Here is a 220,108-nt window from a genome sequence, read left to right as displayed (position 1 = left end):
AGACCTGCTCATCATAGGCCGAATCCATCAGCGCATCACGGCTTTTTACCACACCGGGGCGTTGGGCCAGAGAATGCAGGATCAGGAATTCGGTGACGGTAAGCGTCACCGGCTCGCCCTTCCAGGTGCAGGTGTGGCGCTCCTGGTCCATGACAAGCTGGCCGCGCTCAAGCGAACGTGCCTGCTGGTTGGGCGTCTTGGCCGACGCCTCGCGGGCGCTGGCACGGCGCAGCACGGCGCGAACCCGCTCGACCAGAAGACGCTGCGAAAAGGGTTTGCGGATAAAGTCGTCGGCGCCCATCTTGAGGCCGAAAAGCTCATCGATCTCGTCGTCCTTGGACGTCAGGAAGATCACCGGCAGGTCGGATTTCTGGCGCATCCGGCGCAGAAGCTCCATGCCGTCCATGCGCGGCATCTTGATGTCGAGAATGGCGAGATTCGGCGGGCGCGCCGCCAGACCTTCCAGCGCCGACGCCCCATCCGTATAGGTTTCGACGCGATACCCTTCCGATTCGAGGGCGATCGACACCGAAGTCAGAATGTTGCGGTCGTCGTCGACAAGCGCGATTGTTGCCATTTCAAGTGGCTCCCTCATGAACTGTCCCTTCTTTGGTCGAGAAGGGCTTTTGCAGGACAAATTAGGTACAAAATGTGGCACAGGCTTCGTCCGCTGTCACGAGCGGCATGCCGGCAGCCACAATCTCACCTCAACATGGATTGGACCGATAAGACCGCCAATCCTTTGGGCACCCGCCTGATTTTTCGCACATATAAACGATTTAAACAACTTTCAAAATATTTAAATCGATTAAATATTTGATATCATTTGGCTTTTCTGGTTCTGACCGTTACAGTCTCCGTCGTTGGGGGCTCCGGAAGTTCGCCGGCCAGGATGTTGCAATCGAAGAAGGAACCGCTCATGTCGGAAGCCGGCAAACGCAATCCCGCATGGGCGATCGACCGGATCGGCCTGAAAACCACCGGCGCGGTGCGCTATAATTTCGGCGAGGCCGTCCTTTACGAGGAGGCGATCCGCCGCGGCGAGGCCCGGCTTACCGCGCATGGCGCGCTGGTCGCCGAGACCGGACAGCACACCGGCCGCTCGCCCAAGGACAAATTCGTCGTGCGCGACGAGACCACCGGGCCGCATGTATGGTGGGACAACAACAAGGCGATTTCGCCGGCCCAGTTCGACACGCTGCTCGCCGATTTTCGCGCCCATGCGGCGGACAAGGATCTTTATGTGCAGGACTTGGTCGGCGGCGCCGATGAGGACTTGAAGCTGACGACCCGGGTCGTCACGGAGCTTGCCTGGCACTCCTTGTTCATCCGCAATCTGCTCATTCGTCCGGAAGCCGCCGAGCTCGAGCATTTTGTGCCCGACCTGACGATCATCGACCTGCCGTCGTTCCGTGCCGATCCGGTCCGCCACGGCACCCGAACCGGAACGGTGATCGCCGTCGATCTGACGCGCATGATCGTGCTGATCGGCGGCACCTCCTATGCCGGCGAAATGAAAAAATCGGTGTTCACCGTGCTCAACTATCTGTTGCCGGCGAAGGGCGTGATGCCGATGCATTGCTCGGCCAATGAAGGCGCTGGCGGAGACGCGGCCATCTTCTTCGGCCTCTCGGGAACCGGCAAGACGACGCTGTCGGCCGATCCGTCACGCACGCTGGTCGGCGACGACGAGCACGGCTGGGGTCCGCATGGCATCTTCAACTTCGAAGGCGGCTGCTATGCCAAGACGATAAAGCTCTCGGCCGAAGCCGAGCCGGAGATCTTCGCCACCACCCAACGCTTCGGCACGGTGCTGGAGAATGTGGTGCTCGACGCGGGCCGCGTGCCGGATTTCAACGACGGCAATCTCACTGAAAACACACGCTGCGCCTATCCGCTCCACTTCATCCCCAACGCCAGCAAGACAGGCCGCGCCGGTCACCCGAAAAACATCATCATGCTGACCGCCGACGCATTCGGCGTGATGCCGCCGATCGCCCGGCTGACCCCGGCGCAGGCGATGTATCATTTCCTCTCCGGCTACACCGCCAAGGTGGCAGGGACCGAAAAGGGCGTCACCGAACCCGAAGCGACGTTTTCGACCTGTTTCGGCGCACCGTTCATGCCGCGCCATCCGTCGGAATACGGCAATCTGCTGCGCGAGCTGATCGCCCATCACGGTGTCGATTGCTGGCTGGTCAACACCGGCTGGACCGGCGGCGCCTACGGCACCGGCAAGCGGATGCCGATCAAGGCGACGCGGCCGCTGCTCGCCGCGGCGCTCGACGGCTCGCTGAAAGGGGCCGATTACCGGACCGACGCCAATTTTGGTTTCGAGGTGCCGGTGGCGGTCGCGGGCGTCGACCGTGCCATTCTCGATCCAAGATCGACATGGGCCGATACCTCAGCCTATGACCTGCAGGCGGCAAGGCTGGTCGGCATGTTCGCCGTCAATTTCGAAAAATTCGAACCCCATGTCGACGCCATCGTGCTCGGCGCCGCGCCGCGCATGCGCGAAGCCGCGGAATAAGTAGTCGCTGCGGACCGGGGGATCGGGAAGGCCCGACCTGGGCCTTTTCTTTTTTCGTTCGCCGCGCCATGACTGCGGCATGAACGCCGACGACAAGATCATCATTGCCGACGATGCGGTGATCCATCCGGATGACCTGCACGAGGACTTCATCCGCTCGTCCGGGCCCGGCGGCCAGAACGTCAACAAGGTGGCGACGGCGGTGCAATTGCGCTTCGATGCGGCGAATGCGCCGGGCCTGTCGGAGCGCGTCCGCGAGCGAACCATAAAGCTGGCCGGTCAGCGCGCCACCAAGGACGGCGTCATCGTCATCGAGGCCGGACGCTTCCGCACGCAAGAGCAGAACCGGGCGGACGCCCGGGCGCGGCTTGCCGAACTGGTTGCCAAGGCCGCCGAACCGCCGCCGCCGCCGCGCAAGAAGACGAGGCCGTCGAAAGGCGCGGTCGAAAGGCGGCTGAAGACCAAGGCTGGGCGCGGCACAATCAAGAAGCTGCGCGGTCGGGTGGACGACGATTGACGCGCGTCCACCCGGACGCACAAGGTGCGCGCTCTGGCAGCCACGCATCGTGCTTTTCGAAAAATAGATTCCGAGTTTTGGGCCGATGCGGCAGGCGCGACATCGATCGCGGTCGAGACCGCTTCCAATTCGAGGTTGCAGGTGGCAAGTTCGGTATTCGTCACAGCAAGGAGACCGCAGATGGGCATGTTTGATTTCGTCAAGGGCGTCGGCAAGAAGCTCGGCTTCGGCGACGATGAGCCGGAGCCGACCGCCGATACGCTGAAGAAGGAACTCGATTCGCACGCGCTCGGCACCGACAATGTGGAAGTCGACGTCAAGGGCGATACGGCTGTGCTGAAAGGCGTAGTCAAGGATCAGTCGATCTTCGAAAAAGCCATCATCGCCGTCGGCAACACGCTCGGCGTGTCCAAGGTGCAGGCGGATGAATTGCAGGTCGCCGCACCCGAGGCCGGCACGCCGGCAGCCCCGGCCAAGCAACCGACCTTCTACACGGTCAAGAAAGGCGACAATCTCTGGAAGATCGCTGAAAAGAGCTATGGCAAGGGCAAGGGTGCGAAGAACACGGTCATTTTCGAGGCCAACAAGCCGATGCTGACCGACCCGGACAAGATCTATCCGGGGCAGGTCCTGCGCATCCCGGATCTCGATCAGGCCTGACCAGATCGGGCCAGATCGGCAACAGCAATCGACAATGGCGGCGGCTTTCGGGTCGCCGTTTTCGTTTGGTGGTGGCATTCTGGTCGTTTGCAGACCAACGGATCAAGCGACCATGCTCGTTCTGCCCAAAGGTGTCCGCCACATGCCCGGCTATCTGTCCCGCGCCGTGCAGGAAGCGCTGGTCGAGGATGTGAGGCAGGTCGTGCAGGAAGCGCCGCTGTTCGTGCCGGCGATGCCGCGCACCGGCAAGGAGATGAGCGTGCGCATGACCAATTGCGGTTCGCTTGGCTGGGTCACCGACAAGGAGCACGGCTATCGCTACCAGCCGACCCACCCGGTAACCGGGACGCCCTGGCCGCCGACCCCGGACGTGCTGCTGGAGCTGTGGCGCGAGGTGTCTGCCTATCCCCATCCGCCGGAGGCTTGCCTGGTCAATTTCTATTCGCCCGACGCGAAGATGGGCCTTCATCAGGACCGCGACGAGATCGATTTCTCCGCGCCGGTTGTCTCCGTTTCACTGGGCGACGATTGCCTGTTCAGGGTCGGCCAGAGCACGCGCGAAGGCGGCACCAAATCGTTCAGGCTGAAAAGCGGCGACGTCGTCGTGCTTGGCGGCGAAGGCCGCCTCTGTTTCCACGGCGTCGACCGTATCTATCCGTCGACCTCGGCACTGCTCAGGAATGGCGGGCGGATCAATCTGACGCTGCGGCGGGTGACCTATCCTGGCTAATGCATGTCGCGCAAAGCGGCGGACTTTCAAGTCGAGCCGTTCGCCGCTCTTTCAGTTTTTTCAAGCACCGGATTTTCGCACAAGCGGCACCCGCTCTGGGTCACGGTCAGGCCTGACGCTGCCGGAAAAGATCCAGCCTTCGAGAACGACGAAGTTGATCACGGGAATGAGAATGCAAGTGAGCAGGATCGGAATCGCGACCGGCAGGCCGAACTGCCCGACGAGGAGCACCGGAAGGAGATAGGCGGCGGCAAGACCGAAACCGGTGAGAACGGCGAAACGCGGCGCTTCGAATCGATGCGGGCCCGCCGACATGAAGGTAAAGAACTTGTGGCCGAGATAGGAGAATATTGCCGCGACCGCATAGGCGGCGACGGAGGCTGTGGCCGGTGACAGGTATCTTGACCCGGCACTGGTGAAGAGGCAGGCACAAAGCGCATAGAGGACTGTGGCCGCAAGTCCTACCGAGGCGAATTTGAGAAGCCGGCGCGGAGCAAGCGTTCCACGCCAGGCGGAAATGTCAGGCCGGCGCAATGCAGGCATATTGATCACCGGCTGCTCCCGACAAATGCTCCGGAATTTGCAATCGAACGATAGCGGGCACTGCCTAAAGCGCGTCGCGTTTGACCGGCCTCATGCGACGCGCTTGAAGTTGTTGTTTTATGCATGTCGTTATCGCAAAACCGCTGCACACTTTTGCGCGACATGCATTAAAGCGCCGTTAACCGCTTCGTTACAGCTTCCTGAGCGCCACTTCCTCGACCAGATGATTGGCGCCCTTGCGCAGGATGAGATCGGCGCGGGCTCGCGTCGGCAGGATGTTCTCGCGCAGATTCTTCAGGTTGATGTTGGCCCACAGGCCTTCGGCAATGGCGCGGGCCGCTGCTTGCGAAAGTTGCGAATAGCGGTGGAAGAAGGAGTCCGGATCGCGGAAGGCGGTCTCGCGCAGCCGCATGAAGCGGGCGATGTACCATTGATGGATCAGCTCCTCTTCGGCATCGATATAGATGGCGAACTCGAAGAAATCCGACAGGAAAGGCACGATCTTGCCGTCCTTTGGGAGCTTGCCCGGCTGGAGGACGTTGATGCCTTCGAAGATCAATATGTCCGGCCGGTCGATGGTCTGGAACTCGCCGGGAACGACGTCGTAGGTCAGGTGCGAATAAACAGGCGCGCGGACATTGCGCTGCCCCGATTTGATGCCCGACAGGAAACGCAGCAGGGCGCCGACATCGTAGCTGTCGGGAAAGCCCTTGCGCTCCATCAAATTGTTGCGGCGCAGGATTTCGTTGGGAAGCAGGAAGCCGTCGGTGGTGATCAGATCGACCTTGGGGCTCGACGGCCAGCGCGCCAGCAATTCCTTGAGGACGCGCGCCGTGGTCGATTTGCCGACCGCGACGGAGCCGGCAATGCCTATGATGAAGGGCGTCTTGACGACATCCCCCGCGTTGAAGAAGGCCTGGCGCTGCCTGAACAGCAGTTGGCTGGCCTCGACATGGGCCGACAACAGCCGAGATAGCGAAAGATAGATGCGCTTGACCTCTTCGAGGTCGACCGGATCGTTGAGCGAACGCAGGCGACGGATCTCGTCCTCACCGAGCGTCATTGGCGTGTCGGCGCGGAACTGCGACCATTGCTCCGCCGAGAAAAAACGGAAGGGCGAATATTTCTCGGTGGGGGCGAGCTGGTCCATCGAGTTTCCTGCCCTCCGCAGCGATCAGCCCCGGTCCTGCCGAGACGCCTTTTCGGCGATGCCCGAACGACCGGTGCGGCGCTCGAGTTCGGTCAGGACATCGGCAAGCGGAACGCCGGCGACGCCCAGAACGACGAGCCAATGATAGATGAGATCGGCGCTTTCCGAAACGAGGGCTTGTCTGTCACCGCCAACGGCTGCGATCACCGTTTCGACCGCCTCTTCGCCGAGCTTCTGCGCCGCCTTGTCGATGCCGCGCGCGAACAGCTTTGCCGTCCACGAATCCGGATCACCGGAATGCGCGCGTTCCCTGATGATTGTCTCCAGATCGGAGAGCGAAAACTCAGCCATGGCGCCATCTATCTGCTTGTTTAAGCGTGATCTTTTCCGAAACCGGTTCCCCCTTTTGGCTGGCGCGGACCTTCGGTTCGGGATCATGCTTTAGAGCCGATCCTCTGACGAGTCCAGTCGCATCGGCAGGCCGGCGCGGGCCATGTGCGACTTGGCTTCGGCAATGCTGTACGTGCCGAAATGGAAAATCGATGCCGCCAGCACCGCGCCGGCATGGCCGTCGCGAATGCCCTCGACCAGGTGATCGAGCGTGCCGACGCCGCCGGAGGCGATGACCGGCGCACGCACGGCGTCGGCAACCGCGCGGGTGAGCGCGATGTCGTAGCCGGCCTTGGTGCCGTCGCGGTCCATCGACGTCAGCAGGATCTCGCCGGCGCCGCGATCGACCATCTGCTGAGCGAAGTCGACCGCGTCGATGCCGGTCTTCTCGCGGCCGCCATGGGTGAAAATCTCCCAGCGGTCGGCCTCGCCTTCGCCCGACACTATCTTGGCATCGATGGCGACGACAATGCACTGGTTGCCGAACTTGTCGGCCGCCTCGGCGATGAAATCGGGATTCCTTACCGCCGCCGTGTTGATCGACACTTTGTCGGCGCCGGCCAAAAGCAGCTTTCTTATGTCGGCGACCTGGCGCACGCCGCCGCCGACGGTCAGCGGCATGAAGCATTGCTCGGCGGTGCGGGCGACGATGTCGAAGATGGTTTCGCGATTTTCGGACGAGGCGGTGATGTCGAGGAAGCAGAGCTCGTCGGCGCCGGCGGCGTCATAGGCCTTGGCCGCCTCGACCGGATCGCCGGCATCGATCAGGTCGACGAAATTGACGCCTTTGACGACGCGGCCGTTCTTGACGTCGAGACAGGGGATGACGCGGGCCTTCAGCATCAGATCCTCGCATGCGCGGCAAGAAAATCGCCAAGCAATTGCCCAACGACAGGCGGAACCTCGCCTTTGGCGTCAAAGGCAGGATCGTAGGCGGACAGGGTGATGCCGACGATCGGGATCGACTTGGCCAGCCCGCAAACCAGTTGCCGCAGCTGCTCCGGATTTGGACCTCCCGGCAGCGCATAGCGGTTCACTTGCAGCACATCCGGATCGTGGACATCCAGATCAAGATGCAAATGCGCTTGGGCCGCGCCGGCCGCTTTGAGCTTTCCGACATTGTCGAGGGCATCGGTCCATTGGGCGCGAATGATCGGCAACGTCTCCAGAAGCCGCCTTTCATCTGGATCGAGGTCGCGCGCGTCGACCAGCATGCACCGCGACGGGTCGATCGCCTGGAAGCCGGGAACCGCGGACGTCATCGGCCGCCAGCAGAGCCCCAGCGTCGTCGCCAGCGCCATGCCGTCGAGAAAGCCGTAGGCGGACGTCTCGGGCGTGTTGAGATCGCCATGCTGATCGATCCAGATGAGCGAATCCGCGGCGTCACCAGCCACCGCACCGGCGGCGGTCAGGCAATTTCCGGCGAGCACGATGGGAAAACGCTCATCATCGCGCGCCATTTCGACCTTGGTGGCGACTGCCCGACAAACCGCGAAACCTGTCGCGATTTCGCGTCTCTGGGCATCGCCGACCTCGCCGATGTCCTCGACGATGACATCATGGCCGCGCAAGGCAAGTTCCTCGACAAGGCCGCCGGCAATGATGGCGTCGGGGCCCTGGCCAAAGCCGGCGTGGTAAAGGCCGCTGTCATAGGGTGCGAGGATGATCGAGAGTTTCATCGCGCCCTCGCCTTCTCCGGTCCGGCCGCCAGGATCGCCAATGCCTCGGCCGGGTCGATACGTCCGTCATAAAGTGCACGCCCTGAGATGGCGCCTTCGAGCTTTTGCGCATCGGGCATCGTCATGCGCACGATGTCGGCGATAGAGGCCAGCCCGCCGGAGGCGATGACCGGGATAGACACGGCGTCGGCAAGATCGATGGTGGCGTCCCAGTTGATGCCGGTCAGCACACCGTCGCGGTCGATGTCGGTGTAGATGATAGCGGCAACCCCGGCGCCCTCGAACTTCTTCGCCAGTTCGATGACGCCGAGACTAGAGGCCTCGGCCCAACCCTCGACCGCCACCTTGCCGCCCTTGGCGTCGATGCCGACGGCGATCTTGCCCGGGAATGCCTTGCAGGCCTGCCTGACCAGATCCGGATCGCGCACGGCCACCGTGCCGAGAATGATGCGGGCCAGGCCGCGATCGAGCCAGTCCTCGACCTGCGCCAGGGTGCGGATGCCGCCGCCGAGCTGCACCGGGTTTTTCGTTGCCTTGAGAATGGCGCCGACTGCCGCGCCGTTGACGCTCTGGCCCTTGAAGGCGCCGTTGAGGTCGACGACATGCAGCCATTCAAAGCCCTGTTGCTCGAAAGCCCTGGCCTGCGCTGCCGGGTCGTCATTGTAGATCCTCGCGGTCGCCATATCGCCGTGCTTCAGGCGGACGCACTTGCCGTCCTTGAGGTCGATGGCTGGGAACAGGATCACCGTTCAGGCGCCTTCAACAATGACGAAGTGACCGGTCGAGGCGGCAAGCCTGTACTTCAATGCCTCCCGGTATTCAGGCGATTCGTAGCATTCTATCGCCTTGTCGTAGGACTCGAACTCGACCAGGACGTGGCGGTTGCCTGTCGGCCCCTCCGGGTTCGCATAACGCCCCGCCCGCACGGGAAACTTCGCGCCATATTTCGCAAAAGCCGCCGCGTTCGCCTCGATATACTGCTTATAGCCCTCGGGATCGCGGACATCGACCATCGCCATCCAGTAGCCTTTCTTGCTCATTTTCTTATGGCCTCCAGCGCAGGAAATTGGTGATCAGCGCCAGGCCAAGCGCCTGGCTCTTTTCGGGATGAAACTGCGTGCCGGCGAGATTGTCGCTGACAACAGCAGCTGTAACCGGGCCACCATAGTCGGCAATCGCCAGCACCTCGTCCGGCTTCTGCGCGTCGAGATGGTAGGAATGAACGAAATAGGCGTGCAATCCCTTGGCGCCGGTCGGAATGCCGGAAAACAGCGGGTGCTTGCGCGTGAGCTCGATCGTGTTCCAGCCGATCTGCGGGATTTTTAGCGCAGGATCGGCCGGGGTGATCTCCTTGACGTCGCCGGCGATCCAGCCAAAGCCTGTCGTGACAGTCTTTTCCAGGCCCCGCTCCGACATCAGCTGCATGCCGACGCAGATGCCGAGGAACGGCCGCCGCTTGATGATCGCGACCTCCTCGACCGCCTCCCACATGCCGGCCACAGCGCGCAGCCCGGCCGCGCAATCGGCATAGGCGCCGACGCCGGGCAGGACGATGCGGTCGGCGGTCCTGACACGCTCGGCATCGGCGGTCAGGTCGATGGCGGCGGCGATGCCGGCTTCGTGCGCGGCGCGCTCGAAGGCCTTGGTGGCCGAGCGCAGGTTGCCCGAGCCATAATCGATGATCGCGACCCGCATGTCAGGGTCTTCCCGGCGTGTGCGTCAGTCCGAGCACCATTCCTGTCTGCGCCGGCCGGGCATGGGCAGCGTCCGGAACGATGCGCGGCACCGGCGCCTGCTCATCCGCATGCGCTTCGGCTTCCAGCACATAGCGCGTATCGGCATCGTCGAGCCTGTCGGCCTCGACGACGCCCCATTCGTGCCAGCCACGACGGCGCAGTGCGGCGATCCGCAACGCCTGCCCTTCCAGCCCGACAAAGAGCGATACCAGCAGCGACAGCACCGGGCCGGCCAGCCCAAGGCTCAGCCCTTCGGCAAGCATCGAAAGCAGAGCCATGGCGACAAACGCCAGGGCTGCCTCGATCCACAACCGGTGCCAGAGCAGCCATAGCGGCGGCACGAGGAAGCCAAGCCAGGAAAACCCATCACGGACAAAGGCCGTTGTGCCAGGCTTTTCGCCGCGGCCCGGCGGTTCCATCACGACATAGACTGCCATGGCCTATCCCTTCAGAGATCCCTTGGTGGAAGGAACCGCGTCAGGCTGGCGCGGGTCGCTTTCAAGCGCGAAACGCAGCGCACGCGCCACCGCCTTGAAGCAGGTCTCGGCGATGTGGTGATTGTTGGCGCCGTAGTGGTTGGTGACATGCAGCGTGATGCCGGCATTCTGCGCCAGGGCCTGGAAGAATTCGCGCACCAGTTCGGTGTCGAACGTGCCGATCTTCGGCGACGAGAACACAACGTTCCAGACAAGGAAGGGACGGCCGGAAACGTCGATCGCCGCGCGCGTCAGCGTCTCGTCCATGGCGAGATCGATCGAGGCATAGCGCATGATGCCGCGCCGCTCGCCCAGTGCCTTGGCCAGCGCCTGACCGAGCGCGATGCCGGTGTCCTCGACCGTGTGGTGATCGTCTATGTGCAGGTCGCCCTTGGCCTTGACCGTCATGTCGATCAGCGAATGGCGCGACAACTGGTCCAGCATGTGATCGAAGAAGCCGACGCCCGTCGAAATATCGGATTTTCCCGAGCCGTCGACCTGGACCGATACGGAGATGTCGGTTTCCTTGGTCTTGCGGCTTGCGTTGGCGGAACGGGGCGGCATGCTCATCCTTGTCCAGAGTTCAGGCGTTCCAAGCGTCCACATGCTTGAAAGCGTCCACATGCTTGAAAACGAGAGCCTTCTAGCAGCATGATCCGGCGATTGCCAGTTGCCGTGCCAAGCAGTATCGAGCCTGGCCGATGACCGGTTGGCAATCGTCGGACCTATGCATACATAGGGTCGATCAAGTCACTCGTAATGCGCCAATCGCCTTGTCGGGACCGGTGCTGATCGGAGCAGAGATGTCGAACGAACTGACCATGCACGCCACGACGATCCTGACCGTGCGCAGGGGCGGCAAGGTGGTGATCGCCGGTGATGGCCAGGTCAGCCTTGGCCAGACGATCATGAAAGGCAACGCCAAGAAGGTGCGCCGAATCGGCAAAAGCGGCAATGTCATTGCCGGTTTCGCCGGCGCCACCGCTGACGCCTTCACTCTTCTGGAGCGGCTGGAGGCCAAGCTCGAACAATATCCGGAGCAATTGACGCGGGCCTGCGTCGAACTCGCCAAGGACTGGCGCACCGACCGCTATCTGCGCCGGCTGGAAGCGATGATGCTGGTTGCCGACAAGTCGGTCTCGCTGGCGCTGACCGGCACCGGCGACGTGCTCGAACCCGAACATGGCGTCATGGCGATCGGTTCGGGCGGCAATTATGCGCTGGCCGCGGCGCGCGCGCTGATGGACACCGACAAGGATGCCGAAGAAATCGCCCGCAAGGCGATGCAGATCGCATCCGACATTTGCGTCTACACCAACAACAATTTTGTCATCGAAATCCTCGATGCCGGCTGAGCCGGCCACTGGCCATGATCCCGAAAAGTGGAAACCGGTTTTTGCTTCGCTGACCTTCGGTTCGCAGGAGATCATGGCCAAACAAGAAAATAGATATGATTTTCGACCGGTGACGGAGGCGGACCTGCCGATGATCGCGGCATGGCTGGCCGAGCCGCATGTCGCGGAGTGGTGGGACGATCCCGAGACGGAGATCGCGCAGATCCGTGAACACATCGACAGCATTTCCGTCGAGCCGCTGATCATCGAGCTAGACGGCGAGCCGATCGGCTACATGCAGAGCTACGATCCGCATCTGGAGGACGGCCACCCCTACAGCGATCAGCCGTTCGGTACGCTCGGCATCGATCTGTCGATCGGCAGGCCCGAGCTTGTCGGACGCGGCCATGGCTCGGCAATTGTCCGCCAGTTCGTGGAACAGCTGTTCGAAGAAGGGGCGCCGCGTGTCATCATCGATCCGGATCCATCCAACGGACGAGCGATCCGCGCCTATCAAAAGGCCGGATTCAGAGCTATCGATCGCAGGCAATCGGAATATGGCGACGCCGTGCTGATGGCAATTGACGCCAAAGAGGGCGACGCCGAAGCGGGCGATGTCAAAGAGGGTGACGCCGAATAGGGCGGCGCCGAAGAGGGGCAGTAACAGCATGAGCACAAGCGGCGCCGACAAGACCGTCTCGGCCTATGAAGACAGCTGGCGGATGGGACTTCTGCTCGTCCTCGGTCTGATTATACTCCAGGCTGGAACCCTTTACGGCATGGGCCGAACGCCGATCTGCGAATGCGGCTATGTCAAGCTGTGGCACGGCATCGTGCAGAGCTCGGAGAATTCCCAGCATATTTCCGACTGGTACACATTCTCGCACCTCATCCACGGCTTCCTGTTCTACGCGCTGGCGTGGGCTCTGTTCCCGCGCTCGCCGATCGGGCTCAGGCTGGCTTTTGCGGTCGTCATCGAGGGCGGCTGGGAGCTTCTCGAGAACAGCCCGTTGATCATCGAGCGCTACCGCGCCGGCACGATCTCGCTCGACTATTACGGCGACAGCATCATCAATTCAGTGGCCGACACGCTGGCGATGGTGCTGGGATTTGTGATGGCGCGCAGGCTTCCTATATGGGTGATCGTGACCCTCGCTCTCATCTTCGAATTCGGTGTCGGCTACATCATCAGGGACAATCTGACACTCAACGTGATCATGCTGCTGCATCCGTTCGAGTCCATCCGGCAGTGGCAAAGTGGAATTTAGCATATGACCACATTCTCGCCCCGCGAAATCGTTTCGGAACTCGATCGCTTTATCATCGGCCAGAAGGACGCCAAGCGCGCCGTAGCCATCGCCTTGCGCAACCGCTGGCGCCGCCAGCAGCTCGAAGGCCAGATGCGTGAAGAGGTGATGCCGAAGAACATCCTGATGATCGGCCCGACCGGCGTCGGCAAGACCGAGATATCGCGCCGCCTGGCGCGCCTTGCCGGCGCGCCGTTCGTCAAGGTCGAGGCGACCAAGTTCACCGAGGTCGGCTATGTCGGCCGCGACGTCGAGCAGATCATCCGCGACCTGGTCGAGATCGCCATCGGCCTGGTGCGCGAGAAGATGCGCGAGGACGTCAAGGCGCGCGCCCATATCAATGCCGAGGAACGCGTGCTGGAAGCGCTCGTCGGCAAGACGGCGAGCCCGGCGACGCGCGACAGTTTCCGCAAGAAGCTGCGCGACGGCGAGCTCGACGACAAGGAGATCGAGATCGAAGTGAGCGATACCGGCACCGGCGGCATGCCCGGCTTCGAGATCCCCGGCATGCCGGGCGCCAATATCGGCGTGTTGAACATCAACGACATGCTGTCGAAAGCGATGGGCGGCCAGAAGACCAAGACCCGCAAGACGACGGTGAAGGAATCCTACGCGGTGCTGGTCGGCGACGAGTCCGACAAGCTGCTCGACCAGGACGAGGTGGTGCGCAGGGCGCTCGAATCGACCGAAAACGACGGCATCGTCTTCCTCGACGAGATCGACAAGATCGCCTCGCGCGAAGGCGGCATGGGCGCCGGTGTTTCCCGCGAAGGCGTGCAGCGCGACCTGCTGCCGCTTGTCGAAGGCACCACAGTCGCGACCAAATACGGACCGGTGAAGACGGATCACATCCTGTTCATCGCATCGGGCGCGTTCCACGTTGCCAAGCCATCCGACCTGCTGCCCGAATTGCAGGGCCGTCTGCCGATCCGCGTCGAGCTGCGAGCGCTGGAGAAGGACGATTTCGTCCGCATCCTGACCGAGACCGAGGCCAGCCTGATCAAGCAGTACATCGCGCTGATGAAGACCGAGGGCGTCGATCTCGTCTTCACCGACGACGCCATCGATTCACTGGCCGGCATCGCCGTCGATCTCAACGCCAGCGTCGAGAACATCGGCGCCAGGCGGCTGCAGACGGTGATGGAGCGGGTGCTGGACGAGATCTCCTATGACGCGCCGGACCGCCACGGCACGGCGGTGACAGTCGACGCCGCCTATGTGGAGAAGCATGTCGGCGATCTGTCGAGAAACACGGATTTGTCGCGATTCATCCTGTAGCAGGCGATCCATCCGCAAGAGGCGGGCCGGCGGAGCCGGCACGTTCCGGGACGTGTGGCCAAATGGAAGCATCTGGCCAGCTTTTGTCTTGCCGGGCGACGGGGCTCTCGACTCCCGTTCCAGCTTTACCTAGTTTGCCGGCAACACCAGCGTCGCGCAGCTTTTTGGATGCGCAAAGGACGCTGTATAGTTGGTTCTGCGCATGACCCCCGAAAATCGGTTCCGAGGGTCATGCGTTGTTGCAGGCGGCGGCGCATGAAAAAAACGATCCTCGTCACTCTCGGGTTGACGCTGGCGACAGCCATGTTCGCCGCCGAAGCGGCGACGATGGTGCCGCCTGGCAACAGTCATGTCGAGCAACCCAACATACCGGGCGCCTCAAGCCGGCGCACCCAGGCCACCAACACCACCTTCCAGGCGAAATACCGCAAGGTCTATGCGCTGCTGCAGCACGACGCCGGTCTTCGCGGCAAGATCGAGCAGGCAGCAGCGACCTATGGCATCGATCCTATGCATATCGTCGGCGCCATCGTCGGCGAGCACACCTACAATGTCGACGCCTACGACCGGCTGCAGACCTACTACGTCAAGGCGATCTCCTATCTGTCGAGCAAGCTGTCCTTCGCCTATGAAGGCGAGGACATCACCGATTTCGTGCAACGGCCGCAATTCCAGGAATGCGTCGGCAAATCGGATAGTTACGAGCTCTGGGAATGCCGCGAGCAGGTGTGGAACCTTTCCTTTCGCGGCAAGACTGTCGGCGGTGAGAGCTTCCCCGACGACCGCTTCGGCGCGACTTTCTTCCAGCCCTATTATGCCGGCCAGACTTTTGGCCTGGGGCAGCTCAATCCGCTGACCGCCTTGCAGATGAGCGATCTCGTGCACCAGGTTTCCGGCCTGCCGAAGCTCGACGTCGGCGATCCGAACGCGGTCTACAAGACCATCATGGATCCGGACCTGACCTTGGATTATGTCGCGGCGACGATCCGGAAATCGATCGATGCCTATCGGAGCATTGCCGGCTTCGACATATCGGGCAATCCCGGCATCACATCGACGCTCTACAATGTCGGCAATCCTGAGCAGCGCGCCCATGCGCTGAAGGCCGAAAACGACAGGCGCCGCGCCGCGGGCGAACCGGAGAAGCTGCCCGAGGAAAATTACTATGGCTGGCTGGTCAACGACAAACTGCCGGAGCTGAACGCGCTGTTTTAGATGCGCCACGAGTCAAGGAGAGCCTTTCCGAGCTCGCTCCGCTGCCCCACCGTCGCCGAGAGCCAAGGGTATGGCATCCATGCCGACCCAGCAGATTTGGCTTGGTGGATTTATCAAAAATTGATAAAATCCGATAACGAAAGGGTCTGACCTATGCCTTCAAGTTACAATATTGGCGCTCGCTATGAGACGCTGGTGCGCGAACTGGTGGGGAGCGGCCGCTATGCCAGCGCCAGCGAAGTTCTGCGCGATAGCTTACGCCTGCTCGAGGAACGCGAGGCGCAGCGGAAAGCCAAGCTTGCCGCGCTTCGTGATGATATCCGGGCCGGTGTTGTGAGCGGCCCCGGCATTCCAGCCGACGAGATTTTTGACAGGTTGGAAGCCAAGTACGGGGACGGAACCCGCAAATAAATGGCGGTCCTCTTCGCCCCTGCCGCCGCGCAGGACATTGAGGACATTGGCGACTATATTCACGCTGAAAACCCCGCAGCCGCGATGCGCTTTGTAACGGCTCTCAGGGCGCGTTGTAGCCGGATTGTCGACGCACCGCACGGCGGAGTTCCCCGCGTTCCGGTCTGCGCTCCGTTGCCTTCCAGCGTTATGTAATTTTCTACACTGTCGAAGGCGCTGCCATACGCATCGAGCGAATTTTTCATGGCGCCCGCGACATCGAGGCCATTTTTTACGAAGGCGATGGCTGACAGGTTGAAAGCACTGCCGTCACTGGATCTCCACGACAGCCGCGCCCTCAGATCACGCTGCCAGCAGCGACTTCAGCTTGATCGTTTGCGAACCGAGCGCCTCAGGCGCCGGCTTTGCCCTTTTTGCGATCAGCATCTCGGCCAGCCTGATGTCGCGGGCGACAGAATTGCCCGGACCGATGCCGCTCGCTGCGACCAGCCTGCCGTCCTGCGCCAGATGAAACAGGATGAAGGCGCCGTCGTCGAGGTCGCGGCGCACGACCTTGCTGCCCTCGTCCGAGAGCCCAGATATCTGCAAGGTCAGGCCGTACTGATCCGACCAGAACCATGGCACAGCCGCGTGGGCCTCACCGGCGCCAAGCATGTTGCTGGCCGCAAGCGCGCCCTGCTCCTGCGCGTTGCGCCAAGCCTCCAGCCGCACGCGCCGGCCGCCATAGACGGCAAGCGGAAACGAGCAGCAATCGCCGGCGGCAAAGATGTCCGGATCGCTGGTGCGAAGCTCGGCATCGACGGCTATGCCGTTGTCGATCGTCAGGCCCGCTTCCGCGGCAAGCCCGGTCACCGGCACAGCGCCGATGCCGATCACCGCCAGGTCGGCGACGATGTCCTGCCCGCCGGCAAGCGCGATGCGCACCTGGGCGCCGTCATCGGCAATCGCCGCGATTGCGTCGCCGCACAGGATTTTGACGCCTTCGGCTTCATGCGCCTGGTGGATGATTTTGGCGATCTCGGCCGGCACGCCGCGCATCAGGATGCGCGGCTGCGCCTCGATGACGGTGACAACTGCGCCCAGTCTGCGTGCCGCGGCGGCGAGTTCAAGACCGATGAAGCCGCCGCCAACGATGGCGATGCGGTTTCCGGCGCTGAGATGGGCGCGAATGGCCAGCGCGTCGTTGAAGGTCCGGAGATAGACACAACGCGGCCCGAGGCCCGGCATTGGCAGTCTGCGCGGCAGGGAACCGGTCGCCAGCAGCAGCTTGTCGTAGGGCAGGATCGAGCCGTCCGACAGGCGCACGCCATGCGCAGCGCGGTCGATCGCCACCGCCTGAACCGAACGGATATGCCTTATCGATCTCTCGGCCAGGATTTCATCGCTGGCGATCGCCTTGATCACTGGCGCATCGCCGGCCATCGCGTCCTTCGACAGCGGCGGCCGCTCGTAAGGCAGATGCGGCTCGTCGCCGACCAGCGTCACCGGGCCATCATAGCCGAGATCGCGCAGCGCCAAGGCAGCCCGCCCGCCGCATTCGCCGGCGCCGATGATGAGCATTCCTTTCGCCATCACCGTCACCCGATCTGAATGAGGACTTTGCCGGCGTCGAGTTTGACCGGATAGGTCCTGAGATTGACGCAGACCGGCGCGCCCCTGGCTGCGCCAGTCTTGTAGTTGAAGCGGCCATTGTGTTTCGGGCATTCGATGATGTCGTCCATCACCAGCCCGTCGGCCAGATGCACCTTCTCATGCGTGCAAAGGCCGTCCGTCGCGAAATATTCGTCGTCGGGACTGCGATAGATGGCGAAGGTGCGGCCGTCATGGTCGAACCGCATCACGTCCTCTTCGTCGATGTCATCGGCACCACAGGCCTCGACCCAGTCGCTCATTGGTCCTCCGGCATAATTTTGCTTGGTCAACGTGCCCCGGCACAGGCGCGCAAATCATTCGGCTGCTGCCGCGACAGCATCGTTATCGTTGTGGAATTCCTCGCGATAAGGCTTGGCAGTCGGCGGCAGTTCGCGCTTGAGAAAATAGTCTTCATTGCGCAGTTGGCGCAGGAAGGCAGGCACCATCTCGCGATAGCCGGCCAGGATCGATGGCGTCGGCGCCGGCAGATCATGCTTGATCAGCTCATGCAGCCTCGGCAGCGCGTGATAGGGCACCATCGGAAACATGTGGTGCTCGACATGGTAGTTCATGTTCCAGTAGATGAAGCGGCTGATCGGGTTCATGTGGACGGTGCGGCTGTTGAGGCGGTGGTCGATGACGTTTTCGGCGAGGCCGCCATGCTGCAGCAGGCCGGTCATGACATGATGCCAGGCGCCGTAAAGCCTGGGCAGACCGACCAGCATCAAGGGCAGGAACGAGCCGCTATAAATCGCCAGCGCGATTGTCGCGGCATAGATCGCGATCCAGATGCGGGCAATGCGGATCGCCTTTGGCTGCTCCTGCTCGGGAATGAAGGTCTTTTCCGCCGGGCTGATGTTACCGGCCGCGTTGCGCACCATGTCGGTCATGGCATGCCAGGCATCGACAATGCCGAAGAAATTGAGCACGACGCGCAACAGATCCGGTGGGCGCATCACCGCGATCTCCGGATCGCGGCCGACGATGATCGTGTCAGTGTGATGCCGCGTATGGCTCCAGCGCCAGGTCACCGGGTTGCGCATGATCATGAAGCAGGCGATCTGATAGACCGCATCATTCATCCACTGCGTCCTGAAGGCGGTGCCGTGGCCGCATTCGTGCCAGCGTGAATCGGTGGAAGAGCCGTAGAGCACGCCATAGACGAAGAAGAACGGCACGCACCACCATGTGCCCCAGAACCAGGCGCCGCCGGCGCCGCTCAGGACCAGGGCGGAGAGCCAGATGATGGTGTCGCGGATCGCCGGCCCATCGGAGCGCTGCATCAGCTCCTTCATCTGCTTGCGGGGCACGTCGGTATGATACCATTCGGCCGCCGCCAGCCCGGTCTCGACGGCGCGCTTCGCGTCGCGGCCGAGCAGGCTGTAGTCTCGCCGGGACGGCATTGCGGATAGTGTCGCTTCCATTGAGGCTGCCTCCGTCGGCATCCGTAGGAATGGATGCCTCTGCCACAGGTGCTTATGCTCTAAGATAACGCCAAGCCGTGATAGGCTCAACATCATGAAGATAGTTTCTATCATTTCCCATCAGAATGATGTATAGCCTATGCCAGGCAATCAGGCAGGAAGCGTATGGCAAAACGGCCGACCATCACCGATCTGGCGCGTATTTCGGGGGTCAGCGTCGCCACCGTCGATCGGGTGCTGAACAATCGCCTGCCTGTGCGCGAGGAAACCGCGCGCCGCGTCTATGAGGCCGCCACCAGCATCGGCTACCACGCCGCCGGGCTGATCAAGCAGCGGATGCGCCAGGAGCTGCCGGAATACCGGCTCGGCTTTCTGCTGCTGAGGGGCAATGATGTTTTCTACAGCGATTTCGCCAGGGAGATCGAACTGGCTGTTTCGCAATCGCAGCGCTTCCGCGGCGTCGCAACTATCGATTTCGCCAGTTCGCTGGCGCCCGACGAGATCGCCGCGCAGATGCGCAAGCTGGCGGCGAAATCCAGGGCAGTCGCCCTTGTCGGTCCGGACCATCCGACGCTGACGGCAGCCGTCGAGACCCTGAAGGCGAGGGGGCAACCCGTCTTCTCCCTGCTATCCGACTTTGCAGCCGGCATCCGCGAGGGCTATGTCGGCCTCGACAACCGCAAGGTCGGTCGTACCGCGGCCTGGATGATCGCCAGAGCGGCGAGGAAGCCCGGCAAAGTCGCACTTTTCGTCGGCAGCCATCGCTTCCATGGCCATGAGCTGCGCGAGATCGGCTTCAGATCGTTTTTCCGCGAGCATGCGCCGGAATTCACGGTGATGGAGACGCTGGTCAACCTGGAAGCCAACCAGGTGACCCATGATGCAATGATCGATCTTCTGGCGCGGTACCCGGATCTGGCCGGCTGCTACGTCGCGGGCGGCGGCATGGAAGGCGCGGTTTCCGCGCTACGGGCGGCCAGGCCGGCCAGCATGCCGGTGGTCGTCTGCAACGAGATCAACGCCGAATCGCGCGCGGCGCTCGCCGACAACATCCTGACCATGGTGATTTCGACGCCGCTGGCAGCACTATGCCGCGAGCTTGTCGGGCTGATGGTGCATGCCATCGAAGCAGGCGCTGCCAATGCGCCGGGCCAGACCTTCCTGCCCTTCGACATCTATCTGCCGGAGAACATCTAGGTTCGAGCAGAACAGCTGGGCTCTGCCAAGACATCCTGTTTAGATCGGGGCGTCGGCAATGATGTGAACCATCAGCCTGATGGATTCTTGCAGAAGATTTGCCGGCCCTCAGCCGCGTTGTCCGAAAAATCCGGCAGCCGCTTTCGGAATCTCCTTGACGCCCGCCCGTAGAATGGAATAAATATTTCACCAACTAGGTATTTTGGTTCTTTCGTTCCGGAGCATCTGTTTCAACGGAGGGGCTTGGCGTTCCAGCCAACGCGGAAATCGCCGTCGGAAACGGAGAAGCAATCGGGAGAGATTCCCTGGGAGATCGGGGATTCCGGGTAGATCGGTGCAGCCGGACACCAATTCTGTGGAGGAGAAATAGAATGAAAAAGCTGCTGTTGGGCGCCGCATTCCTGGCGCTGATGAGCTCGTCCGCCCTCGCTGCCAAAATCGGCGTGTCGATGGCGCTGTTCGACGACAATTTTCTCACCGTGCTGCGCAACGGCATGATCGAGCAGGCCAAAGGCATGGAAGGCGTGGAACTGCAGGTCGAGGACGCGCAGAACGACGTCGCCAAGCAGCTCGACCAGATCAAGAACTTCGTCGCCTCGGGCGTCGACGCGATTGTCGTCAATCCAGTCGACACCTCGGCCACCCAGGCAATGTCGGATGCCGCCGCTGCGGCCAACGTTCCGCTGGTCTATGTCAACCGCGAGCCGGTCAATGTCGACACGCTGCCGGACAACCAGGCCTTCGTCGCCTCGAACGAGGTTGAGTCAGGCACTCTCGAGACCCAGGAAGTCTGCCGCCTGTTCAAGGAAGCCGGCAAGACCGAAGCCAACGTCTATGTGATCATGGGCGAGTTGTCGAACCAGGCCGCGGTGCAGCGCACCAAGGACATCGACGATGTGATCGCCACTCCCGAATGCAGCTTCATCAAGATCATCGACAAGCAGACGTCGAACTGGAAACGCGAGGAAGCACAGAACCTGATGACCAACTGGCTGTCGACCGGCGCGCCGTTCGATGGCGTGATCGCCAACAATGACGAGAGCGCCATCGGCGCCATCCAGGCCATGAAGGCTGCCAATATCGACATGAAGTCGGTTGTCGTCGGCGGTGTGGACGCCACCCAGGACGCGCTTGCCGCGATGCAGGCGGGCGATCTCGACGTCACCGTGTTCCAGGACGCGGCCGGCCAAGGCGCCGGGGCGCTCGACGCGGCGCTCAAGCTTTCCAAGGGCGAGGCGGTCGAGCAGAAGGTCTACATCCCCTTCCAGCTGGTCACGCCGGCAAACATCGACAAGTTCCTGCAGAAGAACTGAGGCAGAGGAGCGTTCTCGATAGGAGCGGCGCGTCAGAGCATCGGACCGGTTTTTGGAAATCCGACGTTTTAAGAACAAAAAGCAGCGCCGCTCCCTCTTTTCCCTCATCGCCGAAACAAGCGGCGGGAGGGCGACTGCGATTAGAGCGACGTGCGTCCATTTGGACGCACAAAAGTACGCTCTAAAACTTTGAGACTACGCATCGTGCTCTCCGAAAATCGATCCCGATTTTCGGGCCGATGCGGTTGGAGGAAGCAGATTTGGCACAGACAACCCATGGCGTCGGCGGACTCAGCTATGATGCGAACAAGCGCACGTGGCCTGCCGAATTCAACGTTTTCCTGGCGCTCATCATCCTCGTCGGCGCCTTCGAGCTGATAGGCCGGGTCTTTCTTGGCGACAGCTTCCTGTTCAACACCCGCGCCAATGTCCATACGATCTTCAACGAGGCGCGCCTGCAGATCATCATCCTGCAGGTGTCGATCGTCGGCATCATCGCCATCGGCGTGACGCAGGTGATCATTTCCGGCGGCATCGACCTTTCCTCTGGTTCGGTCGTCGGCGCCACGGCGATGATCGCCATGAGCTTCGCCCAGGTGGCGACGGTCAACGGCAACCCTAACCCCAAGGCGATGTTCATCGCGCAGGGCTGGACCGACCTCCCGGTGATCGTGCCGGTGCTCGTCGCGATCGGCTGCGGCCTGCTGGCGGGCCTGATCAACGGCACGCTGGTCGCCTACACCCGCATTCCGCCGTTCATCGCCACGCTCGGCATGATGGTCACCGCGCGCGGCGTCGCCAAATGGTGGTCCAAGGGGCAGCCGATCTCGTTTCCCACCGAAAGTTTCGCCGCCATCGGCAAGGGGCTGATGCCTGTCATCATCTTCATATCGCTGGCGATTTTGTTCCAGCTGATCCTGTCATACACCAGGTACGGCAAGCACTGTTATGCCATCGGCTCCAACGAGGACGCCGCCCGCATGTCCGGCATAAATGTCCAGAACCACAAGATCCTCGTCTTCGTCATTGCCGGTATCCTCGCCTCGCTGGCCGCCGTGGTGCTGAGCTCCAAGAACCTCACCGCTCAGGCCGGCATGGGCGTGATGTACGAACTGGACGCGATCGCCATGGCTGTCATCGGCGGCGTCTCGCTGTCGGGCGGCCGCGGCTCGATCATCGGAACGGTAATCGGTGCGCTGATCTTCGGTGTCATCATCTCCGGCTTCACCTTCCTGCGCCTCGACGCCTACTACCAGGAGATGGTCAAGGGCGTGATCATCATCGGCGCAGTCGTTCTCGACCAGTGGCGTCAGCGCCTGCGGGCAATGAGGGCTTGATCATGTCAGACATCGTCCTGAAGACCGAAAACCTGACCAAATACTATGGCGGCGTGCATGCGCTCGAAGGCGCGAATTTCGAGCTGCGCAAGGGCGAGCATGTCGCCATCATGGGTGACAACGGCGCCGGCAAATCGACCTTCGTGCGCCAGATCACCGCCGTCGAGCAGCGCACCAGCGGCAGGGTCTGGTTCGACGGCAAGGAAGTGAACTTCGCCGGCCCGATCGCGGCGCGCGAGGCGGGCATCGAGACGGTGTTCCAGAACCTGGCACTTGCCGACGATCTCGACGTGCCGTCGAACCTGTTTCTCGGCCGCGAAAAGGTGCTTTTCAACCTCGGGCCTTTCTCGATCCTCGATCGCAAGTTCATGCGTAAGGCGACCGAGGCAGCGCTGATCCGCACGGCGGTCAAGATTCCCAACCTTTCCAATACTATCCGCCACATGTCGGGCGGCCAGCGCCAGTGCGTGGCAATCGCTAGAACCGCAACTTTTGCGTCCAAGCTCATCATCATGGACGAGCCGACGGCAGCACTTGGTGTGCAGGAGACGATGCAGGTTGAAAACATCATTCGCACGCTGAAAGCCAATGGCGAGCCGCTGATCCTGATCAGTCACAACATGCGCCAGGTGTTCGATCTGGTCGACCGCATCGTCGTGTTTCGGCGCGGCCGCATCGTCGCCAATCTGCGCAAACAGGACACCGACGGCAACGACGTCGTCTCCTACATCACCGGCGCCAAGACCGGGGAGGCCGAACTTGCCGGCTAGGTCGGATGCCGGCGCGGCGGGTCGTCGACCCGTCGCCGATCTGCGGCGATAAGAAAATCTACTGCGCCTCGCCCTGAACGGTGCAGTAAAGACGCACTTCCATTTCGAACAATCCTCAAAGGAAATCCCATGCCTCTCCGCTTCGCTCTTCTCGGTGCCGGCCGCATCGGCAAGGTCCACGCCCGTGCCGTCGGCTCCAATCCGCAGGCTAAATTGGTCGCAGTTGCCGATGCCTTCGAGAAGGCGGCGACCGATCTGGCCTCGGCCTATGGCGCCGAAGTACGCAGCATCGAGGCCATCGAAAAAGCCGGGGATATCGATGCGGTCATCATCTGCACGCCGACCGACACCCATGCCGATCTGATCGAGCGGTTCGCCAAGGCCGGCAAAGCGATCTTCTGCGAGAAGCCGATCGACCTCGACGCCGGCAGAGTGGAAGAATGCCTGGCCGTGGTCAACAAGGCCGGCGCCACTTTGATGGTCGGTTTCAACCGCCGCTTCGATCCGCATTTCGCCGCCGTGCGCAAGGCGATCGACGACGGCGCCATCGGCACGGTCGAGATGGTGACCATCACGTCGCGCGATCCCGGCCCGCCGCCGCTCGACTATATCGGCCGCTCGGGCGGCATCTTCCGCGACATGACCATACATGATTTCGATATGGCGCGCTTCCTGCTCGGCGAGGAGCCGGTGGCGGTCAGCGCCCATGCCTCGGTGCTGGTCGACAAAAAGATCGGCGAGGCCGGCGACTTCGACAGCGTCAGCGTCATCCTCGAAACCGCCTCCGGCAAGCAGTGCATCATCTCCAATTCGCGACGCGCCACTTATGGCTACGACCAGCGCATCGAAGTGCATGGCTCGAAAGGCATGGTTGCGGCCGAGAACCAGCGGCCGGTGTCGATCGAGCTGGCCAATGAAAAGGGCTATACGCGCCCGCCGCTGCACGACTTCTTCATGACCCGCTACCTCGACGCCTATGCCAACGAGATCGCCGCCTTCATCGCAGCGGCGACGTCAGGCAAGAAGGCGGCGCCGAGCGGTGGGGACGGGCTCGTCGCGCTGAGGCTGGCGGACGCGGCGCTGAAATCGGCGAGGGAAGGCAAGACCATCCGCCTCGACAAGACAATCTGACCATCAAGCACAGGAGCAAGGCGATGAACGGTTCCGCCGGTCGCAATTCCGAAACACGCGCTATCGTCACCGGCGGCGCGCAAGGCATCGGCTTCGCCGTCGCCGAGGCGCTGGCCGACGAGGGCTGCCGGGCGCTGGCGCTGGTCGGCCGTTCCAGGGAGAAGGGCGACAAGGCGGTCGCCGCACTTGCGAAAGACGGCGTCGACGCCATCTTCATCAGCGCCGACGTCTCAGTGGTGGCCGACTGCAAGCGGGTCGTCGAAACCGCGATCGCTCATTTCGGCACCGTCAACGCGCTGGTCAACGCTGCCGCCACCTCGGCCCGCGGCTCACTGGTCGAGACCTCCGAGGATCTTTTTGACCAGATATTCCAGACCAATGTGCGCGGCCCCTTCTTCCTGATGCAGGGTGTGGTGGCGCATCTGCTCGACCGCAAGGCGCCTGGCTCGATCGTCAACGTGCTGTCGATGTCGGCGCATTGCGGCCAGTCGTTCCTGGCGCCCTATTCGTCGAGCAAGGGCGCACTGGCGACGCTGACCAAGAATGTCGCCAATGCCTACCGCAGCAATCGCATTCGCTGCAACGCGGTGCTGCCCGGCTGGATGGATACCGAGGGCGAGGCGATCGTGCAGAAGAAATGGCACGACGCACCGGACGACTGGCTGGAAAAGGCCGAGGCCGCGCAGCCGATGGGCCAGTTGGTGAAGCCGGCGCAGCTTGCCAGGCTGATCAGCTATATGATCAGCCCGCAGTCGGGCGTCATGACCGGGTCACTGGTCGACTACGACCAAACTATTGCAGGGTCTTCGCCGGAATAAGATCAGCCGAGTAGACTCAGTTCAGAAGCAGCTCGGCCATGCGTCGGCCGAGATGGCCCGATCATGTCAACGCCCGTGATCGGTTCGACCGAACTCACCAGGCACCCGGGCTCTGAAAACCGCTCTCCCTCCCTGTTGCCGCCGTATCGCCAATCCCATATAGTCAAGATGGTCAGAATGGTCACGGAGGTCGCAATGTTGTCTGAGCCCAAAGAGGATACCAATTGGACAGTCGCTGGGGCAAAAGCCCGGCTCTCGGAGGTTATCGAGCGTGCGCAGTCTTCGCCGCAGACGATCACCAGAAACGGCAAACCAAGCGTGGTTGTGGTCTCGGTCGAGGAATGGCAGCGGAAGACCGTGCGCAAGGGTACGCTTGCGCAGTTCCTGCTGGAGTCGCCGCTGCGCGGCACCGATCTCAACCTTGAACGTCAGCGCGACGAACCGCGTGATCTGCCGCTGTGAGGCTACTGCTCGATACGAATGTCCTGTCCGAGGTGACAAGGCTGGCGCCGAACGCACGCGTTCTGGACTGGCTGGACGGGCTTGATGAGGACCGCTCATTCATTAGCGTTGTGTCGATCGCCGAGATCCGACGCGGCGTCGCCCTCATGGATGAGGGCCGGAAACGCGAGGCGCTGGCCCAGTGGCTCGCTCAAGACCTGCCTCAGCGCTTCGAACAGAGGGTTCTTCCTGTGGACGAATCGGTTGCCTTGGCCTGGGGAGACCTGATGGGCCTTGCGAAGCGCCGCGGTCGCGGTCTGTCGTCGATGGACGGCCTGATTGCAGCCACCGCGATTGCGCAGGAGCTCACCTTGGCAACGCGCAATACCAACGATTTCGAAGGCTTTGAGATCGAACTCTTCAATCCCTGGACTGCATGAACCGCTTGGCGCAGCATGTTGGGCCTTAAGCGACCCGAGGCAAGGAGGCGGTGCGCTTCAGGACGGAGAAGACCTGTTCCCCAATCTCGCCTAGACGCGTGACAAGCACCCTGGCTTCGGCTATAGGGCTGGCATGATCCACCTGACCGCCTCGTTCTGGTACTTTAGCTACGGCAGCTCGCTGGCGGCGGGAGGATTGCGCTCGATCTGAAGATTGCAGCAACAACATCCGAACAGCCGCCAGACCTGGCGGCTTTTTTGTTTCAGCCGGCAGGTCTCCCAACCAGGAGCAGAAAGCCGTGTTGACCACCACAGATGATCTTCGGGTCAAGGAAATCCGAGAGCTGAGTACGCCGGACGACGTGATGCGGGAGATACCGCGCACGCTGACGGCGACGCGCACCGTTGCAGCGTCACGCAACGTTATCCACGCCGTGCTGACCGGCGCCGACGATCGGCTGGTCGTCGTCGTCGGCCCCTGTTCGATCCACGACCCGATTGCTGCCGTCGACTATGCCAGCCGGCTAGTGGCGCTGCGCGAGAGCCTGTCGGACCGGCTGGAGATCGTGATGCGCGTGTATTTCGAGAAACCGCGCACGACGGTTGGGTGGAAGGGCCTGATCAACGATCCCGACCTCGACGGCAGCTTCAACATCGACAAGGGCCTGCGGATGGCCCGCAACGTGCTCTCCGCGGTCAACAATCTTGGCCTTCCGGCGGCGACGGAATTCCTCGACATGGCCACCCCGCAATACATTGCCGACCTCGTCGCCTGGGGTGCGATCGGCGCGCGCACGACAGAGAGCCAGATCCATCGCGAACTGGCATCCGGCCTGTCCTGCCCGGTCGGCTTCAAGAACGGCACCGACGGCAATTTGCGGATCGCCGCCGAGGCGGTGAAGTCCGCCGCCCAGCCGCATCATTTCATGGCGGTGACGAAGGGCGGGCGCAGCGCCATCGCGACGACCACCGGCAACCAGGAATGCCACGTTATCCTGCGCGGCGGCATTGTGCCGAACTATGACGCAACGAGCATAGCTGCCGCCTGCGCGGAACTCGGCCGGATCGGCGTAGCACCACGGCTGATGATCGACGTCAGCCACGCCAACAGCAACAAGAAGCCGGAGAACCAGCCGATGGTGGCGGCCGACGTCGCGGGCCAGGTCGCGGCAGGCGACGAACGCATCATCGGCGTCATGATCGAGAGCAACCTCGTCGCCGGCCGGCAGGAGGTCATGCCCGGCAAGCCGCTCGTCTATGGCCAGAGCATCACCGATGGCTGCATCGACTGGACAACCACCGAGACGGTGCTGCACGGCCTTGCCGACGCTGTCGAGCGGCGCCGGTCGGCGCGACGCGCCCTAATCGCCAGCCGTCCGGGAGCCGCCTGAAGCGGTTGGCACGGAATTTTGCGGGCGGTTGCTACCTTGCTGCTTGGCTTTGAAAGGCCGGCGCCGCCCCTCATTGCCCTGCCGGGCATTTCTCCCCGTATAGTGACGGGGAGAAAGATGCCGTTGTCCACGGTTTCGCCAACTTCAAGCGTAGCAGGAAGGGCGCCGAGGGGCGGTCAGCTTCTTTCTCCCCGTTTACGGGGAGAAAGGCCCGGCAGGGCAATGAGGGGCAGCGTCAATATCGACAATTGGCACTCTCCAACACAAGCTCTCCCTTGCCCTGGCATGGGTGGCGTCGAGGCTCGGATTGCGGGTCGCTACCGCACCGCGACCCAGCGCTGTTCCTCGAATGAGCGCGCCATGGCATGCACGGTGCGCTCGATTTCGAGTCCTTCGCCGAAATCGATGATCCGCGCCGGCTTGCCGGCCAGCCGCGTCAAAAGCTCGCGGCATTCGATGATCTTGAGATCGTTGAAGCCGAGACCGTGGCCGGGCGCCGGCAGGAAGGCGTCGTAGGGCTTGTGATGCGGCGCCACCAGGATGGTGCGATAGCCTTGCTCGGTCGGGCGGTCGGATGTCAGGTAAAGCTGGAACTCGTTCATCCTCTCCTGGTCGTACAGGATCGAGCCCTTCGAGCCGAAGACCTGGATGGCGATCCGGCCCTTGCGGCCCCAGGCCGAACGGTTGACCAGCAGTGTGCCGGCAATGCCGTTTTCGAGATGCATCAGCACGCTGGCGATGTCGTAGGTCTCGACCGCGCGACGCCCGCCTGATGCGACGCGGCGATCGGCATAGGGTTTTGCCATGTCGCACATGACGCGGGCGACGCGGCCGAACAGCACCGAGACCAGCGACAGCGGATGCACGGCGAAATCATCGAGCGCGCCGTAACCGGACGCCGCCTCGTGCTTCCAGAAGAACGGCGCCTCCGGGTCGGCCATGAAATCCTCGTCCATCTCGATGCGCAGATGGTTGACTTCACCGATCATCTTCTCGTCGAGCAGCGCACCTATATGGCGGATCGCCGGATTCTGAATATAATTATAGCCGAGCGCGGCCACCTTACCGGATTTTTGCGCCGCCGCCGCCATGGCTTGCGCCTCGGCAAAGCTCGGCGCCATCGGTTTTTCGCACCACAGATGCTTGCCAGCTTCGAGGATGGCGATGGCCATCTCCGGGTGGAACTGGTTCGGCGTGGTCAGCGAGACGATATCGACGTTCGGATCGTTGACGACGGCGCGCCAGTCGCCGGAGCCCTTGGCGAAGCCGAACTCGGTCGCCCGGCGCTTGGCAAGGTCGTCACTGAGCTCGCCGAGATGGACCAGCCTAGGCTTGGCCACGTCCGGAAAGACGGTGCCGACCGCGTTCCAGGCGATAGCGTGGCACTTGCCCATGAACCCCGTGCCGATAAGACCGACTCCGACCATTTCCTTGTCTCCGCTGCCAGAAAGGTTGTGTGGATGAATTAGTCCATTTTCTCCAGAAATGGAACGCATGGCTCATTTTTTATGGCCTTCTTGCACAGGCTCGCTATGATGGGGCATCACACGGCATCGACTGATGGACCTAGGCGGAGCGACTATGGACGAACGGGTGCCCCGCGATTTCGAGACGTTGCGTACGACGATCCTGGAACGGCGCCAGAGCCTGCCCAAGCGTATCGCGCAGATCGCTGCCTATGCGCTCGACAATCCCGACGATATTGCCTTCGGCACCGCCGCCAGCATCGCCGCCTCCGCCGGCGTTCAGCCTTCGACCTTGATCCGCTTCGCCCAGCAACTCGGCTTCGACGGCTTCACCAGCCTGCAACTGGTGTTTCGCGAGCGCCTGCGTGAGCGCAATTCGTCCTATGACGAAAGGCTGGCGGCATTGCGCGCCAAGGCCGAGGAAGGCGCCGGTCACCGGGCGATTTTCGACGGCTTCGTCGCCGCGGCGAGCACATCGCTCAACGATATTTCAGGCAGGCTGAACGAAGACCATTTCGAAGATGCGATCGCCCTGCTGGCGAAGGCGGAGACGATCTATGTGCTGGCCAAGCGCCGCTCCTATCCGGTCGCCTCCTACATCGCCTATGCGCTGGGCAAGCTCAAGATCCGCAACCAGCTGATCGAATCGGCCGCCGGCCTCAACGCCGAGATGATCAGCTTTGCCTCGCCCAGGGATGCCGTCATCGCCATCAGTTTCTCACCCTATGCGCCGGCGGCCATCGAGGAGGCGCGCGTCATTTCCGAGCAAGGCGTGCCGATCGTGGCGATCACCGACAGTTCCTTTTCGCCACTCGCCCAGTTCGCCAAGGTCTGGTTCGAAGTCGCCGAGGCCGATTTCGCCGGATTCCGCTCGCTGTCGGCAACGATGGCGCTGGCCATGGCGCTGACCGTTGCGGTTGGCGAAAAGCGGCGCGACACCGGCGGGAAGCGCAAGGCCTGACAGGCTACTTTTCGGCAAAGGAACGCACGTTCCATATTGACTATCGATTGGAATTATTATTTCATATTGCCGGCGCCACGCTGCCGCTCGCGCGTGTTACCCAAGACAACAAGGCTGATGGGAGGTTCGAATGAGCGAAGCCGTGGACGCGAAACATGCGCCGCTCGACGTCATCACCATTGGCCGCGCCTCGGTCGACCTCTACGGCCAGCAGATCGGCTCGCGCCTGGAGGATATCACCTCCTTTGCCAAATCGGTCGGCGGCTGTCCGGCCAACATTTCGGTCGGCACGGCCAGGCTCGGCCTGCGCTCGGCGCTGCTCACCCGCGTCGGCGACGAGCAGATGGGCCGTTTCATCCGCGAGCAGCTGGCACGCGAGGGCGTTTCCGTGGCCGGCCTCAGGACCGACCCGGACCGGCTGACCGCGCTGGTGCTGCTGTCGGTCGAGGACGAGGGCGTCTCGCCGATGATCTTCTATCGCACCGACTGCGCCGACATGGCGCTTTCGGAAGACGACATCGATGAGACGTTCATCGCTTCGGCACGCGCGATCGTCGTCACCGGCACGCATTTTTCGCGACCCAACAGCGACGCCGCGCAACGCAAGGCGATCCGTGCCATCAAGGCCACGGGCGGCAAGGTGGTGTTCGACATCGACTACCGTCCTAATCTCTGGGGTCTCGCCGGCCATGCCGAAGGCTTCGAGCGCTATGTGAAATCCGACCGGGTCTCCGCCCAGTTGAAGACAGTGCTGCCCGACTGCGACCTGATCGTCGGCACCGAAGAAGAGATCATGATCGCCTCCGGTGCCGATGATTGCCTGAGCGCGTTGAAGACCATCCGCTCGCTGTGCAAGGCCACGATCGTCTTGAAGCGCGGCGCCATGGGCTGCATCGTCTATGACGGGCCGATCAGCGACGACCTCGAAGACGGCATCGTTGGCAAGGGTTTTCCGATCGAGGTCTACAATGTCCTCGGCGCCGGCGATGCCTTCATGTCGGGTTTTTTGCGCGGCTGGCTCGGCGAGGAGAGCCTGGAGACGGCAGCGACCTGGGCCAACGCCTGCGGCGCCTTCGCCGTGTCGCGGCTGCTCTGTGCGCCGGAATATCCGACCTTCGAGGAATTGCAGTTCTTCCTGAAGAACGGCAGCAGGCACCTGGCGCTGCGCAAGGACGAGGCGATCAACCATATCCATTGGGCGACGACGCGCCGGCGAGACATTCCATCGCTGATGGCGCTGGCCTGCGATCACCGTATCCAGCTTGACGATGTCGCCGTGAAGGCAGGCGCCGACCTGTCGCGCATCCATGATTTCAAGGTGCTGACGGTCAAGGCGGCGGCAAAGGTTGCCGCCGGCCGCGCCGGCTACGGCATGCTGCTCGACGAAAAATACGGCCGCGAGGCGATGTTCGAATTCGCCCGCCATCCTTTCGCCTGGCTTGGCCGGCCAGTCGAATTGCCCGGATCGCGGCCGCTTCGTTTCGAATTCTCGCAGGATATCGGCTCGCAACTGATCGAGTGGCCGGTCGACCATTGCATCAAGTGCCTGTGCTTCTACCACCCCGACGACCCGGAGGCGCTGAAGGCCGAGCAGCAGCAGAAGCTCAAAAGCCTGTTCGAGGCCGCGCGGAAAGTAGGCAGAGAACTTCTCATCGAGATCATCGCCGGCAAGCACGGCGAGCTCGACGACACGTCCATCCCGCGGGTGCTGGAGGAACTCTATGCGCTTGGCATCAAGCCCGACTGGTGGAAGCTTGAACCGCAGGCCTCAGCCGGGGCCTGGGCGAAGATCGAAGCGGTGATCCTGAAGAACGATCCGTGGTGTCGCGGGGTTGTGCTGCTCGGCCTCGAAGCGCCACAGGACGAACTGGAAGCGGCCTTTGCCGCCACCGCCAAGGCGCCCATCGTCAAGGGCTTCGCCGTCGGTCGCACCATCTTCATCAACGCGGCCGAACAATGGCTTGCCGGCAAGATGTCGGACGAGGAGGCGGTGGCCGACATGGCGTCGCGCTTCGAGAGGCTGACCGAGGCATGGCTTGCCGCGCGCGGCCGCAAAGCAGCATAAGAAGGCGCGGCATAAGGACTGCGGAGGAAAACAACATGACCAGGATAATCCGCCTGACGATGGCGCAGGCGCTGACCCGCTTTCTTGCTCGCCAGATGACCGAGATCGACGGCAGGAGAATGCCGATCTTCGGCGGCGTCTGGGCGATCTTCGGCCACGGCAATGTCGCCGGCATCGGCGAGGCGCTTTATCAGGTGCGCGACGAATTGCCGACCTTTCGCGCCCACAACGAACAGGGCATGGCGCATGCGGCGATCGCCTATGCCAAGGCCAATTTTCGCCGCCGGTTCATGGCGGCAACCAGTTCGATCGGCCCCGGCGCGCTAAACATGGTGACGGCGGCGGCACTTGCGCATGTAAACCGGTTGCCCGTCCTGTTTCTCCCCGGCGACGTCTTCGCCAATCGTATCCCCGATCCCGTCCTGCAGCAGGCCGAAGATTTCTCCGACGGTACCGCGACGGTCAACGACTGCTTCCGGCCGGTGTCGCGCTATTTCGACCGCATCACCCGGCCCGAGCAGATCATCCCGGCGCTCAACCGTGCCATGCAGGTGCTGACCGATCCGGCCGAATGCGGACCGGTGACCTTGGCGCTCTGCCAGGACGTGCAGGCCGAGGCCTTTGATTACCCCGAGAGCTTTTTTGCCGAACGGGTCTGGCATCAGCGCCGGCCGCGTCCGGACCGTGGGGAACTGGCGGCCGCGGTGGCGGCGCTGAAGGCGGCAACAAAGCCATTGGTGATTGCCGGCGGCGGCGTGCTTTATTCGCAGGCTTCCGGCGAGCTGGCGAAGCTGGCGCAAGGCGCCGGCATCCCGGTCTGCGAGACGCAGGGCGGAAAATCCTCGCTGCCGGACGATCATCCGCTCAACATGGCGGCGGTCGGCGTCACCGGCACTTCGGCCGCCAATAGGCTGGCCGAGGAAGCCGATGTCGTGCTTGCCGTCGGCACCAGATTGCAGGATTTCACCACCGGCTCGTGGGCGCTGTTCAAGAATTCCGGCAAGACCATCATCGGACTGAACGTCCAGCCTTTCGATGCGGGCAAGCACCAAGCGCTGCCGCTGGTAGCCGATGCGGCGGAAGGGCTCGCCGAGTTCGGCGCGGCGCTGAACGGCTGGCAGGCGCCGGCTGCCTGGACCGATAATGCCGCCAGGGGGAAGAAAGAATGGCAGGCCGAAGCCGGCAAGGTGACGGCTTCGACCAATGCCGCCTCCCCGTCCGACGCGCAGGTGATCGGCGCCGTGCAGCGCGCCATGGGCTCCGACGTGATATTGCTTCATGCCGCCGGTGGCCTGCCCGGCGAGTTGCACAAGCTCTGGCAGGCGGGCGCACCCGGCTCCTACCACGCCGAATACGGCTTCTCGACCATGGGCTACGAGATCGCAGGCGGACTTGGCGTCAAGATGGCCAAGCCCGACGAGGAGGTCGTCGTCATGATCGGCGACGGCTCCTATCTGATGCTCAATTCCGAGATCGCAACCTCGGTCATGCTCGGCCTCAAGCTGACCATCGTGCTGCTCGACAACCGGGGCTATGGCTGCATCAACCGGCTGCAGATGGCAACCGGCGGCGCCAACTTCAACAATCTGCTGAAGGACGCCCGCCACGAGATTATGCCCGACATCGACTTCGCCGCGCATGCGGCAAGCCTCGGCGCCATCGCCGAGAAAGTCTCGTCGATCGCAGGGTTGGAAACGGCGCTGGCAAAGGCGAAAGACAATAGCAAGACGACGGTACTGGTCATCGACACCGACCCGCTGGTGTCGACCGATGTCGGCGGCCATTGGTGGGATGTCGCCGTGCCGGAAGTTTCTTCGCGGCCGCAGGTCAACGCCGCACGCAGAGCCTATGAAGAAAAGCGGCGGATGCAGATGTGTTGGTGATTGATGTCGGCGCTGCCAAGCCCCTACCTCCCCCTTGTGTGGAGGTCGGACCGAAGGTCCGGGTGGGGGTCCGGCGCCGCCCCCCACCCCGCTGCTTCGCAGCGACCCTCCCCACAAGGGGGAGGGTGGACACGAACTGAAATTGGAGTGACGACTTGAAAGCCAAACTGGGCATCTCCCCCATTGCATGGTGGAACGACGATCTTGCGGAACTCAGCGATGACGTGTCGCTGGAGGAGTGCTTGGCGCAATCGCGCTCGGCGGGCTTCACCGGCATGGAAATGGGCCGCCGTTTTCCCAGTGATCCGAAAATCATGCTGCCGATCCTGAAGGAGGCCGACGTGACGCTCTGCGGCGGCTGGTTCTCCGGTACGCTGGTCGACGAAGACATGGCCAGGAATAAGGATCGCATCCAGCCGATGATCGATCTGTTCAAGGCGGTGAACGCGCCCTGCATCGTCTATGGTGAGGTCGGCCGCTCCATCCAGGGCGACCGCTCAAAGCCGCTCGCCACCAAGCCGAGGCTTTCGGACGACGAGATGAAGGCGTATGCGAGGCGCCTCACGCAGTTCGGCGAATGGTGCGCCGAGCAAGGCATGCCGCTCTCCTACCACCATCATATGGCGGCGGTGGTCGAAACTGAGCCGGAACTCGACGCCTTCATGCGTCATTCGGGAGAAGGCATTCCACTGCTGCTCGACGCCGGCCACCTGGCTTTTGCCGGCGGCGATGTTCTGCGCGCCATCGACAATCATCACCGTCGCATCAATCATGTCCATGTGAAGGACGTGCGCATGGAGGTGATCGAAAAACTCGATCGCCAGAAGCAATCCTTCCTCGATGCCGTGGCGCTCGGCGCCTTCACGGTGCCGGGAGATGGTTCGCTGGATTTCGGTGCCATTGTGGAAAGGCTGGCGAACTATGGCCATGAAGGCTGGTTCGTGGTTGAGGCCGAGCAGGATCCCAGGAAGAATCCGCCGCTCAGGATGGCGCAAGTCGGCTACAAGGAATTGATGCGGGTGATGACGGCCGCCGGCTACACGGTTGAAACGCAGGGCTTCCCCAATGCTTGAGCGAGTCTATTCCCGGCGACGGGGTGATCCGATACGGGGGCCGATTCGATGAAGGACTCTGAGCATCCGTTCTTCCGGCCCCTGTGGCGGCGCGTTGCCATCGTCGCCGTCTGCCTGGGCTGGGCCGTGGTCGAGTTTGCCACCGGCGCGCCGTTCTGGGGCACGATCGCGCTCGGCTTCGCCGGCTATGCCGTCTGGCAGTTCTTCTATCTCTATAAGCCGGCCGACGGCGGCAAGGATTCGGCCGACACCGAACCAAAGGAATGAAGCGCGATGTCCAAACTGCTCGTCAAAGCCGATAAGGGCCATGGCCGCGTCGCCCATGTGACGCCGCAAAACGCCGGCTGGACCTATGTCGGTTTCGATCTGCATCGATTGCGGCCCGGCGAGACCGTCTCCGGACAAACCGCGAGCTGTGAAGTCTGCCTGGTGTTCGTCACCGGCAAGGGCAAGGCCAAGGCCGGCGGCAACGATCTCGGCCTGCTCGGCGAACGCATGTCGCCCTTCGAAGGCAAGCCGTGGTCGGTCTATGTGCCGCAGGGCTCTGACTGGTCGGTGACTGCCGACACCGGCCTCGAACTCGCGGTCTGCTCGGCGCCGGGGCTTGGCGGCGGCCTGCCGGTCCGCGTCATTGCACCGAAGGATCTCGGCCATGAGGTTCGCGGGAAGGGCACCAACACGCGCTACGTCACCAACATCCTGCCGGAAGGCGAGCCGGCCGATTCATTGCTGGTGGTCGAGGTCATTACGCCTGGCGGCCATACATCGAGCTATCCGCCGCACAAGCATGACCAGGACAATCTGCCGGCCGAATCCTATCTTGAGGAGACCTATTACCACCGCCTCAATCCGCCGCAGGGCTTTGCCTTCCAGCGCGTCTACACCGATGCCGATCGGAATGGCGCTCGTTCGCTCGACGAGGCGATGGCGATCGAGGACGGCGACGTCGTGCTGGTGCCCAAGGGCTATCATCCTTGCGCCGCCTGCCATGGCTACGACCTCTACTACCTCAACGTCATGGCCGGGCCGAAGCGGACGTGGAAATTCCACAACGCGCCCGAGCACGAATGGCTGATGAAGGCCTGAGGCGCGGCCCGTCCGGGTCGGCAAACTGGCCCCAAGGCGAAAAAATCGTCGGCTAATGACCCGCCTGAACAAGTTTGTTATCAGGAGCGATCATCAGCTTCGTCATTTCGTCATGCAAATCGCCTATGGCAGCGGGAGTTGACGAGGACTTTCGATGCGCTACGCTATCTATTTCACCCCCCGGCAGGACGAACCTCTGGCGCAAATCGCCGCCAATTGGCTTGGCCGTGACCCGTTCGGCGCCGCCACGAGGCCGGTCGAGGCCGTGGACGAGCTGTCGGCAGCGGAAGTCGCCTTCCATACCGCTTCGGCGCGCCGCTACGGCTTTCATGCGACACTGAAGGCGCCCTTCCAGCTGGCTTCGAACGAGACGGAAGCCGCGCTTCGTGCGGCACTGGACGATTTCGCCGAGACGACGCCGGTGGTGACGATCCCACGGCTGTTCGTCAGCCAGATCGACGGCTTTTTCGCGCTGGTGCCGGAGGGACCGCTGCCGGCGCTCAACCGCTTCGCCGACGACGTTGTGCGCGACTTCGACCATTTTCGCGCGCCGCTGAGCGAGGCAGAGATCGAACGGCGCAGCCCTGACTCGCTGAAGCCGGCTGAATTCCGCAATCTCTGCCAGTGGGGTTACCCCTATGTCTTCGAGACCTTCCGTTTTCATATGACGCTGTCCGGCCGGGCCTCGTCACAGGAAAGCCCTCGTCTTCGCGCAGCAATCGACAGCCTGTTTGCGGGAGTCCTGCAACGGCCGGTGCCGGTGGACGCGCTGACCCTGTTTGTCGAAACCGAACCTGGCGCCCCGTTCATGGTGCTCTCCCATCACGCGCTCGGGCGCCGCCCGGTGAGAAAAACTGCCTGAAAACTACTTGTTTTAACCGCTTTTGTGCGACGCCAACTCATCCCAATCGGTGATTCAATTGGCCGCAAAAAGCTCCAAGGACTGCCTGAAATGACCGTCGAGACCGTTCTCAACAATGCCCGCATCGTGCTTGCCGACGAGATCGTCGAAGGCTCGATCGTGCTGCGCGACGGCTTGATCGCCGGGATCGATGCCGGCGCCGGCCGGAGCGGTGAGGATATGGCCGGCGATTTCATCATTCCCGGGCTGGTCGAGCTTCATACCGACCACCTGGAGGGTCACTACGCGCCGCGGCCGAAGGTGCGCTGGAACCCGATCGCCGCCGTTCTCGCCCACGACGCGCAGGTGGCGACCGCCGGCATCACCACCGTGCTCGATGCCTTGCGCGTCGGCATGGACGACGATGCTGACATGAATTCGGCCGACATGCGCAAGCTGGCCGATGCGATCGAGGACAGCGTCCAGCAGGACCGGCTGCGGGCCGACCATTTCATCCATCTGCGCTGCGAGGTTTCGGCGCCGGATTGCCTCGCAGCCTTCGCGCATTTCGACGGCGATGACAGGATCAAGCTGGCGTCGCTGATGGACCACGCGCCGGGACAGCGCCAGTTCGTCGATTTGGAAACCTATGCCTATTACTACCAGCGCAAGCTGAAGCTGACGGATCGCGAATTCCAGCAGTTCTGCGAGAAGCGGATGGCGGAGTCGGCGACGAATTCGGGGCCGAACCGCGCCTTCATCGCTGCCGCCTGCCATCAGCGCGGCATCGTGCTGGCCAGCCATGACGACGCCACGACCGGCCATGTCGACGAGGCGATCGAGCAAGGCGTCCGCGTCGCCGAATTCCCGACCACCAAAGAGGCCGCAAAAGCTTCGAAGGCGGCAGGGCTCGGGGTGCTGATGGGCGCCCCGAACGTCATGCGCGGCGCCTCGCATTCGGGCAATGTTTCGGCCCGGACACTCGCCGGCGAAGGTTTGCTCGACATACTGTCGTCCGACTACATCCCCTTCAGCCTGATCCAGTCGGCCTTTTTCCTCGGCGACGTTGTCGACGGCATCTCCCTGCCGCAGGCGGTGGCGATGGTTTCGAAGAACCCGGCCGAGGCAGTCGGCCTCGCCGACCGTGGTGTCATCGAGCAGGGCCGGCGCGCCGATCTGGTTCGCGTCCGTCTTGACGATCATGTCCCGGTTGTCCGCACGGTCTGGCGGCAGGGACGTCGGGTCGCGTGATGGTGTCGGCGTCGATCGAGCGTGAATTGTCCGCCACGGCGTTTCCGATCCGCGACGGCGTGTTTGTCGCCGTCGTCGGGCCGAGCGGCGCCGGCAAGGACACGGTGATCGGCTATGCCCGGACGCTGTTTGCCGACGAGGCCCGGCTGGAGTTCGTGCGCCGGGTGATCACCCGGCCGAGCGACACGACGAGCGAGGATCACGACACGCTGGCCGATGCGGCCTTCGTCGAGGCCGACGCGGACGGCGCCTTCGCCATCTCCTGGGAGGCGCATGGCTTGCGCTACGGCATCCCGGCTGAAGTCGACCGGTCAGTGGCCAGTGGCCGCGTCGCCATCGCCAATGTCTCCCGCGCCATCATCCCGGCGCTGCGCGATCGCTATGCCAATCTGGCTGTCGTCGAGATCACCGCATCGCCGCAGATCCTGGCCGAGCGACTGGCGATGCGCGGCCGCGAGTCGCGCGGCGAAGTGCTGGCGCGGCTGGCGCGCAGCGCCAATGTGGCGTTGTCCGGGCCAGGCGTGACCTCGATCGACAACAGCGGCCCGCGCGAGGCGGCCGGCGAGCGTTTTGTCGAAGCGCTGCGCAAGGCAATGGCGTTCTCCGACCGACCGTGACATCGATCAACGAATGCAGCGGGGCAAAACTAATCTGTAGCGATCCTTCGCGCCCTCCTCTGTCCTGCCGGACATCTTGCCCACTTGGGGGGAGATTGGATGTCGCATCGGGTTTCGCCAATCTCCAATGCTGAAGAATGGCGCCGTCGGCAGAGCTGCCAATCTCCCCCTTGTGGGTCCCTTGTGGGGGAGATGTCCGGCAGGACAGAGGGGGGCGCTGTCCAGGGCGCTGTCCCGCCGAATCAAGCTTCGTGAAGCGCTACTCCGCGGCCGCGCCGGCCGCGCCCTTGCGGGTTGCCTCCAGCATCAGCCGCCGCTCCCGGTACACGCCCCATTGCTGGTCGACCAGCACGCCGATCAAGATCACGCCGCCCATCACCGCGAAATTGAGCGAGGACGGGATGCCGAGCAGGTTGACGAGGTTTTGCAGTTCCTGCAGCAGAACCGTGCCTAGGATCACGCCGATCAGCGAGCCTTCGCCGCCGCGCAGCGAGAAGCCGCCGAGCACGGCTGCGGCAATGGCGTAGAGTTCGTAGAACTGGCCGTGGCTGGCCGGCGAGATCGAGCGCGTGTACATGGCGAAGTAGATCGCCGACAGCGCCGTCAGCACACCGCAGATGACATAGGCCGCCATGACGACGCGGCCGGTGCGAATGCCGGAATATTTCGCCGCCTCCTCGTTCTTGCCGATGGCGTAGAGGTAGCGGCCAAACACCGAACGGTGCAGCACCACCCACATCACGATGGCGATGACGATCAGCGCGATGAAGCTGTTCGGCACGCCATAGGATCGTCCGGCGGTCAGGAATTCGAGCTCCGGGAAATTCTGCCCGAAGGCGAAGCCCGCCGTGCCGTCGGCTGTGTAGAACCGCGCCACGCCGCGATAGATCAACAGCCCGCATAGCGTCACCACGAAAGGCTGCAATTTGAGCCGCGTGATCAGCCAGCCATGTGCCAGCCCGATGATGCCGCCAAGCACGAGGATCAGCGGCAGCGCCACCGGCCATGCCATGCCGCGCGTGGCGATGAAATCGACGAACAGGACGCCGAGCAGCGCAACCACCGAGCCGACCGACAATTCGATGCCGCCGGTGATGATGACGAAGGCCTGGCCGATCGCCAGGATGCCGAACAGCCCGATCAGGTTCGATGTGTTGGCGAGGTTGATCGGCAGCAGGAAGCGCGGGTTGATGATCGCCACCACCGCTCCCACCACAAGGATCAGGATCAGCAGGCCGAGATCTTTCTTGCTCATCGTCTTCTCCCCATTGCCCGCGAATTATTTCGGCTGCTTGCCGACGGCCAGCAGCAGCACGTTTTCCTGGCTGAACTGTTCCTTGTCGAGAATGCCTGAGATCTGGCCCTCATGCATGACGGCGATGCGGTCGGAGACGCCGATCACCTCCTCCATGTCGCTCGATATCATCAGCACCGCGACGCCGGCATCGGCCAGCGCCCGCATCAGCCCGTAGATCTCCGCCTTGGCGCCGATGTCGATGCCGCGGGTTGGCTCATCGAGGATCATCACCTTGGGGCTCATGGCCAGCCACTTGGCCAGCACCACCTTTTGCTGGTTGCCGCCGGACAGCGTGCCGGTGCGCGTCGCCACCGAGGGCGCCTTGATGCCGAGATTGCGTTTCTGCTTCTCGGCGGTGACGGCTTCGGCGCGGGCAGAGACCAGGGATCGCCGGGCATGGGCCGGCAGATTGGGGAGCGAAATATTCTGGGCAATCGACAGGTCGAGCAGGATGCCGGTCAGCTTGCGATCCTCGGGGACGAGGAATATCCCGTTGGCCACAGCGTCGGCCGCCGAACCAAGAACCAGATCTTTTCCATCAAGCTGGAGCGAGCCGCCAAGGCTCTTCTCGATGCCGAAAAGCACGCGCGCCAGTTCCGTGCGGCCGGAGCCGACAAGGCCCGCCAGGCCAAGGATTTCGCCGCGCCTGACGCCGAGATCGACCGGCCGGTCGGGATAGGCGCTGGTGCGAACGGCCTTGGCCGACAGCGCGACGGCGCCGGGCGGGCGGCCCGATTCTGCGGCCTTCTCCCGCTCCTTCAGCATGCGGCCGATCATCAGCTTGACCATCTGGTCGTGGTTGATGGCGTTCTTCGGCAGCGTGCCGGCAAGCATGCCGTCCCTCAGCACGACGACGCGATCGGCAACCCGCTCGACCTCGTGAAGGCGATGCGAGATGAAGATGACGCTGATGCCGCCGGCCTTTAGCGCCTTGATGACATCGAGCAGCTTGTCGGTTTCGGCAAGGGGCAGGCTCGACGTCGGCTCGTCGAGGATGACCAGCCGCGCCTCGATCGATAGCGCCTTGGCGATTTCGACCATCTGCTGCTGGGCAAGCGACAGCGCCGATACCGGGGTGTTGGCCGAGAAATTGGCGCCCACACGTTTGAGCAGTGGCGCCGCCAGCGTGCGCAGCCTGGTGCGGTCGACAAGCCTGAGCGGACCGGCGCGCAACGGCTCGCGGCCGAAAAAGATGTTGGCAGCAACGTCGAGGTTTTCGAACAGGTTGAGTTCCTGGTGGACGAAGGCGATGCCGGAACCGATGCTGGCCTCGACGGTCAGCCCGTCATGGGCGACGCCGTCGACGGTGATCGTGCCGGTGTCGGGTGTGGTCACGCCGCCGAGGATCTTCATCAGCGTCGACTTGCCGGCACCGTTTTCGCCGACGAGGCCGATAACCTCGCCAGGCCTGACCTCCAGCGAAAACCCGTCCAGCGCGACCACGCCGGGATAGGTCTTGCGCACGCCCTCGAGACTGAGGAACGGGGCAATCGTGGATGCGCCGATGGATGCGTCGGAATAGTTCATCATGCCTGACAGCAGTTGGCGGGCCGGCCTCCCCGCAGATTGACGAGCCTGATCAGGCTCGTCAATAACAAGCGGAGCCAGTCACGCCGGCGTCGCACTGCCTCTCAGCCCTACCCTCTCCCCGTAAAGAACGGGGAGAGGGATTGGCCAGCGTTGCAACCCTTCTCCCCGTTCTTCACGCGGAGAAGATGCCGGCAGGCGGATGAGGGGCAGCGCCGACGACGCTCAGTTTCCGGACATCGCCTTCAGACTGGCGGCATAGGCGTCGACGTCGTCCTTGCCGATGATCTTGGTCGGGATGATGATCAGGCCGTTCTCCGGAATGCCCGACTTGTCGCCCTCGAGATAGGCAGCCATCAGCTTCATGCCCTGGTAGGCCCACTCGAAGGGCTGCTGCACGACGGTGGCGGCAACGGTGCCTTCCTTGACGCCGCCGAGCGTGATCGGATCGTCGTCGAAGCCGACGACCGTGATCTGGCCGAGCTTGCCGGCGTCGCGCAGCGCTTCATAGATTCGCGGGGTGTTGTAGGAATAGAAGCCGACCATGCAGGTGACGTCGGGGCTGGCGACCAGCGCGTCCTCGACGTTCTTCTTGGCGCGGGCCTGGTCGATGTCGTCGCCGCGCACGTCGATCAGCTCGATCTTGGTGCCGGCGAGCCCTTCCTTCATACCTTCGATGCGCTCCTTGGCATTGTCAGCGCCGAGCAGGCCGACGAAGCCGAGGCATTTGCCGCCGTCGGGCATCGCCTTCTTGGCGATCTCGGCCGCCTGCTTGCCGGCATCGATGTTGGACGAGCCGATATAGGCGACCCGCTTGGTCTGAGGCGCGTCACTGTCGGTGGTGAACAGCGCCGTCTCCGAGGCGATCTTGTTGAGCCCGTCGGTCGAGGTCTTGGGATCGACGGCCGAAACCATGATCGCCTTGACGCCGGCCGTCACCAGATCATCCATCAGCCGCTGCTGGATGGCGACCGACGACTGTTCCGGATATTTGAGCTCGAGATTGTAGTTGGGCAATTCGGCCTGGGCCTTCTTGACTCCGGCTTCGGCCGCCTTCCAGAAATCGGAAGCGCCGTTGACGACGAAGGCCAGCGTCGGTTTGTCCTGGGCACCGGCGATCGCCGTGAAGGACAGACCGAGAGCCAGGGCCGCTGCGGCGACGGACGCATTTCGTATCGCAGATTTCATGTTCAACCTCCCATTAGATCCAGTCATTTTCGCTGATCTGAACTTTTGTCGAATGCGGCTTGGACGCCCTCCTCCTCAAGGGTGCTGGCAGCGAAAGAACGGCGCCATCCCAGCCGCAGTCTGAACTCTAGAGACTCATTGGCTGCTCGTAAATAGTCCGATTTGTCTGATATTTCGTGATTGTGGAGTGTTGCCCCGCAGCGCAAACGTCCCGGACGAAGGTGGCCAAAGCTATGCAGATGAGACTCCTTGTGGAGGCAGCCTCGCGGATACTGGTATACGAGTATAGGAATATCCAGTTCGGATATCTGAGAACGGGTTCTGCAGCCAACCCTTCTAGTCCCCGAGAAAGCTGCGCTTCAATTCGCAACGCAAGTGCTATAGTTAGACCAAGAACGCGGCTCGCCGCTTACTGAGGCAACGAAGGCGAAAGCGTATTGGTCGCAGTGTATGAAAGCCATAGTGATGGGATGAGACGAAGCGGCCGAGGACGGGCCGGGCCCGGCGTCGTGCTCAGCCTGGGTGCTGGTCTGCGGCTGCTCGCTTCGTTGCTCTTTCTGATCTGGACCATTCCTGCGGCAACAGCCGATCAGGTCGCGCATGACCTTGCCAAAGGCCAAATCGGCGCGACCGAGCCAGTTACGCACCCGACTGTCCTTGCCCGCAGCATTGCGCGCCACGTCGGTGCTGAGAGTTCCCGTTTCAAGACACCTGTCATTGCGAGAGATGGCAAACCGTTTTGCATTATTCCGGATTTGCGGCTGCCGCTCGAAACCGCGTCAGCCGCGCCGTTTGGCATATGGTCTGAAGACCGGCCGGAACTGTCGCCGATCCGCGCCTTTGATGCGCGCGCGCCTCCGCTTCTCACGGCGTGAACCTTGCCGCGCTTCCGCGGCTCTAGACTCGCAAAACATTCACATCGCGTTCCGTTCGTCGAGTTGCTCGCCGGTCGGAACGCCAAAGCTCTTGTCGGAGGCGGTTTGCGCCCGATATGGGCTGAACGGACAAGAACATGCTGCATTTTTCGCGCTGGAAGACCATTCTCATCTGGCTGACGGTCTTGGCCGGCATCCTCTACGCAGCTCCCAATCTGGTTCCCGCCTCCACGCTGGCATCGCTGCCGAATTGGCTGCCAAAGCAGCAGCTGACGCTGGGCCTCGACCTGCAGGGCGGCTCGCACATCCTGCTCCAGATCGATCGGCAGGACCTTGCCAACGAACGTCTCGAATCGGCACGCGACGAGGTCCGCACATCGCTGCGCGATGCCCAGATCGGCTATACCGGGCTTGCCGGCACCGCCAATTCCATCCAGGTCCGCATTCGCGACCAAGGCCAGATCGAAGCGGCGAAGAGCGCGCTCGAAAGATTGGCGCAGCCGATCTCGACGGGGCTTTTCATGAGCGGCTCGGTGACCGAGATGGAGATGACCGAGCCGGAACCGGGCCTGCTGCGCTTCACGCTGACCGAAGCCGGGATCGACTACCGGATCGCCGCGGCGCTGACACAATCGATCGAGGTGGTGAGCCGGCGCGTCAACGAACTCGGCACGACCGAGCCGATCATCCAGCGCCAGGGATCGGATCGCATCATGGTCCAGGTGCCGGGCCTGCAGGATCCGCAGCGGCTGAAGGATATCCTCGGACAGACGGCTAAGCTGACCTTCCAGATGGTCGACCAGTCGATCCCGGTCGAGGAGGCGATCTCCGGTCGCCCGCCGGCCGGCTCGACGGTGATGTATTCGACGGACGAGCCGCGGGTTCCGCATCTGATCGAGAACCGGATCATTGTCTCCGGCGAAAACCTCGTCGATGCGCAGGCAACCTTCGACCAGCGCACCAACGAGCCGGTGGTCTCGTTTCGCTTCGACAGCCGCGGCGCCACCCGCTTCGGTCAGGCTACTCAGGCCAATGTCGGGCGCCTGTTCGCGATCATCCTCGACAACGAGGTGATCTCCGCGCCTCAGATCCGCGAACCGATCCTGGGCGGCACCGGGCAGATATCCGGCAGTTTCACGGTGGAAAGCGCGAACGACCTTGCGGTCCTGCTGCGCGCCGGCGCACTGCCGGCCGACCTCACCATCGTCGAGGAGCGCACCGTCGGTCCGAGCCTCGGCAGCGATTCGATCGAGGCGGGCCAGTTCGCGGCAATCATCGCCGGGGTCCTCGTCGTCGGCTTCATGCTGTTCGCCTATGGGCGGTTGGGGCTGATCGCGAATATCGCGCTGTTGGCCAACGTCGCACTGATCATCGCCATCCTGTCCGTGCTCGGGGCGACGCTGACGCTGCCTGGCATCGCCGGCATCGTGCTGACGATGGGCATGGCGGTCGATTCCAACGTCATCATCTTCGAGCGCGTCCGCGAAGAGAACCGCCAAGGGCGCTCGATCGTGCAGTCGATGGATTCCGGGTTCAAACAGGCGCTGGCGACCGTCGTCGACGCCAATGTGACGACGCTGATTGCCGCCGTCATCCTGTTCTTCCTCGGCTCGGGGCCGATCAAGGGGTTTGCCGTCACCCTCGCCATCGGCATCGTCACCACCGTGTTCACAGCGTTCACGCTGACGCGTTGGCTGGTCGCGTTCTGGCTTCGCCGGCAGCGGCCGAAAACCATGCCAGCCGGTGTCATGCGGCTGGTGCCCGACGACACGCGCGTGCCGTTCATGGCATTCCGAAAATACGCCTTCACCCTGTCCGTGCTGTTGTCGATCGCTGCGGCGGTGCTGTTCTTCACTGTCGGCATGAACTACGGCATCGACTTCCGCGGTGGTTCGAGCATCGAAGTGCAGGCGAAGGGCCAGCAGGCCGACATCGGCAACATCCGTGAGCGGCTGACGGGTCTCGAACTGGGTGAGGTGCAGGTGCAGGAGTTCGGCTCGACCCGGGATGTGCTGATCCGCATCGGCACGCAGGGGGGCGGCGACGTTGCCGAACAGTCCGCCGTCGAGAAGGTAAGAAGCGCGCTCGAAACCGACTACGAGTTCCGCCGCATCGAGGTCGTCGGTCCGACAGTGTCCTCCGAACTCGCGTTCAACGGTACAATGGGCGTGCTCGCCTCGCTGCTGGCGATGCTCGTCTACATCTGGATCAGGTTCGAGTGGCAGTTCGGGCTCGGCGCCATCATTTCGACTTTCCACGACGTGATTCTGATGGTCGGCTTCTACGTCGTCGCCGGCATAGAGTTCAATTTGACTTCGATTGCCGCGATCCTGACTATTGTCGGCTATTCCATCAACGATACGGTTGTCGTCTATGACCGGGTCCGCGAGAATCTGCGCCGCTATAAAAGGATGCCGATTGCCGAGTTGCTCGACCTGTCGATGAACCAGACACTGGCGCGAACGGTCCTGACCGGCGTGACCACGCTGTTTGCGCTGGCGGCGCTTTCGATCTGGGGCGGTGAGGTGATCCAGTCCTTCACGATCGCAATGATCTTCGGCATTCTCGCCGGGACCTATTCCTCCATCTTCGTCGCCGGGCCGCTGCTGATCCTGTTCAAGCTCCGGCCGGGCGCCCTCAGCCAGGAGGAAGCCGCAGTGGCGAAAGAGCCGCCGGCGCAACAGGCGTTATGACGCAACGATGGACGCTGCCATCTTTTGGGTAGCTGAACTTTGATCTGGCGCATGATCCTTTCCGAAAATCGATTTCGATTTTCAGGGGTCATGCGCCAACCAGACCGTCTCTCGCATCACCTCGTTGCCGTGCAGCCGATCATCAGTCGGCGGCAATCATCTTGGCGACCGGCAAGGACGGCGGCGACGCTGAAGCTTGGGAGACAGCGGCGGGCCAGCGCGGCTGCCTGTTCCAGGCTGATACCCCGGACGAGCGGGTCCGCGTGACGGTGCGCGAGCCGCCATTCGCGTTCGTCCGAGCGATGCACCGCTCAGCCGGTAAAATTGCATGTTGATGTTGATGAAGCCGATGATATGACTTCAGGAATATGCTGAACGAAATTGATCTTTCGCGCACCGATCTCAATCCTCGTCCTCTTCGAGGCCGTACTCGGAGAGGGCCACGTGGGCCGGGCGGCGGACCGGCTTAATCTGACGCCATCGGCCGTCAGTCACGGGCTCGGCCGGCTGCGCCGGCTCCTCAACGATCCGCTGTTCCCAAGAACGCCCAAGGGCGTGGTGCCGACGGCGCGTGCAACGGAACTGGCCGCGCCGATCGCCGAGGTTCTGGCGCGCGTGCGCAGCGTGATGGCGACTGCCGCGCCCTTCGATCCCGCCACGGCCATGCGCCGGTTCGCAATCGGCGCACCGACGGTGTCTCAGCCGTGATCCTGCGCCCCCTCCTCGCCGAGCTCAGCCGGACTGCGCCACGCATCGACGTCGGCGTGCGTCAGCTCTTGCCCTCGCCAGCCCGCGTCTGGCGGAGCGCGATAGTCGATCTCGAGGCGCACGCCATCGATATCGCGATCATTCCGTCCGATGACATCCCACCTCGCTTCGAAAAGCGCTGCATCTACGAAGAAGACTTTGTCATTGCCATGCGTCTTGGACATCCGTTCGCGCGTGATCCGAGCCTGGAGCGATACTGCGACCTGCAGCATCTGGTCGTCTCGGACAGTGGCGACCCTTATGGCTTCGTGGATGAACAACTGGCCAAGCAAGGCCGGGCGCGACGGGTTGCGTTGACGGTTCCGAACTTCATGTTCGCGCTTGCCATCATCGCCGAGACCGACCTCATCTCGGCCCTGCCACGGCGGTTCGTTGCCATGCATGCGGCGCGTTTTGGCGTGCTGAGCCTCGATGCCCCGTTGCCGTTGCCCGGCTTCCGGCTCAACGCCATCGCTCCCAAGGTCGCGATGATGGATGCGGGCGTGGCATGGCTCTTCGATCTGCTTGCAGGAGTGGAGCAGACTGCGCAGAAGCACCCCAGCGGCTTGCCCGCACGAAGTCGGCAAACATAGCTCGGAAAGCTTCGTCGGCTGCCATGGCGGTGTGCTGTAGGGTAAGATCAATGGCGCGTCGAAGCGGTCGCCGACCTGCCGGTCGAAACGGCCGCCTGAACAGAACACGCCGGAGCTCACGCAGGTGATGAGGGCAGGCAGATCAGTGTTGCGGATCCATTCGACGACCTTTCTTTTCATGGCCCGTGCCTTGCGCGACATGGGCGATGGCTTCGTTGCCGTTCTGCTGCCGGTCTATCTGCTTGCATTAGGCTTTGCGCCCCTGCAGGTCGGGATTATCGCAACGGTATCACTTCTTGGCTCTGCACTTTTAACCATCGGTGTCGGAGTCCTCGGCGTCCGCTACGATCACCGCCAACTCCTGTTTGCCGCCGCCAGCTTGATGGTCGCCACGGGGGTGGCCTTTGCTATGGTGCACGACTACGCGCTGCTTTTGGTGGTCGCGTTCGCAGGCACTATTAACCCGTCGGCCGGCAGCGTCAGCGTCTTCGTGCCCTTGGAACATGCCGTGCTGACCCGCGAAGTCACCGATGCCGCGCGGACCAAGATGTTCGCGCATTACAGCCTTGTAGGTGCGCTCGCAGCCGCGGTTGGCGCGCTCGCTTCGGCAACACCTGATCTTCTGGCCGGAGCCGGCCTCGACCAACTCACCGGCATCAAGGCGATGTTCGTGCTCTATGCGTTTCTGGGCCTTCTCGGCGGCCTCCTTTACGCGCAGATCCCGCAGCGCCGTCCAGGGACGGAGTCCAGCACCGGGTCCGCACTTGGCCCCTCGCGCAAGATTGTGTTCAAGCTCGCGGCGCTTTTCAGCCTCGATGCTTTTGCCGGAGGCTTTGTCGTCCAGTCGCTGCTTGCCCTCTGGCTTTTCGAGAAATTCGATCTGTCGCTTTCGGAAGCGGGATTTTTCTTCTTCTGGTCCGGCGTGCTTTCGGCGTTCTCCTTCCCGGTTTCCGCTTGGCTGTCCCGGCACATTGGATTGATCAACACGATGGTGTTCACCCACATTCCGTCGAGCATCGCCCTGATGCTGGCGGCGTTGGCGCCCACGCTGCCTCTGGCACTCATCCTGCTGCTGATCCGCGCAGCACTTTCGCAGATGGACGTGCCGACGCGATCATCTTACGTGATGGCCGTCGTCACGGAGGCGGAACGGGCGGCGGCCGCGAGCTTTACATCGGTGCCGCGCAGTCTCGCCGCCGCAGTCAGTCCCGCGCTGGCCGGCGCGCTGTTCGCGGCCTCGTTCAGGGCTTGGCCCCTCCTCATTTGCGGTACCCTGAAGATCACCTACGATCTGCTGCTGCTGATGCAGTTCCGGCATCTCAAGCCCCCGGAGGAACGTTGATGCAGCCTTGTCGCTTCGGAGCGTTTTACCAGGATGGATCAATTGCGCAGAATGAACGTTGGAAAGGTTGTCGATCACTTTCGGCTGGCTAGAAGTATGAAATGTCGCCCCGCTTCCTGCTGACGTTATTTATAGCCCTTTGTCCGGCATCCCCCGTGTACGCAGGTGTCGATGTCGAGCGCGCGCTGGAAGCGTTCCACAGCATCTGCCTGGCGCACGGCCCTGATTTCGACCGAACGGTGGAGGCCGCGAGGGGGCGCGGATGGACGCCCGTGTCGGGAGACTCCCTTGCGACCTTGGCTCCCGTTAACAATGTTGAGGCGGCCAAGGCCTGGACCACTCGGCAGACGACACCATGCCGAGAGGATCCGTCGTGGGCGTGACAAGAGCCAGGTTGGACGGGACCGCGGTGCAGACTTGCACAGTAGCTATGACCGACGTCGATCATGAGCTGTTCCTGAAGAGTTTCTTCACTCGGACCGACGCCGAGAAGATCGATGAAGAACGTGATGCGGTGCAGATATCCAGGTTCTATATTCTGATCGCCGGCGGGCGTGAGCAATTCGTCAATCTGAAATTCCCGGCTTCCCCGACGGCGGAAGGATCAATCGTGGCCAGCTCCATCGCTGACGACTGACGGTTCCTGACAATGGCTTGCATAGCGGGCGCTGCGGTCGTCGCCGCTGCCATGGTGTGGCCCGCGTCAGACCCGGAGGTCATGGACCACCATCATCACGACCTGCCCGAAGACGATCCGCATTGGGATCAAGGCTCAAGCCGATCCGGACGTCGGCATTCACATACATATGTGATCGACGAGCTCCATCCCGACTGGCCCCGTCAACCTTGAGCAACTCATGGGTGAACTCGCGGTCTATGCCGGACTGTTCGCGGTGGCCACAACGATCCTGCCGATGCAATCCGAGGCCGCACTCGCCGGGCTTTTTGCTGATGGAATCCTTTCCAGAGGCGCTGCTGGTCCTGGTGGCCAGCGTCGGAAACGTTCTTGGTTCCGCAGCCAACTGGCTGATTGGGCGCGGCGTCGAACGGTTCCGGACCCGAAATTGGTTTCCCGCCATTCCTGAAATGCTCGATCGCGCCACGAAATGGTACCACCGGTATGGGAGATGGTCGCTGTTGCTGAGCTGGATGCCTGTTGTTGGCGATCCGTTGACGGTGGTGGCGGGCATCCTGCGCGAACCGTTATGGAGCTTTGTCGTCATTGTCGCGGTCGCAAAGGTCGCTCGCTACCTGGTGGTCGCAGCAATCACCTTGAGCTGGATTTAGGCTGCCGGGATGCAATGGGTCATCGACGTTCAGAGGGATATCTATCTCGCTTTCGCCGGACACATAAAGGCGTTCGCCGAGGGCGGCGCTGGACCGCCTTGGCCGCATTCTTGCCGATGGGCATCGTGTTCGGGGCCGTCCATGCCATGACCCCGGGGCACAGCAAGGCGGTATTGGCCACCTATCTTACGGGATCGTCGGCGGGCATGGGCCGCAGCCTGCTGGTATCGCTGGCGCTTTCGTTCACCCACGTCACCATGGCGGTTCTGATCGCCATGCTGTCGCTTCCTCTCGTCTCCGTCGCGCTCGGAAGCGTCGGCCGTGCCCCTGCGCTCGAGACCCTCAGCCGCGGCCTGATGGGCCTCATCGGACTGTGGATGCTGTGGCGCGCCTTCAGCCATGCAGGCCACAAACATGATGCCGAGGAAGGGGCGGCGTTCGGTTTCATGGCTGGCCTTATTCCTTGTCCCCTGACGCTCTTCGTGATGACGTTCGCGATCGTCCGAGGCGTCCCCGAAGCGGGCATCGCCTTTGCGGTGACAATGATGGCGGGCGTCGCGCTTACCCTGTGTGCCGTCGCGTTGGCCACCGTTTTCTTCCGCCGGCAGCTGGTTGGGCTTTTCGAAAGCCGGCCGCGCCTGATCACGGCCGTAACGCGGTCCATCGAAGCGGTTGCCGGTCTCGTTCTGGTTGCCATCGCGATCCGGGAGATCATTCGCTGAACGAAGGAATGCTTGACTGGAACGCAGACCCTGCCCGAGGCAAACGCCTCGCAATGAAGATTGCGAACGTGCGCTCCTATATTGCGCCTAGACCAGACGGTAGTGTCACGGGTCGGCGCCTACTCCGCGGGAGTTGGAAAGTGCTTTTGAAGCCAGGTTCGCCATTTTGGCTCCTCCCGTTTTGCGATGCTCGCTGCATCGTCGCCAAACAGGAAAAACCGCGCGGACAGGTAAGTCATCCCGCCGATCGGCAAGGCGAAGAGGTGCGCGAAGCCCGGCGCGGGCTGGTCCAGCCGGACCACCAGTTCGGGATGGTCTTGCGGCCCTGCTCGTTCGACGACGCCCTCGAATGCCTGCGTGTCCGGAGGGGTGACGCGCTGTTGTTCAGTCGCATTCACCAGGCCCAAGGGTTTAACCAGTTTTCGCCATGCATCGGCCAAAGGCTCAGAAGACGGGACCAAAAGCTGAAAAGCCGAGCCGTGCTGCCCGGGAAAATGCGTGAGGTAGAGGCGGAGCAGGCGAAAGAAGGAGATCCATCCGTAGCTGTGGGCCTCGAACTGATCGTCCCAATCATCGGAAGTCGCGAACCAGCGATGGACCACGCGAACGCTGCAAAGCCCACCGGATTTTGCCTCCACAATCCATTCCGTCGCTACCGTTCCCGGCTCGCCGGGTGCTTCTGCGACAAACCGCCTGGGCGGCTCCCAAGCTGTGATGGTGGCGACGGAATCCATGCTTCCATCGGCAGCGAAATGCGAAACGGCGGTTCCTCCGATGCGGCCTTCGAGTTCGCTCTGCACGAACCATTGAGATATTCCAGGTCCCGTTGCGATCGCGTTCCAGACGCCCTGCGGTGTACCGGGGACATCCACTTGCGCCTCGACGGAGCGATTGCCGGCAGCATCTTTTCTTACTGGCATTGAACGTCCTTTCCTTGCGGATTGGCTGGTGAGGGGTGCGCCGTCACGACAAGGCGGTGGGACCGTCCCTGCGGCGCGGTTTCGTTGTGATAGCGTGCCGCCAGCGTGGTGATGGCCTCAGTCAATTCACGCGAGAACGAGGCGCGGTCGGCGGCGGAGCGGAAGCGGATTTCGGTGTCGATCGCCAAGGTTGCCAGGCGCTTGCCGGCATCCGTGGCGGCGCGCTGGAGAGCTCCGATCTCCCGCACCAACCGAGCGCCGAGCGCGATGAGGTAGCTTGCCGACAGGCGGTCCGAGGTGCGGGTCGGATCGGCGCCGACCGGACCCAGCGCGCTCGTCGAGACGACATAGCTTGTGGCGCTCGCCACCATGAGCCGCTCCGTCAGGCCACCCCATTTGCGCGTGTCTGCAACTTGGACAAGCCCGTGCTCCTCCAGAGCATGCAGGTGGTAATTGATCTTCTGCCGCTTGAGGCCGAGGCGTGTGGCGAGGGTAGCGGCCGAGGCCGGCTCCCGCAGCTCTGAGAGGAGTTGGCTCCGAACGGGCTCCAACGCGGCGGCGGCCGCGCTCGGCCGATCTATGACTTCGATATCGAGCATGCAGCCCCCACATTGACAAGTTTTCCTGTCAAATGCCGTTGACGAGTGTAATTGTCAAGAGCGAAAGGACCGCGTCGTCCGAACTTTCCAGATGGCACGCGGCTGCAGCAAGCGACCTAGCTATCGCCCGCTACAGAAGACGACGCGCCCCGCCCGTGGACCGCCCGCAGCGGGGCAATTGCAATGACGGTGCCGTTCGTTGTAGCCATTGCGACCGCTTGATTTTGGAGGAGACGCAGCATGGACCGATTCACTGGCGGTTGCCTGTGCGGCAACGTCCGGATTGTGGCGTCGGGACTCCCATACCGGGTCGGCATTTGTCATTGTCTCGACTGCCGCAAGCACCATGGCGCCCTTTTTAACGCTTCGGCGGTGTTCCCCCAGGATGCGGTGACGATCGAAGGCGAGACGCGCGACTACGCCGGACGGTTTTTCTGCCCCCGCTGCGGCTCGACAATTTTCGGACGCACCGCAGACGAAATCGAAGTGAACCTGGGATCCCTGGACGCCCCTGACCAACTGATGCCAACCTACGAAAGCTGGATCATCCGTCGCGAGTCCTGGTTGCCGCCGTTTCCGCTCACGAGACGGTACGAACGCGATCGTGACGCCACGAGTCGCTTTGAGGCGTAGTCGCACGAACGGTGCGGAAAGCGTTTGGGACGTCACGCCGGCACGTCACTCCGGAAGACCAGCCTTGCGGAAGCCGTCAACGAAATGCTCGAGCGTCGCAGCGTCGCGGAATGGCTCCGTCGCGGCCCAGTGGCGGGTTGTGAAATGCGGGTTGCCGACGAGGAACAGTTCGGCCTCTGCGCGCGCCTCCTCGACCCGGCCCAGTTGGGCAAGGCTTGCCGCCAGGAAGCGGCGTGAGCTTGTACGATAAGTCTCGTCCCTGCGCAGTGTCTCGACAGCGGCTTCGTATTCGCCGGCCGCATATTGCGCCTGGCCGAGCGTCAGATAGTACCAACTTGCCGGAAACGGGTTCAGCCGGAACGCCTTGCGAATGTGCTCAAGGCCTTCCTGGACCCGACCGGCCAGGACCGCGATGTCGGATAATGCCGCCCAGGCATCGGCCTCGTTCGGATCGAGCTCGATCGCCTTGGCGAATTCCGCATCTGCCTCGGCGAAGCTGCGCTCATAGGCAAGCAGGTAAGCCAAAACCCAGCGGCAGCCGGCATCGTTGGGGTCGATCGCCACGGCTTTGCGTGCCAGTTCCAACGCAACGCTACGGGACGTTTCGGTTGGTCCGCCGGAATGCACCCATCCCATCCAGTGGTTCATGGCAAGCCAGCGATAGGCCTCGGCATATTCCGGATCGAGCGAAACCGCGCGGGTGAGCATCAGATGCACTTCGCGCGCCGTCTGCGGCGTGTCATCCATCAGCTTGCGCGCCCGCACGCAGAGATCGTAAGCCTCGAGATTTTTGGGCCGATTGCGCGGCGGCGGTGCGCGCAGCCTGCCGAGCAACGCCTCGACGATCTTGCCGGTGACCTCGTCCTGAACGGCAAAAATGTCTTCCAGGCTGCGATCGAAGCGTTCCGCCCATAAATGGTCGCCACTCACTGCGTCGACCAGCTGGGCGTTGATGCGCACGCGCCCCGTAGCGCGCCGTGCGCTCCCCTCCAGCAGGTAGCGCACGCCGAGGTCCTGCGCGATATCGCGCACGTCCATCGCCTTTCCTTTGTAGGCGAAGGCCGAGTTGCGTGCGATGACGAACAGGCCGGAGATCCTGGACAGGTCGGTGATCAGGTCTTCGGTCAAGCCATCCGCGAAGGATTCCTGCTCGGGATCGTTGCTGACATTGACGAAGGGCAGCACCGCTATCGATGGCTTGCCGGGCAGCGGTAAAGGTTTTCGCTTCGCGCCGAGCTGTTCGACGGCCCCTGTGAAGCGGTAGCCGACGCGCGGAACCGTGGCGATCCATTCGCCGCCCCCATTACCGGCATCGGCAGCCGGGCCAAGCAGCTTTCGCAGCTGCGCGATCTGTACGGTGAGGTTGCCTTCCTCGACGGCCGTGTCCGGCCACGCCGCGTCCATCAACTCGGCCTTCTCGAGGATTTCGCCGGCTCGTCCAACGAGCGCCGCAAGCAGCTTTATCCCGCGGTAGCCAACGGCAACGGGGACATCGTTGCGAAGCAGCGTTCCCGCACCGGAATCAAGCACGAACGGACCAAAGGCAAAGCGCGATCCCTGCATGCGGCCTATCTATAGCCCGTTTGGAAGTTTTGAGAACTATTTGGGAGGGCTTAATTACGACGCTGTTCGTACTCTGCAGAATTCAGCCTCTTTCAGGTCGAGGGTCCCTGGACCTTCAAACCGATGGAGGTTGCTATGAACGATACTCTTGCATCGGCCCCGCATCAGGCAGGGGGAACGCCCGTGGAGCCGGTGGAAATGTCGCGTCGGAATCTGGCGACCCTGCGAAGCATTATCGCAGCCTGGGACGAGCGCAAACGCTTTCGCTGGGAACTTGAGCAGATGTCGAAGGACAATCCCCATTTGATCGACGACATCGGTCTGACGAGACGGCAGGTCGAGGCGGAGATCGCCAAGCCCTTCTGGCGGCGATAATCCTCGTCGCCGCAAGGTCACGAAGCCGATGCTGTCATCGTCGTACTGGGTGCGCCAAGAACATCTAGGATGCGAGAAACTGGGCCGCCGATCCGATCCCAAAACAGGCCTTCGCCTGCGTCAGCGGCCCGGCCTCTTTTCCCCTAATCGTCGTCATCATCATCATCATCATCCGTGTAGCGGTCGCGATAGCGGCGACGATCATAATCCTGGTAACGACGGGAGGATCGGTCCTCCTGGTAAACCCTGCGTTTGATGTAGGTCTCACAATAGTCGTCTTCACAGTAGGTCTCGACAATCCGCTCACGCACAACGCCGTTGTTCGACGAGCCATTCGAGCTTGTGTTCGAGGACTGACTGTCCGCGTGGGCAACGACTGTCGCCATCATCGTCGCTGATGTCACCAGCAGGAGCTTCATACGCATGGCTGCCTCCAAACTGGGAACTCGTATATTGTTGCCGCGCCTTTCTGAGATCACCGCTCAACGGGCGCAAGGACGACGTGGTGGCGGCCGCTCGTGAATTCGCCGCCGGCGGCCTCGACGCTGCCTTTGTCACCGTAAGCGGTGAGGCGGCCGACCGCGCGCTGACGTCAGTGCGCGAAGGCGGTCGGGTCGCCTGCCCGTACGGCGCGATGCCCGATCCAAATGTCCGGCCCGGCGTGGAGCTCATTCGCTACAACGGCGCCCGCAGCCAGGACGCGACCGACAAGCTTAACCGCCTGATCGACTCTGGCCCGTTCGACGTCCATGTCGCCCGTACATTCCCGTTCGACCAGGTTGTTGATGCGCACCGAGCCCTTGCCACCCACTACGTCGGCAAGCTCGCTTTGCGGGTGAGCTGAGCAAAGGGTGGACTCCACCAGACATCAGCAGGCGTTGCGACGGCGGAACAGGATTATGGCAGACATGGAAATGGGCTGGCGCTTTCCCATCCGCCGATCGCCGCCGATCTGCCAGAAACAAAAAATGCGCTGCCGTTTGCGGTCACCGACTATCGCGGCTGCAAATGGCGCGCCGGAGAGGATGAAACTGGGCACCGCTATGTCATTGCTGCGCCCATTGATTTCTAAGATCACTTCTCGGATGCGGGCGTTCGTAGGGCATCTCGCTGTTACATCGCGGTGACAAAGCACCGCCACGGTGGCGTCAACCGGTTACACAGAGCAGGAAATATCTCCGGCCTTCTGGGAGTGGTCAGCGTCCCAGAGGCTGCGTGGGCGTGTCGTCGGTTGGCTGTTAGCGCGGCGACTGGAACGCTCCACGCCTCGCAAGCGGGATAGCGAAGGCTCGTGAAGGCAAGGTCAGCTGCGTTCTCCGTTCTGTATCGGCGACGGGCGGCGACTGGGAGAGATGGATACCATGCAAGTAGGGCGTCCGGAAGTTGGCAGGACATGGACGCGGGGCGGCCCGCGTGCAGGCGCTTGGCTGAGCGGTGCAATGACCATGCAGCGCCGCCTCGCAGCGATCCTGGCTTGCGACGTGGTCGGCTATTCGCGCCTGACGGAGCGCGACGAGCGCGGCACGCTCGAGCGGCTGAAGATCTACCGCAAGGACCTCCTCGAACCGCTGGTCTCCGAGCACCAGGGTCGGGTCGTCAAGCTCACCGGCGACGGCATGCTGTGCGAGTTCGCGAGCGTCGTTAACGCGGTGACCTCGGCGATGGCGATCCAGCAGGCCCTGGCAGAACACGAGGCGGAGACGCCCGAGGGAGAGCGGATTCGCTTCCGCATCGGCGTCAATCTCGGCGACGTGGTCTGCGAAGAGGACGGCGACCTCTACGGCGACGGGGTCAACATCGCCGCCCGCCTCGAAAGCATCGCCGATCCCGGCACCTTGGTCGTCTCGGGCACCGCCTACGACCACCTTCAGGGCAAGCTCGACTGCGGCTTCACGCCGCTCGGCGACCTGCGCCTCAAGAACATCGAGCGGCCTGTGCGCGCCTACCGCGTCGAGACCGACGCCAGCGCCTCGTTGGCTGCACTGCCTCCCCTGCCCGAGAAACCCTCGATCGCGGTTCTGCCTTTCACCAACATGAGCGGCGATCCCGACCAGGAATACTTCGCCGACGGGCTGGTGGAGGACATCATCACGGGCTTGAGCCGGGTGAACTCCTTCTTCGTGATCGCCCGCAACTCGTCGTTCACCTACAAGGGCCGGGCGGTGGACCTGCGCCAGGTCGGGCGCGAACTGGGCGTCCGCTACGTGCTCGAAGGCAGCATCCGCAGAGCAGGATCGCGGGTGCGCATCAGTGGGCAGTTGGTGGACGCGATCAGCGGACACCATGTCTGGGCCGACCGCTTCGAGGGCGACGTGAGCGACATCTTCGACCTGCAGGACAAGGTGACCGAGAGCGTCGTCGGCGCCGTCGAGCCGAGCATCCGGCTGCAGGAGATCAAGCAGGCGCGCATGAGGCCGACCGACTACATCAGCGCCTACGACCTCTACCTTCGCGCGCTGCCGCGCTTTTACAGCATGACGCGCGAAGGCTTTGCCGACGTGCGCCGGCTCACCAACGAGGCGCTCAGCATCGACCCTAGCTTCAACTTGGCGAAGGCACTCGGCGCCTATATCCGCAGCCTATCCGTGAGCCAGTGCTGGCACGAGCCCGACGATAGCCGAGTCGCCGCGCGCATGGCGCGCGAGGTACTGGCTGAAGCGCGCGACGACCCCACGAGCCTACGCTTCGCCGCGCAGGTGATCGCCTACAGCGCGAAGGACTACGAGATGGCGCTGGGCACGATCGAACGATCCCTGCTGCTCAACCCCAATTCGGCGCAGGGCCACACGGGCAGCGGCTGGGTGAACGCGCATTCCAGCCGCCCGCTCGTCGCGATCGAGCACTTTCACAGGGCAATGCGGCTGAGCCCGGTCGACCCCGAGAAGGGCATCGCGCTCTCCGGCATCGGGATGAGCTACCTGATGCTCGAGCGCTACGAAGAAGCGCTGGCATGGGGAGAACGCGCGCTGCACGAGATGCCGAACTACGGCTCCTCGCACCGGGTGGTGATCATGGGGCTGGTCAAACTCAACCGTCTGGACGAGGCGCAGGCGGCGGCGCGGCGGCTGATGGAGGCGTTCCCGACCTACACGCTCACTCTGCAGAGACAGATCAACCCGTGGCGAGACAAGGTGTTCGCCGAAAGTTACGTCGAGGCGCTGGGCATCTCCGGCGTGCCGGAGTGATCGTCGCGGTTGCAAAAGATGCCTCTCCTGCGCGTCACGTCCGGCCAGGCGACGTCCCTTGATTCTGCGTCGCTTCTGGAAGGACAGTTCTCTGGCCGGCTTGTCCGAGGACTGAGCGCGTAGAGCAGCCAAAACATTGTTTTCCGGAAACCCTGGAAAACTAAGATCATCGGATCGCTATGGAGGAGGCTGCGTCTCGCGCACGGTTCGGTTCGCGCGATCAATCCAGCGGTTGCCGATTGAGCAGCATGGAATCGCCGAATTCATGCGTCCGGTATCGGTGCGCGGCGAAGGCTGCGGAGGCCTTGGCGAGCAGAGCATCGTCGGCAAAGGCGCGCAGGAGCTCGAAATGGCTTTCACCCGGCTGGTGGACGCCTGTGAGAATCGCATCGACCACGCGAAGCGGCGTGTCCCGCGCGACGCGGCCCGTCGCAATGCCCTTTCCTGCACGCACGCTGCCATCGGGATTGGCGGCCGCCTCAAGCGCGCGCACGACGCTCGTGCCGACCGCGATGATGCGGCTGCGGCGCAGCTTCGCCCGCGCGACCTTTGCCGCTGTGTGCTCGGGGATGCGGTATGGCTCGTCGAAGGGAAGGCGCGAGTCGAGCGCGCGATCCCCGGTGGAGGAAATGCCCGTGGCATGCGTGAGTGTTGCGAAGCCTAAATCATGCCGCCGCCAGCTTTGAAGCGTGCGCCAGTCGAGCGCAAAGCCTGCCGATGGCGCCTCGAACGCGACCGGCCGGGCGGCAATCTTCGTCCAGACATCCCAAAGTGCCAACGGCTCGGGAACATGCGCGTATTGGATCGGCCGGCCGTGCTGCGCCAGTCCTGCAAGCACAGCTGCGCGGTTGCCTAAGAAGCGCAGCTCGAGAAGGCGGGGATGATCGAGAAGGCGCTCCACAACGGCTTCAAGCGGTCCGAGCCGGAGGCGATTGCCCGGTGACAGTGGAGGCGGAGGCAGCCGATCTTCGGTGCGCGTGCGGTGATCGCCCGCACCGAAGGCAAACCCCACGAAACGTGTTGGATCGGCAAGTGACAGCCAGCCCGCCAGGCGGATCTCGATCGCTTTGCTGCTGGGGACATGGGTGCCGTGCAAGCTGGCAGGCAAGGTCGCGGCGTCATTGGCGACGACCAGGTCGCCGGGCTCGAACAGCTTCGCGAGTTCAGCGCGCGGCAAGTCGGTCATCGCGCCGTCCGCCATGACCACCAACAGCCTGGCGGAGCGCCGATCCGGATGGTCGGCGGCAATCATCCACGTGCCCCGGCGCTAAGTGCTGCGCCGGCCGGCAACGCGTCAAGCAGCTTTTCAATGATCTCGGCAGCTGCCAGATCGGGATGCTTCAAGGTGGCCGGATCGGCGTCAGGCAGCGCCAGCGCGTGCAGCGGGGTGTCCATATCGCCGGGATCAATCGCGAGGAACCTTATGCCATCGTCTTTCGCCTCCTCGTCCCAGATCGCCGTCAGATGGGCAAGAGCGGCCTTGCTCGCACCATACGCGCCCCAGCCGGGATAGGCGTTCACCGCCGCGTCGCTGGAGATGTTGATCACCAGCGCGCCACGGCCCTCGCGCGCCGACGTGGCAAGCGCACCAAACAGCGCTTTGGTCAGCCGAAACGCGCCGACGAGATTGACCGCAAGCGCTTTTTCCAGATCCTCGCACTCGGTGTCGGCGAGCAGCGCAAGAGGCACCGGCCCGAGGCTCGAAGCATTGTTGATCAGAACGTCGAGCCCGCCGAGGCTCGCGGTGACCTGCAACGCGATCGGGTAGATGTCGTGCTTTTTGCCGAGGTCGCCGACAATTCCGTGTGCGCCCGTCTCGTCAGCGATGAGTTCGACGTTTGCGGCAGTGCGAGCGACGAAGGCGACGCGCGCACCCTGCGCGACGAGCTGCCGCACGAGCGCCAGTCCGAGGCCGGACGTGCCACCCGTGACCGCGACGCGAAGTCCGTGGAAATCTATATTCGCCAGCATTGCCGATGCTCCTTCCATCCGTGCAAGCCAATGCTACAAGCTCAAGTTAACTTGAGGTCAAGCATTCATTGCGTGGATCGATGCCGACGATATTCACTCCCGCACGGGCGCAGGCGCAGGCGCGATCGGTGCCGAGTCGGGATGCCTCATCGGGTGAGTTGGCAGCGTGCCGCGACAAAATTCGGAGCAGCGCGACCCTGCCATGCGCGAGATGACGCAGGGTGCCGCCAACGTTCAGCTGCGATATTGTTCGTCGCTGACTTTCTCCAGCCATTCGACCGGCTTGCCATCAAGCGATTCCTGGATAGCGAGATGGGTCATCGCCGTGGTCGCAGACGCGCCGTGCCAATGCTTCACGCCAGGCAGAATCCAGACGACGTCACCTGGCCGGATTTCTTCGACTGGCGCGCCTTCGCGCTGGACCCAGCCGAGACCGGCAGTGACGATCAGCGTCTGGCCGAGTGGGTGCGTGTGCCACGCGGTGCGGGCGCCAGGCTCGAACGTGACGCTGGCGCCACCAACACGCGCCGGCTCGGACGCCTGGAAGAGCGGATCGATGCGCACGGCGCCGGTAAAGTAATCGGCCGGCCCGGGGCCGGACGGCTGTGATCCAACTCGCGTGATCTTCATTGTCTCATTCCTTCCTTGGACAGAAGCTGCGCCAACCTGACCTGCTGCAGCCACAGCGGCGAAAGCACTTGTCGCGGCAAGGACGTCTCTGCGGGTGATGATCATGTCTTAAGCCCCTTCGTTTTCGACGAGGTGGGTCAGAGCAGCTTGTCCGGCGTGATGGGCAGCTCGCGGACGCGCTTTCCGGTAGCGTGGAAAATGGCATTGGCGATCGCTGGCGCGACGCCGACCAGCGCGATCTCGCCGAGGCCTTTCACGCCGAGCGGGTTCACGTGCGGGTCGTGCTCGTCGACGAAGATCACGTCCATGACAGGCGGCGCGTCGGCGTGCACCGGCACGGCGTATTCGGCGAGATTGGCATTGGTGACGCGCCCGTTGCGGGGGTCGACAACCGAGTGCTCCATGAGAGCCATGCCGATGCCGCCGATCATGCCGCCGATGCACTGGCTGCGCGCGATCTTCGGGTTGACGACGCGGCCGGCGCCATAGGCGCCGACCATGCGCCGCACGCGCGTCTCGCCGAGATCCGGATCGACGGCAACCTCCACGAACACCGCGCCGAAAGCGTGCATGGAAAACCGCTTCGTCTCATCTCCGGGAGCGACGTCGGCCGTCGCCTCGATGACTTGGCCGAGACGCTTCATGGCCTCTTCAATTTCGTTGGCGTCGGCGCGTGCCAGCGCCTCGTCGCGCGCCTTGCGGCAAGCCGCCTGCACCGCACTGCCGACGCTCGCCATGGTCATCGAACCGCCGTGGATAGGCGCGCGCGGCAGGCGGGTGTCGCCAAGCGTGAACTTGACCCGCTCGATCGGCAGGCCCAGCGTGTCGGCCGCGACCTGCGTCATCGATGTCCATGTGCCCGGTCCCATGTCGCTCGCTGCGCTCATCACTTCGGCAGTGCCGTCCGGCAAGAGTCGGGCCAGGGCTGAGGCGGGTGCATAGTTCATCGGATAGGTGGCGCTGGCCATGCCCCAGCCAATCAGCCAGCGCCCGTCGCGCATTGAGCGCGGCGCGGCGTTCCTTTGTGCCCACCCGAAACGCTCGGCGGCGGCCCGGTAGCACTCTTTCGTCGATCGGCTCGAGAACGGGAGATCCTTGAATTCGTCCCGGTCCGGCTCGTTGCGCAGCCGCAGTTCGACGGGATCCATGTTCAGCGCGACCGCCAACTCGTCCATGGCCGATTCGAGCGCATACATGCCGCTCGCCTCGCCTGGCGCGCGCATGTAGGTCGGCGTGTGGACGTTCATCGGCGCGATGCGATGGCGCGTGTGGACGTTCGGGCAGGAGTGCAGGAACCGGGTCGCGCTGAGCAGCGCCTCGGTGAACTCCTCGTAGGTCGACGTCTCCTGGAAGCCCTCGTGCCGGATGGCATGGAGCTGGCCGTCACGGGAGGCGCCAAGCGCGGCCCGCTGCACCGTGTGTGGACGGTAGCCGACGCCGTAATACATTTCGCGCCGCGACAGCACCAGCTTGACTGGCCGTCCGGCTACACGGGCGCCCAGTGCCGCCAGCGTGACATGCGGCCAGCAGCGCAGCCCCGAACCAAACGCGCCGCCGACGAAGGGCGAGATGACACGGACGTTGTCGGCAGCGATGCCGAACACGGCGGCGATCTCCTCGGCAACGTTGTGCACCCATTGTGTCTTGTCCCACAGGGTCAAGCTGTTGTCCTGCCATGAGGCAATGGTGGCGAACATCTCGATCGGATTGTGGTTCTCGCGCGGGATGACATAGGTCTGGTCGACCCGGAATTCCGCCTGTTCGAATGCGCTGTCGGGTTCGCCTCGCCGTATCTCCCACTCCGCCGGTTTCCCGGTAGGCAGAACTGGATCGACGCTTTCCATGTCGGTGGCCGCCGCTTCATTGCGATAGGTAACCCGCACGACCTGCGCCGCGTAAACCGCCTGTTCAAGTGTCTCGGCGACCACCAGCGCGATCGGCTGGCCCTGGTGATTCACCCGGTCGTCCTGCAGCACATGCAGACGCTCGCCAACGGCTGCGTCCGGGAGGCCTTTATGCGGCTGGTAGGCGAGCCTGGGCGCGTTGCGGTGTGTCACAACCGCGATTACGCCGGGCGCCCGCTCAGCCTTCGCCGTGTCGATGGCAATTCGGCCGTTCGCGGCAATGCTTCTGACGACGGCGGCATGGGCGAGGTTCGGCACCTCGAACTCGGCGGCATAGGTCGCAGCGCCGGTAACTTTCAGGCGGCCATCGACGCGGCTGACGGATTTTCCGATCAAGGCGGCAGTCATGCGCGTGCTCCCGCGATTTCGACCGCACGCACGATGGCGCGCTGCATGAGTTCGATCTTGAAGTCGTTATGGCCGCGACCCTGTGTGCCTTCTGCTGCGAGCGCCGCCGCCTGGCGGAGTGCCGCTGGCTCGAATTCAGCGCCCGCGAGAGCGGCCTCGACGTTCGGCAGGCGCCAGGGTTTCGTTCCAACGCCGCCGAGCGCTACGCGGGCCTGCCGGATGCGAGCGCCGTCCATCTCGATTGCGACCGCGGCCGCGACCACGGCGAACTCGAAGGAGGCGCGATCGCGTACCTTCAGGTAGTGAGACCGCAGTCCTGCCGCATTGGCCGGGACCGTGATCGCGGTGATCACTTCGCCCGGTTCCAAGACGGTTTCGAGGTGCGGCGTATCGCGGGGAAGGCGATGGAGATCGGAGAGCGGCACGGAACGGTCACCGCCAGCTCCTCGGATCTCGACCGACGCGTCGAGCGCCACCAGGGCAACGGCGAGGTCCGAGGGGTGAACGGCGATACAGTCGTCGCTCGTGCCGAGCACTGCGTGCCAGCGGTTCTCGCCGTCCAGGGCGGCGCAACCGGAGCCAGGCGCGCGCTTGTTGCATGCCTCGTAGCCGACATCGCGAAAGTAGGGGCAGCGTGTGCGCTGAAGCAGATTGCCGCCCATGGTCGCCTGGTTGCGGACCTGCGGGCTCGCCGAGTTCAGCAGCGCCTGGGATATCAGAGGGAACCGCTCGACCACAGCTTGATGGGTGGCCACCTCCGCCATGGTGGCGGCGGCGCCAAGCCTCAGGCCTTGCGAACCGATCTCGATGCCGTCGTCGAGAACTCCCGCGAGGCTCACAAGCCGATCCGGTCGGCGGACATACTCCTGCAGAAGCTGCACCATGTCGGTGCCGCCGGCGATGTATTCGACCGGCGCATCATTGCGGCCGGCCTGGGCGCCGAAGCTAAGTGCGGCGGAGAGATCACGCGGACGTTCGAGCACAAAGGGATGCATGGCTCAGCCCTCCTGTTTCGAACTGGACACGGCAGCCGCGTCCTGGATGGCCGCGACGATATGGTCGTAGGCGCCGCAGCGGCAGAGATTGCCGCTCATCCATTCGCGAATCTCCTGCGGCGACCCGGCATGGTCTTCGCTGATGCAGGCGACGCCGGCCATGATCTGCCCCGACGTGCAATAGCCGCACTGGAAGGCATCACGCTCGATGAAGGCTGCCTGCAGCGGGTGGAGTTCCTCGCCCTGCGCCAATCCTTCGATGGTTTTGATTTCGCGCCCCTGGGCGAGCGCCGCGAGCGAGAGGCACGCCTTCACGCGCATGCCATCCATCAACACCGTGCAGGCGCCGCACTGGCCGAGGCCGCAGCCCTTCTTTGAGCCCGTCAGATGCAGGTGCTCGCGCAGCGCATCCAGCAGCGTCGTGCGCGGATCGAGCGAAAGCCGGCGCTCCGTCCCGTTGATGCGCAGCGATACATCAAGCGGCGCCGTCGCGGCGCCGGCAGCCTGTGCCAGCGCCGGCGATATAGCTCCGGGCACGAGTTGTTCTCCTAAAAGAGCACCGCCAGTCACAGCAGCCGCTTGCATGAGCTCCCGGCGCGTTATGTCCGAACTGGCTGTCGAAGTTCTTTGGCTATCAGACATGTCGATTGTCGCTTTCGTGATGATCCGCCAATTCGCGGCCCAAGATATGGATGGCCCCCGGCCCGAAGACACGCTGGGTGCGTGTGCGACGCTAAAACCTTAGGGCGCTTGAGGCGCCTTGATTAGCGCCCGCTCCCCGATAGGACCTATCGGTCGGGGCCATGAATGGCAGCGACGCGAATGAACTGCCGCCGGTTCTTCCTTCATCGTCATTGCTCAGCCGGGTTCGCGCCACCGTTCGGGAAAATTGCGGGGCTCTCGGCAATCGCCATCGATTGAGTGTGTGCAGTTCGCTCGATTAGCCCGTATAATCCGCACGGACTTATGGGACGGAGCCATAAATGCAGCGCGGACGACTCGATATGCTTCTGGCCTTTCTGGCGGTTGCGCGGGAGGGCAGCTTCACGCGCGCCGCTGCGCAGCTCGGAATTTCGCAGTCCACGCTCAGCCACACGATCCGCGATCTGGAAGAGCGCCTGGGCATTCGGCTGCTGACGAGAACGACCCGCAGCGTTTCACCTACAGAGGCCGGCGAGCGGCTGCTGCGCAATATCGGCCCGCGCTTTGAAGAGATCGAGGCCGAAGTCGACGCATTGAGCGAATTGCGGGAGAAGCCCGCCGGCACCATTCGCCTCACGGCAAGCGATCACGCGTTCAACGCCGTCATCTGGCCGAAGCTGGCGAAGCTCCTGCCAGACTATCCCGACGTCACCGTCGAGGTCTTCCGCGACAACGCACTGACGGATATTGCTGCCGAACGGTTCGACGCCGGCGTGCGAATGGGAGAGCGTGTTGCAAAAGACATGATCGCGGTGCGCGTCGGACCGGACATCCGCTTCGCCGTCGTCGCGACCAAGTCGTATTTCGCCAGGCGGCGGCCGCCAACGACGCCGCAGGAGCTAACCGACCACGTTTGCATCAACCAGCGCTTTTCCATCAATGGCGGGCTTTGGGCCTGGGATTTCGAGCGCGACGGTCGTGAACTGAAGGTGCGGGTGGACGGCCAGATCGTCCTCAATGGCACCCTCGAGATTCTCGAGGCGGCGCTGGCTGGTTTCGGCCTCGCCTATGTGCCGGAGGATGTCGCGGAGCGTCATCTGGAAAGCGGCCGCCTTGTGCGGGTGCTGGATGAGTGGTCACCCCCCTGGCCGGGATATCACCTCTACTATCCAAGCCGCCGTCAAGCGTCGCCGGCTTTCGCCCTGCTCGTTGATGCGCTCCGCTTCTCGGGTTGAGGCCATGCAGTTGCGACGACAAGCCGGAGAGGAATTGCAACGAGCTAGCAAGGAGACGCAGCACCCTATTAGACCGGCCCCGGGGCTCTAACTCTTCGTTACGCGCCAGGTCGTTTCCTGTCGAGCAACGGTTGCTCCTGGCGAAGGTTCGGGAGCCGGCTATGATCCCGTAAAAATTACACGACGCGTCTTGCAGGGACTCACCGTTCAGTAGTGCCGGAACCAGTCTAGCCGAAGACGAATGCAATCAGCAGCTCCGGCTCGATCACCGGCGCCCGCACCGCGCTCAATTGACCACGGTACTGGCGTTCGCCGGTGCCGATGACAAATCCGCTGGTGACCGGAGTTTCGCCGTTGAGGTCGAGACGCGCAAAAATGTCGGCAACGTTGAGGTCCAGCGCCAGCTTGAGGTCGTGCCGCGCATCATCGTTTGATCCGGAGGGCAGTTGGCGCTTCACCAGTTGCTGGAACGGAGCATTGAAGGTCAGGATCTTCTTCGATGACGTCAAGGCAAATGCAGGCGAGGGGCAGGCAACCAGTATGGCGTTGATTGTCGCTATTGACGCGAGCTTACTCAACGTCACGTTTTCCTTCGCCTGTCCGCGTACGCAGGCTACCCGGATCGCCGATGTCAGATTGCCCTTCTGCGCCTGAGTTCCGGCTATCTCATCGATCAGCATGCCGATCGTGCACTTCCGGCTCTCAGCCATCCGCTTCAGGGACATCCAAAAAGCCCGCTCCAGGCGGATCCCGCGGCGCATTCCGCCACGCGCCACAACGCGAAATTCCAGTGCAAAATCCTCGTTGGCGAGCGGCAGGAGTAGTGGATCGGTATTGCTGGAGGGAGAGGTGGCGCTAGCGCTCACTCATGGCCTCCTGACGCGCCTTGTTGATCGGCTTCAAAACGCAACTCAGGATCGTCTTGCGTCCGGTCTCGATGTCGACAGAGCAGATCACGCCCGGGATGACCGGATAAGCCTTGCCATCCCGTTCGATCGTCGAAATCGCAAATGTGATCAGGAGGCCAAGGCGCTTGCCAATGGCCACTTTGATTATCGTATTCGTTTCTACCCCACCCACGCTTCTGCCCGGTACTTTTTATATGGCCAAGCCTTCTCACCGAAGCTTTGACAAATTATCCGACAGATTCTTCGAATACGTGAGTGTTTATTGATCTAGGGCCGGCTAAGAACCGAATTCGGGCCATAAGTTTCGGGAATGTAGCAAAAATGGCACATAAAACGGGCGCTCGCTGCGGTTGCGGCAAGCGCCTGCGCCTGTGATCAATGCTGTTCGCGGCGCTTTCCTTAAGCCTCGCGCAATCTTTGCAGTCTATTCTGCTTGTCGATTGGCGAGGGAACATGACGCGCAAGCCGCTACTGCTTTTTGCCTTCCCGGCTCTCATTCTTCTCATTCTGGCAGGGGAGCGAGCAGCGACGTTCCTGCTCGGAACCTATCCGGCCAGCCCCGCCCTGTGGCGGATCTGGCTTGAACTGCGCCCGTTGTCGATGATGTTCTGGCAGCAGGTCGATCTCTATCTGAGCGGTTCGATGGCCCTTGATGCCGCCATCCTGACCGCCGCATCGATCGTCTGCTGGATGGCTTGCCGGACGAGAAAATCGGCCGCGTTCTTCTTCCTTACCAACCACGCCGCTCTGCTTTTCGCCGGGTTGATGATGGCTTCCAGCAGCCATTCTGAAACAGCGAGCACGATTGCGGCATTCACCGCACCCAGCGGCCAGCCATTCTCGCTGATCCTCGATTTCACTTGGCAGAACAGCCTGGTGCTGGGTCTGGGCACTGCAGCCTGCGCCTACTGTCATTTTGCGTTTCTCGGCGAGGCGCGACAGCGTTCCCAAGCGCTCGCCGTACGGCTTATTGCTCTTCAGCGGAATCTCTAGGGCCCAGGGCACTCCGTAGTTCTCACAAAATGGGCTTTCACGTAGCCGTCCAGGCTGACTGACGGCAACGGATAGTAGGCGACCGGGCACCATTGCCGCTTTCGGTCCGCCCCGGCCGGCCGGCATGGGCCTGTGGCCACGATGATGCCGTTGTGATCGCTAGCGATTGCGCCCGTAGCCCTGGAGAGGTGGCTTGGCTGCGATCGGATATAGAGAACATCCCAAAAGTCGACATTGACAACATGGTAGCAGGTCGCAGCCGTCGCGCTCCCGATCGGCATTGCCAACAAGACGACGGCAGCTCTGCACGCAGCTGAACGCAAAAACCCGTCTCTCGATGTCTGTCGCTTCTAGTTGATTTTCTTGTAATGGACCTTGCCGTCAGGCCGCACTATGCGCTGGTAGGACGAGTTTGGGGGAGGTGGCGCTGCCGCGATCTTCCTTTTGAGCGGGCGCGGCGCTTCGACGATACTGGGTTCGGTCGCTTCTTCGAGATCGGTGGCTGCTTCCGCCATGGTGCTGGTCATGATCACGGAAGGCTCCGCAATGCTCGACATCTCGTCGTCACTGTCCAGGGGCAGCTCCTGTTCAAGCCGGGCAATGCTGCCTTTGACTTCGTTGAAGCTGCCCTGCAGTTGACTGTCCAGTTTTTCGAACCGGCTTTGAAAGCCGTTGTTGACCGTATCGAGCCGGGCTGCGATCCGTTGCTCGAACGAGCCGAGCTGTTCCAGCCGCCGTTCGACAAGGCGCAGATCGTTGATGCCGCGGTAGAAATAGACCGCGGCCGTTATGTTCACCGCCGTGATCAGCAAGGCGCCGACGGCGACAACGCCGATCATCCTTGCATTGCTCGGTTTCCACACTGCAGCTTGCTCTTCAGTGTGGGTTGCCGGCCCAATGTCGATTGCCGGCATATCCGGGTCGCTGATCATCGTCATTGGACCACCACCTTTGCGCCGACCGAGACGCGCTTGAAAAGATCGATCACATCAGTGTTGGTAAGACGGAAACATCCCGATGTTCCGTCGAAGCCGATGCCCTTGGGATCGTTGGTGCCGTGGATGCGGTAGAGCGTGTCGCGCCCGTCCCGCAGCAGATACAGTGCCCTGGCGCCGAGCGGATTGTAGGGACCGGCGGGCACCATTTCCGGCAGCTCCGGCTGGCGGGCGCGCATTTCCCGGGGCGGGCGCCATTCCGGCCATTCCGTTTTCGCCCCGACCTTGACGATGCCGGTCCAGCCAAAGCCGTCGCGTCCGACGCTGATCTGGTAGCGCAGCGCCTGGCCCTGCCGGGTGACCAGATAAAGCGCCTTCTCGTCCTTGCGGATGATGATCGTGCCGGCCCGTTCCGCGGTTTGGAGAGCAACCGCCTTGCGCAGGCTGGGACCCATTGCCGGCAGCGGCGGCCGGTCCGACAGCGCGGATCGGGCTTGGGCGAATTCCCAGGCCGGCATCCCCAAGGCAAGGCCAATGATGCAGGCGCCGGCAAGCCTCGGGGCGATGCGGTATCTACCGGGCTGCGTCATCGAGCCGCTCTTTGAACATCCGCTTCAGGTCCTTGTTGAAGCGCGCCCGCCCATCCACTTCGGAAGGCAGGATGGCCCGGTTCAGCGCGTCGGTCAGCAGCGCATTGTCCAGGCCGACCGACTTGATGTGCGGCGCCTTGAAGATCTTCTCGAGTTCGCTGCGCGAAAAGTGGTTGCCGAACCATTTGCGCTTATGCTTGTTGGCGACCAGCGTGATGCTCACCGAATTGCCGCGCAGTTCGCGGATCTTCGTGTAGAGCCGCTTGCCCTGCCGCAGCGAGGCGACGTTGAGCTCGAAGACGATGAAGATCTCGTCGCTCGTCGAAAGCACGGAATTCTGCCAGGGGGTTTCGATATTCGGCAGGTCGATGATGATGTCGTCGAACCGGTAGGCGACGAGGTCCAGCAGCCGGAACACGAAATCGGCGCCTTGCGGCTCAAACGGCAGCTGCGGCCTCTCGAATGAATAGAGGGTCAGGCCGGACGGGCGAGAGAGCTTGATGACGTCCATCAGTTCGACATCGAGCCTTTCCGGCTGGCCGATGATGCCGGCCAGGTCGAACTGGTTGAACAGGTTGAGATAGGCGCCGCAGTTGGCGCTCTGGAAATCGAGGTCGACGAGGCAGGTCGAAGCCGCACGTTCGGTGGATTTCGAGGCCAGGAATTCCGCCGCCGACAGAGCGATCGTTGTGGCGCCGGCGCCGCCGCTGGCGCTGATAAAAGTGATGATGCGGCTCTTGGTGCCCTGGTTGCCGGTGTCGTGGAAGGTGACTGCGTTCAGCAGTTCCTTGGCGTCGAGCGGCTTGTGCAGCCAGTCCGAGGCATTCATGCGAACCAGGATGCGCGTCTTTTCGGAGGTCAATTCGTCGGAGACCGCAATCAGCGGCACGGTCGCCCACAAGGCGCGCGCCGCGACGATGCCGGGCATGCCGAGCAGCTCGCCATTGGCCAGGTCGAGGATGACGATGCCCGGCCGCGTCTCAGCGGGCGGACCGTTGAGGAAGTCAGCCGTCTCGGAAATCCTGACATCGTAGATGGCCAGCGCGTCGAGCCGCGTCGCCACCTCGCGCTTGAACTGCGGATCCGATGAGAATAGGGCCACCTGCTTTCGTTTGGTCGGGAGAACCTTGGTGTTGATGGCATTCATGGGTAGGTGCTTTTCATATCTTCGCCCGTGACCGTGCTCAGCATGGAGGGCATGGTGATGTCGTTGAATCCGAGCAGTCCACTGAGAAAGAAGAACTGGAAGGTAAGACCCTCCAAGCTGACCGTGACCGTCGGGACCGGTCCGCCTGGGCGGCCCCAATAGCCGAGGCCGGTCGCGGAGTAGGTGATCCTGACATTCGCCGGCTGGAGCCTGGGGAAGAACACGACCATGCGATTGTAGATCGCGTCGAAATTCGCCTGGTTGAATCCAGTACATCCGCCTGCACCGGTACAGGAATAGGTGGGGAAGCTTCCTGACGCCATAGCCGTGCCCACCAGCGGCACGTTCGTGGTGACCGCCGCGCTGGCAAGCGCGTTACTGACAGGATTGGAAATAGAGGCTGCCCTCGCGCCGACTTGGACCGCCTTTGTGGCTGCGTTCCATTGGTAAAGCGCATAGCCGAAATCGATGAAGCCAAGCGTGAGCGTGAGAAGCAGCGTCATCGCAATAACCGCCTCGACCATTGCGGCTCCGCATTCTTCTTGTCTGAAATCACGTCGTGGTCGCATGTCAATAGCCAACAAATCGCTCCTCATGCGAGGCCGCGATGTTGATTGGGCCGACCCCGATGTAGAACAACAGCGAGCCGGCCCCATAGTTGTAGGTAGTGGTCACGCGGATTGTGCGAACGGTCGTGCCGGTCCCTCTGTAGTCTTGCAAGCCCGTGTCTGGATCGACCGGGTTTGCAGTGTCGTAGGTCGCGATTGCGACGGGCTCGTCGGCAGCCCAGTCAGCTACCCTGAACGTCCCGGCCGCCGGTGTCCCGTATTTAGCGATGTTTTGTGCAGTAGAGATGCAATAATTTGTGTCTGGGTCAGGGTTCACAAAGTCCTCTGTGCAGCGCGCCATGAAGCGTGCGGCATCACGCAGACCCGCCTCGATCAGCAGCTTGCGATGGATAATGGTGCCAAACTCAAATACGCCGGCCGTCAGGGCAATCATCAGCGGCGTAATCAATGTCATCTCGACCAAAATTGCACCGCGCTCCTCGCGCCGGAATTGCCGGGCGAGGCGCTGGACGGAGTCGACGCACCTAGCGATAAAGCTGCACATTGTCCTTCGCGAAGCCCATCATGGTGCCTCGACCCTTATTGCCATCGATGTCAACGATTTCGGCCAGCACGTCGTCACCGGTAACCGGCTCGGTGAGGAAGAAACTCGCGAAGCCCATCGCGGTCATGCTGCCACTCTGTCCGTTCAGTTCATCCGCGTACAGAGCGCAATCGACAATGGCTGCGTAGATCAAACGCCGATCAGGATCGGTCGATGGCGATGCATGGCAAAGTGCTTCGCCGGTTTCACCGCCGACTGAAAGGGTGTCGACCAGACCGTTGGCGGGGTCCGTCTCGTATTTGTAAAGGTCATACCGGGACGGCGGGTTGGCGTTCGTATAGGCGCTCCCGTCTTCGTGTTCGAAGTCATCCAACTCACCATTGGGGTAGTTGGCTGCCACGTAGCCCTCGTAATCCCACAGGCCATTACCGATGCGCCCGTCGAATAGCGGGTAGGCCGTGTCCTGCGTCAGGCCATGGAACTTTGTGAGATCGGTCCCCGGTATCTTGTCGCACGGGTCGGTGCCGGGCTTGTTGCCCTTCGGTGCGAAATCAAAGCCCTTGCGAATATTGGGTGCCGGCGGAACCGACGCGTCGGTCTTTGAGAAGTGCGGTCCGTACATGTCGAACCGGGTATTGAACGCAGCCTTCGCCTTTGTCGTCAGGTTGCCGGTCTGCGTGTAGATTCCCCTGCTGTTCACGCATTCCGGAAAATCGACGTGGGCGATGTCATCCGCAAGGTCTCCCTCGCCATAGCCGTGGGATACCGCCGGTCTAAGGAAGCCCATGTTGCCGGGTCCCCATGACGTTGAGCCCATCACGAGTTTGATGCCTTTCCGGTAAAAATTCTGATTGTTTGCCACATCCTGCAGGTTCTGACCCGGGAACGGGTTGCAGATGAAGAGCGGGGTCATGTCGCAGACGACGACGCCCGCGAATCCCGCAACGGCGGTCGCGCCGACATCGAAGAAGTTGTTCGCGCCGGCGCCGACGAAGGACGCTGGGAAGATCGCGTTGAAACGGCTTGCCTGGACTGAAACCATGATAAACTCCGCATCCGCGCTGGTCGCCGCCTTCCGATCGACTCCATTGGCGTCGACCCCCGTCAGCGGATTTATGGCCGTCGAATCGCTTTGCGGGATGCTCGCGAGAAAGCACCAAGCGATGTCGCCTCCGTTCCGGCAGGCCGTCGTGCCGTTCACGACGCCGCCATTATCAAGGTCGGCGCGAGCAGTCACACTGGAGAAGCGGCTGTCGTTCTCGACAAGGTTGGCAAGTGCTCGTTCCGCCCGGGTCCACGCATCCGGCTTGCCGTCCAGTTCCGCTGCCGCCGCGAGCGCAAACGAGTCAGCCCCCTTCTGAAGATCGTTGTGGAGGTTGTTGGCCCGGCTCATATCGATCGCCAGCAAGGAAAAGCCGATGATTGCCGGCAGCATGATGCTGACCAGTATCAGCGCTACTCCCCTTTGATCGTGCCAGAACGCGCGAACAATCCGCAGCATGGCCCTTGCTCCCCTGACGCCAGTCGCTTTGCCTGGCGCTGAACCCGCACTCTTCTATTCAACCCCGGTGTTGCCAACATTCACCGTTATGGCTGGCGGTGGCGGTGGTGGTGGTGGAAATTTGTAAATCTGGGCAACAGCGGCAGCGCGAGCGCCGTCGCCTTCGATCGCCGTGTTCTTCGACGCCGGATTGAGCGGATCGACCGTCTGCAGCAGCGAATTGTATTTCTGCGTGTCGCCGGCAGCCAGTGTCACCGTTTCGTAATTGTTCAGGTAGTCGGCGGCGCAGCCCGTCAGCCCGCCGGCGCACAAAAGCAGGATCAAGGCGCTATTTCTTGACATAGATCATTTTGTCCTTGGATTTCAGGTCGAGCATGTGGCCATAGGGGCCGACGACGCCTTCGCCCAGTTCATATTTGCGAACCATGTCCTTGGTCACTTCGAGCTGACCGAGAATGAAGAACTCCGGGTCGTTGGCGGACCGCGTCTTGTCGAATGGCGTCGCCAGTTGCTCGCCAGGCTTCACCGGCCGCACGATACGCGGCGTCACGATCACGACCAGTTCTGTCTCTTCCTTCTGGTTGCTCGAATTCCGGAACAGCGTTCCGACGATCGGCACCTGGCCGAGCCACGGCACCTGCCGCTGGATCTTGGTGTTCTTGCTGGACAAGAGCCCGCCGACCGCGAAGCTCTGGCCGTCGCGCAACTCGACGACGGTAGACAGCTTGCGGTTGGTGAAGATCGGGTCGCCGGCGACGGTGAAACCGGTGAGGTCGCTGACCTCCGGCGCCAGCCTGATGTTGATCTTGTCGTTGTTGAGCACGACCGGCGTGAACAGCAGATTGACACCGAACTGCTTGTATTCGACCGAGATCTCGCCATCACCCTCGTCGGTGCGGATAGGCACTTCGCCGCCGGCATTGAAGCTGGCGACCTCACCGGAAAGAGTGGTGAGGTTGGGTTCGGCAAGGGTGCGCACAACGCCCTTGGCCTCGAGCGCCTCAATGATCAGGTCGACCTTGATGTTGCTGTCGATGACGCGGGTGATCAGCGCCGCGAATGGGTTGGTGTTCGAAAGAAGGCCGGTAAGCAGACCGCCCGGCCCCAGCACCACACCGTCCTCGTCGACGGCGGCTATGCCCGTTGCGGTGCGGGTCGTGCCGCTGCCGTTGGTGCTTCTGATTGAGACGCCAAGATCGCGGCCGGCGTTGCGCTTGGCCTCAAGCACGCGCACTTCGAGGTTTACTTGCTGGCTGTCGTCGACGGTCACGGCGTTTATGATCGCATCGGGGCCATATTGCTGGGCAACCTCCATGATCGCCGCCAGCGTGGCGCCGTCCTTGACATGGCCGCCAAGCCTGACCTTGCCGTTGATCGAACCGATATCGATGCGCGAATTGGGCGCCACTTGCCGGATCGCCTGCGCCATGTCGCTCACGTCGACGCCGACTTCGATCTGGATCACGCCAAGCGAGCGCTTGTCTTCGGAAAAGAGGTTGACGGTGGTGGTGCCGGCGCTCTTGCCGATGACATAGAGCGTCCGGTCGGTCATTGGCTGGGCGTCGGCGATCTTCTCGTCGCCGACGACGATGTCGCCCAGCGTGGCGTTCACCTGGATCGTTACCGACTGCGACATGGGCAGGAAAACACGGTGGACGCTGGGGTTCGATACATCGATCTTGCGATCGGCTGCATGAGCCGGAAGGTCGATCGGCAGTAACATGACCGAACAGGCCAGCGCGGCAGCCGCCAGTGGTCCCCGGAACATACGCATCTAGACTACCCCCTCTTGCCGAATCGTTCGGCAATACCCTAGCGTTATTTTTGTCGCGGCACGTCGTAAGACTCGAGCTTCACACCCCTGAAGACGCCGATTGTCGCACGCGCCGGCGGCTCCGGCTGCACATATTTGATCACTTCCTTAACCACTTCTTGCACCTGGGGTGCTGAGGCCACTGCCGGAGCAGGTTTTGCGCTGCTCAACAGGTCGAGCCTGCTTCCCACCCGTTCCACGGCCTGGGTCAGCCCATTGATCTTGTCGTCCGCGCGCTTGCGCTCGGCCGCTGCCTCAGCCTCGGCTGTTGCCTGCTTGGCGAGTTCGGCCTGCCTGGCGGCGACGTCGGCCGGCGTTTCGCCGGTCAGGTCCGACAGCGTAACGCGTTCGGTCGTCTCGCCCTCGCTGGCGGCTGCCTGGCGAAGCGCCAGGGACAGCTGGCCGGCGCCGGCGGCCAGTGTAAGCTTCTGCGCGTCCCTGGTGCTGGCCTCGAGCGTGACCGCCTTCACGACCGTCGGGTTCTCGGTGCTTTCATCGGCGACCTGGTCGACGGCGAGCACCTTCATGCTCTGCAAAAGCACGTCGACAAAACTTCTGTCCGCACCATCATTGCGGGTGGTGCGCGTCAAAAGAACGTCGACCCGGTCGCCGGGAAAGACAAATCCGGCGACGCCGAGCACGTCGTTGACCCTTATAGAGACCGCCTTCATGCCTTGGCCGAGCACCGCCGAGAGCGTGGCGCGCTGGCCGGGGCCAGTGATCTTGGTGGCGAGAACAGGCTCGTTGACACCGATCGCCTGCAGCGCCTGCCTCGTGCCTTCGCCGTCCAGCATTTCTTTCGTTGTCTTGAAAGCTCCGGTCGGGACCGCGCCTGAGGGCCAGGCGACTTCGCGCAGCTTGTCAGCCGACAGCGTGTCGCCAAACTTCAACGGTATCGCAGCCACCACGACCGTGTCGCGCTGGACATCTTCCGTCCGCACCATGGCGCTGCGCTGGTTGGTCAACCAAATATTGGCGAGCACAACAGCCAGCACTCCGAACACGCCGGCAAGAACGATCATGATGACGGTGTTTGCACGCATAACCCAACCCGCTCAATTGACTGCGTGCCCCCCAAGGGTCGCCGGTCTCTGGCCAAAAAAGAGCTGGCCCAAGCCTTGGAGGCCTGGGCCAGCCTAACGTGTCAGGGCGCAGGCGCAGCAGGAGTTGCAGCCTGAAGCTGTGTATTAAGCGAGGTCCACCTGCCGCCGACCCAGGTACCGACAAGAATGATGGTGGCGATCACCGCCACGGTAATGATGCCGAGCAAGATAGTATATTCGACCATGGCAGCGCCGTTTTCGTCGTCGCGGAACTGCCGGGTCATCGTCATGAGCTTCTTCATGCCAATTTCTCCCTTTGGAGGTTTGAACCCGACGAGACGAGCCAAGGATGAAATCCATACCCAAGCATCCCCCGTCATCTCGATCTAAGTCCGGACGAAAATCAGAGTCAAACGGGATTAAGGATTGCTTAACTTTCCTATACATGATTTGGCAAGAATATTGCCGATCTCAGGAAGACCAAAACATTGATTCGGCTCGTTTTTCAACCCATCTTAACCATTCGTTCACAATTTGGCCGTGGGCATGGCAGAAGTGGGGCAGCATTAGCGGTAGTGCATATTCCTTTATATCTTAAGGGTTTGCGCGGGTTCCATGGCGCCTTTGTGACAAAAAAGCATCTGGCATTGAAAGGCGAGTGCTCGTGTTCCATTAGGACAGCGCCGTTGATCAAATAAACGTCGCGTTTCCTTATCCTTGATTTTAACTATGTCTGAAGTATTAAGTTGCATCGTGCGGCTGGCGCTTGTGCCACGCGTGGTTAACGCTTAGTTTCGCGGTGGGGATTTCAAAGGGGAAGAGCGTCATGCTGGGGCGATTCATCAAAGGACCAAGCGAGCCACGGGTCGAGCCAACGCTCCAGCCGAAAGCGGCGGTGTCGCCTGTCGCCGCTACGCTTTCCCCAGCCTCCGATCTCGCGCCGCATGGTGACGATTTCCTGTCGCTCAAGGTCGAGCTTCACCGCCACCTCATTGATCGCTTCAACCTGAGCGCCCTTGAAAACGCGTCCAAGGATGAAATTCTGAATGAGATCCGGCCGATCGTGCGGGAATTTGTCCGCGCTCGCAACGTGCCGCTGAATGCTCGCGAGCTCGATCAATTGACCAGCGACACCGCCGACGAGATGCTCGGCCTGGGGCCGATCGAGCCGCTGCTGAAAGACGATTCAATTTCCGACATACTGATCAACACGCACAATCGCGTTTTCATCGAGCGGCGCGGCATGATCGAGGAAACCTCGATCCGATTCCGCGACGAGGCGCATCTGCTGCGTGTCATCAACAAGATCGTCTCGGCGATCGGCCGACGCGTCGATGAATCGGCGCCGATGGTGGATGCGCGGCTGGAAGACGGCTCGCGCGTCAACATCGCGGTGCGGCCGATCTCGGTGGATGGCCCGCTGGTGTCTATCCGCAAATTCTCCAAAAACCCCTATTCGCTCGAACGCCTGATGGCGTTCAATTCTATCCGCCAGCCGATGATCGACCTGCTTCGCATTGCGGTGCAGGCACGCAAGTCGATCCTGGTTTCAGGCGGCACCGGCAGCGGCAAGACGACCTTGCTCAACGCCCTGTCGAGCTACATCCCGTCTCGGGAGCGTCTGATCACCATCGAGGACGCCGCCGAACTGCAGTTGCAGCAGCCGCATGTCGGCCGCCTCGAAACCCGCCCGCCCAATGTCGAGGGCAAGGGCGAGGTCCGCCAGCGCGAGTTGCTCAAGAATGCGTTGCGCATGCGGCCGGACCGCATCATCGTCGGCGAGGTCCGCGGTGAAGAAGCCTTTGACATGCTGCAGGCGATGAACACCGGCCACGAAGGCTCGATGACCACGATCCATGCCAACACGCCGCGGGACGCGATATCGCGATTGGAACAGATGGTCGGCATGGCGGGCATGCCGATGACCCATGAGTCCATTCGGGCGCAGATCGCGTCGGCCATCGACATCATCGTCCAGACGCAGCGTCTTTCGGACGGGGGAAGGCGGGTTGTTTCGATATCGGAACTGACCGGTATGGAAGGCAATGTCGTCCAGCTTCAGGAACTTTACCATTTCGTTCGCCGCGATGTGAATGCGGAGGGTCAGATCGTCGGTGAATTTCGCGCCACCGGCGTCCGTCCCCGCTTTGCCCAGGAAGCGGCGACGCTTGGCCATCACTTCGCCAAGGATGCGTTCAACCCGCAGGTTCCGCTTTGATCCCGTCGGGCCAGACATTGCTTTACCTCATCTATGTGATGGCGGCGGCGTCGGTCATTCTCGCGGCCGAGGCTCTGTATGTGAGCTACTCCAAACGCCGCTCAACGGTCAGCACGATCAACCGTCGGCTGAAGCGGCTCGCTGACGAGGTTCCGGCCGAACAGACCTTGCAGGGATTGCTGCGAGAACGTGGGCTTACCGGCTCGGGCGATTTTCTTTTCAATGCGGTCGGGCTCAACAGGCTATACACTCAATCCGGCATAACCGGGAATCCGCTGTCGTTTGTCGCTATATTTATTCTCGCTGGGCTGGTGCTGGCACTGGTATTGGCTTTCCTGCTGCACTTCTCCGCCGTGGTTTCATCTATCATCTTTCTTCTCATCGGATTCGTCCTGCCGTTTCTGGTTCTCCGCCGGGCGCGTGCCAAGCGAATCCAGAAATTCGCGAAGCAATTGCCGGATGCACTTGACATGATCGTGCGTTCGCTGCGCGCTGGTCATCCGACTTCCGTAGCGATAGGTCTTGTAGCCCGTGAAATGCCTGATCCGCTTGGCACCGAATTCGGCATCGTTTCCGACGAAATCACCTTTGGCCTTAGCCTTGAAAACGCGGTGCGGAAACTCTCGCAGCGCGTCGGCTTCGAGGGCCTTCAACTGCTGTCTGTGTCGCTGTCGATTCAGGCCAAGACCGGTGGCAATTTGACCGAGATCCTGTCGAGCCTCTCATCGGTGTTGCGCGAACGGCAGAAACTGCGGCTGAAAATCAGGGCGCTCTCCGCTGAGGGCCGAATGTCCGCGTGGATCATTTCCCTGTTTCCGCTCTTGATGTTTGGCATCCTCACAGGCCTCGCCCCGAGCTACTATGGCGATGTATGGAACAGCCCATTGATCACGCCTGTGTTCCTGATTTTCGGGCTATGGGCCCTGCTGGGTGACTTCATCATGTATCGCATGGTCAATTTCGATTTTTGAAGGAGTGAGGCTATAGACTTGTTTTCGAATACCGGGGATTTGAGCCTTCTGGTTTCCATTGCCGTCTTCCTGGCGGCCGTAGCGCTTTTCTTGGTTGGCGGGCTCGTCTTCTTGCCGGCGCTGCAGACGAGGAAACTGGTTGCGCAAAGCCTGATGGCACAGGGCATTCCCAACCGGCGTTCGCTTGTCGGACAGGAAGAACTGGCAAGGATCTCAGCGCAGCGGCCGGTCGAGGCCTATTTTCGGTCGATCGAAAAAGAGCGGGACGAGCCCAGCGCCCTGGACGCGAAGCTCTTTCGCGCCGGCTTCTACCAGTCAGGTGCGCCGCTGATTTATACTCTGTCGCGGCTCGGCGCTGTCTGCGTCGGCTTTGTTGCGACCTATGCACTCCTGTCCCAGATTTTACCGCCCCAATTGCCTGGTCTTGTCGCTTTTGGAGGTTCAGCCTTGCTTGGGCTGGCATGCATTGTCATACCAAGTATCGCGCTCGACCGGTTCGAGAACGGGCAAAAGCAGATCTATCGTCGTGGCTTTCCGGATTTCATGGATATGATGATCACCTGCGCCGACGCGGGCATGAGCCTTGAGGCGGCAGTCGAGCGCGTCAGCAACGAACTGGCCGGCACCCATAAATGGCTTGGCATCCAGCTTTCGATCATGGCTCTGCAGTTGCGCGCCGGCAAGCCGTTACGCGAGGCGCTGCGCGAACTGTCTGACCGCATCGGGCTTGAAGAGGCGCGGGCGCTGGCGGTTTTGTTCCGGCAATCCGAGGAACTCGGTACAAGTTTGACAGAAGCCCTGCGCGTTTATAGCGACGAAATGCGTGGACAGAGAATCCTTCGGGCCGAGGAACGTGCTAACGCGTTGCCGGTCAAGATGATGATTCCATTGGGGCTATGCATCTTTCCGGTGGTGATGATGGTCGTCATGCTGCCTGTCATCATCCGGATGAAAGGCATTTTCTTCTAGGCAGGTATATGCTTTGGTCGAAATACAGAGTCGGAGAACTCTTTTGGGGGACGAAATGACAGGGCCAATGCGCCTCGCAGCCGTAGCCGGCTTGCTGCTTATCGTGCTTTCCGGCTGTCAGACGGCTGATACCGGCGTCGTCCGCACCAACGAGCCCTCGAAAGGTGACGTGACTGCCTTTGGCGATGCCTTCGACGGGCTGAAGACGGTCAGCGACGTCGAATATTATGCCTCGGACCAGGCCGTCGCCGAAGCCAAGAACCAGTTCCGCGCGGAAAACTACGGCAATGCCGGCGCCCTGTTCTACAAGGCGACGCAACTGGCGCCCAATGATGGTGGTGCCTGGATGGGCTTGGCCGCCTGCAGCGATCGCATCCGCCGCTTCGACCTTTCCGACCACGCCTATCGCCAGGCGTTCCGGCTGGTCGGCGGGACGCCCGAATATTATAACAATGTCGGCTATTCCTATCTGCTGCGCGGCAAGCTGCAGGACGCGCGCAGCAGTTTCCTCAAGGCCTATGAACTAGCGCCGAATGATCCGACCGTGGCCAACAATCTGAAGCTCCTGTCGTCCAGCGTAAAGAATCTCGAGCGGTAAGGCGACAGCATGTTGCTCGCCGCATCGCTGCTGCTGAAGGGGCTAGCCATTCCTTTGCTGGCAAGGATCGCCTGGCTCGACTTCACCACCCAGAAGATATCCAACCAGAATGTGCTGCTGCTGCTTTGCCTGGGTTTGGGCTCGCTGCAGCTCCTGTCGGTGCAATCCGGGTCGTGGTGGGACATGGGCCTGAGCGCGCTTGCCGGTGTTTTGCTGTTTGTTGCGCTGTTTCCGTTCTGGGTCCTGCGCAAGGTCGGGGCCGGCGATGTCAAGCTGATGGCGGTGGTGCCGTTGCTGATCGGCGGTAGTGGGCTCCTGGTGTTTTCCGTCCTGCTGCTGGTTTTCGCTCTCGCCACGGCGCTGATCGTGAAAAATCCGTTCATGCTGCCCGCGGGCGCCTTCCGCCTGTACGTTCAGCACCTGGACCGCAAGCGCGTTGTGCCGTTTGGCGTGCCGATCTCGCTCGCAGCGATCTGCACGATAGCGTATCAGGTCTACAGCAATATGATGGTGCTAGCCGGGCTATCGGTTTGGACGTGAAGCGCGCAAAATCACTCGGCACCTCCGCGCAACTTCATTTGGCACCAATCCGAGCGGTTTGAAGGGTCGTTCTAAGGGCGTTTAACGGCCTGCCGGTGCCTTGGCAGCCTAGGGTAACAGTGCCGAGTTACTCGCGGCGCCTTGGATCTTCAAGCGTTCCCTGCTGCCCAATTTGTCCTTCAACAGCAGAAACGGCCGTTCGACGGTAAGGTGAAGTGCCATAGCCGCGCACAGGCTGAAGCTCAAATAGTAAAGCCAGAACCCCGGCTTCCACGTTAAACTAGCGACCGCCATTGCCGCCGGAATCAGCGGGTAGTGGACCAGATAGAGGCTGTAGCTCAACCGCGACAGCGTTCGAAACGGACCGCTACACGGCATTGGCGTGCCTGCGAGGCCCACCGCACCCAGCGTCATGGCGGCAGCAAGAAGAGCGATCAAAGGCGGCTGGAGGATGGCGTCAGTTGGGTCGATCCTAGCCATGAAATCCTCGCTTCCGAGCCATATTGCCAAGAGCGTGGCGGCGGCGAAGAGGATCAGCGCGGCAGCCCGGCGGGACAGCCTCAATATGCCGGCGTGCTCAGCGACCGCGATGGCGACCCCTACGACCAGCCCTTCCAGCGCCATATGGAAAGGGCTGCGCAAGAGCCGCCAGAACGTAGGGTAGTCGAGTGGCGCCGTCAGGCTGAGATAAGCCGCTGTCCGCAGCGCAATCGGCAGGCAGAAGAGCAAGACGATCAAGCTTGCCCGCAGCCGCGTGCTTCGGCAGCGCAGGAGCGCGAGAACCAAAAGCGGTGCGAGCAGATAGAACTTCTCCTCGACGCCGAGTGACCAGAACACGACGTTGATGTCGGACGGCATGTAGTCCTGGAGGAAGAGAAGGTGGTACGCGACACGGAGGCCCAAATGGTTCGGGTCGACGGGAAAGAGCGGGAACGCACCCATCGCGACCAGGAGCAGGACCGCGTAATAGGCCGGGACGATGCGCAGCACACGCATCACCAGGTAGCGGGCCAAACCGAACCGCCCCGAACCAATGCCGGCCCTGACCAGGTGGCGCGCGATCAGGTAGCCCGACAGGACGAAGAACAGGTCGACGCCGACCCAGCCGTTCATGAAGATCGTCTGGATTACACCCAGTGGTTCGCCAGTGCGAAGATGGAGCGCTTGTTCGCCATGGCGCAGGACAACGAGCACGATGGCGATCGAACGCAAGAGGTCGAGCCACGGATTGTTGCGCCCATCCGCGGTGGCCTGCACAGCAAAACTACTCCTCAAGCCCGAGCGTGCGCCTGATCGGCTTCTTGCGGACCTTCCATATCCTCGAGTCGACGATGTAGTGGTGGAAATTGACGATCTGGTAGATCACGATCGTCATCGACAGACCGGCAAAAAACAGCACGTCGAGGGTGCCGAGCACCGCCCAGTAGAGCACGCCGGTGATCAGGATGCATGTCGTCATGTAGAGCCAGAGCCGACTAGGCTGGCTGATGTAGGAGAGGAAAGGCGCATCAGGGTCGATCCCGTCCTTGAAGCGGCGCGTGTTGAACATCCAGACGAAAAGCACGTATTGCGCGTTGTGCCACATGTTGATCACCAGCCAGCCAATCGTGACGTCGGTGATCAGGATGTAGGCCACGGCAAAGACAGCAAAATGAGTCGCCATGTATATTGTGTGGACCAATGCGAGCCGATCCTGCCGCACCGCCTGAAACCGACGCGCGAGCCAGAAGAGCAGCAGTGCAATGGTCACTGCGGCCGCTGCCTGCTCGACAATGGAGGCGACAGGCACGACACGCAGTTCCATCCCGATGAAAAGGCCCGGATCTTGGTGCGACCGATGGAGGATGCCAAGGATCGGCAGCGCATAGAAAATTGCTTGGTCGAGCCAGCCGTCCTCGTACAACGCACTTCGCTGCTTGCCGCGAAATGTGCGCGAGATGCCCCAGCTTTGGCGGGTGTAGTGGAACCACTGCCAATAGAAATAGACCGACACGATGGTCCAGAGACCGAAACCGTAAGCGACGGCGATCGTTGCTGCCGCGACGACGGGGAGCAGGACAACGAGCAAAGGCCAGTGCTCGGCAAAGCTCTTCCGGTCGAAGCAGAGCCGCGTATAGGTGGCGATGACGTGGTGGTAGCCCAGAAACCAGAGATCGACGATCAGGATCGGATAGAAGAACCGAGGCTGCAACAGGATGACGAAACCGGTGAGAAATGCCAGCACCGGAAGGCCCAGAATGAAGGAAAGGTCAAAGCGCGGATTGCGCAACCATGCCCACTCCACACGCTTTAAAGGAACCGCAATATCGGTCATCCCCAACCCCCCGTAGAAACCCCTTGCTGACGAAGTGTAGGGGACTCCGTCTCCGACGTCCACGGCTTGTCCCCGGGGATGGTAAAATCCGTCAACCAGATCGGTCAGCAATGATCAGCTCGCGCGCCGGCCGGCCTTTGCCTGGCCGATAGCTGTTTTGAATGCCCTGATGATAATCGGCACCCTTCCCGAGGGTGGGCATCACCTGATTGATGTGCTCGCTGGCGCAATGGTTGGCGTGGCTTCGATCTTTGCCGTGAGAATGATTGGCGCATATGAACGCGGAAAGGCCGACAGCGTCGCGAGATCAGCGGTGGGATCGGAAGCGGGCCGCTGAGTCGGCCACGGGGCGTTGCCGGCTTGTTGCAGCCGCTTTTACTCCAGAACGCGATTGCCGCCCTGATGCCGACCACCGGGTCGAGAAGCGCGTCCGGGTCTTGACCAGATCGACGCCGATCATGCGACCGAACTCGCGGCAATTGTCCTTGCCGGTGATCTGCTTTGGCCCGCGCCGCGGTTGACCCATCCGTCGTTCGGGCCGCCATAGACCTTGCGCCGTCGGATTGTTGGCGAAGGGGAAACGGTTCGGCCATACTTGCCTCAGCCGCTTGGCCGAATAGCGCAGATTTTCCTCGACGATGCGAAATCCGCCGCTCTCGACAGACATCTGTGCCATGAAGTGGCAGCGGCGCACAGGCGTGTTGATCTCGGCGCTATCAGCTGAACAAGCATGGCAGTTCCATTCTACCCTCGCGGGCAGGTTGCAGACATCGCCTTGCGCGATCGCCTGCCAAGTGGTTGAATAATAAAAGACGGGCTTTTGGGGCATTCTGCTTGATCTGGTCTCTACAAATACTGCGGTTCGTTGCCGCTCTAATGGTCGTCTACGTCCATGCCGCGCAAACGGCGATGGCCGCCACAGGGTCAAACGGCCTGTTGCCTCATGATTTCCAGGTCGCCGGGAGGGCCGGCGTCGACATCTTCTTCGTCATATCGGGCGTGATCATTGCCAAAACAGCGCCTGGCCTGACTTGGCAAGCGTTCGCATGGCGGCGGTTCCGGCGCATCGTCCCGCTCTATCTGCTGCTAAGCATCCCGTATGCGATAATTGCGAGCAAGGCAGGCTTCGGATGGCGGGATGCGGTAGCGACCGTCTTCCTCTGGCCAGCCACTGATCAGATGACGGCGCCGGCACTTCCCTCAGCGTGGACTCTTTGCTTCGAGATGCTGTTCTATGCGGCGGCCACCATCGTGTTGATCGACCGGCGGCTGCTCTTAGGCATTCTCGGCATATTCGGATTCGCGATGGCATATCGCTCAGCTGGTCCGGTGTTCCAGTTTCTCGGCAATCCGCTGATCATCGAATTCGCCTTCGGCGTCGCACTTGCCTATGCACCGAAACTGCCGCGCGGCGTATGGTGCCTCACGATTGGCATCATCGCTATGACCGGCGCCGGCTTCGTCGGGATCGCTCCGAAAGGCGGTACCATGGAATTCCTCGAAGGCGTGGGAGGGTTCCAGCGCGTTCTGGTGTACGGCGTGCCGGCCGCACTGATCGTCTTCGGCACGATGCATATCGAGGCAAACCCGAGCGCGTGGACGATCCTTGGTGATGCCTCCTACATGCTATATCTCGTCCACACCCTGCCGATATCGCTTCTACTGGTCGTCTGGATGTCCTACCCGATCAATCCGGACCTCATCATCGCGATAGGTGTTGGAACGTCCGTCCTCTTCGCATGGCGGATGTATGTCCGCTTCGAACTTCCGCTCCGCTGGTGGCTTGGCCGCGTGCGAGTCTTCCCCGCCGCGGCCTAGCCAGCCACTTTAGGCCTCTACCCAGGCCTTGAAGTCGGCGACAATGGCGTCACGATCGCTCGACGCCGGGATCGCCGAGAAGACAGCGGCCTCGAATATTTGCAAGGGCTGGCGCGTCTCGTCGAGGCCCTTGCTCGGCAGGCGGCGCGCGACGGTCGTCGAGGCGCTGGACCGCCTGTCGCGCGACCTGCGAGGCGATCGTCCTGCTTTGCATGCTGCGGCGGATTTCAAGAGTTGGATAGTGGCCTAGAGGTCATCGGGACGGCCGGTGCAGATCGAGTGGCGAGGACGGACCTCACGACGAAGATCGACACTGCCGCGACCACTATCCCAGCTATCAGGTCGATCAAGTGATGTCCGCCTTCGGGGATCGTGCTCACGATCATGACAGCCTCCAACAGCACGACCGGCCAAAAGACAAAGCGCCACCAGCGCACGGAATAGGCGACCAGAACGCCGATGCTGGAGTGGAACGAGGGGAACGTGACCAGCGGTTGCGCCTCGCTCAAGACAATGGCGAATGGCTCGCCTGATCGAAGCTTCAGCAACGTCGGGTAGTGCCACATCCCAGCATCTGTGGTGAAATTGCTGAACGTCTCGGCGGTCGGCTTGAAATAGGCGTAGGCACCCTCTGCTGGGAATAGCGCGACGATTGTGCCGGTGATCGTCAGGCAAACCGCGCAGGCGACCGAGAATTCAAGCAGCCGGTCCAGCCGGCCCATGGAGGCATGAACCAGAGCGAGCGCCAGCATCTGGTAGCCTGCCGAATGGTAAGTTGCCACCAGGATTGCGCTGATCGTCGGGTTGCGATTGGTCAGCGCAAGGAAAGAAGGCCAGTCGAAGCCGAGCGCCAGGTCGATCGCCGCCAGATCGCCGTCAATCAGGGGCCTGCCGTTAGCGGACGCCAGGCAGATGAAAACCCCAAAAGCGCAGCCGAAAGGTATTGTGATCGCACACAGGTTCAGGAGCGTCAGCGCCATTCCGGCCAGACGTCCGATTAACCTGGCTGGACCTGTTTCATCGCCCCGGACTCGCCGGGCCACCAAGCCGACCACGCCGTAGAGACCAGCGACGACGCAGAAGGCCTTCGTGACGAGCCAAGCGTTCGAGGGATCGATGTACACCTTCGAATGTGGAAGCCAGACAAAGGATGCCGCCGCGATCAGCGCTGTTAAGCTCAGCGATAAGCAGACCAAGCGGCGAATTGACCCCATATCCACCCAACCCTCTAAAAGGACGCCCGGCCGCCCCTTCGGCATCTGAGTAAATATTGTTGCCAGCCTACCGGCAAGACTATCCTTAACTGAGGGTTAACCTGAGAGCGGCCAGCCGGAACGGGCTCCTAAGAGCTAATCCAAGGGGCGCTGGCACGCGAGCTTCCACTCGTCAGCCGGTATGATTCAGTAGTCTGGTGGAGGTGTCACGACGATGTTCGGCATTGGCGCGATCGATGCCTTCTACGGTAATCGCGAACATCCCGTTTTCGACCCTTCCTATCCAGCCTTTTGCTTTTAGATACCAGAGATGAAACTCCAGATGTTCACGCGGACAGCCCGACATGCGTTCGAGTTCTTCATCGCCAATGCCAGGATTGTTGACGTCTTGTCGGCGTTTGACATAAAGTAGCGAGAGCAGTTTGGCCTGAATGACGCCGTCCCGTTCGATTCCTTTAGTGTTGCTGACTTCCTCAATCAACTCGTGGCGAAGTTTCAGATGGTCTTTATACTGAATGTCGTACTGCACGCGTTTGACCGGATCTTTGAGAGTATTATGGGCCTCCGCGATTTCACTGAAGCGTGATGCATCCCCGGTATCCTGATTGTCGGGATGGTAGCGCATAGCAAAATAACGAAATACCCGTTCTATCGTTTCCGAGTTGGCGTTCGGGCTGATTTCTAGGAGTTCGTAGTAGTCAATGAACAAAGTGGTGCTCCCACAACATCGCTATTGCGCACACAGTCGAGAGAACGTCGCCGGAGTGTCTTGCGGTCATAGCTAGTCGATGGTGCGCTCGATGATGCCCATCAACACGTTGAAGGCCAGAAATCCGCGCTTGCGGGTTTCTACTCGCTCAATTCGTGGCATTAGTCCCCCTCCCGTTTTGCAGATACTAGCGCGCAAGCTTCGCCCCTGCAAAGGGCTGCCCTCATTCCGGTCATCCGCCGATATACGTCGGCGATCATTCTCTCCAGTCGGGATCACTGATGCCCGCCTGGTAGTCCTCGTGCACCGATTCGATTTCGATTGACGGATCGTCTTCCAAGGCTCGAACTGCCCTCGCTATGAGTCGCTATTGGTGATCTCTGGTATAAGTGTCTGCTATGAAGGTAATCATGGACAACCGTTACCCGCCAGACTCGGACTTCGTTTGAATGGCGGCAAACGAATTCGGGCCGAGACCTGCGATGCCTTCAGGGCTTGTGTGGCGGCGCCGATCAATCGCGCCGGAATGTCCGTGATGGATCGGAGCAGGCGCAATGTGCTGATCGGTGCGTCTATCTTCGGAGCCCTGATCCTTGCGGGGCTGCTTCCTACCATGTGCGCAAGGCGGCAAATCAGGACAAAATCCCCCATGGCTGAAACCAGCCGTCCCAAACGACCGCCGGGACAGGCGAAGCCGTTGCTGGAGGAAGATATCGCGCCGGTGCTTGCGCGCCTTGATGCCTGGTATGCTGCCCATCTGCCGCCAGACAAATATGTGTTCAATCCGCCGGCCACGGACGCGCAACTGGATGCGTTCGAGCGCCTGATCGGCCTCAAGATGCCGCGCGCCTATCGCGACCTATACCGATGGCACGACGGCGAAAACGACGACCGTCGGGGCCATATCTTTGGGCATCCGCTGCTGCCGCTGCATCAGGCAGGGGCGCAATGGAAAGCCTGGGTCGATGTGCTCGCCGATTTCGGCGGCAATCGCTATGAAATTCCCGGAGGGGCGTGGCCTGAACACGCGGTTGACCCGGCCTATATCAATCCGCGATGGATACCGCTGACCCATGATGGCTCAGGCAATCATATCGGTCTCGATTTCGATCCCTGGCCCAGCGGTCGCGTCGGCCAGGTCATCCTCTTTGGGCGCGACGAAGACGTGAAGGCGGTGCTTGCGGAATCCCTTGGCAAGTTCCTCGAGTGGATCGCCGGCCTGCTGGAAAGCGGCAATTTCAGATTGGAAGCGGCGGAAGAGCCAGTGCTGCGCCGGTTCCGATTGAAAGCCCCCCCATCAAACGACTTCCACGAAGGCGCACGAAGCCTTCTGGGCGTACCTGGCCCCTTCCTATGACGGCACGTATTTCGGTGACGCACGTCCGTGCGAGTCCCGATCGCGTTGTCCGTTTTGGTTCCTTACAACAAAGAGGTGTTCGGCTCGTCGCTGTTCCTCTTCATAGCGTGGATATTCATCAACGTGCATCACTACTTTCTGGATAACGTTATGTGGAGACGAGGCAATCCAGAGGTATCAAAGTATCTGTTCCGCTAGTCATTTGCCGCGGCGATCCTGGTGATGGCCCCAGATAGGCGCCGGCCAGAGCGAGCCACATCGAGCGTCAGCAGTATGATTTGCACGGCTCGGGCTACTCGCGCGTTGGCGCCGCGCGCCAAGCCAACGGCTGTTGCCAAGGCGATCGGCTCGCGCCTGGCGGCAACGCGGATCTTAGCGTCACTGATCGAACCGACTTCATCACAACGAAGGGCGACAATCGCAATTGAGTCAGGGCATGAAGGTGCACCGGCGCGAAAAGGGCCTGGCGAAGAGGAAAGGCGGAATCGGATCCGAACTGGCCTTGTTAGTCGCGAAAATCCGCCTGGAAACTACGGGGAGCGTCCGAGAAGAAATTTTTGTGGGATCGAACAGATGTGTTGGCTGGAAAATAGGAAAATCAGTCGCTCCGCGAAGGTGATGGCTGAGGCTGAGCGCGCCGAACGCGCCGCGAAGACAGCAAGATTGAGGTCGCTTCGTATGGCGACTCAGAGTGACCTAAGGTTTTCATTCCCTGAGGAATTGGATTGTTCTCTGCTTATCGCAGCACTGACTCAAGGCGAACCACCGGCTGATCGGGACCGCCGAATTCGGGTGTGAGCGAAACAGGCTCGCGCTGCCAGATTTTTTTGACGTTCTGATTACCAAATTCTGGCGCAATGGTAGCGATCCCGGATCAAATCTCGCTGTGAGTTCAACAGGCTGCCTCGATGACAGTCTGCGAACTGATGCCTTTCCGAAGCGGCGAGAGCCGATGGTTGCTGAAGTGCTGTGTCGCCGACTTAGGACGCGTCGGTATTCGACATTTTAAAAGTTCGAGCGCTTATCGGCATCGGCGCAAACCCGGGCCGCGGCCCGACGCTCACCGAAATGCTCGCCATCCCGGCCCGGATCAGCCTTCGCTCGGCACCGGCGTGTTGAGCAGCTGCTGCTCCCAAAGATACGCGATGCCGCTGCCGCCGAAGTGCTGGATAAGAATCTCGGTCAACTCCTCGACATGCTCGGTGCGCGCCCAATCGCGTTGCCATTCGCCAGCGAGCGCCATCACGGTCATCACGTTCGCGCCGGCCGCGGCCATGCGCTGGATGGCAACTTCGTGAGACTCCTTCGAAATCCCGCCCGACGCGTCGGTGATCACGGTCACGTCCCAGCCTTCGCCGGCGGCCTGGATGACAGGCATTGCGACGCAGACCTCGGTCCACAGGCCGGCGATGATCAGTTGCTTGCGGCCGGTCGCCTTGACGACGTTCACCACATTCTCGTCCTGCCAGGTGTTCACCCAGGTGCGATCGATGACTTCTTGGTCCGGAAATACGTCGGTGATCTGCTTAAAGAGAAGTCCACCGCGCGCCGCGATCACGCTGGTGAGAATGGTCGGAACATTGAAGGCTTTTGCTAGCTTCGCCAGCGCGGTCGTGTTGTTGACCACCATATGCGGATCGTGGCTGTTCAGGTTCGCGAGTTGATAAGGTTGGTGATCGATCAGAACGAGGACCGAGTCTTCAGGACGAAGAAGTGAATCAAGGCCGTTACGAGGGGTCATCAAAACTTCCTTTCTCTGCCGTTGTGGACGGCAATGGGTTCACGGGGAGACATGCGCCGGCGGGCGACGTTGCCTTGCCGCAATTTGCTGTTCCTTTGGGTGATGCGGTAGTGCCATAGTCAGGCAAGCTGTGTCGCGAAACGAGGAACGCCGAATTGGACATCGAAGATCTACAGACATTCGTCGCAGTGGCCGATGCAGGGGGCGTATCGGCCGCCGCGCGCCGGCTCGGCGTCTCCAAGTCAATCGTCAGTCGACGGCTCTTTCGGGTTGAAGCGGAGCTTGGCGTCCAGCTTCTTGCGCGAACGACCCGCGGCGCCGCGCTCACAGAAGCGGGGATCACGTTCAGGGATCATGCGGCCCGAGCCAGCGCCGAGATCGATACGGCCAGGGAAACGATCCTCCCAACCGGTGCGCTACGCGGCCGCCTGAGAGTTGCGATGCCACTTACTTTCGGCCCGATCCACTTCGCCCCCGTGCTTGCGGAAATGGCGCATCAGCACCCCCAGCTCCACATCCATACCTCCTACAACGATCGCTTCGTCGATCTGATCGCAGAGGGTTTCGACTGCGCGATCCGGGTCGGGTACCTTCAGGACTCCAACCTGATCGCGAAGCGCATCGGACCGATCTATGGAAAGCTCGTCGCAAGTCCGGATTATATCAAAGCAAGCGGTTCACCTCAGACGCCAGATGAGCTCGTCACCCATCAGGCCCTCATGCAAGGGACGGAAGCCTGGCAGTTCATGGATGGCGACAAGATCGTCACGGTTCAGCCGCAGGGCAGATTCAAGGCCGATAACGCTACGGCGCTTGCCGCCGCCGCAGTGGCAGGGCTCGGCATCGCTTGGCTCCCTGATTGCATCACGTATGACCATGTGACCTCCGGAGCGCTCGTTCCGATTATGACACGCTATCCCCCACCTTCGGCAGGCGCGTATGTCGTCCGACCGCCGGGTAAGCACCCGACACGGAAAGTCCGGGTCCTCACCGATATGCTGATTGAGTACTTCGCACGAAATCCGGACGTTTGGGGTCTCGATCGTTAAAACACGAACGGGCGAAGCCTTATCAAAGAATTGCGTTCGACGGTCGCTCTACTGCGAGCCGCTGAGCCCGACGACATTGCCCGCACGTTCCACTTGCTGCGACACAGTTTGACGTATCACAGGACTAGTTGGGCAGACGATCGCTCGCCAGTTTAGGCATTCGTCAGGCCGAAAGCGCTCTTCCCGCTCGCACGGTCCGGATTTAATCGCAATCGGGTGTTCGCATCGGCAAGGGCGAGGCCTCCCGGAAACCCAAGAGAGGATGAGGGCATGAGTTGGAACCCGGCAATCGAACCGGGCTGTCCCGATGAGGTGGGCCTCGACGCGATCGAAACGCTCATCGTCCCGCGCGCTCGAGACCTTGGCGGCTTCGAGGTTCGGCGCGCCCTGCCCGCACCCAAGCGGCAGATGGTCGGACCGTTCATCTTCTTCGATCAGGCCGGCCCGGCCGAGCTGCTGACCGGGCAAGGCGTAGATGTCCGACCGCACCCGCATATCGGTCTCGGCACCGTCACCTACCTCTTTCGCGGCGATTTCCATCACCGTGACAGCACCGGTGCCGACCAGATCATCCGTCCGGGCGCGCTGAACTGGATGGTTGCCGGGCGCGGCGTGACCCATTCGGAGCGAACCTCCGCAGCAGCCCGAAGCGGTCCGAACAGCCTGTTCGGAATACAGACCTGGCTGGCGCTGCCCGACCGCCATGAGGACATGGCGCCCATGTTCGAGCATCATGGCGAGGAGGCGCTGCCGGTGATCGAGGATAGCGGCGTCTCGGTCCGGCTGATCCTCGGGGAGGCCTATGGTCAGAAGGCACCCGCGACGATGTTCTCGCAGACGTTCTACGCCGACGTGACACTCGAAGCCGGATGCCGGTTGCCGATGCCGCACGATCACGAGGACAGGGGAATCTACATCGTCGAAGGCTCGATCTCGATCGCCGGCCAGGATTTCGAGGCAGGTCGGATGATGGTCTTCCGCCCCGGCGACAGGATCACGGTCGCGGCCGGCGACAGAGGCGCGCGCCTGATGATTCTTGGCGGCGCAACGCTCAGCGGACCGCGCTATATCTGGTGGAACTTCGTCGCCTCCTCGAAGGACCGCATCGAAGAAGCGAAGGCCGAATGGCGCGCCGAGGACTGGGGCAAGGGACGTTTCGATCTCCCGATCGATGACCGAGATGAGCACATTCCCCTACCGGACTGACCGGTGCTAAGACTGACCGGTGCTAAGACTGGCCGGTGCTAAGACTGGCCGGCGCTAAGAAGGAGGTCGCCTGGGCACGGACCCGGGCGGTTCAGACGAGATGACGCGTCGCGTGCCGGGTGCGTTCTGAATGGAGAAAGCACAATGAGCAACAAGTGGCCCCACCTGGACTACCTCGGCTGGCGCGAGACGTGTTCGGCCCTGCATCTCTATTTGCAGATCGCCGGGAAATATCGCCTTGCTCATACCCCGTGGCTCAACCATTCCTGGAACGCGACCTTCTATGTCACGCCGCTCGGCCTGACCTCCTCGCCGATCCCCGACGGCCCAGGCATTGAGATCCTCTTCGACCTTCGGGACCATATGGTTGTCGGCACATGCGGCAATGGTCGCAAGGCATCGTTTGCGCTCGGGCCATCCACAGTCGCGGCGTTCCACGCCAATTTCGTGCAGTTGATTTCCGAACTTGGAGGCACGCCGACCTTTAACGGCAATCCGAACGAGGTGCCCAACCCCGTGCCGTTCACCGAAGATCATCGCGACCGGCCCTATGACCGGGAAGCCGTTCAACGCTTCCATCACGCAACGGTGGCGGTCGACAGGGTATTCAATCGGTTCCGGACCTCCTTTCTTGGCAAGTCCAGTCCCGTTCACCTGTTCTGGGGCAGTTTTGACCTGGCCGTCACCCGCTTTTCAGGGCGGCGCGCGCCTCTCCATCCCGGCGGCATTCCTTCATTGCCCAACGATGTGGCACAGGAAGCCTACGACCGCGAGGTCTCCTCAGCAGGTTTCTGGCCCGGCGGTGGCGGCATCGATTACCCCGCGTTCTATGCCTACGCCTATCCGGCGCCGACTGGCTTCAGGGGCGCGTCGGTCAGGCCCGAGGACGCGTTCTGGCATGAGGGCCTATCGGAATTCATCCTGCCGTACGATGCCGTTCAGTCGGCTGCAAATCCCGACGCGGCGCTTATGGAGTTTCTCGTCTCGACCTACGACGCTGCGGCCGATCTCGGAAGATGGGACCGCGACCTACTGGACTGCATGCCGGGGCGGCGGGGTGAGGTGCGGCCGCATGACGCCGAGCAGCCGGGCCCTGCCTCTCCCTTGACCGTCGAAAAGGTCGAGCGGGAGGATACCGCATCGAAGGGACGCTACCGGATGCTCGTCGACGGCGTCGAAGCTGAGATGACCTATAGCCGGGCCGGCGAAGGGTTGATCATCATCGACCATACCGAAGTTCCAGCGGCGTTGCGCGGCCGCAAGGTCGGCGAGCGACTGGTACGCCAGGCGGTCGAGGATGCCCGGCGCGAAGGGGTCGCCATCATTCCGCTTTGTCCGTTCGCAAAAGCGCAGATCGGCCGTCATCTCGAATGGCAGGACGTGCTGCGCCGGTCATAGGCTGCACCCGCCAGGTACCAGCTCCGACCGACTCCTACCACCGCAAGCGGCGGACGCGGCGGCGATTGGCGGCAATTTTCGGTGTTGGCGTCGTGGAATGGCAAAATTGGCGCGCCGGAGAGGATGCAACTGGGCACCGCTATATGATTGAAGTCGCTCTGTAAAAACTTTCAGGCGGATTCAGGGGCCTTGGCCTTTGCGAGGTCCTGCAGGAACTTTTCCATCAGCGGCCTGTCACCGAACCGGCGGTAAGCGCGCTCTGCTTCCAGCGAGAATGCCGGATGCGCCTCGACCAGCTTTGCCATCGTCTGCTGGGCTGCCTCGACCTCGCCGCCCCCGCTCTGCAAAGCTGCCTGAATCAGAAGGCAGTTTGCATCGCGCGGCGCCCGGATCAGGCATTCTTCTATGACGGCGGAAGCCTCATCGCGGCGGTCAGCCGCGTAGAGCGCCTGCCCGTGCACATAGGCATAGTACTCGGGCGCCATAGGATGAAGGCGGCGGGCCCGCTCTGCGTTGGCGACGGCATCATCATATTCCCCGAAGCGAACCTGCGCCTTTGCAAGCGCCATCATGCCGTCGGGATCGTTAGGGTTGAGCTCCACAGCGCGCCGTGCGGCCTGCAGGCCGCCTGAATAGTCGCCCTGCAGGGCAAGCCCGAAGCTGATGACCTGATAGCCAAGGCCAAGATTGGGATCGAGACGGACCGCCTGCCGGGCTTCGCTAAGCCCAAGATGAAGTTCCGGCGCGTTTGCCCGGCCGCCACCGCTCTGCGCCACGCTGGCGATAAAGGTCAGCGCGAGGCCTGCGCGGGCGGCCGCATAGGACGGGTCCATTTCAAGGGCGCGCTGGTAGAGGCCGCGCGCCGCCAGAATGTCCTGCGGGTCATCGGCGCCGTGCCGGTAGCGGTTGCGGGCCTGCAGCACGAGGTCATAGGCCTGCAGATTGTCGGTCGGGCGTTCCGCTGCCGCCGCCGCCTCGCTCCTGCCGATATAGGGCGCGATCTGCGCGACGATTTCAGTGGTCAGCTCGCTCTGGACGGTGAACACGTCGGCGACCTGCCGGTCAAAACTGCGCGACCACAGATGCGCGCCTGTCTTTACGTCGATCAGCTGCGCCGACACGCGAAGCTGGTCGCCTTCACGGCGGGCGCTGCCTTCAACCACATAATCAACGCCGAGCTTCGCCCCGAGCTTGCGCACGTCCGTATCCTGCCCGTGCACGGCGTAGGTGGAATCGCGCGCGATCACCTGCAGCTCTGAATTGCGGGCAAGGGCTGTCGTCACATCCTCGGTCAGTCCGTCCGCGAAGTACGATTGCTCGCCGCTGCCGCTCATCGCGGCAAAAGGCATGACCGCCACTGACGGCCGGGGGTCGTCGCGGCTCTGGTCCATCGACAAGACCGCCGGGATGCGGCTGACCATGGCTGCCAGGGGGAGCGGCTGGATTTGGGTGCCGATGAGGATGAGGGCTATGGCGGCCGCGCCATAAGACCAGCGGGCGGCGGTGCCGCGCAGCACCTGCGGCAGCTGCCGCCATGGCGACCACGCAGAGCCGGCGCGCCTTACGCGGTAGACGTTGAGAAGTTCGGGAATGTTCTTGGCCCGCCTGCGGCCGATGCGGACGAACCTGTCTGCGCTGTTGCGGTCGGCCGCCATCACCACGGCGCCGCTGACGAATATCTGCCCCGGATCGCACATGGCCTCAAGACGGGCGGCCACATTGACGCCGTCGCCGTATACGTCGCCGTCATCTTCGATCACATCGCCAAGATTGATGCCGATGCGCAGCTCGAACGGGCCCTTGTCGAAGCCTTCCTGTATGGCCAGCGCCGCATCAACCGCTTCGTTGACGCTGGGAAACATGGCGAGAAAGCCGTCTCCCGCCGTCTTGACGATGCGCCCGCCATGGCGGGCAATGGTCGGGTCGATGAGCTCATCAAAAACAGCGCGCAGCTTCGCGTAGGTGGAAGCCTCGTTTTCGGCCATCAGCAGGCTGTAGCCGACGATATCGGCGGCCATGATTGCCGCGAGCTTGCGTTCCATCAGCATTTATTCCTGAGCGGCGGGCCATGCACGGACTATTCTACTGACACTTAAGGCGACGCAGTGTCCAAGATAAGACCCATAATCCCGAATAGGCTTATCAACACAGCTCACAAATGCGTGACGACTATGGCCTATACCGTTCCTGACCTTCGTCAGCATCGGTTTTTCGAATAGCGAACCGGATCATGTCCGGCGATCGAGACGGGCAACTAGCCGGTCGCCAATCCACTGGATGCCGCTAACGAGGATGATCAGCACGATCACCACCGCGACCATGATGGTGGTCTCGAAGCGCTGGTATCCGTAGCGGATGGCGAGATCGCCCAGCCCACCGGCGCCGATCGCGCCGGCCATCGCCGAAGCACCCACGAGCGTGACCAGCGTCACCGTGAAGCCGGCGACGATGCCGGGCAGCGCCTCGGGCACGAGGACTTCACGGACGATCGTCCATCGGTTGCCGCCCATGGCGCGTGCCGCCTCTATCAGCCCGTGATCCACTTCACGCAGCGACACTTCCGCGATGCGGGCGTAGTAGGGCGTTGCGGCAATCGACAGCGGTACGATCGCCGCCCAGGTGCCGATAGAGGTGCCGACGATCAGCCGCGTCACCGGGATCAGCGCAACCAACAGGATAATGAAGGGAACTGACCGGAAACCGTTGATCACGGCGCCCAAGACGCGATTCAGCCAAAGTTGCTCGGCGATGCCACCACGATCGGTGGCGACGAGCGCCAGGCCGAGCGGCAGGCCGGCCACCAGCGAGACGAAGCCGGAGGCGGCCGTCATTAGCACCGTTTCCCAAAGCGAGCGGAAAAGCAGTTCAATCATTACCGGCGTCATAGCCAAGCACCTCCACGCGGGCGCCGCGGCCCCTCAGAAAGTCGAGAACCCGCCGCTCGTGATCGGCGGATGTCGGAATACCGAGAAACAGGCTGGCGACCGGCTGCTGCTGCACATGGTCGATGCCGCCGTGAACGAGGCGGAAGGAGCCCGGCACCGCCGCTGCCAGATCGGACAGCAGAGGTCGGCTCGCGGCTTCGCCGGCGACATCCACTCTGAGGATCGCTTCGCGGCCTCCCGATTGCGAGAGGCGCGCGGCGATCTCACCCGGAAGCTGCGGGCGGATGCCGCCGAGAAGGCTCTGCGTGATCGGCGATTTCGGATCGGCAAATACCGACCACACCGGTCCTGCTTCGACGATGCGCCCGGCGTCGATCACGGCGACCCGGTCGGCGATCGAACGGATCACCTCCATCTCGTGGGTAATGAGCAGGATCGTCAGCCCGAGCCGCCGGTTGATGTCCTTGAGCAGCGCCAGGATCGAGCGGGTGGTCTCCGGATCGAGCGCCGATGTCGCCTCGTCCGAAAGCAGCAGCGCTGGACGCGCCGCGAGCGCCCTCGCGATGCCGACGCGCTGCTTCTGCCCTCCCGAAAGCGATGCCGGATACGCCTTGGCTTTCTCCGACAGTCCGACCAGATCGAGAAGCTCGGCGGCGCGGCTAAGCCGTTCCGCCTTCGGCCGCCCCTCGATCTTCAACGGCAGGGCGACATTGTCCTCGACGGTTTTTGCCGAGAGCAGGTTGAAGTGCTGGAAGATCATGCCGATGCGGCGGCGAAGCGGCTGCAGCTCGCGTTCGCCAAGCTGCGCAATGTCGCGGCCTTCGATGAAGATCTCGCCGGAGTCGGGTCGCTCCAGCCCGTTGAGGCAGCGGATCAGCGTCGATTTTCCAGCGCCGCTGCGTCCGATAATGCCGAGGATCTCGCCCTTGCGCACGCTGAGCGACACGCCGTCGAGGGCGGCCGTCGTGCCGAACCGGCGCCTGACGTCGGTCAGCCTGACGACATCCACCGGCGTCCGTACATCGGCGACCTGTTGCACAGATGCGGAGAAATGCTGGTTCACGATGCTCCTTTCCGATCTTCCCGGCGCCTCCCTTCAGATACGACGCGGCGGCCCGCCGTCGATGCGGGCCGCCCGTCATTCGGGAATGCCAATCTGTCCGCTCAATAGGCGCTGAGGCCGGTGCCCTTGTAGACGCGATCGAACTCGGCCTTCACCGTCTGGTTCTGGTAGGATTCGACCAGTGTCTTCACCCAGGGCTCGTTCTCCGTCCCGGCCTTCACCGCGATGAAGTTGCGGTAAGGGTTGTCGACGATCGGCTCCTGGGCGATGCGGTTCTCGGGCGTGAGCCCGCTCTTCAGCGCCCAGTCGGTGTTGACGACGGCGGCATCCAGGTCGTCGATCGAACGGCCGACGATGCCGGCGTCGAGTTCCTTGATCTCGATGTTCTTCGGGTTCTCGACGATGTCTGCCGTGGTGGCGAGAATGCCGGTGCCTTCCTTCAGCTTGATGAACTTCTCGTTCTCCAGCACCCGCAGCGCGCGGCCCTCGTTGGACGGATCGTTCGGCACGCCGATGATCGCCCCGTCCGGCAAGTCGGCGACCTTGGCATGCTTCTTCGAATAGAGGCCGATCGGCCAGACGCCGGTGTAGCCGACGGGCACGATGTGATAGCTCTGCGTGGCGATCTGGTTGTCGAGGTACGGCTTGTGCTGGAAGGCGTTGGCATCGATCTCGCCGCGTTCCAGCGCCTCGTTGGGTTGCGTGTAGTCGTTGAACACGACAGTCTCGATCTTCAGGCCGCGCTTGTCGGCCTCCTGTGTGACGACACGCCAGACGTCCTCGTCCTCGCCGGAGATGATGCCGACCTTGATGACCTTCGCCTCCGCAACAGCCGGTTGGGGCCCGGCGAGGGCCGCGAGCGTGACGGCCGAGGCAAAAAGTGCGGCGAGGCCCGTGCGCCGGGTAATCAATCTGGAAAGAAGATTGGGAGCCTTTGGAAGTTCAGTCATGATTATTTCCTTGGAATGGGTCGGGTGAGGAAGGGTTGTCAGAAGAATCTCACCCTGCCACGGACGCATATTGCCTACGGCGCTCGCTTTTCGACAAAGCATCGTATTGCGCGATCAACGCGGCGCCTGGAAAAAGATCTCAAAGTTCTCTGGTGTTGGGGTAGAGACGATCCGAAAACTGCTGGAGCTGCTACACTAGAGGCGAGGGATCCACTCGAGCCAGTAGCGGTCGATCAGCGATCGTGGTCGGCGACGGGGCGAAATCCTCTGCTGCGGCGTGCCGACGCGAGGCGAGCGCCAGCCCGGCCTCCTCGATTGATTGCTCGCCACGTTTGCGGATCGCTTCGGACGCAAGGACGCCGTCCCGGAAATCCTTGTCCCTCGCGTAGACCGCGGTCGGCAAGACCAGAGCCTCGAAGAAGGCAAAGAGCGGCCGCAGCTGATGCTCGACCATCAGAGCATGGCGCTCGCCGCCGCCTGTCGCTGTCAGCAACACGGGCTTGCCACGCAGCGCGGAGGGATCGATCAGATCGAAGAAGTGCTTGAACAGGCCGGTGTAGCTGCCCTTGTAGGTCGGCGAACCGACGACAAGCACCTCGGCTCCGACTACCGCATCGAGCACCTTGCGACCCGTGTCATCGAGATCGCGCGTCCAACGGGCCGCGCCGAGCGTTGGACCGACGTCATCGAGGTCGAACGTGGCCGCTGCAAGGCCATGATAACCGGCAATCTCGTTGACGAAATGCTCGACGAAACCGCGCGTCTTCGACGGCCGCGCAAGGTTGCCAGAGAAGCCGACGATAGTGGCGTTTGTCATGGCCGTCACTTGGTCTGCTGGTCCTGCACGATCGGACAGCTTTCGTCCTTCGCCCAGTCGGCGAAGCTGAGGTAGTAGGCGCGGACGTCGTCATAGCCCGCGCGAAGAGCGGCGATCGCGGCCAGCGCAGCGCGACCACCACCGTCGCAGTGCGTGACCACGTGATCGCCCGAGCGAAATCCGGCATCGGACACAGCAATCCTCGAAGCTCGGCAGTCGGCTTCAGGCGGCCGTCCCCGAGCAGGCTCGCGTGAGGAAGCAGGTGCGCTCCCGGCAGATGGCCACCTCGAGCGTTGCGCCGAAGATCGGTACCGGCGAACTCCGCCGCGGTGCGGGCGTCGAGAAGCTGGGCACTGTCGAGCTCTCCCTTCAGCGTGTCACGTTCGACCAGACCGACGGATCCGACACCAGGCCGAGCGCGAAACGCCGTCAATCCCGGTGCCTCGCTTGCTTTGGCCAGCAGCTCCCCGCGTTCACGGATCGCAGGCCATCCGCCGTTCACGATGAGCGCTTCGACTCCGAAATATTGCAGGATGAACCACACGCGCGCGGCTTCCGTCATGCGCCCGTCGTCATAGGCGACCGCGGGCACGGATTCGGTCACACCCAGATCGGCAATCGCACGTTCCCAGTAAGAGGTGTTCTCGAAGGAAGTCTCGCCTGTCTTCGCGGCTGCTTCCCAGAGCTCGACGGGCACACGGACGGCACTCGCCGCGTGGTCGGCCTGGAATGCCTCGGCATCGCGCACATCGAGCAGGCGAAAGGCGGCGAGCAGCGAAAGTTCGTCGGGCTCGATCACTGGATCGCGTGGTGCAAGCTCATTCGACGCATTGCGGAAGGCCGCGTCGCCTGCAGCGGCAGTTGAAGTTGTTCCGCGCGCCGACATCACACCTCGGCCCTCGTCCCATCGAAGCGAGTGAATGTGAATTTCTCGAACTGCTCGCGATAGGTTTGCCGTTCGTTGCGGAGAACATTGGTCGCGAGCGCTTCGCCGAGCGCCAGCGACGCCGAGAAATCGGAACGCCAATGGATGCCGGCCCAATCGCGGCCGATGCCGTAGTTCCAGGCGAGCTTGTTGAGCTCGCCGCCGACCGTGAGCGGCTCGCCCTGGTAGGGGATGAGCTTTGTCGGGTCCTTCGGGTCGGGCTGTACGGGATTGGGAATGGTGGCGTCCTCATCGAAGAGCGCCTTGAGAATCGTCACGTTGGACGCGGCAATCTGAGCCGCGCCGCCGGGATAGCTCGAGTGAATCGGCGCGCCCTCCGGATAGACGTGCGACAGGAGGTGGGTGCCGAACTTGCCGACGCTTCGCGTAAGAGCGGCCGAGTTGAGGATGTCGCCGTGGACGGGATAGGCGTCCACCTTGTTGGCGATGCGGTGGTGGATCAGCCCGCCATAGGCTTCCGGCCGCAAGGCGCGGTGGACATAGAACTTCTGCCAGTAGGCGACGCGGATGGCGAGCGATGCGGTGGCCGGCAGCAGGCTTTGCGCATAGGGCAGGCCGAACGTGCTGTACCCGCCAGTCTGCGTCTTCGAGTGCAGGTACGGATTGGATTTGGCGAACGGAATCCCGAACCCGCCGAACTCGGCATTGGCCTTGTCGGGTCCCACGCCTAGCAGTAGGGCTGCCGACCAGAAGGCGGCCGGATTGTTGTGCACGTATTCGGCGAGGTCGCGACCGGTCGCGATATAGCGCGCCGTCGGGTCGAAGCTGGTCGGCTTCGCAGGCGGAATGCCGTTCTGGATGGCGAGCCACTCGTCATAGCCGGTGTGGAAATCGGTCCCGGCTGCGGCGGTGCGGATGCGCGCTGGAATGAGCTGGCTGCCATACGGGGCGTCCTTGAGCAGGAACTGCGAGATGTAGGGACCTGTAAGCGTGCCGGGCGGCGTGACATAGCGCCCGGTTTGCCCGGACGGATCGGCCGCGTCGACATAGAGCGCCGTCCCGCGGAACAGCGTCTCCGGCGTGATGCCACTATCCTTGCGCGGACCGCTGAAAGCGGTGAGCTTGTTGAGCTCGTCGACGGCGGCGAGCACGTCCTTGTTCTTGGTGTCGTTCGTCAGCTCGGACAGCGGAACGTCTCGCAGGAGCGACTGCCAGTAGAGCTCGACGGCCTCGCTCGCCCGCGTCGCGCTATCGAGCGTGGGGGCCGGCGGGATCGTGAACTGCGGGCCGACGCAACCCGTGAGGTTCACGGCGAGGGAACCGATCGGATTGAGCTGCTTGCGCTTGCCGCCCAGCGGTATCGCTTCGAAGTCGGCGGGATCGCCCGAGGCATAGGCCTTCAACGTTGCGTCGAAGGCCGCGCGGTCGACCTCGCCGCGTTCATCATGCGGCAGCCCGCGTGTGTCGGAGCCGATGAGGTTCGCATATTTCTGCTCGTCGCCGTTGACCGGATGCGGCGCAATCGCCACCGCGAAATCCGCGTCCGCTGCGGCGCTTCGCACAGCATAGGCGTGCTTGCGAAACGCAAGATGGGCATCCCCCGACGACTCCTCACCGGCCGCGAGGGGAGGCAAGCCCGCAACGGCTATGGCCGCGACGCCTCCGGCTGCGCCAAGAAAGCGGCGGCGCCCACCGTCGGGGACGTCTGCCCTCTGCTGTGCCGGCGGCACACGCCCGGTCTGACTTTCGCCTTCTGATCCGCGATCCTTGTGCATGTTGCGATCTCCTTGTTTTGCCGAGGCGCCGCACGGATCGACGGCTGCGCCTATACCTCTTCGAGAATTCGCGCCTGCAGGGCCACAGCCGCGGTGTCGGCCCCCTCGCGTCGTGGCCGAGGGAGATCGACCGGCACGTCGAGCGTTATGCCGCCGTCGCGGATGACGAGCACCCGGTCCGCGAGTGCGACCGCTTCGGCGACGTCGTGGGTGATGAGTACGGTCGTGAAACCATGCTCGCGCCAGATGCGCTCCAGGAGCCGGTGCATCTCCATACGCGTCAGCGCATCGAGAGCGCCGAACGGCTCATCGAGCAGCAGAACGCCCGGTCGGCTCACCAAAGCTCTGGCGAGCGCGACGCGTTGAGCCTGACCGCCGGACAGGACGGCAGGCCAGTCGTTCCACCGATCGGCAAGCCCGACATCGGCGAGGGCTGCCGCCGCAGTCTCCTGCCAGCCTTTCGTGCGCGCGATGCCGACATTGCTGAGAACGCGATGCCAAGGCAGCAGCCGCGCGTCCTGGAAGAGAAGGCGCACGTTCGGCTGCAGCGACTGGACCTCGGCGTCGCCGATGGCAATCGTTCCGCTCGTCGGACGATCGAGTCCCGCGATCACGCGAAGGAGCGTCGACTTGCCACAGCCGGAGCGGCCGACAATCGCCAGCAGCTGTCCGGCAGGAATGACCAGATCGAGGTCGGACAGGACGCTTCGGTCTCCGAAGGATTTTGACAAGCGATCAAGTCGTATGTCCTGCCCGCTCAGTGACGGCGCGTCTTTACCGTCACCGTCAGGTCTCACCTCGCGAAGCAGGTTTTTCTCGGCCAGCGCATCCGCTTCGTGGAACGAGGCATCCTTGTGCAGCCGCAACACGCTCGCAGATTCTCTCACGACGTCGCTCCCCTGGTGACGGTGCGGCGATAGGTGGGGTGCCAGGCAAGAGCACGCGCCTCGAGCAGCCGTGTGATGAAATCGGCAAGCTTGCCGAGCAGCGCGTAGACGATGATGCCGAGGACGACGACGTCGGTCTGCAGGAATTCGCGCGCGTTCATCGTCATATAGCCGATGCCCGAGGACGCCGAGATCGTCTCGGCCACGATCAGGGTGAGCCACATGAGGCCGAGCGAGAAACGAAGGCCGACAAGAATCGACGGCATCGCGCCCGGCAGGATCACTCGCCAGAACAGCGGCACGGGACCGAGCCCATAGACCCGTGCCATCTCGATCAGTTTCGGATCGACGGTGCGTATGCCGTGAAAGGTGTTGAGGTAGAGCGGAAAGGCGGTCCCGATCGCCACGAGGAAGATTTTTGCTTCCTCACCGATCCCGAACCAGGGGATGACAAGCGGGATGATGGCGAGATGCGGCACATTGCGCAGCATCTGCATCGACGAGTCGAACACGATCTCGGCCGGCCGCGATATCCCGGCGAGGACTCCCAGCACGAAGCCGATGCCACCGCCGATGAAGAGGCCCTTCAGCGCGCGCTCGGTCGAGATTGTTGCATGGGTGAGGAGCGTGCCGTTTTTCAGGCTCTCCCAGAAAGCGGCGGCTACCGCGCTCGGCGCTGGCAGAAGACGCGTCGCCAGGACGCCGCTTCGCGAGGCGATCTCCCATGCGATCAGCAGCACGATCGGGAGTGCCCACGACGCCAGCGTCCGAAGCGCCGCTGCGCCGGTGCCATGAAGGCGCGATGGCCCGGCCATGCTCAGGACGCCCTTCTTGCGGCCGGACGGATCTCGTTGGCGATCGTCTCGCCGAACGGACCGGTGTTGACAGAGAGCTCGGCCCTCTCCGGCGCGTGCGCCAGCGGCAGCAGTGGGAAGACGAGCTCGGCGAAGCGGTATGCCTCTTCGAGATGCGGGTAGCCGGACAGGATGAATGTGTCGATCCCGATGGAGCGATACTCGTCCATGCGCGCCGCCACTTCCTCGGGCGAGCCGACGAGAGCGGTGCCGGCGCCGCCTCTGACCAGGCCGACGCCTGCCCAGAGATTCGGGCTGACGACGAGCTTGTCGCGGCGGCCGCCATGCAGCGCGCTCATCCGGCTCTGGCCGACGGAGTCCATCCGCGAGAACACGGACTGCGCCTTGGCGATCGTCTCATCGTCGAGGTGGGCGATAAGGCGGTCTGCTGCTGCCCAGGCCTCATCGGAGGTCTCGCGCACGATGACGTGGAGGCGGATGCCGAAACTGAGCCTGCGGCCGTGCTTGCGCGTGGCGGCCTTCACCTTGGCGATCTTCTCGGCGACCAGAGCGGGGGGCTCGCCCCAGGTGAGGTATTTGTCGACGGTTTGCGCGGCGACCTCGATTCCCTCGTCGGACGAGCCGCCGAAATAGAGCGGCGGGTGCGGTGCCTGCACCGGCGGAAACAGCAACTGTCCGCCCTCGAGATGGATATGCTTGCCTGACGTCGTTACGGTCTCGCCGGCGAGCAGCGCCTTGTAGGCATGCATGAACTCGCGGGTGATTTCGTAGCGGTCGGCATGGCTGAGGAAGATGCCGTCGCCCTTGTTCTCGATCGGGTCGCCGCCGGTGACGACGTTGATCAACAGGCGTCCAGCCGAAAGTCGATCGAGCGTCGCGGTCATGCGGGCCGCGACCGTCGGCGGCTGCAGCCCTGGCCGCACCGCGACCAGGAATCTCAGCTGCTCGGTGGAGGTGAGCATCGCCGACGCGACAATCCAGGAATCCTCGCAGCTCTTTCCCGTGGGCAAAAGCACGCCGTAGTAGCCGAGTTGGTCCGCCGCCTGCGCGATCTGGCGCAGATACGGGAGGTCAGTTGCACGGCCGCCGACCGCGGTGCCGAGGTACCTGCCGTCCCCATGGGTCGGCAGGAACCAGAGCACATTCACTCGGTCAGGCGCGATGTCGGCGGGCGCATTCATGACTGTGGTTTCTTCACCGCGTCGGCGATCCGGATCGCTGCCGGGATCAGGCCAAGATCATGAAAAACGTCGGCAATCTTCTGCTGCGCGGCCACGACTTCCGGCGTGATCGGCTTCACGCCGTACTTCCGCCGTTCGACGGCGACTTCGAGCACATCGGCCGGAATGCCAAGTGCCGGAGAGAACTGATCTGCCACGTCGCCGCGGTTGGCGTTGATCCAAGTGTCGACCTCGCCGAGCGACGCGACGATCGTGTCGACCACACCAGGGTGGGCGTCGAGGAAGTCGCGGGAGGCGAGATAGAATTCGTGGTTGTCCACGACGCCACTGCCGTTCGCCAACTGCCGTGCGCCAGTTGCCGCCTCCGCGGCCGCCAGGAACGGCTCCCATATAACCCAGGCATCGACAGCCTGCTTCTCGAAGGCGGCGCGGGCATCGGCCGGCGGCAGGAAGTTGACCTCGATGTCCGTATAGGCCAGCCCCGCTTTCTCGAGAGCCTTGACCAGCAGGTAGTGGACATTGGAGCCCTTGTTCAGCGCGACCTTCTTGCCCTTGAGGTCAGCGACGGTCTTGAGCGGGCTGTCTTGCGGAACGAGGATCGCCTCGGCCTCGGGCGCCGGCGGCTCATAGCCGACATAAACAAGCGGCGCCCCAGCCGCCTGCGCGAAGATGGGCGGCGCCTCGCCGGTCGTGCCGAAGTCGATGGACCCGACATTGAGCGCCTCGAGCAACTGCGGTCCGGCCGGGAACTCGGTCCATTCAACCGTGTAACCCTGCGGCTTCAGCTTCTCCTCGAGCTGGCCTTTGGTCTTCAGCAGAATGAGTGTGCCGTACTTCTGGAAACCGATGCGGACGATCTTGTCCTCTGCATGGGCTATCGTCGCAACGCCCAGCGCGATGCTGCCGGCGAGCGTGATCTTTGCGAGATGTCGTAGGAAAGTATTCATCAAATCGGACTCCTCTTCCAATGTCAGCCAGGACTTTGAACCGGCGGGCACGACGCATGCCTCACGCCGCGGCCGCGATCTAATCGGCGCATTCGGATTGCCCGATTTCGGTGAGCGTATCGGGCTCGGAGAACGCTCTCAAAGAAAATTCTACTAATTTGATAGAATTTATCGGGAATAGTTTACCCGTACGACTGAGAACTGCCGAACACCAACCTGCTGCAGACGACGGCGCCGCCCTTCGACGGTGTTACTTGACGCGTCTCAGGCTCTCCGCATCGAGGCGGGCTGTTTGACCAACAAACCGGCGAGATGCTGGCACTGGATGCGGATGTCGGGAACCGCCTCGATCTCGAGAAAAGTGCCGCGGGTGACTGGTCCCACGGCGTAGATGCGATCGTTGCAAGCGCCGTCTCGACTGATCATGGCGCCATCGGCGGCGACGTCGAGGCCGATTCGAAGCGGATCCGCTCGGGCCACGCCGGCCGCCAGAAGCGACAGGATCAGGGGATTCGCGCTCTTGCCAGGGTCGGCAATGACGCCGGCGCATTCGTAGACGTGTGCAACCCGAATTTCCTCGACGAGCTGGTTGCTTCGACGGCGTATCCTTGCCGCGAAACCGGCGTCGTCGCGTGTCACGTCGAGCACTCGTCCCGCAATTACGCGGAGCTGGCCGCTTGCGATCGCGTTGGAGAGCCGCTCGCCTGCCTCGGGCGCCATTCGATGCCGGTGAACATCCCACCACGCCTTTAGATGCCGAAAGAACTGTCGTCTCGAAGCATCCGGCCAGGCCCGCCAGATCGCCTGATTGTGTGGGCGCAAGCCGTCCACGACGTCACGCCAGCCGCCGCCGCGCGCCTCGGTCGAGCGAACGAGGTCCCGGAACCAGCGGACGAACTCCGGCAGACTTTGGTTGAGCGGTATGTCGGCTCCGTGAACTACGATGGGGCTGGTCTTTTTGTGCACGGCCGGGAGCAGGCCTCTGCGTGAAACGGCGACAATCTCCCCGACATGTCCGCGAAGCAGCAGCGAGAGGCAGGTATCGACCATGCTGAGACCGGTACCGAGGATCAGGACGCGATCGGCCGGTCCGGGCAAGGCGGCTTGCTGCTCGTTCGAGGGTGCAAGCAGCGACCCGCCGCGGTTCGCTGTACGGTCGTGACCTGTGGCCAGGATGCATTGCTGCGCAACGATGCTGGATCCGTTGGCAAGGCGCAGCTCTATATAATCGCTGCGCTGAAACATCTCGACGCATTCCTCATCGACGATCCGCAATCGCGGACCACCCTTCTGCTGAGGCTCGGTCAGCAACTCTCCAAGATATTCGCCATAGAGCTGACGGGGGGCAAAATACGTGGTCGGATCATCGATGGGAATGCTCCGTGCATTCAGCCAGCGCGCGAAATGGTCGGGATCATCGGCAAAGGCGCTCATGTTGGCTGCCCGGACGTTGAGAACGTGCTCCGGGAGGTCGGTCGAATAGGCGAGACCTCGCCCGAGCGAGGCCCGCTTTTCTACGATGGTGACCTCGAGGCCGGCGTTGCCGCTTCGCAGGAGATGCGCCGCCATCAGCACCCCGCTTGCACCGCCGCCGATGATTGCAATCGACCTGGTCGGTACCGTAGGGGCGGCCAAATTCCATTTTCCGCGATAGGCAACCGTCATCACCGCGGGATCTCAACATTGCGAAGACGCTCGACACAAAGTGCCCGCAACACGCGCGCGGCGTCAGCATAGGTCAATTGCTCTTCGCCAGAGGCAAGAAGCCTTTCGGGGACAATCGCGGCGACATCCTCCAGAATGCGAATCGGAAGCAGATCTGAACAGCTTCGCATTCGCCCGAAAACCGAGCTGATGGGGATCGACAGACCTTCGAATTCGACCAGCGGTTCGTCCATGCGATGCTCCCAACCTTCAAAGGCGTCGAGGGCATCCGAAAAGGCCTGATGCAGATAGACCGGTGCGTGGCCTTCGTGCAGTGCGGGAAGCAAGCGTGTCATCAACTCCTCCTGTGATTTGCCAAACAAACGCAAGCGAACTGAAAGATTCACACGCGCCGGACGGAACCGCCCGACAGTCCTGTCCCGATCTTTCCTGACCAGTGGGTGAGGGCGATGCCGGGCGGTCTCGGCGTCGACGTCCATGTTGGTCAGGATGCCTGCGGGACTGCACCTTCGAGCATCAGGCGCTGGCTGCGAGCCTCTTGGCCATTCGACGAAAGATATTGCGGCAGATGCCTGCGGCTTATGGTCGGGACGTGGGTGAACTCGACCGACATGCAATCTCCTCCATCACCTCAGGCTCCATCATGGAGCCGTTCGACTACGCCCCCCGGGCTTGCCAGATACAAATCAGATGACGCCGACGACGGCGAAGGTGAACGCCGGGGAGAACGCGAACGCGAGATAGATGCAAGCCGAACGCAACGCGCCGAGAGGCGGCATTGCACCCACGCGCGGACGGATCGAGACATGGTCCGCAGGCAGCGTCAGCGCGATGTCATGCATCTTGAGTTTCCTGTCTGGGTTTCCTCCGACTCTATTAGTCTAGTAAATTAGTAGACGTTGTCGATTGCTTTTATCGAGCAGCTTTTGGAATGGGTTTGCGCGGCAGGCGGACCGATTAGATTCCCGTTCTCGTAGTGACTCCGTTTGGGGGTCAGTCCCTGCCGGCCCAAGGGACCAGAACGGCTTCGATTCTGCGGATGACGAATTCGAGCAGGAAAGCGACGCCGGCGATGACGAAAATGCCCATGATCACCACGTCGGTGACGAGGAACTGGGCGGCCGACTGGATCATGAAGCCGAGGCCTTGCGTGGCGGCGATGAGTTCGGCGGCGACCAGCGTCGTCCAGCCGGCGCCGAGCGCGATGCGCAGGCCGGTGAGGATCGAAGGCAGCGCGCTCGGCAGCACGACATGGGCGAGCACTTGCCGCCTGGTCGCGCCGAGCGAGCGGGCGGCGTTGATACGCTCGCGGTTCACGCCCTTGACGCCGGCCGCAGTCGAGAGTGCGATTGGCGCAAGCATGGCGATCGCGATCACCAGAACCTTCGACGGCTCACCGATGCCGAACCAGATGATGATGAGCGGCAGATAAGCTAGCGGCGGAATGGGACGCAGGAATTCGAGCAGCGGATCGAAGATGCCGCGGCCGACCGTGCTCATGCCGATCGCGATGCCGACCGGTACGCCTACGATGAGGGAGGCTATCAGCGCAGCGAAGACGCGGGCGAGGCTGACGCCGAGATGTTCGAGCAGCGTCGAATCGACGAAACCCTCGGTGGCGACCGACACGAACTTCGCGGCGACGGCTGCTGGCGAGGGAAGGAAGACCGGTGAGACGATGCCGAGCGCCGCGGTCAGTGCCCAAGCTGCGAGCACGACAATGATGGTCGCGACGCTGATCCAGCGGGCCGACCAGCGTTTGCTGCGGGTAGGCTCGGGAGCGGGCCTGGACCATGGTACCGACAGCGCGTCCGGCCGGTCGTGGTCGGAAAGCTCGGTGTCGAATGGGGCGAGGCGTTCGAGATCTGGCCGCGCCATGGGGCGAAACAGCGCGCTCATGCCGGCTCTCCGTCGAAGATGGCGTCGGCGAGTTCCGCCCGGCCGGCGATAAAGTCTTTGTCCGCCTTGATCGACCGGACCGGCTCGCCAGCGACATAGCGCCGGCCGAAGCCGGTCTCGATGACCCGCACGATGCGGCCCGGATCCGGCGCCATGACGGCCACGCGCGTACCGAGCAGCAGCGCCTCCTCGATGCCGTGCGTCACCATAAGCACGCCGACGTTTGCGCCGGCCCATATGTCGAGGAGCAGCGTCTGCATGCGCTCGCGCGTCAGCGCGTCGAGGGCGCCGAGCGGCTCGTCCATCAAGAGGAAGTCCGGATCGGCGGCGAGCGCGCGGGCAAGTCCCACGCGCTGACGCATGCCGCCGGAAAGTTCCCATACCGCCTTGCCACCGGCTTTCGGGAGCCGAACGCGCTCAAGCAGTTCGTCCGCGCGCCGGTCGCGCTCGGCCTTCGGCACACCGCGCATCCTCAGCGCGAAGGAGACATTGTCGCGGGCCGACAGCCAGGGGAACAGCGCATCGTTCTGGAAGACCACGGCACGGTCGGCGCCCGGCGTCGTGATCGACCGGCCGTCTATGCCGGCCGTGCCGGACGACGGGGTGATGAATCCTGCGGCGACGTTAAGTAGCGAGGTCTTGCCACAGCCGGACCGGCCGGTAAGCACGACGAAATCGCCCGTGTCGAGCGTCAGGCTGGTGCTGCCGATTGCCGGCCGCGGCTCGCCGTCATAGCGTATGGTGACTTGGTTCAGCGAAAGCGTCGGCATGGTCGGCCCTCAAAGGTTTGCCCGCCCCGTCGCCAGAGGAATGAACGACGGGACGGGCGCTAGCGCGCTTGGGAGGATGCGCGTCAGTTGGAGGCGGCTGCCTCGGACACGTATTTCGCGGAAACATACTTGCCGTAGTCCGGCAGCACGGCGTCGATCTTGCCCTGCTCCCTGAGGAACTCCGACGTCGCGGTCACGGCCTGGACCGTCGCGCCGCCGAGGAATTTGTCGGACGCCTGGTCGGCGAGCGACGGGAACACGTAGCCCTTGAGCAGCAGCGGAACGTCTTCGACCTTCGCGCCGGTCAGCTTCGCGATCTTGGCCGCCTGCTCGGACGAGGTCGACCAGGCGTCCGGCGCCTTGAGGAAGTCGGCATAGGCGTCGCCGGTTACCTTGACGAAGCCGGTCACGGTGGCCGGATTCTGCTCAGCGAAATCGGTGCGCACGATCCAGGCGTCGAAGGTCGGCGCGCCCCATTCCGCAACCTTGGCGGAATCGACGATGATCTCGCCCGAGGTGCGGATCTGGCCGAGCGCCGGATCCCAGACATAGGCGGCGTCGATATCGCCACGTTCCCAGGCGGCGGCGATCTCCGGCGGCCTGAGGTTGAGGATCTCGACGGTCTTCGGATCGACGCCTTCGTGCTTCAGCGCCGCAAGGAGCGAATAGTGCGTGGTGGATACGAACGGCACGGCGACCTTCTTGCCGGCGAGGTCCGCGATCTTGGTAATGCCCGACCCGTTGCGGGCGACAAGCGCCTCGGATTCGCCGATCAGACCGACGACGAAGATCGTCTCGATCGGCAACTCGCGGCTGGCGGCGGCGGCAAGCGGGCTCGAGCCGACATAGCCGATGTCGATAGCGCCCGACGCGATCGCCGCGACGACATCGGCGCCAGAATCGAATTTGCGCCAATCGATGGTTGCGCCGAGCGCCTTTTCATAGAGGCCGTCGGCCTGCGATACCTTGGAAGGTTCGACGACCGTCTGATAGCCGATGGTGAGCTTGAGATCCTCTGCGAGGGCGGAGCCGAAGGCCAGCGCCCCGGCGACCGTCGTTGAGGAGATGAGTAGAAGTCGTCTGGAAAATGTACGCACGGGGTGCTCCCTTCTTGGTCACCGAAAATTTCCTGCGTATTCATCCTTCCCCTAATTCTACTTATTTTGTAGACTTAAACGTTCCATCTTTTTGCGCATTCGGAGAAAATCCGATGGTGCTGACGGTGCGATTCGCCTCGTTCGTGCTGCCGTAAGAATCGGGTTTACCATTTTCGGCGATCGGACCCCTAGCCTCGCGGCACAAGTGGGCCGGCTCGTCTTTCGTAGGCTAAGGGCTAAGAGATGTCGGCGCAGTAGTCGATATCGAAGCGGTCGAACATCGACGTGACGGTGGTGCAGCCAGCCGACGCCTATCCGGCGCAGCTTCAGGCCAACGCAATCCGCTGTGAAGAAGAAATGCCCTCGACGGATTGGTCGGCTTCACCGCCACAGCCGAAATCAGAGCGTCGGTTCTCGGTGGCAACGGGTCGTTTTTTCTGCTGGTGATGGCGGCGGGCTCCATCGTTGCACTTTCATCAGAGGCTGCTGCTCCGCATTCGGGCGCGACACCCCACCTTCGGTGCAATGCGCTTCCGCAGACTAAATCGCGGACTAAATTCTCTCTCTAGTCTGCGGTGCCCTGCTACGTCCTTGAAATTATGGCGCGCCGGACGAGATGAAACTGGGCACCGCTATGTCATTGCTGCGCCTATTGATTTCTGAATCACCGCCGCTTTGAGCCAAGAGCGGATGTCGCTGCGTTTATGCTCCCACGGTCGATGGGTGCCTATAGCTCATGGTGGCCCGCGAAAAGCCTATTCTTGCCTGTCAACGCGCTGCAGGATCGCGCGATAGCGGCTGCACACGGCTGGATCCACATAGAAGTCCACTTCCGCATCAACGATCTCGTCAAGGCGTAGTCCGGGATAATGTGCCTTGACTTTTGCTAGGACGTCTTGCGCTTGCTTGATTTCGCCGAGTTCGGAATGGCAGACGGCAAGACGAACGAGCGACCACCGCGGTACGGTCGCCATTTTCGCGTAGCAGGCCGTTGCCTCGCGATATCGTCCAGCCGTGGTCAGTATGATGCCGCGAAAGTCTTCATACCATCCCACAGCGTATGGGTCGCGGCGCTGGGCTTCGGTTATTTCAACAAGCGCCTCATCTGGCCTGTCCGTGTAATTGAGGAAAAGCGCACGGATACTAAGAATGAACGGATCGTTCGGATTGAGCGCAACCGCACGGTCAAGACTGATTTCAGCCTGCCTGAATTGGCGCAGGTACAAGAGAGCAAAGCCGGTGGCGAGATGGCCGTACGCCTCGTCGGGGTCAAGCTGCAGTGCAGTTCTTGCGATCTTCAGTCCGGAGTGCAAAAGGTCGGGATTGTAGTAGACCCAGAAGAATTTGAGGGTCTCTACAAAGCTGAGCAAGGCGTGGGCAGCAGCAAACCGCGGATCGAGCTTTACCGCCTGGCGCAGAAAGGGTTCAGCTTCGCGCACCGTGTCATAGTCATAGGTGGCTGCCAGTTGCAGCGCCCGCAGGTAAAAGTCATAGGCCGACATGTTGTCGGTCGGCCTGGCCCTGGCACGCGACGCAATCGCGGTTCTGGCCTGCCGGGCCAGACGCGCCGCAATCATCTGGGTGATTTCGTCCTGGATCGCGAAAATGTCGTCGAGTTCCCGGTCGTAGTGTTCGCCCCAGATATGAGCCATTGAGGACGCATCGATTAGCTGCACGGCGATCCGCACCCGGTTGCCGATCTTCCGCACGCTGCCTTCGACGACGTACTGGACGCCAAGCCTCTTTGCCACCTCGGCTAGGTCATTCGCCTTGCCGCGGAACTGGAAGGAGGAGTTCCGCGCAATGACCAGAAACTCCTTGAACTTGCCAAGCTCAGCGATGATGTCTTCGGTAGTCCCGTCGCTAAAATAGTCTTGCTCCGGGTCGCCGCTCATGTTGTCGAAGGGAAGTATGACGATGGACGGTCTGGACGGCGCCGTAGCCTCGGCCGTAGCCGCGAAGGGCTTGGGACCAGCATATTTATAGCCGCGACCATGCACGGTCACGATCATCTCGGCAGACAGCAGCTTTCGGAGCGCCGAAATGTGGACCTGCAGCGTGTTCTCCTCCACCACCAGGCCGGGCCAGACCGCATCGAAAAGTTCGGTCTTGCCGATCACGTCATCCGGCCTCTCGAGCAACATGGCGAGGATGTCGAAGGAACGAGCCGAAAGCTCCACCGGCCCTTTCGGCCCCAGCAGCAGCCGTTCGGCTCGTTTCAAACGATAGTTTCCAAACTCCAGGTCCATTGGCCAAGAACCCATCCCTCGCCGGCAAGATAATCCAAGATGACCCTGAAGGCGAACTTCAGGGCTGTTCAGGACTCTTCAGGTCCGGGCCAAGGACCTGAGTGGGAAGCGGTGTCACTCTCACCGTCACAGGAGGACACCATGACCGACATCTCCACCAAAGCCCCGACCACCATCCGCGGCCTCAGACTGCCACGGCCAAGCTTTCCTAGGCTCAAATTTGGCGCATCGCTAAGGGAAATATTCAGTTTGTGGAACGATGCGCTCAAACTAGCCTATATGGACCCCTACACCACCCTTCGTCGCCAACCGCGGATCGTGCCGGACGATGATCTCGAAGGCCGGGATCCCACTTGGTGAGCTGCTCAAGACGCTTATCAAGTGGCTCTGGGCGAGCGTTCCAGTCAATGCGGGATATCTGCTCTGGGTAAGAGCGGACGTCGCGCGACACGATTTTGGAATGTGCATCCCAATTGGCGCACCGGAGAGGATGAAACTTGGCACCGCTATGTCATTGTAGGATTTATGTAATTTGGTTTCGCGACTACAGTTCGACGAAATCGCTGGCGATGGCAACGCCAAGGGGAGGTCGTTTGGGCGAAGTCAAAGACGGCTATTTTTGATTGCGCCTGAGATCAAGACGGAGCAACTTGCTCCGAGCCAACGCTTTCAGTTCGATTAGACCGGGGGTGGCGTTATGATTATGCGCGTTTACCGCTGCACCGTGGTTCCTGGCAAAGAGGCGGAGTTCAGGGAATTCGGGTTTACAAAGGGTCATCCGTGGCTGCGCACTCAGCCGGGTTTGGTGGCTTTTTATGCCGGAAGGCCATTGCCCGGCAGCGATGATCGGAGCCGCTGTATGGTTCAGATTTGGGAAAATCTAACCGCCATCCAAACCGCCTTCGGCGAAGATTGGCGCAACCCGCGTAAACTACCCGAAGAGGCGCGCCTGTTTATCGAGTCAGCAAGTGTCGAACATTATGACATTGCGGACGAGTTCAGGTCCTAAGCGGAAGAATTGGCGCACCGTTCAGGTTAAAACTGGGCACCGCTATGTCATTGTAGGAGCTCTATAATTTGCACGCTGCGCCATTGTTCGACCGGACTAGCGCCGAAATCTTGGGCTCTACGGTCAAAGGTCATGGCCAGTCGTGGCGCGGCCCGAAGGCCGCTGCCTCAATTCCACCGGTTATGCCGGCGTCTATCGATGACATAGCAGGCCGGTCATCGACCCCTAGTTCCTGTACTGAAAGACCCGCCCGATACGGTTCGGCATTGTGAACACTTGTTCGGCACGGGCAAAGCCCGCGTCGCGGCCGATCGCCTCCCAAGTTTCGGCGCTCTCAGGAAAGTCTGCCATTTCCATATGGCGTTGCATGCTGGCGAATTCCTCGTCGGAGATCGCCGCCCAATCCGCTCGAAAGGTGGAGAATCGTCTTAGCCAGCCAAGCCGGTCCTCCTGATCCAGCAATGTGGGCTCCCACAGAAGGAACAGTCCGTCCGGCTTCATCACGCGGTGTATGCGCCGCATCATCGATATCTTGCCGTCCAACTTCAAATGGTGCAGCGACATGCCTATCCATACGATATCGACCGGATCGGTCCAGCATGCCATGGCCTCGCTGAAGTCACGGCAGTGCAGTTCGACAGGACAAGGCAAGGACTTCAGCTCTTCTTTCGCGATGTCCAGTGACGCTGCCGATAGGTCGATCCCATGATAATGCTCGATCGAGCAATCCCGAAGCGCGGCTTCCGATGCGCTCGCATCGCCACAGGCAATGTCGAGGAAGCTGAACGGCCGCGGCATCTCCTTGCGCAAGAGGTTTTGTAGAAGGCTGTACACCTCACGATGAAACATCAGGTTTGCTCCCACAATCTTCCGGTAGGTAGCGAGCTGCGCATTGAACATTGCCTGTTCATCGGTCGCGCGAAGTGCACCCCCGAGATCGCAGGTCTTAGCCCTGTAAGTGGCGCCGTTCGGTAAGTCATGGATGGTCGTGCACATGGCGGATCCTTGCGCTTTCAGATATGGCAATGATCAATCCGAAGCCCTGCGCAAGTCTCGAAGAGGGCCTGAAAAGTTCCGAAAAACTCCGAAGCCGCCCAGCAACACATGGTTACGCCGCAATTCAAATTTGGAGAGTTTGTGCTCAATGCGAGCACCGGAACCTTTCTTCGGAATGGAGCACCAGTTCCGATTGGATACCGCGTCCTGCTTCTTCTCACCAAGCTGTTGGAACGCGCCGGCGAAGTGGTCGGCAAAGCCGAACTGATGGATGCTGCTTGGCCGGGCATGGCCGTCGAAGAAAGCAACCTCTCCGTCCAGATGGCCTCCCTGAGGCGGCTACTTGGGACAACTGCGGGCGGTGTCGACTGGATAGCCACGGTTCCTCGCCTCGGCTATCGCTTTGTGGGGCCTGTCGAGACAGTTGGTCCGACCGACATTGCGCCCAACCGGGAACCGGGCCCGTCGATATGCGTGTTGCCATTTGCCAATCTCAGCGAAGACGCCGAGCAGCAATTTTTCGCGGACGGGTTGGCGGAAGATCTGATTATGCGTCTTGGGCGATTGCGGTGGCTCTTCGTGTCGGCGCGCAACTCGTCGTTTGGCTATCGAGGCAAGACAATCGACGTGAAGCAAATCGGGCGCGAACTCGGCGTGAGATATGTCCTCAATGGAAGCGTTCGCCGCTCGGGCGAGCGTCTGCGCATTGGCGCCGAGGTGAGCGACACGCTGAGCGGGCATCAGGTCTGGTCCGAACACTACGATGTCGAGCGGTCAGACTTTCTGACTGTTCAGGATCGGATTTGCGACAGCGTCATCGGAGCGATCGAGCCCAAGCTCTTCGCAGCCGAACATCAACGCTTTCGCGCCAGTCCGCCGGGAAACCTGGACGCCTGGGGATTTGTCATGAGGGCTATGCCGCATGTCTGGACCTGGTGGCCAGCGGCGGACATCGACGCTGCCGAGGCGCTGCTTCGCCAGGCGACGGCGCTCGACCCGAACTATCCGCGCGCAAATTGTCTGCTCGCCTGTATGCGCGCTGCGCGAGGGCTGCTCGGCATTGCAGATTCCGGGATCGAGCTTGCTGCCGCCCACGAGCTTGCCGAACAGGCGATCCAGCACGACCCCGAAGACCCCTGGACACATTTCGCGGCTGGATTCTGCTACATGGTCTCGCGGCGCTTCGACGAAGCAGTCGGTGCGTTGAGTGAAGCCATAAGCATAAATCCAAGCTTGGCCATCGCTCATATGATACTGGGCTCCACCTATGGCTATGGCGGCTTTCCGAAGGATGGATTCCACCACCTGGCCATTGCCGAGCGACTAAGCCCACGCGACTTCACGCAGGCGGCCAATTTGTCGATCAGAGGCATGTGTCACTTCGTTTCCGGCGACTTCCTCAAGTCGGTCGAACTCGAAACACGCGCGGTGAAGCTGCGTCCGCATTTCGGCACGGCGTGGCGCACCCTCGCCGCGGCCGCTGGCATCGCCGGCGATCACGTGACTGCGGGCAATGCGCTGGAGCGAGCTATTCGCCTGCAGCCGCTTCTCTCTGCAGATTGGATTGAGAGGTGCTATCCGATGGTGCGTTCGGAGCATCGCCGCTTGTATCTAAAAGGACTACGCTTGGCCGGGCTCACTTGACACCGGACAGACGACACTACTCTTGCCCGATCCCCACGGTCCGTTGAGCGCAATGGTCGCTCCTACCGGCTTGTGCATACGCGTGATGCTTTTAGCGATGGATTCGGCGAAGCCGGTTACGCCGTACCGGTCGTCGTCGGCCGCTTCGATCGGGCTGTCATTGAAATAGCTTCGCTTTGAATCGCTCATAAGGCTCACGGGATTTGGATAGGTTCTGGAGGGCGAACAAATGTAGCACAAACAAAGTGCAAGGCTATCGGCGTTCGATACCATCTACCGGCCAATCTACCACGCCCGCCTCAAGCAGCGTGAAATGACCAATCCGTGACCAAGACCGGAACGATCATCGCATGATAAACTGGGATTGGCGCGCCCGAAGAGATTCGAACTCCTGACCCCCAGATTCGTAGTCTGGTGCTCTATCCAGCTGAGCTACGGGCGCGCAACAGGCCATGCTTGCATGGCCCCGCGTTCCGATCCTTGACGACCGGCCGCGATGTGAGGTGTTCCCTAGCGACTGCATTTCCGAAAAGCAAGCCGATCCGGCAAAAGTTTTGTTGTTCGTGCCTTTGTGAGGATCAGAGGGGAGTGGATCAGAGGGGAGAGGATCAGAGGGAGAGAGGATCAGACCGGGCGAGGATCGGGCCGGCGAGGATCAGGCGGGACGTCGCAGGCCGTTGCGGGCCTGGTCGAGCCGGACCGGCTGGTCGGGAATGCTGACCGCGAATGTGGTGCGGCCGCCTCTGCTTTCGACGAGCTCCACCGTGCCGCCATGGGCGCGGATCAGTTCATAGGCGATGGCCAGGCCGAGGCCGGTGCCACCGCTGCGGGCCGAGCCGCGGAACGCCGCGAACAGGTTCTCGCGCGCCTTCGGCGGCAGGCCGGGGCCGGTGTCGGTGACGGTGATGCGGCTGACGCTGCCGACGCGCTCGGCCGACACCTCCAGCCGGCGCACCACCGCGCTTTCCGCGTCTGCCGCCATCGCCTGGACGGCGTTGCGGCAAAGATTGGTGAGCACGCGAAAAAGCTGATCGGAATCGGCATCGACCTCGAAAGCCAGATCGACGGCATTGACGAATTCTATGCCGCCTTCGGTGTCGAGCAGGCCGTGGACGTCGTCCACCAGCTGGCGCAGCCTGAGCCTGCGGCGCGAGGGCGGCGGCTCCTGGGTGCGGCCATAGGCGAGCACACCTTCCGAATAGGACACGGCACGATCGAGCGCGCGCAGCAGTTTTGGCGCGAAGGCCTGAACGGTCGGGTCCTTGACCTGGCGCAGACGGTCCGACATCAGCTGCGCCGACGCCAGGATATTGCGCATGTCATGGTTGATCTTCGACACGGCAAGGCCAAGGTCGGCGAGATGCTTCTGCTCGGAGAGCATCTTTTGCAGCCGCTCCTGCATCTGCGAGAGCTCGCGCTCCGCAACGCCGATTTCGTCGGCGCGGGCAGCAGGGCGGATGATCCGCCCGGGGTCGTCGGGAGCCTCGGAGAAGGCCAGCATCGAGCGCGTCATCGTCCGGATCGGGCCGATCATGATCAGGTCTATGGCGGCATAGACCAGCATGGCGGTGAACAGCGAGATCAGCAGCGAGACGAAGGCGACGTTGCGCGAATAGATGAGCATGGCATTGCGCAGGCTGTAGTCGGGCATGATCAGCTCGAATTCCTTGTCGCTGTCGCCGACCGGCCCGAAAACCCGCAGCATCCGCTCGCCGCCGAACGACAGCGTGTCCAGGGCGCCGGTCATGCCCTCGATCAGGCCGACATTGGCAATGTCGATATGTTCATCGACGTGCGGCGGCATCTCAGCCACCACCAGAAGCCGCGAGACACCGCCGTCGCGCACGGCGATCGCCTTGGCGCCGATCGCCATCAGCACGTCGTTCTGGGCGGCGCGCGACAGCGAGGCGGGCTCTCCCTGCACCAGCACGATCGAGACGGCCGCGGCGGTGCTCAGCCTCTCTTTCAGCCAGCTCAGCCGGTAGCTGGCGATCCAGGGCAGAAAGATGAGGACCTCGGCCAGGAGCACGAAGACGATGGTGAGCAGCAGGAGCTTTGTCGACAATCCACGCGACAACGGCACCCTGCGGGCGGCTGCGGTCGCCCGATCGGTGCTTTCGTCCGCGGAGGGGATTTCACTCATGCTGCTTTTCTTCACGATCACTTGATCGGCCAAGATTAGGCCATTGCGGCTTTTTTGCCAATTTCATCCTTCGTCCCAATACGCGATAAGACCGCCCAGACCTCGGCCATCACGCCAGCCGTTGGCCCGAGGCGCCGGAATGTCGAGGCCGGATGTCGGGCCGGATTGACTTCCAAAACCCTTCTTTCTATAAGCCCGCTCACGCTCGGGCCATTCGTCCCGGCGCGGTTTCGATCGCGCCAAAGCCGGCCGGGCAAAGCTCCTGTTACAGAGTGACAGAATCAAGAAGGGCCGCACCCCGCGGTATTAAAACAAATGAAGCGTACCTACCAACCGTCCAAACTCGTCCGCAAACGCCGGCACGGTTTTCGTGCCCGCATGGCCACCAAGGGTGGTCGTGGCGTCGTCGCAGCCCGCCGCAACCGCGGCCGCAAGCGGCTCAGCGCCTGAACGGAAGACGAGATCGTTGCCCGCAACCGGCAAGCCAGTGGGAGCACATCCCAAGCGGCTTCTGAAGCGCGCGGAATTCCTGGCCGTCCGGCGTGGCGAAAAGCGTCGCGGGCGGCTTTTTCTCGTCGAGGTTCTCGACCGCAGCGACGCAGAGGCGCCTCGTGTCGGCTACACGGTCACCAAGAAGGTCGGCAACGCAGTCGTCCGCAACCGCATCCGGCGGCGGCTGAGAGAAGCCGTGCGCACGCATGCCGCGGGTGACATGAAGCCAGGCAATGATTATGTCATCGTCGGGCGCGAAGATGTGCTTGCCATTCCGTTCGGTCAGTTGAAGGCCGAACTCTCACGCCGACTGCGCGGAACACGATAGGCCAAGGCTTTCGATGGAAAACAACCGGAACTTCTTCATCACCATCGCGCTGTCGGTGTTGATCCTGTCGCTTTGGCAGTATTTTTACGTGCTGCCGCACAGCGAGGCGCAACGCGAGGCGGCCCGTATCGAAGAGCAGCGGATCGCGGAGCAGAAGAAGGCGACCGAAGCCGCCAGTCCCGGCGGCAGCGAAACGCCGGTGCCGCAGCAAGGCGCCATTCCCAATGCACCCAACGCACCGGGAACCGACGGCACGACGCTGGCCAGCCGCGAGCAGGCGCTGGCGTCGACGAAGCGCGTCAGGATCGACACGCCGAGCCTGGAGGGCTCGATCAATCTCACCGGCGCCCGTCTCGACGACCTCAAGCTCAAGCACTACAGGCTGACGGTCGACAAGAACTCGCCCGAGATCGAGTTGCTCAACCCGGCGGCGCTGCCCACTGGCTACTATGCCGAGATCGGCTTTGTCGGCAGCGACAAGACCGGCACGGTGCCGGGCCCGGAAACAGTGTGGACCGTCGACGGCAATGCGACGCTGACGCCGGCGACCCCGGTCACGCTGAGCTTCACCAACGACAAGGGCCTGACCTTCAAGCGCACCTTCTCCGTCGACGGCGACTACATGTTCACGGTCTCGGACACGGTGGAGAATTCGGGTTCAGCTGCTGTCACCCTGTCGAATTACGGCCGCGTCACGCGTTTCGACAAGCCTGCCGTTGCCAGCATCTATGTGCTGCATGAGGGGCTGATCGGCGTCACCGGCACCGAAGGTTTGCAGGAACACAAATACGCGGCCGTCGAGGAGGACAAGCAGTTTACGCCGGGCAAGTCGACCGATGGCTGGCTGGGCATCACCGACAAATACTGGGCGGTGACGCTGGTGCCGACCGAGAAGCAGCCGTTCCAGCCGCGTTACGCCTATTTCGAGGACGGCCGCCCGCGCTACCAGGCCGACTTCCTCACCGACCCGATCACCGTCGATGCCGGCCAGTCGGCGACAGTCGAGAGCGAAATCTTCGCCGGCGCCAAGGAAGTCGCCAAGGTCAACGCCTATGCCGAAGACCGCAATATCAGGCTGTTCGACCGTTTGATCGACTGGGGATGGTTCATCTGGATCACCAAGCCGATGTTCTATCTGATCGACACGATGTACAAATTCTTCGGCAATTTCGGCTTGGCCATCCTGGCCACCACCGTCGTCGTCAAGGCCGCCTTCTATCCGCTCGCCAACAAGTCCTACGCGTCGATGGCGAACATGAAGAAGGTGCAGCCCAAGATGCTCGAGATCCGCGAGAAATACGCGGACGACAAGATGAAGCAGCAACAGGCGATGATGGAGCTCTACAAGACCGAGAAGATCAATCCGCTCGCCGGCTGCTGGCCGGTGGCGCTGCAGATCCCGGTCTTCTTTGCGCTCTACAAGGTGCTCTACATCACCATCGAGATGCGCCACGCACCGTTCTTCGGCTGGATCCAGGATCTGGCGGCCCCCGATCCGACCTCGATCTTCAACCTGTTCGGCCTCATTCCGATCGCTCTGCCGGACATGTTGATGATCGGCGTCTGGCCGCTGATCATGGGCCTGACCATGTTCCTGCAGATGCGCATGAACCCGACGCCGCCGGACCCGACGCAGGCCATGATCTTCACCTGGATGCCGGTGGTCTTCACGTTCATGATGGCGGGTTTTCCGGCCGGCCTCGTCATCTACTGGGCCTGGAACAATCTGCTTTCGATCATCCAGCAAGGCGTGATCATGAAGCGGCAGGGCGCCAAGATCGAATTGTGGGACAATCTGGTCGCGCTGTTCCGGAAGAAACCGTCGCCGGCGGAATAGAAGGCGCTACCTTCCAGCCGAATCCAGGAAAGCGCGGCGGTAGACGCCGCCGCGACCTATAAGCTGCGCTGTCGTTTCAGGAGCGCTCCCGTCGATGAACAGAACAGGTAAGGATGATCCGCTGCGCACGCCGTCGGTGCTGCCCGGCGGATCGCGCTATTTTGACCTGTTATTTCGTCGATGGAGCCAGACCATGACCGGACCCAACCCCAACATCAAGCACCCGATCCCGATGCATGCCCGCGTCGGCTTCCTGAAGGGGCTGGTCACGGCGCCGAACATCGAGATCGGCGACTTCACCTATTATGACGATCCGAATGGGCCGGACAAATTCGCCGAGCGATGCGTGCTGCATCACTACCCATTCATCGGCGACCGGCTGATCATCGGCAAGTTCTGCGCTATCGCCGAGGGCGCGCGCTTCATCATGAACGGCGCCAATCATGCCATGTCCGGCTTTTCGACCTATCCGTTCAACATCTTCGGTCATGGCTGGGAAGAGGGTTTCGATCCGGCGACCTGGTCGAAGGAATTGCGCGGCGACACAGTGATCGGCAATGATGTATGGATCGGCATGGAAGCGGCGATCCTGCCCGGCGTGGCGATCGGCCATGGCGCTATCGTTGCGGCAAAGTCGGTGGTGACGCATGACGTGCCGCCCTATGCGATCGTCGCCGGCAATGCGGCCAAGGTGCTAAAGATGCGTTTCGACGACAGGACCATCCGGCGGCTTGTGGCGGCGGCGTGGTGGGATTGGCCGGTGGAAAAGATCAGCCGCAACCTCAATGCCATTCGTGGCGCCGATATTTCTGTTCTGGAGGCAGCGGTTTGAACGCGTTGAACAAATCCGTGATCGGCATCGAGCTGTTCACGCGGCCGTGGATCTTCATCCGCGGCGTGCCGGCGATGAAGTTCCTGCCGCCGGAAGGACCTCCGGAGATCGCCTTTGCCGGCCGCTCGAATGTCGGCAAATCGTCGCTGATCAACGCGCTGGTCAATCAGAAGGGACTGGCGCGCACGTCCAATACGCCGGGGCGGACGCAGGAACTCAACTATTTCGTTCCGGGCGGGTTTTCCGGCGAAGGCGCCGACCTGCCGCCGATGGCGCTGGTCGACATGCCGGGCTACGGCTACGCCACCGCGCCCAAGGAAAAGGTCGACGACTGGACGAAACTCGTCTTCGACTATCTCAAGGGCCGCGTCACGCTGAAGCGCGTCTACGTGCTGATCGACGCCCGCCACGGCATCAAGGCCAAGGACGACGAAGTGCTGTCGCTGCTCGACAAGGCGGCGGTGTCCTACCAGATCGTGCTGACCAAGACCGACAAGATCAAGGCGGCCGGCGTGCCGCGATTGATCGAAGAGACACTGCAGAAGATCAAGAAGCGGCCGGCCGCGTTTCCGTTCGTTCTCGCCACGTCCTCGGAAAGGAACGAGGGCCTCGAGGAATTGCGCGCGGCGATCGTGCTGGCGGCCAATGGCGGCTAAGATTTCGCCTCCAGCGCAATCGTCTGGGTGCTTTCTTCCGTAGCAAGCCTTTCGGTGCCGTAAGCCTTCAGGAACATGCCGACGCCCGACCTGACGATGTGGTCGATTTCAGCCTGGCTTGGCGCTTTGGTGCGGTAGGCGAATATGCACTGACGGAAAAGGCCCGCCAGGCACAGTTCGGTGAACTGATAGGCGGCAAGATCGACATCGTCGATCTTGAGCAGGCCGCGCTCGATGGCGGCATTGAGAAAAGCAACGACCTTGTCGTGGCCGCGTTTCGGGCCGCGTTCATAAAAACGCGCGCCAAGTTCTGGCATCCTGTCGGACGCGCCGATTACGGTGCGCTGCGCCTGGACGACCTTGGCCGAAGTGATCTTGAGGGCCAGGACCTTGCCGAACTTCACCAGCGTCTCGCGAAGGTCGTCGGCGCGGTCGAGCATATCGTACATGTTCTTGAAGATCGTGCCGCGTTCTTCCTCGATCAGCGCTTCGAAAAGCTCTTCCTTGTTGGCGAAGTAGACATAGATCGTGCCCTTGGAAACGCCAGCCTCGCGGGTGATGTCGTTCATCGACGCCGCTTCGAAGCCCTTTTCGATGAAGACACGACGCGCACCCTCGATGATCTGGCTGCGCTTGACCGGGTCCTGTCCCGCCGCCGGGCGGCCGCGACGCAGGCCATCCAGCAGATCGCACTGGTCCTTGTCGGCTTCGGTCATAATGTCACACCTCGAAAAATATTCGAACCGACCGGTTCGATCGCCCTTGATATGGGCCCCTCTCCGCGCTAAGTCAATGTTCGCATCGAACCGAACGGTTCAGTCTGACTGATTTTCCAGAGAGATGCCCAGTTTCCAGAGAGAATGCCAAGAGAGATCCCCCATGTCCTCGAACGCCACCCCCACCGCCGAAGTCCGTCCATTCCCCAACGCCAAGGTTGCCCCAGCAATCGAAGCGCCGAACCCACCGACTGAGCCCGCAACGAGTCCTCCGGCGGAGGCACCGGCCAAAAAGAAGCGTTCGGCACGCTCCTTTCTGTTGCCGATTATCGCGCTTGGCTTGCTGGGCGCAGGTGCCTGGTATGGCTACGATTACTGGACCGACGGGCGTTTCATGATCTCAACCGACGACGCCTATGTCCAGGCCGACATGGCGTTCATATCGCCGAAAATTTCCGGCTATGTCGATCAGGTCAAGGTCACCGAGAACCAGCAGGTCAAGGCCGGCGACCCGCTCCTGGTCGTCGACAATGGCGACTACAAAATAGCGGTCGCCCAGGCCGAGGCGCAGATCGCCACCTTGAGCAAGACGCTCGACCGCATCGGCGCCCAGACCGAGGCGGCGCGCGCCTCGCTCGAGCAGGCGCAGGCACAGAAGACCGCCGACCAGGCCGCCGCCGCCAATGCGGCGCGTGTTCAAGCGCGCGCCGCCCAATTGCTCAAGACACATGTCGGCACCCAGGCCCAACTGGATGATGCTCAGACCGCGGTCGAGCAGGCCAATGCCGCCCTTGTCGGCGCCGACGCCCAGATCGCGGCGGCTGAGGCCAATATCGGTGTGCTCCAGGCGCAGCGCGCGGAGACGGCAAGCACGCTGGCGTCGCTGCAGCTTGCCAGGGACAAGGCCGCGCGCGACCTGTCGTTCACCGTGCTGCGCGCGCCCTATGACGGTGTCGTCGGCAACCGCTCGGTCGAGCAGGGCGACCTGATCAGCCCCGGACAGAAGCTCGCCGTCATCGTGCCGATGGACAAGCTCTATATCGTCGCCAATTTCAAGGAGACCCAGCTTGCCCGGCTGGTGCCTGGTGAAAAGGTCAGGATTTCGGTCGACGCGATCGACGGCCAGGATTTCGAAGGCACCGTCTCGTCGCTGGCCCCGGCATCCGGCGCGGTGTTCTCGCTGCTGCCGCCGGAAAACGCCACCGGCAACTTCACCAAAGTCGTGCAGCGCGTCCCGGTTCGCATCGACGTGCCGGCGGATGTGCTGAAGACAGGCAAGCTGCGCGCCGGCCTCAGCGTCGTCGTCGCCGTCGACAGCCGCACCGCACCGGCCGCGTCGCACTGAGCGGCCGCTTGGGAGCAATGCCGTGGCAACCGCAACCTTGACAGCAGGATCGCCGCCGGCGAGGCCGGCTACGCCTGATACCATTTCCACACGCCGCATCATCGCCTTCCTGGCGATGGTGTTCGGCATGTTCATGGCGATCCTCGACATCCAGATCGTTTCGGCCTCGCTGGCCGAGATCCAGGCCGGCTTGAGCGCCAGTTCCGACGAAATTCCGTGGGTGCAGACCGCCTATCTGATCGCCGAAGTCATCATGATCCCGCTGTCCGGTTTTCTCAGCCGGATGCTGTCGACGCGTGTGCTGTTCACCGTCTCTGCGGCCGGCTTCACCGCCGCGAGCGCGCTGGCGGCGACCGCCACCAACATCGACCAGATGATCGTCTACCGCGCCGTTCAGGGCTTCATCGGCGGCGGCATGATACCAAGCGTGTTCGCTGCCGCCTTCACCATCTTTCCGCCGTCGCGCCGTGCCATGGTGTCGCCGATGATCGGCCTGGTGGCGACGCTGGCGCCGACCATCGGCCCGACTGTCGGCGGCTATATCAGCCATGCCATGTCCTGGCACTGGCTGTTCCTGATCAATGTGGTGCCCGGCATCATGGTGACCGCCGCGGCATGGTCGCTGATCGACTTCGACAAGCCCAATCTCGGCCTGTTCCGCAAGTTCGACTGGTGGGGCCTTGCCGGCATGGCGGCGTTCCTCGGCTCGCTGGAATATGTGCTCGAGGAAGGTCCCAACAACGACTGGCTCCAGGACCAGGCCGTGTTCGTCTGCGCCATCCTGATGACGGCCGGCGCGGTGCTGTTTTTCTGGCGCGCCTTCACCGCCGAGGAGCCGATCGTCGACCTGAAAGCCTTCACCAACGTCAACTTCGCTTTCGGCTCGCTGTTCTCCTTCGTCATCGGCATCGGCCTCTACGGCCTGACCTATCTCTATCCGGTGTATCTGGGCCGCATCCGCGGCTACGATTCCCTGATGATCGGCGAGGCGCTGTTCGTCAGCGGCTTGGCGATGTTCGTCACCGCGCCGATTTCCGGCATCCTGTCGCGCAAGATGGATCCGCGGCTGATGATGATGATCGGCTTCTTCGGCTTCGCTGCCGGCACCTGGCGGATGACCTATCTGACCGCCGACTGGGATTTCTGGGAGCTTTTGCTGCCGCAGATCCTGCGCGGCGCCTCGATGATGCTGTGCATGGTGCCGATCAACAACATCGCGCTGGGAACCCTGCCGCCTGACCGGCTTAAGAATGCATCCGGTCTGTTCAACCTCACCCGCAATCTCGGGGGCGCCGTCGGCCTTGCCGTCATCAACACCGTGCTGATCGATCGCAGCGCCTTCCACTACGCACGGCTGGCCGAGCATGTGCAATGGGGCAGCACCGAGGCGCAGACCAGGCTGCAGAGCATGACGCTCGACTTCCAGCAGAATGCCGGCCTCGACGCCTCCAAGGCGGCGATCTCGAAACTGTCCGGCATGGTCCAGCAGCAGGCTTCGCTGCTGTCCTTCATGGACGTGTTCTATCTGTTGACGGCGCTGTTCGCGACGCTGGCGATCTTCACCATGCTCATCCGCAAGCCGGCCGAGCCGGCAGGCGGAGGCGGCGGACACTGATCGCGCAACTTTTGCGCGCCCAAAAGGGACGCGGCGCTCTCATGCATGTCGCGCAAAAGTGCGCAGCGGTTTTGCGATAACGACATGCATAAGACAATAACCTAAAGCGCGTCGCGTGAGGCCGGTCAAACGCGAGCGCTTTAGGTCAGGCCGTGGCCGGCTTGAAAGTCAAGGCGACGCCATTGATGCAATGACGCAGGCCGGTCGGCGGCGGGCCGTCGTCGAAGACATGACCGAGATGACCGCCGCAACGGCGGCAGTGGACCTCGGTTCGGGTCATGCCGAGGGACCTGTCCACGGTCATGCCGACAGCGTTGGGAATCTCCTGCCAGAAGCTCGGCCAGCCGGTGCCGGAATCGAACTTGGTCTCGGAGGAATAGAGCGGCAGGTCGCAGCCGGCGCAGGCGAAGATGCCCTTGCGATGTTCGTTGAGCAGCGGGCTGGTGCCGGGATATTCGGTGCCTTCCTTGCGCAGCACGTTGAAAGCCGCGTCGGACAGGATGGCGCGCCACTCGGCCTCGGTCTTGGTGACTTCGAAGGTTTCGGTCGCGTGTGCGTCCTGCGGCCGGCCGATGCGCAGCGCCGCTGCCGTGCCGGCCAGCAATGCCACAGCAGCACCACTCCAAAGAAAGTCGCGCCGGATCATCACCATTCCTCCTTCTGTCCGTTTGCCAAATTCGACCGTCACATGGAAATCAAAAGCCGGTGACGGCCAGCTCCCGACAACGGCACTCCGCACCTGCCCCACGCCTACAGCGGACGGCGGACGGTGCGGAGTGTACGTCTGTCGATTGCGCGGGTCACGCAAGCGGAAATCCGCGCACTCGGCATGGAGCCTCAGCCATATCTTCGCTGGCGACGACCGCTTCGTTACATCTTCGGCAGGAGAACCTTGTCGATGACGTGGATGACGCCGTTCGACTGCTCGACATCGGCGACGGTCACATTGGCGACATTGCCGTTCTCGTCGGTCGCGGTGACCTTGCCGTTTTCGGCCTTGAGCGTCAGCTCGCAGCCGCCAACCGTCTTGACCTTGTGCGCGCCACCATCGTCCATGGCCATCTTGGCGACGTCGGCGGCCATCGCCTTGGCAGCGATGACGTGGCAGGTCAGGATCTTGACCAGCTTGTCCTTGTTCTCGGGCTTCAGCAATGTATCGACGGTGCCGGCCGGAAGGGCGGCAAAGGCCTCGTTGGTCGGCGCGAACACGGTGAAGGGGCCGGCACTCTGCAGCGTTTCGACGAGACCACCGGCCTTGACGGCCGCGACCAGCGTCGTGTGATCCTTCGAATTGACGGCGTTCTCGACGATGTTTCTGGTGGCATACATGGCGGCGCCGCCGACCATCGGATTCTGGGCGTAGGCGGCGGTGGCGAGCGCGGAGACGGCGACCGTTCCGGCAAGCAAAAGGGTGGCGAATTTACGCATTATTTCTATCTCCTCAGTTTATTTCTTGCCCTCTTTGGGGCGCAAGGAGATACGGGGGATAAATGCCCGAGTTTCGCCGTCCAGGAGAAAATTTTATTTTTTATAACGGCGAGCATGATTTTCAGGGCAGGACTCTTACAGCCTGCATGCTTCCACGTTAAAGCCACCACAGGCGATAGATTTAAAATCTTCTCGAAAAATCGGCCGACAGGGGTGATTAGCAGACAGGGGCGATCAGATGCTCTTCAGATCGCCCGCAGCGATCACAGGGCCGGTCGGCTGGCCGGTCGGCGAACCGCCGGCCGGCTCGAGGCTGACCGCAAGCACGGCGCCTTGCGCAAGTTTTTCCTGCACGGCCGGGGAGATGGTCATACGCGCGGTCTGACCGGCCGGGATGACCCCGATCGAGACCGGCGCACTCTTGCCCTCGATCATCCACAGCTCGAAATCCTTGCCGGCGGCGCGCTCGCCGGAGACATGCGACAGGCCGACCTCGCGACGGGCGGCATCATAGACGGCGAGATAGCTGACGTCGCTGCCATCGGCAGCCAGCGAGGCGATGAGCCGCGGCTGCTCGGCCGGCGGATTGAGGTACGGCACGGCGATATAGATCGCCAACGCCGCGACGGAAGCGGCGGCAAGACCGCGCCAGAAGGCAAGGCTTGACCAGAGGCCGGCGCGAGGCTCTGCGACGAACAGCCGGCGATCCAATGCCTCCTTGACCCTGATCGGCGGCTCTGTCTCCGGATAGGCGTCGGCCATCGGCGAAAGACGCGCCTCCCAGGCATCGACAAGGTGCGCGAAAGCGGCGTCCGCGTCGATGCGGCGTGACGCAATCTCGCGTTCGTCCGCGGCCAGGACGCCAAGAACGTATTCGGCGGCGAACAGGTCGTCGCCCCCGGATTCCGGTCCGTCATCCTGCGCCAGCGTCATCTTTCCAGACACTCTCTGAGCTTCAACAGGCTGCGCCGCAGCCAGGTCCGCATCGTGTTCAGCGGCACGTCATGGCGCGCCGCCAGTTCGGCATAGCTTTCGCCGTCCAGATAAGCGCCACGGACGGCCGCCGCCCGGTCCTTTTCCAATTCGTCGAGACAACGATAGATGCGCCCGGATTCACCGCCCGCAACAGCCGCAGCCTCCGGTCCCGGCGCCGGATCGGCAACGTCGAGCGCGGCGTCGATATAGGCAGCAGGCTCTCGCCGCGCCCTTATCCGGTCGATCGCATGATTGCGCGCAATGGCCACCAGCCAGGAAATCGGGCTTAGATCCGAGACGGCGAAACGATCCGCCTTCGTCCATATCTTGACGAAGACCTCTTGCAGCGCCTCTTCTGCCTCTCCCCGGTCCTTCAATACACGAAGGCAGACGCCGAAAAGTTTCGCGCTGGTCTGCCGGTAGAGCAGATCGAATGCAGCCCGGTCCTTCATCGAAGTCCGGACGATCAGGTTGCTGATGTCCTGCGGCGTCATCGGCTGCCAAATTAAGCAATTGCCCAAATTAGGCAATTGCCCCAAATTATTCCACTGCAATGTATTGCAGCGGCGGAAGCGTTCCCGTGCACCGGGAGCGCCGCGGGCTTCCATTGACCAGAAAGAGCCGACCTTTTTTGAGCATCGGATTCTCCCAAAACCGGGTTTCAACTTTTGCATCCGATGCTCTAGCTTGCCGATAGTTGGGGGAGCAAGAATGTCGGTCGAACGGGCTCTGTGGGAACATGACGCTACCGGCCTGGCCGGCTTGGTGCGCAAAGGAGAAATCTCGCCGCAAGAGCTCGTCGATGCGGCGATTGCGCGGGCCGAGGCCACTCGCCCGGACATCAATGCCATCGCCGAGCCGCTTTACGAGGCGGCGCGGACGCGGGCGAAAACCATCGACCGCAACCTGCCGCTGGCCGGTGTGCCCTTTGCGCTGAAGGATCTCGGCATCGCCATGAAAGGCGTGCCGACCTACGGCGGCAGCCGCATTCCGGCTTTCGTTGCCGATTTCGACTCGGTGATGACCGAACGCCATCTGGCCGCCGGCCTTGTCCCGATCGCCACCAGCACCTCGCCCGAACATGGGCTGAGGCTGATGACCGAATCAACCGCTTTCGGCATCACCCGCAATCCGTGGAATACAGCCCATACCAGCGGCGGCTCGTCTGGAGGTGCGGCGGCGCTGGTCGCGGCCGGCGTCGTCCCGGTGGCACATGCTTCGGATGGCGGCGGCTCGATCCGCGTTCCCGCCGCCTGCACCGGGCTGGTCGGGCTGAAAACCTCGCGCGGCCGTGTGCCGCTGTCGCCGCTCGTCACCGAAAGCTGGCACGGCATGGTCGTCGGCCACGCCGTTTCCCGCTCGGTCCGGGATTCGGCCTTGCTGCTCGACCTGACCCATGGACCCGATCCGCTGTCGCCCTATGCGGCGGCGCCGCCGAAAGGAAATTTCGCCGCCGCAGCAGTGCGTGACCCCGGCAAGCTGAAACTGGCCGTCTACCGGAAATCGCCGCTCGGCCTGCCGATATCGGCCGAGACGCTGGCGGCGCTGGACACTGCGACAGCGTTGGCGCGCGAAGGCGGCCATATGATAGAGGAGATCGACCTGCCCTATATCGATCGCGATTTCATCGCTGATTTCGCCAGAACCGTCGCCGCGGCGGTGGCCGGCACGATGCGCGGCGAGGTCTTGCGCGTCGGCCGCTCCATTTCAGGTGATATCGAACGCGCCACGCGGGTGATGAGCCGCTTCGGCGATATCCTTTCGGCTGGCGAGATCTATGCCAGCCTGCAGCGGCTGCATGCCACGTCGCGCCGGCTTATCGCCGAGACCGCGCCGTACGATGCCGTGCTGATGCCTGTCATCGCGCATCCGCCGCTCGCCTGCGGCGCGATGGACCCGCAAGGCGCAGATGCGTTCCTGGAAGAAATGCTCGACAGGCTGCGGCTTGCCCGCCTGCTGAAATTCAAGTCGCTGTTCGGCCAGTTGATGGACAAGAGCCTATGGTTCACCCACTGGCCGGCAATCCAGAACGTCAGCGGCCAGCCGTCGATCGCGCTGCCTGTTTATGTCACCGATGCCGGCCTGCCGCTCGGCATCCAGGCCGCCGGCCGCCCCGGCGACGAAGAGACCTTGTTGTCCCTCGCCGCGCAAATGGAGAAGATTTCGGGATGGCTGACGCGGCGGGCGCCGCTGCAGGTGCCGGCATGAAAGCGGGCCGATTTCACCTGACGTGACAGCAAAGCCGTTTGCCCCCTGCTCCAATTCCCGCTAAGACGCCGCCGTTCATGCCAAGCTGGGAACCAAGCCGAATGACGGACCTCGCCGCCACCGCCGAAATGCAGGCCGCGCTGCTTTCGAGGGCGCTGCCCTATATGCAGCGTTACGAGAACAAGACGGTGGTGGTCAAGTATGGTGGCCACGCCATGGGCGACATCGCGCTCGGCAAGGCCTTTGCCCGCGACATCGCGCTGCTCAAACAATCCGGCGTCAATCCGATCGTCGTCCATGGCGGCGGACCGCAGATCGGCGCCATGCTGAGCAAGATGGGCATCGAATCGAAGTTCGAGGGCGGATTGCGCGTCACCGACCAGAAGACGGTCGAGATCGTCGAGATGGTGCTGGCCGGCTCGATCAACAAGGAGATCGTCGCGCTGATCAATGCCGAAGGCGAATGGGCCATCGGCCTGTGCGGCAAGGACGGCAATATGGTTTTCGCCGAAAAGGCGCGCAAGACCATGATCGACCCCGACTCCAACATCGAGCGTGTGCTCGATCTCGGCTTCGTCGGCGAGCCGGTCGAGGTCGACCGCACCCTGCTCGACCTTCTGGCGCGGTCCGAAATGATCCCGGTGCTGGCGCCGGTGGCGCCGGGCCGCGACGGCCACACCTACAACATCAATGCCGACACCTTCGCCGGCGCCATCGCCGGCGCCTGCCAGGCGACACGCCTTCTGTTCCTCACCGACGTGCCCGGCGTTCTCGACAGGAACAAGAAGCTCATCGACGAGCTGACCGTCGCCGAGGCCAAGGCCTTGATCAAGGACGGCACGGTATCGGGCGGCATGATCCCCAAGGTCGAGACCTGCATCGAGGCGATCGAGCGCGGCGTCGAAGGCGTCGTCATCCTCAATGGCAAGACGCCGCATTCGGTGCTGCTCGAACTGTTTACCGAACACGGCGCCGGCACACTGATCGTGCGGTAAGCGCAGGCTGCAACTTGTCAGCCAGAAACCCAGGGTTGAGCGGGCGCCAGGGCGAACTTACCGCCTGAGGTGCCCAAGCGGCACGTGGCCCGGCCCCTTGATGTTCTGCAGCACGAGCTGCGTGTGGACATCGCGCACGCCGTCGAGCCGCATCAGCCGGTGCATGACAAAGGCGTTGAGCTCGTCGACCGACGGCACCATCACATGCAGCAGGAAATCGTAGTCGCCGGTCATCGTCCAGCACGACGACACCTCGTCCATGCGCTGCACGGCGGCGATGAAGGTTTCGGGCGAACCGTCGCTGTGGGTTACCAGGCGCACCTGAATGAACACTTCGACCATCAGGCCGATGGCGCGGCGGCTGAGCACAGCGGCAAAGCGCTTGATGATGCCGGCGCTCTGAAGCGCCTCGAAGCGGCGCGCGCATGGCGTCGTCGAAAGGCCGATCTCCTGGGCCAGTTCGGACACAGGCTTGCGCCCATCGCGCTGCAAGATATCGAGCATCTTGATCTCAAAATCATCAAACTGAGGCACTTTCACTCTCCTGCAGCTTTGCTGTGGTGGCTTTTACCTCAAATCGCCTGTTCGAGCCATCATCAAAGCGGATTCGCCTCACCGGATCCGGCTAAACTTTCAAGTTGTCAGTCGTGATTCCAGGGAGAACAGCCATGACGATGAGCGTTGCCGATTACGCCCGCGAATGCGCGGCGCAAGGCCTTCGCGGCGACTATTCGGTCTGCCGTGCCGATTTCACCGTTGAGCAGAGCTACAACTACACTGCTGACGAGCAGGCAGTGTGGCGTACACTGTGCGACCGCCAGACGAAGCTGACCAAAAAGCTGGCACACCGGTCCTATCTCGACGGCGTCGCCACGCTGGGCCTGCTCGACAGGATTCCGGATTTCGGTGTGGTCAGCGAGAGGCTGCGCAAGCTTACCGGTTGGGAAATCGTCGCCGTGCCGGGACTCATTCCCGCACCAGCCTTCTTCGTCCACCTAGCCGCCCGGCGCTTCCCGGTGACCAACTGGCTGCGGACGAAACAAGAGCTCGACTACATCGTCGAGCCGGACATGTTCCACGACTTCTTCGGCCATGTGCCGGTGCTGACCCAGCCGGTCTTTGCCGATTTCATGCAGATGTATGGCGAGAAGGCCGAGCATCTGATCGCGCTCGGCGGCGACGAGATGATCAGCCGCCTCTACTGGTACACCGTCGAATACGGGCTGATCCAGGAGGCCGGCCAACCGTTGAAGGCTTTCGGCGCCGGGCTGATGTCGTCCTTTGCCGAACTTCAATTCGCGGTTGAAAGCAAGGACGCGCATCATGTTCCCTTCGATCTGGAAACGGTAATGCGCACCAGCTATGAGATCGACAAGTTCCAGCGCGCCTATTTCGTGCTGCCGTCATTCGACGTTTTGCGCGATGCCTTCCAGAACGTCGCCGACATGGCAGCGATCATCGGACGCCACAAGGGCAAGCCGGCGCTCGACCCGGCGAAACTTTAGACGCCGGCCAGGCTCGGACGCTCGCAGCCGATCGGCGCGGGCGTTATTGGTGGCGCGCTGTGATGACGATCCATAGGCAGGCCGGAAGCCGAGGAGATGGGACCGCTCAGGCCGCTTCGGACACGTCCCTGTCCAGGATGGTCAGGTTGCGGCCGCGATCCTTGGCCTGGTAAAGGCGGCGGTCGGCGACACGCATCAGATCCGATACGCCGGCATCCTCGCCGCAGGTGACACCCCCGATGCTGACGGTGAGGGGTATGACCCGCTCATCGACGGGACGGAAGCGGATCAGCTCGACTTCACGGCGAATGCGTTCAGCGACGCGTTTGGCTTCCTGTTCGGTGGCGCCGACCAAAAACGCACCGAATTCCTCGCCGCCGATGCGGCCGATCACGTCGCCGCTGCGCACACCGCGCTCGATCGCGCTTGCAATCAGGAGCAGCGCATCGTCGCCGGTCAGATGCCCGTAGCTGTCGTTGATGAGCTTGAAGTGATCGGCATCGATGATCAGCAACGCACCACGATCGGATTTACGCCGGGTCGCCTCGAGCGCCGCAAAGAAGCTCTCGCGGTTGAGCATGCCGGTCATGTCGTCGCGGCTTGCCTTCTCTGCCAGGCGCCGATGCGCTGCGGCGAGCTGGGCATGAGCGCGGGCGAGGTCGCGATGGGCGCCTTTCAACCTCTCGCCCTGCCAGAACGTGTAGGCGCTGGCGATCCAGGCAAGCGCCAGCGGGCAGACCGTGGATGTCAACCAGATCGTGCGGTTGATCGGAAAGCCCATTGCCGGAACGACGATCAGCGTCAACAAAAGCGAGACTGCGAGGGAGGCGAAAGCGACGGCGGCAGACTTCAAAAATATGCGGCTCATCGCTGGCTCCCCCTGGACCGTCTGTGTGCCAGCAAGCCCTGAATGGCACCTTTCGGCGATGCCTAAAATTTGAACCATCGCGCGATTCTCGCCACCCGTAACGCGCATAAGTTGTGGATAAAGCTTCTGCCAAAAGCATTGTTTCGTGCCATAAGGGGTTGCATGACCACGCTCCCCGATCCCGCCCGCTTCGCCCATGTCACCGACTGGGTATTCGACCTCGACAACACGCTCTATCCGCACCATTCGAACCTGTTCTCGCAGATCGACCTAAAAATGACCGCCTATGTCGGAGAACTGCTGACGCTGCCACGCGACGATGCCCGCAAGCTGCAGAAGGAACTCTACCGGGAATATGGCACGACGCTGAACGGTCTGATGGCGCGCCACGACATCGACCCCGACGACTTTCTCGAGAAGGTCCATGACATCGACTATTCCTGGCTGGTTCCCGATCCCGTTCTCGGCACCGCCATCCGCCAGCTTCCTGGCCGCAAGTTCATCTTCACCAATGGCGACCGCAGGCATGCCGAACGCACCGCGCGACAACTCGGCATCCTCGATCATTTCGACGACATCTTCGATATCGTCGCTGCCGGGCTGAACCCAAAGCCGGCGCGCCAGACCTACGAGAAGTTCGCGGAACTCCACGCGGTCACCGGCCACAATGCGGTGATGTTCGAGGATCTGGCCCGCAACCTGTCCGTGCCGAAATCGCTGGGCATGACCACGGTGCTGGTCGTGCCGCGCAACTTCGAGCCGACCTTCTCGGAGATCTGGGAACGTGACCCGGCCAACGAGGACGATGTGGATTTCGTCACCGACGACCTTGCCGAATTCCTTACCGCGATCGTCGACGTCACCGCTTGAGCCGTTGCTTCGTAAAGCCGGATCGATACAGCCCGCGGCCTAAAGCTTGTAGAAGCGGCTGATGATCCCCCAGGCCTCGTCGGCGGTGTCGACGAAATCGATGATGTCCTGGTCGCCGGGGGTGATCGTGCCTTGCTCGGCGAGGAAATCGAGGTCGATCGCCCTTTTCCAGAACGTCTTGCCGAACAGGATCACCGGCACGCGCTCCATGCGGCCGGTCTGGATCAGGGTCAGCGTCTCGAAGAATTCGTCCATCGTGCCGAAGCCGCCGGGAAACACCGCGACAGCCTTGGCGCGCATGACGAAATGCATCTTGCGGACAGCGAAATAGTGGAAGTTGAAACAGAGCTCCGGCGTCACATAGGCATTCGGCGCCTGCTCGTGCGGCAACACGATGTTGAGGCCGATCGACGGGGCGCCGACATCGTCGGCGCCGCGGTTGCCGGCTTCCATGACGCCGGGCCCGCCGCCCGTCACCACGACGAATTCGCGATAATAAGAGGTGGCCGACTGCTGCGAGCAGAGGCGGGCGAATTTTCGCGCTTCCTCGTAATATTTACTGTTTTTCTCGAGGTTCTTCTTCTGCGTCTCGTTCTTGGCCGCCCAGGCTTCACCGCCCGGCTCGGGGATGCGCGCCCCGCCGAACAGGATGACGGTCGAGCCGATGCCGCGCTCGGCCAGGATCATCTCCGGCTTCAACAGTTCGAGCTGCAGCCTGACCGCGCGCAATTCGCGCCGTGTCATAAAGTCGGGATCGTTCCAGGCCAACCGGTAGGTCTCGGCACGCGTCTGCGGCGTGTCCGGCACGCTTTTCGACCGCTCCAGATCCTCGTCCGAATGCGGCAGCGGCGTCCACCCCGCCTTTTCCATAGGAGTCATATTACCTACCCGTCCAATTATTCACTTGCCCAATTATTCACTTGGCGCCGTCCCGCGACGCAGCCGCGATTGACCCTCACCTAGCCTTCACATAGGGTCCGGCGACTTTCAAAACAGGTTAAGGTGCGGCCCCTTAACAGCTTGGTAATGGAGCGAATTCATGTCAAAGCCCGATCTGGCGAGCCTCGAAAAGACCATCGAAACCGCCTTCGAGGAACGCGAGACGATTTCGACGGCAACCCGCGGTGCGACGCGCGACGCCATCCAGTCGGCGCTCGACCTGCTCGACCGGGGTGTCGCCCGCGTTGCCGAGCGCCAGGCCGACGGCACATGGCATGTCAACCAGTGGCTGAAGAAAGCGGTGCTGCTGTCGTTCCGGCTCAACCCGATGGAGATCATCAAGGGTGGTCCGGGCCAGGCCGTGTGGTGGGACAAGGTGCCGTCGAAATTCGACGGCTGGAGCGCCATCGATTTCGAGAAGGCGGGTTTCCGCGCCGTGCCGTCGTCGATCGTGCGGCGCTCCGCCTACGTCGCGCCAGGTGCCGTGCTGATGCCGTCCTTCGTCAATGTCGGAGCCTATGTCGACAGCGGCACCATGGTCGACACATGGGCCTCGGTCGGCTCCTGCGCCCAGATCGGCAAGAATGTCCATCTGTCGGGCGGCGTCGGCATCGGCGGCGTGCTGGAGCCGATGCAGGCCGGCCCCACCATCATCGAGGACAATTGCTTCATCGGCGCACGCTCCGAAGTGGTCGAAGGCTGCATCGTGCGCGAAGGCTCGGTGCTCGGCATGGGCGTCTTCATCGGCCAGTCGACCAAGATCGTCGACCGTGCCACCGGCGAGGTTTTCTACGGCGAAGTGCCGGCCAATTCCGTCGTCGTCGCCGGCTCGATGCCCGGCAAGCCTTTGCCCAATGGCGAGCCCGGTCCCAGCCTCTACTGCGCCGTCATCGTCAAGCGGGTCGATGCCAGGACCCGCTCCAAAACCTCGATCAATGAACTGCTTCGCGATTGATCTTTTCAAAAAAACGGACGTACCCGCTTGCTCGACAGACCTCGATTTCTTTGGCTTTTCTTCAGCCTTTCCGGGCGAGTGAACCCCAGTGCCTATGTTTTGGCGGGTCTTTTGCCGCTCCTCACTCAGCTATTTCTGCTCTACCAGTTCTCGCGGACGCCGCTGGGCACCGCCGCAAGTCAGTACTGGGCGCTCGCCTGGTGGATCGCTGTGGTTGTCTCGACATGGTCGACCTTTGCGCTAACGGCGAAGCGGTTCCATGATTTCGGCAAGCCTAGCTACTACGCATTGATCTCTCTCATCGTCGGCGCCATTCTCCTTGTCATTCTGGCCTTTTTCAAAAGTGATCCCGGACCCAACCGCTACGGCAAACGCACCAATGCGCCGGCCGAATCCTGAGCGCCGGGCGGGTATCTAGCCATGCGCTACCGCACGCTTGATGCGAAACTGATCATCGAAACCGCCGAGCGACTGGAAAAACGCGTCGCCGAGCGGTTTCCCGATGCCGGCTTGCGTGGCGTCGCCATAGAACTTGTGTCGCTGTCGCGTGATCTGGCCAAGGCGGCGGAGGCGCTGGAAGCGCCGATCTGGTGGCTGCGCGGCGTCGTCATCACCGCCATTGCCGCCGGCGCGCTGATGTTCCTGTTCGTCGGCACCATCCTGCCGCTCGGCCGCATCTCGGGAACCCACGACGCCATCCAGTCGGTGCAAGGCATCGAATCCTTGATCAACATGATCATCCTCGCGATGCTCGGCTTCCTGGCCTTGATCCGGACCGAGGAGCGCATCAAGCGCAAGCAGGTGTTTCGCAAGCTTCATGGCTTGCGATCGCTGATCCATGTCATCGACATGCATCAGCTGACCAAGGATCCGGCAGCGCTTTCAACCGATTTCAAGCCGACATCGCATTCACCGGCACGCATAACCGACCGTGCCGATCTCGCTCGCTACCTCGACTATTGCTCCGAAATGCTGTCGATCACCGGCAAGATCGCCGCGCTGTTCGCGCAATCGGTCAACGACGATGTGGTCGTCGATGGCGTCAACGACATCGAGTCCCTGGGCTCCAATCTGTCGCGAAAGATCTGGCAAAAGATCACGCTGATCGACGGTCCATTGCGGCCGGCTCATCCAAGTACCTAAGCTAATCTTAATCACCTTGGTCCAGCATGCCCCGTGAAGACTGTGTCGACCGGCACGGAGCACTCGACTGGCATACGACGAACCCCTGACCAACCCGAAAACGCGCGGAAAGCGAAGCGCCGGCGCGCGGCTGTTCGCCTGGTTTTCTTCACCGATCAGAGCGGAACCGGAAGCTGTCCGCGCGCGGCTTCTCGACACCACTTTCGACCGCAAATTCGCTGTCCTGTTCGGCACCATCAGCGTCCTGGTGCTGGCGGTCGGTGCCGCGGTCGTTACCGGCGACCGGTGGCCCTACGCCTGGATGGCGGCCGACCTCAGCCTGTTTGCCGTCCGCTTCCTGCTGATGCGGGAATGTGAGCGGGCCCGCAAGCGCGGGGGAACGGGGCCGCTGGCAGGCCTGATGGCCGCCGGTGGGTCATGGTCGGTGATTTTCGGCCTCGGCTGCTATGGCTGCGTCGTCAGCGGGGATATGGCGCTCGCCGTGCTGGCTGCCTCGAACGTTGCAGGCGTCGTCGGCGTGGTGTCGTCGCGCAACGCAGCGACCCCGCGCTACGCGATATTCGTCATGCTGGCCGTAAGCTTGCCATTCCTGGTTGGCGCGCTGTTATCTCCGGCGCCCGGAATGGCGATCGTCGGATTTCAAGTGCCTTTCTATGTGGCCGGCGTCATCATCGTGCTGCTTCAAAATCATGCGATCAACGCCCGCATGATCCACGCCGAATTGGACAATCGCGATCTGGCGATCAAGGACGCGCTGACGGGCCTACCAAACCGCATCTTCCTTCAGGAGAAACTGCGCGGCATGTGCAGCGAGCTTGCGGCGCCGGCAGCAAACGGCGGCAGGCCGTTTGCCGTTCTCAGCATGGACCTCGACGGCTTCAAACACGTCAATGACCGCTTCGGCCACGCGGTCGGCGACATGCTGCTGCGCAAGGTGGCCGAACGATTGAAGCGCGCTTTCCGACCGGGTGATGTGGTTTTTCGCATCGGCGGTGACGAATTCGTGATCCTGCTGCCCGACACATCCGAGATCGAAGCCACCCTCCTGGCAAAGCGCGCCATTGAGAAGATTTCGGTACCTTTCGACCTTGGCGTGGGCACCGCAATACCCATCGGGTTGAGCATTGGAAGTGCCTTCGCGCCTGCCGACGGCGGCGAGCCGGAACTTCTTCTCACCTGCTCCGATCACGCGCTCTATGAAGCCAAACGCACCGGCAAGGGCCGTTACCGGGCGCATGTGCGGGCCGCGAACTGACGACCACAGCGATTATTGGGGCCTTTTGTCGCTCAGTCCATATCCCGTACCCCGCCTAAGTGCGTCGCGTCTGAAGCGACTCCTGCGACGCACTTTAAGGCCTTGTTTGTTTTATGCGCATTTGCCCAAAACCGCTGCGCCCGCACGGGTCAAGCCCGAGGCCATGCCTTTGGGCGACATGCATTAGGCCTGCGACAATACGCCATGAAAACCATAGTGTCGGCGGGATGGCTGGCCCTTATGTCTGGCCGTGACAGGCCTTGCGCTTTCGATTAACGCTTTTGCCCATGACGTTGCCGACCGATCCCGCTGGAAATCTCGCCGCCCTCATCCGCTGCCCCTCCGTGACACCCATCGAGGGCGGGGCACTGAGCACGCTGGAAACAATGCTGAAGCCACTCGGCTTTTCCGTCGAGCGCCCGGTGTTTTCGGAGGACGGCACGCCCGATATCGAAAATCTCTATGCGCGGCGCTCCGGCAACGGTCCGCACCTGATGTTCGCCGGGCATACCGACGTGGTGCCGGTCGGCGACGAGACCTCATGGACGCATCCGCCTTTCGCTGCCGAGATCGCCAAGGGCGAGATGTTCGGTCGCGGTGCCGTCGACATGAAGGGGGGCATCGCCTGTTTCATCGCCGCGGTGGCGCGCTATCTCGAGTCGAAAGGCGGCCTGAAAGGCTCGGTCTCGCTGCTGATCACCGGCGACGAAGAAGGGCCGGCCATCAACGGCACGACAAAGCTGCTCGAATGGGCGGTCGCCAAGGGCGAGAAATGGGATGCGTCCATCGTCGGCGAGCCGACCAATCCCGATGCGCTGGGCGACATGATCAAGATCGGCCGGCGCGGCTCTTTGTCCGGCAGCATCATCGTCAACGGCCGCCAAGGCCACGCCGCCTATCCGCAGCTTGCCGACAATCCGGTGCGCGGCCTGATGACGCTGGTCGAAGACTTGCTGCACCCAGTCTTCGACAAGGGCACTAGGGACTTCCAGCCGACCAATCTGGAGGTGACCTCGATCGACGTTGGCAATCCGGCCACCAATGTTATTCCGGCAAAGGCGACCGCCACCTTCAACATCCGCTTCAACGACACATGGACCGCCGAGACCATGCAGGCGGAAATCCACAACCGTCTCGACAAGGCGGCGAAGCGAAAGAAATACCGGGCCGGCAAGACGACGCCGGTCGATTACGAACTCGTCTGGCGCGACCGGCCGAGCCACGTCTTCCTCACCCGCGACGAGCGGCTGATCGAAGCGCTCATCGGTTCGGTCGAGGCGGTGATCGGCAGGAAGCCGGCGCTTTCCACCTCCGGCGGCACCTCCGACGCACGCTTCATCAAGGATTATTGTCCGGTGGTCGAGTTCGGGCTGGTCGGCAAGACCATGCACATGGTCGATGAACGCGTCGCACTTGCCGACCTCGAGACGCTGACGCAGATCTATCAACGCTTCATCGAAGACTGGTTCGAACAAGGCGCATCGTAATCATGCTTTCGTCGGATGAAACCTATGCTTCACTGAACGGCGCCTGGCGACTGATGCTCGGCAAGGCCGATGGGCTGCGCCAGTTCGACCTTTCGGCCGATGGTTTCTGGAATTCCTTCTTCGCCGTCGTCGTCGCGGCACCGGCGCTGATCGTCGGTTGGGTCGGCGTCGCCAACGAGATCGGCGATCCGAATGCATTCGCCGGACGCTTCAGCATGCTGATTCGTCTGGCGACGGTCGACATTAGCGTCTGGGTGTTGCCGCTTGTCGGCCTTGCCCTCGTCGCGCCGCGCGCCGGCATTGGCGGGCGCTTCGTCCACTATGTCGTCGCCAGCAACTGGGCGTCGGCGATCATCGCCTGGATGATGCTGCCAGCGGCGTTGATCAGGCTTTTCCTGCCGTCCACCAACGAGTTCGCCGTACTGGCGTCGCTGCTTTTGTTCGCGCTATCGATGATCCTGACCTGGCGGATGACAAACGTCGCCATCGGCAGGGGCGCGGCTGTCGGCAGCGCTGTCTTTGCCGGAATGTTCGTGGCGTCGCTTGTCGTTCTGTTCGTGCTGCAGGCGCTGCTCGGCATCGGTGCGCCGAATTAGTCGACCTTCGGATAATCTACCCCAACGAGAAAAAGCCCATCGGGCGGCGCCACCTGGCCACAGGCTGCACGGTCGCGCGCGTCGAGCGCCGCCTTCAGGTCGGCAATTGTCCAGCCGCCTTCGCCGACGCGCTTCAGCGAGCCGACCATCGAGCGCACCTGATTGTGCAGAAACGAGCGCGCCGAGGCTCGCACTTCGATCACGTCACCCAGCCGACTGACATCCAGCCGGTCGAGCGTCCGGACCGGGCTGTCGGCCTGGCACTGGGTCGAGCGGAACGTGGTGAAATCATGCCGCCCCAGCAGCACCTTTGCCGCATCGTGCATGGCCTCGGCGTCGAGCCGCTTCGGCACCCACCAGATCTTGCCCTTGTCGAGTGCCGCCGGCGCGCGCCGGTTGACGATGCGGTAGAGATAGTGGCGGCCGATCGCTGAGAAGCGCGCATCGAAGCTGTCCGGCACCACAGCCGCGTTGAGGATGGCGATGCGCGCCTTGGCCGCTTGCAGATGGGCGTTGACGGCATCGCGCACCTTGTCATCAGGCCACGCCCTGACGAGATTGACATGCGCCACCTGACCGGTCGCGTGGACGCCGGCATCGGTGCGGCCGGCGCCGCGCAGCGAGACCTGTTCGCCGCAGAATTTCTCGATCGCCTGTTCGATCGCCTGCTGCACCGAAGGCTGGTCTGCCTGGCGCTGCCAGCCGGCATAGAGGCTGCCGTCATATTCGATGTCGAGGCGAAAACGCGGCATTCCTAAGCAGGATGAGTTTAGGCGGCGAGCGCGGAGCTAAAAGCCGAAGCATAGACCAGCTTGCCGGCCTCAGGCGCTTCGCCCCAGGCCAGCGCCTGCAGCGCGTCGCCCTGGAACTCGCTTTCGAATTTTTCGGCGCGCGCGTGACTGTAGCCGAAGCGGCCATAATAGGCGGGATCGCCAAGCACCACCGCCAGCACCTCGCCTGCATCCTTCAGGCGGATATGCGCCTCGCGGACCAGCGCACCGCCGATGCCGGTGCCATGGAATGACGGCTCGACCGCCAGAGGCGCCAGCGCCACCGCCGGAAAGCTCTTGCCGCCGTTCTGCACGTAAAGCCGCGAAAACAGGATATGGCCGACCACCTGTCCATCTTCTTCCGCCACCAGTTCGACGACGGCATCGCCGCCGGTGACCAGCGCGTCGACCAATCCGGCCTCCGCCTGCTGGCCGAATGCGTGTTCCTCGACGAGGCGGATCGCCTCGCGGTCCCGCGGCGTTGCCGCGCGTATCGACATCATGCTCATGAGAATTTCATTCCTTTTTCGAGCTTGGCCCCGCGCAGAAACTCCTGCGCGGCAATGGGCCTTCCGCCCGCACGTTGAACTTCGACCAACCTGATCGCGCCTGACCCGCAGGCGACCGTCAGCCGGTCGTCGAGAATTCCTCCCGGCTCGCCGGCACCTTGCGAAAGCGTCGAGCGAAGCAGTTTCAGCCGCTCCAGGCGGCCGCCAATTTCGATCTCGCACCATGCGCCGGGAAAGGGCGACAGGCCGCGAATATGATTGTGGACTTCGACAGCAGGCCGCGTCCAGTCCACGCGCGTCTCCGCTTTATCGATCTTTTTGGCGTAGGTCACCCCCTCCGTCGCCTGTGCGGTAAAAGTCAGGGCATCCCGTTTCAGCCGAGCCAGCGCTTCCGCCATCAGCGCGGCGCCAATGTGCATCAGCCGATCATGCAGTTCGCCCGCCGTCATATCGGGGCCGATGACGCATTTTTCAACCATCGCCACCGGGCCGGTGTCCAGGCCCTCTTCCATCCGCATCGCCATCATGCCTGTCTCGGTATCGCCGGCCATGATGGCGCGCTGGATAGGGGCGGCGCCGCGCCAGCGCGGCAACAGCGACGCGTGACCATTGAGGCAGCCGAGCCGCGGCGCCTCGAGAATTGGTTTAGGCAACAGCAATCCATAGGCGACGACCACGGCGACATCGGCCCGCAAGGCGCGGAACGCCTGCTGCTCGGCCTCGCTTTTCAGCGACACCGGCGTCCGTACCTCGAGGCCCAGCCGCTCGGCCTCGCGCTGCACCGGCGACGGCGTCAGTTCCAGCCCGCGGCGACCGGCGGCGCGCGGCGGCTGGGTATAGACGGTTTCAATCTCATGCCCGGCTTCCGCGATCGCCCGCAGCGTCGGCACCGAGAATTCGGGCGTACCCATGAAGATGACGCGCAGGGGCATTTTTGAGCCCTATCCCACCAACTTGCCCGGCGCCTTGCTGCCTGATGGTTTGTCCCTGGCGAGCTTCTTGAACTTCTTCACCACCATGTCGCGCTTCAGCTTCGAGATGTGGTCGATGAACAGAACGCCGTTGAGATGGTCGATCTCATGCTGCAGGCAGGTCGCCATCAGCCCTTCGGCCTCGATCTCCTGCAGCTTGCCGTCGCGATCTAGATATTTCACCCGTACGGCGGCGGGGCGCTCGACCTCGGCATAGTAATCCGGGATCGACAGGCAACCCTCCTCGTAGACCGAGCGCTGATCGGCGCTGTCGAGGACCTCGGGATTGATGAAGACATGCGGCGCCGGCGTCTCGTCTTCCTTGGCGAGGTCGATCACCAGCATGCGCAACGGTTCGCCGACCTGGATCGCCGCCAGGCCGATGCCCGGCGCATCGTACATGGTCTCCAGCATGTCGTCGGCGAGTTTGCGCAAGGCGCCGTCGACGCGCTCGATCGGTTTTGAAACCTGGCGCAGGACGGGATCGGGAAGAATGATGAGAGGCTTGATCGACATGGCGTCTCACCTAAGACGTCGCACGGAAAGCGTCAACCGGGGCAATTGAAGCGCCGTTCACGTTTTGATCTGTGCCGTCAGGCCGAATCATCTATGCTGTCCCACATGAACGACCTGACCACTATCCTGTCCGAACCAATCGCTCGGCTCGGCGCCACCACGATCACGCTCGGCCACGCACTGGCATTCGGCGCGATCCTGTTCCTGGGCCTGTTCGTGGCGCTGGTCGTCGCGCTGTGGCGGTCGGCCAAGGCGCGTGCGGTAGCTGCCGCGGAAGCCGCCGACCATGCCCGCGACGCCGAGGCGCGGATGGCCGGCATCTTGCAAAGCCAGGCCGAAATGCAGGGCCGAATGGGCGCCATCGCCGAAGTATTCGGGGCGCGGCAGGCCGAACTCACACAGTCGATCGGCCAACGCCTCGACGCGATGACCGGCCGTCTTGGCCAGACCATGACCGAGCAGACGAAATCGACGCATGAGAGCCTCGCCAAACTGCAGGAGCGGCTGGCGGTCATCGATATCGCGCAGGGCAACATCCAGTCGCTGGCCGGCCAGGTCGTTCAGCTTCAGGCGATCCTCTCCAACAAGCAGACGCGCGGCGCCTTCGGCCAGTCGCGCATGGAGGCGATCGTCGCCGACGGGCTGCCGCACGGCGCCTACGAATTCCAGGCGACCTTGTCGAACGGCAGCCGGCCCGACTGCCTGGTGAAGATGCCGAACGGCGCGCCGGCGCTTGCCGTCGACGCCAAGTTTCCGCTGGAAGCCTGGAACGCCATCCGTGCCGCCGAAGGCGTCGATTTGCAGAAGGCCGCAGCACAAGCGTTTCGGCGCGATATCGAGGTGCATGTCCGCGATATTTCCGAAAAATACCTGATCCAGGGCGAGACGCAGGACACCGCCTTCATGTTCGTGCCGTCGGAATCGGTGTTCGCCGAGATCCACGAGAATTTCGAGGGGATTGTCCACAAGGCGCACCGCGCCCGCATCGTCATCGTCTCGCCTTCGCTGCTGATGCTGTCGATCCAGGTCATCCAGGCGATCCTCAAGGACGCCCGCATGCGCGAGCAGGCGCATTTGATCCAGGGCGAAGTCATCCGGCTGATGGAGGATGTCTCGCGCCTCGACGAGCGGGTGCGCAAGCTGCAGAGCCATTTCGGCCAGTCGGCCAAGGATATCGACGATATACTCGTCTCGACGTCGAAGGTGACCAAGCGCGGCCAGAAGATCGAAGCGCTGGAGTTCGGCGCGCAGCCGACGGAGGGCGACGCCGGATCGGCCGAGACGACATATGGGGGCGGCGCGAAGGCCGAAGCGGGTGCGCGCGTCGCCGACTCCAAGACCGGTCAGCTGAGACTTAGGGTCGTCGAAGGCGACGAGTGAGACATCGTGCCGAAGCTTGGTGGCCGGATCCGGCGCTATTGCTCCTCGACGATCATTGTGCCTTCGAACTCCGGCAGCCAAGGCAGCGCCGAGCGGTGCCAGATCTGTTTTCTCGGGATCAGTTGTTCGCGCTGCCGCGCCGTGCCGACCCTGATGCCGTAGACTTTCGGCCCGTCGCCAACCGACGTGGCATAGAGGTGCGAACCGCACTCGCCGCAAAAGGCCTGGGCGCGCCTGGCGCCGCTCGATGCGATCTTGATGTAGATTTTCGGCGTGCCCTTGGTGATCCGGTAGCGCTCCTCCTGCGCCGGCACGGTCACCCGAAACGCTGTTCCGGTCAGCTGCTGACAATCGATGCAGTGACAAATACTGGTCTTTTCCGGATCGACTTCCGCCTCGTAGGTGATAGCGCCGCAATGGCACCCGCCGTCGATCTTCATCTTCATTCCTCCCAAAATCCGTTCGGCAATGCTTGAGCGAGGTGCGCCCGTTTGGACACATAGTATGTGCGGCGAGCGCCGCGTAGATCACTTTCGAGACCCGCCATGCGCCGCCATGGTGTATCGCCTCGTTTCAATGCGCTGTGAGCCCATCGATCCATGCGCCGAAGCTCCACACGCAGCACAACGCACGAGCCGTCCAGTCGTTCAAAGCGATACGCCGAAGCCCTAGTGAGTCGGACATTGGCTTTGAGCGTTCCTTCCCCAAGCGTGAGAACTGTCCACAGTTGCCCGTGCGCCGAAGGATACGCTTCGCGGGACACTTTCTTTCCCGACGCGCTCCCCGGCCGCAGAAGTCTCAACCTTGCCAGAGGTGAACTTCTGACCCCTGAGCGGTTATCGCGGAGCGCATTCCGGGCCACAACCGACTTCGCTACTCCCCTTCACTGATTCACTGCCCGTCTAGCGCCAGAATGCGAAATCCGCTGTGAGGGTGGGCGCTTGGCAACAACCGCTCAAGATCGGTGCGTCGTTGCAGGGCTGACGTGTTTTCATCGAACCAAGACTGACGCTAGTACCCTGCCGGGAATGAGCTATAATTCAGATACTAATGACTGCCGGGCGTTTGCACCATGGCTGGACTGGGTGAACAGATTGCGCGTCAGCAGCGCACCATGGGACCGCTCCTGATGGCGGCAGTGGTCATCGGCCTTATAGGTCTGCCCGTCGCAGCCTGGCTCGATCTCCGAGAGCTATCGGAACGGATGCTGCGCACGCAAGCCAGCGAAATCAGCCGGATCATCGACGAAATGCGCGGATTCTACGGCAGCGAAGTCGTGGGACGCGTGCTGCAAGCAGACGACGCCGTGACCGCGACGCATAACTACCGGGATGTGCCAGGCGCAATCCCTATTCCAGCAACCCTCTCGATCGAACTCGGCAAGCGCATCAGCGCTCACGACGGGTCCGTCAAATATCGGTTTGTCTCGGATCTACCTTTCAAAGGTCGCGACCCCCACCAGCTCGATACATTCGAGCGGAATGCAATCTTTGCTTTGCGCGCCAACCCGAGGGAGCCGATCATCGAAGTCTCGGGTTCGCTGTTTGACCGGCACGTCCGCGCCGCGGCCCCGGTTGTGATGGGACAAGTCTGCGTGACCTGCCATAACTCACACCCGGACAGCCCCAAGACGGACTGGAAAGTCGGGGATGTCCGAGGGATCCAGGAGATATCAGTCAATCAGCCCATCGCTGCGAACGTCCTCGCTTTCAAATATCTGCTCCTATATTTCGGCTTCGCGGCGGCGGCGGGCCTGACGTTCATTCTCCTGCAGCGTCGGCAGTCCGCCTTGGTTCAGGGCATCAATAAAGAGCTTTCCGAGGCAAACGACTTCCTGGCCGCGATTTCATTGAAGATCGCCAAATACCTCTCGCCTCAAATTTACAAAAGCATCTTCAGCGGCCAGAAGGACGTCACCATCGCGACCGAGCGCAAGAAGCTCACGATCTTTTTCTCCGACGTCAAGGATTTCACCGCGATCGTGGAACGGCTCCAGCCCGAGGACCTGACGGTTCTCCTCAACGAGTACTTCACCGAGATGTCGACGATCGCGCTCAAACACGGCGCCACCGTCGACAAGTTCATCGGCGACGCGCTTCTCGTGTTCTTCGGAGACCCGGAGACGCAAGGCATCGAGGAAGACGCGAGAGCCTGCTTGCGCATGGCTGTCGACATGCAGCGTCGGCTGGAGCAGTTGAACAGGGTGTGGCGTGACCGCGGAGTTGAACGGCCCTTCCGAGCTCGCATGGGCATCAACACGGGCTATTGCAATGTTGGGAACTTCGGTTCCGATGATCGGATGGACTACACGATCATCGGAGCCGAAGCAAACTTGGCGGCCCGTCTGCAGTCGATTGCCGAGCCCGGCGGCATCTGCCTCAGCTATGAGACTTACGCGCTCGTCCGCGACCTTGTCCGGGCGCGTCCGTTAGCACCGATTGCCATGAAGGGGATCAGCCGGGAGGTTGTCCCCTACGAAGTCGAGGGCCTCCTGGGTGAACTGGCCCAGCGCCCTCAGGTCATCAGCGAGCACGCGACTGGCCTCGACTTGTTCCTCGATGTTGAGGCAATCGACGAGAACGGGGTCGAGCGGGCAAAGAAACGGCTTTCGGAGGCGCTCTTGGCCTTAACCATCCGAAGCAAGCCCGCCGCTTTTTAGGTTCTTGAACGTCTGACCGCATTTTCGACTTTAGCAAGTGCCACTACAGTGCAAGCTAATCTAAGTAGGCCGCCACTAGAAACTGTCCCACTTGTCAGGGCACTTCTATGCGTCATCTCGTCGAGTGCTGCTTCTCCAAACTCAAGCAGTTCCGCCGGGTCGCAACCCGCCCGCAATTACCGCGCGTTGTCACTCTCGCGGCTATGGTCTTGTGGTTTGGTTCCGGTAACTGTCCACACGGCCTAGAGCGTTGATCGTTTCACGGAAACGCCGAACCGCTCTACCTTTTTGTTTTTTGCGCAATTCCGGACGGAAAACCGTTTCACACTTTTCCTGGAATTGCTCTAGTCGATGATCTCATCAGTCCAGACCTTGAAACCGGCCAGCGTGCCCGGCCCGAAAATATGGGTCAGCGGCACATCGGCTGCGTCGCGGCCGGAGGCGATCAGGATGCGGCCGATGCGCGGCGCATTGTTGCGCGGATCGAAGGCATGCCAGCGACCGCCGAGATAGACCTCCATCCAGGCGGCGAAGTCCATGTCCGACCACGGTTTCGGCAAGCCGATGTCGCTGATGTAGCCGGTGCAATAGCGCGTCGGGATGTTCAAGGCGCGGCAGAAGGCGACGGCGAGATGGGCAAAGTCGCGGCAGACGCCGCTTTGCTCACGATAGGCCTCTGCTGCCGTGCGCGTCGGCCGCGCGTTGCCGTAGTTGAAGATGATGTGGTTGTGGACGAAATCGCAGACCGCCTGCACGCGTGGAATCCCGAGCGGTGAGTGGCCGAACAGCCGCCACGCCTCGTTCGCCAGCACGTCGCTCTCGCAATAGCGGCTCGGCAGCAGGAACAGCAGCGTGTCGGACGGCAGGTCGCGCACCTCGTGCTGCCACGCCATCAGATCACCCATCTCGAAGCTTCCGGAATCGCGGATCACCGCGTCCGTGCCGACGGTAAAGCGTCCGGGCGGGGCGACAAGACGATTGCACCAATTGCCGAAACTGTCGCGGTAGCTCTCGATCGGCACCGGTGGGTTCGAAGTCAGGAAATCCGGCCGCTCGAGATCGGACGCGCGGGAATAGTGAACGTTGAGCATCGCGATCAGCGGCGTTTCCTGCGGAAAGTCGAAGCTCATCTCGCAGCCGATGTGGATTCGCATTGTCGTCCTGACCGGCCTGCCGGATCATTACCCGGCGAAGGCACGGGTTTGTGCTGCAGTGCAAAAAGATTATCGCACGGACCAGCGCGGTTTACGAGCGAATTAGAAACGGTTGACAGCCAACGGCTGGCGCCGGCGCCAGATTATGCCTCTTGCGGTCGGGCGTTTCTCTTGGTTCATTTCGCTTGCCAAAATTGGAGGAAACGAATCATGGCTAAAGGTGCGATGAAGGCGGGCAAAGAAGCTCGCAAACCGAAGAAGGACGCGAAGAAACCTGCCGCTGCCCCGACCCTGAAAGCGCCGCCCGTCAAGGCGACCAAACTCAAGGACAAGTAAGCCTCGGCGTTTCGGCGCAAAGTCATGACCGACTGCATTTCAGGACCATCGACATGCAGCGATTGGTCCTGAAGTGCCGTCGGCGCTGCTGTTGATTGGGCACCCGAAATTTCTAATTCAATGCGGCGAATACGACTTTGCGCTTTCCGAAAAAGACCGGGACGACCCGCAATCCAATGGAGCGTTCCGATGTCGTGGATTCTTCTCTTCTTCGCTGGCCTGTTCGAGATCGGCTGGGCGATCGGCCTCAAATACACTGACGGCTTTTCGAAGCCGCTTCCGACCGTCCTGACGGTTGCCTCGATGGCCGTCAGTCTCGCCTTGCTCGGACTGGCGCTGAAGACGCTGCCGGTCGGCACGGCTTACGCGGTGTGGACCGGCATCGGCACCGTCGGCACGGCGCTGCTTGGCATCTGGCTGCTCGGTGAGCCTGCGACCGCGATCAGGCTGGCCTGCATCGCACTCATCTTCTGCGGCATCACGGGATTGAAACTCGCGACCTAGTTTTGCAGCAAGGCAGCAGCACAAACGCCTTCAGGGCCGCTGCAAGGCGGCCCTGAATTTGATTCGTGAAATCGCGCTGTAGGAGCGCTAGCGAGCGGAAAAGCCCGGAGGCGTCCTGCCGGTGCGCTGCTTGCGCGCCGCATAGCGCGCGTCGCGCTTGGCTTTGCGCTCGGCCTCGTCGGCAAGCAAACGAGCGATGCGCTCGTTCTCTTCGGCTTCCCGGATCTTCGCTTCCGCCTGCGCCGCTTCTTCCGCAGCGATACGCGCCGCTTCGGCAGCAGCTTCGCGCTCGGCCTTTTCGGCCGCTTCGCGCGCCAGCTTTTCCTGCTTCAGCCTGGCCTTTTCGGCCTCGCGTATCGCACGGGCTTCGAGGATCGCCTTGCGCTCGGCCTGTCGTGCCAGCACCGCTGGATCGTCCGCTGCCGGCTTTGCCTTGAAGCGCTCGAGAAGCGCCTTCTTTGCCTCGTTTGCGGCATTGCGCCGCTCGAAAACGTCTTTTTCCCTATAGATAGCCAAGTCCACTTCCCTGGAGTCAATTTGCGAGGCTTACATACGCGTGAAAACCCAGAGTTCAAGCGCCAAAACGGTATGCCAGCCATGAAATTCTGAGCTGTTGCAGTCGGGAGACGCCTTTTCGGCTGAATTCGGCTGAAACGGACATGCACTGTTCACCATCCGACCCTCTGGCGGCGCGGCGGACTGGTCGCTACCTGTAGCGCGAAAAACAAAACACCAGAACAAAAGCACCAGGATGACAGATGATGGAACTCGGTCTCTACACCTTCGCCGACGTCAGCCCGGAACCAGGCCCAGGCGCCATCGGTGCGCATGAGCGGCTGCGCAACCTGATCGAAGAGATCGAGCTGGCCGAACAGGTCGGCCTCGACGTGTTTGGCTTGGGCGAGCATCACCGTCCCGATTATGCGGCTTCAGCGCCGGTCGTGGCCCTGGCCGCGGCGGCCGAACGCACCCGGCGCATAAAGCTGACCAGCGCGGTCACCGTGCTATCCTCCGACGATCCGGTTCGTGTCTTCCAGCAGTTTGCGACACTCGACCTTCTATCCAGCGGCCGGGCCGAGATCATGGCCGGGCGCGGCTCGTTCATCGAATCCTTTCCGCTGTTCGGCTACAATCTCGAAGACTATGACGAGCTCTTTGCCGAAAAGCTCGATCTGCTGCTTGCCGTCCGCGATCATGTCAAAGTGACCTGGTCGGGCAGGCTGCGCGCTCCGATCAATGATCGCGGCGTCTATCCCCGCCCGTTCCAGGACAGATTGCCGATCTGGATCGCGATTGGCGGCACGCCGCAATCCGCCGCGCGGGCCGGCGCGCTCGGCCTGCCGCTGGCGCTGGCCATCATCGGCGGCGAGCCGGCGCGGTTCTCGCCGCTGTTCGATATTTACAGGGAGGCGGCCAAACGGGCCGGCAACGATCCGGCTGATCTGGCCACCAGCCTCAACGTGCACGGCTTCATTGCCGAGACCACCGACCAGGCGGCCAATGATTTTTATGGGCCGCAGGCCGAGGTGATGAACCGCATCGGCCGCGAGCGCGGCTGGGGTCCGACGTCGAGAGCACATTTCGACCAGTCGCGCGGCCCGAACGGCGCGCTGTTCGTCGGCAACCCAGAACAGGTGGCCGAAAAGATCGTTGCCCAGCACAGGATATTCGGCAACGACCGCTTCCTGCTGCAAATGGCGATCGGCACCATGGCGCACGCCAAAATCATGAAGGCGATCGAACTCTACGGCACCAAGGTGGCACCGATCGTGCGCAAGGAAACGGCGAAGGCTACCCCTGCCGTGGCAGCGCCGGCCGCCTGATTCGCCGGCAAGGTCGTAGGGCTAAGGTCATCGTTAGCGCCGGCTAACGCATCGGCCGCAAATCGGAATCGATTTTCGGGCCGATGGTAGATTCAAAGCGTTAGAGCGTACTTTGAGCGTCGAAGTGGACGCGTCGCTCCAACGGAACCTTGAAGCCGCAAAGGCGTTTCCGCCAACAGCGTACACCCGCCGAGGGCCAGAATGAAAGCCGAACCCGCCGTTTCGGGCGCTGCCGAGAGCCCGGATCCGCGCGTCGAGGCGCGTGCGGACGTGCGTCTGATCCGTTCGGTGCTCCTTGGCATCTTCATCCTCATGGCGATCTACGCGCTCTACTTCGCCCGTGCCTTCTTCATGCCGGTCATACTGGCTTTCCTGCTGGCGCTGACGCTGACGCCGATCGTCCGCTTCCTGCGCAAGCACGGCATGCCCGATGTGATGTCGGCGACACTGCTGGTGCTGCTGTCGTTCTGCGTCATCGCCGTCGCAGGGTATCTGCTCAGCGGCCCGGTCATCGACCTCATCAACAACACCGCGTCGATCGGCCAGCAGCTTGCGGAACGTCTGGCGCAACTGCGCCGTCCGTTCGAAAGGATCGTGGAGATTTTGCGCCAGATAGAGGGACTGACGCAGACGTCCCAGGAGCCTGGCGTTCAAAGGGTGGCCATGGCGCCATCGGGCATCCTCTCGCAAGCCGCCGGCAATGTGCTGTCGGCGGGCACCAGCATCACCATCGTCTTCGTCCTGTCGCTGTTCCTGCTCGCCTCCGGCACGATGTTCTATGAGAAGATTGTCCAGTCCTTCCCCAGTCTCAGCGAAAAGAAGCGGGCACTGCGCGTCGTCTATGATGTCGAACGTGAAATCTCGCACTATCTGCTTACCGTCGCCGTCATCAATACATGCCTGGGCGTGGTCATCGGACTCGGCCTGTGGGCCCTCGGCGTGCCCAACGCGCAGGTCTGGGGCGCAGCAGCGGCTCTGCTTAATTTCCTGCCCTATATCGGTGCGCTGATTACGATCACGCTGGTCACCGTCATCGCACTGATCAGCTTCGAGACGATCTCCTATGCGCTGCTGGCGCCAGCCTTCGTCATTTTGTGCGATGTCATCGAAGGCCAGTTCGTGACACCGACGGTGGTTGGCCGCCGCCTCGAGATCAATGCAGTGGCAATCCTCATTGCAATTGCCTTCTGGTCCTGGCTGTGGGGTTTCGTCGGCGCGCTGATCGCGGTGCCGCTGCTGGTCGTCATCAAGGTGTTCTGCGATCATTTCGACGGCCTCAGCCATGTCGGCAATTTCCTGGCAGCGCAGCATACGGCGGTTGAGGACGAAGAGATTTCCGACACCGAGAAAGCGGCGGGCGCGTGATTTGAGAACCGGGACAAGTTCCGGAAAGGGGTCCCTCGGATTCAAAATGCCAGGGCGTCCTTGCGCTGCCTGGAGGCGCGGTGTCGGTTCAATTTTTTGAATTTGCGGCCGTGGCGGTCGCTTCCTACATCCCTCCGGTCCACAGGATCCCCGCCTATGACCACTCTTTCCGTTCTCGACCTGTCGCCGATCGTCGAAGGCAGCAACGCTTCGCAATCGCTCGCCAATTCGCTCGATCTCGCCCGCCATGCCGAGCGGCTGGGCTACAGGCGCTATTGGCTGGCCGAGCATCACAACATGCCGGGCATCGCCAGCGCCGCCACCTCCGTCGTCATTGCCCACGTCGCCGGCGGCACCACGACGATACGCGTCGGAGCCGGCGGCATCATGCTGCCCAACCATTCGCCGCTGGTCATCGCCGAGCAGTTCGGCACACTCAACGCATTGCATCCAGGCCGCATCGACCTCGGCCTCGGCCGGGCGCCTGGCACCGACATGGGCACGGCGCGCGCGCTGCGCCGCAACCTTGAGGCCGGCGCCGACAGTTTTCCGCAGGATGTCGTCGAATTGATGAGCTATTTCCAGCCGGCCGAAGACGGTCAGCGTATCCGCGCCGTGCCCGGCGAGGGCGAGCAGGTGCCGATCTGGATTTTGGGCTCGAGCCTCTATGGCGCGCAGCTCGCTGCCATGCTCGGCCTGCCCTACGCCTTCGCGTCGCATTTCGCACCGGCCGAACTCGACCACGCACTGGAGATCTACCGCTCGCGCTTCCAGCCGTCGAAACAGCTCGACAAGCCCTATGTGATGCTCGGCCTCAACGTGTTCGCTGCACCCTCCGACGCCGAGGCGCGGCTGTTGTTCACCTCGCTGCAACAGGCCTTCGTCAATCTGCGCACCGGCCGGCCCGGCCGCTTGCCGCCGCCGGTCGACGGATATGAGCGCAACCTCGACGCGATGGCCAAAACCATGCTCGGCCAAGCGCTGTCCTGCGCCGTCGTCGGCGCCCCGGAAACGGTCAGGCAAGGCATCGCGGCGTTCGTGCGGCGCACCGGCGCCGACGAGCTGATGGTCACCGCGCAGATTTTCGACCACGCAGCGCGGGTGCGATCCTTCGAGATCCTGGCCGACGTCCACAAATCGCTGTCGGAAGCGGCCTGACTTTTTTGCGAGACTGCGAAGGCGTGTTACGCGCTGACGCTTTGTGCGATCGCCCCCAGCGACGCGCCCAGTGGCCGGCATGAATTGCGGATCATCAGGCGCATGGCCTTTGAGGCACCGGAGACGGTGGCATGAGGGGCATAGCGTAGCGCTGCCCCTCATCCGCCTGCCGGCACCTTCTCCCCGTATAGTGACGGGGAGAAGGGACTGGCCGCGGCGCCGGCAACCTTTTTGCAACGCTGGTGATTGGCGAAACCGTCGATGACAGCATCTTTCTCCCCGTCACTATACGGGGAGAAATGCCCGGCAGGGCAATGAGGGGCAGCGCAGGCCGAACAAGTTCACTCGGCTAAGTATCCGAAAATGCGGACTCTTACGGCCTAGGGTAACCAAGGCCGCGCTCACGCCAGCTTGGCCAAAAGCCTCATGAAAATCGCCGCCTCCCTGGCCGAAAGCGGCGCCAGCGTTTCCTGCGTGATGTCGCGGGCGATCGGGATCAGCCGCTCGACGGCATTGCGGCCTTCAGCGGTCAGATTGACCAGCAGGCGCCTTTTGTCGACCTCATGCTTGGAAAGCTCGACCAGGCCGCGCGCCTTGAGCCGGTCGATGACACCTTTCACCGTCGCCGCGTCCATGGCGATCAGGCTGCCAAGCTGGTTCTGCGAGGTCTCGCCGACATCGTGCAATTTGGCCAGGGCTGCGAATTGCGGCGGCGTCAGGTCGGCGATGTGTGCGGCGAAGATCGAGACATGGCGCTGGTGCGCCTTGCGCAGGATGAAGCCGACCTGCTCCTGCAGGCGGTAATCGTGCTCGTCCGGCTCCTCGGCCTCGACCAGCTTGAGCTTGACGTCTTCGGCGCTCACCGCAGTCCGTCCCACGCCTTGATGTCCTTTGCCGCGAGGCCGCCCATGCGGTCGTGCACGCGCGGGCCGCAGGTCATGGCGAGGCAGAACAGGATCTCGTCGGGACGAGGCCCGTCGCTGATGCCGACCTCGATGGCATCGAAATGACTGCGCACATAGGCGGCGTTGATATGGCCGAGCGGCACGTCGAGCCGCGAGCCGAAGGCGCCGACCTTCTTTGCCGATGGCACGATCGCCTTGGCGTCGCCGAGCCGCTCGCGCATGGCATAGCCGCCAGGCACATGCCACAGCGCGCCATGCTCCAGTTCGCCGGCGATGCCGACGATGGCGCCCTTGCCGTAGCCGTCGATCTGTTTCACGTCGCCACCCAATGCGGCGATGAGCTTGTCCGAGAGCAGCAGCCCGAGCGGCTTCAGATCGTCCATGGCGCTCTGGAGGTCTTCCACGTAACGGCCGGCGAATGGGTTGTTGACCACCGCCATGGCCGCGGCGCGGCGGCGCGGCACCTTCGCCACCGGCCCGCCCTCATGAAATATCTCCTCGGTCAGCACGGCAATCTTGCGGATCGCAAACTCAGGCATGGGCAATTTCCTTCCTTGATTTCTCGTTGGGCGCAACGAGCGCCATGGGGCCGGCGATCCGTGCCTGACCGGCAAGGAACAAGGCTGAAGCGGCAATCAGGCCATGTCGCCGAAAATCTTCGGCGACGGCGATCCCACGGTCGAGCGCGGCGGCTATTTCCCTGGAGGAAAGCGCACCGACGGCTTGGGTGACCAGGCGATCGCCAAGGTCGCTGTCCGGCGCCAGATCGCGCGCCGGCACGCGCTCGATGGCGCCATGACCGGGCAGGTCGACGGCGTTGGCGATCAGGGTCGCAGCGGCATCGGCTTCAGCACCGGTCCGCGCCAGCACGGTGACTGCGTCGGCGATGCCGAGCGAATAGGAACGGCCGCGCCAGCCGCTGGTCGCGACGCCGCGGATTCCGTCTTCGGCACGGATCGTGATCCGGTCTGCCAGTCCATGGCCCGTCCCGGCAATGGCAAGCGTCATGGACCGGCCGTTGCCGAGATGGATCGCGCTGTCACCACCATTGTTGACATAGGCGCGATCGAGCCGGCGGCCGGCCAGCAGCGCACCAAGCATTTCGTCGGCTACCGAACCGGCGACCGCAGCCATCGGGGTGAGGAATTGTTTCGCCAGCGGAACAACCGCCGCTTCCATGCGACGCGCCGTCGAGCCAGGAAAAGCACGGGGCCGTGACGAGGCCGGGCGGCGCAGCTCTGGCAGTTCGTCGACGAGCTCCGACAGGATTGTTTGAAACCGCGCCACCGCCTGGCCATAGGCGGCGCGGCATTCGTCCGCTTCGCCGAATGCCTCGATGATCAGGTCGATCGGGCCATGATTGAGATGCAGTCGCCTGCCGTCCTCAAGCCAATGTGCCTGCGGGCCGTTCATCACTTGGCTCCGTTGCCCGCTGCGCGCCGCAACTGCGCCAGCGGCGGCCACGGATTGCTGGCCGGCGCAGCCGTGCCGCGGCGCGGGTTGAGATACTCGCCGCCCTTGGCCAAAATGTCGTCAACGCTGCGGATTTCGGCTTCGTAGCCGCCGAGCCTGATATAGTCGTCGCGGCGCAGGGTGAACTCGATCGGCGCCACCAGCGCCGGCGTCGGCACATAGCCGAAGGCGTCTTGCGGCACGCGGGTGACGTCGACCATCAGCGTGATGCCGCCGCCCGGCCAGACATAGACCGGCGCGCCGCCGACCGTCACATAAGTCGTCAGGCCCTGCACCGAGCGGGTCAGATTGACCGGGTTCTCGGTGACGCCGGCGCGCAGCGAGCCGCCGGCGCCGCCGACGAACAGCACGGTGCACAGCGCCGGCTCGCAATTGTCCTCGATCAGGCCGACGGATTTCTGCAGCCGCTCGGGGAACGGTTTCTGCACCGGCTTCAACGCGTCGTCGAGCTCGTAATAGGCGAACTGCTCGCCGGTGGTCGAGACCATCAGCAGCGACAGGCCGGGACGCGCGCCCTTCTTCGCATTCCACTCACCAAGGATCGACAGCGGGTCGGAAATACTGGTGCCGCCCCAGCCGAGCCCGGGCTCCGACACCTTGAAATAGCGGCCCGGCGTCGAACGGCGGCCGACGATTTTTATCCCGGTGTCCTGCCAGCCGAGCACCTTGCCTGCCTGATGCTCGGAGACGACGCCGGTGATGTGGTCGTCGACCACCACCACCTCGTCGACCAGGCCGCGCCATTGGGTGGCGAACATGCCGATGGTGGCCGAGCCGCAGCCGACGCGCATCCGCTGCTCGAGCTTGCCGTCGATGACCGGCGGCTTGCCGGCTTCGACGATGACCACAGCGCCGCCGTCGATCGTGAGCTCGACCGGCTTGCGGTTGCATAGATTGAGCAGCGCATCGCAGGTGGCGCGGCCTTCGGTCTTGGAGCCGCCGGTCAGATGATGCACGCCACCCAGCGACAGCATCTGCGAGCCATATTCGCCTGTCGTGACATGGCCGATCGCCTCGCCTCCGGCGCGCACCGTCGCCGTTTCGGGGCCGATATGACGGTCGGTATCGATCTTCACCTTGACGCCGCAGTAGGAGAAGATGCCCTCGGTGACGACGGTGACGAGATCGACGCCTTCGACCTCCTGGCTGACGATGAAAGGCGCCGGCTTGTAGTCGGGATAGGTGGTGCCGGCGCCGATCGCGGTAACGAAGCGGCGGCCGGTGTTGACCAGTTCGCCGTCCCATTCTTCGCCCTCGGCGACAAACGGCACGACCGCGCCGCCGGCCTCGGTCGCGTGGTCGAGGATGGTCAGCGGATCCATCCGCACGATCCTGCCGCCGACATTGCCGTAGCGATCACAGGCGCCGGTGCGGCCATCTGCTATGTAGCACATGACCGGGCAGGCATCGCAGCGGATCTTTTCCGCCACCTGCTTCTCGCCGGGATCATGCGTCTCGAAGCGTTCGGCAAGCTCACTCATCGGCGTGCCTCCTTGTCGCGTATCGCGGCGCGGATGCGGCTCGGCGTCGCCGGAATTTTGCAGACCAGGACACCGGTGGCATGGCGGATGGCATTGAGAATCGCCGGTGCCGTCGGGATCAGCACATGCTCGCCCAGCCCCTTGGCGCCAAAGGGTCCTTCCGGATCCGGAACTTCGATCAGGATGGTCTCGATCGGCGGCACGTCGCCGATCGTCGGGATCAGGTAATCGTGCAGATTCTCGGTGCGGCCGGGGATGTATTCCTCCATCAGCGCCATGCCGATGCCTTGCGCGATGCCGCCCTCGATCTGGCCTTCGGCGAGCAGCGGATTGATCGCCTTGCCGACATCATGCGCGGCGGTGATCTTGACCAGCTTGACCGTGCCGAGCTTGAGGTCGACCTCCAGTTCGGCGATCTGCGCGCCGTAGCCATAGACGGCATAAGGCTTGCCTTGGCCCTTGGCGTCGAGCGGCAGCGTCGGCGGGTCATAGCTTTCCTCGGCGCGAAAGACCAAGCCATCGGCATCGGCCTTCAGCGTGGACAAATCGATATGCCGTGTCGCTTCGCCCTCGCGGATGGCCAGGCTTGCGCCCTCGAGAGCGATCGCCGCTTTTTCCGAAACATTGGCGAAGCGCAGCATCGTATCGCGCAAGGCGCGGCCGGCTTTTTCGGCGGCCTTGCCGGTCACGAAGGTCTGGCGCGAGGCTGACGTCTTGCCGGCGTCCGGCGTGATCGCCGTGTCGGCGCTTTTCAGGCGGAATTTTTCCAGCGGCAGGCCGAGCGCGTCGGCGCAGATCTGGGCAATGACCGTGTTCGAACCTTGCCCGATATCGACCGCACCCTGATGCAGGACGACATCGCCTTCAGCCGAGATGCCGACCCTGATGGTCGACGGATTGGGCAGCGAGGTGTTGCCGCACCCATACCAGCAGGAGGCGACGCCGACGCCGCGTTTCCTGCTGTCATTGGCACTGTTGAATGTATCGGCATCGATGAGCGCACGCATCCAATGCGGCCGCAGCGCTTCGAGGCACTCGGCGATGCCGACGCCCGATTCCAGCCTCTGGCCGGTGACCGTTTCGGATCCGTTTCGAAGGCAGTTTTTCAAGCGAAAATCGAGCCGGTCGAGATCGAGCCTCTCGGCCAGCTCGTCATAAAGCGTTTCCTGCATGATCGTCGCCTGCGGCACGCCGAAACCGCGGAAGGCGCCGGAGATCGGCCCATTCGTGTGGATGGCGCGGCCCTCGGCCCGATAATTCGGCGTCGCATAGGGACCGGAGGCATGCACCGGCACGCGGTTGGCGACGGTCGGTCCCCAGCTCGCATAGGCGCCGGTATTGAAATCGCCGGCGAAGATCATGCCGGTGACGCGGCCGTCGGCATCGGCGCCGATCGTCGCCTTCATTTCGGCGGGATGACGCTTGGTGGTCGAGATCATCGATTCATGACGGGTATAGGCGAGCGCTGCCGGCCGCCCGGTCTTCATCGCGACCAGGCCGATCAGCGGCTGCAACGAAACGTCGAGCTTGGAGCCGAAGCCGCCGCCGGTGGCGGTCGGCACGATACGCACCTTGTCGACGGCAAGGCCAAGCACTTTTGCCACGTCGTCGCGGTCCATGTAGGGCGCCTGCGTGCAGGCGACGACGACGAGCGTGTCGCCGTCCATATAGGCACAGCCGGCCTCAGGCTCGATATAGGCGTGCTCGACATAGGACGTGTCGATGGCGCCCGAAACGATGAAGGCAGCGCCGGCAAGGGCGGCTTCGGGGTCACCGCGCTCGACAAAGCCTGATGTGAGCAGGTTTGCCGGCCGGTTCTCGTGGATCAGTTCTGCGCCGCCGGCCTGCGCCTCGCAAGGCTGCAGGAGGTGCGGCAACTCGATCCAACGAACAGGAAAATCCGCAAGGTCGAGATCGAGGATGGCCTCGCGCTCGCCGGCAACCAGCGCCACCGCCTCGCCGCGGAAGCGCGAAAAATTTTCCGCCAGCGCCGGCTGGTCGGCAAAAGGCGCGATGACGCCGAAGCAGTTCTTTCCCGGAACGTCGGCAGCGGTGAAGACGCCGACGATGCCGGGATGGACTTTCACCCAGGCGTCGAGATCGCCGAAGGCAAAGCGGGCGTGATAATGCGGCGAGCGGACCACCAGCACCGCCAGCGCTTCGGCCGGAAAGGAATCGCCGCCGAATTTTTCGCCGCCAGTGACTTTCGGCAGGCCGTCAAGCCTGATCGGAGAGGAACCGACGGCGTGGCCTGAGATTGGCATTCTGCGGTCGAGGTCCAGCCGCTGCAGCTGGTGCTGGCCGTCGCCCTTACCCTCTCGCCGTGAAAGACGGGGAGAAGGGGTCGCCGGCGCTGAAACTTGTCCCTTCTCCCCGTCACTATACGGGGAGAAGGTGCCGGCAGGCGGATGAGGGGCAGCGCCGTCCGTCGAAGCGCTCGCGAACCGTCCAGCATCCATCACCGCAGCGACGATCTTGCGATAGCCGGTGCAGCGGCAGAGGACGCCGCCCAGGGCATCCTGGGTTTCGGCCTCGGTTGGATTGGGGTTGCTGTCCAGAAGCGCTGTCGCCGCGATGAGCAGGCCGGGTGTGCAGATGCCGCATTGCGCCGCGCCATGGACGAGGAACGAGGCCTGCAGCGCCGACAATCTGCCGTTGGCGAGACCCTCGACCGTGGTCACCACGGTGCCAGCGGCAGAAGCCGCAGACATCAGGCAGGCGCAGACGGGTTCGCCGTCGACAAGCACCGTGCAGGCGCCGCAGTCGCCGGCGTCGCAGCCGACCTTGGTGCCGGTCAGGCGCAACTCGTCGCGCAGCACCGAAGAGAGACGGCGAACCGGCGGCACGCAGACAGAAACGGCGGCGCCGTTGACCTCAAAGGCGATGTCGGCGCGCTCCATGCTCATGCCAGGCTGAGCTCCGCTCATGCCAGGCTGAGCTCCGCTCATGCCAGGCTGAACTTTGGTCATGCCAGGCTGAGCTTTGCTCATGCGGCCACCGCCTTGTCATCCGACGCGTGACCCGCGGCACCGAGTACGGCACGTGCGACGATCTCGCGCGCGGCGTCCAGCCGGTATTCGGCGCTGCCGCGCACGTCGTCGATCGGCGAAAGCTCGTCCATCGATGCGGACTGGATCGCAGCGACGAGAGCGCCGTTGACCGGGAGGCCGCGCAAAGCTGCTTCGACACTTGCAAGACGCCTGGCAACCGCCGAACAGGAGCCGACGGCGACGGCGGCGTTGCTGACGATGCCATCCTCAATGGTCAAGCGAGCCGCCGCCATGGCTATGGAAATGACGAGATAGCGGCGCGCGCCGAGTTTTTCGAAAGCCGACGTGCCGGTGGCTGCGTTTTTCGACACGCGGATGGCGGTGACCATTTCGCCCGGCTGCAGTTCCGTGCGGCGGTTCCCCAGGATGAATTTTTCCAGCGGCAGATGGCGGACCATCGCCACCGAGCGCAGCTCGACCTCGGCGTCGAGGACGAGCAGCGCCGGCACGCCGTCGGCCGCCGGGGAGGCGTTGCAGAGATTGCCGGCGACAGAGGCGACGTTCTGGATCTGGACGGAGCCGACTTCCAGCGCCGCCTGCTTCAGCGCGTCGAAAGCCGCCGGCAGCGGATAACGGACAAGATCGGTCCAGGTCGTGCGCGCGCCAATGAGCCAATGGCTGTCGGTCTCAGCAATACCGCGCAGCGTCGCCAGACCGTTGATGTCGAGGACGTTTTCGCGAAAAGGCTTGGCTCCTTGCGTCGGATAAAAATCGGTGCCGCCGGCAAGGATGCTCCACGAAGCCTCGCCAAGCAAAGTGAGCGCCTCGTCTATGGTGGTGGGTTTCGCGTAACGGATCACGCTTTGCCTTCCCAGAAAAATGGGCCTCCTCGAGAGGGGCTTCCCGAAGGAACCTGCCGGCGTCCGAGCCGGTCAAATTCATTCGTATGCAAATGATATCAAGCCGGCAGGAATTGTCAAAGCCAGAGTTTCGCGCCGGCGCCCGTATCGCCGCGACGGCACGCATTTGTTATGCCGTTGGAGGTTGACGCAGCCGGCCATCTGGTCAAGTTTCTGCATCCGTTGCGTCAGCGGCATTTTCGGCGGGTTCGAACACCGGATTCCACGTTTCGGCAGACTTCATGCCTCCGGGACAAACAAGAGGGAGGCTCCATGGCCGACGAAGCGCTTGTCATCATCGACCTGCAGAACGATTTCTGTCCGGGCGGCGCGCTGGCGGTGGCCGGCGGCGACGAGATCGTGCCACTGGTCAACGACCTGGTCCGGCGGACCGAACATGTCGTGCTGACGCAGGACTGGCATCCCGCCGGCCATTCGAGCTTTGCCTCCAATCATTCCGGCAAGCAGCCGTTCGAAACGATCGAGATGCCCTATGGCCCGCAGACGCTGTGGCCCGACCACTGCATCCAGGGCAGCCTGGGTTCGGATTTCCATTCCGGCCTTGCCTGGACCAGGGCCGAACTGGTGATCCGCAAGGGTTTCCGCCCGGAGATCGACAGCTATTCGGCTTTCTTCGAGAACGACCATGCGACGCCGACTGGCCTTGCCGGCTATCTCAAGGAGCGCGGCATCGACACGCTGACCCTGGTCGGCCTGGCGACCGATTACTGCGTCGCCTTCTCGGCGCTCGACGCGGTCAAGCACGGCTTTCAAACGACAGTGCGGCTCGACGCCTGCCGCGGCATCGATCTCAATGGCTCACTCGAGACGATGCTGAACCGAATGCGCGATGCCGGCGTGACGCTGGCTTGAACATCACCAAACGCATTCGACAACAATTCCAGAGGGGGCATTATGCGGTTTGCGGCGGCTTTGACGGCAGGCGCTGTGGTGGCAGTCGCAACCCTGTTTCCGGGAATGGCGCTTGCAGCCGCCCACGAACTGCCGGGCGAAACAATGTCGCTGTGGTGGGCGCTGCCCTTTGCCGGCCTGCTTCTGTCGATCGCCACCGGGCCATTGCTCTTCCACCATGTCTGGGAGCATCACTACGGCAAGATCACCTTGTTCTGGGCGGCGCTTGCGGTTGTGCCGCTGGCGCTGGCGTTCGGCACGGGTTCGGCCGCAGAGGCGGTGCTGCATGCGCTGCTCACCGAATACATGTCGTTCATCATTCTTCTGTTTGCGCTGTTCACCATTTCGGGCGGCATCCTCGTCGCCGGCAACATCCACGGAACGCCGCTGGTGAATGCCGGGCTGCTGCTGATCGGGGCGATGCTCGCCTCGGTCATCGGCACGACCGGCGCCTCGATGATCCTGATCCGGCCGATCCTGCGCGCCAACGACAACCGGCCGTTCAACGCCCATGTCGTCATCTTCTTCATTTTCCTGGTGTCCAACATCGGCGGCTCGCTGACGCCGCTCGGCGATCCGCCGCTGTTCGTCGGCTTCCTGCGCGGCGTCGATTTCTTCTGGACCACTGCCAATCTCTATCAGGTGACTCTGTTCGTCGGCGGCCTGGTGCTGGCCGTCTTCCTGGCCATGGACATCATCCTGCATCACCGCGAGGCCGGCGCGCCGAAGATCAAGGATCCGACACCGGACACGAAGGTGCGCATCCGAGGCCTGGCCAACCTCCCGCTGCTGGCCGGGGTGATCGGCGCGATCCTGCTTTCCGCGACCTGGAAACCGGGCGTGGCTTTCTCCGTCCAGGGCGTGAGCCTTGAATTGCAGAACCTCGTGCGCGACGCCATCATCCTGGCGCTCGCCTTCCTTTCCCTCGGCGTCTCGCCCAAGAGCCACAGGCAGGCGAACAACTTCCACTGGGAGCCGATATCAGAGGTGGCGAAACTGTTCGCCGGTATCTTCATCTGCATCGTGCCGGTCATCGCCATTCTCAGGGCCGGCCCCGATGGCGCGCTGGCGCCGCTGGTCTCGCTTGTTACTTCGCCAACGGGCGAGCCCAACGACCTCGCCTATTTCTGGATGACCGGAGCGCTGTCATCCTTCCTCGACAATGCGCCGACCTACCTGGTGTTCTTCGAGCTCGCCGGCGGCGATCCGCAGCATCTGATGGCCACCTTCGCCTCGACGCTGGCGGCGATCTCGGCCGGCGCGGTGTTCATGGGCGCCAACACCTATATCGGCAATGCGCCGAATTTTATGGTTTACGCCATTGCCAGGCATCGCGGCGTGACGATGCCGGGCTTCTTCGGCTACATGGCATGGTCGGGCGCGGTGCTGATCCCGATATTCCTGATCGCGGGTTTCCTGTTCTTTGGCTGATCAGCCGACGCCGACATAGCGGCGGACCGCCGACGGATCGGCGCGAAGCTCCTCGACATCGACAGTCTCGCGGTTGCGGCCGTTTTCGATGAACGAGACCCGGTCGGCGACGGACAGCACGGCATCGACGCGCTGCTCGACCAGGATCGTCGAGACGCCAAGGTCGCGCAGCTTCGCTACCGTCTCGCGAATTTTTGCGATCATCGACGGCATCAGCCCTTCGGTCGGCTCATCGAGCAGAAGCACCTGCGGTTCGAGGCACAGTGCCCGTGCCATGGCCAGCATCTGCTGCTCGCCGCCCGACAGTGTCCCGGAGCGCTGCCGGAGCCGCTGGCGCAGCAGCGGGAAAAGGTCGAGCACGTTTTCGCGCGTCGCCTTGCCCTTGCCGCGCGCCATCAGGCCGATCTCGATGTTTTCGGCCACCGTCATCTCGGCGAACAGCCGCCGGCCCTGCGGCACATAGGCGACGCCGGCCTTCGGCACGTCATGCGCCGGCAGGCCGGTCAATTCCCTGCCGTCGAGCCTGATCGAGCCGGCGCGTGAGGGAACGAGGCCCATGATCGCCTTCAGCGTCGTCGTCTTGCCGGCGCCGTTGCGGCCGAACAGGCAAAGCACCTCGCCCTTGTTCAGCACGAGGTCGAGGCCGTAGAGCACCTGGACCTCGCCATAGAAGCAGTCGAGCCCGGAGATGGTCAGAGCTTCAGCCCGTGTTTCAGTCATGGGGTCGTCCCCAGATAGGCGTCCTGCACCTCGGCATTGGCGCGGACCTGCTCGGGCGTGCCTTCGGCCAGGATCTTGCCGGCGTTGAAGACGGTGATGCGGTCGGCAAGCTGCATGACCACCGGCATGTTGTGTTCGATCAGAAGTACCGTGGCGCCTTTGGCGATCTCGCGCACCAGCCCGATGAAATCGTCGATCTCGCTGTCGGCCAGCCCCTGCGTCGGCTCGTCGAGGATCAGCAGGCGCGGTTTCAGCGCCAGCCCCATCGCCACTTCGAGCAGGCGCTGATGGCCATAGGACAATTGCCCGGCCGGCATGTGGGCGCGGTCGGCAAGGCCGGTGCGCTCAAGCGCAACCATGACGCCGGCATGCACGGCACCTTTCGAGCGGCCGTCGGTCAGCGTGCGCTGCACCGGCAGCGCGACGTTGTCGTAGGCGGTGAGATTGGCAAAGACGCTGGTGATCTGGAAGGTGTAGGCGATGCCAAGGCGGACCCTGGCGTAGGCCGGCAGGTTGGTAATGTCGGCGCCGTCGAAGACGATCATGCCCGACGACGGCTGGATGCGGCCGCTGACCAGGCTGACGAAGGTGGTCTTGCCGGCGCCATTGGGGCCGATGACGGCGCGGATCTCGCCCGGCATGAGGGCGAAATCGACACCGTCGACGGCGCGCAGGCCGCCGAAATTGCGGGACAGGCCCTTGGTCGTCAGCAGCGGCATCATGGCAGCCATCCGAGCCAGCGCTGGCGGATGGTGCCGAGAATGCCCTTGGGGAAGAACAGCACCAGCAGGATGAGGGCGATGCCGACGATCAGCAGATAGGCCGAGGTATAGCCGCTGGTGATGTCGACGACATAGTACATGAACAGCGTGCCGATCAGCGGACCGAGCGTGGTCGCAGCACCGCCGAGCAGCACCCAGAGCAGCGGCAGGATGGAGTATTGCACCGAGGCGAAGGTCGAGCCGACATAACCGAACAGCAGCGCGTAGGCGGCGCCCGAAGCCGCGCAGATGGTGCCGGAGACGACGACCGCGGCAAGCTTGTTGGAAAACGTGTCGTAGCCGAGCATCTTGGTCCGCTCCTCGTTTTCGCGGATGGCGACCAGCACACGGCCATACTTGGAGCGGGCGACGGCGAGCGTCACCAGCAGCACGATCGAGAACAGGACCAGCGCGCTCATGTAGCGCACGGTCGGATTGGTGAGGCCAAGCGAGGTGTCGCCCAAAACAAGCACACGCGCCGACTGCGGCACCACCAGGCCCTGATCGCCGCCGGTCCAGGCCGCGAAATAGAGGATTATGAGATAGAACACCTGCGCGAACATCATGGTGACGATCATGAAGGCGACGCCGGAAGTGCGCAGCGCCAGCACGCCGATCACCAGCGCGAGAAGCGCGCCGCAGGCAAGGCCGGCGGCGAAGGCGGCCGGCACGCTCCAGCCGAGATGGATGACGGCAAGGCCGGCGCCATAGAGCCCAGCCGAAAAGAACATGGCGTGGCCGAGGCTGAGCAACCCAACATAGCCGAACAGCATGTTGTAGCCCATGGCGAAAACCGCCAGCACCATGATGCGGGCGAGCAGCCCGTGGTGATATTCCGGCAGGACGAAGCTCAGGGCGAACAGCAGGACGATGACGCCCAGATGCAACGCATAGGCCTTTGCCGGTGAAGCCTCCTTCATCGGGATGCGGTCCCGAACAGGCCTTGCGGCCGGAACACCAGCACCATGGCCACCAGCAGCGTGGCGATGATCTTGGCCAGCGTCGGCGAGAAGAACACCGAGATGATGCCGTCCGACAGGCCGATGAGCACGGCGGCGACGACGGTGCCGCGCAGCGAGCCGAGGCCGCCGATTATGACGACGATGAAGGACAGCAGCAGCGGGTCCTGCCCCATCAGATAGTGCGCCTGGCTGATCGGCACGATCAGCACCGCGGCCACCGCCGCCAGCATGGCGCCGAGCGCGAAGACACCGGCATAGACGCGGTCGACCGGAATGCCGAAGGCTTGCGCCGTCTCGCTGTCATATTGCGTGGCGCGCATGACGAGGCCGATTTTCGTACGCGTCAGCACGAACCAGGTCGCCACCAGCAGAAGCGCGGATGCGGCGATGATCGACAGCTTGTAGCCGGAGTAGCCGAACCACGGCAAAAGGATGCGGTAGCTGAAAGGCGGCTCCACCGGCCGTGCCTCCGGACCGTAGAAAGTCAGCGCCAGTTGCTGGATGATGTAGAGCATGCCGATGGTGGCGACGATGGTGGCTTCCGGATTGTAATTCAGCCGGCGCAGCACCAGCCGCTCGGAGACCAGCGCGATCAGGCCGACGATCAGCGGCGCCAGCACCAGGGCTGCCAGGAAGCCGAGCGCCGGATGGCCTGATATCGCCGTGGAGATTGCCCAGGCAAGCACGGCGCCGAGCATGAAGAACTCGCCATGGGCGACATTGACGACGCGCATGACGCCGAACACCAGCGACAGCCCAAGCGCCGTCAGCGCCAGCACGGCGGAGGTGACGAGGCCTTCGAGGGCGGCGAGGAGAAGATGAGGTCCGAAGTGCATCGGTCAAGCACCGGCGGATGCGCGAAGCACCCCCCTCTGGCCTGCCCTCTTTACCAAGACTTGGCATCTCCCCCGCAAGGGGGGAGATTGGATTTCACCTAACGTTTCGCCAATCGTCAACGCCGGCAGATAGCTGCCGCCGCAAAAGCCGCCGATCTCCCCCCTTGCGGGGGAGATGTCCGGCAGGACAGAGGGGGGTGCCTCGGCTCCCACGCTTACAGACAGAACCAAGCTCACAGCGGCTGCGTCGTGTAATCCCCTTCCGGCTCGTAGAGGCCGTCCTCGATCTTGGTCTTGTGGACGACGTTCAGCCGGCCGCCTTCGACCTTGGAGATGTTCTGGATGCCAAAACACTGGTGGATCTTGCCGTTGAAGGTCTTCGGCCCCTGCGGATGCTCGGGGCCTTCGGCGAACTCGGTCAAGGCCTCGGTCGCCTCGACCAGCTTGGCGCGGTCTTCCGGACCCTTGTAGCCGGCATCCTCCATCGCCTTCTTGACGACATAGAGCGTTTCCCAGCAGCCGAACATGTGCGCGGCGGTGGAGACGTCCTTCGGATCGCCGACGGCGGCGCCATTGTCGTCGATGCCGACAGCGGCGCGATAGGCTTTCTGCGCGGCGGAATCATCGGGTTGCGCATAACGCGGCGAGCCTTCCCAGAAATGGCTGCCGTCGAGGAATTCGAGGCCGGGGCTGTTGATGTCGGTGGCTTCGAGCGAATCGATGAAGCCGAACAGCTGCGGCCGGCTGGAGCCGTAGAACTCGCCGAGTTCCTTGACGAAGGTGAGCACCGCCGGCCCGACCATGACGTGGTAGATCACCTCGGTTTCGGCCGGGATCTGCGGGAAATATTTGGTGAAGGACGATTCCGTCGGCGGGATGGCTATCTGGGCAATGACCTCGGCGCCCTGCGCTTTCAGCGCCGGCGGCAGGTAGTCGCGATGATCGTAGCCGAAGGCGAAATCGGGGAAGATCTGCGTCACCTTCTTGCCGGCATTCGCCGCGATCCACGGCGCCATCGCCTGGATTTGGCTCTTCACGTCGGTGATGCCGGGCTGGAAGACGTAGCGGTTCAATTTGGTCGAGGCGACGTGGTGGCCTTCGCTGACGACAAAATAGGGCATCTTGGCCTCGCCGGCGGCGGGCGCCGAGCCGATGACGACATGCGAAAACAGCGTGCCGTAGACGATGTCGGTCTTGTGCTGGGTGGCGAATTTGCCGACCACTTCGGCGCCTCGGCCGGGATCGGTGCCATCATCCTCGATGATCACCTCGACCGGCCGGCCGTTGATGCCGCCGGCTTCGTTGATCGCCTTGACCGCGGCGGCGGTTGTCCTCTCGTACCAGCGGCCATAGGCAGCGCCGATGCCGGTGCGGTGGGACTGGAAGCCGATTTTTATCGGCGCCGAGCTCTGCGCCTGGCTGTAGCGCACGAACCCGGGCGCGACGGCGAGGCCGGCGCCCGCGGCCAACCCCTTCAGCGCCGTGCGGCGGGTGAGACCGGTTTTGGAGAGATCGAAAAACCCATTCTTGTCAGTCACGGCAGTTCCCCTTGTTTTTTTGAGTTTTGACCAATGGCTGCAGCGAGGCGGGCCACTCTTGGTAAGAGCGCCGAAATTGCATGTGTACAAACTAAATCACCAAAGCCCTGATGTGGCAAGCGGGCTTTCCCCAAGGTTCAATCGACGCCATCGAGCTGGCGTTTGACTCATCCGGCCGCCGGCGTGGCAAGCAACCACAGGCCGAAGACCGTATAGGCGATCATCAGCAAGGTGAGCGGAAACTGGCTGAGTGCGGCGCCGGCGGGAACCGGATGCAATCGCCAGGCGAGGCCATGCGCGACGAGCACGGCGAGCATGTGGCCAATGATGATGACGCCGGCCTGAAAATTCCATAGCGACCATGCCGAGCCGGCGCCGGCAGCGACGCCGGCTTCGATCTGGATGCCGGCGGTGCCGAACAGGTTCCAGCCCAGCGCAAACGGGTCGGAAAGCGCAGCCAGCGCATATTGGCCGTCGACGAGCAGCGCCGTCAGATAATGCGCGACATGATAGGCGAGCGCGATCGGCACGATCGACCAGACCAGCAGCCCTGCGGCCTGACCGAGGGAATGCGGGCTGCCGGCAAGATGCTGGCCAAGGACAATGGCAAGGATGAACGCGGCCGCAAGCAAGACGAGCGTCAGCACGAGCCCGAAGGTGCCGATGCCGATCATCGCCGTGCGGCCTGGAAATTCCAGCGGATTGAGGCCGAACAGGCCGAGCCAGAAGAAGGTTTTCGACAGGCCGTCGAAGGACACCGACGACAGCGCCAGCAGCAGGAAAGCAATGCCGCTGAGCGACAGCGGCGCGGCATTGCTGAGCTTGGCGCCCGGCCAGCACAGACTGAGCCGGCCACCTTCATTGCGCCCGCCTTCATTGCGCCAAGCTTCATTACGCTTGCCTTCATTACGCTCAAGGAGGGCGAATCGCGCCACCATGGCGAGGAAGACGGTCAGGAACTCACCGCGCCGGCTCCAGTCGCGGTAGCCGAACACCAGCATTGCGGCAAAACTCAGCAGCCAATAAAGGCCGGCGGCCCAGGCGAGCCGCGCCGGGTCGTCGGGCGCCGGGTCGATCAACTCGAACCAGGCGAAGGCGAAGAACAGCGCGAAAGCCGGCCAGCAGCCGAGCCACGCAGGCGGTCGCCATGTCTTGCGATTGCCGAACAGGCGGGAAATGACACGCCAGGGCCCGTACCAGGGGTTGAGCCATGACCAGAGATTGCCGAACAGCCCCTGCAGCAGAACCAGGCCAACCCAGAGCAGCGTCCAGATCGCCAACGGCAGCGGGTTGGTGAGCGGATCGCGGCTGCCGAACAGGCCGGCCGCAATAAGAATTGCAAAGCCGGCAAAGGATATCAGGCTGACGGTTGCCCTTGCGCCGTCGCCGAATGCGAAGAGCGGCAGGCGCCGCCGCCAAAAGCGGGCAGGAAAGTCTGACGGCAGCAGCGCCAGGACAAGGAAACTGGCGGCGACCGCGAGCGCACCGCCGGCGACGTAGTAGCCGGTGGGCAAAAGCAGGACGTGGCCGCGATCGGAGGCATGGGCGAAGGCGGGGGTGGGCGATGCGAAACACAGGGCTGCAAGCAATAGAGCCAGCGAAAGACGACAGCGCTCTACGGCGCCCCCCTCTGTCCTGCCGGACATCTCCCCCACTTGGGGGGAGATCGGCAGTTCGCTCGATCGGCGCCTTGCATGCGACGTTGGAGATTGGCGAAGGTGTAGATGACGGCCAATCTCCCCCCTCGTGGGGGAGATATCCGGCAGGACAGAGGGGGGCGCGAAGGAACTCGAATTATCCAAGAGTTCCCTCACCCTCACACCTTCACTAACTGCTCCACGCGGTCTTTCTCGCCAAATATGCGCAAATAGCGCTCGATCTCTTTCTCGTCACCGGTGGCCTTGGCGGGATTATCGGAGAGCTTGACCGCCGGGCGGCCATTGGCCTCGGTGACCTTGCAGACCAGCGAGATGGCGTCGAGCCGGTTGGTGTTGGTCGGCGCGCAGCCTTCGAAATCATTGGTCAGGTTGGTGCCCCAGCCGAAGGACATGCGCACCTTGCCGCGGAAATGGCGGTAGGTTTCCTCGATGGTCTCGACCTCGAGCCCGTCGGAGAAGATGAGCAGCTTCTGCCTGGGGTCCTTGCCCTTTTCACGCCACCAGGAAAGGACCTTCTCACCGCCCTCGATCGGCGGCGCGCTGTCGGGACGGAAACCGGTCCAGTCGGCGATCCACTCCGGTGCATCACGCAGGAACGCCGCGGTGCCGAAGGTGTCCGGCAGCACGATCAGCAAATTGCCGCCATAGTAGCGCTGCCAGTCCTGCAGCACCTTGTAGGGCGACTGTTTCAATTCCTTTTCCGAATTGGCGAGCGCGGCGAACACCATCGGCAGTTCATGCGCGTTGGTGCCGAGCGCCTCGAGGTCGTTGTCCATGGCCAAAAGCACGTTGGAGGTGCCGGTGAACGCCTCGCCGATGCCTTCCTTCAGCGCTTCGACGCACCAGCGCTGCCACAGGAAGGAATGGCGGCGGCGGGTGCCGAAATCCGAAATGCGGATATCCGGCAGCGCTTTCAGCCGCTCGGTCTTGGCCCACATCTTGGCCTTGGCGCGAGCATAGAGCACGTCGAGCGCAAAGGGCCCGAACGCCCGCATGGCGGCGCGTGATCGAAGTTCATTGATAATTGCCAGCGCCGGGATCTCCCACAGCGTCGTGTACATCCACGGACCGCTGAACGTGAGCTCGTACTGGCCATCGCGCTTGGACAGCTCGTATTCCGGCAACTGGAAATTCTCGAGCCAGGCGAGGAATTCCGGTTCAAAAATCTGCTTGCGGCCATAGAAGGTATTGCCGCCAAGCCAGATCATCTCTTTCTTGGAGAAGCGCAAGGTGCGGGCATGGTCGAGCTGATCGCGCAGTTCCGCCTCGTCGATCTCCTCGGCAAGGCGAACCGAGGTGGTGCGGTTGATCAGCGAGAAGGTGGTGTCGATCTTGGGATACATGCCCCAGATCATCTGCAGCATCAGCAGCTTGTAGAAATCGGTGTCGAGCAGGCTGCGGACGATGGGATCGAGCTTCCAGGTGTGGTTGTAGACGCGCCGCGCTATATCGGTCTTGGTCATGTCTCGATGCCGCCTTCGCTGCTCGCCCTAGCTTTTTATTTGCGCAATTCCCTGCGGAAAGCGCTATGCGCTTTTCCTGGAATTGCTCCAAATGCCTCTTAGCATTGAATTTTTGAAAGCGCCCCCGCTTTGCGGGCTGGCCCGACAAAAAGAAGAGGCTGCGGCAAGCGCGCTGCTTCGGCTGCTGCAGCCTCAGGACGCGATCTTGGCGCCGATCACTCGCAGCGCCGGACGCTTCCTGCGGATGCCGATGCGGCCCGCCACCGGCGCATCGGCGCGGCCGTCGGCCTGCTCCTTTTCGGCAAACAGCCAGTCGATGAACAGCTGCACGATCGGCGCCGACCTCATCTCGTTGCGGCAGACGACATAGAAATCGTCGACCGCCGGCACCGACAGGCTGAACGGCGCGACCAGCAGTCCCCTGGCAAGCAGTCCACTTGCTGTCACTGTATCGCCAAGCGCCACGCCATGGCCGTGAACCGCCGCCTCGCTCGCCATGCGCGCGTCGCCGAGATGATGGCGGCGGCCGCGCTCCAGATCCAGCGCATCGGCGGCGGCCAGCCAGGTGTGCCATTCGCGGCCGTCGTCGCCGTGCAGGAAGACGTGATCGGCGAGATCGCGCACGGTGCGGATCGGACGGTTGTTGATGAGCGTCGGGCTGACCACCGGGAACAGTTCGAGACCCGACCATTTGCGCATCCAGCAATCGGTCCAGCTGCCGTCGCCATAATGCACGCAGATGTCGATGTGCGGCGCGCGGATGTCCTTGGCGTCATTGGATGGGATCAGCGTCAGCCTGATATCGGGATATTGCGAAGTGAAGCTGCCGAGCCGCGGGATCATCCACAGCAGCAGCAGTGCCGGCACGCAGGAGACCGAGAGTGCGCCGGTGCTCGCCGGCCTCGTCATGCGCTGCGTGGCGGCGGCAATGCCGTCGAAGGCGGTCGACACCGCCGGCAGCAATTCGGCGCCGTGCGGCGTCAGCTTCACCCGCTGACCGGCGCGCTCGAACAGCTTGACGCCCAGCGACTGTTCGAGCGCCTTGATCTGATGGCTGACGGCGCCGTGGGTGACGTTGAGCTCAGCCGCCGCCTTGGTCAGCGAGGCATGGCGCGCCGTCGCCTCGAAGGCCCGCAATGGATTCAGGGGAGGCAGACGCTTGGCCATCGGAGCCTCAAAGGAACACGATCCCCGGAACTGGGACCCGGTTCTGGATAAGATCGTGCTCGACATTAATGTGAGATTTTCTCACAGCGAACACCCTAACAATATCAATTGATTTTTCAATGCGGCTGCACGACACTTTGGCTCGTACAGCATCAAGACGTGAAATCCGCAGGCAGCCGGCGCGACCGTCATCGATGGCCGCACTGCTCCAGCCATGGGGACCGACATGGGTTATAACAGCGGTAAGCTCGAAGCGTTGCGCCGCAAATATGGCGAAAGCCATGGCGGCGAGATGTTCGACCCGAAATTCCGCCGTGTCGCCGACAAGATCTTTTCCAAGAGCGGCACGCGGCTGGCGCCCTATTCCGGAATCCCGACCTTACTCAGCGCGCCTTACCGGGAAATTGCCGCCGACAATCCTGATTTCGGCGATCTGCAGGTGGCGATGATCGGCGTGCCGATGGACCTTGGCGTGACCAACCGGCCGGGCGCCCGCTTCGGGCCAAGGGCGCTGCGCGCCATCGAGCGCATCGGCCCCTACAACCACGTGCTGGAGTGCGCGCCGACACATGAGCTGAAGGTGGCCGACATTGGCGACGTGCCGTTCCAGAGCCGCTACCGGCTGGAAACCAGCCATGACGACATCGAGCGCCGGACGAACCAGATCGTCGATGCCGGCGTCGTCCCGCTTTCGGTCGGCGGCGATCATTCGATCAGCCATCCGATCCTGAAGGCTGTCGGCAAGAAAGCGCCGGTCGGCATGATTCATATCGACGCCCACTGCGACACCAGCGGCCTGTTCGACATGACCAAGTTCCACCATGGCGGGCCGTTCCGCAATGCGGTGCTCGACGGCGTGCTGGATCCGTCGCGCACCATCCAGATCGGTATCCGCGGCTCGGCCGAGTATCTTTGGGAGTTCACCTACGAATCCGGGATGACCGTGGTGCATGCCGAAGAGGTGACCGGCCTCGGCATACCAGCCATCATCGCGAAGGCGCGAAAGATCGTCGGTGACGGCCCGACCTACGTGTCCTTCGACATCGACAGCATCGATCCGGCCTTCGCGCCGGGCACCGGCACGCCGGAAGTCGGCGGGCTGACGACGCGGGAAGTGCTTGAACTTCTGCGCGGCCTCAAAGGGCTCAACATCGTCGGCGGCGACGTCGTCGAGGTGGCGCCGCAGTATGACGCGACCACCAACACCGCCCATGCCGGCGCGCAGGTGCTGTTCGAGATCCTCAGCCTGATGGTGTTCAGCCCGGCGATCTCAGGCAAGGGAGGTTAACGCACATCCAAGGCGACCGCCGCGCTGGAGCCGGCGGCCGCATTCAAACAAACAAGCTTCCAGCAGGGGAACGACAATGACATTTCACATGAAATCATCCATCGCCGCCGTGCTGATGCTCGCCGGCCTCGGTCTTGCCACCCAGGCCGCCAATGCCGACGCGCTCGACGACATCACTAAGGCCGGCGCGATCAATGTCGGCATTTTCTCCGACTTTCCGCCCTTCTCCTCGGCCAGTGCCGATATGAGCATCAAGGGCTATGACATCGACGTGGCGCAGTTCATCGCCGACCAGCTCAAGGTCAAGCTCAACCTGGTCAGCGTGACCGGGCAGAATCGCATCCCGTATCTTACCGACAAGCGCGTCGATATCCTGATGAGCGTCGGCTACTCCAAGGAACGCGAGCAGGTGATCGATTTCGCCGCCGCCTACGCACCCTATTATATCGCCGTGATCGGCCCGGCCGCGCTCAAGGTCGAAGGCAAGGACGACCTCGCCGACAAGTCGATCGCCGTCAACCGCGGCACGCTGGAAGATACGTCGCTGACCGAGGCGGCACCCGCCTCGGCCGACATCCGCCGTTTCGACAACTACAACTCCGTCATCCAGGCCTTCATCTCGGGTCAGACCCAGCTGATGGTCGTCGGCAACGATGTCGGCGCCCAGGTGCTCGCCCGCCAGGAGGCACTGAAGCCGGAACAGAAGTTCCAGCTTCTCACCTCGCCCTCGCATATCGGCCTCAACAAGAACGAGGACCGCCTGAAGCAAGCGGTCAACAACGCGGTCGCCAGGATGCTGGCCGACGGCAAGCTGGACGAAAGCTCGAAAGCCTGGCTCAAAACACCGCTCAATCCCGATAACCTCAAGGATTGATCTCCGGGGTAAGGACCTATCATGGGCTACAGCCTCGACTTCGGCTGGCTTGCCGATGCGATAGGTGCGATCGCGCGCGGGGCGGCCATGACGATCCTTTTGATCGCCGTGACCACGCTCGCGGGAACGTTCCTCAGCATCCTCGGCGCAGCAGGGCGGCGAAACGGCCCCTTGCTGCTCAAGCGGGCAATCGGCGTCTATGTCGAAATTATCAGGAACACGCCGTTCCTGGTGCAGCTGTTCTTCATCTTCTTCGGGTTGCCCAGCATAGGCGTGAGGCTCGATCCGCTGCTGGCCGCCATGCTGGCAATGACGCTCAACATGGCGGCCTACACGATCGAGATTGTCGGCGCCGGGCTCGACGCGGTGCCGCGCGGGCAGACGGAAGCAGCACTGGCGCTTGGCCTCAGGCTGCGTCAGGTCTTCGTCAAGATCGTGCTGCCGCAAGCGCTCAAGGTGATCTATCCGGCGCTGACCAGCCAGATCATCATCATGATGCTGGAGTCGGCCGTCGTGTCGCAGATCGCGGTGCGCGAACTGACCTACGAGGCCGACATGCTGCAGGCACGCACCTTCCGCGCTTTCGAGACCTATTTCGTGGTGACGATGGTCTATCTCGTTCTTTCCGTGGGGCTGCGTCGGCTGCTGGTCAGCGGCGGCCGCCGCGCTCTGGGAGCCGGCGTGTCATGATCGAATTCACCTTCTGGGATATTGTCCGCAACCTTCTGCTCGCCGCGCGCTGGACGGTGCTTCTGTCGCTGGCGGCTTTCGTCGGCGGCGGCGTGGTCGGGATGCTCGTTCTGTTCTTCCGGATTGCCAAGAATAAATGGGCGCGGCGCCTGGCCTCGGGCTACATTGCGCTTTTCCAGGGAACGCCGCTGCTCATGCAGCTCTTCCTGATGTTCTTCGGCCTGCCGATGCTGGGCTTGCGCATCGAACCGTGGACCGCCGCAGCGCTTGGCCTCACCTTCTTCGCCAGTGCCTATCTCGCCGAGATCTGGCGCGGCGGCGTCGATGCGCTGCCGCGCGGCCAGTGGGACGCCGGCGCCAGTCTCGGCCTCCACTACCTGCAGGAACTGAGGCTGATCATCCTGCCGCAAGCGTTTTCGATCACCCGCGCCCCGACCGTCGGTTTCCTGGTGCAGCTGATCAAGTCGACCGCGCTGACCTCGATCATCGGTTTCGAGGAACTGGTCAGGACATCCAACGCCATCAACAATGCGACCTTCGAGCCGTTCACCGTCTATGGGCTGGTCGCCTTGATCTTCTTTGTCATGTGCTTCCCGCTGACGCAATATGCACGCAGGCTAGAACGCGCGACGGCTACAAACTAGGGATCTGTCTCTGCGGTCAGCGCTCGAATGTCTCCTTTGGGTCAGAACTGCCGTTCACCTCACCAACGTCCGGTTCTGACCCGAAGCGGCCCTTCCTGGACCGAATTTCCTTCCCGGAAGCCGACGTTCACCAGAACCACCAGTCTTGACCCCAAACCGGTCCTTGCTGGGCCGATTTGGCGGCTCGTAAGCGGACGTTGCCCGGACCCAGCGACTTTGCACCGTTCCTGCCGTTCCAATTGAAATCAGCTACGGCGCTAGGTGACCCGGCTCCAGTCATTCCCAAAGCCGGCGGCTTCTTCAAGCCGCCGATCAGCGGCATGGAAGTGGCATGTTACTCAGCCCGCTTGGGCGCGGTGAACGTCCATAGGGGGCGATGCTGACGTCGCGACTTTGCCAAGCTGGAAGACCTCCGTCGCCTCGCCGCGGCCGCGCAGCCGGTGCTTGCCCGCCGGGATCCTTTCGAACCTTTCGTCGAGCCGCGACGCGGTCTCGCCGGAAATGGCGATTGCGGCGGTGGCGCCCGGTTCGAGCTGCTTGCCGAGGTCCTGCAGCCGCTGGCTGACGTTCACGGTGTCGCCGACGATCGTATAGTTGACGCGGTCGGATGCGCCGATATTGCCGACGATGACGGAGCCCGTGTGGATGCCGATGCGGACATGAAGCGGAGGCCGGCCTTCGCCAGCCGCTTCCAGATTGTCCTTGTCCAGCTCCTCGCGGATGGCCGCGGCTGCGCGGACGGCCGCGGCGGCATGGCCCTTCAGACGATCCGGCGCGCCGAAGAACGCCAGCATGCCGTCGCCCAAGAACTTGTCGACAGTACCGCCATGTGCATCGACCGCGCCGCACAGGATCGCGAAGTGGTGGTTCAGCAGCCTGGCCGCGGCGGCGGCGTCCATCTGCTCCGACAGCGTGGTGAAGCCGGCGATGTCGGTGAACATGACGGTGACGACCGCTTCGCGCGGTTCGGCGATGCCGATCTCTCCGGTGCGCACCAGCTTGGCCACCAGCGAGCGCGGAATATAGGTCGAGAATGCACGCAGACCGATCAGCATGGCATTGAAGGCCGAAGCCTGGTTGTCCAACTCCAGCACCCTGCTGCGCGGCAGGGGGGTCACGCCGTCGAGATCGAAATCGGCGACGCGCGTGGCCTGGCCGGCAATCGCCTGGATCGGGCGCGACAGGCGCTTGCCGAGAAGAATCGCGACGATGACCGCCACCGCCATCGCGCCAAGTCCAAGCATGGCCGATCCCATGACGCGCTCGATTTCGTCACCGATCTGACTGGTCTTGAAATATGCGCCGAGCGTCCAGGGCCGGTCGCCATAGCCGGTGATCTCACGGGTAATAGCGACGTAAGTGTTCTCTCCGTCCCATGACGTCGAACCGTCCTTGTCGTCAACCTGGATTTCGGCAACCTCGATATCGCGGGTACGCTGCATGCTGAACTCCGCTTCCGGTTTGCGCGCCTCATATCCGGCGAGAACCGGATCGCCGAAATTGGCGAGCGGCGTCAGCGGCAGGATGCCGTTCTTCAGCGCATCCGGGGAAGCCAGCCGCTGGTCCGCCAGGATGGATCCGTCGCCATCCAGAATGAAGGCATGCGTGCCGAAGCGCGACGACAGTTCCTGCGTGATTTTGGACAAGTTCTGCAGTTCCACCGCGGCGATCACCCAGGCCTTCGTGGCGCCATCGCGTGACAGCGGCGCCGAGACGTTGGCGAACAAGCCATATTCGTTGGCCACGAAGGCGCCCCACCGGCGTCCGTCGACTTGCTGGCGCTCTTCAAGAACGGCGCGCACTTGCGGCGATTTCTCGGTCTCGGCGGGGAGTTTCCGGATCGTTCCGGCAGGATATTTGGCGTCGTTGTCCCCGGTCACCGCCGCCCCCCTGCAAATCAGGTCGGGTGTGCAGATCAACATTGCGTTCACCCCCGGCGCTGCCGCCAGCGCACTGGCAAGTGCCGCCGACATCGCCTCGTCGTCGATCTGGAACTCGCCCTGCTTGTAGAGCTGCGCGACGCCGTCCACGGCGCTCTCGGCGCGCCCCATCTCGGCGCGCAGCAAATCCTCCATCGCATCGATCAGGAGCGTCGACTGAGCGCCGAGCAGGTCGAAAGTGTTGCGAAGGTTGGCGCCGACCGACAATGCGAGCACGCCGCCGACCGACAGGAACACGAGGCTGCCGAAACTCATCGCCATGATGACTGCAATGGGGATGCGACGCCGCTTCTTTTCGGGGCGGACCAGACGCACTGGTTGTGCGGACGTGCTCATGCAGTCAATGTCATAATGCGCCACCGCATTGCAAGCCCGGTGACGGCTTTAAGGAGAGGACGCGCCGAAGCATTCGCACCAATGTGGCGCCGATGTTTCCAGCGCCGATGATTCCGATCCTCATAGGGGTGTTCCTTTCGTAAATATGGAAGAGCGCCCGCCTCAGTCGCGGACGCGGGCGCCTCGAAGATGCGCCCCTTTCTCGCGCAGTGTCGAGAGTGTCAACTCCCGGAAAGGCGCATGCACGACATGATCGTCGCCGCCATGCAGGAGAACCGGGCGATCATCAAGGCGCATATCGAGCGAATGGTGACGATCTTTGAGGCGATCATTCGCGAGGGGACCGAGGCGGGCGAACTCAAGGTCGAGGACCCGGCAGAAGCGGCGCGTGCGGTCAACGCCGCGTTCACGCCGTTCTTCCACCCGGTTCTGATCGAGCACTGCGTTCAACACGGCGAAGACACCGAAGATGGCCTGCGCGCGCAGATTCGCTTTATCCTGAAAGCTCTCGGCAAGTCGGCCTAAGGCGCAGCGTGCCATATATGCAGGCACTGTGGTTCCGGAGAAGGGCGCGCGAACACAAGGTTTGCGTCGAAGGCCAACCCATCTTCAAAACCACGGCGCAAACGTTGCACGCGGCGCTGGCCGAACAGGGATAACCTATGTGCAGGAAGAGATGGCAAAACCCTACCTCGTGCATATGCTCTGACCAGGCGGATCCGGGCGGCCATACCGTCCGACAGTCGGCTCAGGATCGCCGGCAGCCGTAGCGCGAACGTCAGGTTTGGAGGAGGGCTACGAATGACTGGAATTGGGTCAAAAGCAGTCATTGGGGATTATCCGGTTCCGCGTTGTGAAAAAACGATTGGTGACGATAACCGTGTTTCCGGCTGCCTCTTCGGAGCTATCTTCTTGTTGGAAGAAGTGTTCTGTGTACTCTCACAATGCTTTATCAAGGGCTTAGGGATGAGAATTGCAATGTTCGTCGCGTTGGCCGCGACAGCGGCTGGATGCGCGACCTCTCCGGTCGACTATGGAGCGTCGCTTTCGAAGCAAGACCGGAAATGGGCGTCGCCGGAATGCCAGCAAGCCCGCATGGAGGCTTCGGACTACGACGCTCGCGAAAAAAAGCAGCCGGGTTGGGGAACCGGCGTCTTTCTTGGCCCGTACGGATTGGGGCTCGCAGCAGCCATCAAGGAGCACCAGCAGAAGCAACGAAAATTGTTCGCCCGCGCGGTGCACTTGCGGTGCTCAAGCCTTCCACTGCCAAAGGCGTTGCAAAGCGACTTAAGCCCACAGGCCGCGACTGCAAATCAGACGAAATATCCATAGATGTCAGGACCCCGCCCTGCTTCGTGACGAAGCCGTTTGCTTCAATGCCCAAAGGAGAGCGGCGGCGCGATACGATCCCGCCGCAGCCAGCGCGCCAGGAGCAGCGCCGCCACCACCGCGAGCCCCAACGACAGGCCGATCCAGATGCCGACGCCGTCGAGCCCGGAATGGAAGGCGAGCAGCACGCCGAGCGGCAGGCCGATGCCCCAATAGCCGATCGCGGCATAGATCATCGGCACCTGGGTGTCGTGCAGGCCGCGCAGCATGCCGGCGGCCACGGCCTGGGCGCCATCGAAAATCTGGAACAGCGCGGCAAAGGCCAGGAACGACACGGCAAGCCCGATCACAGTGGCATTGGCCGGGTCGCCGAGATCGATGAAGGCGCTGATCAGCAGCTGCGGCCACAGGATCATCACCAGCCCCATCAGCGCCATGAATGAGACGCCGATGACAAAAGCGGTCCAGCCGGCGCGGGAAACCCCTTCCGGATTGCCGGCGCCATGGGCGAGCCCGACGCGCACCGTCGCCGCCTGGTTGAGGCCAAGCGGCACCATGAAGCTGATCGAAGCGATCTGGATGGCGATGGCATGCGCCGCGAGCGAGGCGGCGTCGATCAGGCCCATGAGAAGGGCCGCCGCGTTGAAGATCGTCACCTCGAAGGCGAGGAGGCCGGCGATCGGCAGGCCGAGCCGCAGCAGGCCCTTGAAGCGCGGCCAGTCGGCCCGCCAGAAGCGCCCGAACAGCTGATAGCGGCGAAACTTCGGTTCAAGCATCACCACCGCCGCCATGCCGGCGAACATCAGCGTGCTGGACAGCGTGGTGGCGAGACCCGAGCCGGCGATGCCCATCGAAGGGGCGCCGAGATTGCCGAACATGAACACCCAGTTGAAGAACACATTGCAGGCGACGGCAACGAAGACGATGACCAGCGCCCAGCCTGGCCGCTCCAGCGCCGAGATGAACGAGCGCAGGACGATATAGCCATAGAACGGCAGCACCGCCCATTCGAGCCAGCGCAGGTAGATGCCGGCCTGATGCGCCAGCGCCGGTTCCTGGCCCATGGCCAGCAACACGGCCTCGCCGTACCAGAGAAATATCCAGATCGGGATTGAGATGAGGATCGCCAGCCACAGCCCCTGCCGCACGGTGCGGCGCAGATCGCGCACCGAGTGGCGACGGCGGCCGAGTTCCGTGGCGATCATCGGCGAGGTCGCCAGCATCAGGCCGAGCCCGAAGATCAGCGGCATGAAATAGAGGTTGGCGCCGAGCGCGCCGCTGGCCAGCGTGTCCGGGCCCAGCCGCCCCATCATCATGACGTCGGTGGCGGTCATCGCCGTCTGGCCGAGATTGGTCAGCACCATCGGCCAGGCGAGCGCCAGCGTCGCCCTGATTTCCTGACGCCAAAGATTTTCCGGCGCGCGCGCGCCGGCTTCGATCGCAGACATTTTTTCGCCTATCCGATTGCGGCGCGTCGGCAAAAAGGGCCGGAAGCCGCGTCTCAGCGCGGAAAATGGCCGTGATCGGTCCGGATTCCGCATTAACAGCACGGCTTGTCCACGAAACGGGCAGCTGTGGCAAGGGGGCTGGATCAGGGGAGCATTGAGCCAGCATGGAGTACGGTCTCATTCCGCCCATTTGGGCCGCCTATTTGGTCCGCCTGTTTGGAGAGAGCGCAGAAGCCGCTATGGTTGTGTCATTCGCCGATCTGAAGAGCGGTCATCATATCGAATCCATCGAAAGGGCATGCGGATGAGCGCGTTTCCCGAAATCTACCTGGTTCGGCATGGCGAGACGGAATGGAGCGCGTCGGGAAAGCATACCGGCCTGACCGACATACCGCTGACGCGTGCCGGCGAGGCGGTCGCCGAGCGGGTCGCTGAGCGGCTGCAGGGCCTTTCGTTCCAGGCAGTCTGGTCGAGCCCGTCGCAGCGCGCCTTCAAGACCTGCACGCTGGCCGGTTTCGGTTCGGCCGGCGTGAAGAAGGCCGATCTGGCGGAATGGGATTACGGCGCCTACGAGGGACTGACCACGAAGCAGATCCTCGTCGCGCGCCCCGGCTGGCGTCTTTTTCGCGATGGCTGCCCTGACGGCGAGGCGGCAGAGGATGTCGGCGCGAGGGCGGATCGGATCGTCAATGAATTGCGCGACGTCAACGGCAATGTCCTGGTGTTTTCAAGCTCGCATTTCCTGCGGGTGCTGACGGCGCGCTGGCTCGGCCTGCCGCCGCAAGATGGCGCGCTGTTCGTGCTGGATACCGCCAGCACAAGCGTGCTCGGTTATGAGCACGACCTTGGCGAGCCAATTATCCGGCGGTGGAACCAGAGATAGCAGACGCATTGCAGGGTTGTTCGCGCCGCGGCTACCTGATCGCGTCCAGCGCCTGCCGCTGCCGGTGCATCTCCAAAAACACCCGGTAGTCGCGGTCGAACCGGCCGGCGATCGCCGAATTGGGCTCTCGCGTCTTGCCGCCTTGCTGCATGGCGACGCAGGCGGCGTTCAAATCGGGAAAAAGCCGGGCGGCGGTGGCGGCGATCATGCCGGTACCGAGCAGCACCGCCTCATCGGCCAGCGGCTCGACCACCGTGCAGCCGGTGGCGTCGGCATAAAGCTCCATCAGCAGCGGGTTTTTGGTGTGACCGCCGGTGACATGCAGCGTGTCGATCAGATAGCCGTTCTCGTTCAGCGCTTCCAGCACATGGCGCACGCCGAGCGCAATGCTGACGGCGGTGCGCCAATAGAGCTTGCACAGGCTGTCGAAGGAGGAATCCAGGGTCAGCCCGCTGATGACGCCGACGGCATGCGGGTCGGCGAGCGGCGAGCGGTTGCCGTGGAAATCCGGCAGCACATGCAGCCTTCCGGCCAGATTTTCGCCCTCTGTGACGCGCAACTCGACAACGCGCCGGGCAATCCTGGCGTGCATGGCGGCGTCCGGCTCGCCGCCGGCGCCGTGCCAGCGGATGATGTGATCGAGCAGCGCGCCGGTGGCCGATTGGCCGCCTTCCGACAGCCAAAGCCGGGGAAGCGCCGCGCCATAATACGGGCCCCAGACACCGGCAAAGGGCTGCGGGTCGGGCGACATCGCCATGACGCAGCTCGAAGTGCCGGCGATCAGCGCCAGATGCCGGCCGATGTTGATTTCATCACCAGCGAAGCCGCCGAGCACGCCGAGCGCGCCGGCATAGGCATCGATGACGCCGGCGCCGACCCGGCATTGTCCGGTCAGGCCAAGCTCGGCTGCGGCTTGCGCGCTCAGCCGGCCGATATCGGCGCCGACCGGGCTGGCCTTGTCAGGCAGATTGCCATGCTCGAAAAGATCGCCGAGCCCGACGGCCTGGAAGAAGTCGTGCCGCCAGCCGGTCTCTTCATGCGCCAGATAGGTCCATTTGGCGGTCAGCGTGCATTGCGAGCGGGCGAGCGAACCGGTTGCCTTCCAACTGAGAAAGTCGGCGAGGTCGAATAGATAGCCGGCTTCGTTCCATGTTCCGGGCAGGTTGCGCTTCAGCCACATCAGCTTCGGCGTCTCCATTTCCGGCGACATGACGCCGCCGATATAGTCGAGCACGGCGTGGCCGCTTTCGGTGCATTCATCGGCCTCGGCAATGGCGCGGTGATCGAGCCAGACGATGGTGTCCCAGCGCCTTTCGCCTGATACCGACACGCTGAGCTGGCCACCATCCTTGCCCCGCACCACCAGCGAGCAGGTGGCGTCGAAGGCGATGCCGACGATATCCTGCGCGGCCACGCCGGCTTTTTCGCGGGCGGCGCGCACCGCAATGCAGACCGCCGACCAGATATCCTGCGAATCGTGCTCGGCGTGATCGGCCTTTGGCCGGTTCATGACGATCGGATGCTCGGCGCGGCCGAGCAAGGTGCCTCTGGTGTCGAGAATGCCCGCACGGGCGCTCCCGGTGCCGACATCGACCGCGCAAACGAAACTGTTCGTCAAAATGTTCTTGCTCTCGCTCCCAGGCCTGCAATCAGATCGGGCAATTGCAGCATGTCAGCGAATATAAAGTCCGGCTCACTCGACGCAAGCCGCGCTTTCAGTGCCGGATTACCGGCATGCGAGCCGCCGGTGAAGGCGAGGACGCGCATGCCCGCCGCCCGTGCCGCGGCGACGCCGACGGGGCTGTCCTCGACGACGAGACAATTTTGCGGGATCGCCCCCATCTTGGCGGCTGCGTGGAGAAAAAGGTCCGGCGCCGGCTTGCCCCGTGCCACCATGGCGGCGCTGAACAGATGCGGCTCGAGCAGCCCGAGCAGCCCGGTGACGTCGAGCGCATAGCGGATGCGATCCAACGTGCCGGAGGAAGCAACGCAGCATGGCACGGTAAGCCTCGGCAAAACCTGGCCGATGCCGGGGATCGGCTTCAACTCGTCGCGAAACTTGCGCCTCAGCCCGACGCGCATCTCGCTCAGGTGCTGGTCGGTGATATCAAGTCCGAAGTCGCGACCGAGGATTTCGCGAACGCTTTTCATGCTCTTGCCGAGGAAATGCTCATAGGCGGCATCCTCGCTGACACTGCCGCCGGCAAGCGTGATCATGCCAAGCAGCGCCGAAACGGACAGCCCCTCGCTGTCGACCAGCACGCCGTCGCAGTCGAAAATGACCAGGTCAGGCGTCATTGCAGGACCCTCATCGGCGGGGACATGCATTGAGCCGATCTTAGAGGTTGCCGGCGAGGTAGCGCGTCAGCGTCGTGCGTGCGCCATCGGCCCAGAGCGCCTTGAGCGCCTTGGCAAAGGCCTCGACGAACAGCGTCGAGCGGCCGACCTCGCCATAGATGTCCTCCATGGCCAGCCAGGCGGCAGGCGCAGCCTTTGCCGCCCTGGCGGTCGTCTGCAACCGGTCCCAGCTTGGATCATTGGGCTCGATGACCGCGCCTGAATCCGTGGTGCCGAAGCAATAGCGGCACCAGAGCGCCGATTCCAGCGCCAGGCCGGCGACGCCCTTGCCGGCCTTCAGCCGCTCGGCGATGGTCGGGATGATGAATTTCGGCTGCCGGTTGGAGCCGTCGAGGCAAAGCCTGCGGATGGTGTCGCCGATCTTCGGGTTGGAGAAGCGGTGCTCGATGAGTTGGTAATAGTCCTCCAGCACGGTGTCCGGCACCGGCGGCACCGTCGGGATGATCTCGTCGTGCTCCAGTCTGTCGAGGAAACCGCGCACCAGCGGCTCCTGCATCGCCTCGTGGACGAAGTGGATGTCCATCAGCCCGGCGGGATAGGCGATGGTCGCATGGCCGCCATTGAGGATGCGGATCTTCATCAGCTCATAGGGCGCGACATCGCTGACGAACTGCACACCGACCTTTTCCAGCGCCGGGCGGCCGTCGGTGAAATGATCCTCCAGCACCCATTGCCTGAACGGCTCGCAGAACACCGGCCAGTTGTCGTCGAGGCCGAACTCGCTCGACAGAATGCCGCGCTCGCGATCGGTGGTGGCCGGCGTGATGCGGTCGACCATACCGTTGGGAAAGGCGACGTTCTCGCTCACCCAGGTCGCCAGTTTCTCATCGATCAGCCGCGCGAGACCAATGACGCCATCGGCGGTGACATGGCCGTTGTGAGGGATGTTGTCGCAGGACATGATCGTGAACGGTACGATGCCGTCGTCGCGGCGGCGCAACAGCCCGGCAAGAATGATGCCGAAGACAGTCTTCGGCGTTGCTCCCGGCTGCGCATCGGCGACGATGTCGGGATGGGTCGGGTTGAACACGCCCGATGCCGGGTCGATGAAGTACCCGCCCTCGGTGATGGTCAGCGAAACGATCTTGATCGCCGGATCGGCAAGCCGTTCGATGATCGCGGCCGCGTCGCCCGGCATCAGGAAGTCGATCATGGCTCCGGTGACGCGGGCGCTCATGTGGCCAGAATCCTGCTCGACCACGGTGGTCAGCCAGTCCTGTTCCTGCAACTTGCCGCGGCCGACCTTTTCGCCGTCGAAAACGCCGGCGCCGACAAGTGCCCAGTCGTGGCCGAGGCCCGCATTGAACAATTCGTCGAGATAGACCGCCTGGTGCGAGCGATGGAAATTGCCGACGCCGAAATGCACGATGCCGGCCTTGAGCGCCGCGCGATCATACTTCGGGCCGGCGACCTCAGGCGGAAGCTTGGCGAGGATGGAAGAAGAGAGTTTCACGGTCATCTACTTTTACCCTTTAGCGGGACGGCTCTTCCCCCCGTGGAGGAGACGGGGAGAAGAGCGCCTTCGCCCCCTCAACTCATCCACTGGCCGCCATCGACATTGTAGGTCTGGGCGACGATGTATTCGGCTTCGTCGCTGGCCAGGAACACCGCCATGCCGGTGAGGTCTTGCGCCGTGCCCATGCGGCCGTAGGGCACGGCCTCGCCGACCAGCCGCTTCTTTTCGCCCTTCGGCCGGTTCTCGTACTTGGCGAAAAGGGCATCGACATGGTCCCAGTGCTCGCCGTCGACGACGCCCGGCGCGATGGCGTTGACGTTGATGCGGTGCTTGATCAGGTCGAGCCCGGCCGACTGGGTGAGCGAGATGACGGCGGCCTTGGTGGCGCAATAGACGGCGACCAGGGCTTCGCCGCGGCGCCCGGCCTGGCTCGCCATGTTGATGATCTTGCCGCCCCGGCCAGCCGCGATCATCGAGCGGGCGGCTGCCTGCAGCATGAACAGCGTGCCGGCGACGTTGACCGAAAACAGCCTGTCGTAGCTTGCCTTGCTGATCTCGACGATCGGCGCCAGGTCGAACAAAGCGGCGTTGTTGACCAGGATGTCCAGCCCGCCGGCCCTTGTCTCGACCGCCTTTAGCGCCGCCTCGATCGAAGCAAGGTCGGTGACGTCCAGTTTCACGGCGTAAGCATTGCCGCCGATCTCCGAAGCGGTGTTTTCCGCAGCTTCGAGATTGATGTCACCGATCGCGACCGTGGCGCCCTCGCGGACATAGGCTTCGGCGAACGCCCTGCCGATGCCGCGCGCCGATCCGGTGATCAGCGCCGATTTGCCCCTGAGCCTCATTGCATCATCGCCTTTCCGTCGGCGCCGAAGCGGTGCAGCTTGGTCTGGTCCGGCGTCAGATAGATCGTGTCGCCGTGATGGGCGGCCAGTTCGCCGTCGGCGCGCACCGTCAGCGGCCCGACACCGTCGGCTTGAACGTGCAGAAACGTGTCGGAGCCGAGATGCTCGGCGACGCCGACCGTGGCTTTCCATTCGCCTGAAGTTTTCGAGATGTTCATATGCTCGGGACGGATGCCGACGGTCTTGGCGCCATGTTTGGCCGCCGGCGCGCCTTCGATCAGGTTCATCCTGGGCGAACCGATGAAGCCGGCGACGAACAGGTTCTTCGGCGTCTTGTAGAGTTCCATCGGCGAGCCGACCTGTTCGATGTTGCCGGCGTTGAGCACGACGATCTTGTCGGCCATGGTCATCGCCTCGACCTGGTCGTGGGTGACGTAGATCATCGTCGTCTTGAGCTGATGATGCAGTTCGCTGATCTCCAGCCGCATGGTGCCGCGCAGTGCTGCGTCGAGGTTGGACAAGGGTTCGTCGAACAGGAAGGCCGATGGCTGGCGCACGATGGCGCGGCCGATGGCGACGCGCTGGCGCTGACCGCCGGAGAGCTGGCCGGGACGGCGATCGAGATAGTTGGTGAGGTTCAGGATGCGCGCCGCGTCCTTCACCTTCCGATCGATGGTCGCCTGGTCCTCGCCCGCCATCTTCAGCGGGAAGGCGATGTTCTTGGCCACGGTCATATGCGGGTAGAGAGCATAGGACTGGAACACCATGGCCAGCTTGCGCTTGGCCGGCGCCTCGCCGGTGACGTCGCGGCCGTCGATGTTGATGGTGCCGGCGGTGGTGTCCTCCAGCCCGGCGATCAGCCGCAGCAGCGTGGACTTGCCGCAGCCCGACGGGCCGACGAAGACGACGAACTCGCCGTTCTCGATGACCAGGTCGATGCCCGGAATGATGACCGTCGACCCGAACGATTTGGAGACGCGCTTGAGCGTGATGTTTCCCATGGTTTCCTCCCCGGGGGTATCTTTGTCGGTTGCTTCAGGCAGCGTCCGTTACTTCACGGCGCCAAAGGTCAGGCCGCGCACCAGCTGCTTCTGGCTGAACCAGCCCATGATCAGGATCGGTGCGATCGCCAGTGTCGAGGCCGCCGACAGCTTGGCCCAGAACAGGCCTTGCGGGCTTGAGAAGGAACTGATGAAGGCGGTGAGCGGGGCGGCCTCGGTGGTGGTCAGCCGGATCGTCCAGAACGCCTCGTTCCATGCCAGGATGATGTTGAGCAGCATCGTCGAGGCGATGCCCGGCACCGCCATCGGCGTCAGCACATAGACGATCTCGTTCCAGAGCGATGCGCCATCCATGCGCGCCGCTTCCAGGATCTCGCCGGGGATCTCGCGAAAATAGGTGTAGAGCATCCACACCACGATCGGCAGGTTGATCAGCATCAGCATGATCATCAGGCCGATGCGGCTGTCGAGCAATCCGGTATCGCGGAAGATCAGGTAGATCGGGAACAGCACGGCGACCGCCGGCATCATCTTGGTGGAAAGCATCCACATCAGGATGTCCTTGGTCCACTTGCCCGGCGAGAACGCCATCGACCAGGCCGCCGGTATGGCGACGAGCAAGGCCAGGATGGTCGAGCCGACCGACAGGAACACCGAGTTGAGGAAGAACTTGAAGTAGCCGCTCTGCGCCTCGACCGCGGTGTAGCTTTCCGTGGTTCCCGACGGAAACAGGTTGAAGCCCTGGATGGCCTCCTGCTCCGACTTGAACGAGGTGATGATCGTATAAAGGATCGGGAAGAAGATCAGCAGGGCGACGATCCAGGCGGCCGCGGTCGCGATCGTCTTGTGCTGGGTGCTGACTGCACGTGCCATCGTTTCCTCCCTTATCTGTCCAGGTTCTTGCCGACCGCGCGCATGGCGAAGAAGGCGACGATATTGGCTAAAATGACGGCAATGATACCGCCGGCGGAGGCCTGGCCGATTTTGAACTCCAGCAACGCCTTCTGATAGACGAGGAAGGGCAGGTTGGTGGAGGCGTAACCCGGGCCGCCATTGGTGGTGACGAGGATCTCGGCATAGACCGACAGAAGGAAGATCGTCTGGATCAGGATGACGACGGTGATGGCGCGCGACATATGCGGCAGCGTCAGATAGATGAAGCGGCTGACAAAACCGGCGCCGTCCATCTCGGCGGCTTCCTTCTGCTCGCCGTCGAGCGATTGCAGGGACGTCAACAGGATCAACGTCGCAAACGGCAGCCATTGCCAGGCGACGATGATGATGATCGCCAGCATCGGATATTGGCCAAACCAGTCGATCGGCTGCCCGCCGAAGAAGCGCGCAATGTCGGCAAAGACGCCGTATTGCGGATGCATGATCATGTTCTTCCAGACCAGCGCGGCGACCGGCGGCATGACGAAGAACGGCGAGATGACGAGGATGCGGACGATGCCCTGTCCCCACATCGGCTGATCGATCAGCAACGCCAGCAGGATGCCGCCGATCACCGTGATCAAAAGCACGCTGGCCACGAGGATAAGCGTGTTGAGGATCGACTGCAGGAATGCCGGATTGGAATAAAAAAGCGCGTAATTCGAGAAGCCGACGAACCCGTCACGGATCGGGTTGAGCGGATTGTACTGCTGGAAGGAGAACCACAGGGTGAATGCCAGCGGAACGATCATCCAGACGAACAGCAGCACCACGGATGGCGCCATCATGAAGCGGGCAAGCGAACGGGTCTGCTGAGTAGCCATGACGGTCACCCTTCAAAAGTCAGCCAAATTTTTCAGTGTTGTGAAGGTGGCCGCCCGAACTGGGATTCGGGCGGCCCCTGCCGGTTAAGATAGGCAACCGGCTTTCGGCACCGGGAGGAGCCTACTGGATATAACCGCCCTCGGTCATCGTTGCGGTGGCAGCGTCCTGGGCCTGCTTCAGGGCATCGTCGACGCTCGACTGGCCGGCGAGTGCGGCCGAGAACAGCTGGCCGACGGTGGTGCCAAGGCCCTGGAACTCAGGGATGGCGACGAACTGGACACCGACATAGGGCACCGGCTTGACGGTCGGATGCGTCGGATCGGCGGCGTTGATCGAGTCCAGCGTCATCTTGGCGAAGGGCGCCGCCTTCTGGTATTCGGGGTTGGCGTAGAGCGAGGTGCGCGTTCCGGGCGGAACATTGGCCCAGCCTTCCTTCGAAGCGACGAGCTCGGCGTAGGCCTTGCTGGTTGCCCAGGATACGAACTTCTGAGCAGCGTCTGCCTTTTGCGTGCCGGCGGGAATGGCCAGCGACCACGCCCACAGCCAGTTGCCGCGCTTGCCCAGGCCATTGTCGGGCGCCAGCGCATAGCCGACCTTGTCGGCGACGGTTGAGGCCTTCGGGTCGGAAACGAAGGAGGCGGCGACCGTGGCGTCGATCCACATGCCGCACTTGCCCTGCTGGAACAGCGCCAGGTTTTCATTGAAGCCGTTGGACGAGGCGCCCTCCGGACCGGCGGCCTTCATCAGGTCGACATAGAACTGCAGCGTGTTCTTCCATTCGGGCTGATCGAATTGCGGCTTCCAGTTCTCATCGAACCAGCGTGCGCCGAAGGAGTTCGACATGGCGGTCAGGAAGGCCATGTTCTCGCCCCAGCCGGCCTTGCCGCGCAGGCAGACGCCGTTCACGCCATTGGCGCGATCGGTCATCTTCTCGGCGGCCTGCTTGACGAAGTCCCAGGTCGGTGCGTCGGGCATGGTCAGCCCGGCCTTCTCCATCAGGTCCTTGCGGTACATGACGAAGGAGCTTTCGCCGTAGAACGGTGCTGCATAAAGCTTGCCGTCGACCGAGAGGCCACCGGCGATGGCCGGGATGATGTCCTTGACGTCATAGTCGTCGCCGAGCTTGTCGAGCGGCAGCAGCCAGCTCTGCTTGGCCCAGATCGGAACCTCGTAAGTGCCGATGGTCATGACGTCGTACTGGCCGCCCTTGGTGGCGATGTCGGTGGTGACGCGCTCGCGCAGCACGTTTTCCTCGAGCGTGACCCACTGGAGCTGGATATCGGGATTTTTGGCGGTGAAGTCGTCGGTCAGCGTCTGCATGCGGACCATATCGCCATTGTTGACGGTGGCGATGGTGATGGATTCGGCATGCGCGGCGAAAGCGAGGGTGCTGGCCGACAACAGACCCAGGGTGAGCGTGCGAAGTTTCATCAAATTCCTCCCATAGACCAAGCTGAGCATTTGCTTTGGCTGTGAGCAATTACTCACCTCGCGTGATTTATGTCAAGCCGGATTCGTTGCTGCAGCGCAGCACGCAAGCTCGTGCGGCTTTCGATTCCAGATGCTTTCGGGAACATTCAGAAGGCGGTTGAGATGGCTCTCGTCGCGCGAAATGTCGGATTTCGGTGCCCGCTTGACCGGATGGATTATCGACTATTGGCCGGCGATCTCACCCAGGATCCAGTCGCGAAAAGCGCGGATCTTCGGCACGTTGCGCCGCGCCTGGGGATAGACCAGCCAATAGGCGTGGCCGTCGTCGCCGACCAGATCGAAAGGCTGGATCAGGCGGCCATCGGCAAGCTCGGCCTTGAAAAGAGCGGCCGTCACGATCGCCACGCCCTGCCCGGCGATCGCGGCGTTGGCCTCATAGGCCTGCGCCCCCATGCTGGAGCCGGGGCGCTTGGCCAGTTCCTCGACCGGCAGGCCGGCGGCGATAAACCAGTCCCGCCACCAGATGTCGCCAGGGTCGAGGATTGGCAGGCGCAACAGATCGGCAGGCTCCTTCACCCCGCCGATGCTTGCCGCGAGCTTCGGGCTCAGCATCGGCGTGAAGTCCGCATTGAAAAGCTTGTGCACCTCCACGCCCGGCCAGTTTCCGCCGCCCGAACGGATGGCGATGTCGATATCCTCGCGGGCGAAATCAACAAGGCGGTTCGATGTATCGAGACGCACGGCCAGCGACGGATGCGCGACCTGGAACGAACCGAGATGCTGCGCCAGCCAGTTCGAGGCAAAGGTCAGCAGCGTCGAGACACAAAGTACTCCGTCGGCGCCGCTGCGCGCCGCGGCATAGGCTCCACCCAACAGGGCGAACGCCTCGCTGACCGCAGGCGCCATGCGTTGTCCCGCCTCGGTCAGCACGATCTGCCTTGGCCGGCGCAGGAACAAAGGCGCGCCGACGCGCTCCTCCAGAAGCTTGATCTGATAGCTCGCCGCCGCCTGCGTCATGCCAAGCTCGCCGGCGGCCTTGGTGAAGGAAAGATGCCGCGCCACCGCCTCGAACACCCGGATCGCCTGGAGCGGAGGGAGCTGGGAGACCTGCCGTGACTTGAGTTCAGGCATAAGCCTTCCTTATGGGCCTTGATCGACGTTTGATTGGCAGCAAGGGTCGATCCAGCCGATATTTGAGGTCGACGATCACTCTCGCCTACAGCGCCGCGCATCCTTTTGGACGCGCAAAGGACGCTGTAGCACTTTTGATTTTGCGCATGATCCTTTCCGAAAATCGATATCGATTTTCGGGGTCATGCGCCAGACATAACGAAGGCTGACGATCATGACCACGATACAGGAAAAGCTATTTCTGACGCCAGGCCAAGGCTGGTTTTTGCGGATGGCGCGTGGATTGGCGCGGCACGGAGCCAGGAAAAGGGCCTATCTCGACATCAGGGAATTGCCGCCGCATCTGCAGCGCGACATGGGATTTCTCGACGGCAACGATCCTTACGGCCGGCGCAAATAGCCTTGCTGGACTTATCCCTAATCAGCTGGCCGCCAGCAAGGCGGCGGCGGTCCGCTCGTCGGTGATGAGGCCGTTGACCAGCCGCCGATTGACCGCCGCAAGGATGCCCGGCAGCTTGCGCTCGCCCATGGCGAGCGCGATCACCAGCGATTTTTCGCGCGACGGCAATGATGCCGACGACACCCGGTCATTGGTGATGCCGTCGATCATCCGACCTTCGCGATCGAACACCCAGCCGACGATCTCGGCGACGCCGCCTGCCTTTTGCAGCGCTTTCAATTCACTCTCCGAAATGAAGCCGTCCTCGTAGAGCGGCGCCTTGGGGCCGAGATCGCCGATGCCGACGAAGGTGACGTCGGCTTCCGCCGCAAGCGCCAGCGTCGGTTGGATCATCGGCTGGCTGAGCAGCATCTCGCGCTCCTGCGGCGAGGAGGCGATGACCGGCAGCGGCATCGGGAAGGAGCGAGCCTTGACCCTGTCGGCCATGGTGAAGATGACGTTGTAGAAGGCGGCCGAACCGTCGGGCGAGATGTTGCCGGTCAGCGACACCACCTTGTGCTGCGGGCACTCCATCGGCGGCAGTTGCTCGATTGCCGCCTTCAACGTGCGGCCGGTGCCGATCGCCATGACGATCGGCGTCGGCGAGCGCAGCCGTCTCTCGATCTCGGCGGCTGCCGCCACGGCGACGCCAATAGTTGAGGAGGAAGCGGGATCGCTTGGAACCACCTCGACCAGATCGAGGGCGAAGCGCGATTTCAGCCGGGCCGCGAGGTCGAGGCAATTGGCGATCGGGTGGTCGACACGCACCTTGATCAGCCCTTCCGACACCGCCAGCGATACCAGCCGCTGCGCCGTCTGCCGTGAGATGCCGAGCGTCGAGGCGATCTGGTCCTGCGTGTTGCCGGCGACATAATAGAGCCAGCCGGCGCGCGCCGCGTCGTCCAGCCTGTTGCTGCCGCTGTCCTGCCGGGAATTCAACTTGCTGCCTCCCTGCCCCCGAGCACTTAGCGGGAGCGCCTTAGTTTTACCGGGGAATGCGTTTGTAAGCAATTGCCTGATGCCAGAGCAATTGCTTGGGTAAAGCTCCCGAGGTGCCTGCAGTGTTTCGCGTGGATGATTATAGCCAGGCAATTTTTTGAAGTCCCGCAATGTTCGGTGCAGCCAGGCGCGGCGGTTTATCTCCCGAGGCAAACCCTTTAAGGGATTCGGACAAAGGAGCCTTGCATGACGCCGAAAGCGGTTTTCTGGGACATGGACGGCACGCTGGTCGACAGCGAACCATTGCACGAAGCGGCGCTGATAGCGGCGCTGCACAGCGTCGGCATCGCGGCGCCATCCAACCTGCATGAGCGCGTGCTCGGCATTGCCGCATGGCCGGTCTACGAGATGCTGCGCGACGAGTTCGGCCTCGACCTGGCCTTCGACGACTGGATCGTGCGCAAATACGACCACTATCTGCCGATGGCCGAGACGCTGAAGCCGCGCCCCGGCGCCATCGAGATCTACAACGAACTGCGCGCGCTTGGCGTGGCGCAAGCGGTGGTGTCCAATTCCGACCGGCTGGTCGTCGACGCCAATCTGCGCATGGTCGGTCTTTTCTATCCCGGCATGAAGACGGTCAGCCGCAACGACGTGCGCGAAGGCAAGCCGCACGCCGAACCGTTTCTGCGCGCCGCATGGCTGGCCGGTGTCGATCCAGCCGATGCAGTGGCCGTCGAGGACAGCGTGACCGGCGCCACGGCGGGGCTGGCGGCGGGGATGAAGACGATCTTCTGGCCGGAGGCGCCCATGGCAGGGCCGCCCGGCGCGATCGTCATCAGCAGCGCCGACGAATTGCGGGCTGAACTCGGGCTTTAAGATTGACGAAACCGGCGATCAGAGCGCCCTTCTCCCCGTCACTATGGCAGGGCTATCGCAGGTGGAAGGCCGAGCTTTTGCTCTACGATGGACCCCCACCCCTAACCCCTCCCCACAAGGGGGAGGGAGACTTTCGGTTGGCGCTGACCTCGGCAAATTGCCTGTCTTTCGGCGCCAAAGGGGATGTAAGGGCGCGCGGCAGCGTTCCCTCCCCCTTGTGGGGAGGGTTAGGGTGGGGGTCCACCTTCGCAAGAATCCAAATGCGATTGCGCTGGTCACTTTATGGGAAGAAGGGGGCTCTCAGTTCCGGTAGACCGGCTCCTGCTCGTCGAGGATCGCCTTCAATTCGGACAGGTGCCGTTCGGCCTGGCCGGGATAATCTTCCTGCTCCGCTGCTGCCTTCTCGGCGATTTCATCCGACAGGACCCGTAGCGGACGGCCGGTCCACAGCGCCTTGATGTAGGTCTCGGCGGCGCGTTCGAAATAGAACATGCGGTTGAAGGTGTCGGCGACGGTATCGCCGATGACCAGCACGCCATGGTTGCCCATGACCATCACCTTGACCTTCGGATCGGTAAGCAGCTGCGAGCAGCGTTCGCCCTCTTCCTCGAAGGCGAGCCCACCATAATGGCCGTCAACGACGTGGCGGTTGAAGAAGATCGCCGAGTTCTGGTCGATCGGCGGCAGCGTCGAGTCGGCGAGCGAAGCGAGCACCGTGGCGTGGGTCGAGTGCACATGCATGACGCAGCGCGCATGACGCACATTGCGATGGATGGCGCCATGCAGCCCCCATGCCGTCGGGTCGGGCGCATTTGGGCCGGAGAGCGTACCGGGATCGTTGGCGTCGATCAGCAGCAGGTCGCTCGCCTTGATGCGTGAGAAATGCACCTGGTTGGGATTCATCAGGAATTGCGAGCCGTCATCGTTGACGGCCAGCGAGAAATGATTGGCCACCGCTTCATGCATGTTGAGCCGCGCCGTCCAGCGGAAGGCGCAAGCCAGATCGACGCGTTCCTCGTAAAAGGGCAGGTTGGTCAGCATTTCCTTCTGCAGGCGGGCGATGCTCATCGAAAACCTCCGTGAAAGAAGCAAGGATGCCGCGCGCCGCAGATGCGCGCAACCGGTTTCGTTTGGTGCAGGCGAAGCGCTTTGCCTTACGCCGCCGTGCTTCTGGCGGCGTCGATGCGCAGCCCACCATGCTCGACGATGAAATCGATCACCTCCTGCAGGCCCTTGCCGCGCGACAGATCGGTAAATCCGAACGGCCGCTTGCCGCGCATGCGGGCGGCATCTCTCTCCATGACATCGAGATTGACGTTCACATAGGGGGCGAGATCGCTCTTGTTGATGACCAGGAAATCGGATCGGGTGATCGCCGGCCCACCCTTGCGCGGGATTTCTTCGCCTTGACAGACCGAGATGACGTACAGCGTCAGATCGGCGAGGTCCGGGGAAAACGTGGCGGCAAGGTTGTCGCCGCCCGATTCGATGAAGACGATGTCGAGATCCGGGAATTTTCTGGTCATCTCGGCGATCGCCTGCAGATTGATCGAGGCGTCCTCGCGGATGGCGGTGTGCGGGCAGCCGCCGGTCTCGACGCCGATGATGCGGTCCTCGGGCAGCGCCTGCAGCCGGGCCAGCATCATGGCGTCTTCCTTGGTGTAGATGTCGTTGGTGACCACGGCGATCGAGAACTCGTCGCGCAGCGCCTTGCAGAGCTTTTCGGTGAGCGTCGTCTTGCCGGAGCCGACGGGGCCGCCGATGCCGACGCGAAGGGGACCATTGGCTTGTGTCATCCAGGGAACTCCATGATGGCTAGCACTGCAAAGCCGAGCCCTACAACCAGGCAGAGCGGCGAATAATAGCTGACATCGAGCCGCGCGAAAGGCTGTTCGGGCGCCAGCCGGCGCCACCAGGGCGTGAAGCCGGCAATGCCGCGCCCCAGGAAGACCAGTGCGATGAGCAGCGCTGTCGCGGCAAGCCCGGCCTTGGGAAAGGGCGTGGCAAACACGCCTTCGAGCGCCATCGGCCACAGTGTCGCCAGGCCGAGGCATGCGGCAACGGCGAAGCTGGCGAAGGGCGCCGGCATCTCGTCGACGCCGCGAAAGCCGACCACCGCGCGGGCGCAGGAGGCAGCGTCCCTGCCTGGCCAGATCCCGCCAATACCCCAATAGACATGCAGCGTCGTGATCAGCAGCAGAACGAGCGAGAGGGCGAAAGCGAGGACGATCATGAGCGGAACAATCGCGAGTACTGGGTTTCGTGCTTCATCGCCATGACATCCGAGATGAACGCGCAACCGCCGAGATCATCCAGCGTCGAGCCGGCAGCACGGGCGGCGACGCTGAGCGCCAGCGGTTCGAAGCCGGCGAGCAGCGCGGTGGCGCCGGTCTGGCCGACGACGCCGAGCCGGATCGCGGCCTGGACGAGATTGGAGAGAAAGGCCTGCAGGAAGGCGGAGAGCGCATCCTGCAGGGCGATGGCGTTTCTACCGGCAGTTGCGCCGACTGCGACGCAATAGGGGCACTCGGCCGGCAGACGGTCGAGCACCTGACACGGCCAGGCCGACGCCGCCTTCAGGAAGGCGGCGCCCTGCAGCATGGTCTCGGTGTGGCGCTCGCTCGAGCCGGCCAAGGCCTCGGCGAGGGCGGCGATTTCGGCGAGATCGCCGGCTTGGCGGGCGCGCCGCCAGCTTTCGGCAAACAGCACGGCATCGTTCCAGCCCGAGCCCATCTCGACCAGCGTCTCCAGCCATGCGGCGAGGTCTTTGCTGTCGGCGACCAGCCCGGCATGCACGGCTTGTTCGAGACCATGGCTGTAGGAAAAACCGCCGACCGGGAAGGCAGGCGACAGCCACGCCATCAGCCGCAATAAAGCGACGTTGGAAGGCTGGTCAGTCATGGTCGTGCGAATGACTGTGCGAGTGCGCCTCGCTATGAGCATGGGAATGCGCTTCGGCGTGGCTGTGTGCATGCGATTCGCCATGGGCGTGACTGTGCCCGGAATAGGCGCCGCGCACCGGTGCGAACGGTTCGGAAACGTCGCTCACCGTCGCGCCCAGCCCTTCCAGCATCGTCTTGATGACATGATCGCGCAGGATGAGGATGCGTTCCGCCTCGATGGCGGCAGCCAGGTGGCGATTGCCGATATGCCAGGCAAGCTCGGCCAGGTGCACGGCGCTCTCGGCACGGATATCGTAGAGCGGTTCTTCGGCCGCGACGATCTCGATATGACGGCCATCCTCCAGCACCAGCCGGTCGCCATCGTTCAGGGCCACCGGTTCGGGCAGGTCGACCAGCACTCTATCGCTACGGGCCGTTTCGATGGCGCGGCGGCGCAGATGCCGCTCGTCATGGGCAAGCACCGCACGATCATACGGCGCGACCGCTCCTGCCTCGCCGGCGCTGAGGACCGAGACGGCACGTGGGAATTTGGTGAAATCGGTGCGGATGTCGAGCTTCATGTAAAACTGCCTCTCCCAACAAGCGTAACCTATCGCGTGCGTCGCCCCAATGGTGCTCAAACGATCGTGTCGAAGAGCCGCAGGATGAACGATATCTGGCAGACGAGGGCGGCGGCGACAAAGGCGATGTGAAAGCGACGATCGCTGACCAGTATCGCAATGACGCAAAGCGTGACGAACACCGGCGTGCGAAACAAATATTCGACGCCGAAGCGGGCGAAATGCTCCGGCCCCTTCAGCAGCGTATCGATCACGTCGAGCAGATAGGTCGCCGCCAGCAGGCCGAAGAACCAGGCACGGCGCGAATAGAAAAAATCTTCGTAGCTGGTGTAGTCCAGCATCGAGTCCGGAAACAGCAGCGCGCAGAGCAGGAACAGCGTAACGGCGTAGAAGATGATGAACAGGTATTTTCCGAAGGTCCAGGTCTCGATCTGGAACAGGCCGAACTCCCACCACCAGAAATGCACCAGCATCAGGAGCACCGACACAACCCGGGCCAGATGCACCGAATAGAGCCGGAATTGGCCCGGATGCTGGACGATGCGGGCCAGCCCCGACAGCAGCCGGGTGACGCCAAGCCCGATCACCATGCCCAGAACGATGCGGATGTGCGGGAAGATGTCGTGGGCGGAGACTGGTTGTTGCTCCATAAGCGGTAAGGAAGGCTATTCAACGCTGGAGTGATAGTTCATTCGCGAACAAGCTGGTCCGACGTCCATGGAGCGCCGGGGAAAAAATCGTGATCCAGCACGTCTGCAATCTGATAGGGACAATCGGCAGGAAAATCCTTTTCAGGCAACCCCGTCTCGTCAGCCGCTTTCAATCTCGCAAATTCGAACTCGCTAGCGAGTTGCTTGCGTGGATAAGCCTTCAGGCTCGGGCTTTCGTTGATCAACTTCTTAATCTGATGTCGCTGTTCGCGGATCGTCAGCAACCAGCCTGTTTTGCGCCTCTCTGCCTGAAACTGCCATTTTAGCAGGTGCAGAAGCAGAGTACTCAATCTGGTCTCGATCTCTCGTTTGTCACTCCGCCCCAAACTTTCGATCTCCTCGGCAAGGTTCTCACGATCGAGGTCGGATAGACGACCTTCGCGCAAAAGCGCGCCCTGTTCGGCGCACCATTGAGCATAGTCGGTTTCGTAGGGTGTAGACTTATGCCGACGCTGGATTTGGATCTTGTTCATGACTGCATAATGCGCCGTTTTCGATGCCAAGCCAATCACTGGGCGAGTCAGATCAGAACCCGGCATCAGAACAAAAAGTACCGCTGCGCCATCGGCAGCACGGTGGCCGGCTCGCAGGTGAGCAATTCGCCGTCGGCGCGGACTTCGTAGGTTTCGGGATCGACCTCGACATGCGGGGTGGCGTCGTTGAGCACCATCGAATGCTTGCCGATGCCGCCGCGGGTGTTGTCGACGGCGACCATCTGCTTGTCGACGCCGAGCCGGCCGCGCAGGCCGGCATCGAGCGCGGCTTTCGAGACAAAGGTCACCGACGAGTTGGTCATCGCCTTGCCATAGGCGCCGAACATCGGCCGGTAGTGCATCGGCTGCGGCGTCGGGATCGAGGCGTTGGGATCGCCCATCGGGGCGGCGGCGATCATGCCGCCGATCAGCACCATGTCGGGCTTGACGCCGAAGAAGGCCGGGTTCCAAAGCACCAGATCGGCGCGCTTGCCGACCGCCACCGAGCCGATCTCGTTCGACAGGCCATGCGCGATGGCCGGGTTGATCGTGTATTTGGCGATGTAGCGGCGGACGCGGAAATTGTCGTTGTCGCCGGTTTCCTGCGGCAGCGAGCCGCGCTGGCGCTTCATCTTGTCGGCGGTCTGCCAGGTGCGGATCGCCACTTCGCCGACGCGGCCCATCGCCTGACTGTCGGACGAGATGATCGAGAAGGCGCCGATGTCGTGCAAAATGTCTTCGGCGGCGATGGTTTCCTTGCGGATGCGGCTTTCGGCAAAGGCGATGTCTTCGGGGATCGACGGCGACAGATGATGGCAGACCATCAGCATGTCGAGATGCTCGGCCAGCGTGTTGACGGTGTAGGGCCGGGTCGGATTGGTCGACGACGGGATGACGTTGGGCAGGCCGCAAACCTTGATGATGTCGGGCGCATGGCCGCCGCCGGCGCCTTCGGTGTGGAAGGCGTGGATGGTGCGGCCCTTGATCGCCGCCACCGTGTTTTCGACAAAGCCGGATTCGTTCAGCGTGTCGGTGTGGATCATCACCTGCACGTCATAGTTGTCGGCGACCGACAGGCAGCAGTCGATTGCCGCTGGCGTCGTGCCCCAGTCCTCGTGCAACTTAAGCGAGCAGGCACCGCCCAGCACCATCTCTTCAAGCGCGGCCGGCAAGGACGCGTTGCCCTTGCCCGACAGGCCGATGTTCATCGGGAAGGCGTCGAAGGACTGGATCATGCGCGCCAGATGCCATGGCCCCGGCGTGCAGGTCGTTGCCAGCGTGCCATGCGCCGGTCCGGTGCCGCCACCGAGCATGGTGGTGATGCCTGACATCAGCGCCTCCTCGATCTGCTGCGGGCAGATGAAGTGGATATGCGCGTCGAAGCCGCCGGCTGTCAGGATCTTGCCCTCGCCGGCGATGATCTCGGTGCCGGGACCGATGATGATGGTGACGCCGTTTTGCATGTCCGGATTGCCGGCCTTGCCGATCGCGGCAATGCGGCCATCGCTGAGGCCGATATCGGCCTTGAAGATGCCGCCTGAAGCATCGACGACCAGCGCATTGGTGATGACGGTGTCGACCGCGCCTTGCGCACGGGACACCTGGCTCTGGCCCATGCCGTCGCGGATGACCTTGCCGCCGCCGAATTTCACCTCTTCGCCATGCAGTGTAAAATCCTTCTCGACCTCGATGAACAGCTCGGTATCGGCAAGCCGCACCTTGTCGCCGACGGTCGGGCCGTACATCTGCGCATAGGCGGCGCGGGTGATTCTAGCCATCAGCAATTGCTCCCGAAATGTCACCCAAAATACAGCCGGTCGAAGCCCGGCCCCACATTGTCGCCATCCTATGGTCACGCAATGACCTGCTGGGCGACACCTTCCGATCCCATTTAGCGTTTGAGGTGGCAGGGTCACCCCAAAACGACCGTTTGCCAATCGATGGAAAGGAAGTTTTATGCGCAAAACGATATCTCTCGCAGCCGCCGCCACCCTCCTGCTCGCGACCGCTGCCAGCGCCCAGCAACAGCCTGCGCCGCAACCCGGTGAGCCGCCGGCTTCGCCCGCTCCCGCGGCGCCTGGCGCCCAGCCGGCTCAGCCGCAAGCGCCGGCGATTCAGACCGTCAACGTCGTCGACATCGAGGAACTGCCCAAGGAAACGCAGACCAAGGTCAACGAAGTGATCGCCAAGCGCGGCGAGGACGGCCTGCAGAAATTGCGCAGCTCGATCGACGCGACGCCACAGGTCAAATCCGCGCTCGAAGCCAAGGGACTCACCTCGGCGCAAGTGATCGCCGCCAGCATGGACGCCAACGGCTCGCTGACCTTGATCACCAAGAAGGCGAGCTGACGACGCGCTGTGGCGGGCCGGCACGAGGCCGGCCTGCCGCATCGGGGAGGGAACCTTCGCAGGGCGGAATACGTTTCGACTTTTTGGCCTAGAACCGAGTCTCGAAAGAGGCTTTGAGAGCGAGCGATGGCGATCACCACCTTCCCCGACTTGAGATGGCTGCATTTGATGGCCGCAACTGCGTTTCTTGCGGCGAGCGCCCCCCAGGCCGGGTTGAATGCGCAGGGCCTTGAAGGCCCTGAGACCGTGAACAAGATCATCGGCTCGGAGGTCGGCCAGGAAGAGACCAACACGGCTGTCGAGGCCGGTAAAGTCACTGCCGCGATCGAGCGGACGCGTGAAAACATCGGCGCGGTGCGCAAGACATCCAAGCTCGACAAGGTGGACATCGTGTTCCTTACCGACGCCGCGCGCACCGAAGGCGGGCTGCCGCCGGCGATCGAAAGCAAGGTCGAGCAGCATCAGGAGGACATTGCGGAACTGCGCGACGAGATCGAGGCGAACGCATTGCTGTTCAACGCCATCGACTCTCGACGCGTGCAGACCGAAGACGTTCTCGCCGTGGAATTCGACGATCCTGGCAAGGTCGTCATCTACGCGGCGGCCAAGCCGCCCGGCTGAGCCGAAACTGCTCGACGCTTCTGATCTCACAGCGCGCCCATGATCTTCTGCTGGAACCCGTAGACCTCGCGCTTGCCGCCGAGCGGCACCAAGGTGACGTCGCGCTCCTGGCCGGGCTCGAAGCGCATCGCCGTGCCGGCGGCAATGTCGAGGCGCATGCCGCGCGCCTTGTCGCGATCGAATTTCAGCCCCTCATTGGTCTCGAAGAAATGATAGTGGCTGCCGACCTGGATCGGCCGGTCGCCGCTGTTGGCCACTTTCATGGTGATTGTCGGCTGGCCCTTGTTGAGTTCGATCTCGCCGCCTGCCGTGATGATTTCGCCCGGGATCATCGCCAGCCTCACAAGACGCCGAAGACGAGGCCGGCGGCGAGCAGCAGGAACGCCGAGAGGGAGGTGCGTTTGATCGGGACCATCGATATGCCTTTCGCTGTCAGGATCGTGCCGTCACGCGGCGTTGCGGGCCGGGCCGCAGCCTTCGGCCTTGAGGACGCGCTTTGTCGAGGCGGGATATTTGTTCAGCATCGCTGCCGGACGGATCGGGCGCGCTGAAAAATTGCCGCCGCAATTCGGGCAGACGCCGCCCAGCACATTTGCCGCGCAATCGGCGCAGAAGGTGCACTCGAAGGTGCAGATCAGCGCATCCGTCGTCTCTGGCGGCAGGTCCTTGTCGCAGCATTCGCAGTTGGGGCGTAGCTCAAGCATTTTTTTCTCCTCACCTTATCGGCCCTCACCTTATCGGTTCATGCACGGTCACCAGCTTGGTGCCGTCGGGGAACGTCGCCTCGACCTGGACGTCGTGGATCATCTCGGCGATGCCGTCCATCACCTGCGCGCGGGTGACGACATGGGCGCCGGCCTCCATCAGCTCGGCGACCTGGCGGCCGTCGCGGGCGCCCTCGACGACGAAGTCGGTGATCAGGGCGATCGCCTCCGGGTGATTGAGTTTGACGCCGCGTTCGAGCCGCTTGCGCGCCACAATCGCCGCCATGGCGATGAGCAGCTTGTCCTTTTCCCTTGGCGTCAGGTTCATGCGTATCCCAGGAATGACATAATCGGAATCAGAGTGACCATAATTTGGGCAGACCCGCCCGTCCGTTGAGCAATTCGACAAGCGGAACCAGCCGCTTGCGGAGCTGGTAGCCGTCGTCGGCAAACAGCCTCGCAAGAAGCTTGCCAGATTTCTTCACGCTCCAGACGCTGGCGTCGCCCTGGCCGCCGATAACCTCCCGGGCCGGATCGAGCAAAGTCTCGACCCGCGGCGAGATCATCAGTACCGTCGCCATGGCGATGGCGCCGCCGGCCACGGCGGAACGGCCCAGAATGGCCGCAATGCCGGGCCCGATGCGGAAATCCTCGGCATGAACGAGCGCTCCTTCCTGACTGACGCGCCAGCGGTCGTGGAAGCTGCCGTGCGCCGCGCGTTCGCCCATGGCGAGGCGGCCGAAGACGGTCGCCTCGAGCACCAGCGCCTCGGCACCGGCGGCAAGCTCCAGGTCGAGCCTGCGGGCAAAGGCCGATCGATCGAAGACGATGGTTTCCTGCGGCAGCCAGGCGATGCGGCCGCCGGCGCCGACCGTCAGCTTCACCCGCACCTCGGCATGATCGGACGCGGCGCGGTAGATTTTCTCGCAGGCCTGGGTGGTTATGGTGGCGGAGGCGCCGGCGCCGACATCGACCTCCCAGCCGAGGCGGTCGCCGCCGGTCAGCCCGCCGGCGGTGTTGATCAGGACGGCTTCGAGCGGATCGGCCGAGACGGCCGGCATGCGGATCTTGGCGGAACCATCCTGATAAAGCCGCCGAAGACGCGTGCGGCCGCCATCCTTGTCACAAGCAAGCCGCGCCGTTCCGGCGACGCGCTGGGCCGGCGGGACAAAGGTCAGGCCAGGTTCGATCATATCCATGGCGCAACGATAACCTCACCCCCGGCTTTGTCGAGATATAGCTTGTTGCTTGACAACGTTTCGGTTTCTATAGAGGAGCCGTCTTGGTACGGTCACACAGCGCCTGGCGGGGAAAAAGGCGACGGTGACGATCTGAACCTGGGGAAAAACAGGCGCTGATCAGTTGGCGCCGGAAAACGACAAGGGTTGGGGAAGGAACCGAATGGCTGACCAGCTGGCAACGGACATCATCGCGAAGATCAAGGCTCATGCCGAGCCGGGTGGCGAAGAAATCACCACCAGCACCGAACTGACCTCACTTGGCATTCATTCGCTGGAACTGACGGAGATCATCTTCGATCTCGAGGAACAGTATGGCATCGAGATCGAGATGAACACGGTCGATGCCTGGAGCAATTTGAAGAACGTCGGCGACATGGTCGAGGCGGTTCGCGCACTGATCGCGAAAAAGCCTGACTGAATGCACAAGCGCGTCGTCATTACCGGCATCGGCGGCTTATGCGGGCTCGGCACCAATGTGCCGGCGATCTGGGACGAGATGCGCGCCGGCCGTTCGGCCATCGGCCCGATCGTCAATTCGGAGCTGCATGACCTGAAAATCAGGGTCGGCTGCGAAATCAGGACGCTTCCCGAGCACGGCATCGACCGCAAGCAGGTCGTGTCGATGGACCGTTTCAGCCTGTTGGCGACGATCGCCGCGCGCGAGGCCGCGCAACAAGCCGGGCTAAGCTTGCACGCAGCCAACACCTACCGGATGGGCGCCGTCGTCGGCGTCGGCGTCTGCGGCTGGGAGGCGATCGAAGAGAGCTATCGCGCCATCCTGCTCGAAGGCAAGAACCGCACCGGCATCTTCACCGTGCCGAAAGTGATGCCGGGCGCTGCGGCCGGCCATGTCAGCATGAATCTCGGCCTGCGCGGGCCGGTGTTCGGCATCACTTCGGCCTGCTCCTCGTCCAACCACGCCATTGCCTCGGCGGTCGACCAGATCAGGCTTGGCCGCGCCGACGTCATGCTCGCCGGCGGCACCGATGCGCCGCTGGTCTGGGGCATCCTGAAAGGCTGGGAGGCGCTGCGGGTGCTGGCGCCCGACACCTGCCGGCCGTTTTCGGCCGATCGCCAGGGCCTGGTGCTCGGCGAAGGCGCCGGCATGGTCGTGCTGGAAACTTTTGAGCATGCCATGGCGCGCGGCGCCACTATACTCGCCGAAATTGCCGGCGCCGGCCTTTCCGGCGATGCCTCCGACATCGTCGCGCCGACCGTCGAAGGGCCGGAGGCGGCGATGCGCTTCTGCCTCGTCGATGCCAGGCTCAACCCGGAAGACATCGACTACATCAATGCGCATGGCACCGGCACCAAGGCCAACGACCAGATCGAGACGGCGGCGATCAAGCGCGTTTTCGGCGACCATGCGCACAGGCTGTCGATCTCCTCGACCAAATCGATGCACGCCCACTGCCTCGGCGCGTCGGGCGCGCTGGAGCTGATCGCCTGCGTGATGGCGATCCGCGAAGGCATCGTGCCGCCGACGGCCAATTTTCGCGAAACCGACGCCGACTGCGATCTCGACATCACGCCGAATGTGGCGCGCGAGCGCAAGGTGCGCGCGGCGATCAGCAACGGTTTTGCGTTCGGCGGCACCAATGCGGTGCTGGCGTTCAAGGCGGTCTGACCGCAACCGGATCCCCAGCTACGGCGAGACGCGTCTTGCCACGCGCCACGACGGCGCGCTTGCGCGAAAAAAAATCCCAGGAGTTTCGATGACCGACCTGTCCGCCTTTCCGATCGCCACGCGCTGGCCGGCCAGCCATCCCGACCGCATCCAGCTCTATTCGTTCCCGACGCCGAATGGGGTAAAAGTGTCGATCGCGCTGGAGGAGATCGGCCTGCCCTACGAGGCGCATGCGGTGCACATCGGCAAGGACGAGAGCTGGACGCCGGAATTCCTGTCGCTGAACCCGAACGGCAAGATCCCGGCGATGATCGATCCGGACGGCCCGGGCGGCAAGCCGATCGGGCTGTTCGAATCCGGCGCCATCCTGCTCTACCTCACCGACAAGACCGGCAGGCTGATCCCGGCCGACCCGGCGCGGCGTTACGAAACGATCCAGTGGGTGTTCTTCCAGATGGCCTCGATCGGGCCGATGTTCGGGCAGGTCGGTTTTTTCCACAAATTCGCCGGACGCGAGATCGCCGACAAGCGGCCGCTGGCGCGCTATCGCGACGAATCGCGGCGGCTGATCGGTGTGCTCGAGACGAGGCTGAAGGGCCGCAGCTGGATCATGGACGACGACTACACCATCGCCGATATCTCGATGCTGGGCTGGGTGCGCAATCTGATCGGTTTTTACGAGGCAAGGGAACTTGTCGGCTTCGACGATTTTTCCCATGTCGCGGCATGGCTGGAGCGCGGCCTCGCCCGGCCGGCGGTGCAACGGGGTCTTGCTATCCCTGCCCGGCGTTAGCTCAATCGGCGGCTGGCGCCGAGAAGAGGCTGGGCCTACTTTGTCTTGGCTTTGGACTTTGAGCCGCCCTTGCCCATGACGGAAGCGGCGAGGGATGCAGCGGTCTTGGCGGTGGCGACAACCGCGCCGGCCGCGACATTGGCCGTCGTCTTGACGGTGCGCATTGCGCTGCCTGCGATCGAGCCGCCGCTTGCCGATTTTCTCGACCTGGCCGGTTTTGCCGTGGCCTTGGCTGCGGTCGGCACCACTTTCTTCGGTGCTGCCTTGCCAAAACTGGGCTTTGCCGCATCCTTGGAGCGAGCGGCGACCGCCGGGCCAGCGCCGGTCTTGGATTCAGTCGCCTTTGATCCAGTTGCCCTGGATCGAGTTGCCCTGCCCTTGCCGGACGCAGGCTTGCTTGCCTTGGTTGCCATCGGAGTAGCCATCGGACAGTTTTCCTCATGTCAGCATCATTGCCGTATCTGACACAACGGCCGGAAAGTCCTAAGGTTCCAGGCGCGGCTGGTCCTTGCAAATCAGGCGTGATCGCCGATCACCAGATCGGCGGGGCGGCGGCGGGCAAGCACGCGGTCGATGTTGGGCATGTCGTTGGAGGCGATCCAGGCGCGGGCGTCCTCGTCGGAGCGGCCATGCTCGTGCCATCGCTCGAGCAGCCGGCGCTCGAGCTCGGCGCGCGGCACATCGACGAAAACAGAGAAATCGAACAGCGGCGCCAGCCGCGACCACGGTTCCTCGTCAAGCAGCAGATAATTGCCTTCGACCAGGATGAACTTGGTGTCGGCGGCGATGATCGAAGCAGCGGCGCGCGACAGCTCCATGCTGCGGTCGAACACCGGAATGGCGATGTCGGGCTCGGCCGCGCGGATGCGCTTCAGCAAGGTTTCAAAGCCGGCAAAGTCAAAGGTTTCCGGAGCGCCTTTTCGCGCGCGCAGGCCGCGCCGCTCGAGCACGATATCGTCGTAATGGAAGCCGTCCATAGGCACGATTTCGGCCGCGCCTTCCGGCAGCAGCTCATGCAGGCGGGCCGACAGCGTCGACTTGCCGGCGCCCGGAGGACCGGCGATGGCAACGACAAAGCGCCGCGCCTTGCCGGCGCGCTTGAAGATGGTGGCGGCGAGGTGGGCAGTTTCGGACATGCGTGATTCCGGGTGACAATTTCGGCTGCATCTTGGCGACAGTTCGCGGAAATTTCAAACGCGGGATTGAAGATCGCCCAATTGTCGAGGGCGCCGCCGCCCCTCATTGCCCTGCCGGGCATTTCTCCCCGTATAGTGACGGGGAGAAAGGGCTGGCCGCGATGTTGGCGCCCCTCCTGCAACGCTGGTGATTGGCGAAACCATCGATGACAGCGCCCCTCTCCCCGTCACTATACGGGGAGAGGATGCCGGCAGGCAGGTGAGGGGCAGCGCAAGCGCCCGCAATGAGCGATTGCCTGCGCACACTCCAATCAACCAGGCACCGACCTGCCAATCCGCAGGAAATCGCCGTCGAAAGCGACATCCCGCGTCGAACCGTCCGCAGCCGCAAGGCGCATATGCCCCTGCGCGGTGGTGATGTCGCGCGGCGGCTCGCCGTCGAATAACGGCAAAACGCCGATGACGTGGCGGAACGAGACATTGCCGCCTTCGCCAAGGGCAAAGGCGGTTGCCACCCCTTCTCGTTTCAGCCAGTTGTCGCCCAGCGACGCCGCATGGCCGAGCGCGGTGCGGCCGTCCTCGATGCCGAGCACGCCGCGATGGCGGCCGATCCACGGCGCGTAGTCGCGCCCGCCATTGCTGATCCACAGCATGGTGACCGGCAGTTCGGCCGGGTTTTTCAGCACCACAACGAGATCGGCTTCCGCCTTTCGCGCCAGCGCGGTCCAGCCCGGCCCGCCATGGTCGGCCTCGACCAGCGTGACGAAATCCTCTCGGCTTTGGTCAATGCGATAGTCGGTCAGGTCGAGCGTGCCGCCATCGGCGGCGGGAAAAAGCGTCAGGTCGGCGGACCGCGCGGGATAGGCGAAAAGAAAGCGGCCGCGGGCCGGATCGGGCTCGAGCGGGTCGTCCGGCGTTGCCGCAAACCGCTTCGGCGAAAAGGCCAGCCTGCCGCCGTCCGTCATCACCGTCATCGGATGATGGGCGACGGAAATGCCGCCGGAACCGCCGGAAAAGACATGTTCCTGATAGAGAAAGGGATGGTCGTCGCGCAGGGTGAGGATCTTGTCGATCGTCGCGCCCATGACCTTGTGCTGCAGCCTGAAAACGGCCCGCCAGCCATCGGCAGTCGCCGCGGAGGCGACGACATCCCAACGGCTGTTGGCCGGCCAGCCGTGCAAGGGCGCTTCCTCGACATCGCTGCGCGAAAACGGCGCGCATAGAAAATCGCCGGACAGGCGAACGGTGCCCGCGGGCAGGTCTGGCGGCAGCGTCTCGCGCGGCTCGTCGATCCACGGCGCGCGATGCAGCGGTTTTAGCCGGCGCCCGTCGATATCGACCGTCATGTCGGCAAGATGGCCGACGGTGAGATCGACCGTTACCGAAATGCCTTTTGCCGTGATCGTGAGCGTATCCATGGCGCACCTGCTGATTCAGCCGGCGCCAGCAAACCCGCTCGACGCCGGTTGCGCAAGCTGCGTGATGGGCTTTGCATGTCAGAGACGCCGGAGCACCCTGTGGGAGTGATCATTGCCGGCTGGCGGCGCTGCCCCTCATCCGCCTGCCGGCACCTTCTCCCCGTGAACGGGGAGAAGCCCGCTGGCCGCAACGTCGGCTCTCCTTCCGCAAAGCTGGAGATTGGCGAAATCGTTCGCGAAGGCGGTTTTCTCCCCGTCACTATACGGGGAGAAATGCCCGGCAGGGCAATGAGGGGCAGCGCCAACGCCCGGGTGAATTCAAACCTGAAGCAATTGCCCTGAAGACCGGTGTTAACGAAATGGACGGCGCCATTGGGTTAGGCTAGTTTCCCACTCGTTTCAGCAACAGCTTACCTTCAGAATGTCCAAACTGCGCCACTTCCCGCTCACCCAAAGATTTGTCGCGGCGTTTGCGCTGCTGCTCCTCGTCGCCGGCTGCGCGACGACGCCGACGGAGACCATGCTGGCGGTGCCGGCGCCGGCGCAGAAATATGCGGCGATCGTCGTCGACGGCAGCGGCAAGACGCTGTTCGAGGCCAATTCGACGGCGCCGCGCTATCCGGCGTCGCTGACCAAGATGATGACGCTCTACCTGCTGTTCGAGGCGCTGGAGCAGGGCCGCATCAGCAAGACGACGCTGATCCCGGTGTCGGCCAACGCCGCCAGGCAGCCGCCGACCAAGCTGCGCTTCAGGCGCGGCGAGACGATCGACGTCGATTCGGCGATCCGGGCGATCACCGTCAAATCGGCCAATGACGTGGCGGTCGCCGTCGCCGAATATCTCGGCGGCAGCGAAGACGCCTTCGCCGCGATGATGACGGCCAAAGCGCGCCAGATCGGCATGCCCAGCACCGTCTTCCGCAACGCCTCGGGCCTGCCGGACGCCGGCCAGCTAACGACGGCGCGCGACATGGCGGTGCTCGGCATGGCACTGCGCGCCCGCTTCCCGCAGCATTTCCACTATTTTTCCGAAAGCGACTTCATGTTCCGCGGCAGGCTGGTGCGCGGCCACAACGACATGCTCGGCCGCGTGCGCGGCGTCAACGGCATCAAAACCGGTTACATCAGGGCCTCAGGCTTCAATATCGTCACCTCCTACGATGCCGACGGCCGCCGGCTGATCCTCGTGGTGATGGGCGCCGACAGCGCGCGCCAGCGCAACGACCATGTCGAGGCGCTGATCCAGCGCAACCTGTCGCCGGCATCGAACACGACGACGCGGCTGCTGTATGCCGAGCAGTGACGTTCGGTAGTGACGGGGCGAGCTGGTGATCGGTGTCAGGTTCAACTTGACAGGTGACGGCAACTATGCTAGGAATTTATTCATGGTGCTGAGTTGCGCCAACGACCCGCCCCGCCAGGCGGGTTTTTCATTTCAGGCTTCGGCGCCATTCTTCATACGTCCCATAAAACCGCAGGTTTGCCGGCCTTTGGCCCTGGCTTCTCGCGCCTTCGAGGGTCAAGGCGGGCTCTAGATCGTGGGCCTCTGTGGAATCCGGAAAATGCGTTATTCCGAGTTCGCAGCCTTGCCGCCGCCCACTTGCCCGTTGAAGCCCGCGCCGGCTTCCGCTAAGAAGCCGTGGCTGGCCGGTTTACCGGCTGGTTCGTTTTCCGGATCTCGATCCTGAAGGCACCCGTAGCTCAGCTGGATAGAGCGCTGCCCTCCGAAGGCAGAGGTCACAGGTTCGAATCCTGTCGGGTGCGCCAATTAGGCCATAAATATCAGACATTTACATTCGATCTCATTTCGAAATCCACCACGCTCTTTTCGCGCGGAAGCGCTACGGAAGCACCTCGCGCGTACCTTGCTGTACACAGAGAAAAATGTAGCGGACAATGACAGCAGACAAGGCGAACCCCTTGGGGGCGCACTAGCGATGTCTAGCCTATCTTCGATAAGCTCTTATCGTCTCAATCGGCGGCTAATCGCGAGAGTCGGTGGATATCTGCGTCGTCGGCTGCGCGAGACGGCGTTGGCCGCACGTTGCCGAAGTACTTTCTTTCGATCCCGCCATAACTCGTCGGGCCGCTCAACTCGGTTAGGCGCATCTGGAACATTTTGGCACCAACGACGAGCTCTACAGGATTGTTACTATGATTGAACATCTCGATTGGGAAGCACCCCCGAAACCCGGGCTGCATCATTGTGTTCACTGCAATTCCCAGACGAGGTGTAGCTGCTTCGGGTGAACACATCTGCGTAAACATCCGAGGGAAGCGCAACGTACTCTAGGGTAGTCGTAAGCACGATTTGATCTGGATACAAAATGAACCGTTCGCCGAGTTCGCGTCTTGTCGGTTGGAAGTATGACGATACAGCTCGAAATCCGGCATCATCTTTGGCCACGCCAATGTACGGACGGCGGGTCACGATAGAAACCAGGAAATCGTAGCCTAGGCGCAAATCTGTAGTCAGTTCGCCAATTTGGGCTGGGTCAAGCAAGGGCTCGATCCACAGCCCTTGAGGACCCGGTCTGTTTAAACGTTCGAGCAGCTCCTGTTTGATCATGCACTTACGCTCGACCACAGCTGTCGCAACGAAGAATTTCTGACGGACTTTTCCGTGAGGTCATTGATCACGCGAATTATTTCCAGTCGCTGAGCTCCCCTGGTCCAGGGGGCCCCGGCTCCGTGCAGGGCCTTTGCCATGTATGACCAGCCTGCGGGAATAATCCCATGAAGCTCAGCTTCTCCTGTGAGGGTATAGGGACGGATGTCGTCAAATGCCGATTCAATCTCGGGAACAACGAAGCGTCGCTCAAGCCTAGGCATTCCTAGACGGCTCAACGTGTCTTGAAACATCGTAAGCTCATCGAACGGTTCGTCGGCCAAAAAACCTCGAATTACCTCGATCCGCTCAGTGGTTGGCGGATGTGTAGGCGTTCTTTCTCCAAACGGATGCACAGCGTCCAGACTATCCGCGATCGCGGATCCAACATAGCAAGCTGCGAAGAGGTCCGCAAAATGCTCACAACGATGCCTGCGTACGACGTCTTGTACGACCTCTGAAGCTCCTTCGATTGGCTCAAGAAGCATCGTGGTTTCAGTAATATTGCGCGTTAGGTCCACAAAATGCCCGAGCTCGTGGTAGAGCGCGCTACAAAACAGTGGCATGTGCTTATATAATCGAGGCACGCCAATGAAGATCAGCCGGCTATCGGGAAGCGGATGCCCATATCGCGTAAGCACCTTGGCGACAAATTCCCACGGATCGCCGACTTTGAGATGGAAATCCTTTTCATCGGTTAGCGCCGTAGTAACCAGGCATTTCTCCGGCAACCAGTCCGCGATAGCGAATCGCATGCAATATTCGATTTCGTACGGTAGCTCTTTTGTCGTCGATCCTTGCAGATAACGATGGGTGATCCAGGCTTTCTCAGAGAATGAGCGAACGATCTCGTCGTCATATGAAGGCGATACGGTGAGGACATGATCCACGGTGTCTATGAGTGCACGTGTGTGCGCTTCCAGCGCCTTATTGAAATAGGGCGTCTTTGAGAGCTGCGAGAGGCTTTCAAGAAGTAGACTAAGGTCAGTCCGCGGATGCAATGGCCGGTTCCAAGCTTAGGAGCACTTTATGCGCGATTTCGGGGCTTACGTCACCAATTCTATCGACTCCGTCCAGCGCATCTCTGAGACCAGAAATAATGTGGAAGTCGTTGGCCAAGTGTACTGCTTGAGGAATGACTTCTGGTGAGATGCTTTTCGGGTCCGCGTAAAGTGCCCGTGCCTGATGAAGTACACAGTCAAAATGTTCTGAGAGCCGGGGTGGCAGGTCGCTATTACCCCGGTCAATGAGAAGGAGTGCGAGCCGGAAGAACTCAAGACGCCTGAGATTTTCCGATGGCATCGCCGCAAACATACCTTGCCCCATCCCTGCCGAATCAACGTGATTGTTAGCAGGACCGAGTCAAGAGGAAAGCGATATTTTTTGGAAAGACGTTCTCGTCAACTGAGTTATGAAGTTATTCGCGCTTGGCCTCTGGGTGGCCACTGTCGGCGCACCACTCTACGGCCCCTTTCCGCAACCAGAAATGGCATCGGCAGCCATCTGTTCGGCGGACAGATGGCGCCAAAGTTGGCCGGCCCATCCAATCTAAAACGACGGACCATCTAGGTCTTCGGCTTTGACTCAACGAGAGCAGAAGGGACGTACCACAGCCGGAAGGACATTGAGCCGTAACCCACTTGGGGATTCTCTTAGGACCGACGATGAACAATATGCCAGGTGTCAACGCATCGGGTGAGGGCATGTCTGTCGACCGGCGCGCTAGGAAGTCAGGGCGTTGAATAGCTCCCGCCCAGGCCAAAATGTTGCAGAGAATTCTTGCGATCACGTCAGCCGATCCTTCCAAGAAAAGGCGTAACATCGCCGACCCCGTGGATGCGATCGTTGGCGCAAACACGGCAAGGCTCTGCCGCGGCGCCGGGTCGGAAGTCTTCAACTTGTCCGAACTTACGGACCCTGTTTGCGATCATTCCGCTCGATCCACGAAACCGCTGAAACCTCTGGATCATCTCTTCGATCGCCATCGTCGCGACAGAGGTCGTGAATGAGACGACGGCTGGCGCTGGATTTCCTTCACCCCGAACATATGCTTCAGACTTCCGCCGTTCGTACTCTTCGGGATCGGCTCGTTTCAATGCCTCTTCGGCCGCAACGGCTGGATTAACGATCCTGCGACAGACGAGACAAGACGCGCCAGGCTCTAAAACAGTGACACGGCCATCGGCCTCTAGGATATTTTCGCCGTGACGTTCCGACACGCGAAGGGCGAGGCCCAAGTCGATGACCGGGATCAGATAATAGTAAGCTAGTCTACTCAGGAGAGCGCGCCCGTCATGGTCGTCGGTGCAGCCGAAAATGAGATCCATCGACTTCAAGGCGTCGCGACATTCGGGGACGCCGATCCAGGCATCGAAGGTGGCAACCTGCGTTCCAAGCCCCATCCGTTCGACCTCGCGCCTGGCAACGTCTACCTTGCGCCGATTATCCCGTGCATCGGCATGGGTGGCCCCGTAGAGTCGGTTGAGATTCGATTCTTCTACCGTGTCTGGGTCAAATACCGCCAAGTACCCAACGCCCATTCTCCCAAGCTGCTGAATCAGTGGACTGCCCGTTCCTCCGGCACCAACGACACCGATCCGTAAGCCCTTCATCGTCTGATTGAAGACCGATCCCAATGCCAATACTTGGCGTGAAAGCGCCGGATGACCGGTCTGCTCTGTTTCGGCGGGTCGAATGATGTTCCAGGCCGAACTGACGGTTCTAATGGCCCCGAAATCGATGAACCTATTGGGAGATGTCCAGACCCTCCCTATGATTGCACCTTCACCTGAAAACAACACGCTCGGTACCAGGGCAGCGTTTCCGTTGCGATTCTGTGCCAACCTAACGAGTTCGGCTTCGTTGAGATCATCCTGCGAAGAGAATTTCGAAGGACCGCAAGGATGCGAATGAGCGATACCAACATAGAGGCCTGTGCGCTCGGCTTGGCCGAGCAGTTTCACAAAGCGATCTGTACGCCAGGAAATGTGACGCTCGTCCGCCGAAGTTATCTCTTCTGGCTCGACCGGCAGGACGTCTTTCACCAATAGTCGGATTCGTTCCTCGCCGCTGAAAGGGTCTCTCTCAATTCGCGAGAGCCCGCAGAGAATATATGCCGCATGCTCCGCCCCGTCGGGGCGAAGCAGTTCGGTTTGGAGAAGGCGTAAATGCTTCTCCTGGATTGTCATATCGGACGTGGTCACGCTGCAATCTCCAACGCGCGTTCGATGCGACGCAGCATGGTCCAGATGCCGTCGATGCCTGGGCGCCACGCGGGATTATGACGCGACCAACGCTGCCACGTTTGACCGCCAAACGCGTAGGGTTGGTCGGCAGCTTGGGGATAGCGATTACCTTTGACTAAACGAACCCAAGGCATCAGGTAAAACATGTCCGGCGCGCTGTCTGGATATGATGCCGGCAATAGTACCAGTATATCTGCGGCACCTATGTCAAACCGGCCGCTCGGCAGGTTAAGACCCTTCAGAACGACCGCCTTGACAGCACCTGCTGCCTTCTCCTCGAACGCGATCCCATGAGTCTCGAGATATTCCCGATCTTCAGGCGGCAATATCAGGCCTTCAGAACCCTCGGTTGTGGTGTCGATCCCTGTGAAAAACCGTTCGACGCCATCGGCCTGCAGGTCGATCTCCTCGTTGTTGCCGATAAGCCGGTCGTCCCCGACGCGTTGTGCCAGCCAAACGCCATAGGTGGCAGGATCTACCCCGGCCAGCCGTTTCAGTTGGAGTCCGGTAATGAAAGGAAGGCCCCACTCAAAACGGCGACCGTCCAACGTGAAGCGGAAGGAGCGGTCACTCTTGAAAGTGATGAAACGCTCCCGTCCCGCACGACGAAGATCGACACTTTCGTCGAGGCGGATTTCTTCGAGTTGACCGTCTTCGAGTTTTTGAAAAACGAGATACTCGTCAGTGGGGAAAAGTCTTACGGCTTGCAAGATTTGCTCGCCTGTGACGATTGGGTCAGGAAAGGCGTGAACCGAATCGTTGATAGCGACCTCAAACTGGCCGTGGCCGGCATGAGGGGGAGTCAGGGTAATTTGGTCAGTCATTTTTTATGCTCCGTTGCCGGTGATGGCGGCGATCGCTCAACACCGAATACATAACTAGTAGCTATTTTTTGGCTATGCAATAGCTGCGGGGTATATATTTTTAGTTGACTTTTTCCAGTCGACGCCGTAGATTGTCGCGCCCTGAACGAGAAGGAGACGATATGAAAAAAACAATGACGCTGAATCTGACCGATGCCGAGATGCAGGCGCTTGAGAAGCTGTCTGGCAAAAAAGATTTGACCAAAACCGCCGTTCTTCGTCAGGCGCTCAAACTCTATCAACTGGTTGATGTTCGCCTGGAGCAGGGCGGAAAGCTGTTTTTTGAGGACGATGCGACGAAAGAAAAGGCCGAGCTAATGGTGCTGTAACACCCGTGACATCGCATTCCGTCTTTCTGAAGGATAAGCAGACCGGCCAAGTCGTGGCAGCAGAACTCATCGAAACAATTGATGAGTCGCATTTGCGCTGCGTGGAAACCGAATGGATGCCAATCCTTTTTAAGCGCGTTCAGCAGCTTATCGGCCAAGGCCAACCTCGGCAGGATTGGCCACAAAGCTGGCACTGGAATTGGCGTGCCAAGATGGATCGAATCAATGGACTTCTTGCTTTCCGGACATTGGCACTCGTTTGCGAGGGCCGCACCCAAGGGTTGATGCAGATCAACACCGCGAAGAACGTTTGTCGTCTGCCGGAACAAGTGGGCAAGCATCTCGCTTATGTCGACTATGTTGAGACCGCACCTTGGAACCGTTCAACTGTCGTCCCCCAGCCCCGCTTTGGTGGGGTGGGTGTAGTGATGATTCGCGCTGCGATCGAGGTCAGCCAAGAGGAAGGATTTCGGGGCCGTATTGGCCTGCATTCCTTGCCTCAATCTGCAGGCTTTTATGAAAGAGCCTGCGGGATGAGCGACCTTGGAATCGACGGCACAAAAGAAAACCTCAGATATTTCGAGATGACGTCAGAGCACGCGGCGTTGTTCTCAAGTTAGGAAAACCATGAAACTCGCCATCACGAGGGAGTGGTTCGAACGCAAGGCCGAGCTAGAAGGCGATTTGGAGATCGCTGCTGGCTTGCTTGCAAGGGACCCATCTCCGGTGGATGCCGCTGATCAGCGAGCGTCTTCCCAGTCCGATATCCAGCCGCGGATCGCGTTCGGTTCGCTCGTCGAGTATCTGCGTCGAAAGCGTGGGCTCAGCATGGAAATGCTTGCGGAAAAGGCAAGCATCGACATCGTTGAGGTCATGAATATCGAGCGCGACGCTCATTTCCGACCCGAACCACGCACAGTCTATCAGATCGCTACAACCTTCGGCTTGCCTAACAAGGCGCTCCTGCAGCTCTCCGGTAACTCTACAGCGCGCGATAATGGCATACACGAACACGCTTTGCGATTTGCAGCGCGCTCTGGCGAGTCGGTACAAAGCCTCTCCAAAGAGGAAAAGCGAGCACTCGAAGAGTTTATAGCGTTCTTGGCCAGACAATAGGAACACCGTCGTGCGGAACATTCTTTTGAGCCGCCCGACGGCTGCTGATATCGAAACGCAAGTCCGGAAGGTGCTTCGGGGGCTCGGCAATCCCGAGCCCCCGCTACAACTGGAAGACGTTCGCGAGCTTCTGCGGTTAGATCGCGGCTACTATTCTTCGCGAAATGACG

At 62.5% G+C, this 220,108-nt stretch carries 227 protein-coding genes, 2 tRNA genes and 7 pseudogenes (2 of these 236 only partly in view); 103 read left to right on the top strand and 133 right to left on the bottom strand.

Annotated elements, in window-relative coordinates:
- Positions 1 to 577, bottom strand: the 5' portion of a protein-coding gene (locus tag BQ8794_RS07155) for a response regulator transcription factor (protein ID WP_023796909.1). The gene continues 125 nt to the left of window position 1, outside the view; only the first 577 of its 702 coding nucleotides appear in the window; its start codon is at positions 575 to 577; the stop codon falls past the left edge of the window.
- Between the two features lie 342 nt (positions 578 to 919).
- Between BQ8794_RS07155 and BQ8794_RS07150 the strand changes: the two genes are divergently transcribed.
- The 4 genes from BQ8794_RS07150 (at position 920) to BQ8794_RS07135 (ending at position 4,437) form a co-directional block, all read left to right on the top strand.
- Entirely contained in the window at positions 920 to 2,530 is a 1,611-nt protein-coding gene (locus BQ8794_RS07150) for a phosphoenolpyruvate carboxykinase (protein ID WP_077375210.1), read from the top strand.
- Positions 2,531 to 2,609: 79 nt separating this feature from the next.
- Positions 2,610 to 3,047, top strand: coding sequence for an alternative ribosome rescue aminoacyl-tRNA hydrolase ArfB (arfB, locus tag BQ8794_RS07145; RefSeq protein WP_077374749.1), 438 nt, complete (start codon positions 2,610 to 2,612; stop codon positions 3,045 to 3,047).
- A gap of 180 nt (positions 3,048 to 3,227) precedes the next feature.
- Positions 3,228 to 3,707, top strand: a complete 480-nt coding sequence (lysM, locus tag BQ8794_RS07140) for a peptidoglycan-binding protein LysM (RefSeq protein ID WP_077375207.1) — start codon at positions 3,228 to 3,230, stop codon at positions 3,705 to 3,707.
- A gap of 112 nt (positions 3,708 to 3,819) precedes the next feature.
- Positions 3,820 to 4,437: an alpha-ketoglutarate-dependent dioxygenase AlkB gene (locus BQ8794_RS07135; RefSeq protein WP_077374745.1), complete on the top strand. Its 618-nt coding sequence runs from the start codon at positions 3,820 to 3,822 to the stop codon at positions 4,435 to 4,437.
- A gap of 60 nt (positions 4,438 to 4,497) precedes the next feature.
- On the opposite strand, the gene BQ8794_RS07130 is transcribed toward BQ8794_RS07135, so the two are convergent.
- The 10 genes from BQ8794_RS07130 to hisB all read right to left on the bottom strand — a co-directional run bounded on the left by BQ8794_RS07130 (position 4,498) and on the right by hisB (position 10,975).
- The gene (locus BQ8794_RS07130) at positions 4,498 to 4,980 is read right to left on the bottom strand and encodes a GtrA family protein (protein ID WP_077375203.1); all 483 of its coding nucleotides are present in this window, start codon (positions 4,978 to 4,980) and stop codon (positions 4,498 to 4,500) included.
- A gap of 190 nt (positions 4,981 to 5,170) precedes the next feature.
- On the bottom strand, positions 5,171 to 6,130 hold the full coding sequence (gene coaA / locus BQ8794_RS07125) for a type I pantothenate kinase (RefSeq protein ID WP_077374742.1): 960 nt from the start codon (positions 6,128 to 6,130) through the stop codon (positions 5,171 to 5,173).
- Between the two features lie 24 nt (positions 6,131 to 6,154).
- The gene (locus BQ8794_RS07120; protein WP_023796915.1) at positions 6,155 to 6,481 is read right to left on the bottom strand and encodes a phosphoribosyl-ATP diphosphatase; all 327 of its coding nucleotides are present in this window, start codon (positions 6,479 to 6,481) and stop codon (positions 6,155 to 6,157) included.
- A 90-nt stretch (positions 6,482 to 6,571) separates the two neighbouring features.
- Positions 6,572 to 7,366 (bottom strand): imidazole glycerol phosphate synthase subunit HisF, encoded by a 795-nt coding sequence (gene hisF / locus BQ8794_RS07115; RefSeq protein WP_167378669.1) that lies wholly within the window; start codon positions 7,364 to 7,366, stop codon positions 6,572 to 6,574.
- Positions 7,363 to 8,199 (bottom strand): arginase family protein, encoded by an 837-nt coding sequence (locus BQ8794_RS07110; RefSeq protein WP_077374736.1) that lies wholly within the window; start codon positions 8,197 to 8,199, stop codon positions 7,363 to 7,365. Before BQ8794_RS07110 ends, hisF begins: the two co-directional genes overlap by 4 nt.
- Entirely contained in the window at positions 8,196 to 8,945 is a 750-nt protein-coding gene (gene hisA / locus BQ8794_RS07105; protein ID WP_077374733.1) for a 1-(5-phosphoribosyl)-5-[(5-phosphoribosylamino)methylideneamino]imidazole-4-carboxamide isomerase, read from the bottom strand. Before hisA ends, BQ8794_RS07110 begins: the two co-directional genes overlap by 4 nt.
- Positions 8,946 to 8,948: 3 nt before the next feature.
- Positions 8,949 to 9,239, bottom strand: a complete 291-nt coding sequence (locus BQ8794_RS07100; protein ID WP_023796919.1) for a DUF1330 domain-containing protein — start codon at positions 9,237 to 9,239, stop codon at positions 8,949 to 8,951.
- Between the two features lie 4 nt (positions 9,240 to 9,243).
- Positions 9,244 to 9,894 carry an imidazole glycerol phosphate synthase subunit HisH gene (gene hisH, locus BQ8794_RS07095; RefSeq protein ID WP_077374730.1) on the bottom strand — a complete coding sequence of 217 codons (651 nt, stop codon included), beginning with the start codon at positions 9,892 to 9,894 and terminating at the stop codon, positions 9,244 to 9,246.
- Position 9,895: 1 nt separating this feature from the next.
- Positions 9,896 to 10,372 (bottom strand): DUF2628 domain-containing protein, encoded by a 477-nt coding sequence (locus BQ8794_RS07090; protein WP_077374728.1) that lies wholly within the window; start codon positions 10,370 to 10,372, stop codon positions 9,896 to 9,898.
- A gap of 3 nt (positions 10,373 to 10,375) precedes the next feature.
- Entirely contained in the window at positions 10,376 to 10,975 is a 600-nt protein-coding gene (gene hisB, locus BQ8794_RS07085; RefSeq protein WP_077375200.1) for an imidazoleglycerol-phosphate dehydratase HisB, read from the bottom strand.
- A 239-nt stretch (positions 10,976 to 11,214) separates the two neighbouring features.
- On the opposite strand from hisB, the gene hslV reads away from it, so the two are divergent.
- From hslV to BQ8794_RS07050, 7 genes and pseudogenes are all read left to right on the top strand, one after another.
- On the top strand, positions 11,215 to 11,766 hold the full coding sequence (hslV, locus tag BQ8794_RS07080) for an ATP-dependent protease subunit HslV (protein WP_023796923.1): 552 nt from the start codon (positions 11,215 to 11,217) through the stop codon (positions 11,764 to 11,766).
- Between the two features lie 73 nt (positions 11,767 to 11,839).
- Positions 11,840 to 12,385 carry a GNAT family N-acetyltransferase gene (locus tag BQ8794_RS07075; protein ID WP_077375197.1) on the top strand — a complete coding sequence of 182 codons (546 nt, stop codon included), beginning with the start codon at positions 11,840 to 11,842 and terminating at the stop codon, positions 12,383 to 12,385.
- 28 nt (positions 12,386 to 12,413) lie between these two features.
- Positions 12,414 to 13,013: a DUF2585 domain-containing protein gene (locus tag BQ8794_RS07070; RefSeq protein WP_077374725.1), complete on the top strand. Its 600-nt coding sequence runs from the start codon at positions 12,414 to 12,416 to the stop codon at positions 13,011 to 13,013.
- Positions 13,014 to 13,016: 3 nt separating this feature from the next.
- Entirely contained in the window at positions 13,017 to 14,330 is a 1,314-nt protein-coding gene (gene hslU / locus BQ8794_RS07065; RefSeq protein ID WP_077374723.1) for an ATP-dependent protease ATPase subunit HslU, read from the top strand.
- Positions 14,331 to 14,585: 255 nt separating this feature from the next.
- Positions 14,586 to 15,545 carry a DUF1402 family protein gene (locus tag BQ8794_RS07060; protein WP_077374720.1) on the top strand — a complete coding sequence of 320 codons (960 nt, stop codon included), beginning with the start codon at positions 14,586 to 14,588 and terminating at the stop codon, positions 15,543 to 15,545.
- Positions 15,546 to 15,698: 153 nt separating this feature from the next.
- Positions 15,699 to 15,956, top strand: coding sequence for a type II toxin-antitoxin system ParD family antitoxin (locus tag BQ8794_RS07055; protein ID WP_077374717.1), 258 nt, complete (start codon positions 15,699 to 15,701; stop codon positions 15,954 to 15,956).
- A pseudogene (locus BQ8794_RS07050) lies at positions 15,957 to 16,246 on the top strand (type II toxin-antitoxin system RelE/ParE family toxin).
- A 52-nt stretch (positions 16,247 to 16,298) separates the two neighbouring features.
- Here the strand turns inward: BQ8794_RS07050 and BQ8794_RS07045 are convergent.
- Genes BQ8794_RS07045 through BQ8794_RS07035 form a run of 3 tightly spaced genes read right to left on the bottom strand, consistent with a single transcriptional unit; the run spans position 16,299 to position 19,012 of the window.
- A complete protein-coding gene (locus tag BQ8794_RS07045) occupies positions 16,299 to 17,528 on the bottom strand; it encodes an NAD(P)/FAD-dependent oxidoreductase (protein ID WP_077374714.1) in 1,230 nt (409 codons plus the stop codon).
- A gap of 5 nt (positions 17,529 to 17,533) precedes the next feature.
- On the bottom strand, positions 17,534 to 17,848 hold the full coding sequence (locus BQ8794_RS07040) for a MocE family 2Fe-2S type ferredoxin (RefSeq protein WP_077375194.1): 315 nt from the start codon (positions 17,846 to 17,848) through the stop codon (positions 17,534 to 17,536).
- Positions 17,849 to 17,902: 54 nt separating this feature from the next.
- A complete protein-coding gene (locus BQ8794_RS07035) occupies positions 17,903 to 19,012 on the bottom strand; it encodes a fatty acid desaturase family protein (RefSeq protein WP_077374711.1) in 1,110 nt (369 codons plus the stop codon).
- 165 nt (positions 19,013 to 19,177) lie between these two features.
- Between BQ8794_RS07035 and BQ8794_RS07030 the strand changes: the two genes are divergently transcribed.
- The 9 genes from BQ8794_RS07030 to BQ8794_RS06990 all read left to right on the top strand — a co-directional run bounded on the left by BQ8794_RS07030 (position 19,178) and on the right by BQ8794_RS06990 (position 27,850).
- Positions 19,178 to 20,209 (top strand): LacI family DNA-binding transcriptional regulator, encoded by a 1,032-nt coding sequence (locus BQ8794_RS07030; RefSeq protein WP_077374708.1) that lies wholly within the window; start codon positions 19,178 to 19,180, stop codon positions 20,207 to 20,209.
- 371 nt (positions 20,210 to 20,580) lie between these two features.
- Positions 20,581 to 21,522 carry a sugar ABC transporter substrate-binding protein gene (locus tag BQ8794_RS07025; RefSeq protein WP_077374705.1) on the top strand — a complete coding sequence of 314 codons (942 nt, stop codon included), beginning with the start codon at positions 20,581 to 20,583 and terminating at the stop codon, positions 21,520 to 21,522.
- A 260-nt stretch (positions 21,523 to 21,782) separates the two neighbouring features.
- The gene (locus BQ8794_RS07020) at positions 21,783 to 22,859 is read left to right on the top strand and encodes an ABC transporter permease (RefSeq protein ID WP_077375190.1); all 1,077 of its coding nucleotides are present in this window, start codon (positions 21,783 to 21,785) and stop codon (positions 22,857 to 22,859) included.
- Between the two features lie 2 nt (positions 22,860 to 22,861).
- On the top strand, positions 22,862 to 23,629 hold the full coding sequence (locus BQ8794_RS07015) for an ATP-binding cassette domain-containing protein (protein WP_077374702.1): 768 nt from the start codon (positions 22,862 to 22,864) through the stop codon (positions 23,627 to 23,629).
- Positions 23,630 to 23,758: 129 nt separating this feature from the next.
- The gene (gene iolG, locus BQ8794_RS07010; RefSeq protein ID WP_077374698.1) at positions 23,759 to 24,760 is read left to right on the top strand and encodes an inositol 2-dehydrogenase; all 1,002 of its coding nucleotides are present in this window, start codon (positions 23,759 to 23,761) and stop codon (positions 24,758 to 24,760) included.
- Between the two features lie 23 nt (positions 24,761 to 24,783).
- Positions 24,784 to 25,578: an SDR family oxidoreductase gene (locus BQ8794_RS07005; protein WP_077374695.1), complete on the top strand. Its 795-nt coding sequence runs from the start codon at positions 24,784 to 24,786 to the stop codon at positions 25,576 to 25,578.
- Between the two features lie 195 nt (positions 25,579 to 25,773).
- The gene (locus tag BQ8794_RS07000) at positions 25,774 to 26,040 is read left to right on the top strand and encodes a type II toxin-antitoxin system prevent-host-death family antitoxin (protein ID WP_077375187.1); all 267 of its coding nucleotides are present in this window, start codon (positions 25,774 to 25,776) and stop codon (positions 26,038 to 26,040) included.
- Complete coding sequence (locus BQ8794_RS06995) at positions 26,037 to 26,459, top strand: type II toxin-antitoxin system VapC family toxin (protein WP_077374694.1); 423 nt, start codon at positions 26,037 to 26,039, stop codon at positions 26,457 to 26,459. Before BQ8794_RS07000 ends, BQ8794_RS06995 begins: the two co-directional genes overlap by 4 nt.
- 299 nt (positions 26,460 to 26,758) lie before the next feature.
- Entirely contained in the window at positions 26,759 to 27,850 is a 1,092-nt protein-coding gene (locus BQ8794_RS06990) for a 3-deoxy-7-phosphoheptulonate synthase (RefSeq protein WP_077374691.1), read from the top strand.
- A gap of 317 nt (positions 27,851 to 28,167) precedes the next feature.
- Here BQ8794_RS06990 and BQ8794_RS06980 read toward each other — a convergent pair whose 3' ends face one another.
- A complete protein-coding gene (locus BQ8794_RS06980; protein WP_077374688.1) occupies positions 28,168 to 29,277 on the bottom strand; it encodes a Gfo/Idh/MocA family protein in 1,110 nt (369 codons plus the stop codon).
- A gap of 154 nt (positions 29,278 to 29,431) precedes the next feature.
- Here BQ8794_RS06980 and BQ8794_RS06975 point away from each other — a divergent pair, with 154 nt between their 5' ends.
- The 9 genes from BQ8794_RS06975 (at position 29,432) to phnN (ending at position 39,093) form a co-directional block, all read left to right on the top strand.
- The gene (locus BQ8794_RS06975) at positions 29,432 to 30,277 is read left to right on the top strand and encodes a MurR/RpiR family transcriptional regulator (RefSeq protein WP_167378659.1); all 846 of its coding nucleotides are present in this window, start codon (positions 29,432 to 29,434) and stop codon (positions 30,275 to 30,277) included.
- A 130-nt stretch (positions 30,278 to 30,407) separates the two neighbouring features.
- Positions 30,408 to 32,342: a bifunctional 5-dehydro-2-deoxygluconokinase/5-dehydro-2-deoxyphosphogluconate aldolase gene (locus tag BQ8794_RS06970; protein WP_077374681.1), complete on the top strand. Its 1,935-nt coding sequence runs from the start codon at positions 30,408 to 30,410 to the stop codon at positions 32,340 to 32,342.
- Between the two features lie 35 nt (positions 32,343 to 32,377).
- The gene (gene iolD / locus BQ8794_RS06965; RefSeq protein WP_077375184.1) at positions 32,378 to 34,225 is read left to right on the top strand and encodes a 3D-(3,5/4)-trihydroxycyclohexane-1,2-dione acylhydrolase (decyclizing); all 1,848 of its coding nucleotides are present in this window, start codon (positions 32,378 to 32,380) and stop codon (positions 34,223 to 34,225) included.
- Between the two features lie 155 nt (positions 34,226 to 34,380).
- Positions 34,381 to 35,298: a myo-inosose-2 dehydratase gene (iolE, locus tag BQ8794_RS06960; protein WP_077374679.1), complete on the top strand. Its 918-nt coding sequence runs from the start codon at positions 34,381 to 34,383 to the stop codon at positions 35,296 to 35,298.
- A 48-nt stretch (positions 35,299 to 35,346) separates the two neighbouring features.
- The gene (locus BQ8794_RS06955; RefSeq protein ID WP_077374676.1) at positions 35,347 to 35,565 is read left to right on the top strand and encodes a DUF3329 domain-containing protein; all 219 of its coding nucleotides are present in this window, start codon (positions 35,347 to 35,349) and stop codon (positions 35,563 to 35,565) included.
- Between the two features lie 6 nt (positions 35,566 to 35,571).
- A complete protein-coding gene (gene iolB / locus BQ8794_RS06950; protein WP_077374673.1) occupies positions 35,572 to 36,384 on the top strand; it encodes a 5-deoxy-glucuronate isomerase in 813 nt (270 codons plus the stop codon).
- A 154-nt stretch (positions 36,385 to 36,538) separates the two neighbouring features.
- Positions 36,539 to 37,246: a DUF1045 domain-containing protein gene (locus BQ8794_RS06945; RefSeq protein ID WP_077374670.1), complete on the top strand. Its 708-nt coding sequence runs from the start codon at positions 36,539 to 36,541 to the stop codon at positions 37,244 to 37,246.
- A gap of 90 nt (positions 37,247 to 37,336) precedes the next feature.
- Entirely contained in the window at positions 37,337 to 38,476 is a 1,140-nt protein-coding gene (locus BQ8794_RS06940) for an alpha-D-ribose 1-methylphosphonate 5-triphosphate diphosphatase (RefSeq protein ID WP_077374667.1), read from the top strand.
- Positions 38,473 to 39,093 carry a phosphonate metabolism protein/1,5-bisphosphokinase (PRPP-forming) PhnN gene (gene phnN, locus BQ8794_RS06935; RefSeq protein ID WP_174654380.1) on the top strand — a complete coding sequence of 207 codons (621 nt, stop codon included), beginning with the start codon at positions 38,473 to 38,475 and terminating at the stop codon, positions 39,091 to 39,093. Before BQ8794_RS06940 ends, phnN begins: the two co-directional genes overlap by 4 nt.
- A gap of 259 nt (positions 39,094 to 39,352) precedes the next feature.
- Here the strand turns inward: phnN and BQ8794_RS06930 are convergent, their stop codons facing one another.
- From BQ8794_RS06930 to BQ8794_RS06920, 3 genes are all read right to left on the bottom strand, one after another.
- A complete protein-coding gene (locus BQ8794_RS06930; RefSeq protein WP_077374661.1) occupies positions 39,353 to 40,348 on the bottom strand; it encodes an ABC transporter permease in 996 nt (331 codons plus the stop codon).
- Between the two features lie 24 nt (positions 40,349 to 40,372).
- Positions 40,373 to 41,917 (bottom strand): sugar ABC transporter ATP-binding protein, encoded by a 1,545-nt coding sequence (locus BQ8794_RS06925; RefSeq protein WP_077375181.1) that lies wholly within the window; start codon positions 41,915 to 41,917, stop codon positions 40,373 to 40,375.
- A 225-nt stretch (positions 41,918 to 42,142) separates the two neighbouring features.
- The gene (locus BQ8794_RS06920) at positions 42,143 to 43,105 is read right to left on the bottom strand and encodes a sugar-binding protein (protein ID WP_077374658.1); all 963 of its coding nucleotides are present in this window, start codon (positions 43,103 to 43,105) and stop codon (positions 42,143 to 42,145) included.
- A 1,012-nt stretch (positions 43,106 to 44,117) separates the two neighbouring features.
- Between BQ8794_RS06920 and secDF the strand changes: the two genes are divergently transcribed.
- The 7 genes and pseudogenes from secDF to BQ8794_RS06875 all read left to right on the top strand — a co-directional run bounded on the left by secDF (position 44,118) and on the right by BQ8794_RS06875 (position 51,364).
- On the top strand, positions 44,118 to 46,673 hold the full coding sequence (gene secDF / locus BQ8794_RS06910; RefSeq protein WP_077374653.1) for a protein translocase subunit SecDF: 2,556 nt from the start codon (positions 44,118 to 44,120) through the stop codon (positions 46,671 to 46,673).
- A gap of 161 nt (positions 46,674 to 46,834) precedes the next feature.
- Entirely contained in the window at positions 46,835 to 47,008 is a 174-nt protein-coding gene (locus tag BQ8794_RS35535; RefSeq protein WP_167378658.1) for a hypothetical protein, read from the top strand.
- A gap of 33 nt (positions 47,009 to 47,041) precedes the next feature.
- Positions 47,042 to 48,013: pseudogene (locus BQ8794_RS06900) on the top strand (LysR family transcriptional regulator).
- Between the two features lie 127 nt (positions 48,014 to 48,140).
- Complete coding sequence (locus BQ8794_RS06895) at positions 48,141 to 49,355, top strand: MFS transporter (RefSeq protein ID WP_077374651.1); 1,215 nt, start codon at positions 48,141 to 48,143, stop codon at positions 49,353 to 49,355.
- A gap of 430 nt (positions 49,356 to 49,785) precedes the next feature.
- Positions 49,786 to 49,992 (top strand): hypothetical protein, encoded by a 207-nt coding sequence (locus tag BQ8794_RS06885; RefSeq protein WP_077374649.1) that lies wholly within the window; start codon positions 49,786 to 49,788, stop codon positions 49,990 to 49,992.
- A gap of 220 nt (positions 49,993 to 50,212) precedes the next feature.
- Positions 50,213 to 50,642: pseudogene (locus BQ8794_RS06880) on the top strand (YqaA family protein).
- Between the two features lie 9 nt (positions 50,643 to 50,651).
- Positions 50,652 to 51,364, top strand: a pseudogene (locus BQ8794_RS06875) (nickel/cobalt transporter).
- A 119-nt stretch (positions 51,365 to 51,483) separates the two neighbouring features.
- Here the strand turns inward: BQ8794_RS06875 and BQ8794_RS06870 are convergent.
- Positions 51,484 to 52,284, bottom strand: a complete 801-nt coding sequence (locus BQ8794_RS06870) for an SRPBCC family protein (protein ID WP_077374647.1) — start codon at positions 52,282 to 52,284, stop codon at positions 51,484 to 51,486.
- Positions 52,275 to 52,883, bottom strand: coding sequence for an ArsR/SmtB family transcription factor (locus BQ8794_RS06865; protein WP_077374645.1), 609 nt, complete (start codon positions 52,881 to 52,883; stop codon positions 52,275 to 52,277). Before BQ8794_RS06865 ends, BQ8794_RS06870 begins: the two co-directional genes overlap by 10 nt.
- Before the next feature lie 240 nt (positions 52,884 to 53,123).
- On the opposite strand from BQ8794_RS06865, the gene BQ8794_RS06860 reads away from it, so the two are divergent.
- A complete protein-coding gene (locus BQ8794_RS06860) occupies positions 53,124 to 53,516 on the top strand; it encodes a GFA family protein (RefSeq protein WP_077374643.1) in 393 nt (130 codons plus the stop codon).
- A gap of 45 nt (positions 53,517 to 53,561) precedes the next feature.
- On the opposite strand, the gene BQ8794_RS06855 is transcribed toward BQ8794_RS06860, so the two are convergent.
- On the bottom strand, positions 53,562 to 55,079 hold the full coding sequence (locus BQ8794_RS06855) for a winged helix-turn-helix domain-containing tetratricopeptide repeat protein (RefSeq protein WP_077374641.1): 1,518 nt from the start codon (positions 55,077 to 55,079) through the stop codon (positions 53,562 to 53,564).
- 198 nt (positions 55,080 to 55,277) lie between these two features.
- On the opposite strand from BQ8794_RS06855, the gene BQ8794_RS06850 reads away from it, so the two are divergent.
- Positions 55,278 to 55,454, top strand: a complete 177-nt coding sequence (locus BQ8794_RS06850; protein WP_167378667.1) for a DUF1127 domain-containing protein — start codon at positions 55,278 to 55,280, stop codon at positions 55,452 to 55,454.
- Between the two features lie 143 nt (positions 55,455 to 55,597).
- Here the strand turns inward: BQ8794_RS06850 and BQ8794_RS06845 are convergent, their stop codons facing one another.
- Positions 55,598 to 55,879 carry a hypothetical protein gene (locus tag BQ8794_RS06845; protein WP_174654379.1) on the bottom strand — a complete coding sequence of 94 codons (282 nt, stop codon included), beginning with the start codon at positions 55,877 to 55,879 and terminating at the stop codon, positions 55,598 to 55,600.
- Between BQ8794_RS06845 and BQ8794_RS06840 the strand changes: the two genes are divergently transcribed.
- Positions 55,852 to 56,298 (top strand): zinc-binding dehydrogenase, encoded by a 447-nt coding sequence (locus BQ8794_RS06840; RefSeq protein WP_077374637.1) that lies wholly within the window; start codon positions 55,852 to 55,854, stop codon positions 56,296 to 56,298. The genes BQ8794_RS06845 and BQ8794_RS06840 overlap by 28 nt on opposite strands.
- 24 nt (positions 56,299 to 56,322) lie before the next feature.
- On the opposite strand, the gene BQ8794_RS06835 is transcribed toward BQ8794_RS06840, so the two are convergent.
- The gene (locus tag BQ8794_RS06835; protein ID WP_077374635.1) at positions 56,323 to 56,532 is read right to left on the bottom strand and encodes a hypothetical protein; all 210 of its coding nucleotides are present in this window, start codon (positions 56,530 to 56,532) and stop codon (positions 56,323 to 56,325) included.
- 361 nt (positions 56,533 to 56,893) lie between these two features.
- Here BQ8794_RS06835 and BQ8794_RS06830 point away from each other — a divergent pair, with 361 nt between their 5' ends.
- Entirely contained in the window at positions 56,894 to 58,639 is a 1,746-nt protein-coding gene (locus BQ8794_RS06830; protein WP_077374634.1) for an adenylate/guanylate cyclase domain-containing protein, read from the top strand.
- Positions 58,640 to 58,859: 220 nt separating this feature from the next.
- On the opposite strand, the gene BQ8794_RS06825 is transcribed toward BQ8794_RS06830, so the two are convergent.
- The 6 genes from BQ8794_RS06825 to BQ8794_RS06800 form a co-directional block, all read right to left on the bottom strand.
- Positions 58,860 to 59,891, bottom strand: a complete 1,032-nt coding sequence (locus BQ8794_RS06825) for an S-adenosylmethionine:tRNA ribosyltransferase-isomerase (protein ID WP_077374632.1) — start codon at positions 59,889 to 59,891, stop codon at positions 58,860 to 58,862.
- Positions 59,888 to 60,610, bottom strand: coding sequence for an SDR family NAD(P)-dependent oxidoreductase (locus tag BQ8794_RS06820; protein WP_077374630.1), 723 nt, complete (start codon positions 60,608 to 60,610; stop codon positions 59,888 to 59,890). The genes BQ8794_RS06825 and BQ8794_RS06820 overlap by 4 nt, the downstream gene beginning before the upstream one ends.
- Before the next feature lie 234 nt (positions 60,611 to 60,844).
- Positions 60,845 to 61,240, bottom strand: a complete 396-nt coding sequence (locus BQ8794_RS06815) for a (R)-mandelonitrile lyase (RefSeq protein ID WP_077374628.1) — start codon at positions 61,238 to 61,240, stop codon at positions 60,845 to 60,847.
- Positions 61,241 to 61,377: 137 nt separating this feature from the next.
- Positions 61,378 to 63,492 carry a xanthine dehydrogenase family protein molybdopterin-binding subunit gene (locus BQ8794_RS06810; RefSeq protein WP_077374626.1) on the bottom strand — a complete coding sequence of 705 codons (2,115 nt, stop codon included), beginning with the start codon at positions 63,490 to 63,492 and terminating at the stop codon, positions 61,378 to 61,380.
- Entirely contained in the window at positions 63,489 to 64,487 is a 999-nt protein-coding gene (locus BQ8794_RS06805) for an FAD binding domain-containing protein (RefSeq protein WP_077374624.1), read from the bottom strand. Before BQ8794_RS06805 ends, BQ8794_RS06810 begins: the two co-directional genes overlap by 4 nt.
- Before the next feature lie 3 nt (positions 64,488 to 64,490).
- Positions 64,491 to 65,129 carry a (2Fe-2S)-binding protein gene (locus BQ8794_RS06800; RefSeq protein ID WP_077374622.1) on the bottom strand — a complete coding sequence of 213 codons (639 nt, stop codon included), beginning with the start codon at positions 65,127 to 65,129 and terminating at the stop codon, positions 64,491 to 64,493.
- Between the two features lie 341 nt (positions 65,130 to 65,470).
- Between BQ8794_RS06800 and BQ8794_RS06795 the strand changes: the two genes are divergently transcribed.
- Positions 65,471 to 66,364: a LysR family transcriptional regulator gene (locus BQ8794_RS06795; protein ID WP_077374620.1), complete on the top strand. Its 894-nt coding sequence runs from the start codon at positions 65,471 to 65,473 to the stop codon at positions 66,362 to 66,364.
- Positions 66,365 to 66,591: 227 nt separating this feature from the next.
- Here BQ8794_RS06795 and BQ8794_RS06790 read toward each other — a convergent pair whose 3' ends face one another.
- Together BQ8794_RS06790 and BQ8794_RS06785 are read right to left on the bottom strand one after the other, a co-directional pair.
- The gene (locus BQ8794_RS06790; RefSeq protein ID WP_077374618.1) at positions 66,592 to 67,230 is read right to left on the bottom strand and encodes a ribbon-helix-helix domain-containing protein; all 639 of its coding nucleotides are present in this window, start codon (positions 67,228 to 67,230) and stop codon (positions 66,592 to 66,594) included.
- A pseudogene (locus BQ8794_RS06785) lies at positions 67,220 to 67,366 on the bottom strand (HlyD family type I secretion periplasmic adaptor subunit); the annotation flags it as partial. The gene BQ8794_RS06790 and the pseudogene BQ8794_RS06785, both read right to left, overlap by 11 nt.
- A gap of 359 nt (positions 67,367 to 67,725) precedes the next feature.
- On the opposite strand from BQ8794_RS06785, the gene BQ8794_RS06780 reads away from it, so the two are divergent.
- Positions 67,726 to 68,265, top strand: a complete 540-nt coding sequence (locus BQ8794_RS06780; protein WP_077374614.1) for a hypothetical protein — start codon at positions 67,726 to 67,728, stop codon at positions 68,263 to 68,265.
- Positions 68,266 to 68,615: 350 nt separating this feature from the next.
- Here the strand turns inward: BQ8794_RS06780 and BQ8794_RS06775 are convergent, their stop codons facing one another.
- The 10 genes from BQ8794_RS06775 to BQ8794_RS06730 all read right to left on the bottom strand — a co-directional run bounded on the left by BQ8794_RS06775 (position 68,616) and on the right by BQ8794_RS06730 (position 76,709).
- Positions 68,616 to 69,203 carry a hypothetical protein gene (locus BQ8794_RS06775; RefSeq protein WP_077374612.1) on the bottom strand — a complete coding sequence of 196 codons (588 nt, stop codon included), beginning with the start codon at positions 69,201 to 69,203 and terminating at the stop codon, positions 68,616 to 68,618.
- Complete coding sequence (locus BQ8794_RS06770; protein WP_077374610.1) at positions 69,200 to 69,790, bottom strand: L,D-transpeptidase; 591 nt, start codon at positions 69,788 to 69,790, stop codon at positions 69,200 to 69,202. Before BQ8794_RS06770 ends, BQ8794_RS06775 begins: the two co-directional genes overlap by 4 nt.
- Positions 69,774 to 70,937 carry a CpaE/TadZ family protein gene (locus BQ8794_RS06765; RefSeq protein WP_077374608.1) on the bottom strand — a complete coding sequence of 388 codons (1,164 nt, stop codon included), beginning with the start codon at positions 70,935 to 70,937 and terminating at the stop codon, positions 69,774 to 69,776. The genes BQ8794_RS06770 and BQ8794_RS06765 overlap by 17 nt, the downstream gene beginning before the upstream one ends.
- Positions 70,934 to 71,461 carry a TadE/TadG family type IV pilus assembly protein gene (locus BQ8794_RS06760; protein ID WP_244554881.1) on the bottom strand — a complete coding sequence of 176 codons (528 nt, stop codon included), beginning with the start codon at positions 71,459 to 71,461 and terminating at the stop codon, positions 70,934 to 70,936. Before BQ8794_RS06760 ends, BQ8794_RS06765 begins: the two co-directional genes overlap by 4 nt.
- 46 nt (positions 71,462 to 71,507) lie before the next feature.
- Positions 71,508 to 71,969 (bottom strand): TadE family protein, encoded by a 462-nt coding sequence (locus BQ8794_RS06755; protein ID WP_167378656.1) that lies wholly within the window; start codon positions 71,967 to 71,969, stop codon positions 71,508 to 71,510.
- 61 nt (positions 71,970 to 72,030) lie between these two features.
- A complete protein-coding gene (locus BQ8794_RS06750) occupies positions 72,031 to 73,551 on the bottom strand; it encodes a pilus assembly protein TadG-related protein (protein WP_077374602.1) in 1,521 nt (506 codons plus the stop codon).
- Between the two features lie 54 nt (positions 73,552 to 73,605).
- A complete protein-coding gene (locus tag BQ8794_RS06745) occupies positions 73,606 to 73,893 on the bottom strand; it encodes a hypothetical protein (RefSeq protein ID WP_077374600.1) in 288 nt (95 codons plus the stop codon).
- Positions 73,880 to 75,325: a type II and III secretion system protein family protein gene (locus BQ8794_RS06740; RefSeq protein WP_077374598.1), complete on the bottom strand. Its 1,446-nt coding sequence runs from the start codon at positions 75,323 to 75,325 to the stop codon at positions 73,880 to 73,882. Before BQ8794_RS06740 ends, BQ8794_RS06745 begins: the two co-directional genes overlap by 14 nt.
- 44 nt (positions 75,326 to 75,369) lie before the next feature.
- Positions 75,370 to 76,407 carry a Flp pilus assembly protein CpaB gene (gene cpaB / locus BQ8794_RS06735; protein ID WP_077374596.1) on the bottom strand — a complete coding sequence of 346 codons (1,038 nt, stop codon included), beginning with the start codon at positions 76,405 to 76,407 and terminating at the stop codon, positions 75,370 to 75,372.
- Between the two features lie 101 nt (positions 76,408 to 76,508).
- The gene (locus tag BQ8794_RS06730; protein WP_077374594.1) at positions 76,509 to 76,709 is read right to left on the bottom strand and encodes a Flp family type IVb pilin; all 201 of its coding nucleotides are present in this window, start codon (positions 76,707 to 76,709) and stop codon (positions 76,509 to 76,511) included.
- A gap of 524 nt (positions 76,710 to 77,233) precedes the next feature.
- Here BQ8794_RS06730 and BQ8794_RS06725 point away from each other — a divergent pair.
- From BQ8794_RS06725 to BQ8794_RS06705, 5 genes are read left to right on the top strand one after another with little or no spacing between them, the layout of a single operon-like run.
- Entirely contained in the window at positions 77,234 to 78,625 is a 1,392-nt protein-coding gene (locus BQ8794_RS06725; RefSeq protein ID WP_077374592.1) for a TadA family conjugal transfer-associated ATPase, read from the top strand.
- 38 nt (positions 78,626 to 78,663) lie between these two features.
- Positions 78,664 to 79,596: a type II secretion system F family protein gene (locus BQ8794_RS06720; RefSeq protein WP_244554880.1), complete on the top strand. Its 933-nt coding sequence runs from the start codon at positions 78,664 to 78,666 to the stop codon at positions 79,594 to 79,596.
- Between the two features lie 18 nt (positions 79,597 to 79,614).
- The gene (locus tag BQ8794_RS06715; protein ID WP_077374590.1) at positions 79,615 to 80,565 is read left to right on the top strand and encodes a type II secretion system F family protein; all 951 of its coding nucleotides are present in this window, start codon (positions 79,615 to 79,617) and stop codon (positions 80,563 to 80,565) included.
- A 55-nt stretch (positions 80,566 to 80,620) separates the two neighbouring features.
- Positions 80,621 to 81,163 carry a tetratricopeptide repeat protein gene (locus BQ8794_RS06710; protein ID WP_167378655.1) on the top strand — a complete coding sequence of 181 codons (543 nt, stop codon included), beginning with the start codon at positions 80,621 to 80,623 and terminating at the stop codon, positions 81,161 to 81,163.
- Positions 81,164 to 81,172: 9 nt separating this feature from the next.
- Positions 81,173 to 81,703, top strand: coding sequence for a prepilin peptidase (locus BQ8794_RS06705; protein WP_077374586.1), 531 nt, complete (start codon positions 81,173 to 81,175; stop codon positions 81,701 to 81,703).
- A gap of 108 nt (positions 81,704 to 81,811) precedes the next feature.
- On the opposite strand, the gene BQ8794_RS06700 is transcribed toward BQ8794_RS06705, so the two are convergent.
- The gene (locus BQ8794_RS06700) at positions 81,812 to 82,960 is read right to left on the bottom strand and encodes an acyltransferase family protein (RefSeq protein ID WP_167378654.1); all 1,149 of its coding nucleotides are present in this window, start codon (positions 82,958 to 82,960) and stop codon (positions 81,812 to 81,814) included.
- Between the two features lie 7 nt (positions 82,961 to 82,967).
- Positions 82,968 to 84,017 (bottom strand): hypothetical protein, encoded by a 1,050-nt coding sequence (locus BQ8794_RS06695; RefSeq protein WP_077374583.1) that lies wholly within the window; start codon positions 84,015 to 84,017, stop codon positions 82,968 to 82,970.
- Between the two features lie 130 nt (positions 84,018 to 84,147).
- On the opposite strand from BQ8794_RS06695, the pseudogene BQ8794_RS06690 reads away from it, so the two are divergent.
- Positions 84,148 to 84,354, top strand: a pseudogene (locus BQ8794_RS06690) (phosphatase PAP2 family protein); the annotation flags it as partial.
- Here BQ8794_RS06690 and BQ8794_RS06685 read toward each other — a convergent pair.
- Positions 84,325 to 84,693, bottom strand: a complete 369-nt coding sequence (locus tag BQ8794_RS06685) for a hypothetical protein (RefSeq protein ID WP_143744480.1) — start codon at positions 84,691 to 84,693, stop codon at positions 84,325 to 84,327. The pseudogene BQ8794_RS06690 and the gene BQ8794_RS06685 overlap by 30 nt on opposite strands.
- Before the next feature lie 158 nt (positions 84,694 to 84,851).
- On the opposite strand from BQ8794_RS06685, the gene BQ8794_RS06680 reads away from it, so the two are divergent.
- Positions 84,852 to 85,835 carry an acyltransferase family protein gene (locus tag BQ8794_RS06680; RefSeq protein ID WP_077374578.1) on the top strand — a complete coding sequence of 328 codons (984 nt, stop codon included), beginning with the start codon at positions 84,852 to 84,854 and terminating at the stop codon, positions 85,833 to 85,835.
- Positions 85,836 to 85,878: 43 nt separating this feature from the next.
- Positions 85,879 to 86,085 (top strand): hypothetical protein, encoded by a 207-nt coding sequence (locus tag BQ8794_RS06675; protein WP_077374576.1) that lies wholly within the window; start codon positions 85,879 to 85,881, stop codon positions 86,083 to 86,085.
- On the opposite strand, the gene BQ8794_RS06670 is transcribed toward BQ8794_RS06675, so the two are convergent.
- Together BQ8794_RS06670 and BQ8794_RS06665 are read right to left on the bottom strand one after the other, a co-directional pair.
- The gene (locus tag BQ8794_RS06670) at positions 86,063 to 87,094 is read right to left on the bottom strand and encodes a phosphatase PAP2 family protein (protein WP_077374575.1); all 1,032 of its coding nucleotides are present in this window, start codon (positions 87,092 to 87,094) and stop codon (positions 86,063 to 86,065) included. The genes BQ8794_RS06675 and BQ8794_RS06670 overlap by 23 nt on opposite strands.
- A 127-nt stretch (positions 87,095 to 87,221) precedes the next feature.
- On the bottom strand, positions 87,222 to 87,758 hold the full coding sequence (locus tag BQ8794_RS06665; RefSeq protein WP_077374573.1) for a DnaJ domain-containing protein: 537 nt from the start codon (positions 87,756 to 87,758) through the stop codon (positions 87,222 to 87,224).
- A gap of 445 nt (positions 87,759 to 88,203) precedes the next feature.
- Between BQ8794_RS06665 and BQ8794_RS06660 the strand changes: the two genes are divergently transcribed.
- Complete coding sequence (locus BQ8794_RS06660) at positions 88,204 to 89,115, top strand: SMI1/KNR4 family protein (RefSeq protein WP_143744479.1); 912 nt, start codon at positions 88,204 to 88,206, stop codon at positions 89,113 to 89,115.
- Between the two features lie 1,090 nt (positions 89,116 to 90,205).
- Here the strand turns inward: BQ8794_RS06660 and BQ8794_RS06655 are convergent.
- Positions 90,206 to 90,856: a hydrolase gene (locus BQ8794_RS06655; protein WP_077374570.1), complete on the bottom strand. Its 651-nt coding sequence runs from the start codon at positions 90,854 to 90,856 to the stop codon at positions 90,206 to 90,208.
- 155 nt (positions 90,857 to 91,011) lie between these two features.
- Here BQ8794_RS06655 and BQ8794_RS06650 point away from each other — a divergent pair, with 155 nt between their 5' ends.
- From BQ8794_RS06650 to BQ8794_RS06640, 3 genes are all read left to right on the top strand, one after another.
- Positions 91,012 to 91,905, top strand: a complete 894-nt coding sequence (locus BQ8794_RS06650) for a LysR family transcriptional regulator (RefSeq protein ID WP_077374568.1) — start codon at positions 91,012 to 91,014, stop codon at positions 91,903 to 91,905.
- A 270-nt stretch (positions 91,906 to 92,175) separates the two neighbouring features.
- Complete coding sequence (locus BQ8794_RS06645) at positions 92,176 to 93,111, top strand: pirin family protein (protein ID WP_077374566.1); 936 nt, start codon at positions 92,176 to 92,178, stop codon at positions 93,109 to 93,111.
- Between the two features lie 144 nt (positions 93,112 to 93,255).
- Positions 93,256 to 94,509: a DUF5996 family protein gene (locus tag BQ8794_RS06640; RefSeq protein WP_077374564.1), complete on the top strand. Its 1,254-nt coding sequence runs from the start codon at positions 93,256 to 93,258 to the stop codon at positions 94,507 to 94,509.
- Positions 94,510 to 94,679: 170 nt separating this feature from the next.
- On the opposite strand, the gene BQ8794_RS06635 is transcribed toward BQ8794_RS06640, so the two are convergent.
- From BQ8794_RS06635 to BQ8794_RS06555, 20 genes and pseudogenes are all read right to left on the bottom strand, one after another.
- On the bottom strand, positions 94,680 to 96,551 hold the full coding sequence (locus BQ8794_RS06635) for a tetratricopeptide repeat protein (protein ID WP_077375171.1): 1,872 nt from the start codon (positions 96,549 to 96,551) through the stop codon (positions 94,680 to 94,682).
- Positions 96,552 to 96,737: 186 nt separating this feature from the next.
- The gene (locus tag BQ8794_RS06630) at positions 96,738 to 97,394 is read right to left on the bottom strand and encodes a methionine ABC transporter permease (protein WP_077374562.1); all 657 of its coding nucleotides are present in this window, start codon (positions 97,392 to 97,394) and stop codon (positions 96,738 to 96,740) included.
- Positions 97,375 to 98,403: a methionine ABC transporter ATP-binding protein gene (locus tag BQ8794_RS06625; RefSeq protein ID WP_244554887.1), complete on the bottom strand. Its 1,029-nt coding sequence runs from the start codon at positions 98,401 to 98,403 to the stop codon at positions 97,375 to 97,377. The genes BQ8794_RS06630 and BQ8794_RS06625 overlap by 20 nt, the downstream gene beginning before the upstream one ends.
- 155 nt (positions 98,404 to 98,558) lie before the next feature.
- A complete protein-coding gene (locus tag BQ8794_RS06620; protein WP_077374558.1) occupies positions 98,559 to 99,407 on the bottom strand; it encodes a MetQ/NlpA family ABC transporter substrate-binding protein in 849 nt (282 codons plus the stop codon).
- A gap of 190 nt (positions 99,408 to 99,597) precedes the next feature.
- The gene (msuE, locus tag BQ8794_RS06615; RefSeq protein ID WP_077374556.1) at positions 99,598 to 100,224 is read right to left on the bottom strand and encodes an FMN reductase; all 627 of its coding nucleotides are present in this window, start codon (positions 100,222 to 100,224) and stop codon (positions 99,598 to 99,600) included.
- 5 nt (positions 100,225 to 100,229) lie between these two features.
- The gene (locus tag BQ8794_RS36285) at positions 100,230 to 100,418 is read right to left on the bottom strand and encodes a rhodanese-like domain-containing protein (protein WP_244554879.1); all 189 of its coding nucleotides are present in this window, start codon (positions 100,416 to 100,418) and stop codon (positions 100,230 to 100,232) included.
- A 341-nt stretch (positions 100,419 to 100,759) separates the two neighbouring features.
- Positions 100,760 to 101,110: pseudogene (locus BQ8794_RS36280) on the bottom strand (rhodanese-like domain-containing protein); the annotation flags it as partial.
- The gene (locus BQ8794_RS36275) at positions 101,110 to 102,885 is read right to left on the bottom strand and encodes a vanadium-dependent haloperoxidase (RefSeq protein ID WP_143744478.1); all 1,776 of its coding nucleotides are present in this window, start codon (positions 102,883 to 102,885) and stop codon (positions 101,110 to 101,112) included. The gene BQ8794_RS36275 and the pseudogene BQ8794_RS36280, both read right to left, overlap by 1 nt.
- A gap of 50 nt (positions 102,886 to 102,935) precedes the next feature.
- Positions 102,936 to 103,646 (bottom strand): ATP-binding cassette domain-containing protein, encoded by a 711-nt coding sequence (locus BQ8794_RS06600; RefSeq protein ID WP_143744485.1) that lies wholly within the window; start codon positions 103,644 to 103,646, stop codon positions 102,936 to 102,938.
- A gap of 122 nt (positions 103,647 to 103,768) precedes the next feature.
- Entirely contained in the window at positions 103,769 to 104,587 is an 819-nt protein-coding gene (gene ssuC, locus BQ8794_RS06595; RefSeq protein WP_077374554.1) for an aliphatic sulfonate ABC transporter permease SsuC, read from the bottom strand.
- A gap of 2 nt (positions 104,588 to 104,589) precedes the next feature.
- Positions 104,590 to 105,768: an FMNH2-dependent alkanesulfonate monooxygenase gene (gene ssuD / locus BQ8794_RS06590; RefSeq protein ID WP_077374552.1), complete on the bottom strand. Its 1,179-nt coding sequence runs from the start codon at positions 105,766 to 105,768 to the stop codon at positions 104,590 to 104,592.
- On the bottom strand, positions 105,765 to 106,715 hold the full coding sequence (locus BQ8794_RS06585) for a sulfonate ABC transporter substrate-binding protein (protein WP_077374550.1): 951 nt from the start codon (positions 106,713 to 106,715) through the stop codon (positions 105,765 to 105,767). The genes ssuD and BQ8794_RS06585 overlap by 4 nt, the downstream gene beginning before the upstream one ends.
- Positions 106,716 to 106,979: 264 nt before the next feature.
- Positions 106,980 to 108,380, bottom strand: coding sequence for an FAD/NAD(P)-binding protein (locus BQ8794_RS06580; RefSeq protein WP_077374548.1), 1,401 nt, complete (start codon positions 108,378 to 108,380; stop codon positions 106,980 to 106,982).
- A complete protein-coding gene (locus tag BQ8794_RS06575) occupies positions 108,380 to 108,715 on the bottom strand; it encodes a BRA0787 family protein (RefSeq protein ID WP_077374546.1) in 336 nt (111 codons plus the stop codon). Before BQ8794_RS06575 ends, BQ8794_RS06580 begins: the two co-directional genes overlap by 1 nt.
- Before the next feature lie 149 nt (positions 108,716 to 108,864).
- Complete coding sequence (locus tag BQ8794_RS36965; RefSeq protein ID WP_280174559.1) at positions 108,865 to 108,993, bottom strand: hypothetical protein; 129 nt, start codon at positions 108,991 to 108,993, stop codon at positions 108,865 to 108,867.
- A gap of 73 nt (positions 108,994 to 109,066) precedes the next feature.
- Complete coding sequence (locus BQ8794_RS35525; RefSeq protein ID WP_167378653.1) at positions 109,067 to 109,222, bottom strand: hypothetical protein; 156 nt, start codon at positions 109,220 to 109,222, stop codon at positions 109,067 to 109,069.
- A gap of 151 nt (positions 109,223 to 109,373) precedes the next feature.
- On the bottom strand, positions 109,374 to 110,279 hold the full coding sequence (locus BQ8794_RS06570; RefSeq protein ID WP_077374544.1) for an ABC transporter permease subunit: 906 nt from the start codon (positions 110,277 to 110,279) through the stop codon (positions 109,374 to 109,376).
- Positions 110,276 to 111,049 carry a taurine ABC transporter ATP-binding protein gene (locus tag BQ8794_RS06565; RefSeq protein ID WP_077374542.1) on the bottom strand — a complete coding sequence of 258 codons (774 nt, stop codon included), beginning with the start codon at positions 111,047 to 111,049 and terminating at the stop codon, positions 110,276 to 110,278. Before BQ8794_RS06565 ends, BQ8794_RS06570 begins: the two co-directional genes overlap by 4 nt.
- Before the next feature lie 83 nt (positions 111,050 to 111,132).
- Positions 111,133 to 112,146 carry a taurine ABC transporter substrate-binding protein gene (gene tauA, locus BQ8794_RS06560; protein WP_077374540.1) on the bottom strand — a complete coding sequence of 338 codons (1,014 nt, stop codon included), beginning with the start codon at positions 112,144 to 112,146 and terminating at the stop codon, positions 111,133 to 111,135.
- 755 nt (positions 112,147 to 112,901) lie between these two features.
- Positions 112,902 to 114,395: a winged helix-turn-helix domain-containing tetratricopeptide repeat protein gene (locus tag BQ8794_RS06555; RefSeq protein ID WP_077374538.1), complete on the bottom strand. Its 1,494-nt coding sequence runs from the start codon at positions 114,393 to 114,395 to the stop codon at positions 112,902 to 112,904.
- Between the two features lie 141 nt (positions 114,396 to 114,536).
- Between BQ8794_RS06555 and BQ8794_RS06550 the strand changes: the two genes are divergently transcribed.
- Both BQ8794_RS06550 and BQ8794_RS06545 read left to right on the top strand, forming a co-directional pair.
- Positions 114,537 to 114,755: a hypothetical protein gene (locus BQ8794_RS06550; protein WP_077375161.1), complete on the top strand. Its 219-nt coding sequence runs from the start codon at positions 114,537 to 114,539 to the stop codon at positions 114,753 to 114,755.
- A 337-nt stretch (positions 114,756 to 115,092) separates the two neighbouring features.
- A complete protein-coding gene (locus BQ8794_RS06545; protein ID WP_077374536.1) occupies positions 115,093 to 115,404 on the top strand; it encodes an antibiotic biosynthesis monooxygenase in 312 nt (103 codons plus the stop codon).
- A 225-nt stretch (positions 115,405 to 115,629) separates the two neighbouring features.
- On the opposite strand, the gene BQ8794_RS06540 is transcribed toward BQ8794_RS06545, so the two are convergent.
- The gene (locus BQ8794_RS06540; RefSeq protein WP_077374534.1) at positions 115,630 to 116,400 is read right to left on the bottom strand and encodes a class I SAM-dependent methyltransferase; all 771 of its coding nucleotides are present in this window, start codon (positions 116,398 to 116,400) and stop codon (positions 115,630 to 115,632) included.
- 108 nt (positions 116,401 to 116,508) lie between these two features.
- Here BQ8794_RS06540 and BQ8794_RS06535 point away from each other — a divergent pair, with 108 nt between their 5' ends.
- Entirely contained in the window at positions 116,509 to 118,044 is a 1,536-nt protein-coding gene (locus BQ8794_RS06535) for a winged helix-turn-helix domain-containing tetratricopeptide repeat protein (protein WP_077374532.1), read from the top strand.
- On the opposite strand, the gene BQ8794_RS37305 is transcribed toward BQ8794_RS06535, so the two are convergent.
- The 3 genes from BQ8794_RS37305 to BQ8794_RS06520 form a co-directional block, all read right to left on the bottom strand.
- Positions 118,021 to 118,233 (bottom strand): P-loop NTPase fold protein, encoded by a 213-nt coding sequence (locus tag BQ8794_RS37305; RefSeq protein WP_077374531.1) that lies wholly within the window; start codon positions 118,231 to 118,233, stop codon positions 118,021 to 118,023. The two genes, BQ8794_RS06535 and BQ8794_RS37305, sit on opposite strands and share 24 nt — an antisense overlap.
- 176 nt (positions 118,234 to 118,409) lie before the next feature.
- A tRNA-Arg gene (locus tag BQ8794_RS06525) sits at positions 118,410 to 118,486 on the bottom strand.
- Between the two features lie 213 nt (positions 118,487 to 118,699).
- Positions 118,700 to 120,187, bottom strand: coding sequence for an ATP-binding protein (locus BQ8794_RS06520; protein ID WP_077375158.1), 1,488 nt, complete (start codon positions 120,185 to 120,187; stop codon positions 118,700 to 118,702).
- A gap of 315 nt (positions 120,188 to 120,502) precedes the next feature.
- On the opposite strand from BQ8794_RS06520, the gene rpmH reads away from it, so the two are divergent.
- The 5 genes from rpmH (at position 120,503) to yihA (ending at position 124,332) form a co-directional block, all read left to right on the top strand.
- Positions 120,503 to 120,637: a 50S ribosomal protein L34 gene (rpmH, locus tag BQ8794_RS06510; protein ID WP_008833937.1), complete on the top strand. Its 135-nt coding sequence runs from the start codon at positions 120,503 to 120,505 to the stop codon at positions 120,635 to 120,637.
- A gap of 16 nt (positions 120,638 to 120,653) precedes the next feature.
- Positions 120,654 to 121,007, top strand: coding sequence for a ribonuclease P protein component (gene rnpA / locus BQ8794_RS06505; protein WP_023801590.1), 354 nt, complete (start codon positions 120,654 to 120,656; stop codon positions 121,005 to 121,007).
- A gap of 13 nt (positions 121,008 to 121,020) precedes the next feature.
- Positions 121,021 to 122,844, top strand: a complete 1,824-nt coding sequence (gene yidC, locus BQ8794_RS06500; protein ID WP_077374530.1) for a membrane protein insertase YidC — start codon at positions 121,021 to 121,023, stop codon at positions 122,842 to 122,844.
- A gap of 193 nt (positions 122,845 to 123,037) precedes the next feature.
- Positions 123,038 to 123,676 carry a CatB-related O-acetyltransferase gene (locus BQ8794_RS06495; protein ID WP_077375155.1) on the top strand — a complete coding sequence of 213 codons (639 nt, stop codon included), beginning with the start codon at positions 123,038 to 123,040 and terminating at the stop codon, positions 123,674 to 123,676.
- Positions 123,673 to 124,332: a ribosome biogenesis GTP-binding protein YihA/YsxC gene (gene yihA / locus BQ8794_RS06490; RefSeq protein WP_077374529.1), complete on the top strand. Its 660-nt coding sequence runs from the start codon at positions 123,673 to 123,675 to the stop codon at positions 124,330 to 124,332. The genes BQ8794_RS06495 and yihA overlap by 4 nt, the downstream gene beginning before the upstream one ends.
- Here yihA and BQ8794_RS06485 read toward each other — a convergent pair.
- A complete protein-coding gene (locus tag BQ8794_RS06485) occupies positions 124,329 to 125,048 on the bottom strand; it encodes a TetR/AcrR family transcriptional regulator (protein WP_077374528.1) in 720 nt (239 codons plus the stop codon). The genes yihA and BQ8794_RS06485 overlap by 4 nt on opposite strands.
- 163 nt (positions 125,049 to 125,211) lie before the next feature.
- Between BQ8794_RS06485 and BQ8794_RS06480 the strand changes: the two genes are divergently transcribed.
- On the top strand, positions 125,212 to 126,393 hold the full coding sequence (locus BQ8794_RS06480) for an HlyD family secretion protein (protein WP_077374527.1): 1,182 nt from the start codon (positions 125,212 to 125,214) through the stop codon (positions 126,391 to 126,393).
- A gap of 82 nt (positions 126,394 to 126,475) precedes the next feature.
- Positions 126,476 to 128,008, top strand: a complete 1,533-nt coding sequence (locus BQ8794_RS06475; RefSeq protein WP_425293526.1) for a DHA2 family efflux MFS transporter permease subunit — start codon at positions 126,476 to 126,478, stop codon at positions 128,006 to 128,008.
- A gap of 145 nt (positions 128,009 to 128,153) precedes the next feature.
- Here BQ8794_RS06475 and msrB read toward each other — a convergent pair whose 3' ends face one another.
- The 4 genes from msrB to BQ8794_RS06455 all read right to left on the bottom strand — a co-directional run bounded on the left by msrB (position 128,154) and on the right by BQ8794_RS06455 (position 130,905).
- Complete coding sequence (gene msrB / locus BQ8794_RS06470) at positions 128,154 to 128,654, bottom strand: peptide-methionine (R)-S-oxide reductase MsrB (RefSeq protein WP_077375152.1); 501 nt, start codon at positions 128,652 to 128,654, stop codon at positions 128,154 to 128,156.
- Positions 128,655 to 128,878: 224 nt separating this feature from the next.
- Positions 128,879 to 129,436: a fasciclin domain-containing protein gene (locus BQ8794_RS06465; protein WP_077374525.1), complete on the bottom strand. Its 558-nt coding sequence runs from the start codon at positions 129,434 to 129,436 to the stop codon at positions 128,879 to 128,881.
- 234 nt (positions 129,437 to 129,670) lie between these two features.
- On the bottom strand, positions 129,671 to 130,369 hold the full coding sequence (locus tag BQ8794_RS06460; protein WP_077374524.1) for an anti-sigma factor: 699 nt from the start codon (positions 130,367 to 130,369) through the stop codon (positions 129,671 to 129,673).
- A complete protein-coding gene (locus BQ8794_RS06455) occupies positions 130,366 to 130,905 on the bottom strand; it encodes a sigma-70 family RNA polymerase sigma factor (protein WP_077374523.1) in 540 nt (179 codons plus the stop codon). Before BQ8794_RS06455 ends, BQ8794_RS06460 begins: the two co-directional genes overlap by 4 nt.
- 217 nt (positions 130,906 to 131,122) lie before the next feature.
- Here BQ8794_RS06455 and BQ8794_RS06450 point away from each other — a divergent pair, with 217 nt between their 5' ends.
- Complete coding sequence (locus BQ8794_RS06450) at positions 131,123 to 132,619, top strand: amidase (RefSeq protein ID WP_077374522.1); 1,497 nt, start codon at positions 131,123 to 131,125, stop codon at positions 132,617 to 132,619.
- 101 nt (positions 132,620 to 132,720) lie between these two features.
- The gene (argB, locus tag BQ8794_RS06445; RefSeq protein WP_077374521.1) at positions 132,721 to 133,614 is read left to right on the top strand and encodes an acetylglutamate kinase; all 894 of its coding nucleotides are present in this window, start codon (positions 132,721 to 132,723) and stop codon (positions 133,612 to 133,614) included.
- A gap of 57 nt (positions 133,615 to 133,671) precedes the next feature.
- Here the strand turns inward: argB and BQ8794_RS06440 are convergent, their stop codons facing one another.
- Positions 133,672 to 134,148 carry an Lrp/AsnC family transcriptional regulator gene (locus tag BQ8794_RS06440; protein ID WP_023801577.1) on the bottom strand — a complete coding sequence of 159 codons (477 nt, stop codon included), beginning with the start codon at positions 134,146 to 134,148 and terminating at the stop codon, positions 133,672 to 133,674.
- Between the two features lie 134 nt (positions 134,149 to 134,282).
- Here BQ8794_RS06440 and phhA point away from each other — a divergent pair, with 134 nt between their 5' ends.
- Positions 134,283 to 135,119 (top strand): phenylalanine 4-monooxygenase, encoded by an 837-nt coding sequence (phhA, locus tag BQ8794_RS06435; RefSeq protein ID WP_077374520.1) that lies wholly within the window; start codon positions 134,283 to 134,285, stop codon positions 135,117 to 135,119.
- A gap of 106 nt (positions 135,120 to 135,225) precedes the next feature.
- Here phhA and BQ8794_RS06430 read toward each other — a convergent pair whose 3' ends face one another.
- Positions 135,226 to 135,987: a GGDEF domain-containing protein gene (locus tag BQ8794_RS06430; protein ID WP_077374519.1), complete on the bottom strand. Its 762-nt coding sequence runs from the start codon at positions 135,985 to 135,987 to the stop codon at positions 135,226 to 135,228.
- Positions 135,988 to 136,149: 162 nt separating this feature from the next.
- Between BQ8794_RS06430 and BQ8794_RS06425 the strand changes: the two genes are divergently transcribed.
- The gene (locus tag BQ8794_RS06425) at positions 136,150 to 136,857 is read left to right on the top strand and encodes a pyrimidine 5'-nucleotidase (RefSeq protein ID WP_077374518.1); all 708 of its coding nucleotides are present in this window, start codon (positions 136,150 to 136,152) and stop codon (positions 136,855 to 136,857) included.
- Between the two features lie 39 nt (positions 136,858 to 136,896).
- Here the strand turns inward: BQ8794_RS06425 and BQ8794_RS06420 are convergent, their stop codons facing one another.
- Positions 136,897 to 137,736, bottom strand: coding sequence for an LOG family protein (locus BQ8794_RS06420; RefSeq protein WP_077374517.1), 840 nt, complete (start codon positions 137,734 to 137,736; stop codon positions 136,897 to 136,899).
- A gap of 160 nt (positions 137,737 to 137,896) precedes the next feature.
- Between BQ8794_RS06420 and dapD the strand changes: the two genes are divergently transcribed.
- The 6 genes from dapD (at position 137,897) to BQ8794_RS06390 (ending at position 143,232) form a co-directional block, all read left to right on the top strand.
- A complete protein-coding gene (dapD, locus tag BQ8794_RS06415; RefSeq protein WP_077374516.1) occupies positions 137,897 to 138,751 on the top strand; it encodes a 2,3,4,5-tetrahydropyridine-2,6-dicarboxylate N-succinyltransferase in 855 nt (284 codons plus the stop codon).
- Positions 138,752 to 138,778: 27 nt separating this feature from the next.
- The gene (locus BQ8794_RS06410; RefSeq protein WP_077374515.1) at positions 138,779 to 139,150 is read left to right on the top strand and encodes a DUF805 domain-containing protein; all 372 of its coding nucleotides are present in this window, start codon (positions 138,779 to 138,781) and stop codon (positions 139,148 to 139,150) included.
- Between the two features lie 21 nt (positions 139,151 to 139,171).
- On the top strand, positions 139,172 to 139,894 hold the full coding sequence (locus tag BQ8794_RS06405; RefSeq protein WP_077374514.1) for a hypothetical protein: 723 nt from the start codon (positions 139,172 to 139,174) through the stop codon (positions 139,892 to 139,894).
- A 247-nt stretch (positions 139,895 to 140,141) separates the two neighbouring features.
- The gene (locus tag BQ8794_RS06400; RefSeq protein WP_077374513.1) at positions 140,142 to 141,149 is read left to right on the top strand and encodes a GGDEF domain-containing protein; all 1,008 of its coding nucleotides are present in this window, start codon (positions 140,142 to 140,144) and stop codon (positions 141,147 to 141,149) included.
- Between the two features lie 287 nt (positions 141,150 to 141,436).
- A complete protein-coding gene (gene dapE / locus BQ8794_RS06395; protein WP_077374512.1) occupies positions 141,437 to 142,636 on the top strand; it encodes a succinyl-diaminopimelate desuccinylase in 1,200 nt (399 codons plus the stop codon).
- A gap of 2 nt (positions 142,637 to 142,638) precedes the next feature.
- On the top strand, positions 142,639 to 143,232 hold the full coding sequence (locus BQ8794_RS06390; protein ID WP_077374511.1) for a transporter: 594 nt from the start codon (positions 142,639 to 142,641) through the stop codon (positions 143,230 to 143,232).
- Here BQ8794_RS06390 and truA read toward each other — a convergent pair.
- Genes truA through def form a run of 4 tightly spaced genes read right to left on the bottom strand, consistent with a single transcriptional unit; the run spans position 143,229 to position 145,998 of the window.
- Positions 143,229 to 143,984 carry a tRNA pseudouridine(38-40) synthase TruA gene (gene truA, locus BQ8794_RS06385; protein ID WP_077374510.1) on the bottom strand — a complete coding sequence of 252 codons (756 nt, stop codon included), beginning with the start codon at positions 143,982 to 143,984 and terminating at the stop codon, positions 143,229 to 143,231. The two genes, BQ8794_RS06390 and truA, sit on opposite strands and share 4 nt — an antisense overlap.
- Before the next feature lie 17 nt (positions 143,985 to 144,001).
- Entirely contained in the window at positions 144,002 to 144,511 is a 510-nt protein-coding gene (locus BQ8794_RS06380; protein WP_077374509.1) for a GNAT family N-acetyltransferase, read from the bottom strand.
- Positions 144,508 to 145,443, bottom strand: coding sequence for a methionyl-tRNA formyltransferase (gene fmt, locus BQ8794_RS06375; RefSeq protein ID WP_077374508.1), 936 nt, complete (start codon positions 145,441 to 145,443; stop codon positions 144,508 to 144,510). Before fmt ends, BQ8794_RS06380 begins: the two co-directional genes overlap by 4 nt.
- A gap of 9 nt (positions 145,444 to 145,452) precedes the next feature.
- Positions 145,453 to 145,998 carry a peptide deformylase gene (gene def, locus BQ8794_RS06370; protein ID WP_077374507.1) on the bottom strand — a complete coding sequence of 182 codons (546 nt, stop codon included), beginning with the start codon at positions 145,996 to 145,998 and terminating at the stop codon, positions 145,453 to 145,455.
- Between the two features lie 105 nt (positions 145,999 to 146,103).
- Here def and BQ8794_RS06365 point away from each other — a divergent pair, with 105 nt between their 5' ends.
- Complete coding sequence (locus BQ8794_RS06365) at positions 146,104 to 147,378, top strand: DNA recombination protein RmuC (protein WP_077375149.1); 1,275 nt, start codon at positions 146,104 to 146,106, stop codon at positions 147,376 to 147,378.
- A 35-nt stretch (positions 147,379 to 147,413) separates the two neighbouring features.
- Here BQ8794_RS06365 and BQ8794_RS06360 read toward each other — a convergent pair whose 3' ends face one another.
- The gene (locus BQ8794_RS06360) at positions 147,414 to 147,818 is read right to left on the bottom strand and encodes a GFA family protein (protein ID WP_077375146.1); all 405 of its coding nucleotides are present in this window, start codon (positions 147,816 to 147,818) and stop codon (positions 147,414 to 147,416) included.
- Between the two features lie 632 nt (positions 147,819 to 148,450).
- Here BQ8794_RS06360 and BQ8794_RS06355 point away from each other — a divergent pair.
- Positions 148,451 to 150,037 (top strand): adenylate/guanylate cyclase domain-containing protein, encoded by a 1,587-nt coding sequence (locus BQ8794_RS06355; RefSeq protein ID WP_143744475.1) that lies wholly within the window; start codon positions 148,451 to 148,453, stop codon positions 150,035 to 150,037.
- Positions 150,038 to 150,381: 344 nt separating this feature from the next.
- On the opposite strand, the gene BQ8794_RS06350 is transcribed toward BQ8794_RS06355, so the two are convergent.
- The gene (locus BQ8794_RS06350) at positions 150,382 to 151,191 is read right to left on the bottom strand and encodes a transglutaminase-like domain-containing protein (protein ID WP_077374506.1); all 810 of its coding nucleotides are present in this window, start codon (positions 151,189 to 151,191) and stop codon (positions 150,382 to 150,384) included.
- A 210-nt stretch (positions 151,192 to 151,401) separates the two neighbouring features.
- Between BQ8794_RS06350 and BQ8794_RS36960 the strand changes: the two genes are divergently transcribed.
- Together BQ8794_RS36960 and sugE are read left to right on the top strand one after the other, a co-directional pair.
- A complete protein-coding gene (locus BQ8794_RS36960; protein ID WP_023801558.1) occupies positions 151,402 to 151,527 on the top strand; it encodes a hypothetical protein in 126 nt (41 codons plus the stop codon).
- A gap of 189 nt (positions 151,528 to 151,716) precedes the next feature.
- Positions 151,717 to 152,031, top strand: a complete 315-nt coding sequence (sugE, locus tag BQ8794_RS06340) for a quaternary ammonium compound efflux SMR transporter SugE (RefSeq protein WP_077374505.1) — start codon at positions 151,717 to 151,719, stop codon at positions 152,029 to 152,031.
- 87 nt (positions 152,032 to 152,118) lie between these two features.
- Here the strand turns inward: sugE and BQ8794_RS06335 are convergent, their stop codons facing one another.
- The gene (locus BQ8794_RS06335) at positions 152,119 to 152,547 is read right to left on the bottom strand and encodes a DUF6481 family protein (RefSeq protein WP_023801556.1); all 429 of its coding nucleotides are present in this window, start codon (positions 152,545 to 152,547) and stop codon (positions 152,119 to 152,121) included.
- 245 nt (positions 152,548 to 152,792) lie between these two features.
- Here BQ8794_RS06335 and BQ8794_RS06330 point away from each other — a divergent pair, with 245 nt between their 5' ends.
- The 3 genes from BQ8794_RS06330 to BQ8794_RS06320 all read left to right on the top strand — a co-directional run bounded on the left by BQ8794_RS06330 (position 152,793) and on the right by BQ8794_RS06320 (position 156,377).
- On the top strand, positions 152,793 to 153,854 hold the full coding sequence (locus BQ8794_RS06330) for an LLM class flavin-dependent oxidoreductase (protein ID WP_077375140.1): 1,062 nt from the start codon (positions 152,793 to 152,795) through the stop codon (positions 153,852 to 153,854).
- A gap of 201 nt (positions 153,855 to 154,055) precedes the next feature.
- Positions 154,056 to 155,219 carry an AI-2E family transporter gene (locus BQ8794_RS06325; RefSeq protein ID WP_077374504.1) on the top strand — a complete coding sequence of 388 codons (1,164 nt, stop codon included), beginning with the start codon at positions 154,056 to 154,058 and terminating at the stop codon, positions 155,217 to 155,219.
- 156 nt (positions 155,220 to 155,375) lie between these two features.
- Positions 155,376 to 156,377: an LLM class flavin-dependent oxidoreductase gene (locus BQ8794_RS06320; protein WP_077374503.1), complete on the top strand. Its 1,002-nt coding sequence runs from the start codon at positions 155,376 to 155,378 to the stop codon at positions 156,375 to 156,377.
- A 401-nt stretch (positions 156,378 to 156,778) separates the two neighbouring features.
- On the opposite strand, the gene BQ8794_RS06310 is transcribed toward BQ8794_RS06320, so the two are convergent.
- The 6 genes from BQ8794_RS06310 to BQ8794_RS06285 form a co-directional block, all read right to left on the bottom strand.
- Positions 156,779 to 157,240: a MarR family winged helix-turn-helix transcriptional regulator gene (locus BQ8794_RS06310; protein ID WP_077374502.1), complete on the bottom strand. Its 462-nt coding sequence runs from the start codon at positions 157,238 to 157,240 to the stop codon at positions 156,779 to 156,781.
- Positions 157,237 to 157,821 (bottom strand): amino acid synthesis family protein, encoded by a 585-nt coding sequence (locus BQ8794_RS06305; protein ID WP_077374501.1) that lies wholly within the window; start codon positions 157,819 to 157,821, stop codon positions 157,237 to 157,239. The genes BQ8794_RS06310 and BQ8794_RS06305 overlap by 4 nt, the downstream gene beginning before the upstream one ends.
- Positions 157,814 to 158,695, bottom strand: coding sequence for a UPF0280 family protein (locus tag BQ8794_RS06300; RefSeq protein ID WP_077374500.1), 882 nt, complete (start codon positions 158,693 to 158,695; stop codon positions 157,814 to 157,816). Before BQ8794_RS06300 ends, BQ8794_RS06305 begins: the two co-directional genes overlap by 8 nt.
- On the bottom strand, positions 158,695 to 160,236 hold the full coding sequence (locus BQ8794_RS06295) for a 6-hydroxynicotinate reductase (protein WP_077374499.1): 1,542 nt from the start codon (positions 160,234 to 160,236) through the stop codon (positions 158,695 to 158,697). The genes BQ8794_RS06300 and BQ8794_RS06295 overlap by 1 nt, the downstream gene beginning before the upstream one ends.
- Positions 160,233 to 163,142 (bottom strand): molybdopterin-dependent oxidoreductase, encoded by a 2,910-nt coding sequence (locus tag BQ8794_RS06290; protein ID WP_244554878.1) that lies wholly within the window; start codon positions 163,140 to 163,142, stop codon positions 160,233 to 160,235. The genes BQ8794_RS06295 and BQ8794_RS06290 overlap by 4 nt, the downstream gene beginning before the upstream one ends.
- 80 nt (positions 163,143 to 163,222) lie before the next feature.
- The gene (locus BQ8794_RS06285) at positions 163,223 to 164,086 is read right to left on the bottom strand and encodes an FAD binding domain-containing protein (RefSeq protein WP_077374497.1); all 864 of its coding nucleotides are present in this window, start codon (positions 164,084 to 164,086) and stop codon (positions 163,223 to 163,225) included.
- Between the two features lie 312 nt (positions 164,087 to 164,398).
- Between BQ8794_RS06285 and pncA the strand changes: the two genes are divergently transcribed.
- Positions 164,399 to 164,998 carry a bifunctional nicotinamidase/pyrazinamidase gene (pncA, locus tag BQ8794_RS06280; RefSeq protein WP_077374496.1) on the top strand — a complete coding sequence of 200 codons (600 nt, stop codon included), beginning with the start codon at positions 164,399 to 164,401 and terminating at the stop codon, positions 164,996 to 164,998.
- A 42-nt stretch (positions 164,999 to 165,040) separates the two neighbouring features.
- Complete coding sequence (locus tag BQ8794_RS06275; RefSeq protein WP_077374495.1) at positions 165,041 to 166,468, top strand: sodium:proton antiporter; 1,428 nt, start codon at positions 165,041 to 165,043, stop codon at positions 166,466 to 166,468.
- On the opposite strand, the gene BQ8794_RS06270 is transcribed toward BQ8794_RS06275, so the two are convergent.
- From BQ8794_RS06270 to gcvA (BQ8794_RS06230), 8 genes are all read right to left on the bottom strand, one after another.
- Complete coding sequence (locus BQ8794_RS06270; protein WP_077374494.1) at positions 166,469 to 167,188, bottom strand: ABC transporter ATP-binding protein; 720 nt, start codon at positions 167,186 to 167,188, stop codon at positions 166,469 to 166,471.
- A complete protein-coding gene (locus BQ8794_RS06265) occupies positions 167,185 to 167,910 on the bottom strand; it encodes an ABC transporter ATP-binding protein (protein ID WP_077375137.1) in 726 nt (241 codons plus the stop codon). The genes BQ8794_RS06270 and BQ8794_RS06265 overlap by 4 nt, the downstream gene beginning before the upstream one ends.
- On the bottom strand, positions 167,907 to 168,869 hold the full coding sequence (locus BQ8794_RS06260; protein ID WP_077374493.1) for a branched-chain amino acid ABC transporter permease: 963 nt from the start codon (positions 168,867 to 168,869) through the stop codon (positions 167,907 to 167,909). Before BQ8794_RS06260 ends, BQ8794_RS06265 begins: the two co-directional genes overlap by 4 nt.
- Positions 168,866 to 169,747, bottom strand: coding sequence for a branched-chain amino acid ABC transporter permease (locus BQ8794_RS06255; RefSeq protein ID WP_077374492.1), 882 nt, complete (start codon positions 169,745 to 169,747; stop codon positions 168,866 to 168,868). The genes BQ8794_RS06260 and BQ8794_RS06255 overlap by 4 nt, the downstream gene beginning before the upstream one ends.
- Positions 169,748 to 169,980: 233 nt before the next feature.
- A complete protein-coding gene (locus BQ8794_RS06245) occupies positions 169,981 to 171,285 on the bottom strand; it encodes an ABC transporter substrate-binding protein (protein WP_077374491.1) in 1,305 nt (434 codons plus the stop codon).
- 167 nt (positions 171,286 to 171,452) lie between these two features.
- Positions 171,453 to 172,931, bottom strand: coding sequence for a hypothetical protein (locus tag BQ8794_RS06240; protein WP_077374490.1), 1,479 nt, complete (start codon positions 172,929 to 172,931; stop codon positions 171,453 to 171,455).
- A gap of 170 nt (positions 172,932 to 173,101) precedes the next feature.
- Positions 173,102 to 174,406 carry a nicotinate phosphoribosyltransferase gene (gene pncB, locus BQ8794_RS06235; RefSeq protein WP_077374489.1) on the bottom strand — a complete coding sequence of 435 codons (1,305 nt, stop codon included), beginning with the start codon at positions 174,404 to 174,406 and terminating at the stop codon, positions 173,102 to 173,104.
- Between the two features lie 192 nt (positions 174,407 to 174,598).
- Positions 174,599 to 175,573 (bottom strand): transcriptional regulator GcvA, encoded by a 975-nt coding sequence (gene gcvA / locus BQ8794_RS06230; protein WP_077374488.1) that lies wholly within the window; start codon positions 175,571 to 175,573, stop codon positions 174,599 to 174,601.
- Positions 175,574 to 175,799: 226 nt separating this feature from the next.
- Here gcvA (BQ8794_RS06230) and speB point away from each other — a divergent pair, with 226 nt between their 5' ends.
- From speB to BQ8794_RS06210, 4 genes are all read left to right on the top strand, one after another.
- A complete protein-coding gene (speB, locus tag BQ8794_RS06225; protein WP_077375134.1) occupies positions 175,800 to 176,861 on the top strand; it encodes an agmatinase in 1,062 nt (353 codons plus the stop codon).
- A 76-nt stretch (positions 176,862 to 176,937) separates the two neighbouring features.
- Positions 176,938 to 177,735: a transporter substrate-binding domain-containing protein gene (locus BQ8794_RS06220; RefSeq protein WP_077374487.1), complete on the top strand. Its 798-nt coding sequence runs from the start codon at positions 176,938 to 176,940 to the stop codon at positions 177,733 to 177,735.
- Between the two features lie 21 nt (positions 177,736 to 177,756).
- The gene (locus BQ8794_RS06215) at positions 177,757 to 178,425 is read left to right on the top strand and encodes an amino acid ABC transporter permease (protein ID WP_077374486.1); all 669 of its coding nucleotides are present in this window, start codon (positions 177,757 to 177,759) and stop codon (positions 178,423 to 178,425) included.
- The gene (locus BQ8794_RS06210; RefSeq protein ID WP_077374485.1) at positions 178,422 to 179,069 is read left to right on the top strand and encodes an amino acid ABC transporter permease; all 648 of its coding nucleotides are present in this window, start codon (positions 178,422 to 178,424) and stop codon (positions 179,067 to 179,069) included. Before BQ8794_RS06215 ends, BQ8794_RS06210 begins: the two co-directional genes overlap by 4 nt.
- A 338-nt stretch (positions 179,070 to 179,407) precedes the next feature.
- Here the strand turns inward: BQ8794_RS06210 and BQ8794_RS06205 are convergent, their stop codons facing one another.
- Positions 179,408 to 181,345, bottom strand: a complete 1,938-nt coding sequence (locus BQ8794_RS06205) for an adenylate/guanylate cyclase domain-containing protein (RefSeq protein ID WP_244554877.1) — start codon at positions 181,343 to 181,345, stop codon at positions 179,408 to 179,410.
- Between the two features lie 189 nt (positions 181,346 to 181,534).
- Between BQ8794_RS06205 and BQ8794_RS06200 the strand changes: the two genes are divergently transcribed.
- Complete coding sequence (locus tag BQ8794_RS06200) at positions 181,535 to 181,870, top strand: TetR/AcrR family transcriptional regulator C-terminal domain-containing protein (protein ID WP_167378651.1); 336 nt, start codon at positions 181,535 to 181,537, stop codon at positions 181,868 to 181,870.
- A 441-nt stretch (positions 181,871 to 182,311) separates the two neighbouring features.
- Complete coding sequence (locus BQ8794_RS06195) at positions 182,312 to 182,677, top strand: hypothetical protein (protein ID WP_077375128.1); 366 nt, start codon at positions 182,312 to 182,314, stop codon at positions 182,675 to 182,677.
- A 41-nt stretch (positions 182,678 to 182,718) separates the two neighbouring features.
- On the opposite strand, the gene BQ8794_RS06190 is transcribed toward BQ8794_RS06195, so the two are convergent.
- Positions 182,719 to 184,122: an MATE family efflux transporter gene (locus BQ8794_RS06190; RefSeq protein WP_077375124.1), complete on the bottom strand. Its 1,404-nt coding sequence runs from the start codon at positions 184,120 to 184,122 to the stop codon at positions 182,719 to 182,721.
- Between the two features lie 304 nt (positions 184,123 to 184,426).
- Between BQ8794_RS06190 and BQ8794_RS06185 the strand changes: the two genes are divergently transcribed.
- Positions 184,427 to 185,005 (top strand): histidine phosphatase family protein, encoded by a 579-nt coding sequence (locus BQ8794_RS06185; protein WP_077374484.1) that lies wholly within the window; start codon positions 184,427 to 184,429, stop codon positions 185,003 to 185,005.
- 31 nt (positions 185,006 to 185,036) lie between these two features.
- On the opposite strand, the gene BQ8794_RS06180 is transcribed toward BQ8794_RS06185, so the two are convergent.
- The 9 genes from BQ8794_RS06180 to gcvA (BQ8794_RS06140) all read right to left on the bottom strand — a co-directional run bounded on the left by BQ8794_RS06180 (position 185,037) and on the right by gcvA (BQ8794_RS06140) (position 194,985).
- Positions 185,037 to 186,623 carry an FGGY-family carbohydrate kinase gene (locus BQ8794_RS06180; protein ID WP_077374483.1) on the bottom strand — a complete coding sequence of 529 codons (1,587 nt, stop codon included), beginning with the start codon at positions 186,621 to 186,623 and terminating at the stop codon, positions 185,037 to 185,039.
- Entirely contained in the window at positions 186,620 to 187,303 is a 684-nt protein-coding gene (locus BQ8794_RS06175) for an HAD-IA family hydrolase (protein WP_077374482.1), read from the bottom strand. The genes BQ8794_RS06180 and BQ8794_RS06175 overlap by 4 nt, the downstream gene beginning before the upstream one ends.
- A 40-nt stretch (positions 187,304 to 187,343) precedes the next feature.
- Positions 187,344 to 188,822 carry a mannitol dehydrogenase family protein gene (locus BQ8794_RS06170; protein WP_077374481.1) on the bottom strand — a complete coding sequence of 493 codons (1,479 nt, stop codon included), beginning with the start codon at positions 188,820 to 188,822 and terminating at the stop codon, positions 187,344 to 187,346.
- Between the two features lie 71 nt (positions 188,823 to 188,893).
- On the bottom strand, positions 188,894 to 189,664 hold the full coding sequence (locus BQ8794_RS06165) for an L-iditol 2-dehydrogenase (RefSeq protein ID WP_077374480.1): 771 nt from the start codon (positions 189,662 to 189,664) through the stop codon (positions 188,894 to 188,896).
- Positions 189,661 to 190,665 (bottom strand): ABC transporter ATP-binding protein, encoded by a 1,005-nt coding sequence (locus tag BQ8794_RS06160; protein WP_077374479.1) that lies wholly within the window; start codon positions 190,663 to 190,665, stop codon positions 189,661 to 189,663. The genes BQ8794_RS06165 and BQ8794_RS06160 overlap by 4 nt, the downstream gene beginning before the upstream one ends.
- Before the next feature lie 48 nt (positions 190,666 to 190,713).
- Entirely contained in the window at positions 190,714 to 191,538 is an 825-nt protein-coding gene (locus BQ8794_RS06155; RefSeq protein ID WP_023801521.1) for a carbohydrate ABC transporter permease, read from the bottom strand.
- Positions 191,539 to 191,549: 11 nt separating this feature from the next.
- Positions 191,550 to 192,422 carry a carbohydrate ABC transporter permease gene (locus BQ8794_RS06150; protein WP_023801520.1) on the bottom strand — a complete coding sequence of 291 codons (873 nt, stop codon included), beginning with the start codon at positions 192,420 to 192,422 and terminating at the stop codon, positions 191,550 to 191,552.
- A 121-nt stretch (positions 192,423 to 192,543) separates the two neighbouring features.
- The gene (locus BQ8794_RS06145; RefSeq protein ID WP_077375121.1) at positions 192,544 to 193,854 is read right to left on the bottom strand and encodes an ABC transporter substrate-binding protein; all 1,311 of its coding nucleotides are present in this window, start codon (positions 193,852 to 193,854) and stop codon (positions 192,544 to 192,546) included.
- A gap of 222 nt (positions 193,855 to 194,076) precedes the next feature.
- Positions 194,077 to 194,985, bottom strand: a complete 909-nt coding sequence (gcvA, locus tag BQ8794_RS06140) for a transcriptional regulator GcvA (RefSeq protein WP_077374478.1) — start codon at positions 194,983 to 194,985, stop codon at positions 194,077 to 194,079.
- Positions 194,986 to 195,199: 214 nt separating this feature from the next.
- Here gcvA (BQ8794_RS06140) and BQ8794_RS06135 point away from each other — a divergent pair, with 214 nt between their 5' ends.
- The gene (locus BQ8794_RS06135) at positions 195,200 to 195,385 is read left to right on the top strand and encodes a hypothetical protein (RefSeq protein ID WP_077374477.1); all 186 of its coding nucleotides are present in this window, start codon (positions 195,200 to 195,202) and stop codon (positions 195,383 to 195,385) included.
- A 21-nt stretch (positions 195,386 to 195,406) separates the two neighbouring features.
- Here the strand turns inward: BQ8794_RS06135 and BQ8794_RS06130 are convergent, their stop codons facing one another.
- The gene (locus tag BQ8794_RS06130; protein WP_077374476.1) at positions 195,407 to 196,363 is read right to left on the bottom strand and encodes a sugar-binding transcriptional regulator; all 957 of its coding nucleotides are present in this window, start codon (positions 196,361 to 196,363) and stop codon (positions 195,407 to 195,409) included.
- A gap of 246 nt (positions 196,364 to 196,609) precedes the next feature.
- Here BQ8794_RS06130 and BQ8794_RS06125 point away from each other — a divergent pair, with 246 nt between their 5' ends.
- The gene (locus BQ8794_RS06125; RefSeq protein WP_077374475.1) at positions 196,610 to 197,242 is read left to right on the top strand and encodes an HAD family hydrolase; all 633 of its coding nucleotides are present in this window, start codon (positions 196,610 to 196,612) and stop codon (positions 197,240 to 197,242) included.
- 300 nt (positions 197,243 to 197,542) lie between these two features.
- Here BQ8794_RS06125 and BQ8794_RS06120 read toward each other — a convergent pair whose 3' ends face one another.
- The 8 genes from BQ8794_RS06120 to ureC all read right to left on the bottom strand — a co-directional run bounded on the left by BQ8794_RS06120 (position 197,543) and on the right by ureC (position 203,666).
- On the bottom strand, positions 197,543 to 198,310 hold the full coding sequence (locus BQ8794_RS06120) for a class II aldolase and adducin N-terminal domain-containing protein (RefSeq protein ID WP_077374474.1): 768 nt from the start codon (positions 198,308 to 198,310) through the stop codon (positions 197,543 to 197,545).
- 86 nt (positions 198,311 to 198,396) lie between these two features.
- Positions 198,397 to 199,038 carry an urease accessory protein UreG gene (gene ureG, locus BQ8794_RS06115; protein WP_077374473.1) on the bottom strand — a complete coding sequence of 214 codons (642 nt, stop codon included), beginning with the start codon at positions 199,036 to 199,038 and terminating at the stop codon, positions 198,397 to 198,399.
- Positions 199,035 to 199,475 carry a DUF3995 domain-containing protein gene (locus BQ8794_RS06110; protein WP_077374472.1) on the bottom strand — a complete coding sequence of 147 codons (441 nt, stop codon included), beginning with the start codon at positions 199,473 to 199,475 and terminating at the stop codon, positions 199,035 to 199,037. Before BQ8794_RS06110 ends, ureG begins: the two co-directional genes overlap by 4 nt.
- Positions 199,472 to 200,143 (bottom strand): urease accessory protein UreF, encoded by a 672-nt coding sequence (locus BQ8794_RS06105; RefSeq protein WP_077374471.1) that lies wholly within the window; start codon positions 200,141 to 200,143, stop codon positions 199,472 to 199,474. Before BQ8794_RS06105 ends, BQ8794_RS06110 begins: the two co-directional genes overlap by 4 nt.
- The gene (gene ureE / locus BQ8794_RS06100) at positions 200,136 to 200,705 is read right to left on the bottom strand and encodes an urease accessory protein UreE (RefSeq protein ID WP_077374470.1); all 570 of its coding nucleotides are present in this window, start codon (positions 200,703 to 200,705) and stop codon (positions 200,136 to 200,138) included. Before ureE ends, BQ8794_RS06105 begins: the two co-directional genes overlap by 8 nt.
- Positions 200,706 to 200,761: 56 nt before the next feature.
- Complete coding sequence (locus tag BQ8794_RS06095) at positions 200,762 to 201,355, bottom strand: hypothetical protein (RefSeq protein ID WP_077374469.1); 594 nt, start codon at positions 201,353 to 201,355, stop codon at positions 200,762 to 200,764.
- Between the two features lie 38 nt (positions 201,356 to 201,393).
- Positions 201,394 to 201,888 (bottom strand): DUF29 domain-containing protein, encoded by a 495-nt coding sequence (locus tag BQ8794_RS06090; RefSeq protein ID WP_077374468.1) that lies wholly within the window; start codon positions 201,886 to 201,888, stop codon positions 201,394 to 201,396.
- 65 nt (positions 201,889 to 201,953) lie between these two features.
- Positions 201,954 to 203,666: an urease subunit alpha gene (gene ureC, locus BQ8794_RS06085; protein WP_077374467.1), complete on the bottom strand. Its 1,713-nt coding sequence runs from the start codon at positions 203,664 to 203,666 to the stop codon at positions 201,954 to 201,956.
- Between the two features lie 178 nt (positions 203,667 to 203,844).
- On the opposite strand from ureC, the gene BQ8794_RS06080 reads away from it, so the two are divergent.
- Both BQ8794_RS06080 and BQ8794_RS06075 read left to right on the top strand, forming a co-directional pair.
- Positions 203,845 to 204,237 (top strand): hypothetical protein, encoded by a 393-nt coding sequence (locus tag BQ8794_RS06080; protein ID WP_077374466.1) that lies wholly within the window; start codon positions 203,845 to 203,847, stop codon positions 204,235 to 204,237.
- Positions 204,238 to 204,363: 126 nt separating this feature from the next.
- The gene (locus BQ8794_RS06075; RefSeq protein WP_077374465.1) at positions 204,364 to 204,858 is read left to right on the top strand and encodes a hypothetical protein; all 495 of its coding nucleotides are present in this window, start codon (positions 204,364 to 204,366) and stop codon (positions 204,856 to 204,858) included.
- Between the two features lie 26 nt (positions 204,859 to 204,884).
- Here BQ8794_RS06075 and BQ8794_RS06070 read toward each other — a convergent pair whose 3' ends face one another.
- The 4 genes from BQ8794_RS06070 to BQ8794_RS06055 all read right to left on the bottom strand — a co-directional run bounded on the left by BQ8794_RS06070 (position 204,885) and on the right by BQ8794_RS06055 (position 206,761).
- The gene (locus BQ8794_RS06070) at positions 204,885 to 205,190 is read right to left on the bottom strand and encodes an urease subunit beta (RefSeq protein ID WP_077374464.1); all 306 of its coding nucleotides are present in this window, start codon (positions 205,188 to 205,190) and stop codon (positions 204,885 to 204,887) included.
- A 114-nt stretch (positions 205,191 to 205,304) separates the two neighbouring features.
- The gene (locus tag BQ8794_RS06065) at positions 205,305 to 205,562 is read right to left on the bottom strand and encodes a DUF1272 domain-containing protein (RefSeq protein WP_077374463.1); all 258 of its coding nucleotides are present in this window, start codon (positions 205,560 to 205,562) and stop codon (positions 205,305 to 205,307) included.
- A 25-nt stretch (positions 205,563 to 205,587) separates the two neighbouring features.
- Positions 205,588 to 205,890: an urease subunit gamma gene (locus BQ8794_RS06060; RefSeq protein ID WP_077374462.1), complete on the bottom strand. Its 303-nt coding sequence runs from the start codon at positions 205,888 to 205,890 to the stop codon at positions 205,588 to 205,590.
- A gap of 28 nt (positions 205,891 to 205,918) precedes the next feature.
- A complete protein-coding gene (locus BQ8794_RS06055; RefSeq protein ID WP_077374461.1) occupies positions 205,919 to 206,761 on the bottom strand; it encodes an urease accessory protein UreD in 843 nt (280 codons plus the stop codon).
- Positions 206,762 to 206,963: 202 nt separating this feature from the next.
- On the opposite strand from BQ8794_RS06055, the gene BQ8794_RS06050 reads away from it, so the two are divergent.
- The 3 genes from BQ8794_RS06050 (at position 206,964) to BQ8794_RS06040 (ending at position 209,223) form a co-directional block, all read left to right on the top strand.
- A complete protein-coding gene (locus BQ8794_RS06050) occupies positions 206,964 to 207,221 on the top strand; it encodes an acyl carrier protein (protein WP_077374460.1) in 258 nt (85 codons plus the stop codon).
- Positions 207,222 to 208,430: a beta-ketoacyl-[acyl-carrier-protein] synthase family protein gene (locus BQ8794_RS06045; protein WP_077374459.1), complete on the top strand. Its 1,209-nt coding sequence runs from the start codon at positions 207,222 to 207,224 to the stop codon at positions 208,428 to 208,430.
- Between the two features lie 88 nt (positions 208,431 to 208,518).
- Positions 208,519 to 209,223 (top strand): glutathione S-transferase family protein, encoded by a 705-nt coding sequence (locus BQ8794_RS06040; protein ID WP_077374458.1) that lies wholly within the window; start codon positions 208,519 to 208,521, stop codon positions 209,221 to 209,223.
- Positions 209,224 to 209,258: 35 nt separating this feature from the next.
- Here BQ8794_RS06040 and BQ8794_RS06035 read toward each other — a convergent pair whose 3' ends face one another.
- The 3 genes from BQ8794_RS06035 to BQ8794_RS06020 all read right to left on the bottom strand — a co-directional run bounded on the left by BQ8794_RS06035 (position 209,259) and on the right by BQ8794_RS06020 (position 211,777).
- Positions 209,259 to 209,648 (bottom strand): hypothetical protein, encoded by a 390-nt coding sequence (locus tag BQ8794_RS06035; RefSeq protein ID WP_342187601.1) that lies wholly within the window; start codon positions 209,646 to 209,648, stop codon positions 209,259 to 209,261.
- 90 nt (positions 209,649 to 209,738) lie between these two features.
- A complete protein-coding gene (locus BQ8794_RS06030; RefSeq protein WP_077374456.1) occupies positions 209,739 to 210,359 on the bottom strand; it encodes a nucleoside/nucleotide kinase family protein in 621 nt (206 codons plus the stop codon).
- A 311-nt stretch (positions 210,360 to 210,670) separates the two neighbouring features.
- Positions 210,671 to 211,777, bottom strand: coding sequence for a hypothetical protein (locus BQ8794_RS06020; protein ID WP_077374455.1), 1,107 nt, complete (start codon positions 211,775 to 211,777; stop codon positions 210,671 to 210,673).
- Between the two features lie 421 nt (positions 211,778 to 212,198).
- Between BQ8794_RS06020 and BQ8794_RS06010 the strand changes: the two genes are divergently transcribed.
- Both BQ8794_RS06010 and BQ8794_RS06005 read left to right on the top strand, forming a co-directional pair.
- Positions 212,199 to 213,080: a D-alanyl-D-alanine carboxypeptidase family protein gene (locus BQ8794_RS06010; protein WP_077374454.1), complete on the top strand. Its 882-nt coding sequence runs from the start codon at positions 212,199 to 212,201 to the stop codon at positions 213,078 to 213,080.
- A 387-nt stretch (positions 213,081 to 213,467) separates the two neighbouring features.
- Positions 213,468 to 213,544, top strand: a tRNA-Arg gene (locus tag BQ8794_RS06005).
- A gap of 204 nt (positions 213,545 to 213,748) precedes the next feature.
- Here the strand turns inward: BQ8794_RS06005 and BQ8794_RS37300 are convergent.
- The 6 genes from BQ8794_RS37300 to BQ8794_RS05975 all read right to left on the bottom strand — a co-directional run bounded on the left by BQ8794_RS37300 (position 213,749) and on the right by BQ8794_RS05975 (position 218,454).
- On the bottom strand, positions 213,749 to 214,033 hold the full coding sequence (locus BQ8794_RS37300; protein WP_425293522.1) for a dCTP deaminase domain-containing protein: 285 nt from the start codon (positions 214,031 to 214,033) through the stop codon (positions 213,749 to 213,751).
- On the bottom strand, positions 213,930 to 214,346 hold the full coding sequence (locus tag BQ8794_RS06000; RefSeq protein WP_244554875.1) for a dCTP deaminase domain-containing protein: 417 nt from the start codon (positions 214,344 to 214,346) through the stop codon (positions 213,930 to 213,932). The genes BQ8794_RS37300 and BQ8794_RS06000 overlap by 104 nt, the downstream gene beginning before the upstream one ends.
- A complete protein-coding gene (locus BQ8794_RS05995; protein ID WP_077374453.1) occupies positions 214,343 to 215,386 on the bottom strand; it encodes a M48 family metalloprotease in 1,044 nt (347 codons plus the stop codon). Before BQ8794_RS05995 ends, BQ8794_RS06000 begins: the two co-directional genes overlap by 4 nt.
- A 416-nt stretch (positions 215,387 to 215,802) precedes the next feature.
- A complete protein-coding gene (locus BQ8794_RS37295; protein WP_425293525.1) occupies positions 215,803 to 216,090 on the bottom strand; it encodes a ubiquitination-like system serine protease family protein in 288 nt (95 codons plus the stop codon).
- A gap of 85 nt (positions 216,091 to 216,175) precedes the next feature.
- A complete protein-coding gene (locus BQ8794_RS05980; RefSeq protein ID WP_143744474.1) occupies positions 216,176 to 217,588 on the bottom strand; it encodes a ThiF family adenylyltransferase in 1,413 nt (470 codons plus the stop codon).
- Positions 217,585 to 218,454 carry a multiubiquitin domain-containing protein gene (locus tag BQ8794_RS05975; protein WP_077374450.1) on the bottom strand — a complete coding sequence of 290 codons (870 nt, stop codon included), beginning with the start codon at positions 218,452 to 218,454 and terminating at the stop codon, positions 217,585 to 217,587. The genes BQ8794_RS05980 and BQ8794_RS05975 overlap by 4 nt, the downstream gene beginning before the upstream one ends.
- A 161-nt stretch (positions 218,455 to 218,615) precedes the next feature.
- Between BQ8794_RS05975 and BQ8794_RS05970 the strand changes: the two genes are divergently transcribed.
- The 4 genes in view from BQ8794_RS05970 to BQ8794_RS05955 are tightly spaced (at most 10 nt apart) and all read left to right on the top strand, a layout consistent with a single transcriptional unit that may run on beyond the window.
- Entirely contained in the window at positions 218,616 to 218,822 is a 207-nt protein-coding gene (locus tag BQ8794_RS05970) for a transcriptional regulator (RefSeq protein ID WP_023707935.1), read from the top strand.
- 5 nt (positions 218,823 to 218,827) lie between these two features.
- Positions 218,828 to 219,442, top strand: a complete 615-nt coding sequence (locus BQ8794_RS05965) for a hypothetical protein (protein ID WP_077374449.1) — start codon at positions 218,828 to 218,830, stop codon at positions 219,440 to 219,442.
- A 7-nt stretch (positions 219,443 to 219,449) separates the two neighbouring features.
- Positions 219,450 to 219,938: a helix-turn-helix domain-containing protein gene (locus BQ8794_RS05960; RefSeq protein ID WP_077374448.1), complete on the top strand. Its 489-nt coding sequence runs from the start codon at positions 219,450 to 219,452 to the stop codon at positions 219,936 to 219,938.
- Positions 219,939 to 219,948: 10 nt separating this feature from the next.
- Positions 219,949 to 220,108, top strand: partial view of an ImmA/IrrE family metallo-endopeptidase gene (locus BQ8794_RS05955; RefSeq protein ID WP_077374447.1) — the 5' end (the start) only. It continues 761 nt past the right edge of the window; the window shows 160 of its 921 coding nt (coding positions 1-160); the start codon lies at positions 219,949 to 219,951; the stop codon falls past the right edge of the window.

Source organism: Mesorhizobium prunaredense, assembly GCF_900156895.1.
GTDB lineage: Bacteria > Pseudomonadota > Alphaproteobacteria > Rhizobiales > Rhizobiaceae > Mesorhizobium > Mesorhizobium prunaredense.
Note: the sequence above shows the minus strand (reverse complement) of the source record. Positions and strands in the feature narration are given on the sequence as shown.

Excerpts from the sequence above, each read along its gene's own strand:
- BQ8794_RS06585 (WP_077374550.1), bottom strand. The coding sequence starts at position 106,715 with ATGAATACTTTCCTACGACATCTCGCAAAGATCACGCTCGCCGGCAGC.
- BQ8794_RS07000 (WP_077375187.1), top strand. The coding sequence starts at position 25,774 with ATGTTGTCTGAGCCCAAAGAGGATACCAATTGGACAGTCGCTGGGGCA.
- BQ8794_RS06430 (WP_077374519.1), bottom strand. The coding sequence starts at position 135,987 with ATGAGCCGCATATTTTTGAAGTCTGCCGCCGTCGCTTTCGCCTCCCTC.
- BQ8794_RS06730 (WP_077374594.1), bottom strand. The coding sequence starts at position 76,709 with ATGAAGAAGCTCATGACGATGACCCGGCAGTTCCGCGACGACGAAAAC.
- BQ8794_RS06305 (WP_077374501.1), bottom strand. The coding sequence starts at position 157,821 with ATGCCTGAGTTTGCGATCCGCAAGATTGCCGTGCTGACCGAGGAGATA.
- BQ8794_RS06710 (WP_167378655.1), top strand. The coding sequence starts at position 80,621 with ATGACAGGGCCAATGCGCCTCGCAGCCGTAGCCGGCTTGCTGCTTATC.
- BQ8794_RS06360 (WP_077375146.1), bottom strand. The coding sequence starts at position 147,818 with ATGAAGATCGACGGCGGGTGCCATTGCGGCGCTATCACCTACGAGGCG.
- BQ8794_RS07090 (WP_077374728.1), bottom strand. The coding sequence starts at position 10,372 with ATGGCAGTCTATGTCGTGATGGAACCGCCGGGCCGCGGCGAAAAGCCT.
- BQ8794_RS06620 (WP_077374558.1), bottom strand. The coding sequence starts at position 99,407 with ATGACTGAACTTCCAAAGGCTCCCAATCTTCTTTCCAGATTGATTACC.
- BQ8794_RS07130 (WP_077375203.1), bottom strand. The coding sequence starts at position 4,980 with ATGCCTGCATTGCGCCGGCCTGACATTTCCGCCTGGCGTGGAACGCTT.
- msrB (WP_077375152.1), bottom strand. The coding sequence starts at position 128,654 with ATGATCCGGCGCGACTTTCTTTGGAGTGGTGCTGCTGTGGCATTGCTG.
- BQ8794_RS06420 (WP_077374517.1), bottom strand. The coding sequence starts at position 137,736 with ATGACTCCTATGGAAAAGGCGGGGTGGACGCCGCTGCCGCATTCGGAC.
- BQ8794_RS07060 (WP_077374720.1), top strand. The coding sequence starts at position 14,586 with ATGAAAAAAACGATCCTCGTCACTCTCGGGTTGACGCTGGCGACAGCC.
- BQ8794_RS06090 (WP_077374468.1), bottom strand. The coding sequence starts at position 201,888 with ATGAACAAGATCCAAATCCAGCGTCGGCATAAGTCTACACCCTACGAA.
- hisB (WP_077375200.1), bottom strand. The coding sequence starts at position 10,975 with ATGCCGCCCCGTTCCGCCAACGCAAGCCGCAAGACCAAGGAAACCGAC.
- BQ8794_RS06055 (WP_077374461.1), bottom strand. The coding sequence starts at position 206,761 with ATGGATATGATCGAACCTGGCCTGACCTTTGTCCCGCCGGCCCAGCGC.
- truA (WP_077374510.1), bottom strand. The coding sequence starts at position 143,984 with ATGCCGCGTTTTCGCCTCGACATCGAATATGACGGCAGCCTCTATGCC.
- BQ8794_RS36965 (WP_280174559.1), bottom strand. The coding sequence starts at position 108,993 with ATGTCGGTCGAGTTCACCCACGTCCCGACCATAAGCCGCAGGCATCTG.
- BQ8794_RS06640 (WP_077374564.1), top strand. The coding sequence starts at position 93,256 with ATGAGCAACAAGTGGCCCCACCTGGACTACCTCGGCTGGCGCGAGACG.
- BQ8794_RS06945 (WP_077374670.1), top strand. The coding sequence starts at position 36,539 with ATGCGCTACGCTATCTATTTCACCCCCCGGCAGGACGAACCTCTGGCG.
- BQ8794_RS06955 (WP_077374676.1), top strand. The coding sequence starts at position 35,347 with ATGAAGGACTCTGAGCATCCGTTCTTCCGGCCCCTGTGGCGGCGCGTT.
- BQ8794_RS06390 (WP_077374511.1), top strand. The coding sequence starts at position 142,639 with ATGCTTTCGTCGGATGAAACCTATGCTTCACTGAACGGCGCCTGGCGA.
- BQ8794_RS37295 (WP_425293525.1), bottom strand. The coding sequence starts at position 216,090 with ATGCCCTCACCCGATGCGTTGACACCTGGCATATTGTTCATCGTCGGT.
- BQ8794_RS06805 (WP_077374624.1), bottom strand. The coding sequence starts at position 64,487 with ATGCATCCCTTTGTGCTCGAACGTCCGCGTGATCTCTCCGCCGCACTT.
- BQ8794_RS07035 (WP_077374711.1), bottom strand. The coding sequence starts at position 19,012 with ATGGAAGCGACACTATCCGCAATGCCGTCCCGGCGAGACTACAGCCTG.
- BQ8794_RS06540 (WP_077374534.1), bottom strand. The coding sequence starts at position 116,400 with ATGTGCACGACCATCCATGACTTACCGAACGGCGCCACTTACAGGGCT.
- pncB (WP_077374489.1), bottom strand. The coding sequence starts at position 174,406 with ATGACCAAGACCGATATAGCGCGGCGCGTCTACAACCACACCTGGAAG.
- BQ8794_RS06355 (WP_143744475.1), top strand. The coding sequence starts at position 148,451 with ATGGCTGGACTGGGTGAACAGATTGCGCGTCAGCAGCGCACCATGGGA.
- BQ8794_RS06830 (WP_077374634.1), top strand. The coding sequence starts at position 56,894 with ATGACCATGCAGCGCCGCCTCGCAGCGATCCTGGCTTGCGACGTGGTC.
- BQ8794_RS06565 (WP_077374542.1), bottom strand. The coding sequence starts at position 111,049 with ATGCCGACGCTTTCGCTGAACCAAGTCACCATACGCTATGACGGCGAG.
- BQ8794_RS06570 (WP_077374544.1), bottom strand. The coding sequence starts at position 110,279 with ATGAGCGCGCTGTTTCGCCCCATGGCGCGGCCAGATCTCGAACGCCTC.
- BQ8794_RS06070 (WP_077374464.1), bottom strand. The coding sequence starts at position 205,190 with ATGATCCCGGGCGAAATCATCACGGCAGGCGGCGAGATCGAACTCAAC.
- argB (WP_077374521.1), top strand. The coding sequence starts at position 132,721 with ATGACGGACCTCGCCGCCACCGCCGAAATGCAGGCCGCGCTGCTTTCG.
- dapE (WP_077374512.1), top strand. The coding sequence starts at position 141,437 with ATGACGTTGCCGACCGATCCCGCTGGAAATCTCGCCGCCCTCATCCGC.
- BQ8794_RS06920 (WP_077374658.1), bottom strand. The coding sequence starts at position 43,105 with ATGAAATCTGCGATACGAAATGCGTCCGTCGCCGCAGCGGCCCTGGCT.
- BQ8794_RS07150 (WP_077375210.1), top strand. The coding sequence starts at position 920 with ATGTCGGAAGCCGGCAAACGCAATCCCGCATGGGCGATCGACCGGATC.
- BQ8794_RS06930 (WP_077374661.1), bottom strand. The coding sequence starts at position 40,348 with ATGAGCAAGAAAGATCTCGGCCTGCTGATCCTGATCCTTGTGGTGGGA.
- yidC (WP_077374530.1), top strand. The coding sequence starts at position 121,021 with ATGGAAAACAACCGGAACTTCTTCATCACCATCGCGCTGTCGGTGTTG.
- BQ8794_RS06275 (WP_077374495.1), top strand. The coding sequence starts at position 165,041 with ATGCGGTTTGCGGCGGCTTTGACGGCAGGCGCTGTGGTGGCAGTCGCA.
- BQ8794_RS06320 (WP_077374503.1), top strand. The coding sequence starts at position 155,376 with ATGACCACTCTTTCCGTTCTCGACCTGTCGCCGATCGTCGAAGGCAGC.
- BQ8794_RS06110 (WP_077374472.1), bottom strand. The coding sequence starts at position 199,475 with ATGATCGTCCTCGCTTTCGCCCTCTCGCTCGTTCTGCTGCTGATCACG.
- BQ8794_RS06350 (WP_077374506.1), bottom strand. The coding sequence starts at position 151,191 with ATGCGAATCCACATCGGCTGCGAGATGAGCTTCGACTTTCCGCAGGAA.
- BQ8794_RS06065 (WP_077374463.1), bottom strand. The coding sequence starts at position 205,562 with ATGCTTGAGCTACGCCCCAACTGCGAATGCTGCGACAAGGACCTGCCG.
- BQ8794_RS06220 (WP_077374487.1), top strand. The coding sequence starts at position 176,938 with ATGACATTTCACATGAAATCATCCATCGCCGCCGTGCTGATGCTCGCC.
- BQ8794_RS06535 (WP_077374532.1), top strand. The coding sequence starts at position 116,509 with ATGGTTACGCCGCAATTCAAATTTGGAGAGTTTGTGCTCAATGCGAGC.
- BQ8794_RS06260 (WP_077374493.1), bottom strand. The coding sequence starts at position 168,869 with ATGAAGGAGGCTTCACCGGCAAAGGCCTATGCGTTGCATCTGGGCGTC.
- ureC (WP_077374467.1), bottom strand. The coding sequence starts at position 203,666 with ATGGCTAGAATCACCCGCGCCGCCTATGCGCAGATGTACGGCCCGACC.
- BQ8794_RS06760 (WP_244554881.1), bottom strand. The coding sequence starts at position 71,461 with ATGGTCGAGGCGGTTATTGCGATGACGCTGCTTCTCACGCTCACGCTT.
- BQ8794_RS06290 (WP_244554878.1), bottom strand. The coding sequence starts at position 163,142 with ATGAGCATGGAGCGCGCCGACATCGCCTTTGAGGTCAACGGCGCCGCC.
- BQ8794_RS06200 (WP_167378651.1), top strand. The coding sequence starts at position 181,535 with ATGCGCCCCTTTCTCGCGCAGTGTCGAGAGTGTCAACTCCCGGAAAGG.
- msuE (WP_077374556.1), bottom strand. The coding sequence starts at position 100,224 with ATGACAAACGCCACTATCGTCGGCTTCTCTGGCAACCTTGCGCGGCCG.
- BQ8794_RS06740 (WP_077374598.1), bottom strand. The coding sequence starts at position 75,325 with ATGCGTATGTTCCGGGGACCACTGGCGGCTGCCGCGCTGGCCTGTTCG.
- BQ8794_RS06655 (WP_077374570.1), bottom strand. The coding sequence starts at position 90,856 with ATGACCCCTCGTAACGGCCTTGATTCACTTCTTCGTCCTGAAGACTCG.
- BQ8794_RS06095 (WP_077374469.1), bottom strand. The coding sequence starts at position 201,355 with ATGGAGCAACAACCAGTCTCCGCCCACGACATCTTCCCGCACATCCGC.
- ssuD (WP_077374552.1), bottom strand. The coding sequence starts at position 105,768 with ATGAATGCGCCCGCCGACATCGCGCCTGACCGAGTGAATGTGCTCTGG.
- BQ8794_RS06770 (WP_077374610.1), bottom strand. The coding sequence starts at position 69,790 with ATGACGCAGCCCGGTAGATACCGCATCGCCCCGAGGCTTGCCGGCGCC.
- BQ8794_RS06195 (WP_077375128.1), top strand. The coding sequence starts at position 182,312 with ATGAGAATTGCAATGTTCGTCGCGTTGGCCGCGACAGCGGCTGGATGC.
- iolB (WP_077374673.1), top strand. The coding sequence starts at position 35,572 with ATGTCCAAACTGCTCGTCAAAGCCGATAAGGGCCATGGCCGCGTCGCC.
- BQ8794_RS06940 (WP_077374667.1), top strand. The coding sequence starts at position 37,337 with ATGACCGTCGAGACCGTTCTCAACAATGCCCGCATCGTGCTTGCCGAC.
- hslV (WP_023796923.1), top strand. The coding sequence starts at position 11,215 with ATGTCGAACGAACTGACCATGCACGCCACGACGATCCTGACCGTGCGC.
- BQ8794_RS06670 (WP_077374575.1), bottom strand. The coding sequence starts at position 87,094 with ATGCCGAAGGGGCGGCCGGGCGTCCTTTTAGAGGGTTGGGTGGATATG.
- BQ8794_RS06865 (WP_077374645.1), bottom strand. The coding sequence starts at position 52,883 with ATGCTCGATATCGAAGTCATAGATCGGCCGAGCGCGGCCGCCGCCGCG.
- BQ8794_RS06255 (WP_077374492.1), bottom strand. The coding sequence starts at position 169,747 with ATGCACTTCGGACCTCATCTTCTCCTCGCCGCCCTCGAAGGCCTCGTC.
- BQ8794_RS06745 (WP_077374600.1), bottom strand. The coding sequence starts at position 73,893 with ATGTCAAGAAATAGCGCCTTGATCCTGCTTTTGTGCGCCGGCGGGCTG.
- BQ8794_RS06765 (WP_077374608.1), bottom strand. The coding sequence starts at position 70,937 with ATGAATGCCATCAACACCAAGGTTCTCCCGACCAAACGAAAGCAGGTG.
- BQ8794_RS06460 (WP_077374524.1), bottom strand. The coding sequence starts at position 130,369 with ATGACGCTGGCGCAGGATGACGGACCGGAATCCGGGGGCGACGACCTG.
- BQ8794_RS06125 (WP_077374475.1), top strand. The coding sequence starts at position 196,610 with ATGACGCCGAAAGCGGTTTTCTGGGACATGGACGGCACGCTGGTCGAC.
- BQ8794_RS06215 (WP_077374486.1), top strand. The coding sequence starts at position 177,757 with ATGGGCTACAGCCTCGACTTCGGCTGGCTTGCCGATGCGATAGGTGCG.
- BQ8794_RS06645 (WP_077374566.1), top strand. The coding sequence starts at position 92,176 with ATGAGTTGGAACCCGGCAATCGAACCGGGCTGTCCCGATGAGGTGGGC.
- BQ8794_RS06720 (WP_244554880.1), top strand. The coding sequence starts at position 78,664 with ATGGCGGCGGCGTCGGTCATTCTCGCGGCCGAGGCTCTGTATGTGAGC.
- BQ8794_RS06775 (WP_077374612.1), bottom strand. The coding sequence starts at position 69,203 with ATGACGATGATCAGCGACCCGGATATGCCGGCAATCGACATTGGGCCG.
- BQ8794_RS06295 (WP_077374499.1), bottom strand. The coding sequence starts at position 160,236 with ATGAGTGAGCTTGCCGAACGCTTCGAGACGCATGATCCCGGCGAGAAG.
- BQ8794_RS06050 (WP_077374460.1), top strand. The coding sequence starts at position 206,964 with ATGGCTGACCAGCTGGCAACGGACATCATCGCGAAGATCAAGGCTCAT.
- hisH (WP_077374730.1), bottom strand. The coding sequence starts at position 9,894 with ATGCGGGTCGCGATCATCGATTATGGCTCGGGCAACCTGCGCTCGGCC.
- BQ8794_RS06810 (WP_077374626.1), bottom strand. The coding sequence starts at position 63,492 with ATGACTGCCGCCTTGATCGGAAAATCCGTCAGCCGCGTCGATGGCCGC.
- pncA (WP_077374496.1), top strand. The coding sequence starts at position 164,399 with ATGGCCGACGAAGCGCTTGTCATCATCGACCTGCAGAACGATTTCTGT.
- sugE (WP_077374505.1), top strand. The coding sequence starts at position 151,717 with ATGTCGTGGATTCTTCTCTTCTTCGCTGGCCTGTTCGAGATCGGCTGG.
- BQ8794_RS07005 (WP_077374695.1), top strand. The coding sequence starts at position 24,784 with ATGAACGGTTCCGCCGGTCGCAATTCCGAAACACGCGCTATCGTCACC.
- BQ8794_RS06580 (WP_077374548.1), bottom strand. The coding sequence starts at position 108,380 with ATGACGGTTGCCTATCGCGGAAAATGGAATTTGGCCGCCCCTACGGTA.
- BQ8794_RS06840 (WP_077374637.1), top strand. The coding sequence starts at position 55,852 with ATGTCACCAGCAGGAGCTTCATACGCATGGCTGCCTCCAAACTGGGAA.
- BQ8794_RS06820 (WP_077374630.1), bottom strand. The coding sequence starts at position 60,610 with ATGCTGGCGAATATAGATTTCCACGGACTTCGCGTCGCGGTCACGGGT.
- BQ8794_RS06855 (WP_077374641.1), bottom strand. The coding sequence starts at position 55,079 with ATGCAGGGATCGCGCTTTGCCTTTGGTCCGTTCGTGCTTGATTCCGGT.
- BQ8794_RS07120 (WP_023796915.1), bottom strand. The coding sequence starts at position 6,481 with ATGGCTGAGTTTTCGCTCTCCGATCTGGAGACAATCATCAGGGAACGC.
- BQ8794_RS06780 (WP_077374614.1), top strand. The coding sequence starts at position 67,726 with ATGACGCGCAAGCCGCTACTGCTTTTTGCCTTCCCGGCTCTCATTCTT.
- BQ8794_RS06675 (WP_077374576.1), top strand. The coding sequence starts at position 85,879 with ATGGCGTCACGATCGCTCGACGCCGGGATCGCCGAGAAGACAGCGGCC.
- BQ8794_RS06450 (WP_077374522.1), top strand. The coding sequence starts at position 131,123 with ATGTCGGTCGAACGGGCTCTGTGGGAACATGACGCTACCGGCCTGGCC.
- BQ8794_RS06795 (WP_077374620.1), top strand. The coding sequence starts at position 65,471 with ATGCAGCGCGGACGACTCGATATGCTTCTGGCCTTTCTGGCGGTTGCG.
- BQ8794_RS06845 (WP_174654379.1), bottom strand. The coding sequence starts at position 55,879 with ATGCGTATGAAGCTCCTGCTGGTGACATCAGCGACGATGATGGCGACA.
- phhA (WP_077374520.1), top strand. The coding sequence starts at position 134,283 with ATGACGATGAGCGTTGCCGATTACGCCCGCGAATGCGCGGCGCAAGGC.
- BQ8794_RS06705 (WP_077374586.1), top strand. The coding sequence starts at position 81,173 with ATGTTGCTCGCCGCATCGCTGCTGCTGAAGGGGCTAGCCATTCCTTTG.
- secDF (WP_077374653.1), top strand. The coding sequence starts at position 44,118 with ATGCTGCATTTTTCGCGCTGGAAGACCATTCTCATCTGGCTGACGGTC.
- BQ8794_RS06240 (WP_077374490.1), bottom strand. The coding sequence starts at position 172,931 with ATGTCCGGCAGGACAGAGGGGGGCGCCGTAGAGCGCTGTCGTCTTTCG.
- BQ8794_RS06105 (WP_077374471.1), bottom strand. The coding sequence starts at position 200,143 with ATGACTGACCAGCCTTCCAACGTCGCTTTATTGCGGCTGATGGCGTGG.
- BQ8794_RS37300 (WP_425293522.1), bottom strand. The coding sequence starts at position 214,033 with ATGTGTTCACCCGAAGCAGCTACACCTCGTCTGGGAATTGCAGTGAAC.
- BQ8794_RS06485 (WP_077374528.1), bottom strand. The coding sequence starts at position 125,048 with ATGACCGAAGCCGACAAGGACCAGTGCGATCTGCTGGATGGCCTGCGT.
- BQ8794_RS06160 (WP_077374479.1), bottom strand. The coding sequence starts at position 190,665 with ATGGGAAACATCACGCTCAAGCGCGTCTCCAAATCGTTCGGGTCGACG.
- BQ8794_RS06120 (WP_077374474.1), bottom strand. The coding sequence starts at position 198,310 with ATGAGCATCGCCCGCCTGCAGAAGGAAATGCTGACCAACCTGCCCTTT.
- BQ8794_RS06150 (WP_023801520.1), bottom strand. The coding sequence starts at position 192,422 with ATGGCTACTCAGCAGACCCGTTCGCTTGCCCGCTTCATGATGGCGCCA.
- fmt (WP_077374508.1), bottom strand. The coding sequence starts at position 145,443 with ATGCCCCTGCGCGTCATCTTCATGGGTACGCCCGAATTCTCGGTGCCG.
- BQ8794_RS06010 (WP_077374454.1), top strand. The coding sequence starts at position 212,199 with ATGTCCAAACTGCGCCACTTCCCGCTCACCCAAAGATTTGTCGCGGCG.
- BQ8794_RS06925 (WP_077375181.1), bottom strand. The coding sequence starts at position 41,917 with ATGAACTATTCCGACGCATCCATCGGCGCATCCACGATTGCCCCGTTC.
- BQ8794_RS06885 (WP_077374649.1), top strand. The coding sequence starts at position 49,786 with ATGACCGACGTCGATCATGAGCTGTTCCTGAAGAGTTTCTTCACTCGG.
- BQ8794_RS07030 (WP_077374708.1), top strand. The coding sequence starts at position 19,178 with ATGGCAAAACGGCCGACCATCACCGATCTGGCGCGTATTTCGGGGGTC.
- BQ8794_RS06970 (WP_077374681.1), top strand. The coding sequence starts at position 30,408 with ATGAGCGAAGCCGTGGACGCGAAACATGCGCCGCTCGACGTCATCACC.
- ssuC (WP_077374554.1), bottom strand. The coding sequence starts at position 104,587 with ATGGCCGGGCCATCGCGCCTTCATGGCACCGGCGCAGCGGCGCTTCGG.
- BQ8794_RS06800 (WP_077374622.1), bottom strand. The coding sequence starts at position 65,129 with ATGTCTGATAGCCAAAGAACTTCGACAGCCAGTTCGGACATAACGCGC.
- BQ8794_RS06020 (WP_077374455.1), bottom strand. The coding sequence starts at position 211,777 with ATGGATACGCTCACGATCACGGCAAAAGGCATTTCGGTAACGGTCGAT.
- BQ8794_RS06040 (WP_077374458.1), top strand. The coding sequence starts at position 208,519 with ATGACCGACCTGTCCGCCTTTCCGATCGCCACGCGCTGGCCGGCCAGC.
- BQ8794_RS06185 (WP_077374484.1), top strand. The coding sequence starts at position 184,427 with ATGAGCGCGTTTCCCGAAATCTACCTGGTTCGGCATGGCGAGACGGAA.
- BQ8794_RS05975 (WP_077374450.1), bottom strand. The coding sequence starts at position 218,454 with ATGACTGACCAAATTACCCTGACTCCCCCTCATGCCGGCCACGGCCAG.
- BQ8794_RS06980 (WP_077374688.1), bottom strand. The coding sequence starts at position 29,277 with ATGGTCGGAGTCGGTCTTATCGGCACGGGGTTCATGGGCAAGTGCCAC.
- BQ8794_RS06975 (WP_167378659.1), top strand. The coding sequence starts at position 29,432 with ATGGACGAACGGGTGCCCCGCGATTTCGAGACGTTGCGTACGACGATC.
- BQ8794_RS36960 (WP_023801558.1), top strand. The coding sequence starts at position 151,402 with ATGGCTAAAGGTGCGATGAAGGCGGGCAAAGAAGCTCGCAAACCGAAG.
- BQ8794_RS06135 (WP_077374477.1), top strand. The coding sequence starts at position 195,200 with ATGACCACGATACAGGAAAAGCTATTTCTGACGCCAGGCCAAGGCTGG.
- BQ8794_RS06030 (WP_077374456.1), bottom strand. The coding sequence starts at position 210,359 with ATGTCCGAAACTGCCCACCTCGCCGCCACCATCTTCAAGCGCGCCGGC.
- BQ8794_RS06695 (WP_077374583.1), bottom strand. The coding sequence starts at position 84,017 with ATGACCGATATTGCGGTTCCTTTAAAGCGTGTGGAGTGGGCATGGTTG.
- dapD (WP_077374516.1), top strand. The coding sequence starts at position 137,897 with ATGTCAAAGCCCGATCTGGCGAGCCTCGAAAAGACCATCGAAACCGCC.
- BQ8794_RS06190 (WP_077375124.1), bottom strand. The coding sequence starts at position 184,122 with ATGTCTGCGATCGAAGCCGGCGCGCGCGCGCCGGAAAATCTTTGGCGT.
- BQ8794_RS06825 (WP_077374632.1), bottom strand. The coding sequence starts at position 59,891 with ATGATTGCCGCCGACCATCCGGATCGGCGCTCCGCCAGGCTGTTGGTG.
- BQ8794_RS06165 (WP_077374480.1), bottom strand. The coding sequence starts at position 189,664 with ATGAGGCTCAGGGGCAAATCGGCGCTGATCACCGGATCGGCGCGCGGC.
- BQ8794_RS05960 (WP_077374448.1), top strand. The coding sequence starts at position 219,450 with ATGAAACTCGCCATCACGAGGGAGTGGTTCGAACGCAAGGCCGAGCTA.
- BQ8794_RS06575 (WP_077374546.1), bottom strand. The coding sequence starts at position 108,715 with ATGACACGCTTGCTTCCCGCACTGCACGAAGGCCACGCACCGGTCTAT.
- cpaB (WP_077374596.1), bottom strand. The coding sequence starts at position 76,407 with ATGCGTGCAAACACCGTCATCATGATCGTTCTTGCCGGCGTGTTCGGA.
- BQ8794_RS06425 (WP_077374518.1), top strand. The coding sequence starts at position 136,150 with ATGACCACGCTCCCCGATCCCGCCCGCTTCGCCCATGTCACCGACTGG.
- BQ8794_RS05970 (WP_023707935.1), top strand. The coding sequence starts at position 218,616 with ATGAAAAAAACAATGACGCTGAATCTGACCGATGCCGAGATGCAGGCG.
- lysM (WP_077375207.1), top strand. The coding sequence starts at position 3,228 with ATGGGCATGTTTGATTTCGTCAAGGGCGTCGGCAAGAAGCTCGGCTTC.
- BQ8794_RS06815 (WP_077374628.1), bottom strand. The coding sequence starts at position 61,240 with ATGAAGATCACGCGAGTTGGATCACAGCCGTCCGGCCCCGGGCCGGCC.
- BQ8794_RS06170 (WP_077374481.1), bottom strand. The coding sequence starts at position 188,822 with ATGACCGTGAAACTCTCTTCTTCCATCCTCGCCAAGCTTCCGCCTGAG.
- BQ8794_RS07110 (WP_077374736.1), bottom strand. The coding sequence starts at position 8,199 with ATGAAACTCTCGATCATCCTCGCACCCTATGACAGCGGCCTTTACCAC.
- BQ8794_RS06365 (WP_077375149.1), top strand. The coding sequence starts at position 146,104 with ATGAACGACCTGACCACTATCCTGTCCGAACCAATCGCTCGGCTCGGC.
- BQ8794_RS06325 (WP_077374504.1), top strand. The coding sequence starts at position 154,056 with ATGAAAGCCGAACCCGCCGTTTCGGGCGCTGCCGAGAGCCCGGATCCG.
- BQ8794_RS07070 (WP_077374725.1), top strand. The coding sequence starts at position 12,414 with ATGAGCACAAGCGGCGCCGACAAGACCGTCTCGGCCTATGAAGACAGC.
- speB (WP_077375134.1), top strand. The coding sequence starts at position 175,800 with ATGGGTTATAACAGCGGTAAGCTCGAAGCGTTGCGCCGCAAATATGGC.
- BQ8794_RS07015 (WP_077374702.1), top strand. The coding sequence starts at position 22,862 with ATGTCAGACATCGTCCTGAAGACCGAAAACCTGACCAAATACTATGGC.
- BQ8794_RS06045 (WP_077374459.1), top strand. The coding sequence starts at position 207,222 with ATGCACAAGCGCGTCGTCATTACCGGCATCGGCGGCTTATGCGGGCTC.
- BQ8794_RS06520 (WP_077375158.1), bottom strand. The coding sequence starts at position 120,187 with ATGAGTGAAATCCCCTCCGCGGACGAAAGCACCGATCGGGCGACCGCA.
- BQ8794_RS35525 (WP_167378653.1), bottom strand. The coding sequence starts at position 109,222 with ATGCATGACATCGCGCTGACGCTGCCTGCGGACCATGTCTCGATCCGT.
- BQ8794_RS06000 (WP_244554875.1), bottom strand. The coding sequence starts at position 214,346 with ATGATCAAACAGGAGCTGCTCGAACGTTTAAACAGACCGGGTCCTCAA.
- BQ8794_RS06555 (WP_077374538.1), bottom strand. The coding sequence starts at position 114,395 with ATGGACCTGGAGTTTGGAAACTATCGTTTGAAACGAGCCGAACGGCTG.
- BQ8794_RS06145 (WP_077375121.1), bottom strand. The coding sequence starts at position 193,854 with ATGAAACTTCGCACGCTCACCCTGGGTCTGTTGTCGGCCAGCACCCTC.
- BQ8794_RS06550 (WP_077375161.1), top strand. The coding sequence starts at position 114,537 with ATGACCGACATCTCCACCAAAGCCCCGACCACCATCCGCGGCCTCAGA.
- BQ8794_RS07075 (WP_077375197.1), top strand. The coding sequence starts at position 11,840 with ATGGCCAAACAAGAAAATAGATATGATTTTCGACCGGTGACGGAGGCG.
- BQ8794_RS06405 (WP_077374514.1), top strand. The coding sequence starts at position 139,172 with ATGCGCTACCGCACGCTTGATGCGAAACTGATCATCGAAACCGCCGAG.
- BQ8794_RS06035 (WP_342187601.1), bottom strand. The coding sequence starts at position 209,648 with ATGGCTACTCCGATGGCAACCAAGGCAAGCAAGCCTGCGTCCGGCAAG.
- BQ8794_RS06175 (WP_077374482.1), bottom strand. The coding sequence starts at position 187,303 with ATGACGCCTGACCTGGTCATTTTCGACTGCGACGGCGTGCTGGTCGAC.
- gcvA (WP_077374488.1), bottom strand. The coding sequence starts at position 175,573 with ATGGCCAAGCGTCTGCCTCCCCTGAATCCATTGCGGGCCTTCGAGGCG.
- BQ8794_RS06480 (WP_077374527.1), top strand. The coding sequence starts at position 125,212 with ATGTCCTCGAACGCCACCCCCACCGCCGAAGTCCGTCCATTCCCCAAC.
- BQ8794_RS06265 (WP_077375137.1), bottom strand. The coding sequence starts at position 167,910 with ATGATGCCGCTGCTGACGACCAAGGGCCTGTCCCGCAATTTCGGCGGC.
- gcvA (WP_077374478.1), bottom strand. The coding sequence starts at position 194,985 with ATGCCTGAACTCAAGTCACGGCAGGTCTCCCAGCTCCCTCCGCTCCAG.
- arfB (WP_077374749.1), top strand. The coding sequence starts at position 2,610 with ATGAACGCCGACGACAAGATCATCATTGCCGACGATGCGGTGATCCAT.
- BQ8794_RS07100 (WP_023796919.1), bottom strand. The coding sequence starts at position 9,239 with ATGAGCAAGAAAGGCTACTGGATGGCGATGGTCGATGTCCGCGATCCC.
- coaA (WP_077374742.1), bottom strand. The coding sequence starts at position 6,130 with ATGGACCAGCTCGCCCCCACCGAGAAATATTCGCCCTTCCGTTTTTTC.
- ureE (WP_077374470.1), bottom strand. The coding sequence starts at position 200,705 with ATGAAGCTCGACATCCGCACCGATTTCACCAAATTCCCACGTGCCGTC.
- BQ8794_RS06635 (WP_077375171.1), bottom strand. The coding sequence starts at position 96,551 with ATGGAACGCAAGCTCGCGGCAATCATGGCCGCCGATATCGTCGGCTAC.
- BQ8794_RS06210 (WP_077374485.1), top strand. The coding sequence starts at position 178,422 with ATGATCGAATTCACCTTCTGGGATATTGTCCGCAACCTTCTGCTCGCC.
- BQ8794_RS06630 (WP_077374562.1), bottom strand. The coding sequence starts at position 97,394 with ATGACGCCGGTAATGATTGAACTGCTTTTCCGCTCGCTTTGGGAAACG.
- BQ8794_RS06495 (WP_077375155.1), top strand. The coding sequence starts at position 123,038 with ATGACCGGACCCAACCCCAACATCAAGCACCCGATCCCGATGCATGCC.
- BQ8794_RS06080 (WP_077374466.1), top strand. The coding sequence starts at position 203,845 with ATGCGCAAAACGATATCTCTCGCAGCCGCCGCCACCCTCCTGCTCGCG.
- BQ8794_RS06895 (WP_077374651.1), top strand. The coding sequence starts at position 48,141 with ATGAGGGCAGGCAGATCAGTGTTGCGGATCCATTCGACGACCTTTCTT.
- BQ8794_RS07135 (WP_077374745.1), top strand. The coding sequence starts at position 3,820 with ATGCTCGTTCTGCCCAAAGGTGTCCGCCACATGCCCGGCTATCTGTCC.
- BQ8794_RS06850 (WP_167378667.1), top strand. The coding sequence starts at position 55,278 with ATGTCGCGTCGGAATCTGGCGACCCTGCGAAGCATTATCGCAGCCTGG.
- BQ8794_RS06205 (WP_244554877.1), bottom strand. The coding sequence starts at position 181,345 with ATGAGCACGTCCGCACAACCAGTGCGTCTGGTCCGCCCCGAAAAGAAG.
- BQ8794_RS06330 (WP_077375140.1), top strand. The coding sequence starts at position 152,793 with ATGGAACTCGGTCTCTACACCTTCGCCGACGTCAGCCCGGAACCAGGC.
- BQ8794_RS06750 (WP_077374602.1), bottom strand. The coding sequence starts at position 73,551 with ATGCTGCGGATTGTTCGCGCGTTCTGGCACGATCAAAGGGGAGTAGCG.
- BQ8794_RS07025 (WP_077374705.1), top strand. The coding sequence starts at position 20,581 with ATGAAAAAGCTGCTGTTGGGCGCCGCATTCCTGGCGCTGATGAGCTCG.
- hslU (WP_077374723.1), top strand. The coding sequence starts at position 13,017 with ATGACCACATTCTCGCCCCGCGAAATCGTTTCGGAACTCGATCGCTTT.
- BQ8794_RS06270 (WP_077374494.1), bottom strand. The coding sequence starts at position 167,188 with ATGACTGAAACACGGGCTGAAGCTCTGACCATCTCCGGGCTCGACTGC.
- rpmH (WP_008833937.1), top strand. The coding sequence starts at position 120,503 with ATGAAGCGTACCTACCAACCGTCCAAACTCGTCCGCAAACGCCGGCAC.
- BQ8794_RS06455 (WP_077374523.1), bottom strand. The coding sequence starts at position 130,905 with ATGACGCCGCAGGACATCAGCAACCTGATCGTCCGGACTTCGATGAAG.
- BQ8794_RS06870 (WP_077374647.1), bottom strand. The coding sequence starts at position 52,284 with ATGCCAGTAAGAAAAGATGCTGCCGGCAATCGCTCCGTCGAGGCGCAA.
- BQ8794_RS36275 (WP_143744478.1), bottom strand. The coding sequence starts at position 102,885 with ATGCACAAGGATCGCGGATCAGAAGGCGAAAGTCAGACCGGGCGTGTG.
- BQ8794_RS06380 (WP_077374509.1), bottom strand. The coding sequence starts at position 144,511 with ATGAGCATGATGTCGATACGCGCGGCAACGCCGCGGGACCGCGAGGCG.
- iolD (WP_077375184.1), top strand. The coding sequence starts at position 32,378 with ATGACCAGGATAATCCGCCTGACGATGGCGCAGGCGCTGACCCGCTTT.
- BQ8794_RS07040 (WP_077375194.1), bottom strand. The coding sequence starts at position 17,848 with ATGAGCGACTGGGTCGAGGCCTGTGGTGCCGATGACATCGACGAAGAG.
- iolG (WP_077374698.1), top strand. The coding sequence starts at position 23,759 with ATGCCTCTCCGCTTCGCTCTTCTCGGTGCCGGCCGCATCGGCAAGGTC.
- BQ8794_RS06860 (WP_077374643.1), top strand. The coding sequence starts at position 53,124 with ATGGACCGATTCACTGGCGGTTGCCTGTGCGGCAACGTCCGGATTGTG.
- BQ8794_RS37305 (WP_077374531.1), bottom strand. The coding sequence starts at position 118,233 with ATGAGCGATTCAAAGCGAAGCTATTTCAATGACAGCCCGATCGAAGCG.
- BQ8794_RS06465 (WP_077374525.1), bottom strand. The coding sequence starts at position 129,436 with ATGCGTAAATTCGCCACCCTTTTGCTTGCCGGAACGGTCGCCGTCTCC.
- BQ8794_RS07045 (WP_077374714.1), bottom strand. The coding sequence starts at position 17,528 with ATGGCGAAAGGAATGCTCATCATCGGCGCCGGCGAATGCGGCGGGCGG.
- def (WP_077374507.1), bottom strand. The coding sequence starts at position 145,998 with ATGTCGATCAAGCCTCTCATCATTCTTCCCGATCCCGTCCTGCGCCAG.
- BQ8794_RS06725 (WP_077374592.1), top strand. The coding sequence starts at position 77,234 with ATGCTGGGGCGATTCATCAAAGGACCAAGCGAGCCACGGGTCGAGCCA.
- BQ8794_RS06545 (WP_077374536.1), top strand. The coding sequence starts at position 115,093 with ATGATTATGCGCGTTTACCGCTGCACCGTGGTTCCTGGCAAAGAGGCG.
- ureG (WP_077374473.1), bottom strand. The coding sequence starts at position 199,038 with ATGACACAAGCCAATGGTCCCCTTCGCGTCGGCATCGGCGGCCCCGTC.
- BQ8794_RS06155 (WP_023801521.1), bottom strand. The coding sequence starts at position 191,538 with ATGGCACGTGCAGTCAGCACCCAGCACAAGACGATCGCGACCGCGGCC.
- BQ8794_RS06060 (WP_077374462.1), bottom strand. The coding sequence starts at position 205,890 with ATGAACCTGACGCCAAGGGAAAAGGACAAGCTGCTCATCGCCATGGCG.
- BQ8794_RS07055 (WP_077374717.1), top strand. The coding sequence starts at position 15,699 with ATGCCTTCAAGTTACAATATTGGCGCTCGCTATGAGACGCTGGTGCGC.
- BQ8794_RS06075 (WP_077374465.1), top strand. The coding sequence starts at position 204,364 with ATGGCGATCACCACCTTCCCCGACTTGAGATGGCTGCATTTGATGGCC.
- BQ8794_RS06685 (WP_143744480.1), bottom strand. The coding sequence starts at position 84,693 with ATGGCACAGATGTCTGTCGAGAGCGGCGGATTTCGCATCGTCGAGGAA.
- BQ8794_RS06300 (WP_077374500.1), bottom strand. The coding sequence starts at position 158,695 with ATGAACGGCCCGCAGGCACATTGGCTTGAGGACGGCAGGCGACTGCAT.